Origin of the sequence: Nocardia niigatensis NBRC 100131 (genome assembly GCF_000308655.1) — a bacterium.
Taxonomy (GTDB): Bacteria; Actinomycetota; Actinomycetes; order Mycobacteriales; family Mycobacteriaceae; genus Nocardia; species Nocardia niigatensis.
In genome coordinates this window covers 1-227092 of record NZ_BAGC01000041.1, presented here as the reverse complement: position 1 = coordinate 227092, position 227092 = coordinate 1, and the positions used below count along the sequence as shown (strand labels likewise).

The window sequence follows — 227092 nt, the reverse complement described above, 5'->3', positions numbered from 1 at the left end:
GGCGGCCCACGTTGGCGGCGCGGTCGCTGGAGCCGTGCTGGCCAATACCATGTTCAACCGGGCCACGCGGAGCCCTCCAACGATCAGCACTCGAAATCCTCTACTCGCATAGGCGATCCCGCGCCCGACGTATGGGCGCAACCACGTCATACCGAGTGGGGGACAGCGCTTTCTCCGAGCCTTCACTCGAGGACTCGAGTGCCACGGTCGCCGGTTCAGGCGACGAACGCCAACCCGTAGAACACCCAGCTGGTCACCGCCGTGAGGGTCATGCCGATCGCCGCGATCGGCGCCCACCGGCGGTGCCAGGTGCTGTGCGCACCCGGACGCGGGGGTGAATCGAAGTTGCGCGCCGCCCGGATGATCACCACGGGCCAGAGCACCACCGAGAACACGGCGAAGGTCAGGTGGATGACGAGCGCGGTCCAGACCGTGGTGGATGCCGTGCCGCCGACGACGCCGGCGGCACGATCCTGCCACCCGTTGAAGCGCACATCCATTTCGAACAGGACCACCGCGGCGAGTAGTCCGACCGCGAGCAGGATCTGAATTCCCTTGTGCAGCTTAAACTTTCGATTCACTTTGGCCTGATAGACGCTCCACGCCAAGACGGCGACCACGACCGCCATCACAAGCACCATGGTGTCCATCGCCCACGACGCCCTCGTGCCGAGGAAGCCGTCGACTCCGGGGAAGTCATTCATTGTCGGTGCCTTCATCTCTCTGCGGAGAGCTTTTTCCCGACGCTGTGTCGGGAAGATCCGCGGACCGAGACTCTAGCAGCGCCTCCAGCCACCCATGAATCGGGAACAGGGCCCCCGGGACACCCTTGGGGGGTGGTCGCGCTCACTCCCTGGGGTTCGCCGGTGTCGCCGAGGAGGCCCTGCGCTATCTGAATTGCGGTGGCTGGTCCGGGCAGTCGATGGACTCGTTGGCCCCAGACCCTCGAGGCGGTGCCGGCGGCGGTTGGATCGGCGAGTCGCGTACAGAGCGGTGTCGTGGTCGTGGGGTGGCAGACAACCGTGCTGACGGGAATCAGCCCCCGCGGTCGAGCAGTCCCCTGAGAGCGCGCCGCACTGTGTGGCGCCGGCTAGGGCCTCAGCACGATTTTGCCGTGGGTGTGTCTGCGTTCGAGTTCGGTGTAGGCCTGACGAACCTGGGTCAGCGGGTAGACGTTGGCGATCGGGACTTCGAGGTGTCCGTCGGCGATCAGGCCGGCCAGTTCGGCGAGGACCTCGGCGCCCGGCCTGCCGTTGGGCCCGGGTTCGGTTTTGACCCCATACTTTGCGGCTGCTGGGAAATCGATGATGGTGTCGATCCGCTCGATTGCGACGCCGAGAGCGAGGGCCAGTTCGACGTACCCGTCGCCGTAGGTGTCGATGAAGGCATGGATGCCGCCCGGTGCGGCGGCCTTGATCCGGTCCATGACGCCGTCACCGTATGCGACGGGGATTACGCCGTGGCTTTGCAGCCACTCGTGGTTGCGCTCGCTCGCCAGACCGATGACCGTGGCTCCGGCACGACGTGCGAGCTGAACGGCGAGTGAGCCGACTCCTCCGGCGGCTCCGGAGACGACGACGCTCTCGCCCTGCTCGAGCTGTACGGAATGCACTGCCCCCCATGCGGTCACGCCGGCAATGTATAGGCCGCCCGCCACCTCCCATGGGACGTTCTTCGGTTTGGGGGTGAGGTTGTCGACGTCGACGAGGACCAGCTCGGCCTGGGCGCTTCGCCGCTCGGAGAATCCGATCACCTCGTCACCGGGCGCGAATCGGCCGGCTCCGGCACCGATCTCGACGACGACTCCGGCGAGATCGCTGCCCTGCCCGGAGGGAAAGACGGAGGGAAAGATGTCCGTCATCGCGCCGGTGCGTAATGCCGCCTCACCGGGGTTGATGCCTGCTGCTCTCACCTGCACGAGGACCTGCCCTTCCCCGGGCACGGGACGGTCGACCTCCTCGATCCGCAGGACGTCGATTCCACCGAATTCGTCGTACCTGACTGCCTTTGTCATTGTCTTGCTTCTCCTCTGGAGCGCCATGCGCGGCTGACTTCGAGAACGGGAATGGTTCGCACCGGTGTGCCCGTCACCAGGGCACTGTTCCGGCGTCGTCGAAGAATCCGCCGGTCGGTCCGTCGTCGGGCAGGGTCGCGAGGTGAATCGCGATCGCCGCCCCCTGCTGTGGTGTGCGGACGCCTTGGAAGCCGTTGAGATCGGTGGCGGTGAAACCGGGGCAGCCGGAATTGATCAGGATGTTGGTGCCGCTCAGTTCCTTGCCGTATTGGATGGTGAGGGCGTTGAGGAAGGTCTTCGAGGCCAAGTACGCAGTGGGAACCGGGCCCATGTCGATGCCGGGCGTGGTGTGCAGGGCGAGCGAGCCGACGCTGCTGGACATGTTGACGATTCGCGGTGAGGCCGAGGCGCGCAGCAGCGGCAGCATCGCGTTGGTGACCCGGATGACGCCGATCACGTTGGTTTCCACGACAGCTCGCACCGTCGCGGGATCGACCGTGGTGGGTGTCTGCGGCGAACCACCGGTGATCGCGGCGTTGTTGACCAGAACATCGAGCCCTCCGGCATGGTCGGCGATCAACTCGGCCGCCGCTGCCACACTCGCGTCGTCGGTCACGTCGAGCGGCACGCCGAACGCATCGGTCCCGGCCGCGCGCAGCTTCGCCACCGCACTCTCGCGGCGTTCTCGATCCCGCGCGCCCACCCCGATTCGCCAGCCGAGCGCGCCCAGGCCCGCGGCGATCTCGTATCCGATTCCTTTGTTCGCGCCGGTCACCAGCGCGATCGTCGGTTCACTCATGCCGTCGATCATGTTGCGGACTCGGGTGGGGCGTCCAAGACCGGTCGGGTGGGCGGCGATACCGCACGGGTATTGGTCGTGGTGAGCGCCGGATACGATGACACGGTGGAGACACGGGAGTTGCGATACTTCGTCGCCGTCGCCGAGGAGTTGCACTTCGGGCGGGCGGCACAACGGCTCTCGATGGCGCAACCACCGCTGTCGCGGGCGATCCAGCAGCTGGAACGGCGGCTCGGAGTCGTTCTGCTGCAACGCAATTCCCGCACGATCACGTTGACCAAGGCCGGGTCGGTGCTGCTGCGGGAGGCCCGCCTCGCCCTCGAAGCGGTCGAAGCCGCCGACCGCCGCACCCGCCGCGCCGCTGCCGACAACCCCGGCGTGGTGCTGGCCACCAAGGCCGGAGCGTCCAGGGAACTGTTGTCGAAGCTGCTGGACGCCTACGCCGCCGAACCAGGCGCTGTCGCAGTCGAGGTGGTGCTGTGCGGGCCAGGCGAACCGGAAACCCTGCTACGCAACGGGCGTGCCGACGTTGCTCTGCTCCTGAGGCCCTACGACATGACGGCCGGATTCGACACCGAGGACCTGCACACCGAACAGCAGGTCGTGGTCCTGCCCGCCGGGCACCCCCTCGCCAACCGGCCCCACATGTCGATGGCCGAGGTCAACGCCCTGACGGACCTGCCCCTGCCGCGCTGGCCTCGACCGGATGGAGGTTATCCGGACGGCCCCGGCCCGCAGGTTCGCGACCACACCCAGTTGATTCAGCTGATCGCGCTCGGCCGGACCTGTGCAGTCATGCCCGAGTCGCTCCGAGCCCAACTACGCGACGATCACGCCATCGTGCCGGTTTCGGACGCACCGGCCGTCACGACCGTCATCGCCTGGCCACCACACAGCAGATCCAAAGCCATCGCCGACCTCGTCCGTACGGCGATACGCCTCTAGCCGATAACATCCGCACATGCCGCTGATCGGGCGGCTCTTGCCACTGCGAGAACTGGGACATGGACCGGGTACGGCGTGGAGTTCCGTGGTGAGGTGGGTGCCGGCCGATCGGTCGACGGGACTCGGGCCAGCTGAGTCGGGAACGGCTCCCATGCCCGGCCGGTTTGTCCGCGCCCCGATCCGATCAGGTTTGTGCATCGTCGATGGGTGGGTTCGACTCCGGGCATGCGCGTTCGGCCCGCTCGGCCTCGCGGCTCGCCGTTGTGGCGCGCCAACTCTCTATCAATCGCTCGGCCGACTCAGCGGAGATCTCCTCGTGAGGCTCGTCCGTTCCGGGCTTGTAGCGTCGGAGATACTCGGTAGGACCCCACTTGAAGTCCCTGCCGAGCGCTTCGTCGGTCGGCACTGGTCGCGTGGCGGTCCGGCGCACAAGCCCGGTAATCCGACGCGCGCGCGAGCTATCGGGGTAGCCTCTCTCGTCATCGATCAATGCGAAGTAGCGCACTGCGGGTTCGTTACTGTCAGGCATCGTTTGTTGTCCTTCAACGGGTTTCGCGGCGGAGCGTGTGCCGCCGCCGCGCCGACGCTCCCGCAGCGCGGGAGCGCGGGAGCGCGGCGGGGTGCGGCGTAGCGTGGCAGCGGCGCGAAGCGCCGCCGCTCTCGAGTCCTTATAGGCAAATTCGGCAACGCGGCATGGAGGGGACTCACTTGCTGCCGCGCCGTCATACGTGCGCGCTGTATGCCGCATGTCGCGCTGACCGAACCGGCCGGCGCGGCACCTCGGAAGATCAACGGGCCGCGGGCATCCCGGGCGGCTGACCAACCGCCGACAGCGCACGATCATGCCGAGTGCGGGACGCATCTTGACTTTGGGTGTCCGAGCGCCACCATCGTCTTATGAGCGTGTCGCAACGCTCGGATCGAGGTGGAGTGGTGGCACAACCGGCAGTCGATCGAGACGACTTGGCGGCGGACCTGGAGCGGGCCCGAGCCGACTTTCACCACCTGCTGGACACTACGGACGCCGGCGAGTGGAGTGCACCGACGAACGGAACTCGCTGGACCAACGAAGAGCTGTTGTTCCACATGGTGTTCGGCTACATGATCGTTCAGAAACTCCTTGTCCTGTTGCGCCTGTTCGGCCGGCTGCCCGCTGGCGCCAGCCGCGCGAACTCGCGGTTTCTCAACGCGGTGACCAAGCCGTTCGACGTGATCAACTTTTACGGTTCCCGCCTGGCGACCCGTGTGTACAACCGGCGCAGGATGGGCGCGAAGATGGACCGCGTGATCGCCTCGTTGCAGCGGTCCCTGTCCAGGCAGACCGACGAGGATTTCGCCCGCGGTATGCGGTATCCGAATCGGTGGGATCCGTACTTTCAGGACTACATGAGCCTTGCTGAGCTCTACCGGTATCCAGGGCAGCACTACGACCACCACCGAAAACAGTTGACACTCGCGAGCACTCGGGAACAGTAGCGCCTGCCACCGATCCGCAGCCGTTTCCGCTGGCGACTTCCCGCGCTGGCCGCTTCGGGCCGGCGCTCAGCCGAGTTTCGTGCGTTCTGGGCGGGCTGCCCGACGCTTTTGCCGAACGTGCTCTTTCGGCGATCTCGATCGCAAGGCCAGGGAAACCTCCGCCACGCGCGGAAGCTGAGCCCCCTCGTGCCCGCTGAAGGGGTCCAGCGTCGTGAAGAGTCTCTATCAGCACATGATGCGTTGTACTGCAACGCATTTCGTGTGATTCACAACAGGGCGCTGAAGAGTTCGCGAAAGGTCGAGGTAAGGAGTGCCCGCGATCTCGGGGGCCGGACAGTAGTGCGGGTCATTGCGTGGCAGCGTTTTCGGCGGGGACGTCGGTCATGCGCACGTCGTAGCCGGTTTCGGGATTGACGACGCGGCCGGCGGCCCACCAGTTCTCGCGGGCTGTCTCGAAGACCACCATCATGATGTCTTCTTCCGGGACGTCGGCGAAGAGCCGTAGGTTGCTGACAATCTCCTGGAACAGTTCGTTCTTCTGCTCGGCTGTGCGCTGGTTGAAGGACAGCTGGATGAACATGGTGCGCTCGCTGCGCGGCAGGCCGAACACCACCGGCTGCATGTGGAAGTTGTCTGGCGTGACCTCTAGGAAGACATGAAACTGGTCGTCCTGGGGGATCTTCAAGACGTCGACCATGGCCTTGTGGAGGGCGGCGGAGACCTTGCGGCGGTACTCGGGTGTAGTGCCCTGGCGCAGGTAGATGTTGATCAGTGGCATTGTCGTTCCCTTTCTGGTGCGTTGTGTGGCGTGTCAGGCGGTGGGCTGGGTGGGGGCGGGGACCTGGAAGCAGGCCAGCAGCGCGCTGGTGTTGAGGTACTGGCCGACGAGGTTGACCAGGGCGACGAGCCCATCCGTGCCGAACGCGGCCACCGCGTCGGCATAGAGGTCCTCTGGAACTTGGTGGTCGCGGACCAGGGCGGCGGCCAGGCGGTGGGCGACGTCGGCCTCGGCGCGCAGACCCCGGGTGTGTCACCGTGCCGCAGGGCTGCGATCGCGGCCTCGGGCACGCCGGCACACCTGGCGCCCGTGGTGTGGGCGTAGAGCGCGTACTCGGCCCGCCACTGGGCGGCCACGGTGAGGATGACCACCTCACGGACATCGGCCGCGATGTCGGCTCGGGTGATCGCCTGGGCCCACTCCAGCAGGGGCTGAGCGATGCGCGGGTTGCGCAGCATGGCGTTGAACGGGCCGATCAGCCGCCCGTCGGGCAGCACGGCCAGGTAGCCGGCCCCTTCCGCGCTGCGCAGGCGCGTGGTTTGCAGCCTGGTGTAGATATCGCGCTGCGCCCGATCGAGGGCAGTGGGAACAAGGAGGGGCAACCGCCCGCCCAGTCCGGAGGCTCCGGTGGTGGATTGCTCGTTCACGCCTTTCACGCTAGGAACCACACCCCCATTCTGAAAGCGAATGCTTCGCATACTGGATATGCTGATCGCTCATGGACGTCACGGTGATTGGGCTGCGAGTACTGCGTGAGGTGGCCGAACGGGGCACCTTCACGGCCGCTGCCCAGACACTGGGATACACGCAGTCGGCCGTCTCCCGGCAGGTGGCGGCGATGGAGCAGGCCACCGGCGTTCGGCTGTTCGACCGCTACCCCGGCGGTGTGCGGCTGACCTCGGCGGGCCGCGCTTTGCTCCGACACGCCGTGACAGCGCTGGACGCGTTGGATGCGGCCGATCGGGAGCTGCGCGGTGCCGAGGACGACACCGGTACGGTACGGCTCGGCTTCTTCCCGGCCGCGGGACCGGTGCTCGTAGCTCGCGCCCTGGCAACTCTGCGTCGGCAACGCCCCCACATCCAGGTCACCACCCGGGAGGGCACGACCCCATCGCTGGTGCGCGCACTGCGCGCCGGCACCCTCGACCTCGCCGTGCTTTCCTCGCGGCCACCACACCGTTCACCCGACACCGACGATCCCTCCCTGCGGGTAGAACCGTTGCTGGACGAGCGTCTGGTCCTGGCGGTGCCGGCGAGCGGCCGGTTCGCCGACCACGCCAGCGTCACCGCTCAGCATTTGGTCGGCGAGACGTGGATTGCCAGCTCAGCCGGCATCGACGAGCCTCTGCTGGGCGTCTGGCCGGGCTTGCCCGGACGACCCCGCGTCCATCACGCCGCCCGAGACTGGTTGACCAAACTGCACCTGGTCGCAGCCGGAGCAGGCATCACCACCGTTCCCGCGACGTTGCTGTCCGCGATGCCGCCCGGCGTCCGCCTCATCAGCATCGACGACCTCCCAGAGGAACGACGCCGCGTCAGTGTGGTTCGCCTGCCCGGCCCCACCACGGCGTCGACTCGAGCCCTCGTCCACGCCCTCCGCCGCTGCGCCGCCGACGTCGACGCCCCGAGCCTTCCCGATGACCAGCCGGAGCCGCTGCAATGACCAGCCCATCCCGCCAGGCCGCCCAGCTGTCGCACCTGCTCATCGAGCGCACCGGCCGCCAGTCCTACGACGGACCGCCCGGAGAATCTTGATCCTGTCGAGCGAGATTCGGCAGCGAACGCGCTTGCCGGCCGCTGGGGCGGTCCGCGCTCGGAGACCAACTCGGCTACCCTGCGGCCTTTCGGTGCTCGATTGTGTAATGAGCCCTCGCCCAGGCATTTCGAGCTCGTTGGCAGTCATCTGGTCGCGAGAACCATGTGCGGGATCCCGGTCGCCGGCTGGCCCGCGACCTGTGGGTTCGTGCCGAAAGTTGGGATCGGTAGGTGGCGCGCACGGTGTCTACTTACCCCATGACATCTTCTCAACCTCCCGCGAACCAACCGCAGTCCGCCGGCTTGGACAAAAAGACCAGCGCGATCCTGTCCTACGCGCTGGGGTGGCTCACCGGAATCATCTTCCTATTTGTGGGAAAGAACGATCCTGATGTGAAATTCCATGCCGCGCAATCGATCGTCTTCTTCGGGGCGGTCTCGGTGGTCAATATTGTTCTGAGCATCGTCGGCTCGCTCCTCGGGGTCCTGGGGATCATCTTCAGCCTCGCTGGACTCGCAGTCGCGGTCTTCGCGGTCGTCATCTGGATCATGGCCATGGTCCAGGCGAACAACACCGGCGGTGTCCGCGCGGCGCTTCCCATTGTCGGAAAGTTCACCGCCCCTTATGCCGATCAGTTGGCCAACTCGGTCAAGTAGCGGCGTATCCGAAGTCGCAGCTGGATTTTCGTAATCGATGACGCTGTCGGCATCCCTGCATCGGCCAGATTTGCGACAGCCCGAAGATCAACGGCCCGAGGTCATCTCGGGCCGTTGGCGTCCGCGTGGAACGTCCGGAACCGCCGATTCCAGGATGGATTGCTCAATGAGGCCGGGGCGCGTACACGATCACCGCGACACCGACGGGGCGGATGAGTGCGCCGGTCACGTCTCACCGGTCGGGGAGGAAACCATCAAGGACCATGGCCCACAGCATGACCCGGCGACAAAGACCCCACCGTAGGCGGCGAGGATGCGACCGAACTCGGCATCGGGTTGCAGGGTGGCAACGAACCCGTAGAGCCCGAGCACGATGACGTCCGCACCGATCCACGCCCAGCCCCGGTGCTCGCGCACACCCTGCCGCACCAGTCAGGCCGCATCATCAGAAGCACTCGAGGTCAGACGGGTGGCATCAGGTCGCTCTCGCTGAGGGTGTAACTCAGCGGGGGGTAGGCGAAGTCCGTTTCGTGGTTCTCGCGCCGCCGAAGAAGTCCCTGATCAAGTCGTTGTCATGCAATCCGCATGCGCGACCAAGATGTTGCTCGTGTCTTCGATGCAGGCTTCTGTTGTGTACATCAAGCGGTACCCGTCATTCGCAGATCTCGTTGGTGCGGCAACAGTCCGACCCTTCCATGTGCACTGACAACGCATGAACGAAAGGAGGTGGACTGTTCATCCTATTTCAGGTGCCGGGTGACGATATACGAGATCGGTCGTGATCAGTGCGCCGTCCATAATCGCTTGCAGCGCAGCATGATCAGGATCAGCCAGCAGAATGAAGTAGTGGCGGTATGGCCGTGCTGATCCGAGGCAGGCGGAGGTCTGCGTTAACCTCGGCGACTGTGCCGACGTCCTTTCCCCCGATCGACCCGTACGCCGACGGTCTGCTCGAGGTCGGCGACGGAAACCAGGTGTACTGGTGCGCCAGCGGCAACCCCGCGGGCCGACCGGCGCTGGTGGTGCACGGCGGTCCGGGCAGTGGGAGCAGCCCGTGGCCGCGGAAGTCGTTCGATCCGAACGTCTTCCGGATCGTGCAGTTCGATCAGCGCGGTTGTGGACGCAGCATTCCCAGCGCCGCCGATCCGGGTACCGACATGGCGGTGAACACCACCGAGCACCTGATCGCCGATATGGAGCGGCTGCGCACCCACCTCGGCATCGAACGCTGGCTGCTCTACGGCGGGTCCTGGGGTTCGACGCTCATTCTCGCCTACGCCGAGCGGTACCCGCAGCGGGTCACCGGCATCGTGCTGGTCGGTGTCACCAGCACCCGTCGCCGCGAGATCGACTGGCTGTACCGGGGAGTCGCACGGCTGCTGCCCGCCGAGTGGGAACGGTTCCGGGCCGCGCTGCCCGGCGACGGTGACCTGGTCGAGGGCTACCGGCAGCTGCTGGAGCATCCGGATCCGGAGGTGCGCCGCAGTGCCGCCATCGAGTGGTGTCGCTGGGAGGACGCGGTGATCGCGCACGAATCCCTGGGCAGCCCCGGGCAGTACAGCGCCGAGCCGGACACCGCCATGCTCGCTTTCGTCCGGATCTGCACGCACTACTTCGCGCATGCGGCGTGGCTCGACGAAGGCGTGCTGCTGCGTGAGGCCGGGCGGCTGGCCGGGATCCCCGGCGAACTGATCCACGGCCGCCTCGATCTCAGCGCCCCGCTCGAAACCGCGTGGGAACTCGCGAAAGTCTGGCCGGACGCTCGCCTGCACGTCATCGACGACGCCGGCCACACCGGCAGCCCCGCGATGGGCGAGGCACTCGCCCGCGCCATCGCCCGCTTCGCGCAGCCCGATGCCGATGGGATCAGCTAGGCGGCGGCAACCGGAGGCAAACCGCACTCGCCGCGGCCGGCGCAGGGCAGGCAAAGTCCAACTGGCCGTGCCCATCCGAGGTCACCGAACGCGCCACTTGCCGATTGTCGTGTGGTTGGTCTCGACCTGTCGCATCGCATGCGGGCCACGCACAGCCCCGGGTCCAGGCCGCCGGTGGTCGTCATGGTGCACGGGGTCGGCGCGATCCGCGCCATGGGCCCGCCCGCCTTCGCCGAGTGCTTCACCGCCGCCGGATACGCGGTATCGGCTTGCCCGGCAAGGAGATACGCCGACGCCGTCATCAGCCGGACAGTCGCAGGCAGCGTCGAGTCGGTTCGAATAGTGGGTTGGTGCGCGCGAAGGCGCAGGAGCCCGCCGCGGACCTGCTCTCGGCGTTGGCGGCGCCCGCCGACGGCACTGGTGGCAGTCGCCGGCCTGGACGAAGACCGTGCCCGAGCGTTCCGAGGAAATGGCGGCCTACCCGACGCGGCGCTGCGAGGACCGAATGCTTTGCCGCGTAGCGGATTACACGTCGCGAATGCCGGCCTCGAGTATGTGCAGGGCTGCGTCGGCGGTGGCGGCGACGAGGGTGTCGTCGAGGGGTCCGGTGGCGGGGAGCATCGCGTGCAGCAGCGGGCCGGTCAAGATGTCGGAGACGAGGGTGGGGCGGGTGACCGGCGGTATCTCGCCGCGGTCGACGGCGCGGCGGGGTTCCATGAAGCCCTCATGGAACACTGCGCTCCACTGTGGGTCGCTGCTGAGATCGCCGAGCAGGCCGGCGATGCCCGCTGCGATGACCGGGGTCTGGAAGAACTCGACCTGTAGGCGTTGCAGCGCGATCATGTCGTCGCGCAGGTTGCCGGTGTCGGGTGCTGGATCGGCGCCGAAATGCCCGGCCAGGGCATTGGCGATCAGGGCGACGCGTCCCGGGAAGCGACCGGACAGCGCGGTGCGCGTGGTACCGGCCACGGTAGCGACCCGGTCGATGACGACTGCGCAAGCCGCCGAAATACCTGCCGATCAGCGTCGCACCCGGCAGCGTCGGCGTGATCGCCACGAACGCTCCAGTCCGCACACGGGCATCAAATGTGACGAAGTCCAAGCGTGGAACGTGATGCAGATCATTGCCCGAGAAGGCGTCGTTGGGCATCGTCGGCAATTCGATTTTGGAAAGACCCTTGTTGGAGATGCCTGTATGGCCGACCACGATTTTGCTTACGACCTCACGCTGGACGAGGCACGACGGCGCAGCGCCGTAGTCGCGGCACTCGGTGACGACTGGGATCCGGTCGCGGTGCTCGCCGAGGAAGAGCTGGCGTACGACATGCTGTACTCGAATCTCGACGATGAACAGCAGCGGATCTACACGGAACTCGTCCAGGCCGGGATCCTGCCGGATCGGGCGATGCGCCAGATTGCCGACTGATCCACCACGAGCACGAACCATGACCGGTGTTCGGCTGGTTGCCTCCAGCGAATGGTGATCTGACTGCTCCGGCTGTCGGCTGCGGGTCATGAGCATCGGATACGAAGTACAGCCCGCATACCGCGCTGACCGAACCGGTCGGCGCGGAGCGGCCTGTGACCGAAACCCTTTGCGGCGCAGCGCATCCGCTATCACCGAATGCGCTGCGCCTGAACTGCCGAAACTGCTGTGCGCGGAGTCAGTCGGCGGTCAAGGCGGTGAAGGCCGAAGGCCAGTCCACTGGATTAGGGCCGTCATAGAGTTCGAAGGTTTTGCCGTGGGATTCGGGATGCAATAGGGCAGCTACCGCCGCCTGGGCAACGGTGTCGCGGCTGACTCGACCGTCGCCACGGTCGCCTTGTTCGAGATGCGCACCGGTGGGGGACGCGTCCGTGAGCCAGCTGGGGCGGACGATGACATACGGTGCGCCGCTGTTTCGCAGTGCTTGTTCACCGGCGCCGCGGGCACGGATGATGCCCGCCATATCGGGATGTTCGGCGGCGCGGGTGATGTAGATCTGGGAGATCAGAACGACGGGGATCTTCTCCGCGGCGGCGAGTTCGGCGAGCCGTCCGATTCCGGTGCTCATCACCGCGTCGGCGGCCGCGTCATCCACCGGCGGTTCGACCGAGACGATGATGCCGTCGATCCCGGCCGGCAAAAGGGGATCGAGCGGGTTCGCCAGGTCTACCGCGACGCTCTGCTCCTCGCGGGGGCGCCGGGTGCCTACCAGCACCTCGTGACCGAGGTGGCGTAGCAGGTCGACAGCCCGCCGACCGGTACGGCCCGTGCCTCCGATGACCAGATACTTCATACGAACTCCTCTGTTGCGGAACCCTGTCACCAGGGCAGGGGGCGGCCGTCGCGGAAGAAGCCTCCGGTGGGGCCGGAGTCGGGAAGGGTCGCAGCCCAGACGATTCCGGCCGCACCCTCAGCGACCGGCCGACCGCCGGGGCCGCCCATATCGGTGGCCACCCAACCAGGGCAGACGGAGTTGACCAGAATGCGGTCGGAGTGCAGTTCGGCGGCCAGCATGCGGGTGAGGGCGTTGAGAGCCACCTTGGTGGTGTTGTAGGCCGGGGTGCCGCCACCCATGCCGGCCAGGGACGCGGCTTCACTGGAGACGTTCACGATGCGGGGGTGAGAGCTCTTGCGCAGCAAAGGCAGGAAGGCCTGGACCATGCGCCAGGGTCCGTAGAGGTTGGTTTCCGCGGCTTCGCGCACGACGGCCAAGTCCGCGCTGGCCGCACGCTGCCAGGTGTCGTAAGTGATTGCGGCACTGTTGATCAGCACATCGAGCCGACCGTGCAAGCGCTCCACTTCCTCGGCTGCCGCGCCGACACTCGCGTTGTCGGTGACGTCCAGCCGCACAGGGTGCGCCCCCACCTCTGCGGCGGCGGCGATCCCGGAGTCCTCGGACCGGGCCGTCAGCAGCACGGTGAAACCACGATCGGCCAGCTGTCTGCAGACTTCCCGCCCGATCCCGCGGTTGCCGCCGGTGACCAGCGCGATATCGCTCATAATTGTCGATCTTGCCGCCGAATCGCTGTGCAGTCGAGTCGCTTTCGGTCAGTGGAGGCAAGTGTGCCCGAAGATCGACACGCCGAGACCATCTCAACCTCTGCAACGCACCATCATGCGGAATGCAGTACTCACCGCGGTTGATTCTGGCCGGCAGGCGATCGGTCCGTGCTGTTCGCAGACAGCATTCGGTCGCGGACTGTGGGATCACCGAGGATCCGCTCCGGACCGATCCGGGCTGTGGCGCCTCGGCGGCCGAATGTGTCCCGCGCCCGGCCGCCGAGATCCGTGTGAGTCAGGACCCTAGGAGATTGGAACTGCCCGCATTGAACAGCCGGTCCAGTGCGCTACAGCCGGAGGGCTGGGGTCCCGGGTTGGACGGCGTACTGCCGGTGGGTGTGGGCTGGACGTCCACCGTGATCGTCTTCGTGGTCTGGCCATCATCGGCGGTGAGGACGTGGCGGCCCGCCGTTGACGGGACTCAGTACATTTGGGCGGTCGGTACATCGACGAGGGCGTCCGGAACGACGTACGTGCGACTGCTTCCGATGCACTGGCTGTTGTCATAGAAGCTCACCCAGCGCATCCCGGCGCCGTCCGCGGTCGTCGCAAACATCCTGTAACCGGTTCCGGCGTAATAGGCTTGACCCGCAGGGTAGATCCCAAATCCCTGGACGTCGGCGGATGCGGTGGGCGCGCCGCCCGTGACAACGGCCATGGTGGCAGCCAGTCCTGTTATGCCCAGCCAATTCGGTGGCCGAGGCGAGTGTGCGTAGTCATCGTCCTCCTGGTTCGATCCCCGAGGTGCCGGGGTCGAGGAACGCTACCGTCCGGAAGAAATGAAACATATCGATTTCAGTAGATGGGTATGCCCCGACTTTCTTGGGCAATATGCTGATCCACGACGGTGGGCGTGGGTTGCCAGCGGGATCGACCAGAGCAAGGTGGGCAAAGATCAGCCGGCCGCGGGCGCCAGCCGACAACGCACGCTACTGCCGCGACCCTCGCGGACCGAACCGGCCAGCGCGGCGCAGCGGAAGATCAACGGGCAGAGTGCCGTACGACTGCCGGCCGGACGCGATGACATGCCGCGTTGAGTGCGAGCGGCATTGGTGCGTGAGCAAGTCGGCTCGGCTGAGAGATAGCGTCCCCAACCTCACGATTGTGGCTAGGCCTCGCGGACGGTGGACGACAGACTCGGCAGTGGAATGGCTCCCAACTGCTCGGTCGTGTCGAGGTTGGCCTGAGCGACCAAGCAAATGATTCTCAGCGAGGGTTGAGCCGTTTCCAGATGGAGTGCATCGAGACTCTCGTCTTATTGTCAAAGCGCAGTTCAGCATTGATGATGGCCTGCTGCTCGGTCAGCTGTTCGACTTGCGCCCAAAGATCGAGGCTGGGGCCCAGCGGAGTGGGGCGCAGGAAGCTGACGTCGAACCCGGCGGTGACGAACGGGGCCGCCATGCTGTGTTCGCTGAACCAGCCGCGATCGATGGCGGTCTGGAACACGACCGCGCCCGAATGGCAGTCCAGGACCGTGGAGATGACCCCGCCGTGGACGAAGCCGAGTCCGTTGCCGTGGTCCGGGCCGGGGGTGAATGATCCCACCACGGTGTCGTCGTCTGCCCGGTAGCTGCGAACGTGCATGCCGGAGGGGTTGGCCGGTCCGCATCCGAAACAGGTGGTGGTCGGGAAATGGCGTTCTTGAATACTCTTATCACTGGTCATGGATCCCCCCGAGATTGATCTTCGAGACGCTCGCCTCGAGCCTTCACCCTAGCTGGAATCCCGCGCTGCCCAACGGAAGTCATCGATTTGTTGGACGCGTGATGTCGGTTTTCCCACCGCCGGAGCATCGAACGTCCGCACATGCCGCGATCCGCGCGGGTCGGAGTGGCGAACGCAGGCAGCGGAAGATCAACTCGCCGAGGCCGTCTCTGGTCCTCGGCTCGCCCCGGCGGCACACCACACGGTTGGTACCCGCTGATGAACGGGTTCCGTGTGGGCTGCTGCCGACACTGCGCAATCGCGCTGCAGCGTCTTTCACCATCCCGAGAACGGCGCCGGTTCGACCGACACGAACGGCCATGTCGTCGTGCTGGTCAAGACGCCTGAAACACTGCATCGCCAGCTCCCGGCACGGCGAGGTAGTTTCGCGCGAAACGACGAGGGGAACGGGTGTGAAAGATCCGCACGATCAGCCGGAGTTACCGACGCCGGCCCCACACGGCGCGACCGCCGTCACTGCGGCCATCACCGCGCTGATCTTCGGTCCGCTCACCGGAATCGCCGGAATCATGTGGGTTCTCTACATGGCCGTCGCAATCGAAGATCAAGCCCGCGAATCGTCAGTCGAGATCGGCCGGTCCACGGACCCGATCGTCATGGGGATCGTCGCCGTCGTCATCGGGCTGACCTGGTGCATCGGCGGATCCCTTCTGCTGGCGTACATGAAAGCGGGTCGTTTCCTGTTGATCCTCGCATCAGGGTTGGCACTGATCGTGAGCGTTGCACAGCTCTTCAACAGAGGTTTCACCTTCTTGTTCATTCCGATCATCGTGAGCCTGCTGATTCTCGTCCTGTGCGCGGTCCCGTCAACCGGTCGCTGGATCGTGGCGAATGAACCAGAGCCGAATCCGCTTGCACACGATCATGGCCGGGACTGAGTTCGCCCAGCTGGCCACGCTATCCATGGACGTATGGTCTAGGTCGTTGCTGATTGGGCTGCTGGGCCCGCAATGCCGAACTCCCGAGCTGGCTTCAGTCGCCGCGAGTGCGTGGTAATGCCGCATGCCGCGCAGACCGGACCGGCCATCGCCGGACGGGCAAAGATCAACGGGCCGTATGGATCCGAGGCCGGCAGCACGTCCACTACTGCCGAGCGAGGCGGGCGGCCGACGCAGCGGAAGATCAACGGGCCGAGATCATCTCGGCCCACCGAATGCTCTGATATGCCGAGTTGATTGCGCAGGTGCCGGGTTCGACCGTCGAGGCTCGCTCTGTGGATCGCTCCGCATCTGGACTTGTTAGATTGCAGGACAATGACTTTCGAAAATTCGGCAACGGGATCTGATCCCGCGAATGAGGTTGCCGCGGTGGTCGATCGTGTGGTCGCCGACGGACTCCGGCGCGAGTCGATGGTTGGGCGAACGCGCAGAATGTGTCGGCCGTTCCCGTTGCTGTCCGAGAGGTGTTGCGCTCGATCGCTATGCAGCCTCTGGCTGAGTGGAAGCTTGTTCGGGATGGAATTCCTTGGGGCCTGGATCCAAGCGTGGGGCACTAGCTCCGCGACCGTTCAAGGCGGGTTTCGGTTGCCGCTTTCAACTGGGCGAGTACAGCCCTCCGGCCGGCCCTGGCACCGATGTAGGCAATCCCGAGCAGTGCCCGCGGCACAGTCACGTCGAGGGCCCCGAAGAAGTGGGACGACGAGTTCGATCACTCACTGACCGTCCTCAACAAGCTTGCGCCGGCTGTGGAGAGCGCGCTGCACCGCGCACTGGAGACCGACAACAAGGTTGGCAACGCTTTCGCCGGCCTCGGGTAAATGCCGGAACAGGCCGACCGCAGCGGTGACAGCGTCCCCGTCTGGCGCGATAGCCAGCCAGTTGCCGTGGGTTCGGTATGGGAGCAGAATCGACGGGGTGGATGCGGGGCGTTGGCTCCACCCGGGATTACTCAGACGATCGCTGACACCAATGGGGTGATCTTGATGCGAACGGACGGGGACAGCTGGGACATCGTGACGAGCGTGGGGCTGACCGCCTTGGGCGTCGCCGCGTTTCGCGCACTGGAGACGAACGATCGCGAGCCGATGATCCGTGACGACTACGCGGCGTGGTTCGTCGAGGCAGCGGGTGAACCGCATTTTGTCGAGATGCTGGCCGACCCGGCTTCCGTGGGCAAGGCAGAGCGGTTCGGGCGGTTCATGGGTGTGCGGACGAGATTCTTCGATGAGTTCTTCACCGCCGCGTGGCAGCAGGACGTGCGGCAGGCGGTGATCCTGGCATCCGGTCTGGATGCGCGGGCGTATCGGCTGGATTGGCCCGCGGGCGCGGTCGTCTTCGAGATCGATCAGCCCCGGGTGCTGGAATTCAAGGACCGGGTTCTCACCGAGCACGGTGCTGTGGCCAAGGCCGATCGGCGCGTGGTACCGGTCGATCTGCGTGACGACTGGCCCGCCGCGCTCACCGCCGCGGGATTCGATTCGGGGCGGCCGGCGGCGTGGTCGGCCGAGGGTCTGTTGCCGTTCCTGCCGGGGCGGGCCCACGACGCGTTGTTCGCACGCATCGACGCCCTGTCCGCGCCCGGCAGCAGGGTGGCCACCGACGATTTCGGCCGCGGGCTGGACCCGCACCACTTCGCCGATACGGAGGAGAAGTTCTTCGGCAGCAACCCCTTCGGCAATCTGGACGTGGGCGACCTCTGGTACGTCGACGCCCGCGCCGAACCCGGCGGCTGGCTGTCCCGGCACGGCTGGTCGGTCCAACGCACCAGCCCTGTCGACCTCGCCGCCGTCTACGCCCACCCGGTCACCGACATGCCCGCCGAACTGCTCGACCTCATGCAGCTGGCGCACTACGTGACCGCCGAAAAGCTCTGGTGAACCCGTAGCGCACCCATGCCGCCACCACGACCGCCGCATCCCCGGCGGGCCGATGATCTCGGAGGACGGCCCCGGGCAACTACGCCAAACCGCTTGTCGCCCAAGGCATCTATGCCAACCTGGTCGAAGTCGCACCGATGGTGTGACGCCTGGCCGCCCACCCGGCTTCAACTCCTGAACGCAGGATGTAAGCGGCCATGGCCAATTCACCCGCGGTGGTCGGTAGGCAGGTCGAGAGCGGTCGCGAGCTCGTCCACGAGTTGACCGGCCCGACTCCCTCCATGACATCCGAAGGTTCGACCAGTGGCCCTGTGCTCACCCACCCGATCCTGCATGGTGACCGGCCGCAACCATCACGTCAACCGTTTCCGGTCGACAAGGGCCCCATGCGCGCGCAAACCGGCAAGTTCACCTTCGCCGGTGACGGCCTCAGCTTCGGCTACGACAGCGGCGACAGCGTGTCCCTGCAATACCGAACCCCGGGCGCCTTCACCGGCGGCACCATCGAGAACGTCACCATCGACACCGGCAAGGAATCCTTCGCCGATCTCCATAAGGAAGCCGCCGCAGCACTCGAACGAAACTAGGCGAGCCGTCCCGAACACCGACGGCCCGAGTTCCTCTCGGGCCGTCGCACGCCGTTCTGTGCCTGATGCTGAGTCTGTGCGCCATCCGTTGCCGCGGGCTCGATGGCACAAGCGGTGACCGGCAGAGCGCCGGCCGGCAGGGCGGTGCCGCAGTGGATCGGTCGCGCGCCCCGGTGTCCGCGCAGCCATGAGGTGTTCATATCCGCTGCTCCGTTCGTCAGGAAATGACTTACGGTTTCCATGCTGCGGAATCCCGCCAGGACGCGAATCGGCGTCCAGGCTCCTTTCCCCGAGCCGTCCGTCCGATAACCGGGTCAACCGATCGGATGGCCCGTCCAGGACGGGCGCTGGCCGAATCAGCGATTCATTCTGCTGGATCAGTGACCTGCGAGACCGCAGACCACTGGAGAGCGCAAGCGCGACGGCCTCTTGAATCAGCCTGGATCGGTTGCACCACAACCGATCCCACGGTCTGCCCATGCCGCGTCCCGGACGCGAACGCAGCATTTCCGGCTGGTTTGAGGTGCGGATGCGGAGGGGTAACCAAGCCTCCAGAGCGGCTGCATTGCATGCCTCGTTCACCCGTACCGGGCAGTAGCGGGATCCGGTTGGGGAGTGGGACTGATCTCCTGCCGGTGGCGCTGACCGAGAGTGTTCACGACGCGGATCGGCAGTGGTATCCCGAAATTAGCTGGATGGTTCGTGATTGTGGTGCAGAATGCCGGACAACACGGGATCGGCAGGTCGACGCACCAAGGTGGCGAGATGAATGATCCGGCGGGATCGACGGTGTACAAGCTGCTCGGCGAGGTCCTGGCCCGCTACGGCAGCATCGAGGTCTTCTGTGCTCGGCTGTATGCCGGGTTGGATGCGCCGACGGACGTGATCCCGGCGATGGCGGATGTATCGCCGGGCGGCAGGCACCGGCTCAGAGGACAAACTGCTGGGCTTGCGGGCGGTACAGCCTGATATCTGCTGGTCACCCAGCGGTGCGGCGGGGCGCCGGATTCGAACTCGAGCGGGAATGACCTGGTCGATCAGTTGGACAAGGGTCTCGCCCCAGCGTCCGGGTGTGCACGTGGGGCGCGACCCTCGTATCGGCTCGGACACTCGGGTCGCGTGCTGCGCCGACATCTCAGCACATACCAACGGGTCGGGCTGCAAAAGCGGTCGGCGTCGATCGTGACCGACCTCTGACGAAGTCGTTACCGGCTCCTCGGTGTTTCGCTCTGTCCGGACTGCGTCCGGCAACAGGCGGCCGCCATTGCCGGGCCGGCCGAACGACGCGCTCGCTGAGCCAGGGGCGCTACCCCCGATCGTCGGACAGGTGCAGGCACAGGGTGTTCATGCCCAGCGCCGACAGCTCGCGCACGCGTGCCTCGAGCCGGTCGATCGGAAAGTACTCGCGCCCGGTGTCCACCATGAGCTCGCGTGACATCGACCTGAAGCAGGGCCGCCTCTACGACCGGCTGCATCGGGGCCGCGGCCTGGTACTCGATCGCACCGAACGCCTGACCGTCGAGGGCTGGTCGGACCGAGTCGATCTCATCGCGGATCCCACTGCGGCACTGGATGTTCCGGCCATCCTGTTGCGCCGCGACGGCTACGTCGCCTGGATCGGTGAACGCCGGCAGGACCTGAACGATCAGCTCTCCCGCTGGTTCGGCAAGCCCGCCAACTGATGTCACCTGCGCAGCCGGACGATTCCGGCGATTCCGGTACGGACCCCAATTCTCGGATGTGCCCAAATCCCGAAGTGAACAACCCGTACTGCACCAATTTCCAAGACGATCACAACAACGCGGACGACTTGGGCAACGGCCACGACGAAGGCGAGCGCAGCGGCGGCGACCACCGCTGAAGCGCTCGATCCTGAGCGTGGGAGGAACCCGCCGAGTAGGAGCGGGAATGTCCGATGCAGGGCGCGGGTCGCAGGCGTCGGGCGGCGGGGGCTCGGCGGCAGTCGCCGCGATCTTGAAGTAGCGACAAGGGCCACGTCCGTGACGAATTCGGCGTGCCGGAGGTTTGCTGGTTTGGTGTTGCCTCGCCTGGGGTATCGATTGCTTTCAGATTGCCATGACCGAAACCGGTACTTGTTCGGGCAGTCCATGTTCACGCGCTTCTAGCTGGAGGAACCAACTGTGCCCCACATGCGAGAGTCCGCTTTACAGAACGGAAATGGCTCCTACCTGGTCGAGATCGACAGCCAGGTGGTCGCGGCCGCAGAGAGCGCGCGCGGTGAGCGCAGCCGTGCCGTGCACCTGATGAGCCGTGTAGCGCCAGGTTTGTCGGATACCGCACTTGCCGAACTCGCCGCGGTCGCTGACCGGCTGCGCCGCGAGGAGGGATTGCCGCCGGTCGAGTTCACTGCCCAGTGGTGAGGTGGGGCGCTGCGCAACCCTGACCGGCCCGCGGGATTCCCTTGCTACGGACCGGCTTCCGGTCGAGTGGACACCGTGTCGGGGATCCGGGTGAAGTGGTGGCCCGTCAGGGCGAGGCCGACGGCGAGCGCGAGTGCCAGGGTGCCGGAAACGAACAGTGGCAGGCGGCCGTCGGCGTGCCAGGCCAGTCCGGCCCAGAGACCAGCGGCGAGAATCGCGCCGCCGGTGAGCCCCTGATAGACGCCCTGGGCAGTGGATTGGCCGGTGGCAGGGGCGAGGTCGGCGATCCAGGCTTTGCCGACCCCGTCGGTCGCGGCGGCGAACCCGCCGTAGAGGGGCAGGACCACGAATACCCAGCCGGGCGAGTCGGCGACGCCGAGGCCGAGGTATCCGATGGCGAAGCACACCAGCCCGGCCGTGAAGACGAGGTGCCGCGGCAGTCTGTCCGACAACGCGCCCGCCGGATACGCCAGCAGCGCGTACGCGGCGTTGTAGGCGATGTAGGCGCCGATCACCCCGGCCACCGACAATCCGAGCTGGTGGGCGCGCAACAACAGCAGTGAGTCAGGAAAGTTCACCAGTGAGAACACCGTCAGCACACCGATGAGCGTCTTCAACCGGGCCGGGAACCGGGCGGCCGGATCGGTGCCAGGACTGGACTCGGTGGCGGAAACCGCTGTCCGGGGGGAGTTTTCGCGAACCGCCGCGATCAGCGCGACAGCGCCGAGAGCAGGGACGACGGCGATGAGCAGCAGCGGCCGGATGCGATGGTCGAGCATCTCGTAGAGAGCCAGGCCGAGGGCGGGTCCGGCGACGGCTCCGGCGGTGTCCATCGCGCGGTGAACACCGAAGATGCGGCCCTTCGCGGCGGGGTCGGCGCCGACCAAGAGCAGGGCGTCGCGCGGCGCGCCGCGCACTCCTTTGCCGAGCCGATCGACACAGCGACCGGCGAGCACGAGCGGCCAGACGAACGCGGCCGCGACGATGATCTTGCCTAGTGCGGCAAGGGCGTACCCGGCCGCGATCAGCGGGCGTTTACGAGAGCGGTCCCCGAGACGTCCGGCGGCGATCTTCGTCAGCGAGGCAACGGCCTCGGCCGCGCCCTCCACCGCCCCGACCACGGCCGCGGGTGCGCCGAGCGTGGCGGTGAGGAAGATTGGCAGGATCGGATACACCAGCTCGCTGGCGGTGTCGGCGAGGAAACTGACCCCGCTGAGGACCCGCAGATTCGGTGTCAGCCAGGCTGGAGGGCGGCGAGCGGTTGTTGCCATCAGTGCACGCTACCGGGCAACCGGCGTCGATGGTCTCGATGGGTGACTCAGCGGATCGGTGTGGGCTGTGACCACACCGCGGCCACCGGCCGCCGCCGTGCAGGCTCGCTCGGCACTAGGCTTGCGAACAATCCGGCAATCGGAGAGGTGTCCGAGGAAAGAGGAGTGAACATGAGCATCGCCCTCGATCAGCTGGCCGACCCGGCAGTCCGTGCCTTCGTCACCGCGCTCAACGCGGGCGACCGCAACGCCTTCACCGCGACCCTCACGCCAGGGGCGACGATGTCCGACGACGGCTCCGACCGTGACATCTTCGATTGGTCCGAGCGGGAGATCTTCTCGTCCGCCGGCCACATGGACGTCGTGACGCAAACGGCTGACGGACTCGGCCTCATCGCCAACTACCGCAATGACACCTGGGGTGCGATGTGCACCGCCTGGCGCTTCACCGTCGACGGCGGCAAGATCAGCCGCTTCGAGACCGGCCAGGCATAGCGTCCGCCATCGTTCACGCGGCCCATCGAGGCTGTCAGGCCGTTGCCGCGGTCCTCGGGCTACCCGGGCCGGGTGCGGAAGGAGGGCGCGACTCGGCAGGTCCGGCATCGAGTACATCGCTCTGCTCGCCGGTGACTCCCGGTGTATTCGCAGCATCCAGGATCTGCTTCACAGCGAAGGCGCTGCCGCGATCAGCCAGTTGCTGAATTCAGGTGATTCGCCGTGCGATCCAGCGCGGCGAACTGCCCGACCACGCGGACCCGCGCAAAATCCTGGAAACCCGTGCTGCCCCTTTATATTTCCGCTTACTAATAGGCGACCACCCGCTCGACGCCCCATTCATCACCCGCTGTATCGACCACACCCTCGCCCTCTGCTCAGTCGAAATAGCCTCGGGCAGACGACAATTCACGACAACGCATGGCCCAGGCACGCTTTCGTATGAGCAACCCTGGGCCGGATCATTTCACCTTCGGCTGCCGTGTCGGCCCGATCGACGGTCGGCCGGGTCGCAGTGGCCGCTCCCTGCTGAGAAAACGCGGACTGGTCGTGGCGAACATGGCCGCCGTCTCCACGGTCCCGGTGGGCTCCCGAACCGATTTCCTGCACGGAGTGCACGGCGAATACGCCGCCATCGCTGTCGCCGCCGTGATCGGCGTCATCGTGGCGGGAGCCCGTTTCCGTTCTCCCACAGTAGAAGTCACCGAATCCACGGCAAATCCGATGTCCCGATCGATTCACTGACAACGTTGGTCCCCGGCGAATATCCGCATACCCCGTCGACCGAACCGATCAACGCGGTATGCCGGGAGGTCTTGATGAAGACGCGGCTTCAGCCGGCGGTCAGGTAGTTGTGGACGTCGGTGAACGTGACTCGCGGTTCCGGGACTCCTGCTCGCTGCGCGGCGGGCATGAGTCGCCCGGCCGCGAATTTCTGGAAGGACTCCGACGACTGCCAGACATCGGTGACCCGGATTCCCGAGTCGGTGGCGCACACCCAATGGAACAAACCGCCGGCCGGCATCGGCCCGCCCGGACTCAATCCCAATTCCCCGTTGATCGCGTCGTAATCCTCGAGCGTCGTACCCTCGAATTCGATGATGACGGCCACGACCATGACGATCCCCTTTCGCGCTGACAGCTTGATTTGAGGGACGATCCGCCGTTGAGAATAGGCTGTGTAATCGCGCTCAGCAGGCACAATTCGATAAAACCGGCCCGGGGCCGGACACCATTCGGTGCCCGGCCCGGATCGGTGGTGCGGCCGGTCAGTTGTAGGACTTGGCGACGCCGTCGAGCAGGTGCTCGAGGGTGTCGTAGTCGGGCGGGCTGACCTGGTTGACGAGATTCACATCGACCGGAACCTGGTGCGCCGCGGTCATATTCGTGAAAAGGCTCACATCGGTGGGGCGGAAGCCGTGCTCGGCGGCCAGCCGCTGCAGGTCCGGGTCGGTGGTCAGCAGCTTGCCGAGCCGGTCGCCATTGTCGGTCAGCGGGATCACCGTGTGCTGGGACATGACGGTCGGCTTCGGGTACATCAGGACCATGTCCGGCTTGAGCTGACCGTGCACGGCCGCGTCGACGTACTGGGCCTCGTAGATCCACGCCATCGGGACCGTGCCCATGCCGTTGGACAGGTAGTCCTTGAACGGGCCGTCACTGCTGGACTCGGTGAAACCCTGCCGGGTGAACAAGCGCGAAACCCGGGACACCGCATAGTCTTCGGCCTTGTTGCCGCGCACGATGGCGTCGTCATTCGCGACATAGGCGGTCACCGCCAGATACATGGCCGCCGAATTGGACGTGCGCGGATCGGTCGTGGACACCAGCACGTTCTTGGGCACCGAATAGGTCGAATTGCCCTCCAGCTGGCTCCACTGCACCCCCTTCTCGGCCAGCGCCAGGTACTTGTCGACGTCGAAGGTCGTCGTCGCTCCCGGCTGCACGATGCCGGCCTGCGTCAACAGAGCGGCGATCGGCTTGAAGGTGGCGATGGCCATGGGGGAGGAGAACGGCACGTACTTGGCGCTCACGCCGTGCTGCCGCTGAATCCGTTCCGCGGCAGCCGAACTGGACGGGAATGCGAAATCGTACTTGCCGAGATCCACCGAGGTGGCGATCTGCCGCGACCCGGCCGGCTCCACATCCACCTTGAACCCGTGTTTGGCCAGCACGTCGGCCACCTTCGGATCGTCGAAGAACGCCGACTTCTCCGAACCCACCACACCGTGCACCGTGGTGAGCGCCGGCGCGGCCGTGGTGCCGGCCGGCGAATCCGGTTGCCCCACGGTCATGATCACCGCGAACACCAGCACAGCGACGATGCCCGCCGCGACCACACCCAGCGCGCGCTTGTTCTCGACCAGCCGCGCCGGCACGAATCGCCCTGCGACAGCGGCGAATACGCTCGAGTTCTCCGCCGGATTCGCATCCGGCGAGCTGTTCTCCTCGCCCTCGACGGCCACCACCGTCTTCGCCGGATCCACCTGTCCGGCCCCATTCTTGGATCGCGTCGGATCCAGTTCCCGCCGCGCAATCCGCTCGACGAGAATCGGTACGAACTCCCGCACCGAATGCCCCTCGAACCGCTTGCGCACCGCGCCCACCACAGCCTCGACCCGCTCCGCCGGATGCGCCTCGCCATAGTCCTCGACCAGGCGATTCGTCACCTCCCGCAGTGCCTTCTCTTCCCGAGCAGCATCGACCGCCACAGCATCTCCTCGACCTCACACCGAATTCCGTTGCACGGCAAGAAAAATGCGAAAGAGCCGCGCCGACCGGACCCTATGCCGCCAGAGTGCCCATACATGATCGCCCACGCAAACGTCGAGTGGGCCTTCGGCGAATTCCTGGTGACCTCTCGTTCACCAGGGGAAGCTGAGCGGCCCCTCCCGGTCGCACCGCGGATCGCCGCGTCCGGTGGGTCAGGGTTTGCCGGGGAAGGCGACCGTCGCTGGATTGGCGCCGAGGATGGACTGCCAAGTGGCAAGGCGCACAGCGGATTCGGTGAGCCCCTCGAGGCCGGTGCGCCGCAGCTCCGGGGTGCCGGCCCGCTCGACCACCGAGCGCCAGGCGGCGGCGGTGTCCGACTCGACGATGACCGCCAGGTTCGCCGCGGGGATCGGATCGTTCACCGGAATCGGCGAGGTGTACGCGGCGGCGGGCTCGGGAACCGTTGCGCCGGAAGCCTTCAGCGCGTCGATGGTGGCGTCGCGGCGGGCCCGGTGGGCCGCGGAGTGCTCGGCCACCAGCTTGTCCCGATCGTGGTTGGCGTAGGCGGCGATCACGCCGTAGGCGTAGACAGCGGAGTACTCGGCGCTCAACGCATCGATGAGCGCCTGCTGGTCGTTCGTGGTCATCCGAGAAGAACCCCCGAGTGGGTGGCGCAGCATGCGCTGATGGAGGAGAGCAGGCCGGCCCGGTAGCCGGCGAGCTGCACCGACAGGTCGGCGGCCGAGCGCTGGGACTGCTGCAGCTGGGCGCGCAGCGCGGCCAGGGTCGGCGGCGGCACGGGCGTGACCGGCGTGACCGGCGGGGTACGGCGGCTGGGCGTGGTGCCGTCGCCGTAAACCCCTATGGCGCGGTCGATTTCGGTGCGCAGCGCATCGGCGTGCGCGGTGCGCTGGGTGGCGATGGTCTGCAGCGCCCCGGCCTTGTCGGGGCTGGTCGCGATCGCGGCGGTGGCGGCGGCCGCGTCCGTGCGCGCCGAAGTCTCCTGCGCGATCAGCGGATCCGGCGCGGCGGGGGTGTTGTCCTTCGTACACGCGGCCAGCGCGCCGACCGCCGCCACCGCCAGCGCGCCGCCGCCGGCCAGCCGCAGGGCGGAGCGGCGGTTCACGGCGGGGAGGGAAGGCTGGGGCCGGGTGGGGGAGGAGCCGGGTCGGTCCGGCGGGACCGTGAGACCGACGACATCGGCCGTGAGGCCGCTCTGACTGCTGGGCACGGCATACATCGTGCCAGTCGTCGCGGACAGCTTGCTGCGTGAGGGCGGTCGGATAGGCTGTGATCTGGAACGACGGGGAACCGTCATGGGCGCGTCGCGCTGACTCGCCGTCAGCACTGCAGCGCCGACCATGCCGAACTCGAGCGAGTCGGCTGGTCCTTTACACTCTTTCCGCGCGTTACGCTAGACCTTCGGCACGGCATTTCGCCGAATCCTCCCTCCCGAGGGCGGAGACGGGTCTGCCGACCGTGCCTACCAGTACGAACACCGACAACTCAACCCGTGACAACTGAACCAGGAGCCGCCCCACATGCCGATGCCGACCGAGGAAAGGGTGAGCCAGCTAGTAGCTGAGCTCGTCGAACGCCGAGGATTCGACCTCGAAGGCGTCGCGATTTCGGCTGCCGGTCCAGCGAGCAAGGTAAAGGTCACCGTCGACAGCGACGAATCCCCCGACCTGGACGCCGTCGCGGAACTGAGCTCGGAGATCTCGCAGACCCTGGACGACGCCGGCGACTTCGGCGAGACCCCGTATCTGCTGGAGATCACCACCCCCGGCATCGACCGGCCCCTCACCTCCCCACGCCACTGGCAGCGCGCGCAGGGTCGCAAGGTGAAGATCGTCCTGGCTCCCGGCGCCGAATCACCGGAGGAGAAGGGCAAATCCACGTTCGAGGCCCGCGTCGGCGCCACCACCGAAACCGGTGTCGCCCTGGTCCTCGGCGGCAAGCGGAAGCCACACCGGGTGACGGTGCCGTTCGCCGATATCCGATCCGCGATCGTGCAGGTGGAATTCAATCCGCCCGGTGCGGCCGAATTGGAGCTCGCAGGGGGAATAGCGCGGGGCCGTCCCCAGCCCGGCGCGCAGGAGGTATCCGAAACCGAAACAACAGAATCCGATTCACTGACCGAAGGGATCGTGGAATGAACATCGAAATCGAAGCCCTGCGCGCGATCGTCGCCGACAAGGGGATCTCGATGGAGACGGTGATCTCCGCGATCGAGTCCGCCTTGCTCACCGCATACCGGCACACCGAGGGCCATCAGCCCAACGCCCGCATCGACATCAACCAGAAGACCGGTGTCGTGCGCGTGATGGCCCGCGAGATCGACTCCGACGGCAACGTCATCTCCGAATGGGACGACACCCCCGAAGGGTTCGGCCGCATCGCCGCCACCACCGCCCGTCAGGTTGTGCTGCAGCGGCTGCGCGACGCCGAGAACGAGAAGTCCTTCGGGGAGTTCTCCACTCACGAGGGCGACATCGTCGGCGGTGTGGTGCAGCGCGACGCCCGCATGAACGCCCGCGGCACCGTCGTGGTCCGCATCGGCTCGGAGGCCCATGGCGCCGAAGGCGTCATCCCGCCCGCCGAGCAGGTGCCGGGCGAGACCTACGAGCACGGCGACCGCATCAAGTGCTACGTGGTCGGCGTCTCCCGCGGTCCCCGCGGCCCGCAGATCACCCTCTCGCGCACCCACCCGAACCTGGTGCGCCGCCTGTTCGCGCTGGAGGTCCCCGAGATCGCCGACGGGTCGGTCGAGATCGTGGCCGTGGCCCGCGAGGCCGGGCACCGCTCCAAGATCGCCGTGCGCTCGACGGTCACCGGCGTCAACGCCAAGGGCGCCTGCATCGGCCCGATGGGCCAGCGCGTGCGCAATGTGATGAGCGAACTGGCCGGCGAGAAGATCGACATCATCGACTACGCCGAGGACCCCGCCACCTTCGTCGGGAATGCGCTGTCCCCGTCGAAGGTTGTCTCCGTCACCATCGTGGACCCCGAGGCCCGCGCCGCGCGGGTGGTGGTTCCGGACTTCCAGCTCTCCCTCGCCATCGGCAAGGAGGGCCAGAACGCCCGCCTGGCGGCCCGGCTCACCGGCTGGCGCATCGATATTCGCTCCGACGCGGCGCCCGAGGTCCAGGGGGGCGCGCGGCCCGCGGCGGCGACCGGCGGTGGCGAGTCCCATCGGGGTTGATCTTGCCGGATCCGTCCGGCCCGGTCGGTCCCGAGATTTGTGAAACAGACCCCTGGGATGACAGGTTGGTAACTTCCAAGGGGTACGGATGCGGAGATCGGGACGTGACAGCGGTAGAGTGGACGCAGGCTCAGCGCGAGTCTTCGGCTTCTCTGCGCGCCGAGCGGGTGTCAGCACGATCGGCACCCGTCCGGACCTGCATCGGATGTCGAAGACGCGAGCTGGCCGCCGATCTGATGCGGGTCGTGGCGCAAGGGTCTGCCTCCGGGCAGGACATTGTGGTCATTCCGGATCCGCGGCACAGACTTCCCGGAAGGGGTGCCTGGATGCACCCCGCTTCGGCTTGTCTGAGCCAGGCAGTTCGGCGCCGAGCATTCGGCAGAGCACTACGAGTGTCCGGACATCTGGATATCTCAGCCCTGGAGCATTACGTAGAGAACAGGCACGAGCACTCATGAGCAAACCGTGAAGTCCCAGAAATGATCGGCCTTCGAAATTAGTCGAGGTCGTGCGGGCGTCCCGTCGTGAAACGGGCTGCTGCGCTCGACCTCTGAGTGAGGAGAGCAGTGGCAGGCAAGGCCCGCGTGCACGAGTTGGCCAAAGAACTCGGTGTCACGAGCAAAGAACTACTCGCGCGGCTCAAGGAGCAGGGCGAGTTCGTGAAGTCGGCGAGCTCGACGGTGGAAGCACCCGTCGCGCGCCGGCTGCGGGAGTCGCTCGCACCCAAGAGCGCCCCGTCCAATGGCGCCGCGAAGTCGGCAACCCCCAAGCCCAGTGGTGACGGCACCCCGCGTCCGGCCGCCAAGCCGGCCGCCCCCGGTGCCGGTCCCCGTCCGGGCCCGCGCCCGGCGCCGCAGGCTCCGGCCCCCGCGCCGCAGGCTCCGGCCCCGGCTCCGCAGGTGGCTCCGGCCGCCCGCGCCGAGTCGACCGAGGCCCCGGCCGCCCGTCCGACGGCTCCCGGCAGGCCCGGAGAGGCCGCGGCCGTCAAGCCCGGCACGCGCGAAAACGCTGCTCCCGCAGCAGCTTCCGCGTCGGCTACCCCGTCCGCTCCGGCCCCGCAGGCCCCGCGTCCGGGCGCGCCGCGTCCGGGTGCTCCGGCTCCGCGTCCGGGTCAGCAGCAGGGCAGCGCCCCGGCTCAGCAGGGCGGCGCTCCGCGTCCGGCCGGGCCCAAGCCGGGTCCGAAGCCGCCGCGGGTCGGTAACAACCCGTTCTCCTCGGCTCCCGAGCGTCCGGCGCCGCGTCCGGCTCCCCGCCCGGGTCAGCAGCAGGGTGGTGGCCCGCGTCCGGGTCAGCAGCAGGGCGGTCCGCGCCCGGGTCCGGCCCAGGGTGGCCCGCGTCCCGGCCCGCAGGGCGGTCCCCGTCCGGGTCCGGGCCAGGGTGGCCCGCGTCCGGGTCCCGGTCAGGGCGGTCCGCGCCCGGGTCCGGGTCAGGGTGGTCCGCGTCCGGCCGCTGCCGGTCAGGGTGGTCCCCGTCCCGGTGGCCCGCGTCCGAGCCCCGGCTCGATGCCGCCTCGGCCCAACCCGGGTGCCATGCCCGCGCGCGCTCAGCGTCCGGCCGGTCCGGGTGGCGCAGGCCGTCCGGCGCGTCCGGGTGGTCCGGGCGCCGGCGGCGGTCGTCCCGGTGGCGGCGGTGGCGGTGGCTACCGTGGCGGCGGTGCTCCCGGCGGCGGTCAGGGTGCGGGCGCAGGCGCCGGTACCGGTGGCGCTCCCGGTGGTTTCCGGGGTCGTCCCGGTGGTGGCGGCGGTGGCCGTCCCGGTTCCGGTGGTGGTCGCGGCGGTGCCGCGGGTGCCTTCGGGCGTCCGGGTGGCGCGCCCCGCAAGGGTCGTAAGTCGAAGCGGGCGAAGCGCGCCGAGTACGAGAACCAGCAGGCGCCCATCGCCGGTGGCGTGCGCCTGCCGCGCGGCAACGGCGAGATCGTTCGCCTCGCCCGTGGCGCGTCGCTGTCCGACTTCGCCGAGAAGATCGGCGCCAACCCGGCCTCGCTGGTGCAGGCGTTGTTCAACCTCGGTGAGATGGTCACCGCTACCCAGTCGGTGAACGAGGAGACCCTCGAGCTGCTGGGTTCGGAGATGAACTACGTCGTGCACGTGGTCTCCCCGGAGGACGAGGACCGCGAGCTGCTGGCCAACTTCGACCTCACCTACGGCGAGGACGAGGGCGGCGAGGAGGACCTGCAGGTCCGTCCGCCGGTCGTGACCGTCATGGGTCACGTCGACCACGGTAAGACCCGACTGCTGGACACCATCCGTAAGGCCAACGTCCGCGAGGGCGAGGCCGGCGGCATCACCCAGCACATCGGCGCCTACCAGGTCGAGGCGGAGGTCAACGGCGAGGATCGCCTCATCACCTTCATCGACACCCCCGGTCACGAGGCGTTCACCGCCATGCGTGCCCGTGGTGCGAAGGCCACCGACATCGCGATCCTCGTGGTCGCGGCCGACGACGGCGTCATGCCGCAGACGGTGGAGGCCATCAACCACGCGCAGGCCGCGGACGTGCCGATCGTGGTGGCAGTCAACAAGATCGACAAGGAAGGCGCGAACCCGCAGAAGATTCGCCAGCAGCTGACCGAATACGGTCTGGTCGCCGAGGAATACGGTGGCGAGACCATGTTCGTGGACATCTCGGCGAAGCAGGGCACCAACATCGAGTCGTTGCTCGAGGCCGTGGTCCTGACCGCGGACGCCGCCCTGGACCTGCGGGCCAACCCGGACATGGACGCGCAGGGTGTGGCCATCGAGGCTCACCTCGACCGCGGCCGTGGCCCGGTGGCGACCGTGCTCATCCAGCGCGGCACGCTGCGGGTCGGCGACTCGATCGTGGCGGGTGACGCCTACGGTCGCGTCCGCCGCATGGTCGACGAGCACGGCGACGACGTCGAGGCGGCCATGCCGTCGCGGCCCGTCCAGGTCATCGGTTTCACCTCGGTGCCGGGCGCAGGCGACAACCTGCTCGTGGTCGAGGAAGACCGCATCGCGCGTCAGATCGCCGACCGCCGCAATGCTCGCAAGCGCAACGCCCTGGCCGCGCGCAGCCGCAAGCGGATCTCCCTGGAAGATCTGGATGCCGCTCTGAAGGAGACCTCGGAGCTGAACCTGATCCTCAAGGGCGACAACTCCGGTACCGTCGAGGCCCTCGAAGAGGCGCTGCTCGGTATCGATGTCGGCGACGAGGTGCGGCTGCGCGTCATCGACCGCGGTGTCGGTGGCGTCACCGAGACCAACGTCAACCTGGCGTCGGCGTCGAACGCGATCATCATCGGGTTCAACGTCCGGGCCGAGGGCAAGGCGACCGAGCTGGCGAACCGCGAAGGCGTGGACATTCGCTACTACTCGGTCATCTACCAGGCGATCGACGAGATCGAGAAGGCCCTCAAGGGTCTGCTCAAGCCGATCTACGAGGAGCACGAGCTGGGCCGGGCGGAGATCCGCCAGATCTTCCGCTCCTCCAAGTTCGGCAATATCGCGGGTTGCTGGGTGCTCTCGGGTTCGGTCAAGCGCAACGCCAAGGCGCGCCTGATCCGCGACAACGTGGTGGTCGCCGAGACCACCATCCAGTCGCTGCGCCGCGAGAAGGACGACGTCACCGAGGTTCGCGAAGGCTACGAGTGCGGTATGACCGTGGGCTTCAACGACATCAAGGATGGCGACATCATCGAGGCCTACGAGCTGCGGGAGAAGCCGCGCGACTAGGAAGCAGTACACGATCCCGCCGGGCCCTCCGGGTCCGGCGGGGTTGTGCCCCTTCCCTTTCCGGGTAACCGTGCGCGCATTCCCCGGGGCGCGTTCATATGACTGAAAAGATGTTCTTCGGAGCGCTCGAGTTCGATATCTTGCTCGGTGATGTGCATTCACTGAAAGAGAAGCGCTCCGTCATCCGCCCCATCCTCGCCGACCTGAAGCGGTTCGAGGTGAGTGTCACGGAGGGCGGAGATCATGACCGGTATCGCCGGGCATTGCTCGGTGTGGCAATGGTCAGCTACGGCATGAATCATCTGACCGAGGTGCTGGACAAGTGTGAACGGCACGTCGCCAATCGTCCGGAGTTACAGTTGCTGGCGGTACGCCGTCGCGTCTTCGGACCCGAAGACTGAAGAAGTGAGGAGGGCTCGGCATGGCTGATCAGGCTCGAGCACGCCGACTCGCGAAGCGAATCTCGTCCATCGTCGCCACGGCGATCGAATACGAGATCAAGGATCCGCGACTGCGGTTCGTCACCATCACCGACGCCAAGGTGACCGGTGACCTGCGCGAGGCGACCATCTACTACACCGTCATGGGTGAAACCATCGATGCCGAACCCGATTACGCGGAAGCCGCCGCCGGCCTGAACAAGGCCGCCGGGATCCTGCGGTCCAAGGTCGGGGCCGGTACCGGGGTGAAGTTCACCCCGACGCTGGCGTTCAAGCTCGACACCGTGCCGGACGCGGCCCGCGAGATGGAGGAGCTGCTGGCCAAGGCCCGCGCCTCCGACGCGCGCGTCGCCCAGGTGGCGGTCGGCGCGAACTACGCCGGTGAAGCGGACCCCTACAAGTCGGACGAGGACGAAGAAGACGACGAAGCCTGACTCCGCCGTGACCCCCGTCGATGTCACTCCCGCCGTCGAGGTTCTCGATTCCGCGAAATCCGTGACGATCCTGTGCCACGTCCAGCCCGATGCCGATACTGTCGGCAGCGGGCTGGCGCTGGCGCAGGTGCTGCGCCGGCGCGGGGTCCCGGTTGTCGTCGCCTTCGCCGAACCGGCCGAGCTGCCGGTCTCCATGCGGTCGCTGCCCGCCACCGATCTGCTGGTGTCGGCCGATCGGGTGCCGCGGACGGTGGATGTGCTGGTGACGGTGGACTGCGGCAGCGTCGGCCGTCTCGGTGGGTTGCGGAACCGATTGCCGGGTGCCGCAACGACTCTGGTGATCGACCATCACCGCTCGAACACCCGCTTCGGCGCGGTGAACGTGGTCGACGAGGCCGCCGACTCGACCGCGGGCGTCATCGCCCGCATTCTCGATGGCTGGGGTGAACCCATCGATCGGGATATCGCGCACTGCCTCTACGCCGGATTGGTCACCGACACAGGCTCGTTCAAATGGGCGCGGCCCGGCTCGCATGCCCTGGCCGAACGGCTCCTGGCCACCGGCATCGACGGCGCGACCATCACTCGCACCCTCATGGACACCCACCCGTTCGCGTGGCTGCCCATGCTCTCGACGGTTCTCTCCTCGGCCCAGCTGATTCCCGATGCCGCCGCCGGCGCGGGTCTGGTCTACGCGGTGGTGCGCCGCGCGGACACCGAATCCGTTCGAACCGAAGAGGTCGAGAGCATCATCGACCTGATCCGCACCACCGCCGAAGCGCAGGTCGCCGCGGTCTTCAAGGAATCCCGCACCGAACAGGACCATTGGACGGTCTCCCTGCGCTCCCACGACGCCGCTGACGGCTCACCCGGCGTGGACGTCGCCCGTGTCGCCACCGCCCTCGGCGGCGGCGGACATCGCTACGCCGCAGGCTATTCCACCGACGGCTCGGCCCCGGAGCTGCTGGCGAACCTCCTCCGCGAACTCGGCTGACCCGGGTCCCGGTGGCCCTCAGTTCAATTCGTCACCACGTCGGTGGCCACCCGCCGATACCGCGCAGGGTGATGTAGGCGAACAAAGCCCCCATGACGGCGACGCCCGCCCACATGGCCCGTTGCGGGCCGTCGGCAAGGACTCCGCGGGTGAGGCCGGGTCAGTCCGGCAGACCGAAGATGGTGACGCCCTTGGGAGCCTCGACTCGGTAGCCGAGGTTGACGGTGGTCTCGGCCTGCGGGGCGAGGTCGAGTTTCCAGGTGAGGATGCCGAGGTCGTCGCGGTTGGCCGGCGGCGGTTTCAGGACCGTGTCGCGGACGGTGACAGTGGTGTCGCGGGCGACCGGCAGCCGATCCAGGACGGTCACGGTGGTGCGGCGCGTGCCGTGGTTGGCGACGGTGATCGTGTACTCCATCTCGACGCGGCGGGCCGAGCCGAGCGTCGCCTTGGAGGCATTGCGGCGCACCAGTTCTCGCTCGACCCGGATGCGGTCGTCCACGCCGAGGGCGAGTTCGCGCTCCTCGCCCGGAGCCCAGATGCCGAGATCGGTGGCGCCGACGTATTCGGTGTCGTTGAACAGCGCGGCGCGGCCCTTGGGCAGGGTGTGCTCGGAGGTGTTGCGGGCGGTGGCGCGCAGGATCGCCTCGGGGGAGCGGATCGGCGCGGTCACATGATCGAGCTCGGCCTCGAGGTCGAGCGCGGTGATGAGCGTGCGGTGTTCGCTGCCGTCGGAGGCGATCGCGACCGGGCGTGGTGGTGAATAGGTCGCGGCGGTGGCCCCGTGTTCGACGGTCGTGACCGCTTCCCGGACCGCGGGCGGTGGCACCGGCGGGAACGCACCGGCGGGCGCGGCCGCGGCCGCCGGCGGCAGCGGGATCGGGCCGCTCGGGGCCCGGGAAGAGCGCTTGGCGAAGAGTTTCGGCTCGGGCGGCGTGGTGCTGATGTACCAGGGGTCCAGTTCGGGCACATCGAGGGCGACCGCAGGGCGGGCGGTCGACAATTCGAGGCGGCATTCGGGCCAATCCTCGCCGGTCTGCTGGCACACCAGCCCGAACCAGCGCAGCGTCAGCCCCCTGTCGTCGACGCGCAAATCGTAGGTGCTGGTCCAGCGCGCGCCGGGCACGATATAGGACAGTTCGAGTTCGGCGGTGGCCGGTTGGGCGGCGTCGATGGTGATGATCGCGGCCCGGATGTCGGGGCGGTTCTTGCGGCCCAGGTCCGCCAGGCGCCGCTCGATCGCGTGCTTGTCCCGAATGTGTTCCTGCCGCAGCCGCTCTCGCTCGCGGCGTCCGGCGTGGATGACCCCGTACTGCTCCTCGAGACTGTCGCCGAAGGCGATGACCCGCTCCTCGGTGGTCTTGGCCAGCTGATCGGCGGACTTGCGGACCAGGCGCTGCAGGAATTCCACGCGTGCGTCCGCGGCCCGGTCGGCGTCGGCGAGCTCGACCAGCGCGGCGTCCAGCTCGCGTACACGGCCGGTGAGTTCCGCGATCTGTTCGTCGTCGGATTCGGGCTGCCGTTCGGTGACGATGTCCACGCCGAGGACCGTCACGTCGCCGCGGCCTGCCACCCGAATCGAGTCGCGCACCAGTTCCAGCGGCAGGGGTGACACGCGAATGCGGTGTTCGCCCGCGTCCAGCGTCGCTTTGCCGGACCGGGTGACCCGGGCCCGATCCGGATAGATCGTTACCGCCGCGATTGTTGTCTCGAGATCGACCATGCCGCCCAGCCTGCCCGAGTAGCCGTTGCGAGTCGACGGGAATACGCGCGGCGATATGACCGTGTCGGGGGAGGACACCGCGAATGGCTCTCTGCTGGAGCGGAATTCGCAGGTGCGAGTTGTCCGGGGTGGCCGAGGAAGGTCGCGAACCCGGCCTGCTGGATCGGCCGAAGCGGCCGGCGAGAACTGGTCAGTCGGATGCGGACACGGACATATATTTGCTCGACTATGGATTTCGATCGGCGGCCGGCCGCGCGGTCTCGCTGCTTGCGGGATCTGGACAGGCGCTGGCGAGAAGCCGCCCGACTGCTCGGGCACGAGAGCACCGACGCGCTCGACCCCGAGCGGGACTTCCTCGAGGTCGGGTTCGACGCACTGGCGGCCATGGAGTTGCGGATCGCGCTGCACGCCTTCACCGGTCTGCCCCTGCCGACCGCCGCGATCTTCGATCACAAAGCGCCTGCGGCAGTGACAGGCGGATCGGCGGGCTCGAGGGTGAGGCGATGAGGCCCTACGGCCGGGTAGGGGGGCAGGGTGGTGTGGGATGGTGGGCGGATGAGCAGTGCCGGCGTGGTGGATGGTGGCGGGGAGGACCCTGCCTTCGTGGCCGCGTCCGCGGAGGACGTGGCGGCGGTGCGGGGCGCCGAGGCCGCGGCGGCCGGGCCGCGGCGGATTCTCGGGATCGCGGTTCCGACGCTGGGGGTGCTGATCGCCGAGCCGATCTATCTGCTGTTCGATATGGCCGTGGTGGGTCGGCTGGGGGCGCTGGCGCTGGCGGGGTTGGCCGTTGGCGGTTTGATTCTGGCACAGGTCAGTTCGCAGTTGACGTTCTCGAGCTACGGGACGACGGCGCGCGCGTCGCGGCGGCACGGGGCGGGGGATGAGCGCGGCGCGGTGATCGAGGGGGTGCAGGCCAGTTGGATCGCGGTGGGGCTGGGTTTCGCGATCGTGCTGGTGGCGCAGGTGTTCGCGGGGCCGATCACGCGGGCCATCGCGGGCGGGGACGATATTGCGCGGGCGGCGGAGTCGTGGGTGCGCATCGCGTTGTTCGGGGTGCCCTTGATCCTGGTGTCGATGGCGGGGAACGGGTGGATGCGCGGGGTGCAGCAGACTCGGCGGCCGTTGCTGTATGTGGTTGCGGGCCTGGTGGTTTCGGGCGTGTTGTGCCCGACGCTGGTGCACGGGCTGGCGGGGGCGCCGCGGATGGAGCTGGAGGGGTCGGCGGTCGCGAATCTGGTGGGGCAGTCGATTTCCGGGGCGCTGTTCGTGAGTGCGCTGTGGCGGGCGAGGGTGCCGCTCGCGCCGCATGTCGCGATCATGAAGGCACAGTTGGTGCTGGGTCGGGATCTGATCGTGCGGAGTCTGGCGTTCCAGGCGTCGTTCGTGTCGGCGGCCGCGGTGGCCTCGCGGTTCGGGGCGGCGTCGGTGGCGGCGCATCAGCTGGTGCTGCAGATCTGGAATTTCCTCGCGCTGACACTGGATTCGCTGGCCATCGCGGCGCAGACGCTGGTGGGCGCGGCGCTCGGGGCCGGAAACGCGCGCGGCGCACAGGGTTTGGCGCGCCGGATCACGGGGTGGTCGACCGTGTTCTCGGTGGCGCTGGCGGCTGTCTTCGCGGCCGGATACTCGGTGATCCCGCAGCTGTTCACCGACGACCCGTCCGTACTGGATCGCACGCACGTGGTGTGGTGGTTCTTCGTCGCCATGATCCCGGCGGCGGGTGTGGTGTTCGCGCTCGATGGCGTGCTGCTCGGCGCGGGTGATGCCGCGTTCCTGCGCAATACGACGCTCGGCTCGGCGCTGCTGGGATTCCTGCCGATGATCTGGCTGTCGCTGGCCTGCGACTGGGGGATCGGCGGAATCTGGACAGGGCTGGTCGCTTTCATGCTGTTGCGCCTGATCGCGGTCAGCTGGCGCGCCCTGTCGGGCCGCTGGGCGCGGGTGGGGGCCGAGGTGCCACGCGCGGCAGCGTAGGCGTCGGCCGGTGGATCCGGGGCGGTGGATGTGATCCGCCCCGGGCCCCGTCGGCTCAGTCGGTGGAACCGTTCGCCTGTGCGGCGGCCTGCCTTTCGAGATTCTCCGCGACCTCGGCCTGCCAGTTCTCATTGGCGTGGGTGGTGTCGACCTCGTATTCGAAGCGGTCGGTCATCTCCGGCTTCACGTCGGCGACGTCGACATAGAACTGCTCGTACCACCGCCGATGCTGGTAAACCGGCCCGTCCTCCTGCGTCAGCAGCGGATTGTCTATGCGGGTCTTGTGTTTCCAGATCTCGACGTCCTGCAGGAATCCGACGCCGAAGCTCTTGCCGAACGCCTTCGCCAGCTTCTCGGACTTCTCCGGCGGCAGTCCCTTGATGCGCTGCACGCTCACACCCCACTGCAGCACGAACGAATTGTGCGTGACCGGGTAGTGGCAGTTGATGAGCACCACTTCGACGGTGTTGTCACCGAAGTCGTTGTGCAGCGTATTGATCATGTAGGACGGCCCGTAATACGAAGCCTCCGAACGTAGTAGCGACATCTCCTGCGAGTAGTTCGACTTCGCGTGCACGTCCGGCCGGCCCTTGGAGTGCAGGAACTGTGTCGCGACGTGCCCTTCGAACACATTCTTGAAGTACACCGGGTACGCGTAGTGGATGTAGAAGAAGTGCGCCATATCGACGTTGTTGTCGATGATCTCGCGGCAGTGCGAGCCCTCGATGAGCAGGGTGTTCCAGTCCCAGTCGCTCCACTCGTCGGTGCCGATGCCCTCGATGTGCGGGATGGCGACCTCGGGCGGCGGCGGATTGCCCTCGGGGTCGTGCCAGACGAAGAACTGCCCGTTCTCCTCGCACGTGGTCCAGGATCTGGTGCGCGCCAAGGGCGGAACGCGGCGGGCGTAGGGGATGGCGGCGCATTTGCCGTCGCCGCGCCAGCGCCAATCGTGGAAGGGGCAGGCGATATTGTCGTCCTTGACGCTGCCGTAGGCGAGGTCCGCGCCCATGTGCCGGCAGTAGCCGTCGAGGGCGTGCAGTTCGCCCGCGCTGTCGGACCAGATCACCAGTTTGGTGCCGAAGGCGTTGACCGAGTGGGGTTTTCCGTCCCGGAAGCTCTCGGCCAGCCCGAGACAGTGCCAGCCCCGGGCGAATCGGGTCATCGGCTCGCCGACATCGATGCTGCGATAGTGCTGCTTCATGTGCGTCCTCCGCTTGCCTTCATGTGCGTCCTCCGCGATTGATGATCGGGGCCATCACATCGGGCAGGAGCCGATTGAGGCCGATGATGAGGCGGTTGTAGGCGGGAAAGCTGATGTACTGCTTGTTCTTCGCGACACCCTCGAGGATGGCGTCGGCGGCGGCGAGCGGCGTCACCTTGGCGAAGGGCAGTTTGTCGATGGAGGCGCGGTAGTCGTACCCGGGCAGGTTCACGGCATTGTCGAAGATGCCGGTGTCGACCACGCCGGGCAGCACGACGCTGACCTTGATGCCGTGGTCGGCGGCCTCGGCGCGCAGCGCGGTGCTCAGCCCGACCACGGCGTGCTTGGTAGCGGTGTAGGCGACCGATCGCGCCACCGGCATGACGCCCGCGCTGCTGGCGGTATTGACGATGTGCCCGCCGCCCTGGGCGAGCATGTGGGCGTAGGCGAGCTGGGTGCCGTGCACGACGCCCCAGAAGTTGACGTCGACGATCTGGTGCCAGGTGGTGTCGGTCATCTTGGCGAAGTCGCCGCCGACCACGATGCCGGCATTGTTGAACATGAAGTCGAGCCGCCCGTGCTCGGCGACGGCGCGCTCGACCACGTCGGCGAGGGCGTCGCGGTGGGTCACGTCGGCGACCATGGTGGTGAGGTCGCCGGCGCTGCTCGCGGCCAGGGTGTCCAGGCCCGTCACCACGCGATCGACGGCGTAGACGCACGCGCCGCGCTGCAGCAGCCGGGTCACGAGCGCTCTGCCCATGCCCGAGGCGGCACCCGTGACGATCGCGGTGGCGGCGGAATAGGTCATGAGCCCGAGGTTAAGCACTTGTGCTTAATAGAACAAGTGTCAGCTTCGGGCCGCGGGGGCGGGCTACGGCCTGCGATACCGGCGCACAACGACTTTCGCGGGCCGGATGGACCGATCTCCTATCGTCAGCCCCGGTTGGATGACCGACTCCACGGTCCGGTCCATGGCCGGATCGTCGGTGCCGGTCAGCTCGGCGGCCTCCATGGTCTCCGGATCGAAGTCCGTGCCGCGGAACGGCGTCACCAGCTCGCCGCCTCGCTCGGCCAGCATCCGCTCGACCCGGCGGCTGATGGTCTCGAATCCCTGCCGGTCCGGCTCGGATTCGGTGGTGGAGGCGAAGGCCTGGGCCAGACCGTGCAGGGCGAACAGATCGCGGATGAGCGGGGCGTCGGCCTCGGCCCGCTCCTCTCGCGTCTTCAGCTTCGACGCGTCGGCTAGTCGCTCGATGGTGGCGGCCTGCCGGGCGATGACGCGGGCGAGGTCGTCGATGCGTTCGGTGATGCGGTCGAGCGAAGTCGTGGGCAGGGCCGCAAGGGTGGCCGCCGGGGCTGGATCGGTCATGCTCGAACGATAGACCCGGTAGTCGGTCCAGGCTGCTACCATCGCCGTCGTGGGGGTCTATGGAATCGATCTGGGCACAACGAATTCGGCAATCGCGACAATTGACGCAGACGGCCGGCCGGAGGTGCTGATCGGACTCAATGGGGAACCGACCGTCCCGTCTGTAGTTCTGTTCGCCTCCGCCACCGACCATGTCGTCGGCGAGGGCGCGCGCCGGCAGGCCCGCCTGGACCCCGACCACGTGTGCACGCTGGTGAAACGCCGCATGGGCGATGCGGAATGGCGGTTCGGCGCGCACGGGCAGCTGTGGTCGGCGCCCGCGGTCTCCGCGCTCATCCTGAAAAGCCTTGCCGCCGACGCCGAATTCGCCGGCGCCGGACCCGTGCGGCGGGTCGTGATCACGGTGCCCGCCTACTTCGGCGACGAGGAACGCCGGGCCACCATCCAATCCGGCACCTACGCCGGACTCGAGGTGGCGGGCGTGCTGTCCGAGCCCATCGCGGCCGCGCTGTCCTACGGTTTCGGGCGCCTCGACGGCAGCATCGAGATCGGCAAATCGCCCGCGCGCGAGACCGTCCTGGTCTACGACCTCGGCGGCGGCACCTTCGACGCCACCGTCATCGAACTGGCCGACCGCCGCATCTCGGTGCTGGCCGTGGAGGGCGATCATCAGCTCGGCGGCGCGGACTGGGACGAACGGCTCGCACTGCACCTGTCCCAGCGGTTCTGCGCCGCCAACCCCGATGCCGAAGACCCCCTGGACGATTCGGTCGGCTCCCAACTGCTGGTGCTGGCCGCCGAACAGGCCAAGCGCGAGCTCACCACCGCCGACAGCACCGAGGTGGTGATCGCGCACGACGGCGCGCGGGCGGTGATCCCGCTGACCCGCGACGAGCTCGAGGCCATGACCGCCTCGCTCATGCGGCGCACGGTCGATCTCACCAAAGCGGTGCTGGCCGCGGCCCGGCAGCGCGGGGTCCAGCAGGTGGACCGGCTGCTGCTGGTCGGCGGCTCCTCCCGCATGCCGATGGTGACCGAGCAGCTGCGCAAGGAATTCGGGCTCACCGGCGAACTGCGCGACCCGGATCTGTCGGTGGCGCGCGGCGCCGCGCTCTACGGCGAGAAGCTGGAGATGGAGCGGCTGGTGGCCGCGGATCTGGTGACCCGCGGGCGACTACGCGACGGCGCCGGCCTGAGCGACGCCGATCCCGGCGATCTGGAGGCATCGCTGACGCGGGTGGCCGATTCGTTCGGGCAGCCGGTGAGCCTGGTGCGCCGCATGATCGAGATCCAGGTGGACACGGTGGTGTCGCGCGGCTTCGGGGTGCTGGCGCTGGATCCGTTCAACGGGCTGGCAGCCAGCTGGCTGGTGCACCGCAATCAGACGCTGCCCATCAAGGTGCGGCGATCCTACGGCACGGTGCGCGCGGACCAGGATCAGATCGAGCTCACCATCGTGGAACAGCAGGGGCAGGCGGCCTCGACGCGGCCCGAGGACACGAAGGTGTTGGTGGAGGGCAGGATTCGCGACATCCCGCCCGGGTACCCGGAGGGTAGTGAAGTCCGGGTGACCTTCGAGATGGGATTCGACGGCGTGCTGCACGTGACCGCCTACCATGTGGACGCCGATCTGCCGCTGACCCTGTCGGTGCAGACCGGGGCCACCCTGTCCCAGGCGGATGTGGAGCGCGAGCTGGATCAGCTGCAGCGCACCCGCCGCCGCAACTCCTGACCGGTATACGCTGCCCGACGACAAGCCATGCATGCCTTCGATCCCAATGACTATCGCAAACGCGTCCTCGCCGCCGTCGAACGCCGGGGCGGGCTCGGTGAGTCGGATGCCTTCGAGCTGTACGACATTCCGCTCGCGGAGGCCCTGCGGCTGAGCGACGCCGAGGTGGCGGCGCGGGTCGAGGCCGTCTGGGCGTTCTGGCAGAAACTGCGCGACCATCCCAAGTACCGGGTGCTGGCCGGGCTGCTGGTGGACGCGCACAAGGAACTCTCGGAACCCCTGCTGCACAACGGTTCCCGGCTCGTCGAGGCGGACCGGGTGACGCAGTTGCGGACCCGGCGCGAGGCCGAACGCTACGAGATGCTCGACGCCGCCATCGAGCGGCTGGTGGCGCGGCACGGCGGCATCCCCGCCGGCAAGATCCCCGGCCTCGAGGATATCGGCCGCATGGGCGGGCTGAGCGTGGCAGAGATCGCCACCCGGGTGCGACGGCACCGCATCATCGACGAGGCCCCCGCGCCGGCGTCGCCCCCGGCGCTGAGTCCCGAACGCCGCCAGCAGATCCGGGCGCTGCTCGCCGAATACGAGCGCCTGCTTCCCGGTGACCCGGTTCCCACCCTGCTGGCCCTGCTCGGTATGGAATTCGCCGCCGCCCACCACACCAACGAGATCCGCCTGCGCGCCGGAGCGCTCCGCGCCCGCACCCGCGAACTCCCGCCCGGCCGGATCCGGGTGGTCCTCGACGAACTCCTCATCCATATCGGCGACCTCCTCGAGCCGGGCGGCGCCACGGTCGACGCCTACCTGCTCTCGGTCACCGAGACCGTCACCGACCAGCTCCGCCCCCAGGTACGCGCCGCGATCCTCGTTGAAGACCTGCTGGTGGCAGCGGATTTCGACTATCTTCTCGGTGTGGCCATCGGCGGCGGCCTCGATCGCGCCGCCGCCGAACGCATCCTCATCGGCCTCGCCGACGAACTCGGCACCACGGTCGAAGGCCGCGAACACCTCGCGGCTTCGCACCGCACCGCCGGGTTCGCGCAGACCGGCTCCGCCACAACGACTTCGACCCGCTCGGCAGGAACCGGTGCGTCCTCCGGGACCGTCCTTCCGCAGGAGGGATCGGCGGCCTCGAGCGGTGTGCCGGGAAGCAAAGGCGCGCAGGGTGATTCGCAGGCCAGCGGGGCCGAGGGGGCAGGAGCTCCGGAGGCGGCGCGCTGGCAGCGGACGCCGTATTCGGACGGGGCCGCGCAGGCCGGTGCCGGGCGGCCGTGGGAGGCGGCCCTGCGGGCGGCTCGGGCCTCGTTGCGGGCGGGGCGGCCCAGGGAGGCGGCGGGTTTCGTCGCGGACGCGCGACAGCGGGTGGGAGACGACAGCGTCGGGGCGCGGTCGGTGCGGGCGGTGGCCGAAGAGGTCGAGCGGGTGCTGGCCGAGGCGCTGGTGCACTGGCGTGGGGCCGTGTCCTGTTGTGCGGGGCGGAGGTTCGTCGAGGCGCTGGCCGAGCATCTGGATTTCCTGGACCGCCGGGCGGCGGACGTGCCCAATCCGGATCCGCGCGGAGCGGGCCGGGAGATGCTGATCGGGCGGGCCCGGGCCGCGGTGATGGAGGCGGGACGGCTGTTCGAGGCGCTGCCATCGGATCCCGGGCTGCGTATGCAGGCGGTGCGGGCGGTGCTCGAGGTGTGCGCCGATCACGCCGAGGCACTGGCGGCGCTGGCCGAACTGCAGGTGGGTGCGCCGGGGGCGGTGACGGCGAGCCGCAAACCGGACGGGACGGTGGTGATCACCTGGATGCCGTCGCGAACCCCGCAGGTCGAGTACCGGGTCACGCGATTGCTGGCGGACCGGTCGTGGCGGGTGGTGGGGCGGACCCGGGGCACCGCGCTCGAGGACGGTGGCGCGCTGACCGGGCCGGTGCCGGTGTACGGCGTGGTGGCGTCCGTCTCCGGCCGGACCTCCGATATGGCCCGGTCCGATGAGGATTCGGCCGAGGAAGCGGCATCGGGCGGCGAGCCGGACACCGAACGGCCAAGCGGCATGCTGACCGTGCGCAGCCTGGCCGAGAAGCACGGGCTCCTGGTTTTCGACTGGCCGACCGGCATCACCGAGGTGATGGTGGTGGCCCGGCCCGACGCCCCGCCGGTGGATCCCGAGGACCCCCGGGCGAAACGGTGGAAGGTCACCAATATGCGCTACGAGATCGACGGTGGCGTGCCGATCCCGGCCGAGATTCCGCGACCCTGTCACTTGGCCGTGGCCTCCTGCCGCCGCGAGCCCTCCGGAACCCTCACCGTCGCGGCCGGATTCGCTCCCGGCGCCCGGATTCGCTGGGTGCGCTGAGAGCGGTCGCGGCTCCGCATGGGAATCTGGTGCGGCCCGGTGCTGTTGCTGCGAGGACCGGTCATGAGCAGAGAGGCGGAGCTGGGTGATTCCGAAGTTGATGGCGGTGAGTGACATCCATGTCGGTCATCAGGGCAACAAGCCGGTGGTCGAGGCGATCCGCGCGGATTCCCCCGAGGACTGGCTGATCCTGGCCGGTGACGTCGGCGAGAAGACCGATGACATCCGCTGGGCCCTCGAAACCCTGCGCGGCCGCTTCGCCAAGGTCATCTGGGTGCCCGGCAATCACGAATTGTGGACCACCGCAAAGGATCCCGTGCAGATGCACGGCGCGGCCCGCTACGACTACCTGGTGTCGCTGTGCCGCGATGTGGACGTCGTCACCCCGGAGGACCCGTTCCCGGTGTGGGAGGGCGCGGGCGCCGAGGAGTTCGGCGGCGCGGTCACGCTGGCCCCGCTGTTCATGCTCTACGACTACTCCTGGCTGCCGGAGGGCGCGAAGACCAAGGCCGAGGGCCTGGCCATCGCCAAGGACCGCAATGTGGTGGCCACCGACGAATTCCTGCTCTCCGCAGAGCCGTACCTGACCCGCGACGCCTGGTGTCACGCCCGCGTCCAGTACACCCAGCGCCGCCTCGACGCCCTGCCAGCGGAAACCCCGCTGGTGCTGATCAATCACTTCCCGCTGCTGCGCAAGCCGGTCGACATGATGTGGTATCCGGAGTTCGCGCTGTGGTGCGGCACCGACCTCACCGCCGACTGGCACACCAGCTACAACGTGGTCTGCGCCGTCTACGGCCACCTCCACATACCCCGCACCACCTGGTACGACGGCGTCCGCTTCGAAGAGGTCTCGCTCGGCTACCCCCGCGAGTGGCAGCGCCGCGGCCTCCCCGACAAACTCCTGCGCCAGATCCTGCCCGTCCCCGACTACGGCGACGCCCTCAACGAGTGGGGCGGCCACTTCAAGGTCACCCCCGAAATGCAGGCCGCCGCACTGAAAATGAAGGAAGCCGCCGAACGTCGCCGCGGCCTGGCCTGACCGATAGCCACCGCATTGCCGAAATGCTGCGAAGCGTGCATTCCGGGCGGTGAGCTGTGAGGCTGTGGCGTGCGTGATGTGCTGCCCCAGTTGATCGATCGGGTCCGGCAGGGGTCCGTCGCGCCGGCGCCGGACCGCCGAAGCCCGACGGCCACTGCGGCGGGACCGCCGCCCCCTCCGGCAGGTTCTCATGCGTGTACACCGCGACCGCTCCCGCCCGGCCTGCCCGGTAGGCTCGATTCGGCAGTGGTGGAAGCGAGCAGGAGGCGGGTCATCGAGGAGCGGGCAGTCGCGGCGACGGAGTCGGCGCGCATACTCGGGAGGATTCTGCCCAACGGGGTCGCCGCGGCCGAACTGACGGCGTACCCGGAGGACCTGAAACCGCATCCCGGCGAGGAACATCTGATCTCCCGCGCGGTGGAGAAGCGGCGCCGGGACTTCATCGGCGCCCGCTACTGCGCCCGGCAGGCGCTGACCCAGCTGGGCGAGCCGGCCGTCGCCATCGGCAAGGGCGGCACCGGCGAACCGATGTTCCCGCGCGGCATCGTCGGCAGCCTCACCCACTGCGACGGCTACCGGGCCGCCGCGCTCGGCCACAAGCTGCGCTTCCGGTCGATCGGCATCGACGCCGAACCGCACGGTCAGCTACCGGACGGGGTGCTGGACTCGGTGAGCCTGGCATCCGAGCGGCAATGGCTGCGGACCGTGCTGCCCGGCACCGGTCTGCACCTGGATCGACTGCTGTTCTGCGCGAAGGAGGCCACCTACAAGGCGTGGTTCCCGCTCACCGGCCTGTGGCTCGGCTTCGAGGACGCGCACATCACCTTCACCGTGGACGAGGAGTCCGGGAGCAGCGGCGCCGGCACCTTCCACACCGACCTGCTCGTCCCCGGCCCCGTCACCGACGGCGGCAGCCCCCTGACCGCGTTCGACGGCCGCTGGGTGATCAGCGACGGCCTCATCCTGACCGCGATCGTGGAGGCCTGATGGGCGCGGCGCAAGCCAAACGCGAGAAACTGCCGCCCCTGGTCGACGCCTACGGCGGTCTGCTGATCATCGACAAGGACGGCGGCTGGACCAGCCACGACGTGGTCGCCAAGAGCCGAAGGCTGTTGCGCACCAAGAAAGTCGGCCACGCCGGCACCCTCGACCCCATGGCCACCGGCGTGCTGGTGCTGGGCGTGGAACGGGCCACCAAACTGCTCGGCCAGCTCATCCTGACCACCAAGGCGTACACCGCCACCATTCGGCTGGGGCGGTCCACCATCACCGACGATGCCGAGGGCGAGGTCACCGCGACCACGGACGCCGGCCATCTCACCGACGCCGAGATCGCCACCCGCATCGCGGAATTGACCGGCGACATCCAGCAGGTGCCTGCCACCGTCAGCGCCATCAAGGTCAATGGCGAACGCGCCTACGCCCGCGCCCGCGCCGGCGAGGAGGTGGAGCTGGCCGCGCGGCCCGTCACCGTCAGCCGCTTCGACGTCCTCGCTCGCCGCGACATCGATACCGGCACAACCCGATTCGTCGACCTCGACGTCGAGGTGGAGTGCTCCTCCGGCACCTACATCCGCGCCCTGGCCCGCGACCTCGGTGAAAAGCTCGGCGTCGGCGGCCATCTCACCGCGCTGCGCCGCACCCGCGTCGGCCCCTTCACCCTCGAGCACGCCCGCACCCTGGACCAGCTGGCCGCGGCCGCCGAGGCGGGGGAGCCGCTGCTGAGCCTGGACATCGACACCGCCGTGCGCACCGCCTTCCCGGTCCGCGACATCACCGACGCCCAGGCCGGGGATCTGCGCAACGGCCGCTGGCTGGACCCGATCGGGCTGCCCGGCGTCTACGCCGCCGTCGATGCGTCCGGCCACGCCATCGCGCTGCTCCAGGAATCCGGCAAACGGGCCTCCTCGGTCATGGTGGTGCGACCCGCCAATCTCTGAGGCGGCCCGGCCTTCTCGCCGCGCGGCCCCGGGGCTGCTCGGTGGCGGCACTGCCCAAACGCCGACACCGCGCTGCCCAAACCCGCACGCCGCGTGCGCGACCGGCGCACCATGGGTAGAGTCGCTCGGCCGCAGAGGAGGCGATCATGCCCACCGACCTTTCCCTCGAATCCATGAAGCAGTTCGTCGCCGACCATGTCGAGCAGTTCGTGAACCGGCGCAATGCCGCTGTCATCCACCGCAATATGACCCCCGACTTCCTCGACCACGACGGCCCCGGCGGCCGGCCCACCGACCTGAGCGGTGACGAGAAGATGATGCTCGGCATGTACGAGGCCATGCCCGACCTGCACGTCACGGTGGTGGAGATGCTGGCCGAGGGCGATCGGGTGATGTGCCGCAATATCTGGCGCTGGACCGACCCCGCCACCGGGCAGCCTCGGACCTTGCAGGGCTTCGTGCTCTGGCGCTTCCAGGGCCGCCGCATCGCCGAACGCTGGGCCACCGTCACCACGCCCGCTCCGGGACTCGGCTGGGCGTAGCCCTCGAAATTCGAGGCCGTTCCGGTGCCCGCCGGATGTCCGCACGCCCGGGTGGCCGCCTACTCTTCAAGGGTGGAATTGCGGCAGTTGCGGTACTTCGTGGCGGTGGCCGAGGAGCTGCATTTCCGGCGCGCGGCCGAGCGGTTGTTCATCTCCACTCCGACGCTGAGCCAGCAGATCCGGGCCATCGAACGCGAGGTGGGCGGGCCCCTCCTGATCCGGGGCAGCCACGGTGTGGAACTCACCGCGGCGGGTGAGGTGCTGCTGAAGACGGCCCGGAATGTGCTGGAGGCGGCCGAGACCGCGCTGCGTGAGACCCGGGCGGTCGCCCAGCCCTGCAATGTGGTGTTCCGCCTCGGCATCGTGAACGGCGCGCCCGCCTGGCTGCCCGGCCGGCTCGAGGCATTGCTCAGGGCGCGTCAGCCCGGCGTGCGCATCGCGCTGACCACCGGCACCAGCGGCGAGCAGGCGCGGCTGCTGGATCGCGAGGAGCTCGATCTCGCCGTGCTGCGACTGCCGGTCCGCCTGGCCGATCACCTCGCCTGCACGCCGATCGCCGACGAGGAACTCGGCATCGTCATGTCGCGGGAAAATCCACTGGCGGCGGCAGTTTCGGTGGAACCGTCGCACATCGGCGGCCACGAGCTGATCATGTTCGCCCGCGACGCCGCCCCCGAGGTGCACGACTCGGTGCTGTCGCAGCTGCGCGAGCGCGGCGCGACCGTCGTCCTCAGCGACAGTGCCATGAGCCACGCCCAGATGCTGCAGCTGCTGCCGCTGCGCCCGGAGGCCATCGGTGTCGGTTCCGCCCGCACCTCCACCGTCCCGGGCCTGGTCTGGCGTCCCCTGCACCCGCGGCCGCTGGTCATCACCTACGCCGCCGCCTGGCGTGCCACCACCCGGAACCCGTTGCTGCACACCATGGCCGACGCCCTCGCGGGCGGCCTCCGCCTCGCCTCCAGCTGAGTGCCTCCTCGCCTGGGCATCGAGTTTCTCCAGGACATCGACATTGATAGTGACGTAGATCATAGTTCTGACCGTGTTGGGTGAAATTAGCGCGATAGGAGGGCCTCCTAGGTGCCGTTCTGAATAAGAGGCAGGAACGGCACGGTAGCCGGGCTGCGGAGCCGGTGCCGCCTGGGGCGTTAGCCCGGGGCTCACGCGCCTTCGAGCCCGCGTCGTGGACGCCGGTCCGCGCCGCAGGTTGGCTGAATGGCATGACAGACAAGGGATTTGCACAGCAGGCCGGGCGCGCGGTGGTCGTGGGCGGCGGTTCGGGAATGGGGCAGGCGATCGCCGACGCTCTGCTGGCGGCGGGCAATGAGGTGATCATCGTCGGCCGGTCGGAGCGGCGGCTGGCGGATGCGGTGCGCGAGCTCGGGTCGGGAAAGCTCACCGCCGTCGCCGCGGATATCACTGACGAGGAACAAGTTTCGCGATTGTTCGAGACGGTCGGGACGGTCGATCACGTGATCACCACCGCCGCCGATCTGCGCGGGTCGTACGGGCCCATCGCCACCTTCGATTTCGCACAGGGGAGCGGCTTCCTCGACACCAAGCTGATCGGCTCGATGCTGCTGGCCAAGCACGCCCGGCTGAGCGAGAACGGTTCGCTCACCTTCATTTCCGGCATCGCCGCCTACCGCCCGGCGGTGGGCGGGGCCATGGTGGCGACGGTCAACGCCGCGCTGGAGGGGTTGGCGCGGGCACTCGCGATCGAACTGAGCCCCATCCGGGTGAACGTGGTCTCACCCGGCTGGGTGCTGACCGATATCTGGGAGTCCATGCCCTGGGAGGACAAGGCGGAGCGGCTGGCGGCCATGGCCGAGAAGCTGCCCGCCAAACGTCTGGGGCAACCGGACGATATTGCGGCAGCCGTGCTCTCGCTCCTCGGCAATCGCTTCATCACCGGCACCGTCCTGCACGTGGACGGCGGCCACCGCCTCGTCTGACACCGGCCGGTGGTTCTCCGGGCGCTGCCTGCGCAACGCGCCGGTCGCCGTGCCGCGTCGAATCGAGTAGCCGGATACTCATGCCCTTCGGATCGGCCCGGCTCACCCTGAAGAGGGGTGAAACGGGCCGATCCACTACCCGCCTCGGGGTGCGGGGCTGTGGCTGTCGCGGCCTCCGAATTCATTCTCCGGCTGGTTCATTCGATGAACCAGCAGGTTCGACGCTGACGGAAGCCACTCGAGGACGAGGCCACGTAATGAGCACATCACGCGAGAACGAGAACTATGCGGTCGGCTCCGGCCCGGCCGAAACGGCCGGCGTCGAGGCCGGCGAGGAATACTGGACGCCCGAGCGCCGAGCCGCCGCCATCCCGGTTCCACTGCCGCGGGAGCGGGCGGCCGCACAGCCGGAGCAGGCGATCGCACCGCAGCCGGCCGGCAAGACCGGACGTACTCCGGCGGGTCACAATGGAACCGCACGCGCACAACGAGGTTCGGGAGATGGCGGCGGCACCAGCGACGCCGACCCGGTCCTGAACCCGCTCGCCTACCCGTACACCGCCTGCGGCAAGCTGTTCTTCACCCAGGGCACCGGCAACTTCGCCGGATCGGCGGCGCTCGTCGCGCCGAACGTCCTGCTCACCGCTGGTCACTGTGTCTTCGGCAACGGCAGCTGGTCCACCAATCTGGCGTTCTTCCCGTCCTATCCCAGTCGCGCCACCACGGACGCGGCCTACCGCTTCGGCTACCGCAATGTCGCCGCGTGGACGGCGTGGACTCAGCGCGGGGACCGCGCCTTCGACTACGGAATGGTCTGGTTCGACAGCGCCCCGGGAAATCAGGTGGGCCGGCTGGGTCTGCTGTGGAACGCCGTCACCGCGGGCCGGGTCTGGGATGCGGTCGGCTACCCCGCGACACCCAGCCCGCCGTTCGACGGCAACAAGATGGACGAGGCCCTGGGCACTGTGCAATCCAGCTCGACCACCGGCACCATCGGGCTGAGCAACGACAATATGGAGCACGGCAGCAGCGGCGGCCCATGGATCACCGATTTCAACGGTTCACCGCGCGAATATGCCAACGGGCTGCAGAGTTTTCACATCGACGACGGCGACACCGTGGAATACGGGCCGTACTTCACCCAGGACGTCAAGGGCCTGCTCGACTGGATCTCCGATCCGGCGAACCGCAGCCTCGTCCGCGCCTGAGAACAAGGGGGAGAGACATCATGAGAAGGCATTCGCTCGCCTGCATTCTGCCGCCCGACCTGCTGCTGTCGCTGGCCCGGGAAGTGTCGCCCGAACAGCGCTTGGCGGTCTTGACGGCCTTGGACGTCGACAGTTCGTTCCGGCAGGCTCGTGCCGAGGTCGCCGCCCGGCTCGTCGCGCCCGTCCGGCTCGCACTGGCCGGGGCCGGCGGCACCCCGCACCGCTGGATCTACGACCAGCGGCACTCGCAGAGCCCGACTCCGGGCACGCTGGTCCGGCGCGAGGGCGACCTGCCGTCCGGGGACGCCTCGGTCGACGCGGCCTATGTCGGCTTCGGCGCCACCTACTCGCTGTATTGGGATGTGTTCCAACGAGATTCGATCGACGGCCAGGGCATGCCGATCGCCGCGCTGGTGCATTACGGCACCGACTTCGACAACGCGTTCTGGGACGGTCAGGGGCACATGTTCTTCGGCGACGGTGACGGCCGGATCCTGACCGACACCACCCGGGGAATCGACGTGATCGGCCACGAACTGACCCACGGCGTCACCCAGCACGAAGCGAACCTGATCTACTCGGGCGAGTCGGGTGCGCTGAACGAATCGATCTCCGACGTGTTCGGGTCGCTGGTCAAGCAGTACCACCTGGGTCAGGACGCCGCACAGGCGGACTGGCTCATCGGCGCCGACATCGTGGGGCCGTTGCTGAAACCGGCGCTGCGGTCGATGAAAGCGCCGGGCACCGCCAACAAGTATGACAATCAGCCGGCGGACATGACCCACTTCGTGCAGACCACCTCGGACAACGGGGGCGTCCACATCAATTCCGGAATCCCCAACCGCGCGTTCGCCGTCACCGCCCTCACGATCGGCGGACCGGCATGGCAGGCGCCGGGCGCGATCTGGTACGAGACCCTCAACGACCCGCGACTCGAGCCCAACAGCACCTTCGCGAGCTTCGCGACCCTGACGTTGAAGAACGCGCGCACCCGCTTCGGCGCCACGAGTTCCGAAGCGGACGCGGTGCAGGCGGGCTGGGACGCGGTGAAGGTTGCGGTGCAGTGATCACATCGGGACTACGCTCGTTCGTATGTCGCCGATTCGCATCGCCTATCGACGGTCGGGTGGACTGGCCGGTCTGGACTTGACCGCCGAGGTCGATGCCGCCGACCTGCTGCCCGCAGATGCCGCGACCGCGGCGGGGCTGCTCACCGGCGACCCCGCCGGGCCGGCCGGCACCGGTGTTCCCGATGGGTTCAGCTACGAGCTCACCGTCAGCGACGGCACCCGGACCCGGACGCATCGGTGGAATCAGCCGTACGTGCCTGCCGAGGTCTCGTCACTGCTGGCGTCCCTCACCTCCCGGGCGACGCCGTCCGCGCCGGCCTGACGACGCCGGCGGCCGCCCGTTCAGTGCGCTTCGCTGAGCCAGATCGCTTCGGCCGCAATGCTTCCGAGGTCGATCGTGCGTTCGTCGACCCGTACCGCGATGGTGCCCGCGAAATCGCGTCGCTCCACCACGGCGATGGGTGTGTCGAGGGCGATGCCGAGCGAGTCGAAGTAGCGCAGCATCGCCGGATCCGAGTCGGAAATCCGTGCCACCCGGCCGGATTCACCGGCGTCGAAATCACTGAGCTGGCGGGCCGGGGGAGTGGGCACCGCGCCGTCGACCGAGGGGATCGGGTCGCCGTGCGGATCCCGGTCTGGGTGGCCGAGTTTGGCGTCGATCCGCTCCATGAGCGTCTCCGAGACGGCGTGCTCGAGCACCTCGGCCTCGTCGTGCACCTCGTCCCAGCCGTAGCCGAGTTCGTTGACCAGGAAGGTCTCGATGAGTCGGTGCCGGCGCACCATGGCGATGGCGGCGCGGCGGCCGTCCTCGGTGAGCGTGATGGCCCCGTAGCGGGCGTGCTCGACCAGTCCCTGGTCGGCGAGCTTGCGGACGGCCTCGGACACGGTGGACGCGGAGACGCCGATCTTCTCGGCGAGCAGCTTCGTCGACACCTTCTCCTGCGACCATTCCTGCGCGGTCCAGATCACTTTCAGATAGTCCTGGGCGACCGAGGACAGCACCGGGGCGACGGTCGTGGTCTTGCCGTGGGGTTCGGAAAGTGCGGACGGATCGGCCAGCTCGCGGCGGGTGGCGATGTCTCGTTTTCCGGGCACGTACTCGAGCTTAGGCATACCTCGCGCGGTTTCACACATCGGCGCGCTCGCTGGTAGGGGCGCGGTTCGGCAAGGGGGGCGAAGGGGTTAACTCACGGTGACGGGCATGCTTCCGCGCGTGACGATCCGCACCGCCGAATATTGTCTGTGACGCGCTTTGCGTAGGCTTCCCGTGTGCAGAGATGGCGAAGTCTCGAGGAGATGCCCGCGGACTGGGGCCGGTGTGTCCTCACCATCGGGGTGTTCGACGGCGTGCATCGCGGTCACGCCCAGCTCATCAGCCGTGCGGTGAAATCCGCTGCGGTGCGGGGCGTTCCGTCGGTGCTGATGACGTTCGACCCGCACCCGGTGGACGTGGTGCGGCCCGGTGCGCATCCGGCGCAGCTGTCCACCCTGGACCGGCGCGCGGAACTGGTCGAGGAACTCGGCATCGACGTGTTCGTGGTGATGCCCTTCACCCGTGACTTCATGAAGCTCACCCCCGAGGAGTACGTGGAGGAACTCCTCGTGAACCGGCTGCACGTGGCCGAGGTCGTGGTGGGCGACAACTTCACCTTCGGCAAGCAGGCCAAGGGCACCGTCGACACCATGCGCGAGCTGGGCCGGCGCTACGGCTTCGACGTGGACGGCGTGCAGCTGCTCGGCGAGCATGCCGTCACCTTCTCCTCCACCTACATTCGCGGCTGCCTGGCCGAGGGCAATGTGGGCGCGGCCGCCGAAGCGCTGGGCCGCCCACATCGCGTCGAGGGCGTCGTCGTGCACGGCGATGGCCGCGGCAAGGGCCTGGGCTTCCCGACCGCCAACGTGGCCCCGGCCATGCACGCCGCCATCCCGGCCGACGGGGTGTACGCGGGCTGGTTCACCGTCCTCGAACCCGGCGACGACTTCGCGGGAACACGGCGGATGGCCGCCATCTCGGTCGGCACCAATCCGACCTTCGATGGCCGCAACCGGACCGTCGAGCCGCACGTGCTGGATTTCGACGGCGACCTGTACGGCAAGCACGTGGCCGTCGACTTCGTCGAACAGCTGCGCGGCATGCGGAAATTCGGGTCCATCGAGGAGCTGGTCGAGGCCATCGGCAAGGACGTCGACCAGTCCCGCAAGGTGCTCTTCGACGGCACTGTCGAATAGGGCCGCGAATCCGGCCCGGCAGGGCCGATTTCCGCCATTGCGGGCCGCTCCGGTAAGCTGTCCCGTCGGGTTTGCTGCGGTCCGCGGCGGCGCCCAGCCGGATTCATCCGGTCCCTAGGAGCGCGGACTGAAACAAGGAGTATCTGTGGCTCTCACCACTGAGCAGAAGTCGGCCATTCTCGCCGAGTACGGCGTCCACGAGAAGGACACCGGTTCCCCGGAGGCGCAGATCGCGCTGCTGTCCAAGCGGATCGCCGACATCACCGAGCACCTCAAGAAGCACAAGCACGACCACCACACCCGCCACGGCCTGATGGCGCTGATCGGTCGTCGCAAGCGGCTCTCGAAGTACCTGCAGGACAAGGACATCGAGCGTTACCGTTCGCTGATCGAGCGTCTCGGCCTGCGTCGCTGATTCCAGCCGCAGCCGCTCCGCGGCGCGAGGTGACACACCTCGCAAGCGGAGGTAGTTGACGAACCGGCCAACGAGGAGGCATAGAATCTCCTCGTTGGCCCTTCGTATATGTGGCCGGAGATCCCCACGAGGGGGAGGACCGGCCGGGTATACGCCAACACGAAGCCGTATGCACCCGTCGCGTGGCGTCGGTCTTCGGTAGTGGCTTTTCGGGGCGCGAAGTGAGATGAACCATGCGCGCCCGGAGGGCTTCGATCGATGACCGCCTCCGCGTCGCCGCATCCAAGGGGATGCCGGCCGGGTGTGCGTGCGATAGCCAGGAGGGCTGCCGCGCGCCCATGCCGGGTACGGCCGACGAGCCGGATCGCACGAGAGGATGTGCGACCCCCGGCGAAGACGAGAGGTTGAGATAACACACATGTCCGACACCCAGACCAGTTCCGCCGCCGAGGTCGAGCCCGGCGTTTTCGAGTCCGTCGCCCTGATCGACAACGGCAGCTACGGCACTCGCACCATTCGTTTCGAAACCGGCCGGCTGGCCAAGCAGGCTGCCGGTTCCGTCGTCGCCTACCTCGATGACGAGACCATGCTGCTGTCCGCCACCACGGCGTCGAAGCAGCCGAAGGACCAGTTCGACTTCTTCCCGCTGACGGTGGACGTCGAGGAGCGCATGTATGCCGCGGGCCGCATCCCCGGCTCGTTCTTCCGTCGTGAGGGCCGCCCCTCCACCGACGCCATCCTGACCTGCCGCCTGATCGACCGCCCGCTGCGCCCGTCCTTCGTCGACGGCCTGCGCAACGAGATCCAGGTCGTCGTCACCGTCATGTCGCTGGATCCCAAGGATCTCTACGACGTGGTCGCGATCAACGCCGCCTCGGCGTCCACCCAGATCGCGGGCCTGCCGTTCTCCGGCCCGGTCGGCGGCGTGCGCGTCGCGCTGATCGAGGGCCAGTGGGTCGCGTTCCCGACCGTGGAGCAGCTCGAGGGCGCCGTGTTCGACATGGTCGTCGCGGGCCGCGTGGTCGACGGTGACGTCGCCATCATGATGGTCGAGGCCGAGGCCACCGACAACGTGCTGGCCCTGATCGCCGACGGCGCCCCCGCGCCGACGGAAACCGTTGTGGCCGAGGGCCTCGAGGCCGCCAAGCCGTTCATCGCGCGTCTGTGCAAGGCGCAGTCGGACCTGGCCGCCCTGGCGGCCAAGCCGACCGAGGAATTCCCGATCTTCCTGCCGTACCAGCCCGACGCCTACGAGGCTGTCGAGGGCACCGCCAAGCGCGAGCTGAACGAGGCGCTGTCCATCGCGGGCAAGCAGGAGCGCGAGGAGAAGATCGACGAGATCAAGCTCTCCGTGCTCTCCGAGCTGTCCGAGTCCTTCGAGGGCCGTGAGAAGGAGCTGGGCGCCGCGTTCCGCTCGGTCACCAAGAAGCTTGTGCGCCAGCGCATCCTGACCGACAGCTTCCGCATCGACGGCCGTGGCCTGGCCGACATCCGCGCGCTGTCCGCCGAGGTCGCCGTGGTGCCGCGCGCCCACGGTTCGGCGCTGTTCGAGCGTGGCGAGACCCAGATCCTGGGTGTCACCACCCTGGACATGGTGAAGATGGCGCAGCAGGTCGACTCGCTCGGCCCGGAGACCACCAAGCGCTACATGCACCACTACAACTTCCCGCCGTTCTCCACCGGTGAGACCGGTCGCGTGGGTTCGCCCAAGCGCCGCGAGATCGGCCACGGCGCGCTCGCCGAGCGGGCGCTGATGCCGGTGCTGCCGTCGCAGGAGGAGTTCCCCTACGCCATCCGTCAGGTCTCGGAAGCGCTGGGCTCCAACGGTTCCACCTCGATGGGCTCGGTCTGCGCCTCGACCTTGTCGCTGCTGAACGCCGGTGTGCCGCTGAAGGCCCCGGTCGCCGGTATCGCCATGGGCCTGGTGTCCGACACCGTGAAGAACGACAAGGGTGAGGACGAGGTCCGCTACGTGGCCCTGACCGACATCCTGGGCGCCGAGGATGCCTTCGGCGACATGGACTTCAAGGTCGCCGGTACCCGCGAGTTCGTCACCGCCCTGCAGCTGGACACCAAGCTCGACGGCATCCCGTCGAAGGTGCTGGCCGGTGCGCTGAACCAGGCCAAGGACGCGCGCCACACCATCCTGGACGTGATGGCCGAGGCCATCGCCACTCCGGACGAGATGAGCCCGTACGCTCCGCGCGTCACCGCCATCAAGATCCCGGTGGACAAGATCGGCGAGGTGATCGGACCCAAGGGCAAGGTCATCAACCAGATCACCGAGGACACCGGCGCCAACATCTCCATCGAGGACGACGGCACCGTGTTCGTCGGCGCGACCGACGGCCCGTCGGCGCAGGCCGCGATCGACGCGATCAACGCCATCGCCAACCCGCAGCTGCCGAAGGTCGGCGAGCGCTTCCTGGGCACGGTCGTCAAGACCACTGCCTTCGGCGCGTTCGTCTCGCTGCTGCCGGGCCGCGACGGTCTGGTCCACATCTCGAAGCTGGGCAACGGCAAGCGCGTCGCCAAGGTCGAGGACGTGGTCAACGTGGGTGACAAGATCCGTGTAGAGATCGCCGACATCGACAACCGCGGCAAGATCTCGCTGGTGCCGATCGACGAGGATTCGGACAACTCCGAGACTGCTGCTGCGGCCGAGGCTGCTGCCGAGTAAATATTTGTCTGTGACGAAGAAGCAGTCCGTGGCGCGCGCCTCGGCCCCCAAGGGCTCCACGCGCGCCGCGACAGACAACGCCCCCTTGCTCCGCAATCTGGAGCAGGGGGGTTCTTCACTGTCGATCGCCCTGAACGCGGATCCGGCAACGGATGTCGGGGTGCGCCGCACCGTGCTGCCCGGCGGCCTACGGGTGGTGACCGAGCACGTGCCGGGCGTGCGCTCGGCGTCGATCGGCGTGTGGGTCGGGGTCGGTTCGCGCGACGAGGGCCCCACGGTGGCCGGCGCCGCGCACTTCCTCGAGCATCTGCTGTTCAAGGCCACGCCCTCGCGGTCGGCGCTGGACATCGCGCAGGCCATGGACGCGGTCGGCGGTGAGCTCAACGCCTTCACGGCCAAGGAGCAGACCTGCTACTACGCGCACGTGCTGGACGAGGATCTGCCGCTGGCGGTGGACCTGGTCACCGACGTGGTGATGAACGGGCTGTGCCGGGCCGAGGACGTGTCGGTGGAACGGCAGGTGGTGCTGGAGGAGATCTCCATGCGCGACGACGATCCCGAGGACATCGTCGGCGACTCCTTCCTGAGCGCGCTGTTCGGTGATCATCCGATCGGCCGCCCGGTGATCGGCAGTGTCGAGAGCGTCGAGGCCATGCAGGCCCAGCAACTGCGCTCGTTCCATCTGCGCCGCTACCGGCCCGACCGCATGGTGGTGGCGGTGGCCGGCAATATCGAGCATGAGCACGTCGTCGAACTGGCGTACCGCGCATTCGAGAATCGGCTCGAGTCCGGGCTGGCGCCCGCGCCGCGGCGCGAGGGCCGGTTCCGTCCGCGCAGCAATCCGGAGCTGCTGCGCATCAACCGCGACAGCGAGCAGGCGCACCTGGTGTTCGGCACCCGCGCCTTCGGCCGGCACGAGGGCGAGAAGCGCTGGCCGCTGTCGGTGCTCAACACCGTGCTGGGCGGCGGGCTGAGTTCCCGTCTGTTCCAGCGCATCCGGGAGGAGCGCGGCCTGGCGTACTCGGTGTACTCCAGCGTCGATACCTTCGCCGACACCGGCGCGTTCTCGGTCTACATCGGCTGTCAGCCCGAAAACCTGGGCCGGGTGGCGAGTTTGGCGCGCGGCGTGCTCGAGGAGGTGGCGGCCGACGGCATCACCGACGCCGAATGCGCCCGCGCCAAGGGTTCGCTGCGGGGTGGTCTGGTGCTCGGGCTGGAGGATTCCGGCTCGCGCATGAACCGCATCGGCCGCTCGGAGCTGAGCTACGGCAATCACCGCAGCGTGTCCGAAACCCTCGCTCGCATAGACGAAGTCACCACCGGCGAGGTCTCGCGCATCGCGGCCGCTCTGCTCGCCCGCCCCTTCGGTGTCGCGGTGGCCGGACCCTACCGGCGGACCCGCGACCTGCCCGCCGCCGTCCGACACCTTGTGGACTGAAATCCCTACTCGGCAGTAGTCCCGCCGGACCGGTGAGGTGTGCCCGTTTGTGGCTATGATCACCTCGCCGGAATGGGAGGGGTTGTGCTTTCTCCAGGTGAGAACTTCGCCGGGTACGTGATCGAACGTGAGCTGGGCCGCGGCGGGATGGGCGCGGTGTACCTGGCCCGGCATCCGCGGCTGCCCCGGTGGATCGCGCTGAAGGTGCTGAATTCGGAGTACCACGGCGACAACGAGACTCACGCCCGCTTCGAGCGGGAAGCCGATCTCGCCGCGCGGCTCAATCACCCGGGCGTGGTCACGGTCTACGACCGCGGCATGGAGCACGGGCGACTGTGGATTGCCATGCAGTACGTCGACGGCATCGAGGCCGAGGTGGTGACCGACATGTCGCCCCAGCAGGCGGTGGAGATCGTCGCCGCCACCGCGGACGCCCTCGACTACGCGCACCGGGTGGGCGTGCTGCATCGAGATGTGAAGCCCGCCAATATCCTGCTGGCCCGCGAGACCAGGGAACAGCAGGCGGGCGTGCTGCTCACCGACTTCGGCATCGCCCGGCTGCAGGAGGACACCGGGCGCCTCACCGGGTCCGGCTCGGTGATGGCGACGCTGGCCTACGCGGCGCCCGAGCAACTCCAGAATCAGCCGGTGGACCACCGCTCGGACCAATATTCGCTGGCCTGCACACTGTTCCGGCTGCTGACGGGGGCGCCGCTGTTCCTCGCCGCCGATCTCGGCGCGATCGTCAAATCGCATCTCTACGACAGTCCGCCCCGGATCGCGACGCGGCGGCCCGGCCTGCCCGGGACACTGGATCCGGTGCTGGCGCGGGCGCTGGCGAAGGATCCGGACGAGCGTTACCCGTCGTGTTCGGAGTTCGCGGCGGCGGCCCAGGCGGCGCTGGCGGCGGGTATGCCGGGCGTGCGGCCGGAACCCGGGCCGGAAACGCCTGCACGACCGCCTAATTCACCGGCCGCCCGCCGGGGTGGTCAGGGCGCGGGCCCGCGCTCGGCGCCGGTGCCCGTGCCGAGCCAGCGGCGTGCGGCGCAGTCGAATACCGGTGCGCAGCGGCGGATCCCGCAGTCGGATACCGGGCCACGGCGGATTCCTCCGGCGGAGACCGGACCACGGCGGGTACCGCAGTTGGATACCGGGGCGCGACGGATCCCGAAGACGGATACCGCGGCGCAGCGCCGGGCAGCGCAGCCCTCGGCGGCCCTGCGCTCGGGAAGGCTGACCGACGCCCCGGAGCTGTTCGGACCGCGCACCGACGGGCAGGTGAATTCGCCTACGGCGGGGAAGAATTCGACGCGGCCGGCGCGCCGATGGCTGATCGGCGTGCGGATGGTGGTGCTGCTCGGCACCTGCCTGGCGGCCGCGCTGGGGCTGGCGGTGTTCATCGTCACGCCGTCGGGTAACTCGGAGAAGCCGAATCAGCCGGCCGCCGAGATCAGCGAGATCAGTAGGCATTTCCCGGGGCTGGTTCCCCAGAAGCCGGAACTGGGCGGGGGGTTCGCGGCCGCGAGTTGCCGGGTGGTGGATCACGAAACCAAGGACTTCCTGCCGCCATGGGCCTTCGAGGGCTGGAAGGCGGCCTGGGACTGCCAGTACTCGGCCGATCATGATGTGCGCGAGTACGTCGTGTTCGCCTACGGTTCGGGCGCGGCGGCCCGCTCGGTGGCGAACCGGATCCACCCGGCCGGCAGCACTTACGAGAATCTGTCGTTCAAGGAGTACTGCGGCGCAAAGCAATACACCAATCTGCGCTTCGACTCCGTTCCCGACGTCCCCTCCACCGCCTTCGCCACCACCTTCTTCGACGATCCCGCGCGGGAGCGGTTCCTGCTGTACACCCGCGGCAATCCGGCCACGCCCAGCGGCGTGGTCGACTGGTGGAAGTCCCTGCCGCTCACCCGATCCTGATCGAGGGCGACGAGCGCCACACCCCACGGGCCTCGGACCAGCTCGAACGTACTGATAGGTTCGATTCCGGGACAGCGGAAGGACGCGCCATGTCGAATCGGTACGCCCGGATCGCCTTCTCGGCGGCGGCACGGGAACGTCAGAAGATCGCGGGGAGCTATCGGGACTACGGCGCTCAGCTCGAGCACGGGCGCGACGAGCCGCAGCCGCTCGAACCGCGCGAGATGGGTTTCATCCGCGCGGCCGACTCCTTCTTCCTCGGCACCGCCACCCCGGACGGCTGGCCCTACATCCAGCATCGCGGCGGCCCCAAGGGTTTCGTGCAGGTCCTCGACGAGCACACCCTCGCCTTCGCCGACCTGTCCGGCAATGGCCAGTACGTCACCGTGGGCAACCTCACCGGGAACGATCGCGTCGCCCTCTTCTTCATCGACTATCCGGTGCGCGAGCGCCTGAAGGTCTACGGCCGCGCCCGCATGGTCGAGCGCACCGAGGACCCGGACCTGGTCGACCGGGTGGCCGGAGCCTACAACGGCGCGATCCAGAAGATCGCCGAGCGCGCGATCGTCATCACGGTGGAAGCCTCCAACTGGAACTGCGTCAAATACATCCGCCCCCGCTTCACCAAGGAGCGCCTCGACGAGGCTCTCGCCCTGGTTCGCCGTGACGCCGCCGCCGAACGGCAGCGCCTCACCGCGGAGATCGAGGACCTGCGCCGGGAAAACGAGGCCCTGCGTGCGCGATTGGCGACCGATGGGGTCGCGACGGGATGAGTCCGGCCAGGCCTGCCATTCCGGTCAGTGGCGGCTGCGATCCGGCTGGTCACGGTCCGATGCGGCGTCCCGATCCGCTCTGAACGCCACGGGGTCTCCATCCGCCGACTCAGCGGCGGACTGCTCTCGGTTGACGAAGTGCTTCCGCGAGTCGGCCGGGGCGTCGTCGGATTCCAGATTCGCCGCGGCCAGTACCGCCGCGAGCAGGCCGGGCATGGCCGTCTCCAGGTCGGCGGTGCGTAGGCGCAGGTGGATATTGCCGTCGATGGTGACGCGGTCGGTGACACCGGCGTCGCGCAGGATCTTGAAGTGGTGGGCGGCCGTCGATTTGCTGATGCCGTCGTAGGTGAGGCTGCAGCGCAGCGGGGTGCCGGCATTGGCCAGGCGGCGCACGACCTCGAGCCGGATCGGGTCCTGTAGGGCGCCGAGCACCGCGGGCAGCGGGGCCACCGCGGGCGACGCTTCGGTGTCGGACATGAGCTACCTCACTCGGATAACTAGTTTGATAATCGTCGAACCCGGCGTAGGGTTGGGTTCGATCAAATTCAAACTTACCTGATGGGGGCTTCGATGGCATCGGTGACGGTGGTTCCGACTCGGGCCGAACAGGGCAGCCAGGCCTGGGCGTACGCGCTCGTCCTCGCGGCCAGCGGTGTGGCGCTGGGCGTGTCGGGCGCGCCCGCCCCGCTGTACGGGATCTATCAGCAGAGCTGGCACTTCTCGCCGCTCACCACGACCTTCGTCTTCGCCGTCTATGCCGTGGCCGCGCTTGGCGCGGTGCTGGTCTCGGGCCGCATCTCGGATGTGGTGGGCCGCAAGCCCGTGCTGCTGGGCGCGTTCGCGACCATGATCGCGGGCCTGGTCGTATTCCTGCTCGCCGACAATGTGGCCATGCTGCTGCTGGCCCGGGCACTGCACGGGGCCGCGGTCGGCGCGACCGTGGTGGCCGGCGCGGCGGCGCTGCTGGATCTTCGGCCGCACCAGGGCGCACGGTCCGGGCAGTTGTCCGGGGTGGCCTTCAATATCGGTATGGCCGTGGCGATTCTGGGCTCGGCGGTGCTGGCCCAGTACGCGCCGCACCCGCTGCGCACGCCGTACGTGGTGATCACGCTGGTGTGCGTGCTCATCGCGGCGGGCGTGCTGGGGCTGCGGGAGCCGCACGGGGCGCGGCAGAAGCAGCGCATCACCATCGCCAAACCGGCTGTGCCGCCGGAGATCCGCACCGACTTCTGGTTCTCGGCGCTGGGCGTGATGGCGGCCTGGTCGGTGCTGGGCGTACTGCTGTCGCTGTATCCGTCGCTGGCCTCGGCGCAGACGGGCATCCACAATCTGGTCTTCGGTGGCGCGGTGGTGGCCTCGACCGCGACGGCCGGGGCGGTGACGCAGGCGATCGCGGGCGGGATTCCGGCCCGGCGCGCGGCCATCGCCGGCGACATCGGCATGGCGATCGCGCTCGCGCTCACGATTCCGGCGCTGGACACCCACAACTGGGTACTGGTGCTGCTGGCCGGTTTCGCCCTGGGCGGCACCTTCGGGCTCGGCTTCGGCGGATCGCTGCGGCACCTGTCCAACGTTGTCCCGCAACACCGGCGGGGCGAGACCATGTCGGCCTACTACCTGCTGGCCTATTCGGCCTTGGCGGTGCCGACGGTGGTGGCGGGCTGGGCGGCCACCACCTGGGGCCTCAGCACGGTCTTCCCGTGGTTCGTGGTCGTGGTGGCGCTGGCGTGCCTGGGGGCCGCGGCCATCGGGCTGCGCCGCAAGGAGGAGATCGTGGAGACGGCGGAGGCAGCCGCCTGATCTCTGCGAATCGATTCGATCCGCGTCCGCCCGGTGAGCACGTCTCGCCGGGCGGACGCCGGTATTCCGGGTGAAACGGATTGGCGTGTCGCCTTTTTCGGGTGCGCGAAGTCGCGGTGGAATTGCCGCATCCGATGCGTGACGCGTCCGGTATCGCTATTCTTCGGCTATGCGGCGGTGGAGGTTCGGTGGGGTGGTGAGCCGGACGATACACCGGTCGGGTCTGCTGGTGTCGGCCCTGGTGGCCGTGATCGGCGGGCTCGCGATCGCGGGCGTCACCTGGTGGATGCTGTGGCATCTGCTCGGCGCCCGGTCGGAGACGCCGAATCAGCTGGATCTGAGCAAGATTTCGCTCGCGGTGACGGCGGGTGTCTTCGGCGCGGTCGCGCTGGTGGTGGCCTACCGGCGGCAGCGGGACGCCGAGCGCGGCCGCTTCGCCGAGGTCTTCGGGGCCGCGGCCCGCCAACTCGGGGATCCCGATGTGGCGGTGCGCATCGCCGGTGTCTACGCCATGGCCGGTGTGGCCGACGAGTTCGCCGCCCGCTGGCGGCGGCAGCAGTGCGTGGACGTGCTGTGCGGGTACCTGCGGCTGCCGTATCAGCCGGAGGAGGGCGCCAGTCACCTGGTCTCCAAATCGCAGCGCATCGAGGATCACGGCACCGCCGTGGAGCGGGTGTACACCTACCGGCAGAACGACCGGCAGGTCCGCGACACCATCGTGCGGGTCATCGCCGAGCATCTGCGACCCACATCCGAAACCCCGTGGTGTGGCTGTGATTTCGACTTCTCTGACGCGGTGTTCGAGGACGCGGACTTCCGGAACACCGTGTTCGCGGGCCGCAATACCCGCTTCACCAACGCCATGTTCCTCAGCGGCCGCATCGTGTCCTTCGAGCAGGCGCGGTTCCTGGGGGAGCGGGTCACCTTCCGCGGGGCGATCTTCCGCGGTGTCGCCGTCTTCGACCGGGCCGTCTTCGCGCACACCGAGGCGGACCGCGCCGACCGGGAGAACGCCGGGGCCACCTTCACCGAGGCCACCTTCGGCGGTGGCGTGAGCTTCGAGGGCGCCCAATTCCGCGGTGCGCGAACGGCATTCGACCGGGTCACCTTCGCGGGGGAGCGGGCCACCTTCGCCGACGCCAGGTTCGCCGCCGACCTGACCACCTTCGAGCGCGCCCTGTTCGACGGTCAGCGGGCGAGCTTCGCCGGCGCCGAATTCACCGGTGCGGGTGTCACCTTCGCCGATTCCCGCTTCTACACCGAATCCAGTTCCTTCGACGGCGCCCGCCTGGGCGCGCAGGTCCGCTGGCGTCTCGGCGGCACCCGGGAGGTGTCCTTCGCGCGCGCCGAATACCACGGCAAGGTCTCCTTCGCCGACGCCGTCTTCGCCGGTCGCACGGTGATCTTCGCCGGGGGCGATTTCTTCGGCGACATCTCCTTCCACCGCGCGGCCTTCGACGCCCGGGCCGTCACCTTCGACAGCCCGCGGGCGTGGGTCGGCGTGCACGTCGACTGGCATGCCAGTCCCGCCACCAAACCGGCCAACGTCACCCCGACGCCCTGGCCGCCCGTCCTCGCCGAGTCCACCCCCGAACTCGCCTCCTGAGCCCGTCGCGGGCTGTTCGCCGGTTTTGCCCGAAGCTCACCGTTGGGATAGCTTGCAGGCGAGTTGAGTTGAGACAGGGGTTTGTGTGGTGGGGAGCCACGGCGGTTGGGTGCTCGGGGTAGCGGTACTGCTGTTCTGCCTCGCGGCGGTGGTCGCGGGCCGGGCGCGCAGGACATCGCCCCGTGCGATCGGCCGTGGAACACGCGTGGTGACGCTGGGCTCGGCCATGGCCGGCTGGGTTCTCGTGGTCGGCGCGGTGACCGCCGTGCTCTCGCCGCTGCCCCGGGACACCGTCGCCGGCCGGGCCACCGCCGCGCCCCCGCAACTCGTGCAGGCCGGGCTGCCGACCACCTCCGTCAAGCCCGACGCCCCCGATCCCATGGCCGCGCTGAAAGCGGGCGACTGCGTCGAGGTTCCCATCCAGCAGGCCAAGGACGCCACCGGCGCCCCCTCCTGGAAGGCCGGCCAGCCCGAACCGTCCGACTGCAACTCGGTGGACGCGAACTACCGGGTGCTGCAGATCGGCCCGGACCCGTGCACGGACCCGCTGTACACCCTCGAATCCGCGCCCAAGGACAAGACCGGCAAGGCCCGCTACCACCTGTGCCTGACCTTCGACTGGCGGACCGGGCTCTGCTACGACACCGTCGATATGGATGTCCCGTCCAAGGTCGACTGCGGCGCGACGGGCGACCACATCGTGCAGGCGACCGCTGTGCTGACCGGCACCACCTCGGGGGCGGGGTGTCCGCGCGACGGCCGTGGCGCGGTCTGGGTGGTCTGGAACAAACTCCAGCTCACCGTGTGCTTCCGCGGCGGCGACAACCCCGGGAAGTGACCGCGGCTACCCGCGCCGTCCGACCGTGATGAGGTCGGGGATCAGCCACGAGGGCAGCGGCCGGTCGATCTTGCGCTGATCGACGACCTCGAATCCGGCGTCCCGCAACAGGTTCCGGGTCTCGCTCGGCGAGGGCGCGTGGGCCGGGAAGCGCGGGCTGCGGGTGAGGCGCTGAATGGGCCGCGACATCGGGCCCAAGGGCTGCATGGTCGCGATGGCCACCAGCCCGCCGGGCGCGAGCACCCGATGGAACTCGCGCAGCGCCACCGGATGGTCGAAGAAATGGAACGCGCTGGTGGAGACCACGGCGTCCAGGTCGCCCGGGGCGAAGGGCAGATGCTCGGCGGCGGCCTGCCGCCAGCGCACGGCGGCGGAGCGGGCGCGGGCCTGGGCCAGCATGCCGGGCGAGGCGTCCACGCCGTAGACAACCTCGGGGCGCAGTTCGCGCTGGATGCGGGCGGTGAGAATGCCGGTGCCGCAGCCGATGTCGGCGATGCGGCGGGATCCAGCGGCGCGGAGTTCGGCCAGGACCTGATCCTGCGGCGGGCGGTAGACGACCTGCTGCAGGGCGGCGGTGTCGTAGGCACGGGCGACCTTGCCGAAGAACTGCGTCACGACATGGTTGAAGGCGCGATTGCCAGTGGTCAGCGATGTGCTCATGGATGCTCCTGTCCGGCCTCCATGGAATCAGATTTCGAACTGTCTGGGAAGGTGCGATGGAGTAGCGTCGGGCCCATGAGGATTCGTGGTGCCGTCCTGGAGACCATCGGGGCCCAGACGCCCTTCGCCGATTCGAAGCCGATCACCATCAGCGAGCTGGAACTGGGTGAACCCGGACCCGGCGAACTGCTGGTCAAGATCGAGGCGGCCGGGCTGTGTCACTCGGATCTATCTGTGGTGGACGGCAATCGCGTGCGCCCGGTGCCCATGCTGCTGGGCCACGAGGCCTCCGGGCGCGTCGAGTCGGTCGGTCCGGGCGAGAGCGATCTTCAGGTCGGCCAGCGGGTGGTGATGACCTTCCTGCCCCGCTGCGGTGTCTGCGCGGGCTGCGCCACCGACGGCCGCACTCCCTGCGAACCCGGCAGCCTCGCCAACAATGCGGGCGAATTGCTCGCCGGCGGTAGGCGTTTGCTCCGTGACGGCGTGGAAGTCCATCACCACCTGGGTGTTTCGGCCTTCGCCACACACGCTGTCGTGGACCGCCGCTCCGTGGTCCCGGTCGACGACGACGTGCCCCCCGAGGTCGCCGCCGTTCTCGGCTGCGCGGTCCTGACCGGCGGTGGGGCACTGCTGAATTCGGCCAAGCCCGGCCCCGAGGACCGCATCATGGTCGTCGGCCTCGGCGGCGTCGGCATGGCCGCGGTCCTGGTCGCCGCCGCCCTGAGCGCGGGCACCGACCGCGCGGTCATCGCCGTGGATACCGTCCCCGACAAGCTGAAGATCGCCCTGGAACTCGGCGCCACCGCCGCCTACACCCCGCAGGAGATCGCCGCGGAGAACATTCAGGCCGAGGCGGTCATCGAGGCGGCGGGCAATATCCGTGCCTTCGAAACCGCCGTCGCCGCAACCGCTTCCGGCGGTGTCACGGTGACCGTGGGCCTGCCCGCCCCCGATGCCCGCGCCTCGATCTCCCCGCTCGGCCTGGTGGCGCAGGGCCGCACCATCGTCGGCAGCTACCTGGGCTCCGCGGTCCCCTCCCGTGACATCCCCGAATTCGTGCGCATGTGGCGTGCGGGCGATCTCCCCATCGAACGCCTGGTCTCCTCCCACATCCGCCTCGAGGACATCAACCGGGCCATGGACGACCTGGCGGCGGGCCACGCCCTCCGCCAGGTCATCACCTTCGACTGACCGTCCCTATTTCCGCACCTTCATGACGGTCAACTCGCCGTCGCCCGCGCCGAAAGGCGTCGAGCAGCACCGTCGTCCCGGTGAGATTCTCCGACCCGATAGGCTCGAGGGGTTCCAGATCGGTCATAGCGAAGGAGACCAGGTGACCACGAACCGGATCCGGGTAGGTGTGCTCGGGGCGCGCGGCAAGGTCGGGCAGGCCATCTGCGCCGGGGTCGAAGCGGCCGCGGATCTGGAGTTGGTGGCGCAGGTCGACAAGGGTGACGCGCTCGAGGCGTTCACCGCCGCCGGCACCGAGGTCGTGGTCGACTTCACCCACCCCGACGTGGTGATGCCCAATCTGAAGTGGCTGGTGGAGAACGGGATTCACGCCGTGGTCGGCACCACCGGATTCGACGCCGAGCGGCTCGGGCAGGTCAGGGACTGGCTCGCGGCCAAGCCCGAGGTCGGTGTGCTGATCGCGCCGAACTTCGCCATCGGCGCGGTGCTGAGCATGCGGTTCGCCGAGCAGGCGGCGCGGTTCTTCGATTCGGTCGAGGTCATCGAACTGCACCACCCGAACAAGGCGGACGCGCCTTCGGGTACGGCGTTCCGGACCGCCGCGCTCATCGCCGCGGCCCGCGACAAGGCGGGCGTGGGCCGCAGCCCCGACGCCACCAGCCAGGAGCTGGAGGGCGCGCGCGGCGCGGACGTGGACGGGGTGCGGGTGCACTCGGTGCGGCTGGCCGGACTGGTCGCCCACCAGGAGGTGCTGTTCGGCACCCAGGGCGAGACGCTGACCATCCGCCATGATTCGCTCGACCGCACCTCCTTCGTGCCCGGCGTGCTGCTGGGCGTGCGCAAGACGCCGCTGCGCCCCGGTCTCACCGTGGGCATCGACCCGCTGCTGGACCTGTGAGCACGCCCGCCGAGCATCCCGCGGTCGCGGACGGCAATGGCCGCGAAGTCTTCAAACGGGTCGGTTTCATCGCCGCCCTGGTGGTGGTGCTCGGGTTCTACTTCGTGCTGCTGGGCCGGATCGGCGTCGACCTCATCGGCACCGGCAAGCCGGCCGCGGTGGGGCTGGGCATCGGCGTATTCATCCTGCCGGTGCTCGGCGTGTGGATCGTGGCGACCAGTGTGCGCGCCGCCTTCGCCCACCAGCGCCTGGCCCGCCGCATGCACGAGGAGGGCGGCGAGCTGGATGTCTCCGACCTGCCGCGCCGCCCCTCCGGTCGCATCGAGAAGGACGCCGCCGACGCGCTTTTCGAGCAGGTAAAGCGGGAATTCGAGGCGGACCCGGAGAATTGGCGCACCAACTATCGCGCCGCCCGCGCCTACGACTACGCCGGCGACCGCACCCGCGCGCGCGAAATGATGAAGCGCGCAGTGGAATTGGAGCGCGGGGACCGGCCCGGCGCGCGGTAGCCGCGGTTTCGCAGGAAACCTGCCGGTAGGTTGCGGCGGGAGTAAAGTCCGCGCGGTGAGGTTCATGGTGGGTTATGCGCTGGCGATAGCCTGCGCGACGATGGGGTCGCCTGCGGCGGGCTCGGCGGTGGCACGCGCGGACGACACACCGTCCTGTATCGAGTCGGAGAACAGCTACAAACTGGAGTGGCAGGTCAGCTGGTCGATCTATCAGGCCGAGCTGCGGAATCCGGACGACGGGCGCGCGGTGACCGAGGTGGATCTGCCGATCACCATCGACGCGCCGCTCGACAAGGTGTGGGACGTCTACTCCGATGTCCGCAACGGCATCGGCCGCCACTCCTTCCTGAAGGACATCATCGTCCACCGCACCTGCGACGACGGCGACACCCGCACCACGGATTTCACCGCGCTCGAGGACATTCCGACCGGCCCGGTGATCTTCCCCGGGCACACCCAGGCCGAGCAGATCCTGCATCCCGGTGAGCACTACTACACCAGCGACAGCTGGGACGTGCCGAACGTGACCACCCACCAGGTCATCACCTTCGCCGACAACGGCGACGGCACTACCACCGTCAACGAGCATCTGACCTTCATCGCCGACGCGGCCCTCATCGACTTCACCGTCAGCAACGGGGTGGCCGCGCACCAGGCGACCCAGGAGGGCGTCAAGCGCGACATCGAAAGCGGCGCTCTCTGAAACGGTTTCGCCCCGCGGACACGAATACGGCCCGGAACCTGATGGTTCCGGGCCGTATTCGTGGTGCCGCCGGCGCGTCCGGCCGTATCGCACACCGAGGAGGGTGAACCGGGTACCCGTGACGGGCGGGTACCCGGTCGAGAGTGGCGTGCGAACCCGGCAGCACCGGCGTTCCGGTGACGGGGTGATCGCGCAACACACCTGGTCACAGTGTTTTCGGAGCTCGCAGCCGTCAGGACGCGGGATGCACCGTGCGCCAGTGTTCGGCGATGTCGATGCGCCGCGCCAGCCATACCTTCTCGTGTGATTGCACATGATCCAGGAAGCGCTCCAGTGCCTTGGCCCGCGCCGGCTTGCCGATTATGCGGCAGTGCAGGCCGACCGACAGCATCTTCGGCGCACCCGCCTCGCCCTCGGCGTAGAGCATGTCGAACGCGTCCTTCAGGTAGGTGAAGAACTCCTCGCCATTGGCGAATCCGGCGGGGGAGGAGAAGCGCATGTCATTGGATTCGAGCGTGTACGGCAGCACGAGGTGCTTCTTGTCGCCGACCTTCACCCAGTAGGGCAGATCGTCGGCGTAGGAGTCGGAGTCGTAGACGAAGCCGCCGTGCTCCACCACCAGTTCGCGGGTCTGCGGCGAATCGCGGCCCGTGTACCAGCCTTTGGGCGCCTCACCGAAGAGCTTGGTGATGATGCGGACCGCCTCTTCCATGTGTGCGCGCTCGGTCTCGGTGTCCATCATCTGGTAGGAGATCCAGCGCAGGCCGTGCGAGCAGATGTCGTAGCCGTTGCGCTTGAACGCCGCCACGGCCTCCGGGTTGCGCTCCAGCGCCCGCGCCACACCGAAGACGGTCAGCGGGATGCCGCGAGCTTCGAACAGCCGCAGCACCCGCCAGAGTCCGGCGCGGGAGCCGTACTCGTAGATGGTCTCCATCGACATGTGCCGGTTCGGGAACGCAGCCGCTGGAACGATATCCGACAGGAACGTCTCCGAGGCCTCGTCACCGTCGAGGACGTTGTTCTCCCCGCCCTCCTCGTAGTTGAGGACGAAGTTGACGGCGATGTTCGCATTGCCCGGCCACTGCGGGTGCGGCGGGTTGGGGCCGTAGCCCACCATGTCCCGCGGGTAGTTCAGATCGAAATCGCTCATGCCAGTTCATTTTCCAGCTCGGCGCGCAGTCGCGCCCGAGCTTCGTCGGTCAGCGTGCCGTAGAGCCGCAGCCGGGCCAGGCCACCGTCCGGGAAGGCGTCCAGGCGCACCTGCACGACCGCCTCGCCGGCGTCGATCAGGAAGCGGTGGCGGGTATCGGGCTGCAGGCGGGTGCGGCCCATCAGCTCGACCTCGCTGCCGTCGGCGCGAATTCCGGTGAGGGAGGCCGCGCCCGGGCTGTTGAACAGAAAGTAGGAGGTGTCGATCTCGGCTGCGGTGATCACGGCCTCGGCGGCCAGCTGCACCAGCACCCAGTCGTTGGTGTTCTTGTCGCGGCGGCGCGCGGTCTCCCAGCCGTCGCCCATGCTGCGGGCGCGGCCCGGCATGAGCACGTTCTGCGGGTGCGAGTAGAAACGGTTGGAGCAGTCGGCGACCAGGCCGCCGTTCTCCACCGCGGCCAGGTCGAACGGGCCGGACTCCAGCCAGGCCAGGTCCGGCTTGGCGACGCCGTGCACGCGCAGGCGGGCGATGCCGCCGTCGGGGAACATGCGCAGCCGCACGTGGGTCCAGCGCTTGGGGGAATCGACCGCGAACGGGTTCTGCGAGTCGCCCGACACCTTGGCGCGCTCGACGACGGTGGTCCAGCCCTCGGCGGCGACCAACTCGTCGGCCGACAAATTGCCTTCCACCGCAATGGCTTCCACCGACACCTCGGGCGGGTAGTTGCCCTTGAACCAAGCGGTGTCCACCACCACGCCCTTGATCACGCCGGGCACGCCCAGGCGGACGATCGCGGTGTCGCAGTCGTCCCCGGCCGGGTGGTCGCCCCCGGCGCTCCGACGGCGGCGGGTCTCCCAGCCGTCGTACACCTGACCCTTGTGACCGAAGGTCGCGGGCGAGTAGGTGGCCTGCTCGGGCCGGATCAGATTCTCCTTCTCTGCGAAGGCCTCGTCGTTCGCCCACAGCACGGCGCCACCCAGGGTGCGCACGGCCAGATCGGGAAGCAGTGTGAATTCAACGTCGCTCATAGCGCCGGAATCTTCCTTTCTCGCAATTGATGCAGAACCTCGACAGTGGCTGTGGGGGCGATGGCCGTCACCTCGGCGGGATCGAAAGCGCCGCACTCCAATCCGCGTAATACCACGGTCGCCAGCGCCTGCGCGGTGGCCGGTTCGTCCATCACCGCGCCGCCCTGGCGATCCAGATAGCGGCCGATGCGCGGGGCGGCGATGCCCAGGCCCGCGCGGAAGAACGCGAAGGTGGCCAGCCAGCGGGTCACCAGGTGGCCCGCGCCCATGTCCCAGCCCTGGTAGTAGCCGCGCTCGAGCGAGCGGGTGACGAGGCGGAAGTGCCGCGACACCGCCGCGCGGACCTCCTCGTCGGTGCCGATCGGCAGCACCTGGGTGGAGCCGTCGCACACCCACACCCCGGTGGTGGCGGCCGCGGCCTGCATGACCGCCTTGGCATGGTCGGCGACCGGATGCTCGAGCGACTGGAACTTCGGGGCGATACCGCAGGCGGCGCTGTAATCGTAAGTGCCGTAGTGCAATCCGGTACAGCGTCCGGCCGAGCGCTGGATCAGCTGGGCGACGGGGGCGGTGCCGTCCGCGGCGATGATGGCCTGCGGGCTCTCGATCTGCAGCTCGAACTTCAGCGACCCGGCGGTCAGCCCGTGTGCGGATTCGAGGGCCTCGCACAGCCGTACGGTGAGGTCGGCCTGCTCGACGTGGCGGATCTTGGGCACGGTGAACACGAAGCCACTCGGCACGCCGCCCGCACCCTCGAGCACCTTCTCCAGGGTGCGCACGGCGCGCGCCCACTCCAGCGTGGTGAGGCCCTTCATGCGGATGCCGCGCGAAGCGACCTCGGACGGCAGGGCTTTCAGCACCGCGCCGGCGTGCAGGGCGTCGCCGTCCTCGCTCTCGTCGCCGCGGGTGCCGTAGCCGTCCTCGAAATCGAAGCGCAGGTCCTGGATCGGGCGTTCGCTCAGGGTCTGGAGGACCCGCTCGACGACATCCTCGCCCGCCAGCTCGACGAGTAGTTCCCTGTGCGTCGCCGCGAGTTCCAGTGCGGCCGCGCCCCACTGGGCGGGCAGGTCGATCGAGGCGTCCGCGCCGGAGGCGTACGCGGTGTGCACGGGCTGCCCCGGGCGATCGCCGGGATAGCGCCGCAGCAGCTCCGAATCCACAGCCCGCAAACGGGATTCGATCCCGGTCAATGTCTCCGGTGGCAGCGTCACGCCTGGGCCTTCTGTTCCTCGATGCCGAAATCGGCGAGCAATCCCACGTAGTTCTTCGGCAGTGGGGCCGCGAATTCCCCGCGGCCGGACTTACGCAACTTCATGGTGACCAGCGACTGCACGGTCAGCGTGGCGGCGGCGACGCCGTCCACCACCGGCACCCCGACCTCCTCGGTCAGGAATTCGCACAGATCCGCCATCCCCGCGCAGCCGAGCACGATGGCGTCCGAATCGTCGGCCAGCGCGGCCTCGCGGCAGGCGTCGGCGATGACCTTGCGCGCCTCGGGGTCCTCGAGTTCGAGCACCGGGATCTCGCAGGCGTGCACGTTCGCGCAGAAGCGTTCCATGCCATAGCGTTCCGCCAGCTCCCAGGCCCGGCCGGCGGTGCGGCCGAGGGTGGTGACGACGCTGAACTTCCGGCCCAGATGGCTGGCCGCCTGCATGGCCGCCTCGGCGATGCCGATCACCGGGCCGCGCGCCAGCTCGCGCGCGGCGTCCAGTCCGGGGTCGCCGAAGCAGGCGATGACGTAGCCGTCCACGCCCTCGGCCTCGCCGCGCGCGATCTCGGCCAGCAGGCCGGGCACGGCGAGCGCCTCGTCGTAGTGGCTTTCGATGGAGGCCGGTCCCATTGCGGGATTGACGGCGTCGACCACCGTGCCGGGTGCGGCGACCAGGCGCGCGCTGTCGCCGATGAGCGCCGTCATCGCGGCGGTGGTGTTGGGATTGATGACCCGGATCCGCATGGATCCACGCTATCGAACAGAAATGGCTCCGGCGTTGCCTGAACCGTATATGTTCGAAAGCCCCTGGCTCAGGGGTTATATATCTTCTTCACCTGCGGGTTCGGCGAACAGGCCTCGGTCTGTGGGCAGGTGCGAGAGTACCCCGTTCAAGCGGGCGTGGTGCCCCTCGGTGGCCGCTAGCAAACCATCGGCATCCCTTGTCAGGAAGGCCTGCAACTGCTTGCTGTGGTCGGCGTGCAACACCACCCTATCCATGGTCGTCACATGCACCATGGGCTGCACGGGCTCGGTGATGTTCCAGGCGTATTCGAGCATGTGCACCACGCGCGGCATGCCCGACGGGCGCACCAGGGCGAGGTGGAAGTTGCGGGTCTCGCGGTGATAGGCGACGGCGTTCTCGGTGAGCACCGCCTGCTCGAGCCGGGCGTGGATCTCGCGGGCCAGCTGATGATCGGCCTCGGTGGCATTGTGCACGGCCGCGGCCAGTGCCGCCGACTCCAGGCGCTCGCGCACGATGTACAGCTCGCGCAACTCGTCGGCGGTCAGCATGGTGACCTGGTAACCGAAGTTGGGCCGGTGCTCGACCAGGCCCTCGCCGATCAGCGTCTGCAGCGACTCGCGCACCGGGATCGCGCTGACGGTGAACTCCCGTGCGATCTCGCCCAGCGGCAAACCGGTACCGGGCGGCAGGTTTCCCTCCAGGATCAACCGACGCAATTCACCGAGGATCTCCTGCTGGGAGTAGCCACGGCGGGCATCCAGCGGCGGGTTGAGCTGGGGTAAACGGGGTAGCCGGGGGCGGGAAGGCACGGACCCAACCCTAGCCGCAGGTGCGATCGGGGTCGCAGTGCCGACCGGTCGCGGCCCAGTGCACTGTGGCCGTCCGGCCGCGTGCGGGTCAGCTCTCGCCGGTGTCGAAACCCAGCGCCTTGAGCGAAAGCCGGTGCAGCGTTTCCCTTTCCGTCGGCGTCAGGCGCGCGAGCAGTACATCGGTGGCGGCGAAGATCTTCGCGTCGGTCTCCTCGCGAAGCCGATTGCCGGCGGCGGTGATTGCCAGACGGTACTTCCGGCGATCGTGCGGATCGCGATTGCGGGTGACCAGTCCGGCCTTCTCGAGGCTGTCGATCAGCCGCACCACTTCGCTGCGGTCGATCTCCATGGCATCGGCCATCTCCTGCTGGGAGATCTCGCTGCGTTCGGCGAGATAGGTGAGCACCCAGTGTTCGCGCAGCGGCGTCCCGAGTTGGGTGTGCATCGCCTTGTGCAGCTTGCCCAGTGCGTAGGTGGGGTGGCGCAGCAGGCCCGCGGGGTGGGGTCCGGCCGGGACGGTCGGTTCGTCGGTCACCCGCGGATTATATCTATTGTTGAGGAAATCAATCATTGATAACCTCTGCAATTGAGTTGCTCACCAACTATTGAAGGAGGGGTCCGATGGCGCAAATGCGTTCGGACACCAGGACATCCGGCGCCGCGGGCGTGCCCGCCCGCGCTCCCGCCCCCGCCGATTCGGAGAAGATTCCCGCGCATGTCTGGCGCACCGCCGGCGTGGTGGTGTTCGGCGCGGTCATGGGCATGCTGGACACCTCGCTGGTCAATATCGGGCTGCACACCATCGGCGCGGATCTGGGCGCGTCGCTCGCCACGATCCAGTGGGTGGCCAGCGGATATCTGCTGGCCCTCGGTGTGTCGCTGACCGTGTGCGGCTGGCTGGCGCGGCGAGTGGGCGTGACCCGGCTGTGGATGGGGTCGCTCATCGCCTTCACCGTGACCTCGGCGGCGTGCGCGTTCGCGCCGGCCGCGGGCTGGCTGATCGGGATGCGGGTCCTGCAGGGGCTCGCGGCGGGACTGATGATCCCGGCCGGGCAGACGATCCTGGGTCAGGCGGCCGGGCCGCAGCGCATGGGCCGGGTCATGGGCGTGGTCGGCATCGCCGTCGTGGGCGCGCCCGCCATCGGGCCGACCATCGGCGGGCTCATGCTGGCGCACTGGAGTTGGGGGTGGTTGTTCCTCATCAACATTCCGTTCGGACTCGTCGGTTTGGCGCTGGGTTTGCGGTATCTGCCACGGACCAGCGGGGCGGCGACGCAGCCGCTCGACGTGCTCGGGCTGGTGCTCGCGGGCGGCGGCGTATCCGCGGTCGTGTACGGCTTGTCCGAGGTCGCGACGACCGGGTCGGTGACCTCGGTGTCGGTGTGGCTGCCCGTGGTGCTCGGGCTCGCCGGCCTGGTCGGCTTCATCACCCGCGCCCTGCGCGGCACGCGGCCGCTGCTCGACATCCGGATGTTCGGCAACCCCGCCTTCCGGGCCGCCACCAGCGCGAGCTTCTTCGCGGGCGGGGCCATGTTCGGCGTGATGGTGTTGCTGCCCTTGTACTTCCAGGTGCTGCACGGCACCGGGCTCATCCGCACCGGCGTCGACCTGCTCAGCTATGGCCTCGGCGGCATCATCATGCTGCCGCTGGGCGGGCGGCTGACCGACCGGTTCGGCGGCGGCCGGGTCGCGGTCTCCGGCAACCTCGCCATCGCGTGCGCCGTGCTGCCGCTGGCGTTCCTGCCGGTCGCGGCCAACGGAATCCTGATCCAGGCCCTGCTCTTCGCGGCGGGCATGGCCACCGGTGTCGGCGCCATGCCACTGGTCTCGGCGGCGTACGCGGCGGTCCGGCACGAGCAACTGCCCGATGCCACGGCCTTCGTGAACATCCTGCAGCGGGTGGGCGGCGCCGTCGCGGTGGCGGTGGTGGCCGTAATCCTCTCGCGGGCAACGTTATCCGAGTGGGCTCCGGTGTCGGGCTACCACCTCGCGTTCGGGGTGCTCGCCGCTCTCTCGGTGGCGGCCTCGGCGGCGTCCACCATCCTGTTCCGGCAGCAGCGGCGGGCTCGCGCACTGTGAAAGCACCTGCCGCCGAACCGGTTCCCGAGCGACAATGAACCGGTGAAGGAGCCGGAATCGCTCGCCTCCCGCAGGAACCGTGTCGAACGGTTCCTGCGGGAGCGGGGCGCGGACACCATCGATCATCCGGGCGGGACACTGCTCGCCCACCTGGGGCGGGTCGCCGACGCCCTCGCGGCGTGGGGACACGACGGCGACCTCCAGCTGACCGGCCTCGCCCACGCTGTATACGGCACCGACGGATTCGGGCTCTCACTCGTCGAATCATCCGATCGCGCAATGGTTGTCGAACTGGTCGGCGCGCGGGCCGAGCGGCTGATCTATCAGTACGGCTCCTGTGATCGCGGAAGTCTCTATCCGCGTATCGATATGGATCCGGTGCGCTTCCGGGACCGCTTCACCGGAATCGAATTCGAGCCCGCCGAGCCGGACTTCCGGGCATTTCTCGAGCTGACGGTCGCCAATGAGCTGGATGTGCTGGCGCAGAACGCCGAACTGGCAACCGAATACGGGCCCGGGCTCTACGACCTCTTCGCGCGCGTGCGGCCCCGCCTCTCACCGGCCGCCTGGGCCGCCTGCGAGGCTCGGCTCGCGCCCCGCTCCGGCCCCGGCGATCACGCGAGCTAGATTCGAGTTGATCGAGGCGGCTGTCATCGAACCCCCATCCGAAGGAGTGGCATGCGAGCAGCGATTGTGGTCCCGGTACTGGCAGCCCTATTTCTGACCGGGTGTGGCGCCACCTCCGACACGGCCAAGCCGGCGGCGGATTCGCCCGGAAAGCTGGTTTCGCAGCGATCACTCGGCAATCTCGATCCAGCGCTGACGGCCGCCATGTCCTCGGCCACCTACATCCGCTACACGTCGACCTCCCCGGAAGGAAAACCGATCGAGGTATCGGGGGCGGTCTTCCTGCCCGCCGGCAATGCCCCCGCCGGTGGCTGGCCCGTCATCGCCTTCGCACACGGCACCTCCGGAGTCGTCAGTGCCTGTGCCCCTACGAATTCGCCCACCCTCTTCGGTTCCGCGCCCACGGTGGCTCAGCTGCTGGCCGGGCATCGAGCTGTGGTGATGACCAACTATCAGGGTCTCGACGGCCCGGGCAACGCGCCATATCTGGATTCGCGGTCCTCGGGTTACGACGTCCTCGACTCGGTCCGGGCCGCGCGTTCCGCGGGTCTGCGCCTGTCCTCCGACACCGTTCTCCTCGGCGTCTCCCAGGGTGGCCGGGCCGCCGAATCGGCCGCCGAAACCGCGAAAGCCTATGCGCCCGACCTGAACCTGCACGGCGTCGTGCTGCTGTCGCCCGCCCTGGAACTCCTGCTGGTCGACACCGTCCGGTCTGCCGCCCTCAATGCTCCCGACCAGTATCTGATCATCCCGTATGTGCTTGCCGCGGTGCGCTATTCCACCCCCGGCTACCGCGACGACCAGCTCCTGCACGGCGACCTGCTCGACGCCGCACCGCGTCTCGAATCCACCTGCACCGGCAATCTCACCCCCGCCGACCTCGCACTCGGCGCCGCGGCGACTCCCGCCGAAGTCCGCTTCGCCGACGACGCCGCGGCCCAGCCCTTCATCGACCTCCAATCCCGCACCAACCTGCCGAAATCCGTCACCCCGCTGCCGACCTACATCGTCCGGGGCGACGCCGACAAGCTGGTCGACACCGCCTGGTCCGCGGCGGCCGTCTCCAAGATGTGCACCCTCGGCACCCCGGTCCACGACCTGACGGTCTCCGGCGGTCACGACGCTCCCGCCGCGGTCGTCTCCCAGTGGTCGTCCTGGATCGACGACCTGTTCGCGAACAAGGCCTTTCGGTCGACCTGCCCGCGCTGACTGCGGGGCCGATGTAGCCCTTGCTATGACCCCGCCCAGCTCAGCAGTTTTTCGGTCGGCCAGGTGTTGATGATGCGGTCGGTGGGGACGCTGTTGTCCAGGGCGCGTTGGGCGCCGTAGCCGAGGAAGTCGAGTTGGCCGGGGGCGTGGGCGTCGGTGTCTATGGCGAAGTGGCAGCCGAGGTCGAGGGCCTGTTTCAGGAGACGGGTGGGTGGGTCTCGGCGTTCGGGGCGGGAGTTGATCTCGACGGCTACGTTGTGGTCGCGGCAGGCCGAGAAGACCTGGTCGGCATCGAATTTGGATTCGGGGCGGGTGCCGCGGTTGCCTTCGACGAGGCGGCCGGTGCAGTGGCCGAGGACGGTGGCGCGACCGCCGGAGACCGCGCGCACCATGCGGCGGGTCATGGCGGCGGCGTCCATTTTCAGCTTGGAGTGGACGCTGGCGACCACGATGTCGAGGCGGTCGAGGAGCTCGGGTTCCTGGTCGAGGTCGCCGTCGTCGAGGATGTCGACCTCGATGCCGGTGAGGATGCGCATGGGAGCGAACCGGTCGCGGATCTCGTCGATGACATCGAGTTGCCGGCGCAGGCGGTCGGGGGAGAGACCGTTGGCGACGGTCAGGCGGGGGGAATGGTCGGTGAGGGCACAGTATTCGTGACCGATAGCCTGTGCGGTGGCCATCATCTCCACGATGGAGGCCGAGCCGTCCGACCAGTTCGAGTGGACGTGCAGGTCGCCCTTCAAGGCTGCCCGTACCTCGCCGCCGCCGAGATCCTTTGCCGTGGTGCGTAATTGGACCAGCGTATCCGGCTCACGGCCGGACCACGCCTGCGCGATCACCGCCGCCGTCTTCGGCCCGATGCCCGGCAGCGACTGCCAGTCATCGGCCCGGCCCAGCCGCTCCCGCTCGGCGTCGTCGAGGCCCTCGACGATGTCGGCGGCATTGCGATAGGCCATCACCCGCCGGGAATCCTCCCGGGCCCGGTCCTTGAAGAACGCGATCATCCGCAACGCGACGACAGGATCCATGTCCTCAGTGTGCCCGCGGATCCTGGCGAAATGGCCGCGGTTACGCGCGTGTGGTGCGGCGCAGCAGTACCGCGGAACCGGCCGCGACCACCAGGCCGCCGACGATGAGGAATCCGTCCGTCGAATTCCGTAGGGACCGTTGCTCGTCGAAGGTCCTGACCACCGCCCGGCCTTTGGCGGTGTCGTGGCACTCCTGCCCGGGTTCCAGCGCGTGGCCGCGGCATTCCAGCGGCAGGAACAGCCGAACGATTCCGGCGGTCAGCAGCACCAGGCCGACGGCGATCCCGATGAGGTGGGCGATTCTCAGTGAGCGCCGGGTGGGCCGCATGGCATTCCTCGAAGCGTGGAGCGTGGATCAGGCTTCCGGAAGCGTAGAGGGTGTGGTCGCCATGCGCAGCCAGGTGCCGGACAGCCACTGCTCGTAGGCGTCCGGATCCCAGCCCAGGGTGCGGATCAGGAGGTTGTAGGTATCGGCCTGGCCGAGCGGGCCGAGGGTGGCGATGATCCAGTCCAGATCCGCGTCCGGGTGCAGCATCCCGTCCGCGTGCATGCGCCGCCAGAGGTCGGCGATGTGCTGCTGGGTGGCGGCGCGCCCGGCCTGCGCGGCCTCGGCGATGAGCGGTTCGCTGGCCTCGGCGGCGACGGCGGCCGCGATCAGCGGGGCGGCGCGCTCCATGAGTTCGCGGGCGCCGCGCGCGTAGGCGGTGATCCGCTCGTGCAGGGTGGGCGCGGTGCCCGCCCTGATATGCCAGTCGCGGTGCGCGAGGTCGATGTCCTGGGTGTCCCCGACGATCGCCACGTCGATGGTCCGCTTCAGCAATTCCGCCTTGGACCCGAAGCGCAGATAGACCGTCCGCGAACCCACTTCGGCCGCTTCGGCGACCGCGGCCAGGGAGGTGGCGGCGTACCCGTCGGCTATGAACAGCTGCCGTGCGGCGTCGAGGATCTTTCGCTCGGTCTCGGCCTTGCGGGCATCCCAGAGCGGGGAGGTCTTCTTGACACCCGGACTCATCTGCTGCATCCTTACTGCATCACTACAGTGATGCTGCATCATTACACTGGTACTGCAAAGGATAGCAGCGATGATCCCCATACTCGCCGGGGTGCATCACCTCAAACTCCCCGTGTCCGATCTGACCCGCTCCATCGACTGGTACCGCACCCGCCTCGGCTACACCGTCGGCGTCGAATTCCGGGAGCAGGGCGACCTGAGGGGCGTCGCCCTGCAGCACCCGGCCGGCGGCCCCATGCTCGGCCTCCGCCTCGATCCCGAAAAGGCCGCCGCCGCAGCCGGATTCGACTACTTCTCGATCGGCGTCCCCGATCGCCCCGCCATGGAGACACTGGCCGCCCACCTGAGTGCCCTCGGCGAATCCCACGCCGGCGTCCACTTCGCCACCATCGGCTGGATCCTCCCCGAACTCCACGACCCGGACGGCCACGAAGTCCGCTTCTACACCGTCGAATTTCACACCGAACCGAGCGAGAACCCGTTGACGGTCGACAACGCCCGAGAGACCGCGGAAGCCTTGGAACGCAACGAAACTCGCTAGCCGCAGTCGGCCGGCGGAATGGTCTCGCGCCAAGGCAGGACCATCGTCGGGTACCGAGGGATCACGTCGCGTCGCCCGTGCACGAGGCAGATCACCCGATGACCGAACAGTGCTGCCCGCCAGGCTGTCCCGGCGATCAGGCCGAGGAGGGTCGACGCCGGCTCGGGGCAGGCGCGAGCGAACACCTCGAAATCGGTGAGCACGATCGCCAATTCGGCCGACCTCGCCCGCGCCTCCCGCACCCGCTCACCCAGCCCCTCGTCCAGGCATTCCCACCGGTCGTGGCAGACATAGCCGAGTGCGGAACCAAGGTCGCGGAACATATGCGCCGGGATGAGCCATGATGCGTCGACGGTCACGACGTCGTACCCGTGGCGTTGCAGCCACCCGGCGGTCGTCTCGACCAGTTCCCGGTCCAGTATCGACCGTACCGGTCCGCCTGCCATCAGCCGATAGTCGAGCCGCTGCGCATCCCGTTCCATGCTGAACCCCGCCATCGCCTCAGCATGCCCGACGATTCATACCGGGATGAGTCCGATGCTCGCGCACGAACCCCACTTCACCGGTGGAATCGATGTAGTGGGCGCCGACCGCCGCGGCCGTCTCCGCGACCGGATAGCCGAACCGCTCGAACGGTCCGACGGTGGTGATCAGCACATCGCCACGGCCGACCAGGGCTGCGATGCTCGCGGGCGCGGAGACATCCGCGACGGCGTACTCCAGGCCGCCCGCGCGTTCGGCCCGGTCCCGGACAGTCGCGCGATTGCGTCCCGCCAGAACCGGTTCGATGCCCCGGCGCAGTAGCGACTCCAGCACGAGATCGTCGGTATAACCGGTGGCGCCGAGCAGTACGGTGCGTCCCGTCATGCCGGCCGGTCTCCTTCGGCGAGCACCGGGACCCGGCGGCGCAGGAAATCGACCTGGTCGGCGACGACTCGATCGAACGCCGCGCCGCGGTAGATGTCGAAATGCCCGTCGGCGTAGGTGCGGACCTCACCGCGCGGCGCGCGAGCCGCATAGCGCAGCGTCGGCTTCGCCGGTGCGACGGAATCGGTTTCGCACACCGAGAACAGGATTGGCACCTCGATACGGCCGGTGAGCCGGCCGGGCCGATCGGTCAGGATGTCGAAGACGACGCGGGCCGCGGCCTCGTTGCGGAAGTCCGCGCCGGGCGGAACCAGTGCGAGATAACCGGATTCGGCGTCGGGCGCGGTCATCAGCGCGGTGCCGTTCACGGCCCCGGCCGTGGTGATCATGTGCGGCGCGCGGCCGAACAGCGCACCGGCGACATCCCGGACACCGGCGAGGGTGGCCTTCACCGAGTTGACCGGCGGAATGGCCAGCGTGGAGGCGAGGCCGTCGGTGAACGGGCACTGGGCGATGGCCGCGACCAGCCCGGCCGGGCGCTGAGCCGCGGTATAGATGGCGTGCCCGCCGCCGAAGGAGGTGCCCCAGGCCACGATTCGGTCGCCGTCCACCTGCGGCAGATACCGCGCGAAGGCGATCGCGGCCGCCCAGTCGGCGCGTTGTTTGCGGGTCGACAGCAGATACCGCGGCATGCCCTCACTGTCGCCGAAATGGCGGTAGTCGAAGACCAGGCAGGCGTATCCGGCGGCGGTGAAACGCTCGGCGAAGGCGGGCAGGCCCATGGCGCGGATCGCGCCGAGCCCATGCGCCATCACGATCACCGGCGGCCTGGACCCGGGCCGGTGCTCGGGCAGATAGAGGGTCGCAGCACAGTGCGATCCGTCCTCGGACGGGAATCGCACATCGTGTTCGCTTGCGCCCGTGGTGTTCTCGCTCATCACGCCACCACCTCGGCGTCGCGGGCACGGCGGGCGGCGACGCTCGCGGTCGGGCGATCGACGGGGTAGATCCCGCCCGGCCGCTGCGCGCCACGGCGGCGCTCCAGCCGCAGATCGCGCATGTAGTCGTCGAAATCGACCTGGATGGTGTGGCGCTTGGACGCCACGTACCGGCGCTGGATGCCACGCTGGTGCGCGGTGATCTCCCGGTCCATCTCGGCCGGTCCGGGCAGGTGGTAGCGGCCCTGCAGGTGGTCGGCGATCAGGTGGGCCTGGCGTTCGGCGATCGGCATGATCGCGCCCAGCGGCTGCACCAGCCCGACGAAGTACAGGCCCGGCACCTGCGTGTGGAAGACGCGGCGGTACAGGCGCACTCGATTGTCACCCGACGGATCCAGGAAGTCGGCGTCGAAGAACGGGAAGCTGATCTTGTATCCGGTGCAGAACACCACCAGATCCGCGGCCACCCTGCGGCCGTCGGTGAACACCACCTCGTCGCCCTCGAAGCGATCGATGGTCGGCATCGGCGTGATCGCCCCGTGCGCGAGCCGGTCCAGGATCCGGCTCGACATGGTCGGATGCGCCTGCGCGAACTTGTGATCCGGCGCGGGCAGCCCGTAGCGGGTCATCGGCCCGGTCGCAGCGGCCATCAGCCTGCGGGCCAGCGGCCAGCGCAGGAACGACGGGAACCATTCCGCGCCCCCGATCCGGTCGTAGGGCCGGCCCCACACGTACTTGGGGATCACGTGCACCCCGCTGCGCGCCGAAAGATAGGTCTCGGCAGCGTGATACGAGGCGTCGACGGCGATGTCCATCGCGGAGTTGCCCATGCCCAGCACCACGACGCGCTTCCCGGTCAGCTGCGCTTCCTCGGTGTAGGCGTGCGAATGCATGATCTCGCCGCGGAATTCGCTCGCGCCCGGGAACATCGGCTCGGGTAGCCGGGGATCCCAGTGGTGGCCGTTGGCGACCAGGACCGCGTCGTAGTCGACGGTCTCGCCGGTGGACAGGGTCACCTCGAAGGTGCCGTCGGGCCGCGGCCGCACGTGGTCGACCCCGGTGCGGAACCGGATGCGGTCACCGAACCCGAAATGCCGCACGTACGAGTCGAAGTAGTCGGCGATCTGATCGTGACGAGCGAAATCGGGCAGGTGCGCGGGCATGGGGAAGTCGCTGAACTCCATGCGCTGACGCGAGGTGTTGATGTGCAGCGACCGGTAGGCCGCCGACACCCCGTTGCTGTTACCCCACACCCAGTTGCCGCCCACCCGGTCGGACAGCTCGTAGCAGTCCACGTCGATGCCGCGCTCGGCCAGCACCTTCACCGCGGTGATACCGGCGGAGCCCGCGCCGATGACGCACACCCTCGGTTCGTTGGAATTGATGGACATGACTCGGACTCCTTTATGACCGGTGGTCATATGACCACTGGTCACAGTAGGATGTAATCCGTCGCACAGTCAATAGCCCGCGGGCAGAGGAGGTCGGCGATGCCGACAGGAACATGGGACCGGCTCCCCGCGCCGCGCCGGGCCGCCGTGGTGGCCGCCGCCGAGGCCGAATTCGCCGCCCGCGGTTTCAGCGGCGGCAGCCTCAACACCATCTGCCGCGAGGCCGGCGTCTCCAAGGGCAGTCTGTTCCAGTACTTCGCCGACAAGGCCGACATGTACGTCTACCTGGCGGAACTGTCCAGCGAGAGGATCCGCGCGTCCATCGAGGCGACCGCGAGCGAACTCGACTGGGAGGGCGACTTCTTCGGCTCCCTCGAGTCGCTGCTGGAAGCCTGGATCCGCTACTTCTACGACCATCCCCTGGAGCGGGCGATGACCGCGGCCGCCAACCTGGAACCCGACCCGGTGGCCCGCACCGCGGTCCGGGAATCCGTCAACCGTCATTACCTGGCCGTGCTGCGGCCCCTCTTCGACGCGGCGTCGGCGGTGGGCGCCCTCCGCCCCGATGCCGACACCCAGGCCCTGCTCTCGCTGCTGCTCCTGATGCTTCCCCACCTGGCCCTCGCCCCGCACGTTTCCGGCCTGGACCCACTGCTCGGCCTGGCCGAAGGCGACGCCGACCACGCCGTCGCCACCTCCCACCGCTTGGTCATGACGGTCTTCGACCCCTACCGCGCCGACAAGTGATCCGGTCGTTTCCCGGCGATCGGTAGGATCGGGGCATGACCGAGCGCAAACCGCCCGGGGTCTCCTTCGAATCATGGATCGACAAACAGGTCCGCGAGGCAACGGAGCGGGGCGAATTCGACAACCTGAAGGGCGCGGGCCGACCGATCCCGCCCGGCGCCGCCGACGAAGACTGGTGGCTCCGAAGCTATCTGAAGCGCGAGGGCGCGACCGCCGACGCGCTCCTCCCGGAATCGATCATCCTGCGCCGGGAACGCGAGCGCATCGACGACACGGTCCGAGACATGGTGTCCGAGCGCGAAGTTCGCGCCACCGTCACCGCACTCAACGACCGCATCGTTCAGTATCTGCGCATGCCGACCGGTCCCCATGTCCCCATCGGCCCCTTGAAGGTCGACGAGGTCGTCGAAACCTGGCGCGCCGCACGCGAATCCGCCCGGCCGCCCCGTGCCGGTGCCGGTGCCGGGTCGGCACCCGTGCCGACCATCGAACGACCTTGGTGGCGAAGGCTTTTCGGTAGTTGAGTCCTTACGGAACGGCCAGCGGCAGGCCGGGCGGGAATATCACCGGGACCGTCACGGGCGCGCGGTGGAAGGAACTCGGCCGCCACTCGAGCTGGTCCGCGGGCATGGCCAATTCGATCTCGGGCAGCGCGTCCAGCAGTTGATCTAGTGCCTCCTGCGCGATGACCATGGCCACGGATTGGCCCGGGCACGCCCGTGACCCGGCGCCCCACGCCAGGTGGGAGCGGTTGCCGATGCGGTCGCCCGCGACCGCCGGATCGGAGTTGCAGCCGGTCGAACTGATGACCACCGGCTGATCGCCCGGCAGCCACACGTTCTCGACCAGTTGCGGTTGCCGGGGATAGCGGGCGCACGAATTGGCCAGCGGGGGATTGGCGAACAGCGCCTCGTCGATCGCGTCCCGGACCGGTAGCGCGCCGGCCAGCAGGTCATCGTGGAACTGGTTGTCGGTCAGCATCAACAGCACCGTGTTGACGATCAGATTCCAGGTGGGTTCGCTGCCGCGGGCGTACAGTACCGCGAGCTGCGCCACGATCTCGGCGTCGTCCAGCCCGGCCGGGTGCGCGATGAGCCGCGAGATCACGTCCGAGCCGGGTTCGCGCCGCTTGGCCGTGACCGCCTCCAGCAGGTCTCCGGTCAGGCGCTGGTTGTAGCGGTCCGAGGTCTCCTCGTCGGGGGCGTCGCGCAGCACGGCCATGGCGGTGAACACCCGCTCGCCCACCTCTGTGGACAGACCGAGCAGATTGTTGATCACTCGTACGGTCAGCGGCATCGCGAACTGGTCGAGCAGATCGGCCTTTCCGGCGCCGCAGAATTCGTTGATCAACGGCACCGCGAGGGCCTCGACCTCATGCCGCAGGGTGAACAGGTCGACATCGCGCAGCGTCTCGAGATAGGCCGGCCGATAGCGGGTGCGGTGTTCCTCCTCCGCCCCGGAGCCGATCGTGCCCCACTCCATGATCGGCAAAACCGGACAGTTCTCGGGGAGGCTGGACTCCCAGGTTCTCGGATCGGCTGGAAAACGGTCCGGATCACTCAGAATGCGCAGTGCCGCACGATATCCGATCACCAGGGTCGCGGACACTCCCGAGGCCACTTCGACGGGGATTAGCGGGCCGGACTCGCGCCGCATGCGGTCGTAGGCGGCATGGGGGTCGGCGGCGAACTCGGGCGAATACAGCTTCATGCGCCCTCGGCCCTGTGCGCGGACGACTCCGGAACAACACGCGCCCGGAAAACATAAGTTACCAAGGTGTAGCTCCCATGAACGGATGGAACACGAGCATCTCTACGAGCCTCGGCACGACGATCACCCAGGATCGAGAACGGTCGGTTTTGCTGCTGGAATGCTGGTGGCATGCGTATCTGCTTGCCTGGCAAGGAGATACGCCGACGCCGTCATCAGCGCACCCGCAGCACCCCCGTGTCGAGGCAACATTCAGCGCACACACCCCGGACGCAGCGGCCCATGAGATATGTTTCGCTGGAACGTGTTTCGAACACGGGGGAAGCCTACCCCAATCAGGATGAAGGCGCAGCGAACTCTGGTGTCGCCCGGCATGGGTCCGCGCGATCCGCGTTCAACCGTTGCCGCCCTTGCCAATTGCCGCGTACGAGCACATTGAACCCGAGGCCGACTCGGCCACACCGCATTGGAAGTTCACGCAGATGTTGCAGTCTGTTTACCGCACCCGCGCTACGCCTGCGTGGGCAGGCCGAGCGTGTGATGGGCGATCCGATCGAGAACGAATTCGTTGCCGACCCCGCCCGTTGTCGCCAGGAGTGGAGCGACGTCTCCAACGGAGGGTTGTTCCAATATTTCTCCGGCAAAGCAGCCATCAGCGGGCGTGCCGGTAACCTGACACCATCACGTCGATCCATGACGGCTACCGGCAGGTGCGCGGCCGGGCCGGGGCACGCTGAATGAAGTGGTCCGGCCATCGGCACCGGCCCCGCTCGATGCCCAGGGCGGCGTCCTCACCGAGACCGGAGCGGGAGCAACGCTCGACCCATCGGCACGACGAGCCGCGAGCACAGAGGTCAGTAGGCTCGGGATGTGCCGACTCTGTTGATCATTCACCACACGCCGTCGCCGTTCATGCAGGAGATGTTCGAAGCGGTGGTCGCGGGGGCGACGGATCCCGAGATCGAAGGCGTCGATGTCGTACGCCGGGCGGCCCTGGGCGTGACCGCGAGTGATGTCCTCGCGGCCGATGGGTACCTGCTGGGGACGCCGGCGAATCTCGGCTATATGAGCGGAGCGCTCAAGCACGCGTTCGACACCTTCTATTACCCGTGCCTGGATTCGACCAGGGGTCGGCCTTACGGGCTGTACATCCACGGGAATCAGGGCACCGAAGGGGCCGAGCGTAGCGTCGAGAGCGCGACCACCGGGCTCGGCTGGGAGAAAGCGGCCGCGCCGGTGATCATTTCGGGCAAGCCGGAGAAGGCCGAGATCGAGCGATGCTGGGAGCTCGGGGCCACCGTCGCCGCGCAGCTGATGGGGTGAGGGGACCTCCCCCGATTTCTGGTGGCTGACATATTCGGCCGCTCGGCGGTCATACTCGAGGGGGCGTTCTCAGGGAACGTCACTTGGGAGTGTGGGAAGAGGTGACGGCCGCCGTGGAGGCGCAAGAGTCGGGGATACGCCGCATCGGGCTGGTCGAGGACCATGAGTCGGTGGCGATCGGGTTGTCGGCCATGTTGGCCCCGGAAGCCGATCTGGAACTGGTGATCACGGCGGGGACCGTGGCCGAATTGCTGTCGGCGGGCGCGCAATTGGATCTGGTGGTGCTGGATCTGCGGCTCGCGGACGGGTCCTCACCGGACGACAATGTGCGGGCGCTGCGGGCGCGGGGGATCGAGGTGCTGGTGTTCACCGGGGCGGACAACCCGTTCATGGTGCGGTCGGCCGCCCGGGCGGGCGTGTTGGGTGTGGTGCGCAAATCCGAGGACATGCCGACCGTGGTCGCGGCGGTGCGCCGGGCCGCGCGCGGTGAACAGGTGGTCACCACCGACTGGGCCGCCGCCATCGACGGCGACCCGCAGCTGTCGGACGTCGGGTTGAGTCCGCGTCAGCAGCAGGTGCTGCAGCTGTACGCCTCGGGTGAGAAGGCCTCGCGGGTCGCCCGCATGACCGGCCTGTCCGAGCAGACCGTCAACGACTATCTGGGCCGCATCCGGCAGAAGTACGCCGACGCCGGACGCCCGGCCCCCACCAAGACCGATCTTTACAAGCGGGCCGTCGAGGACGGGTGGCTGCCTGTTCCCGAGCGGAATCCGCGCACATGACGGCCTCGGGCACCCTGGAAACCCCGGCCGTGTCCCGGCCGATGCCCTCGCTCGCCGCCTTCATCCAGCGTTTCGGCAGCCGCCTCACCATGCGGGAGGATCCGGCCACCGCCGCCTACGACCGCATCATGCGGCGGCTCGGCATCTCGATCGGCATCGCGGGCATCATCGTCGGCGGCGTCGAACTGCCGGAGGTCGCCGAACAGGGCCGGTACGCGCCGGCCTGGTGGACGGTGACCGCGGTGGTGCTGGCCTTCGGCTGGTATCCGATCATCGCCGTGGTGTCGGCGGTGTCGAGCCCGCGGGCCATCCGCTTCGTGTGCGGTTGTGCCGCCGTGAGTTTCCTCGGTGCCCTGGCCTCCATCCCATTCGGACTGGAAATTCACACGGTGGACGCCACCACGGTGTGGCCGTACCGCGTGACCGCGCTGGCGGTCACGGCGGCGGTCCTGGCCTGGTCCAGCCGTATGACAGTGATCTACCTGCTGACCGCCGCGACCTCGGCGGCCCTGGCCACCGTGTACACGGTCAGCACGGTGACACCGCAGCATGTGACCGAGAACTTCCTGCGCTCAGCCGGTTTGGCGGCGCTGTTCGTCTGGTGCGGTACCGCCGCCACCGGCGCCGCGGCCCGCGTCGACCGCGAATCCGCCATCGCCAGCCGCCGCGCCGCCGCCCAGGCCGCCGCCCTGGCCCGCGACCGCGAACGCGCCCGCTTCGCCGCCCTCATTCACGACGCCGTGCTCTCCACCCTGCTCGAGGCCTCCCGCGCCGGCACCCAATCCGATGTGCTGCAGCGCCAGGCCGAACGCACCCTGGAACAACTCGACGAATGCCGCGGTGCGCAACGCGATCCCGACCTGCTCGACGCCCGCTCGGCGGTGCTGTTCCTGCGCGCCGCGGTCCAGGAGATCAATCCGGGCATCCGCTTCGCCACTCGCACCTGGCCCGGCTACGACGACCTGCGCATGCCCATGCACTCGGCCAGCACCATCGCCGCCGCGCTCGTCGAGGCCGTGCGAAACAGTCTGCGCCATGCCGCGGTTCCGGGCCGGGAGGTGCGGCGCACCGTGACCGCCACGGTCAGCGCGGGCAGCATCCGCATCGTGTTCGCCGACAACGGCGCGGGATTCGACCTCGCCGCCGTCTCCGCCGACCGGCTCGGCATCTCCATGAGCATCCTGGGCCGCATGCGGCAGCTGGCGGGCGGCTCGGCCTTCGTGGAATCCCAGCCTGGTGAGGGCACCACCGTGACACTCGTGTGGGGTGGCGATGGGTCCCGCTGACAGCTCCGCCATCGATCTGGAACCCCGTTTCGGGCTGCGCGATCTGCTCGGCCTGCGCGGCAGCGCCGCCTGGCTGTTCCTGCTCATCCTCGAAGCCGTCATCGCGCTGTACATGCTGCGCAATTTCGGCCAGTCACCGCCGTGGGCGGCCTTCGCCAGCCTGGTGCTCATGCTCAGCGCGGGCGCGCTGGTCACCGCGATCCCGGTGGACCCGTTGCCGATTCCGGTGGCGTTGTACGCGGCCGCCGCACCGCCGGTCGCCACCGCCCTGACGGTCATGACCCCCGCCCACGATCTGCCCAACGAGTCGGTGTGGTCGGCCTTCGCCTCGTCCTATGTGCTCGCGGTCCTGGTGCTGCGCGGGCGGATTCGCACCGCGTGGGTCGGCGTCCTCGCCGTCGCGGTCGTGCTGGTGACCCTCGGTCTGGGCTCGCATCTGCAACCCGGCACCCTGGTCGGTTCGATGGTCCCGGTAGGCACGGTCACCGCCATCTCGGTGTTCACCGCTGTCATGCGTCCCATGCAGCGGTCGCTGCGCATCCTGCGCGAGGACGCCATGATGCGCGCCGCGGCCGAGGCCACCATGGCCGCCGCCGACAGTGAGCGCACCCGTCAGCTCGCCCGCCTGGACCGGGTCGCCCGCCCGATCCTGGAACGCATCGCCGAGGGCGCGGAGCTGACCGCCGCCGAACGCGAGGAATGCCGGCTACTGGAAGCCGAACTCCGCGACGGCCTGCGCGCGCCGCAGCTGGTCACCGACGAACTCAGCGGCGCGGCGCGGGGTGCGCGGGCGCGCGGCGTGGAGGTCGTGCTGCTGGACGACGGCGGTTTCGCGGGCGTGCCCGAATGGGTGCGCAAACGCGTGATCGACGCCGCTACAAAGGAACTCGACGCCACCAACGCCGGCCGCATCACCGTCCGGGTGCTGCCGCTGGGCCGGCACGTGCTGGCCACGGTGCTGGCGACGGCCCCCGACGAGGACCGCCGCACCGAGATCGATACCGACGGCCAGGTCACCACCATCACCGATTGATCGGTCACGGGGTGTCGCAGCGGCCGGGGCCGCCCCGCTTCATCTGCTCGCGCAGCGCCGACTGCACGGTGGTGGAGAGCCACGAGTTCAGCGACTGCCCGCTCTGGGCGGCCGCCTCCTCGGCGCGGGCCTTGATCTGCTCGACCAGCCGCAAAGTCACGCGGCTGATGTCGCCGGTGACTTCCTCGAAGGTGGGGTGTTCCTCTTCGCCGGCGGTCTTGCGCACGTCGAGGTGGGCGTCGGTCCCGTCGACCGACACGTGCACGGTGCGGTCGGGCAGGGTGGCGCTCACCTCGGCCGCCAGTTCCGAGAGCGCGGCCAGCAGCACCAGCCGGGCGGAGTTCTCGGTCGCAGCGGCCAGGGCGGCGGCCGTAGCCTGGGTTTTCTCATCGCCGAGAGCCGCGGCGGCGATCAGGTTCTCGCGCAGCTGGGCGGTGTATTTGTTGAGATCCATGACACCAGTGTGGCGTCGATATTGACGTCATTCAAGGAAACTTCTGACGCCAGAATCGGCGCTTGACGCGAATCACCATCGTGCCGGGCGCGGTTCGGGTATAACGATGCAAATCCCGTTCCGGCGACGCTGTAGCCTTCTGACTATGACGAACGGTGAATCGACGCGAACCGAGCTGCGCGCGTCCGGCACAGTAGGTGTCGCGATGGTGACCCCCTTTACCGCCGAAGGCAAGCTCGACGTCGATGCCGGTGTCGCGCTGGCCGCCCGCCTGATCGACGGTGGCGTCGATCTGCTCGCCGTCTCCGGCACCACCGGGGAATCGCCGACCACCACCGAGTCCGAGAAGTTCGATCTGCTGCGCGCCGTCGTCGACGCCGTGGGCGACCGCGCCACCGTCATCGCGGGCGCCGGCACCTACGACACCGCCCACAGCATCGAACTGGCCCGCAATGCGCAGCGCGCGGGCGCGCACGGCCTGCTGGTCGTGACCCCGTATTACTCGCGTCCCAGCCAGGAGGGGCTGTTCGCGCACTTCACCGCCGTCGCGAACGCCACCGACCTGCCGGTCACCCTCTACGACATTCCGCCGCGCTCGGTGGTTCCCATTGCCACCGAGACCATTCGCCGTCTCGCCGAGCACCCGCGCATCGTCGCCGTCAAGGACGCCAAGGGCGATCTGGGCGCCGGCGCCGAGTTGATCGCGGAGACCGGGCTGGCGTTCTACTCCGGCGACGACGTGCTGAACCTGCCGTGGCTGTCGGTCGGTGCGACCGGATTCATCAGTGTCATCGGCCATCTCGTGCCGGACCGCCTGCGCGCCCTGATCGACGCCTACCGCGCCGGCGACGTGCAGCGCGCCCGCGAGATCAATGTGAGCATGGCCCCGCTGAACCGGGCCATGTCCCGCCTCGGCGGTGTCGCCATGACGAAGGGGGCGCTGCGCCTGCTGGGCGTCGAGACCGGGGAGCCACGTTTGCCGCAACTCATGCCGTCCCAGGATCAACTCGACGAACTCGCGGTGGATCTGCGCGCGGCCGGGGTGCTTGCATGACCGGCCCCGTTCGTCGCCCCCGCCGTACCGCCAGCCGCGCCGCCGGTGCGCCCGCCCCGGCTCCGGAGACTCCGGTGCAGCCCGTCGCGCCCCAGCCGGAAGCCGCCGAGGCGGCCCCCGCTGTCGCCCCGCGCACGGAATCGGCTGCGGCCGAACCGGTTCGGGAACGTGGCGGCCGTGGCCGCGGTGCCGCGGCCGAGCGCAAGGCCGCCCCGGCCGAGGAGGCGCCGCGCTCCGAGTCCCGTTCGCGCCAGGACGATTCCCGCTCGCGAGGTGACCGCGGCCGCCGCGGCGGCAGCCGGTCCCGGCAGGGCGGCGGCCGTGATCGCGAGCCCGCCCCGGCCCCGCGCGATCCGCACGCCATGGGCACCCCGCCCAAGGCCCCCAAGGGCGGCCTGCGGGTGTTCGCGCTCGGCGGTATCGGTGAAATCGGCCGCAACATGACCGTTTTCGAGTACGACGGCAAGCTGCTCATCGTCGACTGCGGTGTGCTGTTCCCCGAGGATCAGCAGCCCGGCGTGGACCTGATCCTGCCCGACTTCGGTCCGATCGAGAACCGCATGGACGATATCGCCGCGGTGATCCTGACCCACGGTCACGAGGATCACATCGGCGCGGTGCCGTTCCTGCTGCGCCTGCGGCGCGACATTCCGGTCATCGGCGCGAAGTTCACTCTCGCCCTGGTGGCGGCCAAGTGCCGCGAACATCGCTTGCAGCCCAACCTCATCGAGGTCACCGAGGGCGAGCGCACCCAGCACGGCGCGTTCGAGTGCGAGTACTTCGCGGTCAACCACTCGATCCCGGACGCCATCGCCGTCGCCATCCGCACGCCCGCGGGCATCGCGCTGCACACCGGTGACATCAAGCTGGACCAGCTGCCGCTCGACGGCCGCCTCACCGACCTCGCCGGCTTCTCCCGCCTGGGCGACGAGGGCGTGGACCTGTTCCTGGTCGACTCCACCAATGCCGAGGTGCCGGGCTTCGTGACGCCCGAGCGCGAGATCGGCCCGGTGCTCGACAATGTGATCGGCAAGGCCACGGGCCGGGTCATCGTGGCCTCCTTCGCCTCTCACGTGCACCGCATCCAGCAGGTGGTGGATGTGGCGCAGCGCTACGACCGCCGCGTGTGCTTCGTGGGCCGGTCCATGGTCCGCAATATGCAGATCGCGCAGGACCTCGGCTATCTGGACATCCCGGACGGCATCGTGGTCGACCTGGATCAGGCCGCGAATCTGCCGGTGCACAAGCTGGTGCTGATCTCCACGGGTTCGCAGGGTGAGCCGCTGTCGGCGCTGTCGCGCATGGCGCGCGGCGACCACCGTCAGATCAATATCCGCCCGGACGATCTGGTGGTGCTGGCCTCCTCGCTGATCCCCGGCAACGAGAACGCGGTCTTCGCGGTCGTGAACGGCCTGGCCCGGCTGGGCGCGACGGTCGTCACCCAGCAGAACGCGAAAGTCCATGTCTCCGGCCATGCTTCGGCGGGCGAGCTGCTGTATCTCTACAACGCGGTGCGCCCCACCAACGCCATGCCCGTGCACGGCGAGTGGCGGCACCTGCGCGCCAACGGCGCGCTCGCGGTGGCCACCGGCGTTCCGGAGGAGCGGGTCATCCTGGCGGAGAACGGTGTCGTGGTCGACCTGGTCGACGGCATCGCGTCCATCTCCGGTCGCGTCCCGGTCGGCCAGGTGTACGTGGACGGCCTGTCGGTCGGCGATGTCGGCGAGTCCACTCTCTCCGACCGTCTGGTCCTGGGTGAGGGCGGCTTCATCTCCATCAATGTCGCCGTCGACTCGGCCACCGGAAAGGCCGTCAGCACACCGGAGGTCAGCGGCCGCGGCTTCTCCGACGACCCCGAGGCCCTCTCCGGCGCCCAGGAGCTCGTCGAGAACGAACTGCACCGCCTGGCCGTGGAGGGTGTCACCGACACCCACCGCATCGCCCAGTCCGTGCGCCGCGTGGTCGGCCGCTGGGTCGCCGAGACCTACCGCCGCCGTCCCATGATCGTTCCCACGGTCATCGGCGTCTGACCTCCGAAACCGAAACCGCCCGAGCAGGATTCACAGCTCGGGCGGTTTCGTTGTGCGCGGCCGGGCGTTCTCGACGCACGACCGCCCCGGCAGCATCTGCTGCCGGGGCGGGACTCCCCTCCGCTGGGGGCGGCACTGCGCCTGGGGCGGGAACTACAAGGGCTTCGGTTTCTCTACTTGTCCTGGCAGGCGGCCGAGTCGAGCTTGGCGGCCTTGACGATGCTGCAGGCGTAGTTGTGGTCGATCTTCCAGTCGTTGCCGTCGGCGACGAAGGAGACCGTGGCGTTCTGGACCGGCTTGCCGTCGATGGTGACGTCGGCGTCGGCCTTGAGCTTGCCGTTCGCCGGGTCGCCGACGTTGGTGATCTTGATGGTGACGTTGTTGGCCTTGGCGGCGTCGACCAGCTTCTGGGCCAGCTGCGGGTCGAGCGCGGCGTCCTCGATCCAGCCCGTCTTGGTCTTGGAGTCGATGGACGGGTCGAAGGCCTTGCTGACCTTGTCGTTCAGGTCCTGCACGCTCGGCTTGGGCAGATCCGCGACCGTGGTGGGGGCGGGCGCCTGGCCGGTGATCTTGCCGTCGCCCTCGGTGCTGCCGTCGAACTTGCCGGCCGGGGCGGAGGTCGCGGAGGTGGTGGACGCGGCCTTGGTGCTGTCATCGGACTTGCTGCAGGCCACCAGGCCGAAGGCCGAGGTGGCCAGCATCAGCGCGGCGGTCGCGCGAAAGATGGTGTGCTTCAACGAAATTCTCCCCGTGTGTTGGACTGTCGCAACCGGTTTACAGCTCGTAGCCGGTGGTGCAGTTCCAGTGAATGATGTTGGCGTCGCCGGAGTTCCGGCCCAGCGCCTGGCTCTTGGCCGCGCTGCGCGAGGACGCCGCACCGAAGGTGTAGTAGCCGTCACGCGACGAGTAGGCGATCGCGCCGCAGCCGTTGGCGAAGCGCGCCACGATGTGGCAGTCGGCCTGGGGGCACGAGGCCATGGCGCCGTTCTGCGCCGAGGGGCTGTCGGAATAGTCGTACGAGTAGCCGATGTGACCGGTGGACGGCGACAGCGCGATGGCGCCGTAGTAGTAGTCCTGGTAGGCGTTGGCCGGAGCAGCGGTTCCGGCCAGCAGCGAGCCGGCGGCCGCGACCATCACGGCTGCGCCACTGACGATCTTCTTCAAAGTGTTGCCCTTCTTTGAGCTTTCGGATCCACGACCCGATGGACCGAGGGATCAAGCTACCGATACGGAAACGTTGACGCCAACCCGGATCTGTGTTTTGTGCGGCGGCCCCGAGCGGTGCGCCGCATCCGCCTGTGTGGTCACAACCGGACGCCGTGACCATGAGCAACTGCTGTGTTTGTAGAGGACCGGGTGGCTTCCTCGAGCCCGGCGCGCGCCCTCGCCCCGTGCGGATTCGGACATCCCCGACTAAGGTTCCCCTTATGACTTTGGCTCAACGGGAGCGCCGGGCGCTGGTTCGGGCGATGGCGGAGGCTGGTCCGGACGCACCCACGCTGTGCGGGGAATGGACGACCCGAGACCTGGCCGCGCACCTGGTCGTCCGCGAACGCCGCCCTGACGCCGCCCCCGGCATCCTCCTGAAGCCATTCGCTCCCTATCTGGACCGCGTGCAGCGCAAGGTCACCCAGCGCCCGTTCGCCGATCTGCTCGATCAGGTGCGCAACGGCCCACCGCTGCTGCTGCGCCCGGTCGACTCGCTGATCAACACCACCGAGATGTTCGTCCACCATGAGGACGTCCGCCGCGCCGCGCCCGGCTGGGAGCCGCGCACCCTCTCCGCCGCCGACGAGAACCAGCTCTGGAAGGTGCTGACGGGCCTGTCGCGCATGGCATATCGCAAATCGCCGGTTACGGTCGCGCTCTCCACGCCCGACGGCCGCCGGACCGTCGCTCACCAGGCCGGTGACCGCACCGTGGTGCTGGCCGGGCCGCCGTCCGAGCTGCTGCTGCATGCCTTCGGCCGCAATACCGTCCGGCTCGAGGAGACCGGCGCCCCGGAGGACGTGGCGCTGGTGCACGCGCTCGACCGCAGCGTCTGACCCACCCGCGGGCAGCGGCGCGGAGTGGCGACGCGCACAGCGGTCATGAAACGATCACGCGTCGGGCGGTAGCTTGCGCACTCGGCAAGTGGCTCATGTGTGAAGCGGTGGCCCGTGTGTGATGAGGCGGTAGGCAATGTCTTGGCGACTGGCGGTTCTCGGACCGGTCGAGTTGACGGCCGCGGGCGTGCCGATCCCGCCCATGCCACCCAAACAGCAGGCGGCGCTGGCCATGCTGGCGTGCGCGCGCGGGCGCACGGTATCGGTCGACGAACTGGTGGACGGCATCTGGGGCGCCGAACGGCCGAGTTCGGCGGTGGGCGCGCTCCGGAATTACGCGTGGGCGCTGCGGAAGCACCTGGCGGCGCAGGACACGGTGCTGCTGTCGTCGGAATCGCGCGGCTATCGGCTGGACGGGCCGCTGGAGCTGGATGTCGACCGGATCGATCGGCTGCGGGGCGAAGCGGCCGAGGCACGCGCCGCCGGCTGCCCGGACATCGCCGACGCCGCGCTGCGAGCCGCACTGGACGCTTGGCGCGGTGATCCGCTGACCGGCGTACCCGGGCCATGGGCCGCTGCCGAGCGCGCGCGGCTGCGGCGGCTGCGTCGCGTCCTCGAAGAGGACCTCATCGAGCTCACCGTGCAGCGCGGCGACTTCTCGCACGCCATGGCCGAATTGGCGGCGCTCATCAGCGGCGATCCGCACAGTGAGCGACTGCGCGGGCTGATGATGACCGCGCTCTACCGGGCGGGCCGCCGCACCGAGGCGCTCGAGGAGTATCAGCGCATTCGCCGGCTGCTGGTGGCCGAGCAGGGTATCGAACCGGGTCCGGCCCTCGCGGAACTGCACCGCCAGATTCTGTCCGACGAGCTGCCCGCCGTGGCCCCGGCGACCGCGCCGATCACCGTCGTCGCGCCGCGGCCGGCCCAATTGCCGCCCGACACAGCCGATTTCACCGGTCGACAGGAGCTGGTACGGGAGCTGTGCGCTGTGCTCGGCGCCACGCGCCCGATCGTTGCCATCTCGGGCATGGGCGGCGTCGGCAAGACGGCGCTGGCTCTGCATGTGGCACACCGGATCCGGGATCTGTATCCGGATGGCCAGCTGTATGTCGACCTGTTCGGCGCGGGCGCGGCGCCCGCCGAACCCGAGCATGTGCTGGGCGCGTTCCTGCGCGCACTGGGGGTGGCGCAGAAGGAGATTCCGGTCGGCGTCGCCGAGCGGGCCGCGCTGTTCCGATCCGCCGTCAGCGGGCGTCGCCTGCTGGTGGTGCTCGACAATGCCTGCGACGCAACGCAGGTCGCGCCGCTGCTGCCGGGAGAGTCCGGCTGCGCGGTGCTGGTGACGGCGCGCCGCCCGCTCACCGCGCTGCCGGGCGTGCGGTCCGCGGCTCTGACGGTGCTCGAAACCGAGGAGGCCGTCACCCTTTTCACCCGTATCGTCGGGGCCGCGCGGGTGGCGGCCGAGCCCGAGGCGGCCCGCCGCATCGTGGCGCTGTGCGGTCTGTTGCCCATGGCGGTGCGGATCGTGGCGGCGCGGGTGGCGGCGCGGCCGCAGTGGACGGTGGTCTCCGAGGCCGACCGGCTCGCCGCCGAACGTCATGACCTGGATCGCTTCCGGGCCGGGGACCTGGCGTTGACGGCCGCCTTCCGCGCGGGCTACGAACAGTTGCCCCCGGAGGCGGCGCGCGCCTTCCGGCTGCTGGCCGTCGCGGATCTGCCCGAACTGTCGCTGGCCGCCACCGCCGCGGTGCTCGACACCATCGAGCCGGCTGCCGAGGACCTGTGCGAGGAGCTGGTGGACCGCGGCATGCTGGAATCCGTCGGCCGGGGCCGCTACCACTATCACGACCTCATGCGCCTGTTCGCGCTCGGCCGCCCGGATCGCGAGCGGGAACCCGATGTCACGGCCCGACTGCTCGACTATTACCTGGCCACCATGAAAACGGTGCTGCGCGTGCGTCATCCGGGCCTGCGGTTGCGTCTCGCACCCACCGGGCACCCCGGCACCCGCCTCGGTGATCTGGACTCGACGCGCGATTTCCTCACCATCGAGCGCCGCAATCTGGCCGCGGTCTACCGGCTGGCGGTCGCGGGGACGCCCCGGCATCGGGTGCTGGCGGCGGATCTGGCGCTGACCGTCGCCGAGACCGGGCTGGCCTGCGACGCGACCGTCGACCTGGCCAAGGTGCTCGAGGAACTGGTGCAAGCGCTCACTTGCGACGGTGCCATGGTTGCCGCTCGCCGTGCCCGGCTGGCCCTGGTGTTCGCGCTGGCCTCGGAATTGGACGAGCCGCGCGGCGCGGCCGTCCATGTGGGCAGTCTGCTCGCCGGCGACGATCCCGAGCTCGATCCCTGGGTCTCCGGCGCGACCCAGGGCTTCGCCGGGGTGCTCGCCCTGCACGACGGTGACCCGGCGCGGGCCACAACGCATTTCGCGACCGCCCTCACGCACTACCGTCGCGCCGAGAGCTCCGAGTGCGTCCGCGTCGCGTATTCGCTGCTGGCCCGCGCTTATTCGGCGGCCGGCCGCAACCGCGACTCCCTGGCCGCCGCGGCCCGGGCGGTGGTCGGCGATACCGAGTCCGGGGTGCGCCGCAATGTGGTGTGGGGTCTGACCGAGGCCGCCTGGATCCTCAGCAGTGAGGGCGACCCCGACCGCGGCGCCCGGCTCTTCGACGCCGCCCTGGTCACCGCCCGCCGTTTCGGCAACACCCGATTCGAATCGGTGATCCACGCCCGGGCCGCCAGCGCCGACCTGGCCGCGGGCCGGTTCGCCCAGGCCGCCGAGCACGCCGAACGCGCCGAGGCCACCCGGATTTCGGCCGGCAGCGCCGCCCACACCCACAACCTGCTGGTCCGCTACACGGCCCTGCGCTGCCTGGGCCGCACCCTCGACGCCGCCGAGTGCTACCGCACGGCCACCACCCATATCCCCGACTTCGACGCCGCTCTCGCGGCCTGGACCGCCCTCCCGGCGGCCCGCTGACCCAAGTCCCGCCCGCGGTTTCCGGACCGCTTCGAGGTGCATGATCGCGCCGTCGGCGCGGGTTTTTCGTTGTGAGCGCCACAGTTTCTGATTCGGGTGGGCCGGGTGTTGCGGATGGTCCGGGTGGTGCTGTTGCGGCTAGCCTGGGACGCATGGCAGGTAAGGCCCGCACCGGAACGTCACGTTCGCGAGCGGGGGCTACGCGGGGGCAGACTCCGGCACAGGCCCGCGCTCGCAGCCCGCGCACCCCCGCGAAGGGGCGCGGGGGAGCGGGACGGAGGGCGCCGGCGCGGCGGCCCGCTCCACGGCGCGGGTCGAATACCGCACCGCTGGCGGTGGTCCGGCGGGGTGTCACCAACGGCTGGACCATGATGGCGCGGGGGCTGGGCGCGACGACCCGGACGGTGAGCCGGGCGGGGGAGATCGAGCACGGCCACCGGCGTGACGGAATCGCGCTCGGGCTGGTGGCCTTCGCCTTCGTGATCGCGGCGGCCGTGTGGATGTCGGCGGGCGGCCCGATCGGGCGCTGCGTGGATACCGTGGTGCGCGCGGTGGCCGGATCCGCGTCGGCCGCATTGCCGTTCGTGGCGGTGGCCATCGCGGTGATTCTCATGCGGACCGAGCCGCAGCCGGAGATCCGGCCCCGCCTGGTGCTGGGCGGTCTGCTGGCCGGGCTGCCGGTGCTGGGCCTGTGGCATCTGGCCGCGGGTTCGCCGTCCGATGCGCACGGTCGCGCGCACGCCGCCGGATTCGTCGGCTACGTGGTGGGTGGTCCTTTGGGGGAGGGGCTGAGCCCCTTCCTGGCGGTGCCGCTGCTCATGCTGGCCATCGGATTCGGGCTGCTGCTGCTCACCGGCACCCAGGCGCGGGATGTGCCCGCCCGGCTGCGGGAGATCTTCGGCACCGGCGCGGGCGGCGACGAATACGAGAGCTACTCCGAGGAACGCGGCCTCTACGACCCGGACACCTATGACGCGGACGGGTTCCCGATGCATCGTCCCGAGGTGCGCAAGCGCCGCGGCCGCACCCCGTCGGAGAACTACCCGGCCGACGAGTTCGCGGGTTCGGACGCGGTCACCGAGGCCATCGGCGAGCCGCCGCTGCAGGACGCCAAGGATATCGCGGCGCCGGAGGAGAAGCCGAAGCCCAAGCCGCGCAAGGCCGCTCCGAAGGTCATCGACCAGACCCCGCCGCCGCCGGAGCCGCAGCAGCTGGAGTTCGTCACCGACCGCGAGGTGGACGGCGATTACACGCTGCCGTCGCTGTCGCTGCTCACCGACGGCGATCCGCCGAAGAAGCGCAGTGCGGCCAACGAATCCATGATCGAGGCCATCACCGAGGTCCTGGTGCAGTTCAAGATCGACGCCGCGGTCACCGGTTTCGTGCGCGGCCCGACGGTCACCCGCTACGAGGTGGAGCTGGGTCCGGGCGTGAAGGTCGAGAAGATCACCGCCCTGGCTCGCAATATCGCTTACGCGGTGGCGACCGAGAATGTCCGTCTGCTGGCCCCGATTCCGGGCAAGTCGGCGGTCGGCATCGAAGTGCCGAACGCGGACCGCGAACTGGTGCGCCTGGCCGACGTGCTGAAGGCCTCCAGCACCCGCAACGATCACCATCCACTGGTGATCGGTCTGGGCAAGAACATCGAGGGTGAGTTCGTGGCGGCCAATCTGGCCAAGATGCCGCATCTGCTGGTGGCCGGTTCGACCGGTTCGGGTAAGTCCAGCTTCGTCAACTCCATGCTGGTCTCGTTGCTGTGCCGGGCCACCCCCGATGAGGTTCGCATGATCCTCATCGACCCCAAGATGGTGGAATTGACTCCCTACGAGGGCATTCCGCACCTGATCACCCCCATCATCACCCAGCCCAAGAAGGCCGCGGCGGCGCTGGCCTGGCTGGTGGAGGAGATGGAGCAGCGGTATCAGGACATGCAGGCCAGCAAGGTCCGCCATATCGACGACTTCAACCGGAAGGTGAAGTCCGGTCAGATCACCGCGCCGCTGGGCAGCGAAAGGGTTTACCGCCCTTACCCGTACATCCTGGCCATCGTGGACGAGCTCGCCGACCTCATGATGACCGCGCCGCGCGACGTCGAGGACGCCATCGTCCGGATCACCCAGAAGGCCCGTGCCGCGGGCATTCACCTGGTGCTGGCCACCCAGCGCCCGTCGGTGGACGTGGTCACCGGCCTGATCAAGACGAATGTCCCGTCCCGCCTGGCCTTCGCGACCTCCTCGCTGACCGACTCGCGCGTCATCCTGGACCAGCCGGGCGCGGAGAAGCTCATCGGTATGGGTGACGGCCTGTTCCTGCCCATGGGCGCGAGCAAACCGACCCGTCTGCAGGGCGCGTTCATCTCCGACGAGGAGATCGCCGGCGTCGTCGACTTCGCGAAAACCCAAGCCGAACCGGATTATCAGGAAGGCGTCACCGCAGGGAAGCCCGGCGAGAAGAAGGACGTCGACCCCGATATCGGCGATGACCTGGACCTGCTGCTACAGGCCATCGAATTGGTCGTCACCTCCCAGTTCGGTTCCACCTCCATGCTGCAACGCAAACTCCGCGTCGGCTTCGCCAAGGCCGGTCGTCTCATGGATCTGATGGAAACCCGTGGCGTCGTGGGCCCGTCGGAAGGCTCGAAGGCCCGCGACGTCCTCATCAAGCCCGACGAACTCGACGGCCTGCTCTGGACCATCCGAGGCGGTGGCGGCGAACCGCCCGCCTCGGATGATGCGGAGCCCGAGGACTTTTAGCCGCTCAGTCCTCCAGAGCGAGGGCCTGGCGGAGGGTGAGCCGGCCCTGGGTCTGCAGCAGGGAGCGGCGGTAGATGCGTTCGGCGAGGACGACCGTGGCGTAGGCGGCGCCGGCCATGAGGCACAGGGCGAGGACGGGTTCCCACCAGGCGACGGTGCCCGCGGCCAGTCGGCTGGGCATCGCGACTACCGAGACCAGGGGGACGAAGGATGCGATGCGGAGGGCGGCGCCGGACAGGAAGATTCCGGTGAACAGGATCATCATCACGAGCATGGTCAGGGGTGTCGAGGTGGATTGCAGGTCCTCGGGGCGGGTGGCCAGGGCGCCCGCCACCGCCCACAGACTGGCCAGGGCCAGGAAGCCGACGATGAAGAAGACGATGAACCAGCCTGCCGCGCCGGCGATCTGGGTCACCTGATCGCCCTTGCCGATGGCGACCAGGCCGATCAATCCCGCGCCGACGAACAGGGTGAGCTGGGCCAAGGCCATGGCCGCATTGCCGGCCACCTTGCCGATCAGCAACTGGCGCAGCGGGATCGCGCTGGCGAGGATCTCTACGATGCGATTCTGCTTCTCCTCGACCACGCTCTGCGCGATGGCCAGGCCGAACAGGATCGAGGACAGGTAGAACAGGAACGCGAACACGAAACCGGCGGCTTTGGCCAGGCCGGGGTCGATCGCATCCGGTTCGAGCAGGGTCTCGGTGACGGCGCCGCCCCGTACGAGCTGCTGTGTCGAGATTCCGGCGGCCGCGGCATTGTGCTGCACCGCGAGTTGCTGTGCGGCGGAGGAGATGTACGTACCGGCCTTCTCGTTCTTCGAGGTCTTGCCGATCAGCCGCCACCCGCCGGGCTGATCCGGCACCAGGCCCACACCGTCGGTTCCCGCCCGCACCCGCTCCTCGACTGTCGCCGCATCGGGCGCCTCGTGCGCCACGAAGTCGACCTTGGCGTCGGCGGCGTGCGCCAGTTTCCCGGCCAGGTCCACCACGTCGCTCGTGTCCGGCCCGGCGACCGCGATATCGATGGTTTCCGTACGCCCGCTGAGGAATCCGCTGATGGCCAGCGAGGCGATGATCGCGATGATGGTCACGCCGGTGGAGACCAGGAAGTTGCGGTCGCGCAGCTTCACCGAGATTTCCCGCCGCGCCACCAGACGCCACAGGCCGGGGGGAATCGAATCGCCGCTCGTGTCAGCGGTTTTCGTGCTCATGCCACGGCCTCTCGGTAGATGTCGGACACGGTGGATCGCACTTCGGCCAGTTCACGCACCGATCCGCGGGCCAGTGCCGCGCTGAGCAATTCGTCGGTGGTGGCGTCTTTCAGTTCCAGGACGGCGGTCGGGCCTTCGATGTCGATCACCGCGACGCCCGGGAACTCGCGCAACCACTGCGCGTCGCCGTCCAGTGTCAGCCGATACCGGGTGGTCCCGGTCTCGGTCAGTTCCGCGGCCGACCCCTGCGCGACCACCCGGCCGCCGGCCAGGATGATCAGCCGGTCGCACAGCCGCTCCACCAGATCCAGCTGATGCGACGAGAAGAGAATCGGAACCCCCTGCGCCGCATACTCGCTCAGCAGTGCCGCCATGGAGTCCACGGCCATCGGGTCCAGCCCCGAGAACGGTTCGTCGAGAATCAGCGCCGTCGGTTCGGCGATGACCGCCGCGGCGATCTGCACCCGCTGCTGGTTGCCCAGTGACAGCGACTCCAGCTTGTCCTTGCCGCGCTCGCCGAGTTCGAATCGATCGAGCAGCGCGGTGGCCCGCGTCTTCGCCGCGCTCGCGCTCGCGCCGCGCAACCGCGCCAGATAGACGAGCTGATCCAGCACCGGCTGTTTGGGGTACAGCCCGCGTTCCTCGGGCATGTACCCGAACCGCCGCCGGTCCGCCGCGGTCACGGCCCGCCCGTCCCAGCGCACCTCCCCGCCGTGAATACCCAAGACCCCCATGATCATTCGCATGGTGGTGGTCTTCCCCGCGCCATTGCCGCCGACGAAGCCCGTCAGCGCCCCGCCGGGCACGGTGAACGACACCCCGTCCACCGCGACCTCGTCTCCGAACCTGCGTAGCAGCTGCGCCACGTCGAGCATCGAACCTCCCCGTTCCCTCCGGCGAACCCAACCCATCTTGCCGGAAGACGCGGGAGGCCCTCGGTCGCAGCGATTCCAGCAGTCCCTCCCCGCGTGCTTTCTTCAGCCCGCGGCGGGCCAGGAATCCATTGGCGAGCAGTAGCAGCGTCTTGTTCGGCGGTGCCACGAAACCAGATCGGGCGTGCGCCCCGTACGCCTCCGGCTCGCCCATAGCGCCCAGATCCGGCCACACACGATCCGATGCACCGCCACGGTCACCAGCACCCGATCGGTGTGGGTTGTGACCCGCCCGGAATCGCGGAATCACCGTGCCGGACATGATGGTTTGCCGCGGGCTAAGGTGGCGGCGGAATCGGTCGCGCCTTGGGGAGGGGCAGTGATGGGTGGAGTGTTCTCGTCGGGGTGGTTGCGGGCTGCCGCTGTGGTGGTGTGCGGGGTGATGGCCGGTGTGGTCGCGCCGGTGGCGGATGCTGATTCGGGGGGTGAATTGCGTTGGGGGGCTTGTCCGGTCGAGGCCAAGGCGGGCGAGGCCGAGTGTGCGAGTTTGTCGGTGCCGTTGGATTACGCGGTGCCGGATGGGCGGCGGATCGACATTACGGTGAGCCGGATTCCGGCCGGTGATTCGGTGCACAAGCGCGGGACGTTGTTCGCGGGGCAGGGTGGGCCGGGGATGGATGCTCTCGGGTTCTGGGGGTCACGAAATGTGACGGTGCCCGAGTTGCATCGGGAGTTCGATGAGATTGCGGTGCAGCCGCGGGGGTTGCGGTGGGCGACCCCGTTGCGGTGTAAGACGACCACGGCGGTGATCATCCCGGTGGCCGATCGGTTCGCGTGTGAGAGTGCTGATCCCGGTTATCCGCGCACTATCACTACCGAGACCCTGGCGCGGGACCTGGACCAGGCGCGGCAGGCGCTCGGTGTCGATCGGATCGATTTGTATGGCGGCTCGTACGGGACGTTCCTGGGTGCCGCGTACGCGACTCTGTTCGGCCCACATGTCGATCGCATGGTGCTCGACGGGAATGTGAATCCGCAGTGGGATTGGCGGGAGCAGTTCGCCCGGGGCTGGCAGGCGCGGGAGGCGGGGTTCACCGAGCTGTTCGATTGGATCGCGGCCAACGATGCCGGCTACGGGTTGGGTGGTACCCGCAATGCTGTTGCCGCCGAATGGGTTCGGCAGGTCGATGCGCAGGGCGGCGGTTGGCTGGCCCGGCTCGATCCGGCGCTCGGCGGGGCGGGCGGTGCGCTCACCACGCCGGGGCAGACGCCCAGTGCGGACGAGGTGTCGGGGCGGATCGCGAATCTGGTGCAGACCGTGCGGCATCCGAGTGGCACGACCAGCCCGGCCTATGCCGCCGCCTCGGCCGCGGTGTACTCGCGCAACCTGTGGCCGGACCTGGCCGAGGGGATGCGCCGGTACCGCGCCGACCCCCAGCGCACCGAGTTCCTCACCTACCTGACCAGGCGCACCGCCCTGGATCCGACCGGGCAGTGGATGTATGACGCGATCACCTGCAACGAGGACTCCGGCACCCCGGATCCGGCCGCCGCCATCACCGCCCCCAACCCGCCCACGGAAGTTCCGGGCTGAGCTCCGCCACGCCCGAAGTAGAACGTGTTCTATATTCGGGGTAACCCTTTCCGGCGAGCCCTCGGGAGTTCACTACATGTACCAGTGGTCCGACGAAGACCTGATGTTCCGCGACGCCCTGCGCGCGTTCATCGACAAGGAGATCGAACCCAACGTCGAGCAGCTGGAAAGTGGTGCGCTGCCGCCCTTCGACACCATCCGCAAGCTGTACGCGACCTTCGGCCTGGACGAGCTCGCCAAGGAGGGCCTGGAGAAGGCCTTCGCCCGGGAGGAGGGCAGCGCGGGGAACAAGCCGGCCAAGTCCGGTGGCGGGTTGAGCGGATCGGGCAGCATGGGCGTGATCCTCAACAGCGAGCTGGCCGGCGTCAGCCTCGGCCTGGTGGCCTCGATGGGCGTGAGCCTCGGTCTCACCGTCGGCACCATTCGCAGCCGCGGCACCCTCGCGCAGAAGAAGCGCTGGCTGCCGGAGCTGGTCACCTTCGAGAAGGTCGGCGCCTGGGCCATCACCGAACCCGATTCGGGCTCCGACGCTTTCGGCGGCATGAAGTCCTACGTCCGCCGCGACGGCGAGGACTACATCCTCAATGGCCAGAAGACCTTCATCACCAATGGCCCCTACGCCGATGTCACCGTCGTCTACGCCAAGCTGGACGAGGGCGACGACACCGATCGCCGTGACCGCAAGGTGCTGACCTTCGTGCTCGACAAGGGCATGCCCGGCTTCACCCAGAGCAAGCCGTTCAAGAAGATGGGCATGAACTCCTCGCCCACCGGCGAACTGTTCTTCGACAATGTCCGCATCACCCCCGACCGTCTGCTCGGCGAAACCGAGAATCCGGCCAAGGGTGATGGAAAGGACAGTGCCAAGGAGTCTTTCGCCGCCGAGCGCATCGGCATCGCCTCGCTGGCCCTCGGCATCATCAACGAATGCCACCGGCTCAGCGTCGATTACGCGAAGTCCCGCAAGTTGTGGGGCAAGGAGATCGCTCAGTTCCAGCTCATCCAGCTGAAGCTGGCCGAGATGGAGATCGCGCGAATCAATGTGCAGAACATGGTGTTCAACGCCATCGAGCGCACCGCGGCCGGTGAGAAGGTCTCCCTCGCCGAGGCCTCGGCCATGAAGCTGTACTCCTCGCGCGCGGCCACCGAGGTCGCCATGGAAGCCGTGCAGCTCTTCGGCGGCAACGGCTACATGGCCGAATACAAGGTCGAGCAGCTCGCGCGTGACGCCAAGTCGCTCATGATCTACGCGGGCAGCAATGAAATTCAGGTCACCCACATCGCCAAGGGCCTGCTCGCCCGCTAGGCGGGTCCGGTCCGCGCGGAACGTCCTCGGCCCGCGCGGGTCCGCCCTCCTGTGCGGTACCGCGAGTTAGGGCAATCCGGCCCGAGCGAGACAGTGAAGCATTATTGTTTCTCATCGCTCACCCTGTCGTGAGCGATATGTGAGGAGCACACCATGAAGAATTCCCGCCGGGCCGGAATCGGCGCGACGGCGATCGGCGCCGCGGCGGCCGTCGCCGCCCTGACCGCCCCCAACGCGAGCGCGCTGGTCACCGGAATCACCGTCAGCGGCAGCCAGGTCTGCGTGAACCAGGCCACCACCGTCACCGTCGACGTCACCGCCACCTCGTTCCTGTTCGACGTCTCGCTGAGCGACAACGACACCCAGGTCGGCAATTCCAAGGTCTCCAACAGCCAGGCCACCTTCAGCTGGACGCCCACCACCACCGGGTCTCACACCCTCAAGGCGACCCAGGAGGTGGTCAGCACCAAGACCACCACCGTGAACGTCGTCGACTGCACCCCGACCGGTGGCGGCGGCACCGGCTCCTCGGCCTCCAACCCCCTCGCGGGACTGCTCAGCAGCCTCTCGGCCCACTGAGTCGACGTAGGGGAGCTAGGCGAAAGCCGCTGCGAGCCAGCGGCTTTCCATCTCACCTCGGGGCTCGCCGACGCATCCGATCGATCAGCGTCCGGCCCGAGAATTCCCGGTCGACGGCCAGCAGATACGACACCGGCGACTCGCGATGCGCCCTCCGCCGCGTCTTCCGGCGATCGGCCACATACGAACCGACCCCCACCGCGACACTGCCTGCCACCACCGCCGGGTGTCCCGCCGCCATCCCGAAGGTCGCGCCCGCTCCGAGCAGCGTGCCCGCCGCCGCCTCACTGATATCCACCTTCAGCCCGAGCAGCCCGATGCTCGATTCGACGCCCAGTGCTCGCAGCGCCCGTTGCAACTCGTCGAGCTGCGGCTTGGTGGTGGCGTTGTAGACACTCTGCAGATGCTTCTCCGCGCTGACCGGATCCTCGATGGCCGCGATCGCGCCCAGTTCGCCCGACAGCGACGCCACATGGGCCCGGAAAGCCGCCAGCTCGCCGCGATAGCGCTCCCGGAACGCGATCAGGGATGCCAGGGACACCGCGGGCAGCTGGTCGGGCCGGATGGACGCCTCCACGGCGAGATGGACGTACGCCCCCTCGACGTCACCGATCGCCGGGACGGCCACCTCCTCGTCGAGCAGCAGTTCGTACAGCCGGTCGAGGGTGCCGACCGCGCTGTGCGCGTCGAGATCGTCGGTTGCCGGGGCGAGGGCCCGATGCTGCGACACCACATCGGCCAGCGCGGTCAGATAGATGCGGGCCAGCGCCGGATGCAGGCCGACGTAGACGGCGTCGTCCTCGTCCACGATGACCGCCAGATCGGCCGCCTCGAACGAACTCAGCAGGGTGCGCGCCATTTTCGGCCCGCTCTGCCCGGCGTGCACCCACACCAGGCCCGGAAAATCGCGGCGCGGCCCCGAGATGGCGTGCCGATCGCCGGTCGCCTCCTCGGTGGCCTGCCGCCAGGCGTACCGCTTGCTCAGATCGTCGCCGCCCAGATCCACGATCTCCCGGAAGACGTTCGCGATGGCGACGAGCTCCCGGCCGGTGGGCTCCACTCCGAACAGGAAATCCGTCTCCGACTGCAACTGCAGCACCAGGTCGGAGTCCACGTCCATGGTGAGCCGAGGCTGAATCCGCCCCACCGAGTCCCAGGTCAGAATCGCCAGCTTGAGCCAATTCTCATTCCGGAAACGCATCCAGGGGTAGTACAGGGCGATCGTCGACACGCCTCACAGCATGCCACGCCGCCTTGATCAGAATCGCAATACTGTTGCGGCAGTGTCGCTTCGGATGCCTGATCCGATATGTGTGTTCGCAGGGAACATGATTCGCGATGCGGGATCGAATTTCTTGGATATGCCAATCGGATTCCCTCGAACCGAGGGTCAGATTCCGTCGAGCTGGGCCATGATGTCGAAGGCGCGTTCCGCAGTCTGGTGTTCCAGTTCGATCTCCGCGGCAGTCACCTGCGTCAGCGCGGGATTCTGGAGGGCGAGCCCGTTGGCGAAGATCGTCACATTGGCCCCGAGATCGGCGGCGACCAGCAGCGGCTTGGTGGCGACGCCCTTGCCGAGCACCTGGTCGAGTCCCTCGCCGAAGAAGTAGAAGCGCCACAGCGGGCCGATATCGGCGTGGTAGATCCCGTCGGTCCGCTCGGTGATGACGTCACCGGTCCCGGCGATGGTGGCGACGATCTTGAAGTAATCGCCGGCATTGTCCGGTGTCGATCCGGCCTCGGCGACCGCCCGGGGCAAATCCACGACCAGGTGCGCGTCGTAGCCTGCCATCGCGATGCGGCCGGGAGAGGCGGCGCAGTCGGCGGCGAGCGCGAAGTAGTTGGCCCAGTGCGGTTCCGCTGTGCCGCCGCTGAATTCGGCGTGCACATTGTCGAGGAACCGGCGCAGCAGATCGAAGCTGATCCGGTGCGCGTATTCGGGGTCGGCGAAGTTCCGTGGATCGTGCTGCAGCGGCATCACCGCCTGCTGCTCGACGACATCCAGACCGGTCGCAAAGGCGCCGCGGCGGTCGGCGTGCTCCTCCAGGATCTGGGTGATCCGGTGATCGCGGGACACGGCGTCGTCGAGCAGGGCCAGCTCGTCGCCACCGGCGAGCGTGCCGGTATCGGAGAGCCGGGCGATGTCGTCGTTCTCGGCGGGTGACAGGGCCGTCGCGCAGCCGGACGTCGACGGTGGTGCGGCGAGCGCGGTCGCGGGCGCGACGACCGCGGAGGCGGAAACGGACAGTGCGGCAACGAAACGCCAAAATGCATCGGGCACGATGGGTTTCTAGCAGTGGTGGTGATCGGGCGCCCGCCGGACACGCCGATCCGGCGGTGGAAAGTTGGTGAACGCCTGCCTCGGGTCCGCCGCTGTGATCGGGTGAGGAATGTCGGGATACATTTGCGCGGTCCGGATTCCTCTGTGAAAGGGTTACCGCCATGTCGATCGCCGCTGACAAGGTTGTCTCCATCGAGTACACGCTGAAGGCCGATGACGGCGAGGTGCTGGACACTTCCGTCGGCGAGGCGCCGCTGGTCTACCTGCACGGCGCGGACAACATCGTGCCCGGTCTGGAGCAGGCCCTCGAGGGCAAGAGCACCGGCGACGAACTGGTCGTCGTGGTCGAGCCCGAGGACGCCTACGGCGAGTACCTGGCCGAACTGGTGAGTGCCGTGCCCCGTGACATGTTCCAGGGCGTGGACGAGCTCGAGCCCGGCATGGAGTTCCACGCCGAGGCTCCGGACGGCGACTCCCAGATCGTCACGGTTCGTCAGATCGACGGCGACGAGGTCACCATCGACGCCAATCATCCGCTGGCCGGTCAGCGACTGCACTTCACCGTCAAGGTCGTCGACATCCGCGACGCCAGCGAGGACGAACTCGCCCACGGCCACCCGCACGGCGAGGACGATCACGACCACTGAGGCGCACGCTCCAGGGCTTCGTCTATGAACACCCGGTAGCCGAGGGTGTGGTCGAAGCCGTGGTTCTCCTTGATGTCGAGGGCATCCATTGAGGATGGCCTTGCTGAACTCCTGTCCGGGAAGCACCGTGAACCCGGGCGGGCAGGGCGTCACGAAGATCGCCGACACCACCGGACGCCCGGCCTCGACGCGCCGTCGTACCTCGTAGGGGATAGGTACTGCGCAGTAGGCCGTCATCGCCGGCGCGGGTCCAACGCGAATTCGTCTGTCGCCCAGGCCTCGTCCATGGCCGCGGGCGAGGCGCGCAACAGGTCGTCCCCTGGCGGCGGCGCATTCGACGATGCCGCCGCGGCTACCCGTCGCCGCACGCCCCCGCCGTCGGTATACCGATCGGATTGAAGGGGAGGCTCGAATGGGGTCTATCGCTGCGTGATATGCGCTGCAAAACCATCTATTTCGCCGAATTATCGGCGAATTATCAAGGGCGGCAGCATCATTCGACTGGTTGGGGTCCAAATGCACCCACCGGCCTGTCGGGGTATGGACTGACCTGGAGGTGTCCCACCGGCCGGCATCGCCGTCCGTGGGCAGGGCGCGCGCCGGATCGGGACGCCCGGAATCGCGATCCCGGGCCACGCGCTCTTGCGTCGTGACCCGGGTCACTTCTACTCTCTCTCTAAGAGAATGGCCGTTAGTTTGAGGCTGGGAGAGTGGGATGTATCTGACGCAGTTCCTGCACCGGGCGGTGCAGCAGCGGCCGCAGGCGATCGCGACCATCTGCGGTGAGCGGGTGCGGACGGTGGCCGAGTCGGCCGAGCGGATCGGGCGGCTCGCCGGCGGCCTGGCCGGATTGGGAGTGCGCGCGGGTGACCGGGTCGGGATTCTCGCGCTCAATTCCGATCGCTACCACGAGTACTTCTTCGCCACGGCCTGGCTGGGCGCAGTGGTGAATCCGGTCAACATCCGGTGGAGCGCGACCGAGATCGCCTACTCCCTGGTCGACTCCGGGACCGGAATCCTGCTGGTGGACGATGCTTTCGCGGCGCTGGCGCCGGAGCTGCGCGAGCGGTGCCCGGGGCTGACCCGGCTGGTGTTCGTCGGTGACGGCGAACGGCCCGACGGCATGGCCGATTACGAGGAGCTGATCGCCGCCTCCGAACCGGTGCCGGACGCTCGCACCGGCGGCGATGAACTGCTCGGAATCTTCTACACCGGCGGCACCACCGGACATCCCAAGGGCGTCATGCTCAGTCACCGCAATGTGCTGAGCTCGGCGCTGGGCGCGTCACTCACCGCGGATGTCCTCGGCAGGGGCGGACGCCTGCTGCACGCCGCCCCGATGTTCCATCTCGCCGACTTCGCGCTGTGGATGGCCGGCAACCTGCTCGGCTGCACCCATGTCATGGTGCCGGCGTTCACCCCGGGCGGCGTCCGCGACGCCATCGCCCGGCACGTGATCACCGATATCCTGCTGGTGCCCACCATGATTCAAATGCTGGTGGACGACCCCGAGACCGCCGGCGTGGATCTGAGCGCGGTCCGGCACATCGTCTACGGCGCCTCGCCGATCTCCACATCGGTGCTCGACCGGGCGCGAAAGACCTTCCCCGGCGCGGTGTTCCACCAGCTCTACGGCATGACCGAGCTGTCGCCGGTGGCGACGGTGCTGGACGCGAAGGATCACGAGGACCCGGCCCTGCTGCGCTCGGCAGGCCGCGCGGCCGTGCACGCGGAGGTCCGGATCGTGGACCCCGATGATGCCGAGGTACCGCGCGGAACCGTCGGTGAGGTGATCGTCCGCGGCGACGGGGTCATGCTCGGTTACTGGAACCGCCCCGAGGAGACCGCCGCGGCCATTCGTGACGGCTGGATGCACACCGGCGACGGCGGCCGCATGGACGAGAACGGCTATGTCTTCATCGTCGACCGCATCAAGGACATGATCATCACCGGCGGCGAGAACGTGTACTCCGCGGAGGTGGAAAACGCGCTGGCGCAGCATCCTTCGGTCGCCGCCTGCGCGGTGATCGGGATCCCGGATCCGCAATGGGGTGAGCGGGTGCACGCCGTCGTGGTGCTGCATCCCGGGGCCGCGCTCACCGAGGACGATCTGGGGGCGCACTGCAAGGCCCTGATCGCCAACTACAAGATCCCGCGCAGCCTGGCCGTGGTGGATGCGCTGCCGCTGTCCGGCGCGGGCAAGATCCTCAAGCGTGAACTGCGCGAGCAGTTCTGGGCCGATTCGGATGCTCAGGTGTCCTGACCCGGGTCTGCGCCCTTGTCGGCCGGGCCCGCGCGTGCTGTTCTATGTGAATCAAGGTTAGTTTTTGAGTTTGGGAGTTCCGATGACAGATCGCGTTGTCGTCGCCGGTGTGGGCATGATTCCGTTCACCACGCCGAGCCGCACCGAGAGCTACGACGTCATGGGCGAGCGGGCGGTCCGCGCCGCGCTCGCCGACGCGGGCCTCGACTACACAGCCGTGCAGCAGGCCTACGCCGGCTACGTCTACGGCGACTCCACCGCCGGGCAGGCCGCGCTGTACCGGGTGGGCACCACCGGAATTCCGGTGGTGAATGTCAACAACAACTGCTCGACCGGATCCTCGGCACTGTTCCTGGCCCGCCAGGCCATCGCCCACGGCGTCGTGGATGTGGTGCTGGCCTTGGGTTTCGAGCAGATGCAGCGCGGCGCGCTGGCCATGGGCTACACCGACCGGCCGACCCCGTTCGAGCGCTTCGACGAGGTGGCGCACCGCCTTCAGGGCGAGAGCGACGCCCCCTTCGCGGCACAGTTCTTCGGCGGCGCGGGCCGCGAGTACGCCGAGAAGCACGACATGGATCCGGCCGTGTTCGCGCGCATCGCGGTCAAGGCTCGCAAGCATGCCGCCAACAACCCTTACGCGGTGTTCCGCGCTCCGGTCACCGTCGAGGAGGTACTGGCCTCGCCGCGGATTTACGGCCCCCTGACTCGTTTGCAGTGCTGTCCGCCCACCTGCGGCGCGGCCGCGGCCGTCCTGGTCAGCGCGGACTTCGCCCGTCGTCACGGATTGCGTTCGGACGTGATCATTTCCGCGCAGGCCATGACGACCGACCGCGCCTCCACCTTCGGCGACGACTCGATGCTGTCCCTGGTCGGCTACGACATGTCGCGGGCGGCCGCGCACCGCGTCTACGAGGAGACCGGCGTGGACGCGCGCGACATCCCGGTGGTGGAGCTGCACGACTGCTTCACCACCAACGAACTGCTCACCTACGAGGCGCTCGGACTCACCCCCGAGGGCACGGCCGAGAAGTTCATCGCCGACGGCGACAACACCTACGGCGGCCGGGTGGTCACCAACCCGTCGGGCGGGCTGCTGTCGAAGGGGCATCCGCTCGGCGCGACCGGCCTGGCGCAGTGCGCGGAGCTGGTCTGGCAGCTGCGCGGCGCCGCCGGCGCCCGGCAGGTGGAGGGCGCGCGAATCGCGTTGCAGCACAATATCGGCCTGGGTGGCGCGGCTGTGGTGACCATGTATCAGAAGGTGGGCTGAGATGCCCGTGAACCCGTCCGTCAGCGCGCAGACCCTGGTCTGCGGCGGCGGCTTCAACATGTAGCCGGCGGTACGCGGCCACCGCGCGCCGCGCCCGCTGCGCGCAGTGGCAGGATCGTGGCAGTGACCGCAGTGCCCGCGACAGCGAACCCAGGACAGGAACAGGTGATGACGGCGACCGGTGAGCGCCCGGCCCGTGGCACCCGCCCGGCCAATCGGCGGGAGCTGATCGTCGAGGCGGCCGACGCGCTGTTCTACCGGGACGGGTTCGCGCGCACCAGCATGAGTGGCATCGCCGAGGCGGTCGCCATGAGCCCGTCCGCGCTGTATCGGCACTTCCGGTCCAAGCAGAAGGTGCTGGCCGCGGTGGTGCTGGCCTCCATCGACCGGGTGCGGGAGCAGCTCGCGGAGGCCACTGCCGAGGATCTGGCCGCGGCCGCGGCGCGGGCCACCGTGCGGGACCGGAGTCTCGGGGTGATCTGGCACCGCGAGTCCCGCTATCTCACGCCCGAGGATCGGGACGCGGCCGGACAGCGGATCGGGCAGGTGCTGGCGAATCTTGCCTCGCTGATCCGGGCGCGGCGCCTCGATGTGGGCACGGCCGATTCGGAATTTCTGGCTGCCTGCGTGCTGGGTGTCATGACCGGGATCTCCTTCCAGACCATCCAGATGCCCGACGACCGCCTGACCCGCTTGGTGGAGCGGCTGATGCTCATCGCCGTCGACAGCGAGACCCCGGCGGGAACGCCCACGCCGCGCGCGCCCGCCCGCTCGGGCGTGACCGTGACCGCCCGGCGCACCGCGATCCTGGCTACCGCTACCGAACTCTTTGCCGAGCAAGGGTTTTCGAATGTCGGCATGGACGATATCGGCCGCGCGGTGGGCATCGCGGGCCCCAGCCTCTACAACCACTTCGCGGGCAAGGTCGAGATCCTCGAGGCGACGTTCCTGCGCGCCAACGAATGGTTGCAGCGCGATCTGGAGCGCGCGCTGCAGGAGGCCGGGGACGAGGCCGACGGGCTGCGCCGAGTGCTGGCCGGCTACACCGATTTCGCCCTGGAGCGCCCGGCCGATGTCCGGCTGCTGCTCACCGAGGTCGTCGAACTGCCCGAGCCGCAAGGCCATCGGGTGCGGGTCATCCAGCACCAGTACATCGCCGAGTGGGTGCAGCTGCTGCGCCGGGTGCTCCCCGGCCTGGACGCCACCACCGCGCGGGTGCGCGTGCAGTCGGCCATCCACATCGCCAATGACGTCGCGCTGTCGAGGCGGTTGCGGGACGCGCCCGGCACCCGGGAGCGGGTGCTCGCCGTCGGCGCGCGCCTGCTGGGGCTGCCCCCGGAACACTGAGCGAGCCCCTGGCGCCGCGCGCCATCGAGGGCTTCGCCCGCGCCATGGCCCGGCTGGGCGGCCGCTGCGGGATCACCGCCAACTGCATCGCGCTCGGGGCGACCCGCACGCCCGCCATCGCGGACCGGATCGCGGACGAGGAGCTCGCGAAGCGGGTGCTGTCGAACTACATCGTGCGCCGCGTCGGCCGAGCCCGAGGACGCCGCCGATAGGGTGCTGTTCCTGGTGTCGGGCGCGGCGAGCTGAATCACCGGCCAGACCATCCCGGTCAACGGCGGCTACTCCCTCGCCCTCTGACCGGCGGTCGAAAGACCACGGCCTACGGTGTTGAGGTGCTGCAGGGCCTGGCTGTAGGAGGTTCGCAGGGAGGTCTCGGCGTAGGGGATGGCCCGTTCGGCGCAGAACGCTCGGACGTAGGGTTGGGCGGCGCGGAGGGACGGGCGGGGCATGGAGGGGAAGAGGTGGTGCTCGATCTGGTAGTTGAGGCCGCCCAGGGCGAGGTCGATCAGCGGACCGCCGCGGACGTTGCGGGCGGTCAGGACCTGGCGGCGGAGGAAGTCGGTGTTGTCACCTTCGGGAAGCACTGTCATGCCTTTGTGATTGGGCGCGAAGGTACAACCCATGTAGAACCCGAAAAGACCTTGCTGCACAGCGATGAAGACCAGTGCCTTGACCGGTGACAATGTCAGGAACACCGCGGCGGAATAGGCGATCGCGTGTGCGGCGAGGAACGCGCCCTCCCGAATGCGGTGCGGGATAGGCCAATTCACCACGGCTCGCACGCTCGAATAGTGCAGACTGCCCGCCTCGAGCAGCAGCATCGGGAAGAAGAGCCAGGCCTGATAGCGGAAGACGAAGCGCCGCCAGCCTTTCCCGCGGGCGGCCCGCTCATTGGAGTGGGCCAGGATGCCTGCGACGTCGGGGTCGTCGCCCTCGGTATTGGGGTGCGCGTGGTGACGATTGTGGTTGCTGGTCCACCAGCCGATGCTCACCCCGGTGGCGAGATTGCCCACGATGAGCCCGTACCAGTGATTGGCCCGCCGGGTCCGGAAGATCTGCTTGTGCCCGGCATCATGTCCGAGGAACGCGAGCTGCGCGAACACCGCGGCCAGGCAGACCGCGGGCCCCAGCTGCCACCACGAGTCACCCACCAACCACAACGCCGCCCATCCCGCCGCGAAAGCCAGTGCGGTGAAACCGGTTTTCCACCCGTAGTACCGCGTGCGCCGCTCCAGCAGGCCGGCCTGCCGCACGCGCCGCAACAGGGCCGCGTACTCGCTGCCGCGCACAGGCGCGGATTCGGCGATCACTGGGAGCGGGGTCTCACGCACCGCCCACCGGGGCCGTACCGTCTCGATTACCAAGGGTTCTGCACATCCTGCTGTCGTGGTGGTACCCGGTATCAGCGTGTCGCGCCGCGACCACCATCAGGTGAACGTACATGCGGCACGGCAACACATCTGCGTGACGATTTCGCGTCCGCTGCCGGGGCCGTCGTATGTTCGCACGCGTCCGCACAGCGATCCGCAGGTACGGGTGAGATGCCCGCAATGGATCTGCAACCACGGAGAAAGTAGCTGGAAATCTCCGTGGCTGAACATCTTTCGGTATCTGTCGGAGCGCTGGGAGAGGACGTGATGCGTGAGCGCGGTGCAGATCCGATCCGCGACTACGATGACCGCGCCGGAGGTGATCGTCGAGGAGATCGAGGCGGTGCTGAGCTCGGCGCTGTCCGCGATACCCGCGCGCCGCGCGCCCCTGTCCGAAGCGCTGGGCGCGACCCTGGCCGAGCCGTTGACCGCGATGATGGCCTTGCCGGCCGCCGACACCGCGGCCATGGACGGGTTCGCGGTGAGCGGTCGCGGACCGCGCTGGCGGCTGCTCATCGGATCCTGTACCGCGGGAAGGTCATCGCGGATCACGCTCGCCGAGGGTGAGGCGGTGCGCATCGCGACCGGCGCGCTGACGCCGCCCGGCGCGACGGCGGTGTTGCGTGCGGAGTACGTGCGCATCGAAGGGAGCGGCGGCCACCCGGCGCTGGCGCTCGCGGCGGGCGCGCCGTACCGGAACGACATCCGGCCCGAGGGTGAATCCTGGTATGGCGGAGACGAATTGGCGGCGGCGGGCGGCCGGGTGAGCGCGGCGGTCATCTCCGTCGCGCAGAGCGCCGACGCCCCGATCGGCATGGTCCGCGGACCGCTGCGGGCCGACCTGCTCATCACCGGCGACGAGATCCGCGCCACGGGATCCTTGGGACCGGGTCAGATCCGGGATGCGCTCGGCGCCGCGCTGCCGCATTACCTGGGCCACTGCGATATCGGCGTCGGGAGCCTGACGCGACTGCCGGACGACCGCGCCCTGCTGCGGTCCTGGTTCGATCGCGACACCGGTGCGGAACTCGCCATCACCGTCGGCGCCACCGGTCGCGGCGCCGCGGACCGGCTTCGCGATGTGCTCGGCGAGATCGGCGCGCAGATCCTGATCGACGGAGTTCGTCTGCGCCCGGGCGGATCTCAGCTGGTGGCGCGCCTACCCGACGGCCGCACGCTGCTCTCCCTGCCGGGAAGTCCCTTGGCCGCCATCACCGCGTCGCTGGTGACCGGGCGAGCGCTGGTGAATGTCCTGACCGGCCGGCGCGATCCGGTCTCCTCGTGGGGGCGGGTCGCCGACGCCGCGAACCCGGACGGCGACCGGGTTCGCATCGTGCCGGTCCGGCAGGTCGAGGGCGGCGTCTGGCGTGCCATCGGCGCGGTCCGCACCGCGCACCTGGCGGGTCTGCTGCACGCGCACGCGCTGGCGGTGCTCCCCCCGGAGGCCGGTCGCGGCACCCTCGTCGAACTGCTGCCACTGCCCCGGTGAGAATCGGACAGTTCGCCCGCGTGCAATCGGATTGACGACCCTTTCCGCCGACCCGGTCCTCGGCTCCGACACCCCGTCCCGCACACCCAAGTCCGCCCGGCCGCCTACGGTGCCCTGCAACCAGCGGGCCTGTACCTCGGAGCGGTTGCCCGCCGACCTGGACCGGCCACCACAACCCACTCCGTCTCGCGCACGCCATGGAGGCTAACTGGCTTGTCCGACAGGCGAATCCGTGTAGAGCTGAAGCGTCAGGATTCGAACGGGCTACGGGTGCTCGGCCGCGGCCGATGCCGCCACTGGACCTGTTGTCCGAAACGGGGTTCCTGGACGGTCGCTTTCGAGTACTTTCGCAACACATCCCAGTTTCGCTGGTGAGTCACCGCGGGACTTGTGTGGGCGGAAGGGCTGGTCATGGCGGCTACGGACTACATCGTCATCGGTTCCGGGAGCGCCGGGGCCATCATCGCTCGCAGACTGGCCGATAGCGACGCCGCCGTGACGCTGTTCGAGGCGGGCCGAGCCGACCGCAGCATGCTGGTTCGCAAGCCCGGCATGATCGGTCCCATGCACAGCGTGCCGCAGTTGAAGAAGCGGATCGACTGGGGCCACTACACCGTCGAGCAGAAGCATGCGCTGGGCCGCACCATCCCGCAGACGCACGGCCGGGTGGTCGGTGGCTCGAGCTCCGTCAACGGCATGGTTTTCGTGCGTGGCAACCGCCGGAACTTCGACGATTGGGCCGGCGAGGGCAACAGCGGCTGGTCGTATGACGAGGTGCTGCCGAGCTTCAAGAAACTCGAGTCGTTCGAGGACGGCGCGAACGAGTTCCGCGGCGGCTCCGGCCCGATCAAGGTGATCCGGGCGCACGACCTGACGCCCGCCTCCGAGTCTTTCATGCAGGCGCTGACCGAGACCACCGACCTGCCGCACAACCCCGACTACAACGGCGCCGACCAGGAGGGCGTCTCGATCCTCCAGCAGAGCAACAGCAACGGATTACGCTCGAGCACCGCGGTCGGATATCTCGAGGATCGTCCGAAAACCCTGACCATGCTGCCGAATACGCAAGTCTTGCGCGTACTGATCGAGAACGGCCGGGCCGTCGGCGTGGAGTATCGGACCGACCGTGGCACCGAGGTGCTGCGTGCCGAACGCGAGGTGATCGTCAGCGCCGGCGCCTTCGGTTCGCCGCAGCTGCTCATGCTCTCGGGCATCGGCCCGGCCGACCATCTCCGCGCCTTCGGTCTCGACGTCATCGCCGACCTTCCGGTCGGCGACAACCTGCACGACCACCTGTTCGTGCCGATGAGCTTCGCCATGCCGACCGCCCTGCGCCGTTCTTCGGCGGGATACTTCGCCCGCGCGTTCCTGCGGGAGTCGTTGCGCAACAACAGCACCTGGCTGGCCCGCAGCGTATTCGAAGCCGTCGCCTTCCTCCGCACCCCGTACACGGCCGGGACACCCGATCTCCAATTACACGTGCTGCCATGGAGCTACCCCGGCCCGAACCAGGACGCCCCGATTCGCCACACCCCCGACCCGCGGCAATCACTGACCATCCTGGTGACGATGATCTGCCCCCGCAGCCGCGGCACCCTGCGCCTGACCTCCGCCGACCCTACCGCCGCACCCGCCATCGACCCCAACTACCTCGCCGACCAAAACGACTTGGACACACTGGCATACGGCATGGAACTGACCCGCGAAGTCATGGCCGCGAAGTCGATCAGCGCCGCGGTGGACACCGAAATCTCGCCGGGCCCGCAATACCCTGACCGCACCGACCTGGCCGCCGAAGTCCCCAACCGCGCGACCACCGTCTACCACCCGGTCGGCACCTGCCGCATGGGCGTGGACGACCGCGCGGTCGTGGACCCGATGCTCAGGGTTCGCGGTGTGGACGGCCTACGCGTCGCCGACGCGTCGATCATGCCGACCATCGTCGGCGGCAACACCAACGCGGCCACCATGATGATCGGCGAACACGCCGCGTCGGTCATCCTGCGCTGAATACTCGTTGCCGTACCGAATTCGAGAGCTGAAGCGCCAGGATTCGAACCTGGATCGGCGGAGTCAGAGTCCGTCATGCTGCCGTTACACCACGCTTCATCGAAAAACAGTGTGCCCGAAAGGATTCGAACCTCCGACCCCCTGCTTCGTAGGCAGGTGCTCTCTCCGCTGAGCTACAGGCACTCGACCCCGCGCGGATATCGCCGTTGACATCGACTCGCCACTGAGGTGCGCGGGTTGAACAGGTTGGTTCCCGGAGATGGTTCGAACAGCAACCACAACCGCTCTCTACGGCGAGGCTGTCAGAGCGTGATCTGTACGCCGGTGCGGACGCGGAGGCGGGTGAGATCGAATGTGGTCGGGCGCTGGATCAGCACGGTCACGAAGCCGCCTTCCTGTCGTCGGGTCGAGGTGTCGAAACTACGGTAGCAACGGGATTCCGAAGCGGTAAAACGATTTTCGGGTGGGCCACCGCCGACGTTCCCGACGATCAAGGTCGGGGCGAATCCGGAAGCGGCACCGGCAAACAGCATCCACGACCACGCCACCTCCCAGTGGGGCGGCACGTCGAGGTGAGTCGGCGCTTCCGGCGCGAGTTTGGCGATGGGACTGTGATGCCCGTCTCATCGTGAGACGCTCACGGTGCAAAGCGCGGGCTCCAATGGATCGGGCAACGTCCCCACCGCCGGCAGACAGCCGGTAGCCGATCCAGGAGTCGAACATTGAGTAGGCAAAGCCTGACGAAGGCCCATGCGAAGATCACCGAATTGTCATGGGAACCCACCTTCGCAACCCCGGCAACGCGCTTCGGTACCGACTACACCTTCGAGAAGGCTCCGAAGAAGGATCCTCTCAAGCAGATCATGCGGTCCTACTTCCCTATGGAGGAAGAGAAGGACAACCGCGTGTACGGCGCAATGGATGGCGCGATCCGCGGCAATATGTTCCGGCAGGTGCAGCAGCGGTGGCTGGAGTGGCAGAAGCTGTTCCTGTCGATCATCCCGTTCCCGGAGATCTCGGCCGCGCGAGCGATGCCGATGGCGATCGACGCCGTGCCGAATCCCGAGATCCACAACGGGTTGGCCGTGCAGATGATCGACGAGGTTCGTCATTCGACAATTCAGATGAACCTCAAGAAGCTGTATATGAACAACTACATCGACCCTGCCGGGTTCGACATGACGGAGAAGGCGTTCGCGAACAACTACGCGGGCACCATCGGCCGACAGTTCGGCGAGGGGTTCATCACCGGCGACGCGATCACCGCCGCGAACATCTATCTGACCGTCGTGGCTGAAACTGCGTTCACCAACACGCTTTTCGTGGCGATGCCCGACGAGGCCGCAGCCAACGGCGACTACCTGCTGCCGACAGTGTTCCACTCGGTGCAGTCCGATGAGTCTCGCCACATCTCCAACGGCTACTCGATCCTGCTGATGGCGCTTGCCGATGAACGCAATCGCCCACTGCTGGAACGGGATCTGCGCTACGCATGGTGGAACAACCACTGCGTGGTCGACGCGGCGATCGGCACCTTCATCGAGTACGGCACGAAGGACCGCCGCAAGGATCGCGAAAGCTACGCCGAGATGTGGCGGCGCTGGATCTACGACGACTACTACCGCAGCTACCTGATCCCGCTCGAGAAGTACGGTCTGACCATTCCTCACGATCTGGTCGAGGAAGCCTGGAAGCGCATTGTCGACAAGGGCTACGTGCACGAGGTGGCTCGGTTCTTCGCCACCGGCTGGCCGGTCAACTACTGGCGGATCGACGCGATGACCGACAAGGACTTCGAGTGGTTCGAGCACAAGTACCCGGGCTGGTACTCGAAGTACGGTAAGTGGTGGGAGGAGTACAACCGTCTCGCCTACCCCGGCCGGAACAAGCCGATCGCCTTCGAAGAGGTCGGATACCAGTATCCGCATCGCTGCTGGACCTGCATGGTGCCGGCACTCATTCGTGAGGACATGGTCGTGGAGAAGGTCGACGACCAGTGGCGGACCTACTGCTCGGAAACCTGCTACTGGACCGACGCCGTCGCCTTCCGCAGCGAGTACGAGGGCCGCCCGACCCCGAATATGGGCCGGCTCACCGGATTCCGTGAATGGGAGACCCTGCACCACGGAAAAGACCTGGCCGACATCGTCTCCGATCTCGGTTACGTCCGTGACGACGGCAAAACCCTGGTGGGCCAGCCGCATCTGCATCTGGACGACCCGAAGAAGCTGTGGACCCTCGACGACGTGCGCGGCAACACGTTCAACAGCCCGAACGTGCTGCTGAACCAGATGTCCGACGCTGAACGCGAGGCGCACATCGCCGCGTACCGCGCGGGCGCCGTCCCGGCCTGATCCGGCTCGGTGGGTGGCGCCGAAGCCGGCGCCACCCACCGCCTCACCACCGATTCCCGAGCCCAGGAGACACACCCGTGGCCGACAAGCACCGTATCAACTTCGAGCCCGTCGACATCGAGATGGAAGTCGGCGAAGAGGAGAACATTCTCGATGCCGCGTTCCGGCAGGGGATTCACCTCATGCACGGCTGCCGCGAGGGGCGGTGCTCGGCCTGCAAATCCTATGTCCTCGACGGCGAGATCCAGATGGAGAACTACTCGACCTTCGCGTGTAACGACGCCGAAGTGGAGGAAGGCTTCGTATTGCTCTGTCGCTCACATGCTTTCAGCGACTGCACCATCGAACTGCTCAACTTCGACGAGGACGAGCTCCTCAGTGGCATCGCCCTCCAGGATGTGCGCACCGAGGTGGTCGCGATCGAGCCGATGACCAAGGACATCGTCTCGCTGCGGCTGCGCCCGGTCGGGCCGGCGGCGTACGAGTTCAAACCGGGCCAGTACTCCGATCTGCGTATCCCCGGAACCGAGGAACACCGGTCCTTCTCCATGGCGACAACACAGTCGACACCGGAGCATATCGAATTCCTCATCAAGAAATACCCGGGCGGCCTATTCGCCGGGTTGCTCGAGGATGGAATCTCGGTGGGCGACGAGATCGAATTGACCGGCCCATACGGGTCTTTCACGCTCAAAGAGGGCCACGTCCTGCCGTTGGTCTTCATCGGGGGCGGCGCGGGGATGGCCCCGATTCTTTCGCTGCTACGGCACATGAGCGAGACGGGCAATACCCGGCAGGTGCGCTTCTACTACGGAGCCCGCGCCCCGCGGGATCTGTTCTACCTCGACGAGATCCTCGAGCTCGGTGCGCGTCTGACGGACTTCACGTTCGTGGCTTGCCTGTCGGAATCGATGGATACGCAACAGGTTTCGGACTCGGTCCTGGTCGAAGAGGGGAATGTCACCGACGTCGTCGCGCGCCGTGAACCCGCTCTCGGCAAAGCCGAGGTCTACCTGTGCGGACCACCGCCGATGGTCGATGCCGCCCTCGAACTGCTCGAGGCCGGCAATACCCCGAAGGACCAGATCTTCTATGACAAGTTCACCAGCCCTGCCTTCGATCAGTAACCGCGGGAACCAACCCTCCTGCACCGACAAGAACCGAGAAACGAGATGACCGCAACCACCGGGAACAAGCAACGCAGCTTCCCCGCAATCGAGTTCACCGACTCCGAAGCCGGTGCGCTCGAGTTCCCCAGCTCCCGAAGCCGGACGTACAACTACTACAAACCGGCAAAGATGCGTTCCACGATGTATGAGGACGTGACGGTCGACGTACAACCGGACCCCGAGCGTCATCTCACGCAGGGCTGGATCTATGGCTTCGCCGATGGTCCGGGCGGTTACCCGCAGGAGTGGACCGTCGCGAAATCGTCGAACTGGCATGCCTTCCTCGACCCGAACGAGGAGTGGGACCAGACCATCTACCGCAACAACTCCAAGGTCGTTCACCAGGTCGACCTGTGTCTGTCGAACGCGAAGCGCGCCCGCGTCTACGACGCCTGGAACATGCCGTGGCTGACGTTCATCGCCCGCAACCTGGGCGCGTGGATGCATGCGGAGAACGGTCTGGCACTGCATGTGTTCACCTCGATCCAGCGGTCCTGCCCCACGAACATGATCAACACCGCGGTCGCGGTGAACGCGGCCCACAAGATGCGGTTCGCGCAGGACCTGGCATTGTTCAACTTGGATCTGTCGGAGGCCAGCGCGGATTTCGACGGCACCGTCCACAAGCAGGTGTGGCAGTCGGCGCCGGAGTGGCAGCCCACTCGTGAGGTGGTGGAGCGGCTGACCGCGGTGCCGGACTGGTGTGAGCTGCTGTTCGCTTCGAACATCGTCTTCGAGCAGCTGATCGGCTCCTTGTTCCGCAGTGAACTGGTCATGCAGATCGCCGCTGGGAACGGCGACTACATCACGCCCACCATCGTGGGTACCGGTGAGTACGACTACGACCGCGATCTCGCTTACTCCCGCAATCTTTTCCGATTGCTGACCCGCGACGCCGAGTACGGGGAGCCGAACAAGGAGCTGTTCGGCTCCTGGCTGCAGACCTGGGTGCCGCGCTGCCTCGACGCGGCCCGCGCGCTGCAGCCGATCTGGTCGCAGCCGGCCGACAAGGCGGTCACCTTCGCGACCAGCTTCGAAACGGCCAAGGACAAGTTCGGTTCCCTGCTCGAGGATCTCGGGCTGAATATCCCCAAGGAGTTGGACCAGTGAGCAGCATGCAATTCGGATCGTCCACCGAGTTCTCGAACATGTGTGGCGTGACCTTGATGAACACCCCCATCGGTCGCGTCGTCGCAGCGGTGATGGGCGACAAGGATGGCGTGGAGCTGACGGAGTATCCGTCGATGATCCGAGTCGATGGTCAGCGCCTGCTCGACTTCGACTACGCCGAACTCAGTGACGCCCTGGGCGAGGAGTTCGATGGCTCCACCTTCGAGGAGATCAGCTCCACCCACTACGGGCGCATGGTCCATCTCGATGACAAGACACTGCTTTTCGCCAGTCCCGAGGACGCCGCCGAGTACATCGGATTCGATCTCACCGCGCACTGAAGCAGCACCCGTAGCAACCGTGTGCCGGCGCCGCCACCGGATCAGCCGTGGTCGGCGGCGCCGCACCAGCCCACAGCCCGAATATCGGAGTAGCCAGCATGTACGAGAAGAACGGCGACAAGTATTTCATCGTGGACGGCCACGTTCACCTCTGGGACGGTCGCGAGTCGAATCACAAGAATATGCACGGAAAGCAGTTCATCGACTGCTTCTACGACTACCACAAGAACCTCAGCCCAGCAGAATACCTGTGGGACTACGACACCTACACCTATTACGGCCCTGAGCGTTTGGAGCGCGACCTCTTCGTCGACGGCTACGTCGACCACGCCATTTTCCAGGCCACCTTGTTGAGCGACTTCTACCGCAACGGATTCGGGCAGACCGAGGAGGCGCTGGCTCTCGTCGGCAAGAACCCCGGCAAGCTCACCTACAACCACGCCTACGACCCGCGCTATGAGCAGGCGGGCCTCGAACAACTCCGCAAGGACGCCGAGCGGATGAACCTCCAGGGCGTCAAGCTCTACACCGCCGAATGGCACGGCGACTCCCGCGGATACAAACTCGACGACCCGTGGTCACGTCGCTACCTCGAGGAATGCATCGAACTGGGTATCACCAACATTCACGTCCACAAGGGCCCGACCATCCGCCCGCTCGACCGTGATGCCTTCGATGTCTCGGACATCGACAAGGTCGCCACCGACTACCTCGAGCTTCGTTTCATCGTCGAGCACGTGGGCCTGCCCCGGCTCGAGGATTTCTGCTGGATCGCCACTCAGGAATCGAACGTCTACGGCGGATTGGCGGTGGCCCTGCCGTTCATCCACACGCGCCCAAGGTATTTCGCCCAGATCATCGGCGAATTGCTCTACTGGCTCGACGAGGACCGGATCCTGTTCGGCAGCGACTACGCGCTCTGGACCCCGAAGTGGCTGATCGAGAAGTTCGTCGATTTCCAGATCCCCGAGGACATGTCGGGCGAGTACCCGCCGATCACCGTGGACCAGAAGAAGAAGATTCTCGGGCTCAACGCCGCCGCGCTGTACGACCTCGAGGTCCCCGCGGAACTGCGGTTGGCCGAGCCGCCTGCCGCGGAACTCCAGGTGCGGGAGACGGTGTAGCCGTGAGCGCCATCGCCGCCTGCACGGAATCGGTTGTCCTGCAGGCTCTGTCGACGGTCGTGGATCCTGAGTTGGACGAGCCGATCACCGATCTGGGCTTCGTCCGGTCGATTACTCTCGCCGACGACGGGGTCATCGTTCATCTTCGGCTGCCCACCGCGTTCTGTTCACCGAATTTCGCCTATCTGATGGCATCCGACGCGCTCGACGCGCTGCGCGAGATCGACGGCATCGGTGTGGTGCGGGTGCTGCTCGACGATCACCACGACAGCGACAAGATCAACGCCGGGTTGGCGGCCGACGCCGGCTATCTCGCGACCTTCGGCTCGGAAGCGGAAGAGAGCCTGCTCGAACTCCGCAGGACGTTTCGCTCGAAGGCACATGCGGCGGCGATGGAACGGTGCCTCGAGGCGCACCTGAGGCACAACGAGCTGGGCGAGAACGAGATCCACAAAATCACTCTCGCCGATCTCGCGCCGGGCAAGGAGAAGGCGGCCCTGCTCCGCCGCCGCTACAACATCGGATTGAGCCTGTGTCCCGCCAGCCCGGTGCTGGTGGATGACAGCGGGAAACGCATCACGCCCGACGCGGTGCCCCGGCGCCTGAGATTCGCCAGGGCTGTGCGGATCTCGATGGAAGGCAACTCGCACTTCTGCCGCGGCCTGCTCGCCACCCGATACGGCGACGGCGAATCCGCCGACGCCGCAACCCGAATCATCGATCTCAGAACGACCAGGAGTCCGCGATGAAAGCCGTGCAGGTTGTCGGATATCACACCAAGCTGCAACTCACCGACATTCCCGAACCCACCATTGAGGGGCCACTCGATGTGATCGTGCGCATCGGCGGTGCCGGCGTTTGCCGCACCGACCTGCACATCCTCGAAGGGCAGTGGGAAGAGAAGACCGGCGTCGAACTGCCGTATACGATCGGCCACGAGAATGCCGGATGGGTACACGCCGTAGGCGATTCCGTCACCAATGTCGCGGTCGGCGACAAGGTGATCCTGCATCCGCTGATCACGTGCGGGCTCTGCCGGGCCTGCCGTTTCGGCGATGACGTGCACTGCGAGAACAGCAGGTTCCCCGGCATCGACGTCAACGGCGGCTACGCGGAATACCTGCGCACCACCGCGCGCAGTGTGGTCCGTATCGACGATTCGCTGGAACCGGCGGACGTCGCGGCGCTGGCAGACGCGGGCCTGACCGCCTATCACGCGGTGGCCAAGGTTGCCCGGGCGACCCGGCCCGGCGACTTCTGTGTCGTGATCGGCGCGGGCGGGCTCGGGCACATCGGCATTCAGGTGCTCAAGGCGATCTCCGGAGTCACCGTCGTTGTGCTGGACCGTAATCCGGCCGCGGTCGAACTGGCACGGCAGGTCGGCGCCGATCACGGCATCGTCGCCGACGGCACCCATATCCAACAGGTGCTGGACCTGACCGGTGGCCACGGCGCCGAAGCTGTTGTCGACTTCGTCGGCGAGGGCGGGGCGACCCGGGAAGGGATCGCGATGCTGCGCCGCGCCGGCAACTACTACGTCGTCGGCTACGGCGAAAACATCGACGTCCCAACGATCGACGTGATCTCCACCGAGATCAACTTCATCGGAAACCTCGTCGGCTCCTACAACGACCTGCACGAACTGATGACCCTCGCCGCCCAGGGCAAGGTCACCCTGCACACGACGAAATACGCGCTCGAGAACTTCCAGCAGGCACTCGACGATCTCGACGCCGGACGAGTCCGCGGCCGCGCGATTCTCGTCCCCTGACGCCTCATCTACCCACCGAAACGTAAGGAAGTACCAGTCATGGCCAAGGAGCTGCGCTACAGCAAGGACGCGCGATCGCGGCTCGAGCAGGGGGTCAACGCGCTCGCCGACGCGGTCAAGGTCACCCTCGGCCCGAAGGGGCGCAATGCGGTTCTCGAGAAGCTGACCGGGCCGCCGACGATCACCAACGACGGCGTGACCATCGCCCGCGAGATCCAATTGCGCGAACCCTTCGCGAATATGGGCGCGCAGCTGGTGAAGGAAGTCGCGATGAAGACCAACGGCGTGGTGGGTGACGGCACCACGACCGCCACCGTGCTGGCCCAGGCTATGGTCCGCGAGGGACTGCGCGCCGTCGACGCGGGCGCGAACCCCATGCGGGTGCGCCGCGGCATCGAGCAGGCGGTATCGGCGGTGGTCGAGGCGCTGCGGGAACAGGTGTCCGAGGTGGGCGGCGAAAGCGACCTGCGGCGGATCGCCACTCTCGCCGCCAGTGACGACGAGACGATCGGCCGAGCCATTGCCACCGCGGTCGACTATGTCGGCAAGTCCGGGGTCGTCACCACCGAGGAGAGCGAGACCCTCGGACTGTCGGTTGGCATCGTCGACGGCATTCAGTTCGACCACGGGTACATCTCCGGCTACATGGTCACCGATCCGGAACGGATGGAAGTGGTCCACGCCGATCCGCTGATTCTGCTGACCAACAAGAAGATCACCCAGGTGCAGGACATCATGCCGAGCATCGAGGTGGCCAAACGAGCCGACCGGCCGCTGGTGGTGCTGGCCGAGGACGTCGACGGTCCAGCCCTGCAACTGCTGGTCGGCGGCAATATGCACAAGACGATGCAGTCGGTGGTGGTCCGTGCCCCCGGCTTCGGGCACCGGAGGGTCGCCGAACTCGAGGACCTCGCCGTCGCGCTCGGCGGTCACGTCATCGCCAAGGACACTGGAATCGAACTGTCCGAGGTGACCCGCGAGCACCTGGGCTCCTGCGATCGCATCACCGTGACCGAGAACGAGACGACCATCGTCGGCGGTCGCGGTGAACCGCGCCTGCTCGACGCCCGGATCGCGCAGCTCGAGGCACAGCTCGAACGCGCCAAGATCGACGCCGACCGCGACGGCCTCGAGTTGCGCATCGCCCGGCTCACCGGGCGGGTCGCGGTGATAAGCGTCGGCGGCGCGACCAGCGTCGAGCTCAAGGAACGCATGCTTCGGGTCGAGGACGCACTCGCCGCGACCCGCGCCGCGGTGGAGGCCGGCGTCGTCGCGGGCGGCGGCACCGCCCTGGCCCAGGCTCATCGGGCCCTGGCCGAACTCGAGCTTCCCGGCGACGAAGCCATCGGCCGCGATGTAGTGCGTCGGGCGCTCGCCGAACCCCTGCGCTGGATCGCAATCAATGCCGGATTCGACGGCGACGAGGTGGTCCAGGTGGTCGCGGGCATGCCCCTCGGCCAGGGCTTCAACGCGCTCACCGGTACCTACGGCGATATGTTCGACTACGGCGTGATCGACCCGTTCAAGGTCACTCGCGCGGCCCTCGAAAGCGCCGCTTCCATAGCGGCACTACTCATCACGACCGAAACCGCGGTTGTGGAGGAGATCGTCGGCAACCCCGGCGCCATTCTCGCTCCCGGCTTCGGCGACCTCGCCGAGGGCATGGTCCGCCCCTCTAATATCTACTGACCACCTCCACACACGAAGCACCGTCTCATACCCGGCGCGCGGGAAGGCGGTGCTTCGTGTGACCCCTACGTAAAAGGAAGTCACAATGATCTTCATCGTGGTGAAATTCAAGGTCCGCGAGGAGTTCCAGAACGATTGGCTGGACATCACCGGTGAATTCACCAAAGCGACACGGTCGGAACCGGGCAATCTCTGGTTCGAATGGAGCCGCAGCACCGACCACCGCGCGGAATACGTTCTCGTGGAAGCCTTCCGGGACAATTCGGCCGGTGTCGAGCACGTGAAGTCCGAGCACTTCCGCCGCGGCTTGGAAGCCATGCGCCCGGCGCTGGCCGAGACGCCACGCATCATTCACACCGACCTGCCCGGCACCGAGTGGTCGCGGATGGCAGAGCTGGAGATTTCCGCGTAAAGCTCGATGCCATCGCACGGATCCCCGACCGGCATCGTCTCGTGATCGGCGTCTTCGGGCACGCCTGTGACGGCAATCTGCACCCCACCATCGTCTTCGACAGCTGTGACGCCGCGGCCGCGCAACGTGCCCGGTACTCGTTCGACGAGATGGTCTGCCGCTGCCTGGAATTGGGCGGATCCATCACCGGCGAGCACGGCGTCGGGGAGTACGAGCGCCGCTATCTCGAGCCCATGGTCGGGGCGGTGGAGCTGGAATTGATGAATGGAGTCAAAGCGGTATTCGACCCCGCTGGAATTCTGAATCCCGGTCGCGCGATATAACCCCTCCAGCAGCCTCGGAAACGAGGCGCTCGACGCCGAGATTTCCGGCCCGGGCTACGATGTGGTGCGGCGACAGGATGCGCTGAATTCAATTCGAGCACTACTTCCCGCATCTTCGCTCGACTTCCTGAATCGCTCATCTCTGAGGTCCACGCCCTTGTGAACCACTCCGGCGTCTTTGACGGAGCGGCGAGGGCGAAAGTGGCCCTCACCTCGGGTGTCGAAACGGAAGCCGAGACTGTAATCCGCCGACTGCGTGTGCTCTACCATTATTCTGCGGATACAGCGGCGGGTCGTCCGTCTCGAGATGAGAGTCGTTCCCGCGACGATGGCCCGTGTCTAAGAAATACCGAATTGTCTTATCTTGCGATACATCGTCGCCCGGGAAATACCGAGATCGGCTGCGGCTGCCTGCTTGTCGCCGTTGCGGTCTTGCAGACTGCGGACGATCGCGTCGCGTTCCAGCGCCTCCATAGGCGTAAGCGTGCGGCGCGCCAGCGAATGGCACTCGGGCGGTAGCTTGTCGGGCGTGATGACGCCGGAGCGTTGCCGGGTGAGGGTATCGGCGAGCACTCTGCGGAGCTGGGCGACGTTTCCGGGCCACGCCAGTTTCGTCAGCTGCCGGTGCGTCGCGGGGGACAGTTCGACGTCGGTGCCTTTACTCAGCTCTCGCAGCAGATAGGGGACCAGGTCATCGAGGTCCTCGATACGGTGCCGCAGCGCCGGAACCGGGACGGTGTGCATGAACAGGGGCAGCAATTGCGCCTCCGCCTGTGGCGACTGTTCCGCTGAGCTCATTGTGGCTGCGACCCATCCGCGTCCGGCGCACGCCTGTAGCAGAACGGACATCGGTTCGATGATGTCGTCGGGCAGCTGGTCGACATCAGCGAGAACGATGTCGAAATCGTCCTTGGCGACTTCGGTTTCGAGCAAGGCGAGCACGCCCTCGGGGGGCAATCGGCGACTGGCCCGCAGCATCCGCACCGTCCGGTCCGGCCGGACGAGATGGGCGACCATCTCGGCGAGCCTGGCGCGGCCGGACCCGGGTTCGCCGTCGAGCACGACCCAGTTGCGATCGGCGCAGCACCGCTCGACCTGCTGGCAGCTGCGCCGCCAGGAGTTGCTGGTGCCGGCCAGTCCGGGGACGGTCGGACGGCGCGGCACCAAACGTGTGCTGGTGTGGGTGCTGTCGGTCAGGGCGACGTGGGCGACGATGTCGATGCGGCCGCTGCGTAGCCGGATTCGTTCCGCGACGGTGATTTTCGCGAATTGTCCGCTGGGCAGCACGGCGCCGGTCGTCGTCGCCAGTACGTTCTGCAGATCGGCAGCGTGCTCGAAAATGGCGTGCTGATCGAGCGCGTCCAGCGATTGCCTCAGGTAGCGGTTCATCAGGACGATGTCGCCGCCGACTGCGAGCACACCGGCGGGGTAGCGGCGGCACTGTCGCAGATAGGTCTCCAGCAGTGCCGCCTCACCCTCGGTAGCCTGGGCGCGCAACCGGTCCTCGATCTGCGCACCGGCCGTTTTGGCCAGTGCCACCAGCATTGGATCGGATTGAACCACCCAGCAGGTCAGGTCCAGGATGCCCACCACGCGGCCGGACAGGGGGTCGCGAATGGGGGAGCCGGCGCAGGCGAGCTGACTGAGGGTGCCGAGATAGTGCTCGCCCCCTCGAATGAAGGTTGGCCGTCCGGTCTCGACGGCGGTGCCGATGCCATTGGTGCCGACGAACCTCTCCGCGTAGCTGTAACCGCAGGCCAGTTGAACCTCATCGAGCGCGTCGAGGATGACGCTGTCGGAGGCGACACGATGCAGGACCAGCCCGTCGGCGGAGGTGAGAATCACACTGACGGCCTGGCTGGCCAGATCGTCGCTCAGTCGGTGAATAACCGGTTCGGCCGCGGAGACCAGTGGCGAATCGAGGCCCGGATCCCGGACGAACGGAAGGTCGACCCGATCGGGGTGGATGCGAAGCTCGCGGGATCGCTGCCAGGAATCGCGGACGGTGCCGGAAACCAGCCGATCGTCTACCGCCCCGGAACTCAGGAATTCGTCTCGTGCCCGTCGGAGCAGAGTGCTGGTGTCGTCATTGCTCACCATCGGACTACCTCTTCTTCATTTGAGCGGAACCCACGCTACCCCGTTGTGGTGTGAGGCAGATCTCAATCTGAGACGTGAGCGGATGGGTCCACCCGTGACCATGTCGTGAGCCGGGTGTCCGGCAGATCGCGAGCAGTTCCGTGCTCGACACCAGAGTTATTCGCTCCGAAAGGAATCGCTGTGCCACAGGACCATCCGCCCATCGGCGACGTCAGTACCGCACCGACCGCGGGTTGCCCCGTGACATCCGTTCGCCTCAAATCCCCGACCGAGGGCGGGAGCAACCGGGACTGGTGGCCGAAACAGCTGAATCTGAAGATTCTGCAGAAGAATTCGCCCGTCTCCAACCCGATGGATGCCGACTACGACTACGCCGCGGAGTTCGAGACCCTGGACCTGGCCGCGGTCAAGGCCGACATCGTTGAGGTCATGCATACCTCGCAGCAGTGGTGGCCCGCCGACTTCGGCCACTACGGCCCGTTCTTCGTCCGGATGGCTTGGCACGCGGCGGGTACCTACCGCGTCACCGACGGCCGCGGTGGTGCCGGCGCGGGTATGCAGCGCTTCGCGCCCCTGAATTCGTGGCCGGACAATGCGAGCCTGGACAAGGCTCGCCGCTTGTTGTGGCCGGTCAAGGCCAAATACGGCAACAAGCTGTCGTGGGCCGACCTGATCGTCTACGCCGGCAATGTGGCACTCGAGGACATGGGCTTCGAGACCTTCGGTTTCGGTGGCGGTCGGGTCGACCGGTGGGAGCCGGACGAGGACGTGTACTGGGGCCCGGAACGTGAGTGGCTGGCCGACGGCCGTTACACCGGTGACCGGGATCTGGAGTCGCCCCTCGCTGCGGTTCAGATGGGTTTGATCTATGTCAATCCGGAAGGGCCCGAAGGCAATCCGGATCCACTGCTGGCAGCCGCCGATATTCGTGAGACGTTCCGCCGCATGGCCATGAACGATGTGGAGACCGCGGCGCTGATTGTGGGCGGGCACACCTTCGGCAAGACGCACGGCGCCGGCTCGGCCGAGCATGTGGGTCCAGAGCCCGAGGCCGCCCCGCTCGAGCAGCAGGGTCTGGGCTGGAAGAGCGAGTTCGGGACCGGCGTCGGCAAGGACGCCATCACCAGTGGTCTCGAAGGCGCCTGGACGCCCACGCCCACCCGATGGGACAACTCGTTCCTGGAGACGCTCTACGCCTACGAATGGGAACTGACCAAGTCTCCCGCCGGTGCGCACCAATGGATTCCGGCGGACGACGCGGGCGCGGGCACCGTGCCGGACGCCCATATCGGCGGAAAGTTTCACTCTCCGGTCATGCTGACCACCGACCTGGCACTGCGGGTCGACCCGATCTACGAGCGGATCACCCGTCATTGGCTCGACCACCCGGAAGAACTGACCGACGCGTTCGCCAAGGCCTGGTACAAGCTCACCCACCGTGACATGGGTCCCAAGATCCGCTACCGCGGGCCCGAGGTGCCCGAGGAGACCCTGCTGTGGCAGGACCCGATCCCGGAGCTCGAGCACGTGCTGGTCGGCGCGAATCAGCTCGCCGATCTGAAGGATCGCATCCTGGCATCGGAACTGACTGTGGCCCAACTGGTTTCGACCGCATGGGCAGCGGCGTCGTCGTTCCGCGGCAGTGATAGGCGCGGTGGCGCGAACGGCGGCCGCATCCGCCTGCAGCCGCAGGTGAGCTGGGCGGTCAACCAGCCCGACGAACTCGCGCTGGTGATCACTGTGCTGGAAGGCATTCAGCGGTCGTTCAATTCCGCGCAGTCCGGCAACGTCAAGATCTCGTTCGCGGATCTGGTGGTGCTGGCTGGTTCGGTGGCGGTGGAGCAGGCGGCACGCGCCGCCGGATTCAGTGTCGAGGTGCCGTTCAGCCCGGGCCGCACCGACGCCACCCAGGAGCAGACCGATGTGGAGTCGTTCGCCGCGCTCGAGCCCTCCGCCGACGGTTTCCGTAACTACCTGGGCAGGGGCAACCGTCTGCCGGCTGAATACCTGCTGATCGACAAGGCGAACCTACTTACTTTGAGCGTGCCGGAGCTGACTGTCCTGATCGGCGGCCTGCGCGCACTCGGTGTCAGCCGGCCAGGTTCCAGCCTGGGCGTCCTGACCACCGACCCCGGCACCCTGACGAACGACTTCTTCGTCAACCTGCTGGACATGGCGACCGAGTGGCAGCCTTCGCGCATCGAGGACGGCGTCTACGAGGGCATCGACCGAGCCACCGGCAAGACTCTATGGACCGGCAGCCGGGTCGATCTGGTCTTCGGCTCCAACTCCCAGTTGCGTGCGGTCGCCGAGGTCTACGCCCAGGACGACAACCAGAGGAAGTTCATCGAGGACTTCGTCAAGGCGTGGACCAAGGTCATGGACCTGGACCGGTTCGACCTCGTCTGACCGCTTCTCCCGCTCACTCGGCGCCCCGCGGATCGGTTCGATCTCCGGGGCGCCGGTTCTTCGAAAGTGACGATTCCGCGATGCCCCAACAGATTCCCGTCGGCGCCGTCGAACTGCTGATCTTCCTCGGCGCCTTCTGGCACACCAGCGGTGTGCGCACGACCCCAGTGATCTCCCGTCTGGCTCGGGCGGTGTCGCGATGGCGAGCGATTCTCACCCTTCGCCAGTCCACCGCGACCGTGACCACCGGCCCGACCTGAACTTGCCGGGCTCATCGAAAGTCGTTGTACCCGAGAAGATTTTTTCCTCCGGCCGTCCCGGTAGCAGCGGGATTCCGAAGCGGTAAAACGATTTTCGGGTGAGCCACCGACCGGTGGCCCGTACTCGCGGCCGAGGGCAGGTCGGTCAAATCCCGGCGACATGGGCGAGTTGGCCGACCAGCGCTGTGACCGCCATAGCGAGGCCGCCGCCGATGACGACTCTGAGCGCCGGGCGCAGGGTGCTCGTTCCGGCGACTCGTGCGCCGAGCACGCCCGCGATGGCCAGACCGAGCACGGTGACGATCACGATGAGCATCAGCCGGGTGGCGCTGGTCGGGGCGATCAAACCGAGTAATGGGAGCAATCCGCCGATGAAAAAGCTTGCGGCCGAAGCCATGGCGGCCTGCGACGGACGGGCCGCGGTGATTTCGGTGTGCCCGAGCTCGTCTCGCAGGTGAGCGGTGAGCGGATCGTTGTCGTGCAGTGCGGCGGCGACCTGCGCGGCCAGCTCGTCGGGCAGTCCGCGATCGCGGTAGATGCCGGCCAGTTCGGCCAGTTCGGCTTCGGGGTCGGTCTCCAGCTCGTGTTCTTCTTTGGCCCGGTCGCCGCGTTCGACGTCGACCTGTGAACTGACCGAAACGTATTCGCCCGCGGCCATGGCCATCGATCCGGCCGCCAGACCGGCCAGCCCCGCGGTGAGGACCGCGCCCGCCGCAGCGCCGCTGGCCGCGACACCGACCATGAGGCTCGCGGTCGACACCAGTCCGTCGTTGGCGCCGAGAACCGCGGCTCGCAGCCAGCCCGCGTGCTCGCCACGGTGCCGCTCCGAGTGCGGGTTCACCATCTCCAGGAAAGTCATGACGTACATCCTTCGGTTCGCCGGGATCGATTCGACCGTTGTCCGTCGATCGTTCCCAGCCGCGCGACCTCGCCCACAGGGCACAACGACTCCGATGAGATCGCCGGAGTCCCTCACCAGCCGCCGGGGGCCGATGGTGGCAAGGGACTCGCCGGTCGGGGCCGAAGTGCTCTGCCGGTCGGTGACTCTGCTGGTGACGATGAGGTATGACCTCCGATGACGATGCCCGCCCGGCCGCCGCAGCGGTGGTGGCCTGCGCGGGCCTGACGAAGGATTTCGGCGCGGGTCGTGGCGTTTTCGACCTGGACCTGACCGTCGAGCGCGGGGAGACATTCGGTTTCATCGGTCCCAATGGCGCCGGGAAGACGACCACGATTCGGCTGCTGATGGACCTCGCTCGCCCCGACCGGGGGCATGCGACGGTCTTCGGGCTCGATGCTCACGCCGACGGCGTGGAGATCAAGCGCAGGATCGGCTACCTGCCCGGCGAACTGGTCCAGTGGCCGCGGGTCACCGCGGGCTACGTGATCGGCACGCTCGCGGGCCTGCGCGGTGGCGTGGACGAAGACCATATCCACGCCCTCGCCGATCGGCTGCGCTTGGACCTCGGCCGCCGTTACGAGGAGCTGTCGCACGGCAACAAGCAGAAGGTCGGATTGATCCAGGCGTTCATGCATCGGCCCGAACTGCTGATCCTGGACGAGCCGACGCTGGGACTGGATCCCCTGATGCAGCGTGTCTTTCACGAACTGCTGCACGAAGCCGTGGCGGGTGGCGCGACCGTGCTGCTGTCGTCGCATGTGCTGTCGGAAGTCGAATCGGTTTGTGACCGTATCGGACTGATCCGCGATGGCCGGGTATGGAAGGTCGGCTCGCTGAACCAGCTGCGGGTCAAGCGGATACACCGGGTCGAGGCGATCGTGTCCGGGGCGCTGGATCCCGAGCGGCTGCGGGATATTCCGGGTGTCGGTGATCCGCGCGTCGCCGGTGACCGCCTCACCTGTTCGGTCCAGGGATCGATCGGGCCGCTGCTGAACGTCTTGACCGCGGCCGGTGTGGTCGAGCTGGACAGCCACGAGTTGTCGCTCGAGGAGGTGTTCCTGCATGAGTTCGAAACCACCCCCGAGCCTGCGGCTGGCCGCTGACACCGTCCGAGGTCACCGGCGCGGCATCCTCGGCTGGATACTGGGCAGCGCGGTCGCCATGACGGCCATCGGCGCCGGATTTCGCAGTGAGACAGAGCGTTTCGCGGGTGGTCCCAGGGGGATGGCCGACAGCATGCAGGCGGGAGTGCAGGCGATGCGGCTGCTGCGCTGGCCCGCGGATCGGCTCGACACCCTCGGCGGCTACCTGACCTATCACAATGTCACCCTGCTGGTGCTGTTCCTGACCCTCTACGCGGCGGTGCAGGGGGTCACCGCGGTCCGCGGAGCGGAGGCCGGGCACTCGGTCGCGCTGATACTGGCGACCGGACGGACACGAGCACAGCTGGTACGGGACCGCGCCCTGGGATTCGCGATGGTGCTGGCGCTGATCGGTTTCGGGATCGGTGCCGGGCTGGCGCTGGCGATGGCGGTCGGCGGTGAGCCGGACCCGGCAGGTTCGTTCGCGATCGCGCTGGCCGCGGCGGCCTGCGCTCTCGCGGGTTACGGTCTCGGCGCGGTGCTCGCACAGCTCGCCGCGACCCCGCGTTCGGCGAGTGCGGTAGCGGCGCTGGTCGTGGTGGCGCTGTACCTCTACACCAATGTGTGGGACCGGTTCGGGCCGTTGACGATCCTCCGGTTCCTCTCACCGTTCTATTACTTCGTGCGTTGTCGCGAGTTGGTTCCCGGCGCGAGCTTCGACGTGTTCTCGCTGGTCGGTCTGCTGGCGGCGGCAGCGGGGCTGATCGGTGTCGCGGCGTGGCTGTTCGGACGCCGTGATGTCGGCAGCGCACCGTGGGTGCGTCCGGCTCGTCACACCGAATCCATGGTGCGAGTCCAGCATCCGATGCTGAATCGGCTGTGGTCGGCGACCGTGCTGCGGGAGCGCACCAGCCTGGCGGTGTGGTCGGCGGCTGCGGCCGCCGCGCTCGGGTTGATGGCATGGCTGGAGCCCGAAGTGATCGATATGTGGGACAAATTCGACATCACCCGCCGGATGCTGCAGGTCGATCCGGGGTTCAGCGCCGGCAGCCAATACCTGGGCTTCGTCTCCGAGTTCACCGGCCCGATCGTGGCGGCGTATGTCGTCACCCAGGCCGCGGGGTGGGTCAGCGAGCGCGAACAGGGCCGCCTGGCAATGCTGTTGTCCACTCCGCTGTCACGCACCGCGCTGATCCGGCAGCGGTTGATCTCGGTGCTGGCCGGAACGAGCGTGATCGTTGTCGCCGCTCTCGGCGGATTGCTGATCGGCGCGACGGTCGTCGATGTCTCTCTCGACGCCGCAGGGACCGCGCGAGTCGCCGCCAGTGCGCTGCTGCTGGCCGCCGGACTGGGTGCGATCGCGGCCTGGCTCGTGGCCTGGATTCCACGCTATGCCGTTGCGGGACTGGCGATCACGCTCGGACTGTCCTATCTGCTCGCTCTGCTGGTACCGATGTTCGCCTGGCCCTCGTGGGTTACCCGGCTGTCGCTGTTCGGCGCGACCGGTCACCCGTACCTCCAGGTTCCGCCGCTCGGCGGGTTGCTGTTCCTGATGGTGCTGGCGGCGGCCGGTGTCGTTCTCGCGGGGGCGAGCGCGACCCGAGCCAGGGCCACCGCCTGATCGCCCGGCAGTTCGCCCTATGCCGAGCCGGGCTCGGTGCATGCCTCCGATGTGTCCGTCACAGTGAGCGCTCGCGGACGATACGCGCGATATCCAGACCGCGGACACGACGCAGCGCGGGTAGCTGGACGGCGACCGCGGCGGCGAAGATGGCGACGGCGACGAGCGCCGGCGTGAACGGCCGCATAGCGAGCTCGAGGTGGGCGCCTTGGTTTTCGTAGGTGGACAGCAGCCGGCGGGCGAGCAGGATCCCGCAGCCGACCCCGACGGGTATGCCGACCACCGCGAGGAGGAGGTTCTCGGCGGCGATCAGGCGGGTCAGCGTTCCCGATCCCATCCCGGCCGCGCGCAGCGCGCCCAACTCGCCGAGTCGTTCACCGATATTGGCCGACATCGCGTTGAACAGCAGCGCGGCGGCCATGACCGCGGCGAAGACCAACATGATCCCGACCAAGGTGTCGTACATGGCGAACGCCTGCCGCATCGCCGAGGCGAGCGTGCCCGTCGAAAGGTACGCGACCGCACCGGGTATCGCGGTGAGCCGATCGGAGACGGCCCGCTCGTCGGTGACCCCGGGGCGCAGCCGCACCAGCACACCCGTGTTCGGTGCCGCTCCGGTCGACTGCCGTAGATAGTCCGACGAGACGTAGACGACCGGGGACAGCGGCTCGTCGACGAATCCGGCCACCGGCGCCGAAATATGCTGGCCGGTGGAGGTCTCGGCGATATCGACGGTGTCGCCTACCGATACCCCGAGCGTCTCGCGCAGCCCGGAACCGAGCAGTAGGCCTGCGTCGGATAACCGATCCGACCCGGACTTCGCGATGAACCGGTGCATCTGCGTCGCGGGCGGCAAGCTGATCACGAGAGTGTCGTAGTGCCGCTCTCCGGCCGAGAGCACGACGTCGTAGCGGCCCACCGGCTCGGCCGCGGCGACGTCGGGGTCCTGCCTGACGCGGGCCAGCACGGCATCGGCGGCTCCGGGCGCGGTGGCGATCTCCGCGTCCTGCATCGTGATTCGACCGTATTGCCGGTCGATGAGAGTGGCGACAGTGTCGCGCAGTCCGGCGAACACCATCACCAGGCTGACCGATACAGCCACACCGGTCACGGTGAACAGGGCACGGCGACGATTGCGCAGCACGCCGCGCAGCATCATCCGCCAACGCGCGGGTGCGCGTTCCAGCAGCGGCACCAGGCGTTCGATGATGCTGAGCCCGCCGCGTCTGGCCGGGGGCGCGGTACGCATGGCCTCGGCGGGGCGCATCCGCGCCGCGGCATGCGCGGGCGCCCAGGCGGCGAGCGTGGCCGCGGCCAGAGCCGCGCCCGACGCGATGAGCAGGGTGAGCGGATGCAGGGCGCTCACGTGCAGCGGCAGACCGAGTGCTCCGGTATAGCGGGTGGTGATCCAGCCGCCGAGCAGATAGCCCACGGCCAGACCGGGGACGATACCCAGCAGCGCACAGGCCAGGCCGTATCCGAGATAGTGCCGACGTAGCCGGGCGGGGGAGAATCCGTTGGCGATCAAGGTTCCGATGACCGCGCGCTGCGCCGCCACCACTCGCGACAACAACACGTAGGTGCCCAGCACGGCCGCGGCCAGGAACAGCCAGGGCAGCAGGTTGGCGAAGGTCCCGAACGCCGTCACGTCATCCTGCAGGGCTCGATACGACGGCTGCTGATCGCGCGGAACAAGCTGCAGGCCATGTGCTGTCGCGACCTGCTCGGCGGCCTGCACGAGCTGCGCGGCCGCCGCGCGATCATTCGCGTACAACGCGACCTGTTCGACCGGGTCGGGCAGTTTCCCGACCAGGTCGCCGTCCGGGACGAACACCACGCCGAAGTGCTCGGGCGTGGTCATGATCTCCTGGATGGAACGAGCAGGCCAGAAGTACTCCGCGGACAGGGCCGACCCGGCGACCGGAATCGCTTGCCAGCCCGAAGCGGTGAGCAGTTCGATGCTCTCGCCCGGTCTCAGTCCATAGTGGTCGGCCAGATGCTGCTCGACCACCAGCCGACCCGCCGACGGCAGCGTCCCCGATCGCATCGCGAGCTGGGAAACACTGGGCTGCAACGACTCCGGGACACCGATCGCGCGGCCGAGGAAGGCTCGCCCGTGGATGCGGATACCGACCTCGCTCTGGTGCCGAACCTCGACCACGGGGTCGCCCGGTAGCCGGGCGAGCGTCGAACTCAGCTGGGCGGCGCCGGGACCGGAAATGGTCGCGTCGGGCAGCCGTTGCTCGCTGTAGGCGCGGGCGAAGGATCGATCGAGGTTGTGGTAGGCGTCCGACGCTGCCACGAATGCCGCCACACCGATCGCCAGGATCGCGGCGACAGCGAGGAACTGCCAGCGTTGCCGCCACAGATCCCGGCGTAGTTTGCGCGGCATGATCCGGCTCACCATTGCAGCTCCGATGCCTCGACCGGATGCGCGACCTTCTCCGAACGGCTGATCGCGCCCGAACGCAGCCAGACCACACGATCGGCCATACGGGCGATTTCGGAATTGTGGGTCACCAGCACGACCGTGTGATGACCCTCCCGCGCCAGCTCACGCAGCACACCCAGCACCTGCCGGCCCGTGGCGAGATCGAGACTGCCGGTGGGTTCGTCGCACAGCAGCAGCGGCGGCTCCTTCACGATCGCGCGCGCGATGGCGACCCGCTGCTGCTGCCCGCCCGACAACTGTCCCGGAAATCGATCGCAGACATCGCCGACACCGACGAGGTCGAGGGCGCGGCGGCTTCGGGCGGTGGCATCCGGGCCCGTCAACTCCGCCATGATCTCGACGTTCTCCAAGGCGGTCAGGGTCGGGACCAGATTGAAGAACTGGAACACGAACCCCACCCGATCCCGTCGAAACACGGTGCGCTGGTTTTCCTTCAGCGCGCTGATGGACACGCCCGCGACCTCGATGACGCCCGTGGAGGGTTCCTCGATCGCGCCGACCAGGTTGAGCAATGTGGTCTTCCCCGATCCCGAGGGACCCAGCAGAACCAGAAACTCACCCGGCCGCACCTCCAGATCCACATCTCGCAGCGCGACCACCTGCCCGGCTCCGGAACCGTAGGTCTTCCCGACCCCGGCCATCCGCAACGCCGGGGCCCCGGACGACGCGGCGGCCTCGGCGGCGAGCAGGGGATCGACATCGGCACGTCGGTTCATCACTCCAGGGTCAGTGCCCGGCGGCGGCCGCCGAAAGGGCCCCTCGTCACCAACGGCGGTGTCGTTGGGTATGAACGCCGATACCGGAACGCAACCTGGTCGCGCCGGCGGCCGGCGCTCGCTCAGGAGCGATTGCGCGAGCGGGCGTCCGGCCAGCGACCATCGTCACCGGATGCACACCCGCGCGGGCGGGATGCGCGGATATCGGCGGTGGCGTGCCGAATCCTTCGACGCCGTGCGGGCCGGTTGCCGACGGTGCCCGTGCCGTCACAGCCGCTCCGGAGCCGCGATGCCGAGCAGTCCGAGACCGTGGGCGAGAGTGCGGGAGGTCAACTGGCACAGGGCAATCCGGTTGCCGCGCGCGGGTTCGGGTGAGGTCAGCACCGGGCAGGTGTCGTAGAAGATGGTGAACGCGCGCGCGAGGTCGTAGAGGTAGGTCGCGAGGCGGTGTGGTTCGAGGGCTTCGACGATGCCGGCGAGCACCGCCGCGTAGTCGTCGAGAGTGAGCAGTAGAGCCCGTTCGGCCGGTTCGAGTGTGGCGGTGGTGTCGACCGGTACGGCGCCGGGTTCGCCTGCCTTGCGCAGGATCGAGCAGATCCGGGCGTGCGCGTACTGGAGGTAGACGCCGGTGTTGCCATTGAACGCGGTCATCCGGGCCGGGTCGAACATGGAGTCCTTGACGCGGCTGGTCGACAGGTCCGCGTATTTGACCGCGCCGATGCCGGCTTGCTCGGCGATGGCGTCGAGCTCTGCCGCGGGCAGCTCGGGATTCTTCTCGGCCACGACCGACCGAGCGGCCGCGGCCGCGTCGTCGAGCAGATCCATCAACCGGACCGTGCCACCGGCACGGGTTTTGAACGGCTTGCCGTCGGGTCCCAGGATGGTGCCGTACGCGACATGGTCGACGGCGATGGCGTCGGTCAGCCACCCGGCCCGTCGGGCCGCTTCGAAGACCAGCTGGAAGTGCAGCGCTTGACGCGAATCGGTGACATAGAGCAGCCGATCGGCATGCAGGGTCGCGATCCGGTAGCGGATGGTGGCCAGGTCGGTGCTGTCGTAGCCGTAGCCGCCGTCACTCTTGCGGACCATGAGAACGGCGGGGGAGTCGTCGGGGCCGGTGACGTGTTCGGAGAGCACGACCACCGCGCCCTCACTGTGCACCGCCACCCCCTTGTCGAGCAGTTCGGTGGTGGTGTCGGCCAGCATCGCGTTGTAGAACGACTCCCCGGCGTAGTCGCCGGGAGTGAGCAGGATCCCCCAGCCGGTCGTAGATCGCGCCGAACGCCTTCTCCGATTCGGCGACGATCTCCCGCCACCGGGCCACCGTCGCCGTGTCACCGGCTTGCAGGGCGACGACGCGAGTGCGGGCACGATCCGCGAATTCCGGGTCGGCATCGAACTGGGCGCGCGCAGCCTTGTAGAGACCGTCCAGCGCCGACACCGTTGACTCGGTACCGACATCATCCGCGTGCCAAGGCGTTTCGGGGTGCTCGTCGATGAACTGGATCAGCATCCCGAACTGGGTGCCCCAGTCGCCGAGGTGATTCGCGCGCACGACATCGGCGCCCAGGAACCCGAACACCCGGGCCAGGCTGTCGCCGATGATCGTCGTCCGCAGATGGCCGACGTGCATTTCCTTGGCGACGTTGGGTGCGGAATAGTCGATGATGATCCGCTGCCCGTGCGCCGGCTCGCCGATGCCGAGCCGCGTATCTGCCAGCCGTGCGGCCAACTGCGCCCAGATCGCCGCATCGGCCAGCGTGATATTGAGGAAACCGGGGCCCGAAGCCCGCACGTCCGCGATCAAACCATCACCGCCGGAACCGATTTCACCGGCCAGTTCGGCGGCCAGCCGATTCGGCGCCGCACCCGTCCGCTTCGCCAGCGGCAGCGCGGCATTGGATTGGACATCGGCCCGATCCGACCGCCGCACCACCGGATCCGCGCCCGCCAGTTCCGGGCGGACTCGCACGATCGCCTCCGACACAGCGGCAGCGACGTGTGCGAGCAACGGCACGACAGCGGCAACGCTCACCTCAGGCTCCTTGTCCTCGAGAGCGGCGATCGAATGGCCCAGTATCCCAGTCCCCGCGGCGGACTCGACGCCGTGTGTCGAGGCGTGACTGTAGCCGCGAGTTCCGGACTGCGATAGGTATTTTCGTCGCCGATCGCCGCGCCACTACCAGGGCAGGGAGCCGGCGGCGTCGAAGTAGCCGCCGGTCGGGCCGTCCGGGGTTACCTGGGCCATGCGGACGATGATCTCGGCCCCTTCCGCGACGGTTTGGGTGCCGGCGTGGGCGTTGAGGTCGGTGGCGGTGTAGCCGGGCTCGACGGCGTTGATTCGGATGGCGGGGAAGGCTTTCGCGTATTGGACGGTGAGTCGGTTGACCGCGGTTTTGGACGTGGGATAGGTCAATCCGGGATAGGCGTGGGCGTTGGTGCCCGGGGTGGTGCCGCGGGACATCGAGGCCAGGGAGCTGCTGACATTGACGATGACAGGGGCCGAGGATTCGCGCAGCAGGGGCAGAAAGGCGTGGATGACGCGGACTACGCCGAAGACGTTGGTGTCGAACACGGTTCGCATCATGTCGGCGGTGACGTCCGCGAGATCGACGGTACCGTTGCCCTCGATATCGATGCCGGCATTGTTGATCAGGACGTCGAGACCGCCGTCGGCCTTCAGGGTTTTCGCCGCGGCCGCGACGGAGGAATCGCCTGTGACATCCAGTTGGACCGATCGCGCACCGAGTTGGGCTGCGGCGAGGCGGCCGCGTTCCGCGTCACGGCTGCCGATATGGACGGTGTGCCCGGCGGTCACGAGGCGGCGGGCGGTCTCGAAGCCCAGGCCCTTGTTCGCGCCGGTGATGAGTGTTGTCGGCCGGTGGCGCGCGGCGGGCGCCTGGACTGCGGCGCGAGGAATTGGCGCTGCTGGCCGGGATCTCGGTCGACTACGTCACCCGCCTCGAGCAGGGGCGTGCGTCCAATCCCTCGCCACAGGTGGTCGAAGCGCTGGCGCGGGCGCTGCGATTGTCGGCGGACGAACGGGCGCATCTGTATCGGCTGGCCGGACTGGTATTGCCGGAGCCGGGTACCGTTCCGACCGCGATCCCGCCCGCTGTACAGCGGATGCTGGACCGATTGGTCGGCATCCCGGTCGCGGTGTTCGACGCGTCTTGGACTCTCCTGCAAGCGAATCCGGCTTGCCTGGCACTGCTGGGCGATTCGACGACCTGGGAGGGCAACCAACGCAATCGGGTGTTGCGTCATTTCGTCGGGCCCGGCCCGGTGGGCCGCTACGCGCCGGAGACCCTGGAAGCCCTCGAAACAGCGCTCGTCTCGGACCTGCGCGCCGCCGAAGCCCGGTACCCCGCCGACCAGCAACTCGGTCAACTCATCCGAGACCTGTGCGGGCACAGTCCGCGCTTCGCGACGCTGTGGGAATCGGGCGCCGTCTCCGGCTACGACGTGACGGTCAAGACGATCGACCACCCGATCGCCGGGGCCATCACCCTGGACTGTGCCGTACTCACGGTGACCGGCTGCGACCTGCACATCATGGTCGACACCGCCGAACCCGGCAGCGACGACGCCGAACGCCTCGCGCTGCTCACCGCCCTCGGAACCCACACCGCCGTCGGCTGGCCCACACATCGCCGCCGCCCGGGAATGCCGGTTCGCCCGCCGGGTTGACAGAGGCGGGGAGGGACCGGTTGCGGAGGTGAACGATGGCGGTGCGGGAATCAGGTGTCCGGGTCGTGCCGGGCGCGGAGCGCCGGCGCTGGCGGAACGAATGGCTCGACTCCCGGCAGTCGTTCCCCGCCACCGGCAACTTCGACCTGGCCGCGAATGCCCACGGCCTGCTGATGATCCACAACGAGGACATCGTCGACCCCGGCGAAGGGTTCGACACCCACCAGCACCGTGACATGGAGATCGTCACCTGGGTGCTCGAAGGGACAGTCGTCCACCAGGATTCGGCCGGACACTCGGGCCTGATCCATCCCGGCATGGCGCAGCGCATGAGCGCGGGCACCGGGATTCTGCACTCGGAACGCAACGGCGCCGGCCTCCTCGAACGGGAGCGCCTCCACGTCGTGCAGATGTGGGTGCCGCCCCACGAGCCCGGAACCGCACCCGGGTATCAGGAGCTCGACATCACCGAGCAGCTGACCGGAAACTCGCTCGTGGCCGTCGCCTCGGGTATCCCGCGCGACCGCGATCGGACGGCCATCGTCATCGGAAACCGGTTTGCGGCATTCCATGTGGCGCGGCTGGAATCGGGCCACACGGTCCAGGTTCCCGATGCGCCCTACGGTCACGTCTTCGTGGCGCGAGGAAGCGTCGAATTCGAGGGCTCCGGAGTTCTGACCCGAGGCGACGCTGTCCGGCTGACCGCAACGGGCGGTCAGCGAATCACCGCGATCGAGCCCAGCGAACTGCTGATCTGGGAAATGCACACGACGTTCGCCTGATCGCGGTCCGCCGCCTGGAGATCTCGCGTGGCCAGCGCCTCGGTCAGTGGCATTCCCGCGCGTCGCGCGAGTAGCTGCCGTTCCCGGACCTCATGAGGCGTGCGGGGTCGATAGCCCGGACCGGCACCGCAACAGCCGCCGTGGAAGTCCAGCCCGGAATCGAGGACGATCCCGAGGACCCGCCACCCGGCCTTGTCGACCTTCCTCGGTACCGCGAGATGCGGTCCGGCATCGATGAATTCGCCCTCACACCGCGGGCATCGCCGTGGCCCGCGTCCGATCGGGTGCTTGTGGGACACCCTGCAGCGCAGGCACACCAGATGCGTCCGACTCGGGTAGAAGCACATGCGAAGCAACGTACGTCCGGCGTCCGTTCCCGTCGAGCCGTTAAGCCTGGCTCGAAGGCCCGTCGCGCGGCCCGCGCCCGGCATCTGATTCGCGACACAGACAGAGCAGGCGAAACGGTCGCGACGAGCCTGAGGGAGAATGGGTGCGTGGGCGACACACTGTGGAAGAAGTTCGGAGATCGGCTCGGCGTTCGGGCGGTCGTGATGGGGGCGGGTGCCGCGGCGCCCGCCAGCGGTTAGTTCGATGTCGGATCGGGAAGTACCGGGACGGGGATCCCTGCCAGGACCTGGCGGGAACAGGTTCGATGCGGTGGAACGGTTGCGTCGGCAGCTCGAGGCATTGAAGGCCGCCGAGAAGCGGACCGCCGAACCGGGGGATGATTCGAAGATCACCAGGCTGCCGCGTCGCCCGCGGCGCAAGAACGAAGAAGCCGTCGAGCGGCCGCAGCAGCCCTGGCGTCCGGCGGGCGGGTCCGTCTACGATCCGGCGCCGACCAGACCCGTGCTGCGTTCCGAACTGCAGCGCGAGACCGGCTGGTGGCCGGTCGACCCCGGGCCGGGGCCGCACGCTCCCGCGAGCGACCCGGGCACTGGCGAGCACGATGGCAGCGTCATCGATCTCGGAGCCATGCGACGGAAGCGAGCCGGTGACGACGCCCCGGTCGCCGGTATCCGGCCCGTGGCCAGACCGCGCAGGATCGGACCCGCAGCGGGTGAGGGATCGGCCGGTACACAGGACAGCGGCGGTGATCCCGATGTTCCCCCGCCGGACGGACCTGCCCGGCGGCACTGACCGCCATCGCTCATAGCTGCCTGCCGCAGCCGCGGGTCCTGCTCCTCGTAGTCGGACTCAGGTGTTGAGGTGTACGCGCAGCACATCCCCACGCCCCGTGGCGACCATGAGGTCGCGGTCCGAGCCCGGGACCGTCGCCACCGCGGCCAGCGGGTCTCTGGTCAGCAGCGTGCAGCTGGTGTGGGTGTCCGGGTCGATGCGGAGCAGCGTGCCGGACGTCGTGGCGGTGTAGAGGAACCCGCCAGGGCCCGCCGCGAGGTCGTCGGCGAGCGGGGTGTCGGTGGTCGTGCTCTGACCCGACGGGTCGGAGATCGGGATGCGGACCAGCCGCCCACGCGGGGTCAGGTACACCGTCGTGTAGATCGAATCACCTTGGACAGCAATGCCGTTGACGCCGAAAGCCTTTGTCTGGGCCGTCCACTCGGTGTCGACGGTGCCGTCGGGCCGGATCCGGACCACCCCGGAGCCGGTATCGGCGACGTACAGATTGCCGTCGGCGTCGAAGGCCGCGCCATTGGCCATGGTCGAGCCAGTGACGAAGGTCTCGGGAACCAGTGCGGCGGCCGCTGGATCGAATCGGACGACTCCGCTGTCATGTCCGCCGGGCAGCAGGTTCAGTGAGTTGTCGCCATAGGCGACGTACAGCAGCCGATCGGGTCCGAGGCGGATCGCGCCGGGCGAGGTGACCGGGACAGTCGCGGTGACCTGGCCCGCACTGTCGTAGCGCTGCACTTCATTCCGGTACAGCCGCGCGACCCACAGGTTGCCCTGTGCGTCGAATCCGAGGTTCTCCGCCCAGTCGACGAACGGGATCACCGCGGTGGCCACGGTCGAAACGGTCACGGAGGGGCATGAAACCGGTTGGGCCAGTGCGGTTCCGGGTGCGGCGAGACCGGCGGCCGCCACCGCGAGCAGGGTCGCGCCCGCCGCGGCGATCCGATGCGGCCGGGTGTGCTTGTGGGGGAATGGCTTCACGGTCGGTCATGGTAGGGACGAGAACCCGCCGGTTGCCTGGGTGCGCTACACCCAGGCACGCGCATCATCGAGAGCGGCGAGGCGCGCGGCGGTCGGGCTGCCGGGCTCGGCCTGATAGACCATCAGCCGCTGCCCCGGCGCGCCGCGCACGTCGAACGACTCGTAGGTCAGCAACAGCCGACCCGCCTGCGGGTGGCAGAACTCCCGGGGCTCGGTCGTCGCGACGCACAGCGTGTAGGAATGCCACAGTTCCGCGAAATCGTTACTGGCCGTGAGAAGTTCGGCGACCACCTCACGCAGCCGGGGATCGTCCGGAAACAGCGCACCCGCCTGCCGGAAGCCCGCCACCATCGCCTGGCACGTCCACGTCCAGTCGGCGCAGAACCGGCGGGCCGCCGGTTCGAGGAACGTCATGCGGGCCAGATTGTCGACGTGCGGGAAGCCGGAGAAGAAGACGCCGGCAATGGCATTGGCGGCGAGGATGTCCATGGCCGGATTCAATACCAGGGCCGGTGCGGCCGGGTAGCTGTCGACGATGCGGCGCAGCGTGGGGCTGACCGTCTCGTCCGGACTCGGCCGTCGCGCGGGCGGGGCCACCCCCGCGAGGTGATACAGGTGTTCGCGCACAGCCTCGTTCAGGCGCAGCGCGCCACTCAGCGCCTCGAGTATCTGCGCCGAAGGCCGCCGCTCCCGGCCTTGTTCGAGGCGGGTGTAGTAATCGCTGTTCATTCCCGCGAGCTCAGCGACCTCCTCGCGCCGCAGCCCCGCCACGCGGCGGCGGCCGTGCGAGATCAACCCGATCTCCTCCGGACGCAAGGCCGCGCGGCAGGCACGCAGAAACTCGCCGAGCTCGTTGCCGGTCATGGCGACCACGCTATGCGCTCGCGGGGCAACAGGTCGTGCCGGGCGGGCACCGGCCGGTTCGCGGCAGACCGCTGTCCGTGCTGAGCGCCACGGACAGCGACCGGCGCGGGTGTCAGTAGGTGTAGAAGCCGCGGCCGGTCTTGCGGCCGAGGTAGCCCGCGTCGACCATGCGGCGCAGCAGCACCGGAGGCGCGTACTGCGGCTCGCCGAATTCGGCGTAGAGGGATTCGGCGACCGCGAGGGTGACGTCGAGGCCGACGGTGTCGGTGAGGCGCAGCGGGCCCATGGGGTGGGCGCAGCCGCTGACCATGCCCTCGTCGATGTCCTCGGCGCTGGCGAAGCCGGTCTCGAACATGCGGATCGCGCTGCACAGGTAGGGGATCAGCAGGGCGTTGACGATGAATCCGGCCTGATCCTTGGATTCGATCGTGCGCTTGCCCAGGACGTCGCGGGCGTACGCGGTGACCTTGTCGACGACCTCACGGTCGGTCTTGAGCGTCACCACGACCTCGACCAGCGGCAGCACCGGGACGGGGTTGAAGAAGTGCACACCCACGACGCGGCCCGGGTTGGAGGTGGCATTGGCCAGCCGGATGACCGGGATGGAGGAGGTGTTGGTGGCCAGGATGGTCTCGGGGGAGACGATGGCGTCCAGCTTGGCGAAGAACTCGGTCTTGAGCGACTCGATCTCCGGGGCCGCTTCGATGACCAGCTCGCGGTCGGCGAAGTCGTCGATGGAGGTGGTGAGGGTGATCCGGGCGCGGGCCTCGTCGGCCGCGGCCTGCTCGAGGCGGCCGGACTTCACCGCGCGGGCCAGGGACTTCTCGATGCGCGAGACGGCGGCGTCGGCCGCCGCGGTGTCGCGTTCGAGAACCAGGACCGACCCGCCTGCGCGGGCGGCCACCTCGGCAATGCCGGCACCCATGGTGCCGCCGCCGATGACGCCGATGCGTTGCACTTGCTTCTCCTTGTACCTCGGGGAAATCGCCACCTATCTTGCTCGACCGCCGACATCCGCCTTCCGGCGGGCGGCAGCGGCAACAGCCACTGGACAGTGTGCGTGTCTCAGGCCACAGCGCCGGATGTGCGGCACCGCGGCCCGGTACTGTCCAGATCCGTCAAACATGCTGAGCGATCATCATGGGCGATTACCCCCGACGAGCCCCGAGCCGACGCAGACCGGTCCGGGGCTCGATCGGCGCGATGGGGCTTCCGGTAGGCGCGTCAATGCTCGGGCGGCTCGTTCCGGGCCCGGTACCGCAGATGCTCCAGAGCGATCCGGCCGACGCCGGTGATCAATCCGATCGCGGCGGCCGCGGCCCACAACCCGGCCCAGCTGCCGCCCATCGTCATGGCCAGCGCGATGACGGCGAGCAGCAGCAGGGCGAAACCCGGCCACGACACGCCGTCCAGCAGGGTCGGCACCGCCGCGCCGGCGGGTCGCTGACGGACGGTTTCGGGGTGGCGATTGCTGGTCATAGGAGCACGCTCTTTCCGGGTCGGACACTGCTCACCCCATCGGGTTCCCGCTTACGGGCTCCCGAAACAGGCGGTCGTCGGACCCGCGCCACCCGAATCGGCCGAAATCTGTTGTGTGCGAACAGAAATCAGCGCAATCGAATCAATTCCAAGTGCCGCCGCCGACCACCCAGATCCCCTGACCGCCCTGCGTCACCGGCTGACTGACCTGCAGGGTGACCTTGCTGCCGTCCTGGTTGGTGACCACAACGCTCGACGGCCCGTCGGCACTCGCCTGCACAGTGGTCCAGCCGAATCGCTGCTGCACAAAGCTCTTTGCGACCTGGATCCGATCGAGCCGCCAGGGCTGATGACCGCCCTCCACGGCTTGCTGCAGGTCCCTGGCCTGCTCCGCCGTGAGACCCTCGCCGGGGAAGGTCTTTCCGGACTGTGGCCCACCGCTCGGCTCGGGCTGCTTCGACGTGGTCGGTACCGGTGAGGTCGGGAATTCGTTCGTCACCGTCACGGTCGGCTCCGCAGTCGTCTCGGGCGCGGAACCCGAAACGGTCGCGGTAGCAGTGGCCGTCGCGGTCGCCGACGGCCGGCTGGTCGGCGTGACCTGAGAGCTGCTGCTACAACCGGCAATCGCCGCCCCGCAGGCCAGAACGCCGAGAATTGTCACCCCGGCTCGCCGCCCCACCGCCACGAACGTGCTCGACCGACGGCTGATGATTGTGCTGTGCATAGGTCTCCCCCTGTGCATGGAACCGAATCACCCCGACCGCGATCCCGAACGGACCCGCTGACCGAATGTCGTCCCGCCAACTCGGATCGTTAACCACCAAAACCAGTTTGGCGTACAGCGTCGTACCCGCGGAGTAGGTTCGCGATCATGCAGCCGGCCACCGCCGTGGTCGCGGATGTCGTCGCGGGAATCACGCCCTTCGATGACCTCGAACGGCGGCATCGCGCAACCACATTGGACTGGCTCGCATCGACCGACGACATCTTGGCCGCCATGGCGGGCGCGAGGATCTCGGTCCCGACCGCGGATCCCACGAGAATCCCGGTGGCAGCCAGAGTTTCGCCGACCGAATCGCCGTCGTCGAGCGCCGCGACGAGCAGGGCCGACCGGGTGCGCTCGGGTAGTGCGGCGCCGCGCGCCGAGAAAGCCCGTTCGAGGCGTTCGGTCAGGGGCAGGGTCGGCACGGAATCGGCGAGATCCGCTGCGGCCGTGGGTAGTTCGGTCAGAGCCAGCGGGTTGCCGTGCGCCTCGGCGAGCACCCGGCGGCGCAGCTGGACGGGCAGGTCCGGCGCGGTGCGGTCGAGCAACGCGTTCGCGTCGTCCTCGGCCGGCGGGCCGAGCCGCATGAGGGTCAGTCCGGCCTCCCGCGGCGGTGAGTCCATGCCGCCGCGCCAGATACTGGCGAGCTGCTACGTCCTCAGGCGTACGACCAGCCGCGCACCGAGTCGACCGCGATCCGGATGATCGGTCCGGTCGGCGGATCCGCTTGGTACTGAGGATATTTGGCGACGAGCCAGCCGAGCGGCAGCTCGCGGTCCACCGTGCCCTCGAGGATGTCGGCGCTGCCGTCGAAACGCGTCCACCACAGCTGGGTCCAGTCCTCGTCGTAGTGATCGGCCAGCAGCGAGACGCGGGGATTCGCCGCGATGTTCCGCAACCGCCGCAGATCGGTCGTGCTCTTGGGTTTGTGATCGATCGCGATCGCCACCAGCAGCGGCGAATCCGCGGGGGAGACCGCGAAGGTGACGGGCACCAGGTGCGGTAGCCCGCTGCCATCCGAGGTGGCCAGCCGCGCCACCCGGGCGGCACGAAACCTGGCCAGTGCTGTGGACTCGTCCGATCGCACGAGATCAACGGTAGCCCGCCGGTCGCGATGCGCCACTGCCGGTCCGGCGATCAGCGGGGTGCGGACAATCCGTCCAGCACAATGCGCAGCGTGCGCTGCCATTGGTCCGGAGCGGCCCGCACGCCGACGGTGTGATCGGCGGTGCCCACCCCGGCCAGTGCGAAAGCCACGTCTTCCCAGCCGATATCGGCGCGCATCGAGCCATCCTGCTGTGCCCTGCCGACCAGGGCGCGCAGTCGCTCGCGCAGATCGCCGATACAGCGATCCACCTCGCCGCTGCCCGCGCCGCCCAGGGCGTCGTTGACGCCGCAGCTCTCCGCCCGCAAACCCACATAGGCGGAGGCGAATTCGGTGAAACCCCGCCACGGATCCGGGTCGGCGAGGGCCCGGTCGGCGGCGGCGATGCCCTCGTCGAGAACCTCCTCCAGCACCGCCGTCAGCAGCGCGTCGAGCGAGGGCACCCGCCGGTAGAAGGTCCCCTTGCCCACCCCGGCTCGCTGTGCGATCTCCTGCGCGGTGACCGCCACTCCGACCTCCGCCACCGCCGCCCGGGCGGCCGTGACCAGTCGTTCGAGATTGCGGCGCGCGTCGGCGCGCGGGGTCGGCGCGGCATCCCGGGTGAGCAGGCGATCGACGGCGGTCATGACCGGACTCTAGCAAAGTGGACTTACCGAGTCCGGTTGACTACCGTCCGAAACGGACGCATCGAGTCCGGTTGATGGAGGAGTGAGTGATGTCGGACAGCATTCGAGTGGGAATCATCGGCGCGAACCCGGACCGCGGCTGGGCCGCGCGGGCCCACATCCCGGCCCTGCGCGCGCTACCGGACTTCGAATTGACCGCGGTCGGCACCAGCCGTCGCCAGAGTGCCGAACGCGCGGCCCGCGTGTTCGGTGCGGCCCATGCCTTCACCGACGCGCGCGAGCTCGCCGAGCATCCCGACGTCGACCTGGTCGTCATCACCGTGAAGGTCCCCGCGCACGCCGAACTGATCCGCGCCGCCCTCGCCGCGGGCAAGCACGTCTACTCCGAATGGCCGCTCACCCGGACCACCGCCGAAGCCGAGGCCATCGTGGCCGCGGCCGCCGGCGCACCCGGCCTCCACGTCGTCGGACTGCAAGCCGAGCTCGCCCCCGCAGTCCGGCGAGCTCGGGAACTGATCGTCAACAGTCGCTATGTGGGCAAGGTGATTTCGGCGACGGTCTACGCGGCCCGCGGCAAGGGCGCGGGTGGCCGCATCCCGCAGTGGGCGGCCTACACCCTGGACCGTGAGAACGGCGCGGGCATGCTGGAGGTCGCGGGCGGCCACACCCTGGCAACCGTCGAATCGATCGTCGGTTCGCTCGCCGAGGTCTCGGCCGAGCTCGTGATTCGCCACCCGCTCACCATCATCGACGAAACCGGCGAGCGGGTGACGGGCTCCAGCCCCGACCACCTGCTGCTCACCGGACGCACCGACAAGGGCGTGCCGGTTTCGGCCCACATCCACGACGCCAAGGTCACCGACGGCCGCACCCGCATCGAAATCTCCGGCACCGACGGCGATCTGGCCATCGTCAGTGACGGCCCGTCGGGTGCGGGCGGCATCCAGATGAGCGATCTGCGCCTGCTGGGGTCCAACGGCCCGAGCGGCAGCTGGCAGGACCTGACCCCCGAGGAGGCCGCCCCCTTCGCCGCACTGCCGATCGAATCCCGCAATGTGGCAAGGCTTTACGACCGTCTGGCGAGCGATGTCCGCCGCAATCTGCACCTGGTCCCGGACTTCGGGATGGGCCTGCACCTGCATCGCGTGCTGGACGCCATCCGCCGCAGCGCCGACTCCGGCCGTCGCGAAACCGTCGAATTCTGATCAGGACACGAACGCGCCCATGGTCGGCACCCACTCGACGATGCGCTTGTCGGTCAGCAGGCCCTCACGGTTGAACGGGTCGTTCTCGAACAGCGTCGTCACCGCCTCCAGGTCCTCGGCCTGAACCAGGATCAGCGCGCCGGACCCGTCCGGGTACGGGCCGCTGGTGAGGACGGTGCCCGCGTCGACGAGGTTGTCGAGCCAAGCCCGATGGGCAGGACGGTGGATGTCGCGGCCCGGGACGGTGGTCTCGGAGTAGACGTAGTGGACGGCGAAGACGGCCATGGGCTGTCGCTCCTGATCGAAGTCGGTACGGGTGATGCGGAAAAGTTCAGAGCGTCAACAGCATTCGGGTATTCCCGAGCGTGTTCGGCTTGACGTAGGACAGATCCAGGAATTCGGCGACACCGGTGTCGTAGGACCGGCACATCTCGGCGTACACCTCCGCGGTCACCGGCGTGCCCTCGATCTCCGCGAACCCGTGCCGGGCGAAGAAATCCACCTCGAAGGTCAGCACGAACAGCCGCTCGAGCTCCAGCTCCCGCGCCACCGCGATGAGCTGCTCCACGATCAGCCGCCCCGCGCCCGTGCCCTTGATGTCCGGGTGCACCGCGACCGTGCGCACCTCACCCAGGTCCGCCCACAGCACATGCAGCGCGCCGCAGCCGAGGATCTGCCCGTCGCGTTCGACGACCCAGAATTCCTGGACTGCCTCGTACAGCGTCACCAGGTTCTTCTCGAGCAGGATCCGGCCGGCGTAGATGTCGATGAGGCCCTTGATCTCGGGCACGTCAGAGGTTCGCGCTCGGCGGACGATCGGCGCGACCGCCGCCTTCCCGCCGATCGAACCACTGCCAGGTGCCCGTGTTGTCATGGGGTGCACAGTAGTCGGCTCGCGTACCGATAGGCTTGTCGGTGTGTCACTCATCCCGCTCCCCCGCATCCCGGCATGGCCCGGAAACCATGGCCGGCGTCTCGGCCGGTGGGGGCAGTGGTGACCGTGCAGCGTGACGAGTTGGAGGGGCGCTGGACCGATGCCGGTCCAGCGGCGAGTCCGGGATTCGCGGCCGTGTCGCGGCCGGAGCCGCCGGCCGAACCACGGGCGGTGCCGCTGCTGAACATCGCCAATGTGCTGACGGTGCTGCGCATCCTGATCGTGCCGCTGTTCCTGATTGCCCTGTTCGCGCACGGCGGGCACGAGACCGAGTGGCGCTGGATCGCGGCCGGGCTGTTCGGCCTCGCCGCCATCACCGATCGCATCGACGGGCAACTGGCACGCAAGTACGGCCTGGTCACCGACTTCGGCAAGCTGGCCGACCCGATCGCGGACAAGGCGCTCATCGGGGCCGCGCTCATCGGACTGTCGATGCTGCACGATCTGCCCTGGTGGATCACCATCGTCATCGTGGGCCGCGAACTGGGCGTGACCCTGCTGCGGCTGGCCGTGGTCCGGCGCGGGGTGATTCCCGCGGGCCGGGGCGGCAAGCTCAAGACGCTGGTCCAGTCCGTCGCCATCGCCGTGCTGCTGCTACCGCTCTCCGGCGGATTCGCCTCGGCCGGAATGGACTTGATGTACGTGGCGGTCGTACTGACGGTCGTCACCGGTCTCGACTACGTCGTGCAAGCGGCCCGGCTCTGGTTCGGGTCGCCGGGCGGCAGCCATGCGGCCTGACATCGAGGCCGCCCTGTCCCGCGTAGCGACCGCTGCGCCCGTTCCGCCCGACCCGCTCATCACCTCGGCGCCCGCCGCCGACCTGGTGGCAGCGCTGATCGCCGCCGGTCAGACCGTGGCCACCGCGGAATCGCTGACCGCCGGGCTGCTCAGCGCCACCATCGCGGGAATTCCCGGCGCGAGCGCGGTGTTGCGGGGTGGACTGATCGTCTACGCCACCGACCTCAAACAATCCCTCGCGGGTGTGAGTGCCGACACTTTGGCCGCCGACGGACCGGTGGCCGCGACCACCGCCGAACAGCTCGCCGTGGGGGCCCGCCGGCGCTGCGGCGCGGACTGGGGGATCGCGCTCACCGGTGTCGCCGGACCCGAACCTCAGGACGGCAGGCCGGTCGGCACGGTATTCCTTGGTATAGCGGGTCCGGAGTCCACCGAGGTACTTCGGTTGAAGTTGTCGGGGGACCGGTGGACGATCAGGGTGGGCGCGGTTCGCGCCGCGGTCACCGAACTCGTCCGCATCGTCAGGGACGAGTGACGAGGCCGGGAACGCGCGGCCGACGCCGGACGTTGTCCAGTCAAACGCTGGGTCCGGCGAGACGAGTGTGAGGAGAACGAGATGACGCTGCTGCGAGAAGCCATCGGGGAAAGCCTGCGGCGCGCTCGGGTCGCCCAGAGCCGGACGTTGCGTGAGGTCTCCACCTCCGCGCGCGTGAGTCTGGGGTACCTGTCGGAGGTCGAGCGCGGCCGCAAGGAGGCGTCCAGTGAGCTGCTGGCCGCCATCTGCCAGGCCCTGGACGTGCCGCTGGCGCAGGTGCTCTTCGACGTGAGTTCCGCCATGGCCGACGCCGACAAGGCCACCGCCTTGGCTGCCGAGAAGGCCACGGTGGGCGCCGGCAAGGTGCCCGCCAAGGCCGGGCTGGCCAAGGCCGCCGCGAAGGTTACCCCGCGGGGTGGCGATGGCGACGTGGCGCTGGCCGCGGATGGAACTTTCGGCCCCCGAATTGTGATTCCGGCCCCGAAGTCGGATCGTCTGGTGCTGGTGGCTGCCAAGTGATGACTGTGCTCCGGAGCCGAAAGGGATAAATTCTCTGTAGGCTTCGTGCCGGAGGCGTCGTGCTGTTGCCGAAATCTCCGGAACGGCCGCTGCACAGTGGAGATATGGACAACAGGGGTGCGCGACGGTCGCGCACTACTTGTCGCGCTACGGGGCGCGGCACGTCATATGGAGGCGGGATCAATCGATGGCTAATCCGTTCGTGAAGGCCTGGAAGTACCTGATGGCCCTCTTCGATTCGAAGATCGAAGAGCATGCGGATCCGAAGGTCCAGATCCAGCAGGCCATCGAGGAAGCTCAGCGCCAGCATCAGGCCCTGTCGCAGCAGGCCGCGTCGGTGATCGGCAACCAGCGCCAGCTGGAGATGAAGCTGAACCGCCAGCTGGACGAGGTCGAGAAGCTCAATGCCAATGCGCGCCAAGCGGTTCTGCTTGCCGACCAGGCCAACGCCTCGGGCGACACCGAGAAGACGATCCAGTACACCAATGCCGCAGAGGCTTTCGCCGCGCAGCTGGTCACCGCAGAGCAGGCCGTCGAGGACCTGAAGGTGTTGCACGACCAGTCGTTGCAGGCCGCTGCCCAGGCCAAGAAGGCCGTCGAGCAGAACGCCATGCTGCTGCAGCAGAAGGTCGCCGAGCGCACCAAGCTGCTGTCCCAGCTGGAGCAGGCCAAGATGCAGGAGCAGGTTTCGGCCTCGCTGCAGCAGATGGACTCCACCCTGTCGGCGCCCGGCACCACCCCGAGCCTGGACGCGGTCCGCGAGAAGATCGAGCGCCGCTACGCCAACGCCCTCGGTGCCGCCGAGCTGGCCCAGAACACGGTTCAGGGCCGCATGATGGAGGTCCAGCAGGCCTCGGTCCAGATGGCCGGCCACAACCGCCTCGAGCAGATCCGCGCCTCCATGCGCGGCGACTCCCTCCCCGCCGGCGGTGCGCCGCAGCCGCAGATCCAGCAGGGCCAGCCCGCCCAGCCGGCCGCCCAGCCCAACTTCAACAAGGGCCAGGCCGCCCAGCAGTAACTGCTGGGCGAAAGGTAGTACACGATGGGGAGATCGCGGGCCGAGAACACTCCCGCGACCTCCCCTGCCCGTTTTCTGCGCCGTACGCGCACGAAAACCCCTGATCCCATCCCGGGTTTCGCCGCCCCGATTCCGCCGCCCGTAAACGCTCAGCCTGCCGTGCAGTCCGAAACCGCCGGGCCCGGAACGGCTTCCGCTCCGGCGGCGGGCACTGTCCCTGCGCCGGAGCGCAATCCGTCTCACCTGCACCGGAATTCGCCGGCGCCCGCGCCGCGGACCACGCCGCCCGGTTTCGAAGCCGGCACGGCCCACCCGAATTTCGCCTACGGTCGAACGGGAGGCGGCACAGTGGAATTCGGCCGCCGGCCGGACACTTCGAAGTCTCGCTTCGCGGGCGCCACGGGAGCTGAGGCCGGAAGAGGCCGGAGGAAGCGGGCTCGACGAGAACGAGCCACCGAGGCGGTGCGGGAGGTGCTGGCGCCCACCGGGTTCGAGCCCGAGGAGTTGGCGCAGCGGCTGCCGGACACCTTGCGGGGCGTGGGGGAGCAGGCGCTGGTGGCCGTCCGGAAGTGGGCGGATCCACGGGAGCGTGAGCTGCGGAAGCGGCGCCGGGCGCGCCGCCGGAGTTTCCGGCTGGGTACGGCTTCGGGGCTGACGACGGCCGGAACCGTTGGATTGGTGCTGATTTCGGCCCCGGCCTGGGCGGTGGTCGTGGTGGGTGGCGGCGCGGTGGCGCTGGTCACCGGTACCGCGGTGACCGCTCGCCGGTATCTGGAGATGCGGCGGGAACCGCTGCCGCAGGCCGCCTTCGTCCCTCGGAAGCTGCCGCCGATCCGGTCCGCGGCGCGGGCGTCGATCGCCCGATTGGTCCGGGCCGAGCGGGCCCTGCACGGATTGCACTCGCAGATCGCGCGGACGGGCCGCCTGCCCGAGGACGATCTCGAGGACACCCTCGCAACGGCCGCCTCCGGAGCCGCCGCCCTGCACGCGCTGGCACAGGACGTGGTCGCCATGGAACGGGCCGTGGATGCGCTGGGCGCGAATTCGCCACTGGGCGAGCATGTCCAGGCTGTTTCCCTCCGTCTCGACGGCGGCGTCGTCGAATACGAGGGCATGGTCGCCGCCGCGGCCCGGGTGCTGGCCGTCCCCGAGAGTGCGGCCGTCGCCGACGATCTCGGCTGGGCCATGGTCGGCCTGCGCGATGCGGCGGATCGCCTCGACGGCTGGGCCCAGGCCCTGACCGACCTCGCCGACCAGCGCTTCCGCGCGAATCCCTGACCCGGTTCGGCCGTAGGGGCCTCGGGGTGAACCCTGATTCTGTCCCGGATATCGGTGCTGACCTGGTGATTTTATGGCGCGGCCGACGCAGTATGGATGGTGTCGGATCGCGCGGACGGCGGTTCGGAGACTATGGATGGTGTCGGATCGCGCGGACGGCGGTTCGGAGACTAGGGAGGCAAGGAATGTTCTGGAAGATTCTCGGCGTCGTCGTCCTCGTGTGGATCGCCTTCGCGGTGCTCGGGTGGCTGATCAAGGCACTGTTCCCGATCCTGCTGGTGAGCGCCATCATTTTCGGTCTGTACGTGCTGTACAAGGCGGTGTCCGGGTCCAAGGACAAGTCGCCGTTGAGCAAGTTCTGAGCGGTCGGACTTCCGGGCCGCCCGCCCCTCGGTAACGAGGGCGGGCGGCCCTTTTTCGTAGAATCGCAAGCATGGCTACTGCTGTCGTTGCCACCGCCTACGGTGGACCGGAAGTCTTGTCGCTGATCGAGGTCGAGGTGCCCGAGCCGGGGCCGGGGGAGGTCACCATCGCGGTGCGGGCCGCCGGGGTGAATCCCTTCGACTACAAGCTCTACAGCGGTGCGTTCGGGACGGATCCCGGCAAGCTGCCGATCCGGATCGGCCTGGAGGTGGCCGGTGTGGTCACCGCGGTCGGTCCCGACGCGGTCGGTCCGGCCGGGCCGATCTCGGTCGGCGACGAGGTGATCGCGCCGGTGGCCGGAGGCTATGCCACCGTCGTCACCGCGAAGGCCGCCCGGGTCGTGCCCAAGCCCGCCGATGTGGATTGGAAGCAGGCGGCCGGCGTGCTCAGCGTCGGCGGGACCGCGGTGCACCTACTCGCCGCGACCGGCGTCGGTTCGGAGGACACCGTGCTGATCCACGGCGCCGCGGGCAGTGTGGGCGCGCTGGCCGCGCAATTGGCGGTGGCGCGGGGTGCGCGGGTGATCGGCACGGCCTCGCCGAGCCGGCACGAACGGTTGCGCGCCTACGGTGTCGAGCCCGTCGCCTACGGTCCGGGCCTCGCGGATCGCGTCAAGGCGCTGGCACCCAAGGGAATCGACGCCGCGCTCGATACGGTGGCCACCGATGAGGCGGTCGACGTCTCGCTGGAACTGGTTGCCGACCGGAGCCGGATCGCGACCATCGTGGCCTTCGATCGGGCGGCCGCGGAGGGTTTCAAGGCGCTCGGCCAGGGCCCCGGGGCCGATCCGGGCACCGAGATCCGCGGCAATGCTTGGCGTGAGTTACTGCCGCTGTTGTCCACGGGCAAGCTGGATCTCGCGATCGCCAAGACGTTCCCGCTGTCCGAGGTGGCCGCGGCGCACGAATTCGTGATCGAGGGGCACGCGGGTGGGAAGGTCATCCTGCTGCCCTGAACCGGGCCACATCGATTTGGCGAAACGTCTCATATGAGTGACTCACACGGCATATGTTGTTGCCCACAACATATGCCGTGTGTGCGGTCGCAACCCAGTGACCGCCGCGTGAAAGGTCACCCTGATGAGGACGAAAAGCGCGCTCCCGCCGAAGAAGTCCGGACGCCGACGGGGTTACGCCGCCGCCGCGCTGGCACTGTCCGCCCTGCTCACCCTCACCGCCTGCGGATCCAATTCCAGCAGCACGACCTCCCCCTCGAACGCGCCGTCGGGCGGCGGCGCCAATGGCACGGTCGGGGTCATCCTCCCCGAGACCGCCACCTCGGCCCGCTGGGAATCCTTCGACAAGCCGCTGCTCCAGAAAGCCTTGAACGAGGCCGGATTCGACGCCGACGTGCAGAACGCGCAGGGCGACGTCCAGAAGTTCTCCACCCTCGCTGACGGCATGATCGCCAAGGGTGTGAAGGTGCTGCTCATCGCCTCCATCAACGGCGAGGTGGGTAGCGCGGTCGCGGCCAAGGCCAAGCAGGCCGGCATTCCGACCATCGACTACGACCGCCTCAACCTCGGCGGATCCTCCGACTACTACGTCTCTTTCGACAATGTGAAGGTCGGCGCGCTGCAGGGTCAGGGGCTGGCCACCGCGTTGAAGGACAAGCCGGGCGCGCAGGTCGTCGAGATCGAGGGCGCGCCCACCGACAACAACGCCACCCTGTTCCACCAGGGCCAGGAGCAGGTGCTGCAGCCCCTGTACGACTCGGGCGCCCTGAAACTCGTACGCAGCCAGGCCATAGACGACTGGAACAATCAGAAGGGCGGCACCACTTTCGAGCAGATCCTCACCGGCGCCAGCGGCAAGGTCGACGGCGTGGTCGCGGCCAATGACGGCCTGGCCGGTGCGGTGATCACGGTGCTGAAGAAGAACGGCCTCAACGGCAAGGTGCCGGTGACCGGTCAGGACGCCACCGTGGACGGGCTCAAGGCGGTGCTGCGCGGCGATCAGTACATGACCGTGTTCAAGCCCATCAGGGACGAGGCCGAGAACGCCGCGAAACTCGCTGCGGCCCTCGCCAAGGGCGACAAGGCCGCCGCGGATGCGCTGGCGCAGGGCGTGAGTCAGGACCCGAAGGGCAAGCGGGACGTGAAATCGGTGCTGCTGCAACCGCAGTTGATCACCAAGTCCGAGGTCAAGCAGGTGGTGGACTCGGGGTTCGTGAAGGCCACGGACGTCTGCTCCGGCGACGTGAAGTCGGCCTGCACCGCACTTGGCATCGCCTGAGGATCGAAAGACATGAGTGAGCCGCTGCTCCAGATAACCGGACTGAACAAGAGTTTCGGACCGGTGCACGTGCTGCACGACGTGGACCTCACCGTGCCGGCGGGAGAGGTCACCGCACTCGTCGGGGACAATGGCGCGGGCAAATCCACGCTGGTGAAATGTGTTGCCGGAATCCACGCCGCCGATTCCGGCGAGGTGCGATTCCGTGGCGAACCCGTGCACCTGCGTGGCGCCAAGGATGCGGCGGCGCTCGGCATCGAGGTCGTCTACCAGGACCTGGCCCTGGCCGACAATCTCGACATCGTGGCCAATATGTTCCTCGGCCGGGAGCGCGGCAAGCCGTGGCTGCTGGACGAGGCGAGCATGGAGGAGGCGGCGCGGCGCACCCTGGCCTCGTTGGGGGTGCGCACCGTGAAATCGGTGCGCACCCCGGTCGCAGCTCTTTCCGGCGGCCAACGCCAGACCGTGGCGATCGCGAAAGCGGTGCTCTGGAACAGCAATCTGGTGCTGCTGGACGAACCCACCGCGGCACTCGGGGTGGCGCAGACCCGGCAGGTGCTGGATCTGGTGCGGCGGCTGGCCGAACAGGGACTGGGGGTGGTGCTGATCAGCCACAACCTGGCCGACGTATTCGAGGTCGCCGATCGGATCGCGGTGCTGTATTTGGGCCGGATGGCCGCGCAGGTGCGGACCGCGGATGTCACCACCGGTCAGGTGGTGGAGCTGATCACCGCCGGGCGTTCCGGAGATCTGGGCTTGGCGCGGCCGGAAGCCGCGGTGCTGTGAGGAAGCCACTGCTATGACCAATGTTTCGGAATCGGCGCCGGTCGAACCGGGTACCGCCATCACCGACTTCGGGATCGACACCACGACCCGGTCGACGCGAGATGCCGTGCGTGACTATGTGGCCCGGCTGCGCGGCGGGGAGATCGGGTCGCTGCCGGCGATCCTGGGCCTGGTCGCGCTGGTGGTGCTGTTCTCGCTGATGTCGGATGTGTTCCTCTCGCTCAACAACATCGCGAACCTGCTCGCGCAGGGGGCGGGGCAGACCATCATCGCCATCGGGATCGTGTTCGTGCTGTTGATCGGGGAGATCGATCTGTCGGCGGGCACGGCGTCCGGGGTGGCGGGGGCGGTGCTGGCCATGCACTACGTGGACAACGGGAACCTGTTGACCGGCATGGGATCCACGGTGTTCTTCGTGTTCAACGCCATGCTGGTGCTGGCCGCGATCCTGGCGGGACTGCTGCGGATCTGGCCCGGGGTGGCGTTCTCGGTTCTGGGGATCGTGCTGACAATTGTTGGCTTTCAAGCGAATCCGTGGGTCGAGATGCTGCTTGCGGTGTGTGTGGGCGCGGCCATCGGGTGCATCACCGGGTTTCTGATCGCGAAGATCGGGATGCCGTCGTTCGTGGTGACGCTGGCCTTGTTCCTGGCGTGGCAGGGCGTGATCCTGCAGCTCATCGGTGAGGGCGGGGTGTTGGGGATCAGTTCGTCGCACGTGCTCAACGCCGTGGCGAACGGGAACCTGTCCACCGTGGGGAGCTGGGCGCTCTGTGTCGTGGCGGCCGGTGGTTATGCGACGGTCACGCTCGGCGGGCATCTGCGGCGCCGGCGTCGCGGGCTGGTCACCTCGCCGGCGCCGCTGGTGATCGCGAAGGTGGTGGCGCTGAGCGGGTTCGCGATCGTGGTGACGGCGCTGCTCACCGTGAATCGTTCGCCGAGCAAGCTGATCGTGATTTCCGGTGTGCCGTATGTGGTTCCGATCGTGCTGGTGCTGCTGGTCGCGGGGACCTATGTGCTGACCCGCACCACCTATGGTCGTCACATCTACGCCGTCGGTGGGAACATGGAGGCGGCCCGGCGCGCGGGCATCAACGTAACCCAGTTGCGGGCAAGCGTTTTCGTCATCTGCTCGGCCTGCGCGGCGGTCGGCGCCATTGTCTACTCCTCGAAGGTCGGCTCGGTCGATCCGCAGGCGGGCGGGCTCAACACCCTGCTGTTCGCGGTCGGCGCGGCCGTGATCGGCGGCACCTCGCTGTTCGGCGGCCGGGGCCGGGTGGCCGACGCGGTGATCGGCGGTGCGGTGCTGGCCGTGGTCTCCAACGGGCTGGGCCTGCTGCGGCAGCCCGCGGCGGTGGTGTCCATCGTGACCGGGCTGGTGCTGCTGCTCGCCGCGACCGTCGACGCGCTCTCGAGACGCCGCGTGGCGATAACGGGTCGTTGAGCCGCACAATGGTATTACCGAGTCCATGACCGTCGCCCGACCCGACGAGGTGCGCCGGTTCAACCGGTCGAGCCTCCTGCGGCTGCTACATATCGGAGGCCCCGCCACCCGGGCGGCGCTGGCGGTCGAGCTCGGGCTCAATCGGTCCACCATCAAGATGCTCGTCGACGGGCTCGCCGAGGACGGGGTGGTGGAGGAGAAGGTGCCGCGGTTGGCGCGCGGCGCCGGACGGCCCTCCCTGCTGGTGCTGCCCCAACCGCAGGCGGCGGTGGTGCTGGCGGTGGACGTGCAGGTCGAGCACGTGGGGATCGCGCTTGTCGGCTTCGGCGGCCAGGTCATGGGGCGCAACAGCTGGAATCTGCGTGGGCGGCAACGGGAACCGGACGAGGTGATCACCCATGTCGCGGAATCGGCGGCCATGCTCGCGGAGGATCTGGGGCTGCGGCCGGTGGCGGCGGGCGTCTGCGTGCCGGGTGTGGTGCGGCGCGCGGATGGCCTGGTCCACAATGCCGCCAACCTGCGCTGGGGTGAGGTGGCGCTGGGACAGCGGCTGCACGCCGTGCTCGACGTGCCCGTCACCGTGGGCAACGATGCCGAATTCGGTGCTCTCGCAGAGCATGTCCGGGGTGCCGGTCGTGCGGCCGCCGACGCGGTCTTCGTCTCCGCCGATATCGGGGTCGGGGGCGGGCTCATCGCGCAGCGCGCGCTGTTGCGCGGATCCGCGGGCTATCTCGGTGAAATCGGCCACATGACCGTGCGGCCCGGCGGGCGAAAGTGCTACTGCGGCAACGAAGGCTGCTGGGAGACCGAGGTGGGGGAGGCCGCGCTGTGCCGGGCCCTGGGCATGCCCGAGCACGGTCCGCGCGGCGCGATCGTCGCGGAACTGCGTGAGCTGCAAGAGGATTGGGAGACTCGCCTCGACGGCTATCTGGACTGGATGACCCTCGGTCTGGTCAACGTCGTCAATATCCTCGGCCCCGAACTGGTGGTGCTCGGAGATCTGTTCACCGCGCTACCCGAACCGGCCATCGCCCGCGTCCGCGATCAGGTGCACCGCCGCAGCATGGTCAGCCGCGCCTTCGGCGGGGTCCGCATCGAAAAGTCCCGCCTGGGACCGGATCTCAAGCTGCTCGGGGCGGCGGAGGCGGCATTCGAAGGGGTGCTCACCATGCTGTGACGTCCCGGCGCGCCGGGAAGGGTGCGAAGTTGGCGTCGGTCCGCGTGGGCCGCGTCGGCTCGTGTTCAATCAAGACATGGAGCAGCTTCCCGAGGACTGGCAGCGCGGGATCGTCATCGCCGCGCATCCCGATGACATCGAATACGGTGCGGCCGCCGCGGTCGCGCGCTGGACCAGGCAGGGTAAGGACATTCGCTACGTGCTGGTCACCAGTGGCGAGGCGGGTATCGCGGGGCTACCGCCGGCCGCGTGCGGGCCGCTGCGGGAGGAAGAGGAGCGGGCCTCGGCCAAGATCGTCGGTGTCAGCGAGGTGGAGTTCCTCGGGCATCCGGACGGGCGCATCGAGGAATCCCTGGCCCTGCGTCGCGACCTGGCCGCCGCCATCCGACGCCACCGCCCGGACATGGTGGTGCTGTTCAACTTCGGCGACACCTGGGCCCGCGGCTACGTCAACTCCGCCGACCACCGTGCCGTCGGCCGCGCCGCCCTGGACGCCGTATCCGACGCGGGCAACCAATGGATCCACCCGGATATCGCCGAACTGCCGATCTGGTCGCCGCGCTGGGCCGCCGTGTACGGCGTCGCGGACGGCAGCCACGGTCTCGACGTCACCGACAGCTTCGAGATCGCCGTCGAATCCCTCACCGCTCACCGCCGCTACCTCGAGGCCCTGAGTACAGAACCGGCCGAAACCCAGGCCCGCGCCGTCCTGGAAATGACCGCCGGCCCGAAGGAAGGCATCCCCGGTGCCCACGCCCTGACCTTCGAGCTCTACCACTTCGGAGGCTGAGCAAGGGTGTGCGCTGGAGTGGCGGGGAGGCGGGGAGCTCTCAGCCCGTGGAGTCGCGGGGCGGCGGGGGATCGGCGTGTGGCACGCTGGGGCCGTGCGAGTAGCGGTGGTGGCCGGGCCTGATCCCGGGCATGCGTTTCCGGCGATTGCGTTGTGCGAGCGATTGCTGGCGGCCGGCGACGAGCCGGTGCTGTTCACCAGCCCGCGCTGGTTCGACGTGGCGCGCGAGACCGGGATCGGAGTGCGTCGGCTCAAGGGCCTCGCACCCCGCGCCGAGGACGACGACAATGACGCCGGCGCCAGGATTCATCAACGGGCCGCGCACGTTTCGACCGAGATCCTGCCCGACCTGAGCGCCATGCTGCCCGAACTCGTGGTGTCCGACGTGCTCACCGTCGGGGGTGGGATGGCGGCGGAGCGGCTGCGCCTGCCGTGGGTGGAACTGTCACCGCACCCGCTGTACCTGCCCTCGAAGGGCTTGCCGCCCATCGGGAGTGGGCTCGCCGCCGGTGAGGGCATGCGCGGCCGCGCCCGGGATTCGGTGCTGCGCGGGCTGACGTCGCGGGCCATCCGGCGCGGGGAACTGCAACGCGAGCAGGCCCGCGTCAGTATCGGCCTGCCGCCGGAGGATCCGGGCCCGACCGCCCGCCTGGTCGCCACCCTGCCCGCCCTCGAGGTACCGCGCCCCGACTGGCCGGACAACGCACATCTGGTCGGCCCGCTGCTCTGGGAGCCCACCGAACACATCCTGGATCTGCCGCCCGGGGATGAACCACTGGTCATGGTCGCCCCCTCGACCGCCCAGATCGGCACGGCGGGCCTGGCCGACATCGCCCTCGAGGCCCTCGAAGGCGCCGGGGTCCGGGTCGCCGTCTCCATGCTCGACACCCCACCCGCCGACCTCCCGCCCTGGGCCACAGCCGGTTTGGGCCGCCAGGACGAGATCCTGCGTCACGCCTCGGTCGTGATCGGTGGCGGCGGCCACGGCCTGCTCGCCAAGTCCCTGCTCGCCGGTGTCCCGGTGGTCACCGTCCCCGGTGGCGGTGACCAGTGGGAACTAGCCAATCGTGCCGCCCGCCACGGTAGTTCGATCCTGGTCCGCCCCGTCACCCCCGAATCCGTCCGGGACGCCGTCAAACGCATCCTCGACGACCCCGCCTTCACCGTCGCGGCTCGCTCGGCCGCCGCCGGCATCGGCGTGGTCTCCGACCCCGTCGCGATCTGTCACGCCGCCGTCGAATCCTCGCCCGCCGTCTGACCTTCGGTGGTCTGCCACCCGGAGGTACCGGAGTGCCCGGTCACAGCTGGAATGTGGGCCGGGTGCGGGACGGTGGCGTAGGCTCGCGGCCGTGCGGTTGACGGAGTTCCAGGAGCTGTTGCATACCGAGTTCGGTACGGCGCGGGGAGACGTGCTGCTGACCGACCATGTCCTCCCGTCCATGGGACGGACGGGCGCCCAGGCCATCGAGGCCGGTGTGGATCCCCGCGACGTGTGGCGGGCCCTGTGCGCGGAGTTCGATGTACCGAAGTCCCGGTGGTGACCGGGTCCGTCCGCTCTCGCCGGCTCGGCGAATTGTGCTGAGCCGCAGCGGGTTCTTCTACTCCGCCTGGGTCTTCTTCGCGTAGTGCCGGGTGGCCTTGGCACGATTGCCGCAGGCCGCCATGGAATGCCAGCGGCGAGTGCCGTTCTTCGAGGTGTCCAGGAAATACAGGACGCACTGCGGGTGCGCGCACTGTCTGACGCGATCCGGGGTGCTCGCCAGCAGATGTAGCAGGTTGTCGGCGGCGAGCCAGCCGGGTAGCCAGGCCGGATCGGCGACCTCGGGGAGCGCGGCCGGGCCCTCCGGGGTGAGGGCGCGGCGGATGCGGCCGTGCGCCAGGACGGCATTGAGGTCGTCGGCGGTCTCGCCGCGGACCGCGCGCAGGATCGCCTCCCGGGCTGTCACGAGCGCGTGCAGGGTCGCCTCGTCGGCAGGGAGATCGAGGTTGTTGTCGGCCAGCCACTCCCGCAGTCCGGACACCTCGGTGAGCAGGTCCTGGGGTCCCGTCGCCGCGATCCAGCGGGTGTTGAGCAGGTCCAGGGCGAGCGGTTCACCGAGGTGGGGGCGTGGTTCTGGCACGCCTGAGGGTAACCGCCGCGCCGTGCCCATCGGCCTCACGACTCCTTTCTAACCAGTAAAAACAACTATATGGGTTGACGACGGCAGTGCTCAGCCGCTAGTTTCTAACCTGTAAAACAGGCTAAGATGGTTAAATCTTCCGAAGGGGTTCTCATGACCGCACCTGTTCTCGCCACCGGGCACATAGGCCTCAATGTCACCGACCTCGACCGTTCGGTGGACTTCTACCGCCGCGCACTCGGCTTCGAACAGCTCGGCGCCGGCGGCGAGGGCGCCCAGCGCTTCGCCTTCCTCGGCCGCGACGGCAAACTCCAGGTCACGCTGTGGCAGCAGAGCGACGGCGAGTTCTCCGCGAAAACTCCCGGCCTGCATCACCTCTCGTTCCAGGTGGACACCATCGACCAGGTCCGGGAGGTGGAATCCGCCCTGAAGGCGCTGGATGTCGCCTTCGCCCACGACGGTGTGGTCGCCCACGGCGAGGGCGCCTCCTCTGGCGGCATCTTCTTCATCGATCCGGACGGCATCCGCCTCGAGATCTACGCGCCCTCCGGCGCGGATCACGCCCCTGCGCCCTCCGGCGCCGCGCCCACCTGCGGCTTCTTCTGAGAGATCCGGTGCGGCTATGAACGAACTGACCGGCGGGGTGACCTATCACCCCGGAGAGCTGGCCGTCCAGGGGCGCATGGGGCAGGCCGACATCGCCCAGCGGGTCGGGCGGATGATTCGAGCCGACATTCCTGCCGCCGCGGCGCAGTTTCTGGCCGAGCAGCCCATGATCGTGGTGGGCGCGGCCGACGATGACGGGCGGATGTGGGCCGGCCAGCTGGCGGGACCGCCGGGGTTCGTGCATGCTTCGGGGGCTCGCGCCATCGAAGTCGAGGCGCTGCCGGTCGCGGGTGATCCACTGGCCGAATCGCTGCGGCGCACACGGCATGTCGGGATGATCGCGGTGCAGCCGCAGCTGCGCCGTCGGATGCGGGTGAACGGAATGATCGCGCCCACCGCCACCGGGCTGCGCATCGACACCGAACAGGTGTATTCGAACTGCCCGAAATACATCTCGCGCCGCGGTATCGAGCGATGGGTGACCGGCACGAACCCGGTGGTCCGCCGCGCCACCATGCTCGATGACGAGCAGCGGCAGTTGATTTCCCGCGCCGACGCCTTCTTCATCGCCTCCGCCGATCCCGACGGCAACGCCGACGCCTCCCATCGCGGCGGCAATCCCGGCTTCCTGCAGGTGCTTTCCTCGACCCGCCTACGCTGGCCCGACTACCGCGGCAACTCCATGTTCATGACCCTCGGCAATATCGCCGCGGATCCCCGCTGCGGCCTGCTCGTTCCCGATTGGCGCACCGGCACCACCTTGCAGCTCACCGGCACCGCCGAGATCACTTGGGACGAGAGCGTTTTCACCGTCGGGGCGCAATGCGCCGTCGACTTCACGATCACCGGGGTCGTCGAGATCTCGGGAGCCACCCCGCTGCGCTGGAGCGCCCCCGAACTGTCCCCGGCCAACCCCTGACCCACCCAACCGGAAAGGTCCGACCCATGCGTCCCCCACTGCCACCCTTCGACCTCGAATCGGCCCGGCTCAAGGTGCGAGCTGCCGAAAACGCCTGGAACACCCGCGATCCCGAGACGGTCGCGCAGGCGTACACCGAGGATTCCGTCTGGCGCAATCGCGATGAGTTCCTCACCGGTCGCGCCGAGATCATCGACTTCCTGAAGCGGAAATGGGCCAAGGAGAACGGTTACGCCCTCCGCAAGGACCTGTGGTCCTTCACCGAGAACCGCATCGCCGTGCGGTTCCAGTACGAATGGCACGACGACAATGGCCAATGGCACCGCAGCTACGGCAACGAGCTGTGGGAATTCGCGCCCGACGGCCGCATGTCCCGCCGCGAAGCCAGTATCAACGACGTCCCCATCGCCGAGAACGAGCGCCGCATCTTCGGCTCTCGCGCGGAGGGCGACTCCGAGGGGTTCCCGCTCCGTTGATTTCACGATCAGGGAGCTCTCACCGCGGTGAATAATCCTCGGTGCGAGCTCCCTGATCTTGTCGGCGCCCAGAGCCGGGTATCGCGGCGAGAGAGTGGCGACATGATGAGTTCACCGCGGCTTTCTGCACGAGAACGGTGGGTCGCGAGAAAACGGGGCGGATCGCATTGTGCGCCGGTGCGGTCCACTGTAATTCGGCGGCGAGCGTGATCTTTCGAAAATAGCCCGCGCCGAATGTATTTCGCCTCTCAGGAGCATCCCGATCGGTTTCTGATGCTGTCCTCAGCCGACGAGCGCGGGGGCCGGTTCGGGAACGGGGACGCGCTCGCTCGCCCGATACAGCGCGAAGGAGACGACACCCGCGACGACTCCCACCGCACCGGCCACACCGACCGCGGTATCGAGTCCCGTCACGAAATGCTGTGCGGTCGAGCGGCCGTCGCCCGCCGCGCTGCGGAACACCGTGCCCAGCACCGCGACACCCAGGGCCAGGCCCAGCTGGCGGGCGGTATTGATGGTGCCCGCGGCGGTGCCGCTCTGCTGCGGCGGCACCGCCGCCATGCCGACCGCCGTCAGCGTCGGAGCCGCCATGCCCACCCCGATGCCGATCACGACGAAGCCCGGAATCATTGCCGCCCAGCCGGAGTCGGCGGCGATCAGGGTCAGCAGGCCGCTGCCCACGCCCAGCAGGACCAGGCCGCCGCCGATCGACCACTTCGGGGCCAGATCCTGCAGCAGGCTGCCGAACAGGCCCGCCACCAGGAACGCGGTGACCGCCATCGGCAGCATCGACAGGCCCGCCTGCAACGGCGACAACCGCAGTTGCTGCTGCAACCACAACGAGAGTAGAGGATTCGCCGCGAACGCGGCGGCACTGAGTCCGGCGGCGGCCAGCAGGGTGGCCGCGAATCCCGTGCTGCGCAACAGCGACAGCGGCAACATGGGTGCGGTACTGCGGTTCTCGATCACTGCGAAGGCGACCGCCGCCAGCGCCCCGGTGATGATCGTCGCGATGGCGCGACCGTCACCCCAGCCGTGCTCGCCGGCCCGGATGATCCCGTAGGTGACCGCGGTGGCCGCCACCGCGAACGCGAGCATGCCGGGCAGATCCAGCCGTCGCTCCGCGCGTCGCGGCGACGGTCCGAAAACTGTGGCGGACAAGATGATCGTCACCGCCGCGATCGGCAGGTTCACGAAGAAGATCCACCGCCATGACAGCAGATCGGTGAGCACACCGCCGAGCACGACGCCGACACCCGCGGCTGCACCCGACACCGCACCCCACGCGCCGAACGCGATACCGCGATCACGGCCGGTGTAGGTGGAGTGCAGCAGCGACAGTGTGGTCGCCATCATGGCCGCGCCGCCGACGCCCTGTACGGCGCGCGCCGTCACCAGTACCGCCGAGGACTGCGCGACACCGCAGGCCAGTGAGGCGGCCGCGAACAGGACCAGGCCGGTGAGGTAGGTGGGTTTCGCGCCGACCTTGTCGGCGAGCGAGCCGAGGATGAGCAGTAGCGCGGCCAGGGCCAGCGCGTATCCGTCCACGACCCACTGCAGTCCGGACAGGCCGGTGCCGAGATCGGTGGCGATGTCGGGCAGCGCCACATTCACGATCGTGACGTCGATGAGCAGCATGAGCGTGCCCAGACAGGCCGCGAAGAGGGGTAGCCACTTCCGCATGGGAACCTCCAGAGAACGAATGATTTCGTCTCCAAGCATGGGATGGTCGCTCATGTCCGACCAGTCACCAGCGAAAATGCGCTAGATTCCTCCTGTGGTGGAAGAGGAGCTGGAGGATTCCTCCGTCCTGACCGTGCTGGACAAACAGATCGTGCACGGGCTGGTCATCGACGCGCGTATCCCGTTCGCACGGCTGGGCGCGATCCTCGGCGTGTCCGAGCAGACGGTGGCACGCCGGTACCGGTCGATGAAGGCGCGCGGCATGATTCACGTTGCGGGACAGGTGAATACGGTGCCGCTCGGGCAGCCCCGCTGGATCGTGCGCATCACCTCGACTCCGGCCAAGGCCGTGGCCCTGGCCGAATCCCTCGCGCGCGTCCCGGAATTGAGCTGGGTCTCGCTGCTGACCAGTGGCTTCGAGATCATGTGCGCGGGCCGCACCCGGTCGCTCGAACGACGTGACGAACTGCTGCTGCGGGTCATTCCGCGCGCCAGCTCGGTCCTCGGGCTGACGGTGTGCGAGGTCCTGCGGCAGTTTCCGTTCGCCGAGGAGTGGCCGCGCTACGGCCGGCTTCTCACCGCCGAGCAGTTGCGCGAGCTGGGCCCGCGGCCGCCCATGTGGGAGCCGGTCGGTCCGGAGGCGCCGGTCACGTTGTCCCGCGAGGACGAGGCGATGATCGCCATCCTGGCCCGGGACGGGCGCGCGCCCTATGCCCGGCTGGCGGCGGTCACCGGCTGGAGCGCCACCCGGGTGGCGCGGCGGATGACCGAACTCGTCGAGTCCGGGGTGCTCTACTACGACCTCGACTTCGCCCTGGAGCTCATGGGCTACACCTGCCGTGCGGTGCTGTGGATGAGGGTGGATCCGGCGCGTCTGGAGGAGGTGGGCACGGCGGTGTCCGGGCATCCGGAGGTCGCGTATCTGGCGGCGATCACCGGCCCGGCCAACCTGACCGCGTCGGTGGTCTGCCGGGACAATGCCCATCTCTACCGCTATGTCACCGAACGGCTGGGGGTGTTGCCCGGCATCAGGGATATCGAGGTGGCGTCCGCGCTGCGGGTGTTCAAGCAGTCGCAGACGCTGGTCGACGCGCGCAAACTCGCGGTTCAGCTCTGAGCGCGGGCCGCTTGCGGACCGTTTGCCGCCAGGTGCTTTGCGTGTCGCTCAGCGCGTCGCTTGCATCGAACACCTGTTCGTCTAAGCTCGTCGTCGGAACTTGTCGGTGCCGCCCTCTAACGTGGGCGCCAACCACAGCATGAGACACACCCGTTGAGAAGGGGATCAGACGATGGCACCACAGGCTTTCGATCGTGACAAGGCGCTCGAGCTCGCGCTCGCGCAGGTGGAGAAGAGCTTCGGCAAGGGCGCGGTCATGCGCCTGGGTGAAGAGGCGCGCCAGCCGATCTCGGTGATCCCCACCGGCTCCATCGCGCTGGACGTGGCACTGGGGCTGGGTGGGCTGCCGCGCGGCCGCATCGTCGAGATCTACGGTCCGGAATCCTCGGGTAAGACCACCGTCGCCCTGCACGCGGTCGCCAATGCGCAGGCCGCCGGCGGTGTCGCCGCCTTCATCGACGCCGAGCACGCGCTGGATCCCGACTACGCCCGCAAGCTGGGCGTCGACACCGACGCGCTCCTGGTCTCGCAGCCGGACACCGGTGAGCAGGCCCTCGAAATCGCCGACATGCTGGTGCGTTCCGGCGCCATCGACATCATCGTCATCGACTCCGTCGCCGCCCTGGTGCCGCGCGCCGAGATCGAGGGTGAGATGGGTGACAGCCACGTCGGTCTGCAGGCCCGCCTGATGAGCCAGGCGCTCCGCAAGATGACCAGCGCCCTGAACAACTCGGGCACCACCGCCATCTTCATCAACCAGCTGCGCGAGAAGATCGGTGTCATGTTCGGCTCGCCGGAGACCACCACCGGTGGTAAGGCGCTGAAGTTCTACGCCTCGGTGCGTCTGGACGTCCGCCGCATCGAGACCCTCAAGGACGGTTCGGACGCGGTCGGTAACCGCACCCGCGTGAAGGTCGTCAAGAACAAGGTCTCGCCGCCGTTCAAGCAGGCCGAGTTCGACATCCTCTACGGTGTCGGCATCTCCAAGGAGGGCTCGATCATCGACATGGGTGTCGATCAGGGCTTCATCCGCAAGTCCGGCTCCTGGTACACCTACGAGGGCGACCAGCTCGGCCAGGGCAAGGAGAACGCCCGCAAGTTCCTTCTCGAGAACACCGATGTCCGCGACGAGATCGAGAAGAAGATCAAGGAGAAGCTCGGCATCGGCGCGGACGTCACCGCCGACGAGGCTCCCGCCGACTTCTGATCCATGACCCCTCGGGAACCCGAAGGGCCCCGGCCGGATCCGCCGGGGCCCGCTCGCCTGGAAGCGGTGGAACGCCTCCGCCGCCAACTGGAGTCCACTGCCGCCCGCAACCCGGGCCGCCGCATCGCTCCCAGGCCCCGAGCCCCTGAGCCCGGCCACGACCTCTTCGGCCCCGCCGACCCCTACACCTCCGGCGTGGGCACCTGGAACCACGGCCCCACCGCCTACCACCCTGTCCCCGAAGACAATTCGCCGGACGAACGCTCCACCTGGCGCACAGCGGACGCTGATGCCGAACATATCGGCCGGGTGGTCCATCACGAGACTCGACTCGAGAGTCTCGACACCGCCCCGGAGTCGGGTCGACGTGAGGCGGGTGCCAGCGCGTCCGCGGCTGTAGACGGGGTTTCCGGTAGGGCGGCACAGACTTCGGCCGGGGCTGCTCCGGGGGACAGGCTGGCTGCGGCGCGGGCGGCGCTGGCCGAGGCGAATGCGGTGGTGGCTGCGAAGGCGGCGGAGGGTAAGGCGGGCGCGGCGAAGCGTGGTCGTCGGGGCGCTCGCGTGTCCGGTTCGGCCTCGGGGGAGAGGGCGTCCGCGGGTGTCGGTGACGAGCCGGGTGGGCGGGATGAGCACTTGGGGCGGGGGAGCCGGGAACGCGGCGCGGATCGTGCAGCGGATTTATCGGAACACCGTGGCGCGCAATCGGATCGGCCCGCTCGCCGGGCCGGACGGCGCCGCTGGGACGAGTCGGCGGACCAGAACGAGTCGACGGGCAGGGGCGAGTCGAGGGGCCGGGGCGAGATCGGTTGGGGTGAGCAGACGGGTCGGGGCGAGATCGGTTGGGGCGAGCAGACGGGTCGGGGCGAGATCGGTTGGGGCGAGCAGACGGGTCGGGGTGAGATCGGTTGGGGCGAGCAGACGGGCCGGGGTGAGACCGGTTGGGGCGAGCAGACGGGCAGGGGCCAGACCGATTGGGACGAGCCGGGGGACCGGGACAAAGACGGTCGCGGGTCTTGGGTCGATGCCGGTTCGGATGTCTCGGGCGATCGGGCGGACTCTGGGCGGGGTGGGCGGCGGCGCAGGCGTTCCGAATCCGGCGGGGAGTCGGCGGGGTCCGGTGGTGTCGGGGGAGGGACAGAGGCGCAGGCGAAGGATGCTTGTCTGCGGTTGCTGACCGATCGGGCTCGGAGCCGGGCCGAGTTGGCGGATCGGTTGGCGGAGCGGGGGTTCAGTGCCGCGGTGGCGAAGCGGGTGCTGGATCGGCTGACCGAGGTCGGGCTCATCGATGATGCGGCGTTCGCGCAGCAGTGGGTGCGCTCGCGGCACACCTATTCCGGCAAGGGGAAGAAGGTGCTCGCGGAGGAGTTGCGCCGCAAGGGCATTGCCCCCGAGCATGCCGATCCTGCGCTCGAGTCGGTGACGGCCGAGGACGAGACGGCCCGTGCCGTCGAACTGGTTCGCCGCAAGCTGCCCGCGCTCTCTGCGGATCTGGACCGCGACAAGGCCGTTCGCCGCCTCGTCTCCATGCTGGCCCGGCGCGGCTACAACCCCGGCACCGCTTACGCGGTCGTGACGGCGGAACTCCCGGCATCTCAGCGCCATGCGGCGGCCGAAACCCCAGCGAGTTCAGGCAACCCGGATCCGGCCGGCGCCTCGGATCCGGCCGATGGCTCGAACCCTTCCACGTCGCGCCGCGAATCCCCGTCGGCTGACGCGGATGCCGCGGCCGAGCTGGTCCGCGCGAAGCTGCGCACCCTGTCTCCAGCGCTCGACCGCGAGACGGCCGTCCGTCGCCTGGTCGGCATGCTGGCCAGACGCGGCTACAACTCCGCCACCGCCTACCAGGTGGTGACGGCGGAGCTCGCCTCCCACAGCTTCGAGCGTGGACCCGTCGAATCCGTGGACGAGTCGCCGGAGCCCGGCGCGGACGATGACGAGCAGACGCGCGCCGCGGAACTGGTCCGTGCCAAGTTGCGCACCCTGCCCCAGGGCCTGGCCCGGGACAAGGCCGTCTCCCGCCTGGTCGGTCTCCTGGCCCGACGCGGTTTCAGCCAATCCATCGCCTACTCGGTGGTGAAATCCGAACTGGCCGCCCACGGATTCGGCGCCTGAGGCAAGACGCCCCGGACCTGTCGGCGGCTCTGCGTACGGTGGAAGTCGGCACCTATGTCGACCACTTGATGACCAGGGTGATCACCGCGGCCACCACGCCGAGGCAGAGTGCGGCGGCACCCCACCGGACGCCGCGCCGTGCCCACGGCCGGTTGTGATCGAGGGATATTCGGCCCGGTCCCGCGATCGCGATCGTCAATGCCGCAGTGGCGAACAGCAGCGCGCTCTCGTATCCCATCAGCCCGTGATGCCAGGTCACGTTCATCGCATTGATCATGCTGCCGATGACAATGGCCGCGCCGAGCGGCGTGAGCAATCCGAGAACCAGCAGCGTGCCGCCGGTCAATTCACACAGCCCGGCCAGCGTGCCGAATACCCGCCCAGGGTGATATCCGAGCTTCTCGAATCCCGTCGCGGTGCGGTCCCACCCCGCGCCGTTGAACCACCCGAACAGCTTCTGGCTCCCGTGCACGAACAACAACCCACCGAACACCAGCCGCAGCACCAGCAGCCCGATATCGACCGCTCCGGAATCGGTGTTCACGGCCGAATCGTTGTGCTTGTCGGTGACGTTGGTGGTCATGAGTCCCCACTCCGCTCGATGAAGCAGGTTGATGAATCAACCCCTCTTGCCGTCCCACCAACACATACGAGGCAGCCCCGCAGCTGGTTCAACCAGCGGCTTCCCCCAGCTCGCCAGGCCGATACTCCGGCCATCGCGCAGTGGGATCGGCTGGCCGAGACCTTGAATCGCGCGGGATCGACGGGATCTGGGAGGTGTTCTGGGCGATTCCGCTGGATCATGAAATTGGACGAACCGTTCGGTCAACTGGTTCGACAACGTCGATCTGTGCGTGACCCTGTTGCAGAACTGGGGGCGACAAGTCCAGGAGGCTCACCGTCGAGGATGGGGAGTGTTCGTCATCCTCGGATAATGGGCCAGTGCGGAACACTGACGCTTCAGTGCAGGACGCCGCCCGGGCGGCGGGTGGACAGCGCGCGGCGGGTGTGGCGGTGGTTGGTGTGGCGGAGGCGGGGGCCGGCCGGGTTCGGTGAGGTGGGCCGGTCCGGTTTGGCGCCGCGGGCGGCGAGGAGGCGGGCGGCGGCCTGGTAGAGGGTGAGTCCGCCGAGGATGGCGGCGAAGGTGGTGAGGCCCGCGAGGAGCGGCGTGACGATGGTCGTCAGGAACAGCCCGAAGACGAATTCTCTTCGGGCGCTGTCGTCTTCGTTCATGAAATTCAGTATGCGAGCCGGAAGGACCTCTTGTCCGCCGGTCGGGGGACCATTCCCGGAATGCCGGGTCCCGGTTCGGGTGTCGTTGTCACCCGAACCGGGATGCGAGCGCTCGCTTCGGCAGGACAGTGCGGCTCAGCGCATGCCGCTCTGGTCGGGCATGACGACGTCCATGCCCGGTGGCGCGGTGACGGTGCCCGCCGCGAGTACGGCCCGGGAGCCGCGCTTGCGGGTGCGCAGGAACTTCTCCACGCGGGTTGCGACGATGGTCAGCGCGTAGTTGATGACGATCATGATGATGGCCACCACGATCAGCGACGGGATCGGATTCTTCTCCGCCGCACCGAGTTGCGTGCCGCGCCGCACGATTTCCAGATACGTGATCTGGTAGGCGAGCGCGGAGTCCTTGAGCGCCACCACCATCTGCGAGATGAGCGCCGGCAGCATTGCGGTGATGGCCTGCGGCAGCAGGATCGTCACCATCACCTGGGTCTTGCGCATGCCCAGCGCGACAGCGGCCTCGGTCTGGCCCTTCGGCAGCGCGCGGATTCCCGAACGCACGATTTCGGCGATGACCGATCCGTTGTAGATGGTCAGCGCCACCACCGCGGCGGCGAGCGCCAGCTGATCGGAGGGGAAGATGTTCTGCTGCGCGAACAGCGTGAACAGGAACAGCATCAGGATCAGCACGGGGATGGCCCGCGAGATCTCCACCACGAAACCGGCGACCCAGCGGATGACCCGATGGTCCGACAGTCGCAGGATGCCGAACGCCATCCCGACGACCAGCGCCGCCACGATCGACAGCGCCGCCGCCTCGAGGGTGCCGCGCAGGCCCGGCAGCAGGTAGGTGCGCCAGGTGTCGCTGTCGGTGAAGGGCTTCCACTTCTCGGCGGTGAACTGCCCCTTGTCGGCCAGCCCGTGGTACACGAACCAGACCGCCGCCACGGCGGCCAGCAGCACGACGACCGAGTAGAGCCGGTAGCGCAGGCGCGCGCGGGGTCCCGGCGCGTCGTAGAGCACGGATGCCGTGGTCATCGCGCCACCTCGAATCGCTTGGCCAGCCAACCGAAGAACAGACCGGTCGGCAATGTCAGGATGATGAACCCGAGCGCGAAGATGGCGCCCACGCTCAGCGGCGCCGCCTCGTTCTCGTTCATCTCCGACATGAGCAGCGCGGCCTCGGCGACGCCGATGGCCGAGGCGATGGTCGAGTTCTTGGTCAGGGCGATGAACACACTGCCCAGCGGTGCGATGACCGCCCGGAAAGCCTGTGGCAGCACCACCATCCGCAGATTCTGCCCGAAGGTCAGCCCCAGCGACCGCCCCGCCTCCGACTGCCCGAATGGCACCGTATTGATGCCCGACCGCAGCGACTCGCACACGAAAGCCGCGGTGTAGACGCTCAATCCGACAATCGCGAAGCGAAAGCTGTTGTCCGCGATACTGTCCGGCCCATCGGGCGCCAGCCGCCAGCCGAGCGTCTGGTACAGGCCCAGCGAGCAGAACACGATGATCAGCGTGAGCGGCGTATTGCGAATGATGTTGACGTACAGCGAGCCGATCCAGCGTGCGATCGGGATCGGTGACACCCGCATGGCCGCCACGAGGGTGCCGAGAATCAGTGCGAAGAACGCCGAATACAGCGTCAGTTTGATCGTCACCCAGAACGCGTCGAGCAGTTTGGTGTGATAGTTGGAGATCAAGTCGAACACGACTGCCCCATTCCTCCGATCGGAAAACGAAGCGCACCAGGCGATTCCGCTGAATTCAAGGCAGCGGGAAGTCGCCCGGCACGTGTCCGTGACTCAGTACCGGTCGACCTTGGGCGGCTCCGGGATCTGGAAGCCGGTGGAGCCGAATTCCTTGTCCAGCGCGGCCTTCCACGCGCCCGAGGAGATCATGGCGTCGATGGCGTCATTGATCTTGCCGCGCGATTCGGTGTCGCCCTTCTTCACGCCGATGCCGTACTTCTCGGTGGTGAAGGTGTTGCCGACCACCTTCAGCGCGCCCGGCGACTGCGCCGCGTAACCGCGCAGGATGATGTCGTCGGTGGTGACCGCGTCGACCGCGCCGGACTTCAGCGCCTCCACGCACAGCGAGTAGGTGTCGTAGGTCTGCAGCTGCACCTCGTGGGCGCTGACGTACTTGTCCTTGATGTTCTGCGCCGGGGTCGAACCCTTGACCGAGCACAGCTTCTTGTTGCCGTTCAACGATTCCGGGCCGGTGATGTCGGTGTTGTCCGACCGTACCAGCAGCGACTGCCCGGTAATGAAGTACGGCCCCGCGAAGTCGACCTTCTCCTTGCGCGCGTCGGTGATGGAGTAGGTGGCGACTATGAAGTCGACCTGTCCGTTCTGGATCAGCGTCTCGCGCTGCGCCGACGGCGATTCCTTGAAGGTGATGTTCTCCGGCTTCACGCCCATCTTGTCGGCCACGTACTTGGCGACGTCGACGTCGAATCCGCTGTAGCTGCCGTCCTTGTTCAGCAGTCCCAGACCCGGCTGGTCGAACTTGATGCCGATGGTGAGTTTGCCGTCGGCCGCGTGCTGGCTGGCGGTCTTGTTGCTACCGCCGCCGCACGCGGTGACGGCGAGTGCCAGGGCAGCCACTCCGGCGGCGATCCGGATTGCGTGGTTGATCCTCATCGAACGTCCTGTTCTCTCGTGGAGTGCGGGATGTCTGTCCCTTGTGGAGTGGAGTCAGTGGGAGAGGATCTTGCCCAGGAAATCCTTGGCGCGATCCGATTTCGGTGCGGTGAAGAAGGATTCGGGCTCGGTGTCCTCGACGATCTGCCCGTCGGCCATGAACAGCACCCGATTGCCCGCGCGCCGCGCGAAGCCCATCTCGTGGGTGACGACCAGCATGGTCATGCCGTCCTTGGCGAGCCCGACCATGACTTCGAGCACCTCGGAGACCATCTCCGGGTCGAGCGCGGAGGTCGGCTCGTCGAACAGCATCACCTTGGGGCTCATGGCCAGTGCCCGCGCGATGGCCACGCGCTGCTGCTGGCCACCCGACAGCTGGGCCGGATACTTGTCGGCCTGATCGGCGATGCCCACTCGTTCGAGCAGTTCCAGCGCCCGGGCGCGCGCCTTGGTCTTGTCGATGCGGCGCACCTTCACCGGCGCGAGCATCACGTTCTCCAGAATTGTCTTGTGCGCGAACAGGTTGAACTGCTGGAACACCATGCCCACGTCGGCACGCAGCTTGGCGAGGGCCTTGCCTTCGGAGGGGAGTTGTACGCCGTCGACGGCGATTTCACCGGAGTCGATGGTCTCGAGCCGGTTGACGGTTCGGCACAGGGTCGACTTGCCAGAGCCGGAGGGCCCCACCACGATCACGACCTGCCCTTTGGGCACTTCGAGATTGATGTCACGCAGCACGTGCAGCGAGCCGAAGTGCTTGTCCACATTCCGCATCGAGATCATCGGCGCGGAAGTGCTGATGGAATCGGCCACGTCGGTCATGACCAGTGACCCTAATCATGTCCTGCCCGAAATGCTCGTCTTTGCCTGGGCGGCCCGAACTGTGCCGGGAGTCGACATCCCCGCGTAACCAGCGATTGATGCTGCTGAGACCACATTCGCCCGGTCGGACGATGATTCGGTGACAATTCGCTGACCATCGGGACGTGGCGTGCGCGGCGATCACCCAGGGCCGGCGCGAGACCCGGATCACCCAGCGCGGACGGCGTTTATGGCGTGCGCCGGGCACCTATTACCCTGGTTGGGTGAATTCCCCGGCCCGGACCTACGAGGTCCGCACTTACGGCTGCCAGATGAACGTGCACGACTCCGAGCGGCTCTCGGGTCTGCTCGAGGATGCCGGTTACGTCAAGGCCGTGGCCGGCGACACCGCTGACCTGGTCGTCTTCAATACCTGCGCGGTGCGCGAGAACGCCGACAACAAGCTGTACGGCACCCTCGGCCACCTCGCCCCGATCAAGGCCGACCGCCCGGGCATGCAGATCGCCGTCGGCGGCTGCCTGGCGCAGAAGGACCGCGACACCGTGGTCAAGAAGGCCCCCTGGGTGGATGTGGTGTTCGGCACCCACAACATCGGCTCGCTGCCGGTGCTGCTGGAACGGGCCCGCCACAACGAGCAGGCCCAGGTCGAGATCATCGAATCGCTGGAGGCGTTCCCGTCGACGCTGCCCGCCAAGCGGGAGTCCGCGTACGCGGGCTGGGTGTCGATCTCGGTGGGCTGCAACAACACCTGCACGTTCTGCATCGTTCCGGCGTTGCGCGGCAAGGAGGTCGACCGGCGTCCGGGCGATGTGCTCGCCGAGGTGCAGGCGCTGGTCGAGCAGGGCGTGCTCGAGGTGACGCTGCTGGGTCAGAACGTGAACTCGTACGGCGTCTCCTTCGCCGATCCCGAGGAGCCGCGCGACCGCGGCGCCTTCGCGAAGCTGCTACGCGCCACCGGGAATATCGAGGGCCTCGAGCGCGTGCGCTTCACCTCCCCGCACCCGGCCGAGTTCACCGACGACGTCATCGAGGCCATGGCCGAGACGCCGAACGTCTGCCCGCAACTGCACATGCCGCTGCAGTCCGGTTCGGACCGGGTGCTCAAGGCCATGCGCCGCTCGTACCGCAGCGCCAAGTTCCTCGGCATCATCGAGAAGGTGCGCGCGGCCATGCCGCACGCCGCCATCACCACCGACATCATCGTCGGCTTCCCCGGCGAGACCGAGGAGGACTTCCAGGCCACCCTGGATGTGGTGCGGCAGGCGCGCTTCACCAGCGCTTTCACCTTCCAGTACTCCATCCGGCCCGGCACGCCCGCGGCGACCATGCCCGACCAACTGCCGAAGGAGGTCGTGCAGGAGCGCTACGACCGGCTCATCGCGCTGCAGGAGCAGATCTCGCTGGAGGGCAATCAGGCGCTGATCGGCTCGACCGTCGAGCTGCTGGTCGCCGAGGGTGCGGGCAAGAAGAACGACAGGACCGCGCGTATGTCCGGTCGCGCGCGCGACGGCCGGCTCGTGCACTTCCGCCCGCCCGTGGATCCGGCTCCCGGCAACGAGATTCGGCCCGGCGATGTGATCACCGTCGATGTCACCGGTGCGGCTCCGCACTACCTGATCGCCGACGGCGAGGTGCTCACCCACCGCCGCACCCGTGCCGGAGACGCGCACGAGCGTGGCGTCACCCCCAAGACCGCGCCCATCGGTGTCGGCCTGGGCCTGCCGAGCATCGGCGCGCCGGTCGTGGTGGAGACCGCGGCCGCGGGTTGCGGGTCTGCCTGCGGCGAGTAGTCCTGCCCGCGGCGACCGAGCCGGTCGGCGCGACCTCGCACGGCGAATGGTGGGGGTCGCTGTCAACTACACAGCGTCATAGGGCAGGATCGCTGGGGTACGTGCGAGGGATCGGCCCGTCACGGGTGTGTGCTCCTCGCACACCGCCTGACCCCATGCCCGGCGCGCAAGCGCTAGCCGTCAGCAAGGATCTCGAGTGGTATGACCGAGCAGCAGCCCACCGGCCCGGACGAGCCTCGTGATCGGCCGGAGCGTCCGGAAGACGAAGCAGCACAATCGGAACCGGCGTCCGAACCGACGCCCGAGGCGAACGAGGAGAGCATGAAGGCCGCCGAGAACAGTCACGACTTCGAGCAGTTCCGCGCGGACCTCGAGGCCGTCGAACGCAAGATCGCCGGCGAGATCGACCCGGGCATGCGCGCCATGGTGGTCGCGGGCGCGGTGTTCGTGCTGCTGCTGTCGCTGGTGCTGCCGCACGCGGGCAAGACCCGCGGGTTCGACGTGCTGCTGTTCGACACCGTCGCCCAGGGCGACCACATCGGCCTGCCGTCGCGCGTCTTCGTCTGGTTCATGACCATCTTCGGCATCGGCTTCTCGCTGCTGGCGCTGAGCACGCGCCGCTGGATACTGGCCTGGATCGCGGTCGCGGGCTCGGCCATCGGCAGCGTGTTCGGCGTGCTGTCCATCTGGCATCGCCAGACCCCGGGTCTCGGCAACTACCACGGTGCGGGCCCGGGCATCGGGCTGATCGTGGCCACCATCGCCATCATCGTGCTGACCTTCCACTGGGTCCGGGTGGTGTGGGCGCGCACCTCGGTGCAGCTGGCCGCCGAGGAACAGCGCCGTCTGGCCGAGGCCAAGGCCGAGGAACAGCAGCGCCGCCGCCTCTTCGGCGAGGACTGAGCAATCGATCCAGGCCCGGCGGCAACCGAATGAGGTTGCCGCCGGGCCTTTTTCGTGCGGTCGAGCCGAGTGCGGCCGCAGCCGTGTCGGGGTGGGATGCGAACGGGTGAGCTCAGGCGGCGGCGCGGTCGGGACGGTAGGCGAGGCCGGCGACCATGGCGGCCAGGCCCGCCGCCACCATGTACAGCCAGCCCGCGCGGAACTCGGTCATGGCGCGGTGGGCGGCGTCGCCGAGGATGGCGGTCAGGACGGCGACGCCGAGGGCGGAACTGGTCTGGCGGGCCATCATCAGGGTGCCGGAGCCCAGGGAGATCTGGTCGGCGGGCAGCAGGGTCGACGCGCCGAACAGCGGGGGTTGCAGCAGCGCGGTGCTGGCCCCGGCGAGGATCGCGCCCGGGACCATCACCACCGCATAGGAACTCGAGAAGCCGCTGGCCAGCACCCACCAGGCGCAGCCCAGTGCGATGGTCGCCCCGCCCAGCGCCGCCGAGGCGCGCGCACCGACCAGGGCGACGAAACGGCCGGACAGCGGCGACAGCAGCAGGCAGCTGATCGGCATCGCCGCCACGCCGAGGCTGGCGCGCAAGGTCGAATAGTGCCACTCCTCCGTCATGAACAGCGTGGCCTCCAGGATCATGGCGGCGAAGGCCAGGTAGTAGCAGAAGACGCCGAGGGTGGCGGTGCGGAACAGGCGGTGCCGCAACACGATCGGGCTCACCACCGGATCGGGGTGGCGGCGGACGTGCCGGACGAACAGGGCCGTGAGGGCGATCGCGGCGACCAGGCAGACGAGGGTGGCGGGCGCGGCGTAACCCCAGTCGGTGGCCTGCACGAACACGGTGGTGAAGGCAGCGGTCGCGCCCAGGATGAGGGCCGCGCCGAGCAGGTCCAGCCGCCGGTTGGCGCGCTGCTGGATGTCGGGCAGCACCCGTAGACCGAAGACGAGGGCCACCACGGTGAACGGCACGTTCAGCAGGAAGATCCAGCGCCACCCGGCCTGCAGCAGCAGGCCGCCGATGACCGGGCCGCTCGCTCCGCCAGCCGCGGCGATGGCGGTCCAGATGCCCATGACGGTGGCGTGCTCCCGCTTCGGGAACACCGGCAGCACCAGACCGAGTCCGGTCGGGATGAGCGAGGCGGCGGCCGCGGCCTGCAGCACGCGGGCGACGATCAGGACCGCCAGGCTCGGAGCCAGGCCGCAGGCGATGGAGGCCAACCCGAAAAGCGCTATGCCGAGCAGGAATCCGCGTTTCCGACCGGTGTCGTCGGCGAACCGACCGGCCGGAACCAGCAGAGCGGCCATGACGATGGTGTACGCGTTCAGCGTCCACGACACCGCGCCGGTCGAGGCGTGGCCGAAGGAGTGCTGCAGCGCCGGAAAGGCGACGATGACCGCGAACAGATCCAGGATGGCGAGGTACTGGGCGATGGCGGCAATGGCCAGGACTCGCCATCGGCGCGGGTCGGACGCCGTATCCGGTTGGGGGAGTGTGGTTGTGGCGTTGGTCGTCGTGGTCATGCCTTCGACTATGCGAAGCGGCGGCACGATCCACGAGTGGCAGGAATGCCACACTGCGCTAGATTTCTGACACGGTCCGGAGTTAGATTCGAGCCATGGAATCGACCGGTCCCGGAACCCTGGCCGTCGCCGTCGCGCCCGGCATGCCGATCTTCGAGGTGGCCATCCCGTACCAGGTCTTCTACGAGCCGCCGATCGGCGTCGACCCCGGCGCCTGGTACGACTTCCAGCTCTGCGGACCCCGCGAAACCCACCACGCCACGCTGCGAGATCCCTTCGTAGCCTTGACCGCTCACGACTACGACGACCTGATCCGCGCCGACACCGTGATCGTCCCGTCCACCCCGAACGTCCGCGAGGATCCGCCCGCCGACCTGGTCGAGGCGGTCCGCGCCGCCTACGAGCGCGGCGCCCGCATCGCCTCCCTGTGCACCGGCGCTTTCGTGCTGGCCGCCGCGGGCCTGCTCGACGGCCGACGCATGACCACCCACTGGCGGCACATCGCCGCCCTGCGCGACCGCCACCCCCACCTCGACATCGATCCCGGTGTGCTCTACATCGACGACGGCCGCATCCTCACCAGCGCCGGGACCATGGCCGGCATGGATCTGTGCATCCACCTGATCCGCAAGGACCTCGGCGCCCAGGCCGCCAATGCCGCCGCCCGCTACCTGGTCGTCTCGCCCCACCGCGCCGGCGGGCAGGCCCAATACCTGCAATCCCCGGTCCCCGCCCAGCCCACCGACTCCGGCCTCGCCGCCACCCTCGAATGGGCCCTCACCCGTCTCGATCACCCCCTGACGGTGTCGGACCTCGCCGCCCACGCCAACCTCAGCGACCGCACCCTGGCCCGCCGCTTCCACGCCGAACTCGGCGGCACCCCCCTCCAATGGCTGCTCACCCAGCGCCTCATCCGAGCCCGCGAACTCCTCGAACTCACCGACCTCCCCGTCGACGTGGTCGCCTCCCGCTGCGGCCTCGGCACCGCCGCCAACCTCCGCACCCACTTCAACCGCGAAGTAGGCATCCCCCCAACCGAATACCGCCGCTCCCACCGCCCCACCCGCCACGAGGTGATCACCGAACCCGCCGGCTGACTCCGGCCGACGGCTGTCGAGCGCGCGATCGGCTGTTCCCGACTCGATGCCATACATAGAGCCTTATCCTGACCGTGTCGCCTGGGGGGGATCGCCTGGGCCGCAAGGGAATCCAGGCGATCATCGCGCTCAGCGCTGGCTGACCGCGCCCTCGGCGGCCTCGGCCCATTCGCGCCACTGCTTGGCCTGTTCCAGGGCCTTCTCGGCGTCTCTGGTCTTGCCCGCGGCCTGGGCCTTGGCGGCCTGCTCCTCGAATTGGGCTACGCGCTCGCGGAATTGGGCGGCGCGGGCCATGGCCTCGGGGTCGGTGCGGCGCCACTGGGCGTCGACGGCCTCGCGGACCTTCTTCTCGATGGTGCGCAGGCGGCCTTCCAGGTCGTGCATGCGTTCGCGCGGGACCTTGCCGATGGCGTCCCACTTCTCCTGGAGTTCGCGCAGGGCGCTGCGGGCGGCGTCGAGGTCGCCCTCGGGGTTGATGTGCTCGTAGGCGTGCAGCAGCGCTTCCTTGGCGGCCGCGTTCTCCTCGAACTCGTGGTCGCGTTCGCTGGCGGCGGCATTGCGGGCCGCGAAGAACACGTCCTGCGCGGCCTTGAAACGACGCCACAGCTGCTCGTCGGCCTCGCGGGGGGCACGACCGGCGGCCTTCCACTCGGTCAGCAGGTCGCGGAAGACGGCCGCGGTGCCCGACCAATCAGTGGACTCGGACAGTTCCTCGGCGCGGACGCAGAGCTCTTCCTTGCGGCCCTTGGCAGCGGCGCGCTCCCGGTCGAGTTCGGCGAAGTGGGCGCCCCGGCGGCGGTTGAAGGCCTCGCGGGCCTTGGAGAAGCGCCGCCACAGCGCGTCGTCGACCTTGCGGTCCACGCCGCGGATGGTCTTCCACTCGTCGAGGATCTCCCGCAGCCGGTCACCGGCGACCTTCCACTGGGTGGAGTCGTTGGCGATCTGCTCGGCCTCGGCGGCCAACGCTTCTTTGCGCTCGGTTTGCTCGTGCCGGGTGCGTTCCTTCTCCTCCTTGGCGTGCGCGGCCGCCTCGTCGGAGTGTTCGATGATCGCCTGCAGCCGGGCCGTCAATCCATCGATATCACCGATGACCGCGGCTGTCGGCAACGTTTCGGCAAGCGCCGTGGCGGCGGCCTTGGTCTTGCGGGCGTCGGTGCCGGCGGCGAGGCGCGCCTCCAGCAGGGCGACCTCGGTGGCCAGATCGTCGTAGCGGCGGCCGAAGTGGGCCAGACCCTCGGCGGCGTCACCGGCCTGCCAGGACCCGATGACGTGTTCGCCCTCGGCGGTCTTGACCCAGGCGGTGCCGTCGTCGTCGACCCGTCCCCACTGGCTGGGGTCGCTCACGCTCGGTACGACGACCGGATGTGGATGCTGTGCCGCGGCGCCGGGCGTGGGCTTGACGGCATGAGGTTTGGGGGATTCGGGTTTGCGGCGCGGGCCCCCAGGCCGGGGTGCGGCAGCGGCCGCCGGTGATGGCTTGGCGCTCTCGCTCGGGGTGGGCATCGGCGCGCCGGGCTTGGGCGTCGGGGTCGACTCCGGGTGGGTAGCCTTCTCGTTTCCGTTGTTGTCGGTCATTGCTCCTCGTCCCTGCCGCGCGTCACGGCTGCCTGGTTACGCCCTAGCTCATCGGTCTAGCTCATCCCATTCAACCAGGCTGAGATGGGAAATGCTGTCTTTGAGGCCGCTTCGGCGGCGCGGCGATCGGCGGGGGTGGGGCTGGTGAGGTGCGTTAGCGCTACGGTTGTCGGCGTGTTCTGTGTTGCGTCACTGGTCCCCTCGCCGCCCGTGCTGGTACCCGAACTCGAGGGTGCGGCCGGTGCGTCGGCCGACGGGGCCGTCGCGGCGCTGCGAGCTGCGGTGTTGCGGGCAGCGGGGGAGTTGGCGGCCCGCGCGTCGCGGTGGGTTGTGGTCGGCGTGGCGGACCCGGACGAGGGTTCCGGCGGAGCCGATTCCGGCCGCGTGATCGGTGCGGATGCGGTGGGCACCTTCCGGGGCTACGGAGTCGACCTTCGTGTCGGCTTGTCTGGGGTCCTTGCCGAGCGTGTCGCGGACCCGATGCTGCCGCTGCCCGCCCTGATCGCGGGCTGGCTACGTGAGCAGGTCGCCCCGGAGGCGACCGCCGAATGCCGCCTGATCTCTGCCGATGCCTCCGCCGAGGAGTCCCTGACCTTCGGCCGGCAGCTGCGGGCCGAACTCGACGCCGAGGCGCAACCGATCGCCGTCCTGGTCGTGGGCGACGGTGCGGCAACCATGTCGCTCAAGGCTCCCCGCTATCTGGACGAGCGCGCCGCGGACGCGCAGGCGGCCATCGACCGGGCTCTGAGCGCGGGTGACCGGCATGCTCTCGCCGCCCTGGACACGGGCCTGTGCGCCGAGATCGAGGTGGCGGGCCGGCCCGCCTACCAGGTGCTGGCCGGGGTGTTCGCCACCGATCCCGCCGACCCCGACGTCGAAACCTACTACGCCGCAGCCCCATTCGGCGTCGCCTACCACGTCAGCGTGTGGCGTCCGCGCGAACTCGGCGGAGCCGCCACATGACCCGGCCCATCGCCGTCGTCGGCCCCACCGCCACCGGCAAGTCCGACCTGGCCCTGGATCTGGCGCAGCGGCTCGCCGGCGAGATCGTCAATATCGACGCCATGCAGCTCTACCGCGGCATGGACATCGGCACCGCCAAACTGCCGGTGTCCGAACGCCGCGGCATCCCGCACCACCAGCTCGACGTCCTCGACATCACCGAGACCGCGACCGTCGCCTCGTATCAGGAGGCGGCCCGCGCCGACGTGGAGGCCATCATGGCGCGCGGGCGCACCCCGGTCATCGTGGGCGGCTCCATGATGTATGTCCAAGCGCTGCTGGATGATTGGGATTTCCCGGCCACCGACCCGGAGATCCGCGCCAAATGGGAAGCGGTCCTGGCCGATCGCGGCACCGTCGCCGTGCACGAGGCGCTGAAGCAGGCCGATCCCGTGGCCGCGCAGACGATCCTGCCCACCGACGGCCGCCGCATGGTGCGCGCGCTGGAGGTGGTGGAGCTGACCGGCAAACCGTTCGCCGCCTCGGCGCCGCAGATCGGTGAACCGCGGTGGGGGACGGTCATTGTCGGCGTCGATCGGGACACCGCGGAGTTGGATGCCCGCATCGAGGTGCGCACCGCGCGGATGTTCGATTCGGGTCTGGTCGAGGAGGTCGAGGGTCTGATCGCGCAGGGCCTGCGCCACGGCCAAACCGCCCGGCGCGCCATCGGTTACGCGCAAGTCCTCGATTTCCTGGACAACGAATACGACCTGAACGAAGCTCAGGAGCGCACCTTCATCGGCACCCGGCGCTATGTCCGGCGACAACGTTCGTGGTTCCGCCGAGACCAGCGGGTGCGATGGGTGGACGGCGCGGATCCCGCCTTGGCGGAGACCGCGCTGGCCCTCGTCAACTCCTCCATCGATGAGGGATGAACAGGAACCCCAGTGACGCGTCGCGCGAACACTCGGACCGCCGCGGTCCAGGTGTGGCAGGCATACCTGACCACCCGGGCCGCCCGGATCCGGGACAACCGCTTCTTGGTGCAGGGCATGCGGCCCCTCAGCCGCGCCCTCGAAAGCCGTTGGCCGCTGGAGACTCTCGTCTACCGGCTGCCCGAGCCCTCGGCGTGGGCGCGGCAGGTGCTCGATTCCAGTGGTGTGCCCAGTGTCGGGCTGGTGCCGGAGGTGATGGCCGGGCTGGCCGAAACCGGTGAAGCCGTGCCGGAACTGGTGGCGGTGGCCGTCACCCAGCGGCCCGAGCTGGAGGATTTCGCGCCGGGCACGCCGGAGGATCCGGCCACCGTGGTGGTCATCGACCGGCCCGCCTCGGCGGCCCGGCTGGGCGCGCTGATCCGTTCGGCGGTGGCGTTCGGGGCGGGCGGGGTGATCGTCACCGGTTCCGGCGTCGACCACTACGACCCGCAGAGCGTGCGCGCCTCCGACGGCGCGCTGTTCGCCGTCCCGGTGCTGCGCGCTTCGGGTCCGGCGCAGGTGGGCGCGTTCCGGGACCGGCAGCGGGCGCGCGGCGTCGCCACCCGGATCGTCGGCAGCGACGGTCACGGCGGTCTCGCGCTCGACGACGCCAAGTTCGACGGCGGCACGATCCTGGTGCTGGGCGACGAGAGCGAATCGCTCGCCCCCGCCTGGCGGCAGGTGTGCGACGAGCTGATCTGCATTCCGGCAGACGGCACCCTCGGTGCGCCGTCCGCGGCCGCGGTGGCCCTCTACGAAATATCGCGGCAGCGCCGGGCGCTACGGTAAGGACCATGACGAGCGACAACACCGCCGCTGATATCGAATTCAGCAAGGGCCACGGCACCCAGAACGATTTCGTGGTGCTGCCCGACCCGGACGCGTGGCTGGAGCTTACCGAATCCCGGATCGCCGCGCTGTGCGACCGGCAGCGCGGACTCGGCGCCGACGGCGTGCTGCGGGTGGCTCGCGCGGGCGCGCTCATCGAGACCGGTGTGCTGGGGGCCCTGCCCGAGGGCGTCAGCGCCGGCGACTGGTTCATGGATTACCGCAACGCGGACGGATCCATCGCCGAGATGTGCGGCAACGGGGTGCGGGTGTTCGCGCACTACCTGGTCGCGACCGGGATGGAGAAGGGCACGGAATTCGTGGTCGGTTCCCGTGCGGGCGCCCGGCCGGTGGTGGTGCACCACGCCGATCCCGTGCACGGCGAGGTGACCGTGGCCATGGGCAAGGTGAAGACGCTCGGCGTCTCGACCGCGACGGTCAGCGGCCGTGAATTCACCGGGCTGGGGATCGATGTCGGCAACCCGCACCTGGCGTGCGTCGACCCGGACCTGGACCCCGCCTCCCTCGCGGAGCTCGACCTCGAGCAGCTGCCCGGCTTCGACCACACCCTGTTTTCGCACGGCGTCAACGTCGAGATCCTCACCGCCCTGACCGTCGGCTCCGACGGCGAGAAGGGCGTCGACATGCGTGTGTACGAGCGCGGCGTCGGCGAAACCCGCTCCTGCGGAACGGGAACCGTGGCCGCGGCGGCCGCCGCTCTGGACCGCGACGGCTTCGACCTGGCCGAGGACGTCGGCCACGTGCAGGTCCGCATCCCCGGCGGCGTGGTCACCGTCGGCATCGAGAACGGATCCGCCTGGCTGCGCGGCCCGTCCGAGCTGGTGGCGACGGGCCGCATCGCGGCCAAGTGGTGGCAGGACGCGTAACCGTTGATCACGCGGCAGTGATGCTCGGCACCACGTCGACCGCGGCGTCGAGCACCGGGTAATCGGTGTAACCCTCGGCGCCGCCGACGTACATCAGGTGCGCGTCGCGGACCGGGTTCAGCGGCGCGTCGGTCCGCAGGCGGTCCACCAGGTCCGGGTTGGCCAGGAATGAACAGCCCAGTGACACCAGGTCCGCGCCCGCCGCGAGCAGTGCCCGGGCTGCGGCCGTACCGCCGCCGGCGGGCAGCGGGACGTCCCAGCCGAGGTTCGGGTTGGCGATCAGCGTGTTCGGCCACAGGTTCCGAATCCGCTGGAAGAGAGCGCTTTCCGGGTTCGCGAACACCACGTGCAGGTAGGCCGGCTGCCGGTGGGCCAGGGCCGCGACCAGTGCGGGGTACAGGGTGTCGGTTTCGGCGCTGCCGTTGACGGGTGACGCCGGGCGCGACCGCATCGACCGCACCATCGCGGACCTCCTCCGTTCCCGCGAAGTCCTCGACGACGTCATCTCCCGAGCCGGGAACGCTTCGCCGCGAAATAACCGAATGCGGCCGTTGGTTGATACATGGAATCATGGAGGTGTATGAGTAAGCCAGAAACGTATGAGTTCACTCCCGCCGAAGACCTCGACGAGGAGATCGACGACGCTACCGAGACCGGCCGCAACGGCTGGTCGGCCGCGCCGACAGTTGGTGAGCTACAGCTCGAGGACCGCAGCGCCCTGCGGCGTGTTGCGGGTCTGTCCACCGAACTCACCGACGTCACCGAGGTCGAGTACCGGCAGCTGCGCCTGGAGCGCGTGGTGCTGGTCGGCGTGTGGACCGAGGGCACGGCCACCCAGGCCGAGGCGAGCATGGCCGAGCTGGCCGCGCTCGCCGAGACCGCTGGTTCGGAGGTGCTCGACGCGATGATCCAGCGTCGTGACCGTCCCGACAAGTCGACCTATATCGGCTCCGGCAAGGCCGAGGAGCTACGCGGCATCGTCCTCGAGTCCGGCGCCGACACCGTCATCTGTGACGGTGAGCTGACGCCCGCGCAGTTGACCGCGCTGGAGAAGGTCGTGAAGGTGAAGGTCATCGACCGCACCGCGCTGATCCTGGACATCTTCGCCCAGCACGCCACCTCGCGGGAGGGCAAGGCGCAGGTGTCGCTGGCGCAGATGGAGTACATGCTGCCGCGACTGCGCGGCTGGGGTGAGTCCATGTCCCGGCAGGCCGGCGGTCGCGCCGGCAGCAATGGCGGGGTGGGTCTGCGTGGTCCCGGTGAGACCAAGATCGAGACCGACCGGCGCCGCATTCGTGAGCGAATGGCCAAGCTGCGCCGTGAGATTCGCGAGATGAAGACCGCCCGCGACACCAAGCGCGCCAAGCGCTCGGCCAGCGGCATCCCGCAGGTGGCCATTGTCGGCTACACCAATGCGGGCAAGTCGTCGCTGATGAACGCGCTGACCGATGCCGGAATCCTGGTGCAGGACGCGCTGTTCGCCACCCTGGATCCGACCACCCGCCGCGCCGCTCTCGAAGACGGTCGCGAAGTGGTGTTCACCGACACCGTCGGCTTCGTCCGCCACCTGCCCACCCAGTTGGTCGAGGCGTTCCGGTCCACGCTGGAAGAGGTGACGGGCGCCGACCTGCTGCTGCATGTGGTGGACGGCTCCGACCCGCTGCCGGATCAGCAGATCAAGGCGGTTCGCGAGGTCATCACCGACGTGTTGCGGGAGTCCAAGACGCCCGCGCCGCCGGAGTTCCTGGTGGTCAACAAGATCGACGCGCTCGATCCGCTGGAGCTGACCCAGCTGCGTGGCTGGCTCCCCGACGCGGCCTTCGTCTCGGCCCGCACCGGGGAGGGGCTCGACCAGCTCCGCGACCGCCTGGGTCAGATCCTCGGCGGCCTCGATGTCGAGGTCAGCGTCCTGCTGCCCTACACCCGCGGCGACCTGCTCGCCCGCATCCACGCCGATGGCAAGATCCTCAGCTCCGACCATGAGGAGTCTGGCACCCGGGTCCGCGCCCGCGTCCCGAACTCCCTGGCCGGCCAGCTGGCCGAGTACGCCTACGCGGGCAGCGCGCCCGCCGCGCCGTAAGCCCGACCCGTCCCGGCCGGAGGCATCGACGAATGCCTCCGGCCGCGGCGTGTCCCGCCTCACCGTCGCCGTTCCGCGCGATGCCGCCCCTCCCGAGTGCGACGAGCACCGGAGCCTCTGATGTCTTCGACAATGCAAGCGGCAAGCGATAATCCGCCCAAAACAGTCAATAGCGACAAAACCCAAGCATCCCAAGGCATTACGGCTCCCACTGTTTCTTCGGATTGCGAATGAATCTGCGGTCGACTGCTGATGTTGCTGAACGCTCTGTACTAAGTAGACATCCAAAGGCGTTGCCGGAGTGAGTCCCTCGCGGACATTTCACGAAATACGGTGAAAGTTCGTCACGGTCGGGTCCGTGGCGGACATTTCCCTGCCGGCGAGGCTGAGAAATGTCTGAATTGGCGGTCTTTCGCATGGATTTCGGAAACTTTATGTGCGGAGTGCGGGCTTCCTCGGCGAAGGGCGGACTGGGCCTTCCGGATGCGAAAGCTGGAAAGCCGGCCCCGAGCTGTGGTTCTCCGACGAGGCGTGGCGGACGTTCATCAGCACTCGGACCTGGGATCGATGACGCGCTCCGGTAGCTCGGTGGACCTTCCACCAGTGATAGATGAGACGCCCGGCCTGGCAGGATGGTGATTCAGGGCAGCACCACGACTTTGCCGGTGGCCTGGTTGTTCTCCATGTACCGATGGGCGGCGGCGATGTCGTCCAGGCCGAAGACGCGGTCGATGGCGGGGCGGTAGGCGCCGGATTCGATCTCGTGGATGATCCGTTGCAACACCGGCCTTCCCGCGCCGCCTTCGCGGTTCTTGCTGTGGAAGGCGGTGAGCCTGGTGCCGGAGGGGATCATCGCGATCGGTTCGAAATCGGCGATGAGCCATCCGCTGAGCGAGCCCGACACACAGACCGTGCCGCCGCGCCGGACCAGGTGGAGCGAGTCCACCGCGGTACGGGCGCCGACGAGATCCAGGACGTAGTCCGGGCCGTCGGGCCAGATCGCGTGCACGCTCGCGGCCAGGGATTCGCCGTCGTCGACGAGGACGTGCTCGACGCCGGTCGCGCTCAGGGCGTCGATCCTGGTGTGCTGCCGTGTCGTTGTCGCGGTCTCGATGCCGTGGCCGACGGCGATCGACGCCGCGGCCATACCCACCGAGGAGGTCCCGCCGCGAATCAGCAACCGGCCCTTGGTGCCCGGCTCGATTCCCAGCGCGTCGAGCGAACCCTGGGCGGTCAGGTAGGACTCGGGGAGGGCGGCCAGGATCTCCCACGGCAGGGTGGTGGTGATCGGCATGAGCAGTGAGTTCGGCAGGAGTGCGTACTCGGCGTAGCCGCCGTCGAAATCGCGGCCCATCTCGCCCATGACCGCCGCCACCGTCGTACCCTCAGGAAGAGCGGGATCGGTTGTGGCCGCGATGATGCCGACGCATTCGATGCCGAGGACGCGGGGGAAGCCGACACTCGGTGAGTGCCCCTGGCGGGTACGCAGTTCCGACCGGTTCAGGCCCGCGCCCTTCACCTGCACCAGACTCCATCCCGGCCGTACCTCGGGGATCGGCAGTTCCCGGATCTCCAGGACCTCGGGGTCCCCGGCGCGGACGCAGATCGCCGCTCGCATCGTCGTATTCACTCGCGTCGTCGTGTTCATGCCCTCACTGTCGCCGACGGGCAGGATGGCGAGCTACCGATAGAATGCCAGGCTATGCCCATCAGCCGCCAACCTCTCGACTCGCGGCTGTTGCCGTCCGGCGGGGCCCATCTCTGGCCTTCGGGGGGAATGAGTTCGGCGGATTCCCATGACCGCGGGCATCTGGTGTACGCGGCGCGCGGGGTGCTGTCGGTCCACACCGAACGGGGCACATCGATCGTCCCCGCCAACCGAATCGCCTGGACGCCAGCGGGATTCACGCACCAGCACCGCGCGCACGGCGACACCGACATGCGGATCGTCTTCCTGCCGCCCGCCCTGGCCCGGCTGGTCGTGGACCGTCCCGCCGTGTTCCTGGCCTCCGACCTGGCTCGCGAAATCCTGCTCGTCCTCACCGGCACCCGCGATTTCGACCGCGCCGGCCGCGCCCGCCTGCAGCGGGTCCTCGTCGACGAACTCCGCGAAGCCCACGAGCAACCCTTGCGGCTCCCGCGGCCACACGACGACCGATTGCAGGCCGTCGCACGGATCCTCTGCGAAAACCCTTCGGACAACACCTCATTGGCCGACCTCGGGCGGGCGACCGGCGCCAGCGCCCGTACCCTCAGCCGCCTGTTCCACAACGAACTCGGCATGACCTTCTACGAATGGCGCACCCAGCTACGGATCTGCCACGCCCTGGTCCTGCTCGCCGAAGGTCACGACACCATCCGTGTCGCCCACGCCTGCGGCTGGTCCAACCCGAGCGGCTTCATCGCCGCGTTCACCGCCCTCGTCGGCACCACGCCCGGCCGCTACCGAACCGGGCGCGGGCCGGAGGGCGCTCGCCGGCTCGGCGGGCTCAGAGGCCGGCGGTGAAGGTGGCCGGGTCGGGGCCGATGCGGTTGCCGTGGTCGAGCGCGTTGATGCGGGCCATCTGGTCAGGGGTCAATTCGAAGGAGAAGACGTCGAAGTTCTCCTTGATCCGGGCCGGGGTGACCGACTTCGGGATCACCACGTTGCCGAGTTGCAGGTGCCATCGAATGATCACCTGAGCCGGGGTGCGGCCGTTCTCCTCCGAGATCTCGACGATGGCCGGGTCCTTCAGGTCCGCGCCCTGTCCGAGGGGACTCCAGGCCTCGGTCGCGATGCCGTGCTCGGCGTGGAAGGCGCGCAGTTCGGACTGCGTCAGATGCGGGTGCAGTTCGATCTGGTTGACCGCCGGGGTCTCTCCGGTCTCGCCGATCAGCCGTTCGAGGTGGTCGCGGTTGAAGTTGGAGACGCCGATCGACCGGATCCGGCCCTCGGATTTCAGAGCCTGGAAAGCCTGGAACGTCTCGACGAACCGACCGGCTTGTCCTACCGGCCAGTGGATGAGATACAGGTCCAGATAGTCCATTCCGAGGCGCGCCATGCTGGCGTCGAAGGCGCGCAGGGTGGAGTCGTAGCCCTGTTCGGAGTTCCACAGTTTGGTGGTGAGATACACCTGCTCGCGCGGCAGGCCGAACTCGCGGATGGCACGGCCCACCTCGACTTCGTTGCCGTAGATCGCGGCCGTATCGATACTGCGGTAACCGGTTTCGAGTGCGGCGGTGACGGTCTCGAACGCCTCCGCGTCGGCCACCTGGAACACTCCGAAACCGAGCGCCGGAATCACGTTCCTGTCGTTCAGGACGACCGACGGCACGGTGCTGCTCTCGCTGTGAAAGGTCATGCCAATCGACTATAGGAGGCCGGCCGGTCACGGCTGGGGACGTACGGTGAGGATCTGCTGGGCATAGCCGACCGCGCCGCGGACGTCGTGGAGGACGGTGCTGGTCAGCCCCTGTCCGGTGTGGCCGAAGGTGACCGTGGTGTCGAGTCCCGTCCACGCGCCTTCCGGCTGGCGGTAGAGGTGGATGGTCAGATCCACGTTCGGGAACATCCACTTGGTGGGCTCCTGCCGGACCGCGATGCCGTTGGCGGTGTCGACCAGTGCGATATAGGAGGCGAGGGCCTCGGACTGCTCGCCCGCCACCAGGTCCAGGGGTGTGGAGATCCAGGCCGCGGCGCGGCCGGATTGCGGGATTCCGACCGGCCGGGTGTCGATGGAGGCGATGTAGCCGCCCGACCAGAGCGAACTGAGTTCCCAGGACTCCAGACCCTCGGGCGCGGGCAGCCGATCCGGCTCGCCGCCCGCGACACTGTCGGTGTCCCCGGCGCCCAGGAACCAGGCCCGCGCGCTCACGACACTGCGACCGCCGATGGCGACCGTGGCCTGCACCAGCTCGATGGTGCGACCGGGCCGGACGGTCTCGACCCGAATCTCGAACTCCTCGAACCCGATCCGGCCGAGGATGTCGAAGCTGATCCGGCTCATCACCAGGTCGGGGCGATCCGCGCGAGCCCGCAGGATCTCGTGCACGATCAGGCCGCCGACCGGGCTGAAGTGCTGCTCGTCGTCGGCCCAGGCGCCGCCCGCGTGCCGGGTGGGGACGAATCGGTGCTCGCCGACGCGGCGGAAGTAGCTGGACTCGGGTGTCTCGATCACATTTCCCAACCTAAGGGTCGAATTTTGATCTGGCTAGTTGAATAACCATCTCAATGGTCGGAGAAGCCGAACTGGGCGACGCATATGATCGAGCGATGACTTCGACCGTGGACGAGGACGCCGCCACCACCGGGCGCGCGGCCCGCCGGCGCGATCGCCGCAAGGCGGAGATGATCGCGACCGCGCTGCAGATCCTGTCCAGCAGCGGTTACCAGGGCATGCGTTTCGAGGACGTCGCCGAGCGCACCGATATCGCCAAAGCCACTCTCTACCACTACTTTCCGAGCAAGGACGCCCTGGTGTCCGCGGCCTTGGAGAAGCTCCACGACGACGCGATCACCCCGCTGCGGGAGGGACTCGACGCTGCACCCGACAGTTCACCGGCCGAGCAGTTGCGCATCCTCATCACCGAGCAGTTGCATGTACTGACCGTGCGGTATCCGGAGGTCGGCAAGCTGTTCGCATTTCCCGGAGCGTGGCCGGACGAGCACGGCGACGCCATCAAGACCATGCGCCGCCGCCACGACCGCATCTTCCGCGAGGTCATCGACCGCGGCATCGAAACCGGCGACTTCGACGTCCCCGACCCTGCCGTCGCCCTGCACTGCCTGCACGGCATCCTCAATCACGCCTCCATCTGGCTGCGCCCGGAGGCCGATCCGGATCACCGCAGCCGCGACGCCGTGGTCGAGGAATCGATGCGGCTGTTCGTCCGGGCCTGATCAGGCCGGCGCTGCCATTCGGTGGAATTCCGAGCGCCCTGAGGAAAACGTCGCGAGTCCCGCTCAGTTGGATGTTTTGCCCGATTCTCTTCACGGTGGCGGGGCGATTGCCACCCTGGAGGGATTGCCCATCCGAGTGGAGGGAGCAGCGTGACCTATCCCGCGCCGACCTCGAACCCGCTGCGATTGTCCGAACTCGCTGCCGACTCGGCCGCGGTTCTGCGCGTCATAGCCCACTTCGACGCCTTCGACGAATTCGCCGCCGATGCCGACACCGTCGTCCGCGCCGCCGCCCTCCTCGCCGAATGACCGGTCGGCGCGAGCTGGCCCTCCGGCACCGTGATCCGCTACGACGCAGCGGGCCGCCTGCTGTCGTCGATCGGCACACCCGCCGACGCGGTCGGGTCGGATCCGGCCGTCTGGCTGGAGCGGCAGGCCGCGGTGGACTCGCCCGCTACCCGGGAATCCGACGCCCCTCGGCGAACCGGTACGGCGGCCGGGTCGCGAAACCGGCAGCGGCACAACGCGGATTCGCGCATCCGCTGGATGCGGTGGTGCTGGATCGGTTGCGGCACTGCCTGCGTGTGGTGTCGGCGCGGCAGGCGGCGAATCCGTTGCGGATGGATGATCCGGCGCTGCTGGAGGTGGTGCTGTCGGAGAAGGAGCGGCGGGAGGACCGGGTGCGGGCCATGCGGTTGCTCGGGCTCGATCCGGCCAGGGCGGCCAGGGTGCTGGCGGTGGCCGGCCCCGGTGCGGCGGACGCGGTCCGGATCATCGGCGAGTATGTGCCGATCCTGCGGCAGGCCGTGATCGGTGCGACGACCGCGGTGCTGGTGCAGGATTTCGGGCCGCCGGTCGGGACGGCCGACGAGCGAGGTCTGGTCCCGGTGAGTGCCCGGAGTTCCGCGGTGGCCGAGTCGGGCGGTTCGGATCGTCCGGCGAACGCGCCCGCGCCTACGGGGCCGGGGCGTCCGTCGATGGTCGACCGGGGGCTGTCGGACGTCTTGAATGCCGCTGTTGCAGAGGCATTTCCGGCATCGCAGGCGGGAACCGGCGGGCCGTGGATCGGGGTGGGGGAGCGGTTGCCGGCGTTCGCGGCGGCCACCTCGTGGGAGCGGGCGCGGCGGGCCATGCGGTTCGCGTCCTCGACGTGGCACGGGCGGCGGGTGATCGCGTTCGAGCGGTTGGGGGCGCTGGAGTTGCTGGCGGATCTGCCGGTGCAGCGGCTGCTGGGGACCTCGGATGCCATGCGGATCAACGAGTTCGCGACCACCGAGGCGGGAGCGCTGGCCGTGGACACGCTGGAGGCGTTCTGTGTTTTCGGCACGCTGCGGCGCACCGCGACCGAACTACATCTGCATCACAGCACGGTGGCCTCGCGGATCGCGCAGGTCGAGGCGGTGATGGGCTGGGATGTGGACGAGGCGCTGGACCGCTTCACGGCGACGCTGGTGCTGACGGTGCGCCGGATGGCGCTGTCCTCGGCGCAAATGGCGGGCCGGCTGCCGTCCGACCCGACGGGTGTCGGGTGCGGGCGGTGATACCCGCGACGGGCGGCGGGTGATCCGGATCATGCCGGTCGGTGACGATCGGTGGGCACAACCGTTGCGGGAGAAGGAGATTCACACCATGGCGATCGTCGATCCGGCCAAGACCTGGGAGCTGCTGGAGCAGCGACTGGCCGTCACCACCAATGAGCGCCACCGCCAGGTCCTCGGCATCGTGCTCGAGCACATGAAGGCCGAGGCCGCCCCCGATCTGGACGGTCTCATGCGCACCCTGGTGGCCGAGCCGGACTATCACTTCTGGACGTCGGGTCAGGATGTCGGCCCCAAGGGCTGGGACGGCGTGCGCGACTACTACGCGGCCTTCGTCGAGAGCAGGTCCAACATCCTGGAGTTCGAGCTGGACCGCCTGCTCGTGGACGACGACTGCGTGGTCACCGAGGGCTTCCTCGAGCAGATCTACCCGGGCGCGTACGCCGCCCAGATCGGCATCCCCGTCGATGATCCCGCCGCCGACTACCTGATCGTCTTCCGCCAGCTGCTGCTGTGGCCGGTCGACGCGAACGGCCTGATCGTCGGCGAGGACTCCTACCACTCGGGCCCGGTGGAGATCCGCAAGCTGTCCTTCGACGAGTTGCCCAGGGAATACGTCGAACTCGTGCACCCGGCCGCGTGACAGCGGCAAGACTCGGCATATGGAAGGCGAATCGGACATGACGGACCTATCGGCGGTAACCCCGGCCGTATCGGACGACACCCCGGCGGTGTCGCGGGGGCAACACCCGCGGCGCGCGGACATCGCGACCATGCTGCTCGACCGCCTCGGCGACGAGCGGTTCGGCGTGCGCACCCGCGAACGGAATTGGACCTGGGACGCGGTGGTGCGGGAGTCGGCGGCGCGGGCCGCACTGGCCCGGGACCTGCGGCGCGACGGGCCCTTCCACATCGGGGTGCTGCTGGACAACGTGCCCGATTTCGTCTTCTGGCTGGGCGGCGCCGCGCTGGCGGGCGCGACCCTGGTCGGCATCAACCCGACCCGCGGCACCGCCCAGCTGGCGGCCGACATCCGCTATGTCGACTGCCAGCTCATCGTGACCGACGCGGCCGGGATGGCCCGCCTGCGCGACCTGGATCTGGGTCTCGAGCCCGACCGCTTCCTGCTGGTGGACGACCCGGCCTACCGTGCAGCGATCGAGTCGCGCCTGATCGCGATCGCGGCGGGCCCGGTCGAGCCCGCCGCGGACGCGGGCCCGGAGTCGTTGCTGCTGTTGCTGTTCACCTCCGGCACCTCCGGCACCTCCAAGGCGGTCAAGTGCACGCAGCGCCGCCTGGCGGTGATCGCGTACGCGGCCTCCGACAAGTTCGGTCATGTCCGGGAGGACGTCGACTACTGCTGCATGCCGCTGTTCCACGGCAACGCCATCATGGCGCTGTGGGCTCCGGCGCTGGCCAACGGCGGGACCGTGTGCCTGACCCCGAAGTTCTCGGCGTCGGGATTCCTCGCGGACGTGCGGTATTTCGGCGCGACCTTCTTCACCTATGTGGGCAAGGCGCTCGGCTACCTGCTCGCCACCCCGGCCACCGCCCAGGACTCGGACAACACCCTGGTCCGTGGCTTCGGCACCGAGGCGTCGGTGGCCGACCAGGCCGAGTTCCGCCGTCGCTTCGGCGCCGAGCTCTTCGAAGGCTACGGCTCCAGCGAGGGCCCGGCCCTGGCCGCCATCGACCCCGCGGCGCCGGCCTCGGCGCTGGGCCGTCCGGCGCATCCGGGAGTGGCCGTGGTGAATCCGGAGACCCTCGCGGATTGTGCGCGAGCGGAATTGGATGAATACGGCCGCGTCTTGAATCCGGACCAATCGGTTGGAGAGATGATCGACAAGGCGGGCGCGCTCGTCTTCGAGGGCTATTACAAAAACGATGTCGCGGATGCCGAGCGTTTGCGGAACGGCTGGTATTGGACCGGCGATCTCGGATATATCGACACGGACGGATTCCTGTATTTCGCCGGACGCAAAGGCGACTGGCTCCGCGTCGACGGCGAGAACACCTCGACCCTGCTCATCGAACAGGTGCTTCGACGGCATCCCGCGGTCATTGCCGCCGCGGTCTTCGGCGTCCCCGACCCCCGCTCGGGCGACCAGGTGATGGCGGCCATCGAGGTGGCCGACCCGGCCGCCTTCGATCCCACCGAGTTCGCCGAATTCCTCAGTGCCCAGGATGATCTCGGCAGTAAGGGCGCACCGCGATTGCTGCGCGTGTCGGGGAATCTCCCGGTCACCGGTTCGAACAAAGTGCTCAAACGCCAACTGCAGGAACAGCGTTGGCATACCGCGGAGCCGATCTATCGCTGGACGGGTCGCGGCAAACCGGAGTACGACCTGTTCACCGATGCCGGCAAAGGAGAACTCGAAGCGGAATTTGTCTCATTCGGACGCTCGAACCTGTACTAACCCTGACTCGCTGACCTGCGCGGACTTTCGTTACGATGCCGATATCGAAGGTTCTTGCAGGGAGGGTTTGTCTTGTCTCGTCATGGCGATCAATGGTCCGACAACGAAGCACCCAGGGGGCTGACCGACGGCGCGCCGCTGCACGTCGATCTCACCGATGCGGATCGCCGCATCATCGATCTGCTGGTCGCCCCCTCGCGGGCCTGGTTCAGTCCGCGTTTCTACGGAATGGAGAACTTCCCGGAGCAGGGCCCGGTGCTGCTCGTCGGCAATCACAGCCTGGCGGGCGGCACCGATGCCCCGCTGCTCGCACACGAGATCCTGGTGCAACACGATCGGCTGGTGCGGGGGCTCGCCGAGAATGTGCTGATCGATGTGCCCGGGTTGCGAGATGTGCTGCACCGCTGGGGAATCGTGCGCGGTAATCGCCACAACTGCACCACGCTGCTGGAGCAGGGTGAGGCGGTGGCGGTCTTCCCGGGCGGTGGCCGCGAGGCCATGCGAGGCAAGGGGCAGAAGTACCAGCTGCTGTGGGAGGGCCGCACCGGCTTCGCCAAGATGGCCATCCAGACGGGCGCGCCCATCGTCCCGATCGCCATGATCGGCGGCGACGACATCTACGACATCGTCTTCGACGGCGATCACCCGGTCATGCTGCCGCTGCGCAAGGCCGTCGAGGGCCTGGGCCTGCGCTCGAATCTCACCCCGCCGATGATCCGCGGCCTCGGACCCACCCTGATTCCCAAGCCGGAGCGCTTCTACTTCGCCCTGGGCACCCCCATCGACACCAGTCCCTGGCGGGACGTCGAGGATCTCGACGGCGCCGCCGACGAATTGCAGGCCGTGGTCCGGAAGGCCGTGGAGGGCGAACTGGACTTCCTGCTGGCCGAGCGCGATCGGGATCGCGGTCGCAGCCTGCTGGGCCGCACCCTGGGTCGCTTCGGCCTCTGAGCACCACCCTGAGGTCCCGGTAGGTTTACCGGGGTTCAGCAGCTCCGTTCCGCGACGTCAATGGCGACTGTCGCAGTTCGGACCATTTTCTTTCCCCGCGAAGTTAACCTCCGTTCGACTTTCGAGTACGGTTGTGGGCACAGGCGTTGGTGCCGATGTGGTCACTGTAGGAGGTTGGCGTGGAGCGCACCCTTTTCGAACCCGAACACGAGCTGTTCCGGGAGTCGTTCCGTAAGTTTCTCGATCAGCATGTGGCTTCCCAGCACGAGCAGTGGGAGCGTGACGGCATCGTCGATCGCTCGGTCTGGCTGGAGGCAGGCAAGCAGGGGTTCCTCGGCATGGCCGTGCCGGAGGAGTACGGCGGCGGGGGCGTGCAGGATTTCCGCTACAACGCCATCGTGACCGAGGAGGTCACCAAGGGCATGTACTCCGGCCTGGGTTTCGGTCTGCACAATGACGTGATCGCTCCCTACCTGCTGGAGCTGTCGACCGAGGAGCAGAAGCAGCGCTGGCTGCCGGGCTTCTGTTCCGGCGAGATCATCACCGCCATCGCCATGACCGAGCCCGGTACCGGCTCGGACCTGCAGGGCATCAAGACCCGTGCGGTCAAGGACGGCGACGACTGGATTCTCAACGGCGCCAAGACCTTCATCACCAACGGCATCAATGCCGACATCGTGATCGTGGTCGCCCAGACCGATGCGTCGAAGGGCGCGCTGGGCTTCTCGCTGCTCGTGGTGGAGCGCGGCATGCCAGGCTTCGAGCGCGGCCGCAATCTGGACAAGATCGGCCTCAAGGCGCAGGACACCGCCGAGCTGTCCTTCACCGATGTCCGCGTCCCCGGCAAGAACCTGCTGGGCACCGAGGGCCAGGGCTTCATCCACCTGATGCAGAACCTGCCGCAGGAGCGCCTGTCCATCGCCGTCATGGCCGCCGCCGCCATGGAGGGCTGCCTGGAGCTGACCTGCCAGTACGTGCGTGACCGCAAGGCCTTCGGCAAGCCGATCGGCGCCCTGCAGAACACCCGCTTCGTGCTGGCGGAGCTGGCCACCAAGACCACCGCGGTGCGCGTGTTCGTGGATCGCTGCATCGAGCTGCTCAACGACAAGAAGCTGACCGTCGAGGAGGCCGCCATGGCCAAGTGGTGGTCCAGCGAGGAGCAGCTCGACCTCATCAACCGCTGCCTGCAGCTGCACGGCGGCTACGGCTACATGCGCGAGTACCCGATCGCCAAGGCGTACATGGACGCCCGCATCCAGACCATCTACGGCGGCACCACCGAGATCATGAAGGAGATCATCGGTCGCAGCCTGAAGCTGGCCTGACACAGTCGAATTCGAGATCCGGCCGAGGGCGTGCGCGCCGTCGGCCGGATCCGCTGCGGGAAGGCAATTCTCATGAGCGCTGAGCTCGTACTTCGCACGCTCGAGGACGGCATCGCCACCCTCACCCTGAACCGTCCCGAGAAGCTGAACGCTTTGACGGCGGCCTCGTTCGAGGAGCTGTCGGCGCATCTGGACGCGCTGGCGTGCGAGGACGTCCGGTGCGTGATCCTGACCGGGGCGGGCCGATCCTTCTGCGCCGGACACGATCTGGGGGCGATCTCCGCGGGCGACGCGATGGCGTCACGTTACGCCGAGGCGGAGACCATCACCCGGCTCGAAGCGTTCCCGGCTCCGGTGATCGGCAAGATCCGCGGGCACTGCTTCACCGGCGGCCTCGAATTGGCGCTGGGCTGCGACATTCTGGTGGCGGGCGAGAACGCGCAGTTCGGTGATACGCACAGTCAGTGGGGGCTGGCTCCGGTATGGGGCATGTCCGTCCGGCTGCCCGAGCGGGTCGGCATGGCGCGCGCCAAGGAGCTCAGCTTCACCGCGCGCCGGTTCAGTGGCGTCGAGGCCGCGGCGATGGGGCTGGTGAACCATGCCGTGCCAGACGAGGGTCTGGACGGATTCGTGGCGCATCTGGCCGCGCAGATCAGCGCCAATTCGGCCGGGTCGAACCGGATCTACAAGTCGCTCTACGCGAATTCGCGGGAACTCGGACGCGTCGAGGCGCTGAAGGCGGAGACCGCTGTGCCGTTCGGGATGCCGGAGGACGCGGTGGATCGGTTGACCAAACGCTGAATCCACTGCACCCGGTGCTGAATTCATAACGCTCAGCGCCGAAGGTGAACGCCGGGCGCCGAGTTCATCGCGCCCAGCGGTGGGCTCGCCGCACCGAGCTGTCCCCGGCCGGGGTTGGGTCCGCCGGGTCGGGCTCGGTGCGGTGTGATCGTCCGGTCTCCTCCTCCGCACGAGAGCCGTTGTCTCCAAAGGTCATCGATTCCGAGCTCTTCGATAGAAACAGTGCCACAATGGAATTCGAAGTCGGATGAATCTTGCGATGCCCGGTTCGATCGGAGACCCACTGATGATCATCGAAGTGCAGCAACCCCGGCCCTACGACATCGTCGGCAACCAGATCCAGATCGCCGGAACCGCGGGCGGAGCGTTCGAGGCGAACTTCAACTACCGCATCACCGAGGGCCACGACGAGGTCAACGGGTATTTCACCGCCGGCGACGGGAACGGCGGCCACAGCCAGTTCCAGCTCGCTGTCGACGTGTCGGGCGCCTCGTTCATGCTCAACCGGATCTTCATCGAGGTGTTCCACACCTCGGCAAAGGACGGCGCGGAGCTCGACAGCGTCATTGTCCCCGTGATCCTCGGACCGAAGATCGTGCCGGGCTACACCACGTATCTCGAACACACCGTCACCAGCGGAGAAACGCTGTGGGGCATCGCGGCTCGCTACTACGGATCCGGCAAGTTCTACTACCGGCTCGTCGCGGCGAACCCCGAGGTCATCACCAACCCGAACGAGATATACCCGGACTACGTCATCAAGGTGCCGCGGGCATAACCAGCCATCGATATGCCGCCGTCGTGGAGCGCAACCGGGCGCGGCGGCCGCCGGTGCTCGGAGGCTGCCGACCGATCCGGGTCATCTGCGCTGCGCACCTGTCGAGCGCCGGGGCGGCGGTGGTGGAATTCGAGCGCGGTCCGGTCAGCCCGGACGAGGGCCGGAGGTACCGCGATCGCTGCTGCCCGCACACGGCCGGAACGGAATCGTCGGGAGCAGGCATGACGAAGCGGGCCCGGTGAACGGGCCCGCGCACGAGAGCGATGTCAGGCGGCGCCGGTGGCGGGCGTGAAGGTGAGTGCGTCACTGATTACTTCGCCGAAACGGCTCGGATCGGCGAGTAGCCAGCAGTGCTTGCCCTCGACGGTGATCGTCCGGATCTCCTCGTGGGCGGCCTGGAGTGTCTCTGTCGCGGCCTCGGGGATCACGTTGTCCGCGCTGCTCCAGACGATCGTTATCGGCAGACCACGGCTGCCGAGTTCGGCCAGTTCGGCTGTCAGATTCGCCGTTCTGACCAGCTTGGCCGCGCGCCAGAAGGCCTGCGGATGGGACATGGCCGCCGGGACGCCGTCGCGGAGGATGATCGGCAGCACACGGGTCATTTCGGGGACCGGGAGGATATCGGCCTGCAGGTGCAGACCCCAATCCCACAGCGGCCGCTGGGCCATGGCCACCACTGTGCCGCGGCCGTTGACCCAGGCCGAGCCACCTACCGAATTGACCAGGACCAGTCGGCCCACCAGGCTGGGCGATTCGTAGGCCGTCATGATGGCGACGGCGCCGCCGAACGAGTGACCGATGAGTGTGACCGGTTCCGTGATACCGGCGGCCCGGATGAACGCGGCGACCCAGCTCGCGTAGCCGTGCATGCTGGTGCGGCTGGTGGGCAGTTCGCCCGTGCCGCCGAAGCCGGGCATCGTCGGCGCGTAGACCCGCATCCCACGCCCCGACAGCTGCTCGAGTGCGGCTCGATAGGTGCGATTCGCCAGTCCGAATCCGTGCAGCAGTACCACGCTGGGACCGGTGCCGCCGACCAGATATCGGCTGCGGATCCCGTCGACCGTGGCTGTCTGCCAGCTCAGCCGGCTGTCTTCGGTCCGGTGGTCGGTCTGCTGTGGGAGTTCCATGGTTCGACTTTGCGCCGTCGACCGGCGACAGCAGAGAGGCCAATGCCGTCCGATCGCAGTGGAAGGTCCATAACCGCCAGGACCTTCGACTCTCCGTCGTCACCGACGACCGCGGCACCTGCGGCCACTGGTTTCTGTGGGGAGCTTGCCGGAAGAAGCGAGCAGACGGGCGATGAGGAACTCGCGTTCGGTGTCATTCCGAGCGCGGGCGATCGCCGCGCGGTAAGCCTGGGCGGCGTCGTCCTTCCGGCCGAGGCGGTGCAGGAGATCGGCACGCACCGCGTGGTACAGGTGCTGGTCGCCGAGGTCCACCAGGTCCAGTTCGGTCAGTGCGGCTTCGGGCCCGGCGACCTCGGCCACGGCCACCGCCCGGTTGAGCCGCACCACCGGGTTCGGGGTGAGGTCGAGGAGCTGGTTGTAGAGCTGGAGTATCTGCGGCCAGTCGGTGTCGGCGGCGGTGCGGGCGGCGGTGTGCACGGCATTGATGGCCGCCTGGATCTGGTACGGCCCGGGTTGGTTGCGGCGCAGGCATGCCCGGACCAGCGCGTGCCCCTCGGCGATCAGGGCTGTGTCCCAGAGACGTCGATCCTGCTCCGGGAGGGGAATCAGCTCACCGGTCCCGGATGTGCGTGCGGCACTGCGTGATTCGGAGAGCAGCAGCAGGGCGAGCAGGCCGTGGACCTCGGGTTCGTCCGGCATGAGTTCGGCGAGCACCCGGGCCAGCCGGATGGCCTCGGCGCGCAGGTCCGCCCGGGCCAGGTGCGCGCCGGCGGTGGCGGTGTGCCCTTCGGTGTAGATCAGGTAGAGGACGGTGAGGACGGCTTCGAGCCGGGCGGGCAGGTCGGCGTCGGACGGCACCCGGTATGGGATGCGGGCGTCGCGAATCTTGCCCTTGGCGCGGGTGAGGCGCTGCGCCATGGTCGTCTCCGGCACCAGGAAGGCACGGGCGACCTCCACCGTGGACAGTCCGCCCAGCAGCCGGAGGGTCAATGCCACCTGGGCGTGGCGGGACAGCGCGGGATGGCAGCAGGTGAATATCAAGCGCAGCCGGTCGTCGCGCACCGCGCCCTCCTCGATCGGTTCCCCATCCGCCCGCAGCAGCGCGGCCCGGGCGTACTTGTCGGCGCGGGCGGCTTCACGGCGCAGCCGGTCCACCGCGCGATTGCGGGCGGTGGTGATGATCCAGCCGGGCGGACTGGGCGGCAGCCCGTCGCGTGGCCAGCGCTGCACCGCGGTGGCGAAGGCTTCCTGCACCGCGTCTTCGGCGATGTCGACATCACCGAAGACACGGATCAGGGAGGCGACGGCGCGGCCGTAGTGCTCTGCGAACACGGCCGCGACATCGACTGTGCCGGAGGACATGTCACGCGTCCTGGATGGGCCGTACCTCGATCGGCAGCCCGATGATCCGGGCCATGCGGCGACCCCAGTCCAGAGCCTCGTCGAGGTCGGCCGCGCGCAGGACGGTGAAGCCGCCTATGTGCTCCTTGCTCTCGGCGAACGGCCCATCGGTGACCAGCACGTCGGGGCCCTGTGCGCGCAGTACGGTGGCGGTGCTCGGCGCGTGCAGCCCGGCGGCGAACACCCACGCCCCGGCGTCCCGCATCTCCGCATTGAGTTTCGCGAGTTCGCTCATGATCTCGTCGAGGTCGTCCGGCGGTGCGGTGTCGTCGGGCTGGTAGATGCTGAGCAGGTACTCGGTCATCGCGACTCCTCTCCTGCGGGACGATAGGTGGCGATGAGGACACCGGTCGTCGTGGTGACGCTGTCGGTCAGTCGCAGCGGGCCCACGTCGACGCCGTCGAACAGGCGCGCGCCGGGACCGACCGTCAAGGGGTGGATCGAGAGCAGGTACTCGTCGATCATGCCCGCACGCATGAGGGAGCGCAGCAACTCACCGCTGCCGAGGACCACCAGATCCAGGTCGGGTTGCTCGGCGTGCAGCCTGCGCACGGCCGCGACCCCGTCGCCGGGCAGCAGGGTGGAGTTCTGCCACGGCAGCGGTTCGGCGAGGGTGCGGGAGCAGACGAACTTCTGGGCCTTGTCCAGCACCTCGGTGAACGGATTGCCGGTCTGATGGGGCCAGAACTCGAAGAAGTCCTGGTAGGTGCGGCGACCGAACAGCAGGCCGCCGCCGGTGTACGCGGCCATGTGCGCACCCATGACGCGGGCCTGGACCGAGTCCGCGTACGGGTGTGCCCAGCCGCCGCCCGCGAATCCGTTCCGGGTGTCTTCATCGGCCCGGCCCGGGGCCTGCATGACGCCGTCGAGGGTGAGATTGACGACCGCGACGATCCTGCCAATGTTCGCTCCTTGGTTGCGACCCGGCCAGGTTGCCGGGTTCATCCTCTACACGAACGGACGGCCGCGATCACGACACCGCCGCAGAAATTTCTCGCGGGCAGGGTGGGCGCGTACCAAACGATCGCCTGGTTCTACGCCGCGACCACCGGGCGGGCCGTGCGCTCGCCGACGTGCTGCAGCAGTTCGTGGCGTACGCGCCGTGCCTTCTGGCCGCGGGCCTCGCGATCGGCTTCCGCTTCCACACGGGTGCGGGGGACGTCCTGTTGTCGGTGGTCATGCTGCTGGTCATCGGGCTGGGCAAGGTCCAGCGTTCACCGTCGCCGAACAACGCGAGGTGGTTCTGGAATTCTCCGGAACCACCTCGCGCGCTTCGATTTTCACGCCTTGCGGCAGATGACCAGGGTGTCGTCCTGGCCCAGCGGCTGCCGTGCCGACTTCGCGACGGCGGCGCGTCGGCCGAGAGCAGATCCTGCGCGGCACCCACCTGGATCCGTTCGGGCACAACCGAATCCGGTGGGACGAGCGCGCTGCGTGAAGGGTTACCGCTCGGTTCAGACCTCGAGGTGTTCCTCGATGTCGCGGAGACGATGCCGGGCGAGTGCCAGATTGCCGCGGGTCCGGTCCAGCGCCACGTAGAGGAACAGCCCGCGCGAGCGTCGTCCGCGCAATGGCCGCACCAAATGGTATTGATTGGTGAGGGTGATGAGGACGTCCTCGATCTCCTCGTTGAGCCCGAGCTGCTCGATGGTGCGCAGCTTGGCCCGCACGACCTCGGTATTGCCGGCGGCGGCAACCTCCAGGTCCAGGTTCTTCGAGCCGCCGAGCACGCCCAGCGGCATGCCGCTGCCGTAGTCGACGACGGCAGCGCCCATGGCTCCGTCGAGCATCATCATGTCCTTCAGGGCTACTTCCAAGTCCGCCATGGAATTTCCTCTCCTACGCCGTGACGGGTTGTCGTGTGCCGTGACGCTACGCCCGCACGGGACCGGCGGCGGGCAGTTTGCTGAAGAATTCCGCAAGGTATGCAATTAACAACTTACGCAATCAGATAGACCCATTAGGCCCTGAAAAACCTGCGGGCGCTGCCGTTTCCGGCAGCGCCCGCAGGCTCGATACGACCGTGGCTCAGCCGCAGAGGCTGCCCGGCGCGGTGGCCGCGTCGAGGAACAGCACGGCCTCCTCCTTCTCGGCCGCCCCACCCGGAAGCTGTTCGGACAGCTGCTCCTTGGTCATGCCCGCCGCGATGGCCGCACAGTCGGCCTTGCCGACATCGATGGCCGCGAGCTGCTGATCCTGATCGGTCAGGAGCTCACCCTTCTCCTGCAGGTAGCTCACGAACACCTGCTCCGGCGCGGTCAGCGCGCGCTCGGCTCCGGCCACCCCCGTCGCCGCCCCCAGCAACGCGACCCCTGCAGCCACCACTCCGAATCCCGAAGCGAGACGGCTCTTTTTACCCACGAATTCTCCTTCAACATCGAACGAACCCGGCGAGCGTACCCCGCGCCGGCCGTGGGTCCGCGCGAAGCCGGCAACCGCCCCAGCGCATCCGGGGTGCCGGATCGGTCGCGTTCAAGGATCGTCGTCACCAGCATCGTGTGGTCCTCGATCCGCCGCCGCGGACGAATCCATCACCGCCCCGCACGACATGCTCGCCGAGGTACTGAACGACCTTGCGCTGCAGGTAAGACCGCCGAAGGCGACCTCACCTACGCCGTCCTGCTGTGGATCACCAGCTTCGACGAACGGGTGGTCTACGACCTCACCGAACACCGGCGCTGGAGCGCCGGTCAGGTGACCGGCCACCTCACCCGCGCGGTCGCGGGAGCGCTCGGCATCTCGGTCTGACGCGCGTCAGCCGGCCCGCCGAACCCGCCGCAGCTGTTGCGTCCCCACTCGCGGGCGATGGTCCACGGGGTGACCGCCACGGCACCGCCCTGGCCGGGATTACTTCAGCGTCGTGTGCAGCAGGGTCACCCCGGCGGTGAGGGCCGCGCCCGCCACCGTCCAGGGGGTGCCCGCAGGCTGCGTCGACAGCACCACCACGGCGTAGCGGTAGGGCTGATCAGGGGAGGGGCTGACCAGACCGGTGGTGTCCAGGGTGGTCGAGGAGTCCAGATCCATCCAGCCCTGTTTGACCGCCCAGGTGGCGCCGGTGAGGGCATCGGGGATGCCGAAGTACTGATCGGTGCCGTCGGCGGCGGTCTGGGAGGTGTTGTGCAGCGCGCCGACGATCAGGTCCCGCGCCGAGGCCGGGATCACGGCGGTGATGTAGTGGAAGACGGCCACGACATCCCGTGGCGTGGTGAGGGTTTCGCCCCACTGGGCGGTGTCGTCGGGTGCGGTGGTCGCGGACAGTCCGATGGCGGCGACCATGCGGTCGATGATGGCGTCGTTGCCGCCGTTGTCCCACATGGCGTCGGCGATGTCGTCGTCGCTGGTGGACAGCATCTGGGTGAGTCGGGCGGTGGTGTCCGGATCCGGTTGCCAGTTCACCGTTTTCAGCGCGTCCAGGGCGATGAGCAGTTTCACCACCGAGGCGGTGTAGAACTGCTGGTCGGCATTGAGGCTGGCCAGTGCCGCCCCCGTCGTCGTGTCCACCACGTCGATGCCGACGGTGGTCCCGGGCGAGGCCGCCTGGATGGCGGTCTGCATCTGCTGGGCGATGGCCGTCACCGAGATCGAATGCGAAGCAATCACAGTCGGGCTGGGCGCCGTGGACGCGGGGACCTGGCCGACACCGGCCTGATCGTGGGACATGGCGAACGCAGTGGGAGCGCTGAGCGCTGCCAGGGAGATCACGGCGACGAAACTGCCGGCCGCGATCCAGAACCACCGTGCGTGCGGGGTACGGGCCTGAATCGGGGTCATAGTCAATTAGATCGACACGAAGCTCGAGACATTTCCAGTCGAATGCTGTCAATTTCCTGTTAAGTGCGCCGCGATCAGATCTCGGTTCGGAGACGGTTCTGATCAGCTAATTTGTCGCGAACTAAGATCAACTGTTGGGTCGGTATTCGCCCCGATGGAGACAGTAATGATCGCGAAGTGTGAGATTTTTCGAAATGACCTCATGAAGGCCCTCGCTGCTCTTGGCCTCGGGATGCTGATCTCGGTTGTCCCGGTTGTCGCCCACGCCGATGCGGATTATGGCAACGGGTGTGTTCTGTTCTCCGACAACACATCAGCAACTGTGGACTCGCTGCGGTTCAGATGTTCGCCCGGAGCACTGGACACGATCTATAGCGACGCCCCGCGCGGCGATGTGCCGGTCGGCGCCAAGGACGGCTGGGTCGCCACGCCGCACGAGATGCAGTCCTGGTCACCCCTGGTTTGGATCGGGAAGAACTTCGATACCGGCCCCGAGGGCGGCTCGGTGACGAACCGCGCGACCGGAGCCGGCATCGAGGGGTGGCCCGGCACCGTCTACGCCGGTCCGTCCAAGGTGGACGGCGGCGAGACCTGGATTCTCGACTACGCGCCGCAGCCCCTCTACGACGAGATCCGGGAGGTCACCCCCGGCGTCTGGTTCGGCTACTCCTGGATGCGGCAGGGCGACGGCTTCGTCCAGCAGGCGAGTTTCGTCCTGGCCTGAGCGCACCGGAGTCGTTGCGCTCGTGGGCGGCCGTCCGGCAGGAGGTGAAAGCCCCTGCCGCCCGGTCGTTTTCACACCCAGCGGCCGCCGCCGTCGACGTGCAGGGTGGTGCCGGTCAGGAAAGGGTTGGTGAGCGCCAGCAGGGCAGCCGACGAGATGTCCCCGGGTGTGCCGACCCGCCGGGCCGGATTGCTCGCGGCGACACCTGCGAAGAAGTCCGCCTTGCCGGGGCCGTCCCACGCGCCCGAATCCACGATGCCGGGCGAAATCGCGTTCACCCGAATGGGAGCCAGCTCCACGGCGAGCGCGGCGGCCAGCGTGGCGGCCGCGGCATTGGCGGCGGCCATGACCGCGCGGCCGGGCGCCGGCCGCCAGGCTGCCACCCCGGAGAACAGCAGCAGGGCGCCTCCGGGGCGCAAGCGCGGCGCGAAATGCTTGGCCAGCAACAGTGGGCCGATCACCTTGGCATCGAAGGCCCGGTGCACGGCAGCGCGGTCGAGCGCGGTCACCGGGCCGTTGGCGGGATCGGAGGCCAGGGTGACCAGATAGTCGAGTTCGCCCACCCGGTCGGCCAGGGCCGCGATGGTGTCCTCGTCGGCCAGGTCGACCTGAGGCCGGCCCACCGAGAGCACCTGCGCCCCGGCCGCTTCGGCATCGGCCGCCAACTGCCGTGCGATGCCCGATCCGGCGCCGATGATCACCAGTGTCTTGTTCTGCAATGTCGTCATGCCCGGAATGAGCGCCCCGCCGCCCGCCGATCATCCCGTCGAGATCTGAATCTTTTCGATCGATTCCATAGAATTCCCGAATGCCAACCCTGCGTGCCCTGGAATGCCTGGTCGCCGTCCTCGACGCCGGATCGATCACCGAAGCCGCCGCGACGCTGCACATGTCGCAGCCCGCGCTGTCGCATCAGCTGGCCGCGCTGGAGAAGGAGATCGGCGCGCCGGTGCTGGAACGCCTCCCGCGCGGCGTGCGGGCCACCGTGGTGGGCCGGGCCGTGGCGGCCGATGCGCGCACGGCCCTGGCGGCGGCACAGCGGGTGGTGACCACCGGCCGGGCGACGGCCCGTGGCGCGGGCGGACATCTGCGGGTGGCTTGCGCGGAGAGCATGAGCGCCGGGCTGCTCGCGCCGGTGCTGCGCACTTGGCTGCGGCGGAATCCCGAAGTCGGACTGGGGCTCACCGAGGCCACCAGTGCCGATGAACTGGCCCGGCTGGTGGAGTCCGGGCAGGCGGATGTGGCCATCTGTCCTCGCCCGACCCGGTGGACGGGCGGTATCGAGGTGATCGGCGGGGAAGAGATAGTGGCCGTGCTGCCGCCCGGGCACGCACTGGCCGCGCGCACCCGGATCACGTTCGAGCAGTTACGCGAGGAACCGCTCGTGCACTACCACCCCGACAACGGACTGGCCGGCTGGCTCGAGGCCGAAGCCGCGCGCCGGGGTGTGGTCCTGAATGTGGCCGTGCGCACCCGGCAGGCGGTGACCGCCGCGCGGCTGGCCGCAGCCGGCGTGGGTGTCGCCCTGGTTCCGGCCACCGCACTGGGCACCGGGTCGGCGACGGTGCGCCGGATGCGGCCCGCGGTCGCGCGAGATCTGGTGTGCCTCATCGGGACTCCGAGCGATGTGCTCGTCGGGCGTTTCGTCGCCGAGGTGGTGCGGCGCGGCATCCCGGCCCCGGCCGCGTTGGCCGGGGCGCCGGAGTAGCCGCGCCGGCGCGAATCGCGGGCCCGGTATTCGACGAGTTCGTCTCCGTAGGACCCGGCTACCGCTCGGCGCGGTAGATCTCGCGGGCGGTCGTGATCAGCGGGAGCTGGAGCGGGAGGCGCAGCAGCGCGACGATTTTCAGCGGCAGGGGGCGGCCGCTGCGCAGCCAGTCGGCGGCCATCTGCAGATTGCCGGGGAAGACGGCGAGGAAGATCAGCAGGGCCAGGCGCGCGCCCAAGCCGCGGGTGCGAGGGACCACGAGCAGCGCGCCGGCGGTCAGCTCGGCCACACCCGAAACCTGGGTGTAGGTACGGGGTTTGCCGGGGAGCTGGGGCGGGATGAGGGTGTCGAAGGGCTTGGGCGCGACGAAGTGCAAGGTGCCCACGCCGAGCAACAGGGTGGCCAGCGCCAGGGCGCGGGTCCGAATGCCGTTGCTGCCGAACGGTTGGATTGCCGCGGGGGAGTGCGACAGATCTGCTGTCATCGCTGCAGCATAACCGGTCGGTAGGTATTCTCCGCCCGGTGACCAGGTTCCGCTCTCCCGCCCGGAGTGTCGTCGCGGCGAGTGGCCGATCGCCAAGGGATAGCGCACAATTAGGCTGCTGTCCGGCTCGAGCAGGGGAAGTTATGAAGGTGCACAAAGGGCTTGCGATGGCTCTGCTGGTCCTGAGTTTGACGGTCGCTTGCTCGAAGGAGGAGGCAAAGCATCCGGCCAACGCACCAGCACAAGCGGTTCCGCAGCCCGCGGCCAAGGAGAAAGAGGGCACCATCCCGATCGGCCCCGGTCCGCAGGGCGCCTACACGGTCGCCGCGCAGCCCGCGCCCGGCAGCTGTCACTACCGCCAGACCTCCGACGGTCAGCCGCTGCCCGATCCCAATTGCACTCCCGGCGCGACGAATCCCAAAGTGACAGCGGCGAATCTGGCCGACACCATCTGTAAGTCGGGCTACACCGCCTCGATTCGGCCCAACACCTCCATCACGAATCCGGAGAAGGCCGCCAATATCAAGTCCTACGACTACACCGGCGACCCCCGCGATGCCGAATACGATCACCTGATCTCGCTGGAGCTGGGCGGCGACCCCAACGATCCGCGCAATATCTGGGTCGAGCCGCCGTCACCGGGCCACCAGGCCGGCGCCGGGCCGAACAATCCCAAAGACGGCGTGGAGACCAAGCTGCACACGCTGATCTGCAACGGCAAGGTCGCGCTGGTCGACGCCCAGGTGGCCATCGCCACCGACTGGACCACCGCGCTCGCGAAGGTCGGCTTCCCCAGCTAGGGGCGCGTCGCGTCCGGCGTGCCGGACCGAAACCACCGCTGCGTCCGAACCGGCGGGCCTACGATCGAACGATGTCAGCGCCGCAGGGCACCTCGACGATGATCGAGGGCCGGGTCGTGCACAAGGTGAACAACGCACTGCAGATCACCTTCAGTGCCGGCCCGGGCGACCCATTGGCCACCGGTGTGCAGGGCGCGGGCAACGGCCTCACGGCCAAGGCCGCCATCCTGTTCGGCTTCAAGAACGGCGGCACCGGCAGGCACCGCATCACCTATGCCGACGGGTCGGTGGTGTGGGTGGAGTCCAAGGATTCCGCGCCCACCGTGCTCAGTCGCGGCGACGGGACGTCGCTGGGCACCGTGCAACGGGCCGACACCTCGACCGCCGTGGGATCCACGGCGGGAACGCTTTTCCACTTCGTGCCCGATCCGGAGGAGGCCCGGACCCCGGAGCTGTTCCGCATGGTGGTGCTCGACCGCATGGGTCAGAAGATCGGTCGTCTCGACGTGGTGCGCACCGTCGGCGGCTGGACTCTGGGCCGGATGGTGAACGATCTCTACGACGCGTCCTTCTGGTGGGATCGGGCCGGGCAGCCGCTACCCGTGCCCATCCTGGGCACCCGGCTCTGGCTGAAGCACCCGCTCGACCCGGTGGAGCGGGATGTGCTGCTGGGCGTCTGTGTGGACATCGCCCTGGGCTTGCGGCCGTACATCGCGGTCATGAAGTAGGAGAACGGCTTCCGGGGCTTCCGCCCGCCCGCGCGGGAGCCCCGGAGGTCCGGTCAGTCGGAGACCTTGATGACCAGCTTGCCGAGATTCTTGCCGGTGAGCAGGCCCTGGAACGCGGCGACGGCATGGTCGAGGCCGTCGACGACATCCTCGAGGTGGACGAGCTTGCCCTCCGCGATCCACTGCGCCGCCGCCGGATAGAACTCGGCGGCCTGGCCCGCGAACTCGGACACGATGAAGCCGCGCACGGTCAGGCTCCGGCGCAGGATGCTCGACATGAGCAGCGGCAGCCGGTCCGGGCCCGGCGGCAGGTCGGTGTCGTTGTAGTTGGCGATCAAGCCGCACACCGGGATTCGGGCGAACGGATTGAGCCGGGGCAGGACGGCGTCGAAGACCGCGCCGCCGACATTCTCGAAGTAGACGTCGATGCCGTCCGGGGTGGCGGCGGCCAGCTGCTCGGCGAAGTCGGGCGCGCGGTGGTCGACCGCCGCGTCGAAGCCGAAGCGTTCCGTCAGCAGGGCCACCTTCTCCGGTCCGCCCGCGATGCCGACGGCGCGGGCGCCTTTGATCTTCGCGATCTGACCGACCGTCGAACCGACCGGTCCGGTGGCGGCGGCGACCACGACGGTCTCACCCGGCTTCGGCTGCCCGATGGTGAGCAGACCCGAGTACGCGGTCAGGCCCGGCATTCCCAGTACGCCGAGAGCGGTGGTGAGCGGTGCGGCATTCGGGTCCAGCTTCCGCAGGGCCCGCGCATTCTCGACCGAGTGCGTCTGCCAGCCGCCCCAGCCCAGCACGATATCGCCGGGTCGCAGTCCCGGATCGGTGGATTCGAGGACGCGGGACACGGTCGCGCCACACATGGTCTCGTCGATCTCGACCGGCGGGGCGTAGGAGGGCGCATCGCTCATGCGCCCGCGCATGTACGGGTCCAGCGACAGATACAGCGTCTGCAACAGGACCTCACCCGGCTGCGGCGAGTCCAGTTCGACCGTCTCGGTGCGGAAATTCTCCGGCTGCGGCATCCCGATCGGGCGGGAGGCCAGGACTATACGGGTGGACTTCATCGTCGGAACAACCTTTCGATGGGCAACCCCTTCATTCTGATCATTCTGGACCGGTATCACGGCAAATCCCGATGCCCGAATCTCGCGACGCGGCCCCTCCCCGACTCCCGATTTGTCAGGCGGCGTGTCCCGGACGGTGCGAGAGCCGTTGCAGCGCTTCCTCGATGGCCTGCTGTGCTGCTCGGCGCGCTTCTTCGAGCGGAATCATTTCCGGTTCGTCGCTGTAGGCGGTGTGTAGATCGGCCTCGATCAGCTGCCGGATATAGGCGCTCTTGCTCAAACCCAGTTCCTGTGCGCGTATTCCACAACGAAGGTCCAAATCATCGGACATCTTCACCGACCGAGCACGCAACCCCGGCTTGTTCTCGGCCTCGCTGTCGCGGGCCGGCTCCACATCGACAGCCGCCCCGTGCCCAACCTCCAGCCGATCCATGATCTCGGCCATTTCTTCAGGGCTGACATCGTTGAGGTCGAGGTCAGTCATGGTAGATCTCCCACTGTTCGAACTCGGCGGTCTGACGGGCCGTCAGGGGGCGGATGTCGGCGATGATGATGTCCGGCGGCATGACGCGAGCGACGCCGACCCGTGCAGCACCCGAACGCGCCGCCGTCCAGTACGCGCGCTTGCTGATGCGGATTCGTTCCATAGCGCAGATCCGCAGCCGTGCCCCGTCTCTCGTCTCGAGATAGGGAGCACCCAGGCGGACGACGCTCCGATACTGCGCTTCCTCGTGGTCGGCCCACGCAACGCCAGTCGCAATCGGCACCACCCTAACCCCTTGGCCGAACCGAACGGTCAGCACGGGTGGGCCGGTGCGCCGGGGCTTTTCGTCAGTCGGGGATGTGGCCGTGCGCGTGGACGGCGTGACCGTAACAGCCTTCCGGCTGTCCTGCCAGCAGGGGAGGGAGCCGGCTGCTGATCGCCGCGACCGGTTCGGAGCGGGTGGTCGCGTCGTGGGCGGCCTTGTCGATCCACAACTGGGTCAGCCAGATCGTGTCGGGGTCGTCCGGCGCGGTATTGATGCTGTAGGTGAGGAGTCCGCTGTCCGGGCCGCCGGCGCGGAATCCGCTGAGGAGCACGTCGATCAGCTCGTCGCGGCGGCCGGGGTGGGCGGTCATGCGTCCGAAGACGCTGAACATGTCGCTGGGCACAGGTCCCCCGTTCGGCTGGATAATCCGTCGTCGAGCCTACCGTGGCGCGGCCGGTCATTGGTGGGATGAATCCCGTTGCAGGACTGGGCAGTTGAATTTGAATGGTTGGTTACGGTTTCCGGTGAGTAACCGGTTCGGGGTGGCGGGGTAGGGGAGCGGGCAGGAGAATTTCGGGGTCGGGCCGGGGCGCGCGGTCGGGGAGAAAGAGGACCGCTATGGCGGGACAGCGGGTGGCGGGACTCGTGGGGCGGGTGCGGACGAAGGTCGCCGAGGACGGGCTGCTGTCGGTATTGCGGGACATCGGGTTCGTCAGTCTGGGCAAGTATGGGCAGTTTCTGGTCACCGCGGTAACCGTGCCGCTGACCGCACGGATACTGGGGGTCAGCGGGGTCGGGCTGCTGGCCATCGGGATGTCCGCGTACTTTCTGGGCTCGCTGCTCGTGGACCTCGGCATCAATACCTTTCTGGCCGCGCTGCTGAACGATGAGGGACTCGGCGAACTCCGGGGGAGTTATCTCGCGGTGCGGGGCGCTGGGCTCGGTGCCATCGCGGTGGCGCTCACCGCCGGACTGAGCTTCGGCGCCGGGACGCATCTCCGCATGATCCTGCTCGGACTGTTCGTGGGCGGATTCCTGGCCATGTCCGAGGACTGGCTTCTGGTGGGACAGGCCAGATTCGGAGCCTCGATGACCTACCAGATCGCCGGCCGCGTGGTGTACCTCGTGCTGCTGGTCGCCGTGCTGCCCCGGTTTCCGCACGCCGAGGTGGTGCTGCTGTGCCTGCTGCTGTCCTCCGTTGTCACCGTCGCCCTGACCTGGCGGGACGCCCACTCACGGTTCGGCCGCCCGGGCCGCCCGACCAAGGTCGTGATGATCCTGCGCACGGGCGCGCCCGTGCTGGCGTCACGGCTATTGGTGACCAGCTACGGGCAGGGCACCGCCACCGTCTACTCCTCGGTGCTGGACGCCGCCTCGCTCGGGTTGTATTCGGCCAGTGACAAACTCGTGCGCGCGGTGCAGTCGCTGCTGGACCCGATCGGCTTGGCGCTGCTGCCCCGCATGGCCCGGGAGCGCACCGATCCGAGTTTCTGGCGGCGCGAGATGCGCGCCCTGGCCGCATGCGTGATCGTGGCGGCCGTGGCGGGGGCCGGGATCTGGGTGACCGCCCCGTTCGCCGTGCAGCTGATCTACGCCGACGATTTCCGCGCCGTCGTGCCGATCCTGCGCGTGGAGGTCTGCATCCTGGTCGCCACCGCCACCACCTCGTTCGTCACCACCGCCCTCCTCCCGGTGCGGCAGGATACCGTCGGCATCATGATCGGCGCGGTGGTGGGAACAGCGGTGGCGGCCACCGCGCTGCTCCTCACCTTGCGCACCCACTCGGTGTGGACGCTGGTGTGGGGCACGGTGGCCGCCGAATTCTGTGTCGCCGCTTGGTATCTCGCGCGGACCGGTCAGCTGGCCGCGCGCGAGCGGGTTCAGGCGCTACCGGCCAGCCACTGATCCCAGCTCAGCGTCCAGTCGCCGTTCTGCCACACCTCGAGCGGCGCGCCGCCGGTGTTGTGGACCTCCACCACGTCGCCGGGATTCGCGAAGTTGAAGAACCACTGCGCGTTCTCGGCATTGAGGTTGAGGCACCCGTGCGAGGTGTCGGTATTGCCCTGCGCCCACACCGTGGAATCCAGCTGGTGCAGATAGATGCCGTCGGTGCTGATGCGCGTGGCCCAGCCGATGGCCTCCTTGTACCCGAGCCGCGAATTGACGGGCAGGCCGTAGGTGGAGGAGTCCATGATGACCGGGTTGGCCTTGTCCATGACGGTGTAGGTGCCGGGCATGGTCCAGAACGTGAACGTCTTGCCGGCGATGGTCTCACTGCCGCCACGACCCATGGAGGTGGGCATGGTGCGGATCAGCTGACCGTTCTCGAACACCTGCACCTGATGGGTGTTGTCGTCCGCGATCGACACGTGCGAGGGGCCGATCACGAAGTTCGCCTTGGTGTCCTCCTGGCCGAACAGGCCGTTGCCGACCTCGACGCCGTACAGGTTGGCCGCCACGTTCACCTTGGTGCCGGTCTTCCAGTACTCCCTGGGCCGCCAGTGCGCATTGCGGTTGTCCATCCAGTACCAGGCGCCGTCCACCGGCGGATCGGTGGTGACCACCAGTCGCTTCTGCGCCGCCGCCCGGTCGGGGATGTCCTCGTCGAAGTGCGCGACGATGACCATGCCCACGCCGTAGGCGTTGCCGTCGACGATCGCCTGCCCGCCCGTGGTGTTCAGATACACCTTGGTCTGGTTCTTCGGGGCGATGGTCGTGAAGGTGGAGGTGATCGGGCCGGTCGCGCCGGTCACATCCATTCCGGAGGCCTTCAGCGTGTAGGTGCGGCTGTAGCCCAGCTGATCGTTCGGCTTCCACGCCGTCTTGTCCGGCGTGAACGTGCCCTCGATGACCTTGCCGTCCTCATTGGTGAGCGACACATCGGTCAGCACGCCGCTGGACGTGCTCACCTTCACCGCAGCCGACGGATCGACCTTGTCGGAGCCCTGCGCCGGAGTCATGGTGATGGACTGCGCGACCGGAGTGCGCGGACCCACCGTGCCGCTCGGGAGATTGGACGAGCAGGCCGCCAGTACCAGCACGAGCGCGATCAATGCGCTCGCTGCGGCATTCGTCCGAAAACGGCGGGGTGGCATAGCTTCCCTCCTGTAATCGCCGTGCGCCGCACTGCTGCACAGCATCTTGTTACTGCCCAGCGTAGTAGATTACCTTGCGTTTTCGATCTTCCATCGCCCGGTCATGCTGTCGAAATGACAACGATGTGAGACGCGCGTGCGACACGCCGTTGGGCAGTGGTCATTTCAGCGATTGTTCTTTGATAGCCAACTGCTGTTGCCCCTTCTGGTAGGTGACCTCGCGGATGCCCAGAGCGTCGTGCAGCCTGCCCGCGGGCAGCGTCACCGGCTTCGGCGCCGGGCCCTCACCGGGTTTCGGCAGCGGATACGCCGTGGTGGTGCCGCTGTAGAAGGTCACATTGCCCTCGGTCTTCGTGAACAGTTGGTGCACATGGCCGTTGAGGCAGGTCACCGAGGAGAACCGTTTCAGGTAGCTGAGCGCCTGGGTGGCATCGTCTGTGCCCCAACCCCATTGGGGGTACATGGCGAACAGTGGAATGTGGCTGAACACGATGATCGGTGTGTCACTGGACAATCCGGCCACGTCCTTCTGTACGAAGTCCAGCTGATCCTGTCCGAGATGCCCGAGATCCTTGAGATTGAGCGTATTGACCAGTCCGATCACGTGGACGCCGGCGATGTCGAAGCTGTACCAGCCGTCCCCGCGGGTGCCGTTCCCGAAGGCCGACCGGTACCGGGAACCGCCGTCATCGCTCGAATCGTGTTCTCCCGGAACGGTGAACACGTGCGGGGTCTTGATCCCCCGCATCATCTGATGCACCTGATCGAACTGCTCCGCCGTGGCCAGATGGGTGAGATCGCCGGTGTGGATGACGAAGTCGGGCTCGTAACCCAGCGAGTTCACCTGCGAGATCGCCTCGGTGAAGGTATCGGTCACGCTGGTGTTGGCGGTCCCGGTGAATCCGATGTGACTGTCACTGACCTGCGCGAACCGCAGCGTGGGTCGGGCGGGCGCGGCCAGCGCGGTGCCGGCCAGGTGCGAGACCACCTCGCCGCCCACCACCGCCAGGCCCACCGCCGCGCCGAACCAGGCGGAGTGCCGCATCAGCTGGCGGCGTGTCATCTTCTGGGGATCGCGGTTCGCGTCCTCGTCGTCGAAGTCCGCGAACTGGTCGTCCGGGTTACGGGTGCTCATTGCGTCACCACCACGGTCGCGTGCATGAACGGATGAATCGAGCAGACATAGGCGAAGCTGCCCGCCTTGGTGAAGGTGAAGGTGTAGGTCGCGTTGTTACCGAGCGTCGGCGAGCGGAAGCTGCCGTCGTCGGCGACCACGGTGTGCGGTTCTTCGTCGTGATTGGTCCAGCTCACCGTGGTGCCGACCTTGACGGTCAGCGACGTGGGCCCGAACGCGAAATTGTCGATGGTGACGGCGTTGGGTCCGGCCGGTGCCGCGGTTGCCGGGGCGGAGGTCGCCGCCGGCATCGTCATGCTGGGCATGGCCGGACCCGCGCCGTCCGGCACCATGCCGGGCGTAGCGGTGCCGGAAGCGAAGGTGAAGCCGGGTGCGGCATTGTCCGTGGCTTTGCCGCCGCCGCTCGAGCTGCACGCGCTCGCCGTCAGCAGGGCTGCCGCGGCGACGGTCACGGCGACGGCTGCGCGCCGCCGGCTGCGGGTGGGTGTCATGGGGTCCGGGCCTCCATCCGGGATGGTTCCGTTCGCTGCTGCGAACCGGTCATCCATAGATAGGGGCGGGGGTTACATGAGACGGAAACCGCTGTGCGCGAGCACTATTGGAATCTAGGCGGGCTCGGTGGGCGCGAAAACCTCGATGGTGCCGTTGTTCTCGCGGACCCGGACGGTGGGCAGTGGCGCGGGCGCCACCGGCAGTTGATGTGTGACCACCTGGCCCTCGATGGAGAACGAGGTGGAATGGCAAGGGCAGCGCAGCCGTTCGGCCGGGGCGTCCAGCCACAGCTTGCAGCCCTGATGCGTGCACACGCCGGACACCGCGACCGGATTTCCCTTGTCGCGGCGCACGAATCCATTGACGGTGCCGACATCGAAGGCGATCGTCGCGCCCTCCGGCAGATCCGAGGAACGCGCGATCGGCAGCCATGCGCCGGTATTGGGCGACAGCGGCGCCTGCTGCGCGGCCGGCGGAGAACCCGTCTCCCCGCGCCCGATCAGCGTCCGATCCACCACTGCCCCGACCGTGGCCGCCGCGGCCGCGGAGGTGCCGATCAGCAGGTTCCGGCGGCGGTAACCGTTCACCGAGCGCACCGGGGCGGGCTCGTCGTCCACCTCGGCTGCGAGCCGGCGCTGCAGACTGCTCAGGAACTCTTCGCTGGGCGCGTCACTGCCCAGGCGCGCGGCCCGCAGTTCGATGGCCGTGCGCATCTGCTCGGCTTCGGCCTCATCGGGCCGGAAGCCCGTGGACTTCTTGCCGGCCAGTAGTTCGTCGACGAACCTGCGCACTTCCCGCCCGCTCACCGCACACCTCGCTCATTCAGCTGGGACGCCATCTGCAACGCCCGATGCTGCAACACCTTCGCATTCGCCACCGTCACACCCAGGCTCTGCGCCGACTCCCGGACCGAAAGTCCCTGGAGGAAACGCAGTTCCAGAATGCGCCGGTAGCGGTCCGGCAGTTCGGCCAGGACCGCCTTGGCCCGGGCCTCCGCTCCGGAGTCGTGGAACTCCCCGGGCGGATCATCCGGGATATCGCCCTCGATGGTGGTGATCTCCCGGCCCATCCGCGCCTTCCAGTGCGCGGCCAGCACCGTGCGCGCGGTAGCGCGCAGGTAGGCCCGCACCTCGGGGGCGCTCGCCGTGATGCGCAGCGGTTTGAGCGCTGCCGTGAACACCTCGGCCGTCAGATCCTCGGCGTCGGCCCGATTGCCGACCTTGCCGAACATCAACGCGTACACCCAGGCGACATTGTCCCGGTACACCGCTTCCCAGCCGGCGTAGCTGTCACCGGACACCAGCCGCAACTCCCGACCCGAGCTCGAGCTCGTGACCGGCTGCGTCCGGCGCTCGGATTCGACCCGTCGCACCATGAACCGCCGCTTCCTGCATCCAACGAATACACCGACGCGTGTTCACGTCTGTCAGTAGATAGCGAATGGAGTTACAGCACGAGCATTTCGGCCGCATCGGGCACAGTCTGTCCCCGGACATACGACACCCGGGGCGTACCGATTCGGTACGCCCCGGGTGTGCTCCCGAGCTCTAACGGGCAGGCCGCAGCAGGTTTCCGCGGACCACGCCGTGCACGGTCTTGACGGAGACCACGGCCCAGGCGGCGACCAGCAGGGTGTAGAGCCCCACGGCGGTCACGGCGAACAGATCGGCCCCGGTGTGCGAGTACAGCGCGGTGCTGCCGGTGACACAGCAGCCGAGCGGGAAGGTGAAGCCCCACCAGGTCAGGTTGAACGGCATCGAGGCGCGGGCATGCCAGGTGACCGCGATGGCCAGCGCCAGCCACAGCATGGCGAATCCCCAGGTGGGAATGCCGAAGAGCAGCGAGAACACCTGCAGCCCGGTCGCCTCGTCCTGGTCCAGCACGGTGGGCGCGACATTCGCCAGCGACCCGGCGGCGGTGACGCCCTGCCCGAGCGGGCCCAGCACCAGCCACACGGTGGCGACCATCCCGGCCGGTGGCAGACCGTGGTGCAGCAGCCGCGACCAGATCAGCGTGGTCGTCACGAACGCGGCGATCAGGCTCAGGCCGAACATGGCCAGACAGGCCACGAACATGGTCAGCCGGGCCTGACCAGCCGGGGTGTGCGGAACCAGCAGTGCGCCCAGCGCGGCCGACACCATGGGCGGCACCACCGGCATCAGCCACCCGCCGAACGCCGCATCGGGATCGAACCGGTGCCGGGTGATCATCCGATAGGGAATGCCGGCGGCTGTCATCAGCCCGAAAACGGTTCCGGCCGACCACAACACCCAGTCGACGGTCAGCGCGGCGCTCGGCCCGATGACGTCCTTGCCGAGCAGC

At 68.2% G+C, this 227092-nt stretch carries 229 protein-coding genes, 2 tRNA genes, 4 pseudogenes and 1 riboswitch; of the genes and pseudogenes, 135 read left to right on the top strand and 100 right to left on the bottom strand.

The features are described 5' to 3' along the window. Window positions 1–215 precede the first annotated feature (215 nt). From ON33_RS16100 to ON33_RS16090, 3 genes are all read right to left on the bottom strand, one after another. A complete protein-coding gene (locus ON33_RS16100) occupies window positions 216–704 on the bottom strand; it encodes a DUF420 domain-containing protein (protein WP_040859653.1) in 489 nt (162 codons plus the stop codon). Between the two features lie 386 nt (window positions 705–1090). Beyond that, window positions 1091–2014 (bottom strand): NADP-dependent oxidoreductase, encoded by a 924-nt coding sequence (locus tag ON33_RS16095; protein WP_040859651.1) that lies wholly within the window; start codon window positions 2012–2014, stop codon window positions 1091–1093. A 73-nt stretch (window positions 2015–2087) separates the two neighbouring features. Then, window positions 2088–2813: an SDR family oxidoreductase gene (locus ON33_RS16090; protein ID WP_040859911.1), complete on the bottom strand. Its 726-nt coding sequence runs from the start codon at window positions 2811–2813 to the stop codon at window positions 2088–2090. Between the two features lie 105 nt (window positions 2814–2918). On the opposite strand from ON33_RS16090, the gene ON33_RS16085 reads away from it, so the two are divergent. After that, entirely contained in the window at window positions 2919–3758 is an 840-nt protein-coding gene (locus ON33_RS16085; protein WP_040859910.1) for a LysR family transcriptional regulator, read from the top strand. A 184-nt stretch (window positions 3759–3942) separates the two neighbouring features. On the opposite strand, the gene ON33_RS38260 is transcribed toward ON33_RS16085, so the two are convergent. Then, window positions 3943–4287, bottom strand: a complete 345-nt coding sequence (locus ON33_RS38260; protein WP_157184559.1) for a hypothetical protein — start codon at window positions 4285–4287, stop codon at window positions 3943–3945. 368 nt (window positions 4288–4655) lie between these two features. Between ON33_RS38260 and ON33_RS16075 the strand changes: the two genes are divergently transcribed. Further along, the gene (locus ON33_RS16075; protein WP_051152298.1) at window positions 4656–5234 is read left to right on the top strand and encodes a DinB family protein; all 579 of its coding nucleotides are present in this window, start codon (window positions 4656–4658) and stop codon (window positions 5232–5234) included. Window positions 5235–5580: 346 nt separating this feature from the next. Here the strand turns inward: ON33_RS16075 and ON33_RS16070 are convergent, their stop codons facing one another. Next, window positions 5581–6012, bottom strand: a complete 432-nt coding sequence (locus ON33_RS16070; protein ID WP_040859649.1) for a tautomerase family protein — start codon at window positions 6010–6012, stop codon at window positions 5581–5583. Then, complete coding sequence (locus ON33_RS16065) at window positions 6003–6659, bottom strand: carboxymuconolactone decarboxylase family protein (RefSeq protein ID WP_218001440.1); 657 nt, start codon at window positions 6657–6659, stop codon at window positions 6003–6005. The genes ON33_RS16070 and ON33_RS16065 overlap by 10 nt, the downstream gene beginning before the upstream one ends. A gap of 71 nt (window positions 6660–6730) precedes the next feature. Here ON33_RS16065 and ON33_RS16060 point away from each other — a divergent pair, with 71 nt between their 5' ends. Together ON33_RS16060 and ON33_RS16055 are read left to right on the top strand one after the other, a co-directional pair. Further along, complete coding sequence (locus ON33_RS16060; protein ID WP_051152296.1) at window positions 6731–7675, top strand: LysR family transcriptional regulator; 945 nt, start codon at window positions 6731–6733, stop codon at window positions 7673–7675. A 323-nt stretch (window positions 7676–7998) separates the two neighbouring features. After that, the gene (locus tag ON33_RS16055) at window positions 7999–8424 is read left to right on the top strand and encodes a DUF4870 domain-containing protein (protein ID WP_245550550.1); all 426 of its coding nucleotides are present in this window, start codon (window positions 7999–8001) and stop codon (window positions 8422–8424) included. A 163-nt stretch (window positions 8425–8587) separates the two neighbouring features. Here ON33_RS16055 and ON33_RS16050 read toward each other — a convergent pair. After that, window positions 8588–8856, bottom strand: a pseudogene (locus ON33_RS16050) (YnfA family protein); the annotation flags it as partial. A 473-nt stretch (window positions 8857–9329) separates the two neighbouring features. Here ON33_RS16050 and pip point away from each other — a divergent pair. Next, window positions 9330–10298: a prolyl aminopeptidase gene (gene pip, locus ON33_RS16045; RefSeq protein WP_040859645.1), complete on the top strand. Its 969-nt coding sequence runs from the start codon at window positions 9330–9332 to the stop codon at window positions 10296–10298. Window positions 10299–10823: 525 nt separating this feature from the next. On the opposite strand, the gene ON33_RS16040 is transcribed toward pip, so the two are convergent. Continuing rightward, window positions 10824–11267, bottom strand: a complete 444-nt coding sequence (locus ON33_RS16040; RefSeq protein WP_245550549.1) for a TetR-like C-terminal domain-containing protein — start codon at window positions 11265–11267, stop codon at window positions 10824–10826. Window positions 11268–11493: 226 nt separating this feature from the next. Here ON33_RS16040 and ON33_RS44270 point away from each other — a divergent pair, with 226 nt between their 5' ends. Further along, complete coding sequence (locus ON33_RS44270; protein ID WP_040859643.1) at window positions 11494–11724, top strand: DUF6400 family protein; 231 nt, start codon at window positions 11494–11496, stop codon at window positions 11722–11724. 238 nt (window positions 11725–11962) lie between these two features. Here the strand turns inward: ON33_RS44270 and ON33_RS38255 are convergent, their stop codons facing one another. The 4 genes from ON33_RS38255 to ON33_RS16015 all read right to left on the bottom strand — a co-directional run bounded on the left by ON33_RS38255 (window position 11963) and on the right by ON33_RS16015 (window position 15009). After that, a complete protein-coding gene (locus ON33_RS38255; RefSeq protein ID WP_051152290.1) occupies window positions 11963–12577 on the bottom strand; it encodes an SDR family oxidoreductase in 615 nt (204 codons plus the stop codon). Between the two features lie 26 nt (window positions 12578–12603). After that, window positions 12604–13284: an SDR family oxidoreductase gene (locus tag ON33_RS16025; protein ID WP_040859640.1), complete on the bottom strand. Its 681-nt coding sequence runs from the start codon at window positions 13282–13284 to the stop codon at window positions 12604–12606. A gap of 481 nt (window positions 13285–13765) precedes the next feature. Continuing rightward, a complete protein-coding gene (locus ON33_RS16020; protein WP_040859638.1) occupies window positions 13766–14002 on the bottom strand; it encodes a hypothetical protein in 237 nt (78 codons plus the stop codon). Window positions 14003–14550: 548 nt separating this feature from the next. Further along, window positions 14551–15009, bottom strand: coding sequence for a PaaI family thioesterase (locus ON33_RS16015; protein ID WP_040859636.1), 459 nt, complete (start codon window positions 15007–15009; stop codon window positions 14551–14553). A 452-nt stretch (window positions 15010–15461) separates the two neighbouring features. On the opposite strand from ON33_RS16015, the gene ON33_RS16010 reads away from it, so the two are divergent. The 4 genes from ON33_RS16010 to ON33_RS15995 all read left to right on the top strand — a co-directional run bounded on the left by ON33_RS16010 (window position 15462) and on the right by ON33_RS15995 (window position 19440). Further along, on the top strand, window positions 15462–15947 hold the full coding sequence (locus ON33_RS16010; RefSeq protein WP_040859634.1) for a hypothetical protein: 486 nt from the start codon (window positions 15462–15464) through the stop codon (window positions 15945–15947). Between the two features lie 1043 nt (window positions 15948–16990). Continuing rightward, a complete protein-coding gene (locus ON33_RS16005; RefSeq protein ID WP_040859905.1) occupies window positions 16991–17884 on the top strand; it encodes a class I SAM-dependent methyltransferase in 894 nt (297 codons plus the stop codon). A gap of 311 nt (window positions 17885–18195) precedes the next feature. After that, on the top strand, window positions 18196–18471 hold the full coding sequence (locus tag ON33_RS16000) for a hypothetical protein (RefSeq protein WP_157184558.1): 276 nt from the start codon (window positions 18196–18198) through the stop codon (window positions 18469–18471). 651 nt (window positions 18472–19122) lie between these two features. Then, complete coding sequence (locus ON33_RS15995) at window positions 19123–19440, top strand: hypothetical protein (RefSeq protein WP_157184557.1); 318 nt, start codon at window positions 19123–19125, stop codon at window positions 19438–19440. A 337-nt stretch (window positions 19441–19777) separates the two neighbouring features. On the opposite strand, the gene ON33_RS41275 is transcribed toward ON33_RS15995, so the two are convergent. Next, window positions 19778–19894, bottom strand: coding sequence for a family 20 glycosylhydrolase (locus ON33_RS41275; RefSeq protein WP_218001439.1), 117 nt, complete (start codon window positions 19892–19894; stop codon window positions 19778–19780). On the opposite strand from ON33_RS41275, the gene ON33_RS15990 reads away from it, so the two are divergent. Together ON33_RS15990 and ON33_RS15980 are read left to right on the top strand one after the other, a co-directional pair. Beyond that, window positions 19893–20153: an aromatic-ring hydroxylase C-terminal domain-containing protein gene (locus ON33_RS15990; RefSeq protein ID WP_040859627.1), complete on the top strand. Its 261-nt coding sequence runs from the start codon at window positions 19893–19895 to the stop codon at window positions 20151–20153. The two genes, ON33_RS41275 and ON33_RS15990, sit on opposite strands and share 2 nt — an antisense overlap. A 459-nt stretch (window positions 20154–20612) precedes the next feature. Continuing rightward, window positions 20613–20852 (top strand): hypothetical protein, encoded by a 240-nt coding sequence (locus tag ON33_RS15980; RefSeq protein WP_157184555.1) that lies wholly within the window; start codon window positions 20613–20615, stop codon window positions 20850–20852. A gap of 44 nt (window positions 20853–20896) precedes the next feature. On the opposite strand, the gene ON33_RS15975 is transcribed toward ON33_RS15980, so the two are convergent. Further along, the gene (locus ON33_RS15975; protein WP_040859621.1) at window positions 20897–22123 is read right to left on the bottom strand and encodes an MFS transporter; all 1227 of its coding nucleotides are present in this window, start codon (window positions 22121–22123) and stop codon (window positions 20897–20899) included. A 171-nt stretch (window positions 22124–22294) separates the two neighbouring features. Here ON33_RS15975 and ON33_RS15970 point away from each other — a divergent pair, with 171 nt between their 5' ends. The 3 genes and pseudogenes from ON33_RS15970 (at window position 22295) to ON33_RS43355 (ending at window position 23362) form a co-directional block, all read left to right on the top strand. Next, window positions 22295–22618 carry a hypothetical protein gene (locus tag ON33_RS15970; RefSeq protein WP_040859618.1) on the top strand — a complete coding sequence of 108 codons (324 nt, stop codon included), beginning with the start codon at window positions 22295–22297 and terminating at the stop codon, window positions 22616–22618. Between the two features lie 212 nt (window positions 22619–22830). Next, a pseudogene (locus ON33_RS43360) lies at window positions 22831–22968 on the top strand (TetR-like C-terminal domain-containing protein); the annotation flags it as partial. Between the two features lie 91 nt (window positions 22969–23059). Beyond that, window positions 23060–23362, top strand: a complete 303-nt coding sequence (locus tag ON33_RS43355; RefSeq protein ID WP_245550562.1) for a hypothetical protein — start codon at window positions 23060–23062, stop codon at window positions 23360–23362. 88 nt (window positions 23363–23450) lie between these two features. On the opposite strand, the gene ON33_RS15960 is transcribed toward ON33_RS43355, so the two are convergent. The 4 genes from ON33_RS15960 to ON33_RS15945 all read right to left on the bottom strand — a co-directional run bounded on the left by ON33_RS15960 (window position 23451) and on the right by ON33_RS15945 (window position 26561). Continuing rightward, complete coding sequence (locus tag ON33_RS15960) at window positions 23451–23735, bottom strand: hypothetical protein (RefSeq protein WP_040859613.1); 285 nt, start codon at window positions 23733–23735, stop codon at window positions 23451–23453. Between the two features lie 151 nt (window positions 23736–23886). Continuing rightward, window positions 23887–25329 (bottom strand): three-helix bundle dimerization domain-containing protein, encoded by a 1443-nt coding sequence (locus ON33_RS15955; protein ID WP_085996766.1) that lies wholly within the window; start codon window positions 25327–25329, stop codon window positions 23887–23889. Window positions 25330–25542: 213 nt separating this feature from the next. Further along, window positions 25543–25977, bottom strand: a complete 435-nt coding sequence (locus ON33_RS15950) for a ferritin-like domain-containing protein (protein WP_040859611.1) — start codon at window positions 25975–25977, stop codon at window positions 25543–25545. After that, on the bottom strand, window positions 25974–26561 hold the full coding sequence (locus ON33_RS15945) for a hypothetical protein (protein WP_306307517.1): 588 nt from the start codon (window positions 26559–26561) through the stop codon (window positions 25974–25976). The genes ON33_RS15950 and ON33_RS15945 overlap by 4 nt, the downstream gene beginning before the upstream one ends. 310 nt (window positions 26562–26871) lie before the next feature. On the opposite strand from ON33_RS15945, the gene rimP reads away from it, so the two are divergent. The 7 genes from rimP (at window position 26872) to ON33_RS15915 (ending at window position 34095) form a co-directional block, all read left to right on the top strand. Then, window positions 26872–27489, top strand: coding sequence for a ribosome maturation factor RimP (gene rimP, locus ON33_RS15940; RefSeq protein WP_040859607.1), 618 nt, complete (start codon window positions 26872–26874; stop codon window positions 27487–27489). Beyond that, entirely contained in the window at window positions 27486–28535 is a 1050-nt protein-coding gene (gene nusA / locus ON33_RS15935) for a transcription termination factor NusA (RefSeq protein WP_040859605.1), read from the top strand. Before rimP ends, nusA begins: the two co-directional genes overlap by 4 nt. Window positions 28536–28687: 152 nt before the next feature. Next, the gene (locus ON33_RS39675; RefSeq protein WP_245550560.1) at window positions 28688–28993 is read left to right on the top strand and encodes a YlxR family protein; all 306 of its coding nucleotides are present in this window, start codon (window positions 28688–28690) and stop codon (window positions 28991–28993) included. Window positions 28994–29101: 108 nt separating this feature from the next. After that, a complete protein-coding gene (gene infB / locus ON33_RS39670) occupies window positions 29102–32227 on the top strand; it encodes a translation initiation factor IF-2 (protein ID WP_083868997.1) in 3126 nt (1041 codons plus the stop codon). Between the two features lie 110 nt (window positions 32228–32337). Beyond that, on the top strand, window positions 32338–32628 hold the full coding sequence (locus ON33_RS15925) for a DUF503 domain-containing protein (RefSeq protein ID WP_040859602.1): 291 nt from the start codon (window positions 32338–32340) through the stop codon (window positions 32626–32628). 20 nt (window positions 32629–32648) lie between these two features. Then, on the top strand, window positions 32649–33101 hold the full coding sequence (gene rbfA, locus ON33_RS15920) for a 30S ribosome-binding factor RbfA (RefSeq protein WP_040859600.1): 453 nt from the start codon (window positions 32649–32651) through the stop codon (window positions 33099–33101). 7 nt (window positions 33102–33108) lie between these two features. Further along, complete coding sequence (locus ON33_RS15915) at window positions 33109–34095, top strand: DHH family phosphoesterase (RefSeq protein ID WP_085996764.1); 987 nt, start codon at window positions 33109–33111, stop codon at window positions 34093–34095. 160 nt (window positions 34096–34255) lie between these two features. On the opposite strand, the gene ON33_RS15910 is transcribed toward ON33_RS15915, so the two are convergent. Next, window positions 34256–35893, bottom strand: coding sequence for a DUF4139 domain-containing protein (locus tag ON33_RS15910; RefSeq protein ID WP_218001438.1), 1638 nt, complete (start codon window positions 35891–35893; stop codon window positions 34256–34258). Window positions 35894–36043: 150 nt separating this feature from the next. Between ON33_RS15910 and ON33_RS15905 the strand changes: the two genes are divergently transcribed. Both ON33_RS15905 and ON33_RS15900 read left to right on the top strand, forming a co-directional pair. Further along, window positions 36044–36322, top strand: a complete 279-nt coding sequence (locus ON33_RS15905; RefSeq protein WP_040859595.1) for an acyl carrier protein — start codon at window positions 36044–36046, stop codon at window positions 36320–36322. Window positions 36323–36370: 48 nt separating this feature from the next. Beyond that, window positions 36371–37789: an MATE family efflux transporter gene (locus ON33_RS15900; RefSeq protein ID WP_083868995.1), complete on the top strand. Its 1419-nt coding sequence runs from the start codon at window positions 36371–36373 to the stop codon at window positions 37787–37789. A gap of 55 nt (window positions 37790–37844) precedes the next feature. Here ON33_RS15900 and ON33_RS15895 read toward each other — a convergent pair whose 3' ends face one another. The 3 genes from ON33_RS15895 to grpE form a co-directional block, all read right to left on the bottom strand. Next, a complete protein-coding gene (locus ON33_RS15895) occupies window positions 37845–38990 on the bottom strand; it encodes a 3-ketosteroid-9-alpha-monooxygenase, oxygenase component (RefSeq protein WP_040859593.1) in 1146 nt (381 codons plus the stop codon). Window positions 38991–39009: 19 nt separating this feature from the next. Beyond that, a complete protein-coding gene (locus ON33_RS15890) occupies window positions 39010–39798 on the bottom strand; it encodes an SDR family NAD(P)-dependent oxidoreductase (protein WP_040859591.1) in 789 nt (262 codons plus the stop codon). A 63-nt stretch (window positions 39799–39861) separates the two neighbouring features. Next, window positions 39862–40359: a nucleotide exchange factor GrpE gene (grpE, locus tag ON33_RS15885; protein ID WP_040859901.1), complete on the bottom strand. Its 498-nt coding sequence runs from the start codon at window positions 40357–40359 to the stop codon at window positions 39862–39864. Window positions 40360–40408: 49 nt separating this feature from the next. Here grpE and ON33_RS15880 point away from each other — a divergent pair, with 49 nt between their 5' ends. The 11 genes from ON33_RS15880 to ON33_RS38250 all read left to right on the top strand — a co-directional run bounded on the left by ON33_RS15880 (window position 40409) and on the right by ON33_RS38250 (window position 52507). Then, a complete protein-coding gene (locus ON33_RS15880; RefSeq protein ID WP_040859589.1) occupies window positions 40409–42091 on the top strand; it encodes an Hsp70 family protein in 1683 nt (560 codons plus the stop codon). 27 nt (window positions 42092–42118) lie between these two features. Next, window positions 42119–44431 (top strand): SaeA-related protein, encoded by a 2313-nt coding sequence (locus ON33_RS15875; RefSeq protein WP_040859587.1) that lies wholly within the window; start codon window positions 42119–42121, stop codon window positions 44429–44431. A gap of 85 nt (window positions 44432–44516) precedes the next feature. Continuing rightward, window positions 44517–45473 (top strand): metallophosphoesterase family protein, encoded by a 957-nt coding sequence (locus ON33_RS15870; RefSeq protein WP_085996763.1) that lies wholly within the window; start codon window positions 44517–44519, stop codon window positions 45471–45473. A gap of 312 nt (window positions 45474–45785) precedes the next feature. Further along, the gene (gene npt / locus ON33_RS15865) at window positions 45786–46460 is read left to right on the top strand and encodes a 4'-phosphopantetheinyl transferase Npt (RefSeq protein WP_040859900.1); all 675 of its coding nucleotides are present in this window, start codon (window positions 45786–45788) and stop codon (window positions 46458–46460) included. Next, a complete protein-coding gene (gene truB / locus ON33_RS15860) occupies window positions 46460–47413 on the top strand; it encodes a tRNA pseudouridine(55) synthase TruB (RefSeq protein ID WP_040859583.1) in 954 nt (317 codons plus the stop codon). The genes npt and truB overlap by 1 nt, the downstream gene beginning before the upstream one ends. A 146-nt stretch (window positions 47414–47559) precedes the next feature. Next, a complete protein-coding gene (locus ON33_RS15855) occupies window positions 47560–47955 on the top strand; it encodes an ester cyclase (protein WP_040859581.1) in 396 nt (131 codons plus the stop codon). Window positions 47956–48027: 72 nt separating this feature from the next. Then, window positions 48028–48921: a LysR family transcriptional regulator gene (locus tag ON33_RS15850; RefSeq protein ID WP_051152284.1), complete on the top strand. Its 894-nt coding sequence runs from the start codon at window positions 48028–48030 to the stop codon at window positions 48919–48921. 251 nt (window positions 48922–49172) lie between these two features. Beyond that, a complete protein-coding gene (locus ON33_RS15845; protein ID WP_040859579.1) occupies window positions 49173–49907 on the top strand; it encodes an SDR family oxidoreductase in 735 nt (244 codons plus the stop codon). A gap of 257 nt (window positions 49908–50164) precedes the next feature. Continuing rightward, complete coding sequence (locus ON33_RS15840) at window positions 50165–51115, top strand: trypsin-like serine peptidase (RefSeq protein WP_040859577.1); 951 nt, start codon at window positions 50165–50167, stop codon at window positions 51113–51115. Between the two features lie 20 nt (window positions 51116–51135). Next, entirely contained in the window at window positions 51136–52182 is a 1047-nt protein-coding gene (locus tag ON33_RS15835) for a M4 family metallopeptidase (protein ID WP_040859575.1), read from the top strand. Between the two features lie 25 nt (window positions 52183–52207). Beyond that, complete coding sequence (locus ON33_RS38250; protein WP_051152281.1) at window positions 52208–52507, top strand: protealysin inhibitor emfourin; 300 nt, start codon at window positions 52208–52210, stop codon at window positions 52505–52507. A gap of 20 nt (window positions 52508–52527) precedes the next feature. Here ON33_RS38250 and ON33_RS15825 read toward each other — a convergent pair whose 3' ends face one another. After that, the gene (locus tag ON33_RS15825; protein WP_040859573.1) at window positions 52528–53298 is read right to left on the bottom strand and encodes a metal-dependent transcriptional regulator; all 771 of its coding nucleotides are present in this window, start codon (window positions 53296–53298) and stop codon (window positions 52528–52530) included. 156 nt (window positions 53299–53454) lie between these two features. Here ON33_RS15825 and ON33_RS15820 point away from each other — a divergent pair, with 156 nt between their 5' ends. The 6 genes from ON33_RS15820 to ON33_RS15795 all read left to right on the top strand — a co-directional run bounded on the left by ON33_RS15820 (window position 53455) and on the right by ON33_RS15795 (window position 61643). Continuing rightward, the gene (locus ON33_RS15820; protein ID WP_040859572.1) at window positions 53455–54414 is read left to right on the top strand and encodes a bifunctional riboflavin kinase/FAD synthetase; all 960 of its coding nucleotides are present in this window, start codon (window positions 53455–53457) and stop codon (window positions 54412–54414) included. Between the two features lie 145 nt (window positions 54415–54559). Continuing rightward, the gene (rpsO, locus tag ON33_RS15815) at window positions 54560–54829 is read left to right on the top strand and encodes a 30S ribosomal protein S15 (RefSeq protein ID WP_040859570.1); all 270 of its coding nucleotides are present in this window, start codon (window positions 54560–54562) and stop codon (window positions 54827–54829) included. A gap of 418 nt (window positions 54830–55247) precedes the next feature. Next, on the top strand, window positions 55248–57509 hold the full coding sequence (locus tag ON33_RS15810) for a polyribonucleotide nucleotidyltransferase (protein WP_040859568.1): 2262 nt from the start codon (window positions 55248–55250) through the stop codon (window positions 57507–57509). A 97-nt stretch (window positions 57510–57606) separates the two neighbouring features. Next, a complete protein-coding gene (locus ON33_RS15805; RefSeq protein WP_051152358.1) occupies window positions 57607–58947 on the top strand; it encodes a M16 family metallopeptidase in 1341 nt (446 codons plus the stop codon). 84 nt (window positions 58948–59031) lie between these two features. Then, window positions 59032–60870 (top strand): serine/threonine-protein kinase, encoded by a 1839-nt coding sequence (locus tag ON33_RS42765; protein WP_040859566.1) that lies wholly within the window; start codon window positions 59032–59034, stop codon window positions 60868–60870. An 89-nt stretch (window positions 60871–60959) separates the two neighbouring features. After that, the gene (locus ON33_RS15795; RefSeq protein ID WP_040859564.1) at window positions 60960–61643 is read left to right on the top strand and encodes a pyridoxamine 5'-phosphate oxidase family protein; all 684 of its coding nucleotides are present in this window, start codon (window positions 60960–60962) and stop codon (window positions 61641–61643) included. Between the two features lie 24 nt (window positions 61644–61667). Here the strand turns inward: ON33_RS15795 and ON33_RS15790 are convergent, their stop codons facing one another. Then, window positions 61668–62120 carry an ArsR/SmtB family transcription factor gene (locus ON33_RS15790; RefSeq protein ID WP_063711002.1) on the bottom strand — a complete coding sequence of 151 codons (453 nt, stop codon included), beginning with the start codon at window positions 62118–62120 and terminating at the stop codon, window positions 61668–61670. Window positions 62121–62201: 81 nt separating this feature from the next. Here ON33_RS15790 and ON33_RS15785 point away from each other — a divergent pair, with 81 nt between their 5' ends. The 3 genes from ON33_RS15785 (at window position 62202) to ON33_RS15775 (ending at window position 65887) form a co-directional block, all read left to right on the top strand. After that, entirely contained in the window at window positions 62202–63443 is a 1242-nt protein-coding gene (locus ON33_RS15785) for an MFS transporter (protein WP_245550547.1), read from the top strand. Window positions 63444–63639: 196 nt separating this feature from the next. Continuing rightward, window positions 63640–65049, top strand: a complete 1410-nt coding sequence (locus ON33_RS15780) for a pentapeptide repeat-containing protein (protein WP_085996771.1) — start codon at window positions 63640–63642, stop codon at window positions 65047–65049. Between the two features lie 88 nt (window positions 65050–65137). Further along, window positions 65138–65887, top strand: coding sequence for an LppU/SCO3897 family protein (locus ON33_RS15775; protein WP_157184554.1), 750 nt, complete (start codon window positions 65138–65140; stop codon window positions 65885–65887). 6 nt (window positions 65888–65893) lie between these two features. Here ON33_RS15775 and ON33_RS15770 read toward each other — a convergent pair whose 3' ends face one another. Next, entirely contained in the window at window positions 65894–66547 is a 654-nt protein-coding gene (locus ON33_RS15770) for a class I SAM-dependent methyltransferase (protein ID WP_040859559.1), read from the bottom strand. 75 nt (window positions 66548–66622) lie between these two features. Here ON33_RS15770 and ON33_RS15765 point away from each other — a divergent pair, with 75 nt between their 5' ends. The 4 genes from ON33_RS15765 (at window position 66623) to ON33_RS15750 (ending at window position 69848) form a co-directional block, all read left to right on the top strand. Continuing rightward, window positions 66623–67738, top strand: a complete 1116-nt coding sequence (locus tag ON33_RS15765; protein ID WP_040859557.1) for an alcohol dehydrogenase catalytic domain-containing protein — start codon at window positions 66623–66625, stop codon at window positions 67736–67738. Between the two features lie 157 nt (window positions 67739–67895). Continuing rightward, window positions 67896–68636 carry a 4-hydroxy-tetrahydrodipicolinate reductase gene (gene dapB, locus ON33_RS15760; RefSeq protein ID WP_040859894.1) on the top strand — a complete coding sequence of 247 codons (741 nt, stop codon included), beginning with the start codon at window positions 67896–67898 and terminating at the stop codon, window positions 68634–68636. Between the two features lie 68 nt (window positions 68637–68704). Beyond that, window positions 68705–69145, top strand: a complete 441-nt coding sequence (locus ON33_RS15755; RefSeq protein ID WP_040859893.1) for a hypothetical protein — start codon at window positions 68705–68707, stop codon at window positions 69143–69145. 55 nt (window positions 69146–69200) lie between these two features. Next, complete coding sequence (locus ON33_RS15750; RefSeq protein ID WP_157184553.1) at window positions 69201–69848, top strand: SRPBCC family protein; 648 nt, start codon at window positions 69201–69203, stop codon at window positions 69846–69848. Between the two features lie 232 nt (window positions 69849–70080). Here the strand turns inward: ON33_RS15750 and puuE are convergent, their stop codons facing one another. From puuE to ON33_RS15720, 6 genes are all read right to left on the bottom strand, one after another. After that, entirely contained in the window at window positions 70081–70998 is a 918-nt protein-coding gene (gene puuE, locus ON33_RS15745) for an allantoinase PuuE (RefSeq protein WP_174391535.1), read from the bottom strand. Then, on the bottom strand, window positions 70995–72026 hold the full coding sequence (alc, locus tag ON33_RS15740; protein WP_040859555.1) for an allantoicase: 1032 nt from the start codon (window positions 72024–72026) through the stop codon (window positions 70995–70997). Before alc ends, puuE begins: the two co-directional genes overlap by 4 nt. Further along, complete coding sequence (locus ON33_RS15735; protein WP_040859553.1) at window positions 72023–73237, bottom strand: DUF6986 family protein; 1215 nt, start codon at window positions 73235–73237, stop codon at window positions 72023–72025. The genes alc and ON33_RS15735 overlap by 4 nt, the downstream gene beginning before the upstream one ends. Next, entirely contained in the window at window positions 73234–73980 is a 747-nt protein-coding gene (locus ON33_RS15730; RefSeq protein WP_040859551.1) for an aspartate/glutamate racemase family protein, read from the bottom strand. Before ON33_RS15730 ends, ON33_RS15735 begins: the two co-directional genes overlap by 4 nt. A 75-nt stretch (window positions 73981–74055) precedes the next feature. Then, complete coding sequence (locus ON33_RS15725) at window positions 74056–74790, bottom strand: GntR family transcriptional regulator (protein ID WP_040859549.1); 735 nt, start codon at window positions 74788–74790, stop codon at window positions 74056–74058. A gap of 88 nt (window positions 74791–74878) precedes the next feature. Then, entirely contained in the window at window positions 74879–75325 is a 447-nt protein-coding gene (locus tag ON33_RS15720; RefSeq protein WP_063711000.1) for a MarR family winged helix-turn-helix transcriptional regulator, read from the bottom strand. Between the two features lie 86 nt (window positions 75326–75411). Between ON33_RS15720 and ON33_RS15715 the strand changes: the two genes are divergently transcribed. Genes ON33_RS15715 through ON33_RS15705 form a run of 3 tightly spaced genes read left to right on the top strand, consistent with a single transcriptional unit; the run spans window position 75412 to window position 78705 of the window. Then, complete coding sequence (locus tag ON33_RS15715) at window positions 75412–76869, top strand: DHA2 family efflux MFS transporter permease subunit (protein ID WP_245550546.1); 1458 nt, start codon at window positions 75412–75414, stop codon at window positions 76867–76869. 42 nt (window positions 76870–76911) lie between these two features. Further along, the gene (locus ON33_RS15710) at window positions 76912–77496 is read left to right on the top strand and encodes a DUF6817 domain-containing protein (protein ID WP_051152269.1); all 585 of its coding nucleotides are present in this window, start codon (window positions 76912–76914) and stop codon (window positions 77494–77496) included. Between the two features lie 51 nt (window positions 77497–77547). Beyond that, complete coding sequence (locus ON33_RS15705; RefSeq protein ID WP_040859547.1) at window positions 77548–78705, top strand: lipase family protein; 1158 nt, start codon at window positions 77548–77550, stop codon at window positions 78703–78705. 23 nt (window positions 78706–78728) lie between these two features. On the opposite strand, the gene ON33_RS15700 is transcribed toward ON33_RS15705, so the two are convergent. The 3 genes from ON33_RS15700 to ON33_RS15690 are packed head-to-tail and all read right to left on the bottom strand — an operon-like array spanning window position 78729 to window position 80745. Beyond that, on the bottom strand, window positions 78729–79733 hold the full coding sequence (locus ON33_RS15700) for a PHP domain-containing protein (RefSeq protein ID WP_040859545.1): 1005 nt from the start codon (window positions 79731–79733) through the stop codon (window positions 78729–78731). Between the two features lie 40 nt (window positions 79734–79773). Then, window positions 79774–80061 (bottom strand): hypothetical protein, encoded by a 288-nt coding sequence (locus ON33_RS15695; protein ID WP_040859543.1) that lies wholly within the window; start codon window positions 80059–80061, stop codon window positions 79774–79776. 27 nt (window positions 80062–80088) lie between these two features. Continuing rightward, complete coding sequence (locus tag ON33_RS15690; RefSeq protein WP_169336812.1) at window positions 80089–80745, bottom strand: TetR/AcrR family transcriptional regulator; 657 nt, start codon at window positions 80743–80745, stop codon at window positions 80089–80091. Window positions 80746–80815: 70 nt separating this feature from the next. Between ON33_RS15690 and ON33_RS15685 the strand changes: the two genes are divergently transcribed. Beyond that, entirely contained in the window at window positions 80816–81286 is a 471-nt protein-coding gene (locus ON33_RS15685) for a VOC family protein (RefSeq protein WP_051152266.1), read from the top strand. Here the strand turns inward: ON33_RS15685 and ON33_RS15680 are convergent. The 4 genes from ON33_RS15680 to ON33_RS15665 are packed head-to-tail and all read right to left on the bottom strand — an operon-like array spanning window position 81283 to window position 84482. Beyond that, a complete protein-coding gene (locus ON33_RS15680; protein ID WP_040859541.1) occupies window positions 81283–81783 on the bottom strand; it encodes a hypothetical protein in 501 nt (166 codons plus the stop codon). The two genes, ON33_RS15685 and ON33_RS15680, sit on opposite strands and share 4 nt — an antisense overlap. A 4-nt stretch (window positions 81784–81787) precedes the next feature. Next, a complete protein-coding gene (locus tag ON33_RS15675) occupies window positions 81788–82153 on the bottom strand; it encodes a saccharopine dehydrogenase NADP-binding domain-containing protein (protein ID WP_051152265.1) in 366 nt (121 codons plus the stop codon). Further along, complete coding sequence (locus tag ON33_RS15670; RefSeq protein ID WP_040859539.1) at window positions 82150–83091, bottom strand: alpha/beta hydrolase; 942 nt, start codon at window positions 83089–83091, stop codon at window positions 82150–82152. The genes ON33_RS15675 and ON33_RS15670 overlap by 4 nt, the downstream gene beginning before the upstream one ends. Then, on the bottom strand, window positions 83091–84482 hold the full coding sequence (locus ON33_RS15665; protein WP_218001437.1) for a flavin-containing monooxygenase: 1392 nt from the start codon (window positions 84480–84482) through the stop codon (window positions 83091–83093). Before ON33_RS15665 ends, ON33_RS15670 begins: the two co-directional genes overlap by 1 nt. A 99-nt stretch (window positions 84483–84581) precedes the next feature. Between ON33_RS15665 and ON33_RS15660 the strand changes: the two genes are divergently transcribed. Further along, a complete protein-coding gene (locus ON33_RS15660; RefSeq protein ID WP_040859538.1) occupies window positions 84582–85229 on the top strand; it encodes a TetR/AcrR family transcriptional regulator in 648 nt (215 codons plus the stop codon). Window positions 85230–85264: 35 nt separating this feature from the next. Further along, entirely contained in the window at window positions 85265–85753 is a 489-nt protein-coding gene (locus ON33_RS15655) for a DnaJ family domain-containing protein (protein WP_040859536.1), read from the top strand. A gap of 4 nt (window positions 85754–85757) precedes the next feature. On the opposite strand, the gene ON33_RS15650 is transcribed toward ON33_RS15655, so the two are convergent. After that, a complete protein-coding gene (locus ON33_RS15650; protein WP_040859534.1) occupies window positions 85758–86939 on the bottom strand; it encodes a cytochrome P450 family protein in 1182 nt (393 codons plus the stop codon). A gap of 870 nt (window positions 86940–87809) precedes the next feature. Here ON33_RS15650 and ON33_RS15645 point away from each other — a divergent pair. The 4 genes from ON33_RS15645 (at window position 87810) to ON33_RS15630 (ending at window position 91363) form a co-directional block, all read left to right on the top strand. Continuing rightward, window positions 87810–88262, top strand: coding sequence for a flavodoxin family protein (locus ON33_RS15645; protein WP_040859532.1), 453 nt, complete (start codon window positions 87810–87812; stop codon window positions 88260–88262). Between the two features lie 83 nt (window positions 88263–88345). Continuing rightward, window positions 88346–89044, top strand: a complete 699-nt coding sequence (locus ON33_RS15640) for a response regulator transcription factor (RefSeq protein WP_245550545.1) — start codon at window positions 88346–88348, stop codon at window positions 89042–89044. Next, the gene (locus tag ON33_RS15635; RefSeq protein ID WP_040859530.1) at window positions 89041–90330 is read left to right on the top strand and encodes a sensor histidine kinase; all 1290 of its coding nucleotides are present in this window, start codon (window positions 89041–89043) and stop codon (window positions 90328–90330) included. Before ON33_RS15640 ends, ON33_RS15635 begins: the two co-directional genes overlap by 4 nt. After that, the gene (locus tag ON33_RS15630; RefSeq protein ID WP_040859882.1) at window positions 90317–91363 is read left to right on the top strand and encodes a DUF8320 family protein; all 1047 of its coding nucleotides are present in this window, start codon (window positions 90317–90319) and stop codon (window positions 91361–91363) included. Before ON33_RS15635 ends, ON33_RS15630 begins: the two co-directional genes overlap by 14 nt. Before the next feature lie 4 nt (window positions 91364–91367). Here ON33_RS15630 and ON33_RS15625 read toward each other — a convergent pair whose 3' ends face one another. Then, on the bottom strand, window positions 91368–91817 hold the full coding sequence (locus ON33_RS15625; protein WP_040859528.1) for a hypothetical protein: 450 nt from the start codon (window positions 91815–91817) through the stop codon (window positions 91368–91370). A gap of 145 nt (window positions 91818–91962) precedes the next feature. Between ON33_RS15625 and dapA the strand changes: the two genes are divergently transcribed. Further along, window positions 91963–92871 carry a 4-hydroxy-tetrahydrodipicolinate synthase gene (gene dapA / locus ON33_RS15620; RefSeq protein WP_040859526.1) on the top strand — a complete coding sequence of 303 codons (909 nt, stop codon included), beginning with the start codon at window positions 91963–91965 and terminating at the stop codon, window positions 92869–92871. Beyond that, on the top strand, window positions 92868–94901 hold the full coding sequence (locus tag ON33_RS15615) for a ribonuclease J (RefSeq protein WP_040859524.1): 2034 nt from the start codon (window positions 92868–92870) through the stop codon (window positions 94899–94901). The genes dapA and ON33_RS15615 overlap by 4 nt, the downstream gene beginning before the upstream one ends. 173 nt (window positions 94902–95074) lie before the next feature. Here the strand turns inward: ON33_RS15615 and ON33_RS15610 are convergent, their stop codons facing one another. Then, window positions 95075–95638, bottom strand: a complete 564-nt coding sequence (locus ON33_RS15610) for a WKL family lipoprotein (RefSeq protein ID WP_040859522.1) — start codon at window positions 95636–95638, stop codon at window positions 95075–95077. A 37-nt stretch (window positions 95639–95675) separates the two neighbouring features. After that, window positions 95676–96065 (bottom strand): DUF4189 domain-containing protein, encoded by a 390-nt coding sequence (locus ON33_RS15605; protein ID WP_040859520.1) that lies wholly within the window; start codon window positions 96063–96065, stop codon window positions 95676–95678. 263 nt (window positions 96066–96328) lie between these two features. Between ON33_RS15605 and ON33_RS15600 the strand changes: the two genes are divergently transcribed. From ON33_RS15600 to ON33_RS15590, 3 genes are all read left to right on the top strand, one after another. Beyond that, complete coding sequence (locus ON33_RS15600; protein WP_040859518.1) at window positions 96329–96946, top strand: TIGR03085 family metal-binding protein; 618 nt, start codon at window positions 96329–96331, stop codon at window positions 96944–96946. Between the two features lie 136 nt (window positions 96947–97082). Continuing rightward, window positions 97083–99935, top strand: coding sequence for an AfsR/SARP family transcriptional regulator (locus ON33_RS15595; RefSeq protein ID WP_083868989.1), 2853 nt, complete (start codon window positions 97083–97085; stop codon window positions 99933–99935). Between the two features lie 152 nt (window positions 99936–100087). Further along, window positions 100088–102688: a DNA translocase FtsK gene (locus ON33_RS15590; protein WP_051152263.1), complete on the top strand. Its 2601-nt coding sequence runs from the start codon at window positions 100088–100090 to the stop codon at window positions 102686–102688. A 4-nt stretch (window positions 102689–102692) separates the two neighbouring features. Here the strand turns inward: ON33_RS15590 and ON33_RS15585 are convergent, their stop codons facing one another. Both ON33_RS15585 and ON33_RS15580 read right to left on the bottom strand, forming a co-directional pair. Next, window positions 102693–103901 (bottom strand): ABC transporter permease, encoded by a 1209-nt coding sequence (locus ON33_RS15585; RefSeq protein ID WP_051152262.1) that lies wholly within the window; start codon window positions 103899–103901, stop codon window positions 102693–102695. Then, the gene (locus ON33_RS15580; protein ID WP_040859516.1) at window positions 103898–104776 is read right to left on the bottom strand and encodes an ABC transporter ATP-binding protein; all 879 of its coding nucleotides are present in this window, start codon (window positions 104774–104776) and stop codon (window positions 103898–103900) included. The genes ON33_RS15585 and ON33_RS15580 overlap by 4 nt, the downstream gene beginning before the upstream one ends. Before the next feature lie 379 nt (window positions 104777–105155). Here ON33_RS15580 and ON33_RS15575 point away from each other — a divergent pair, with 379 nt between their 5' ends. The 3 genes from ON33_RS15575 (at window position 105156) to ON33_RS15565 (ending at window position 108252) form a co-directional block, all read left to right on the top strand. Continuing rightward, window positions 105156–106367, top strand: coding sequence for an alpha/beta fold hydrolase (locus ON33_RS15575; RefSeq protein ID WP_051152261.1), 1212 nt, complete (start codon window positions 105156–105158; stop codon window positions 106365–106367). 76 nt (window positions 106368–106443) lie between these two features. Next, entirely contained in the window at window positions 106444–107673 is a 1230-nt protein-coding gene (locus ON33_RS15570; protein WP_040859514.1) for an acyl-CoA dehydrogenase family protein, read from the top strand. Window positions 107674–107826: 153 nt separating this feature from the next. Continuing rightward, window positions 107827–108252, top strand: coding sequence for a hypothetical protein (locus tag ON33_RS15565; protein WP_040859512.1), 426 nt, complete (start codon window positions 107827–107829; stop codon window positions 108250–108252). 52 nt (window positions 108253–108304) lie between these two features. Here ON33_RS15565 and ON33_RS15560 read toward each other — a convergent pair whose 3' ends face one another. Together ON33_RS15560 and ON33_RS15555 are read right to left on the bottom strand one after the other, a co-directional pair. Further along, window positions 108305–109483, bottom strand: a complete 1179-nt coding sequence (locus tag ON33_RS15560; RefSeq protein ID WP_040859509.1) for a DUF6236 family protein — start codon at window positions 109481–109483, stop codon at window positions 108305–108307. 159 nt (window positions 109484–109642) lie between these two features. Then, a complete protein-coding gene (locus ON33_RS15555; RefSeq protein WP_040859508.1) occupies window positions 109643–110533 on the bottom strand; it encodes a DUF5995 family protein in 891 nt (296 codons plus the stop codon). A 161-nt stretch (window positions 110534–110694) separates the two neighbouring features. On the opposite strand from ON33_RS15555, the gene ON33_RS15550 reads away from it, so the two are divergent. From ON33_RS15550 to ON33_RS39660, 5 genes are all read left to right on the top strand, one after another. Beyond that, window positions 110695–111180 (top strand): FKBP-type peptidyl-prolyl cis-trans isomerase, encoded by a 486-nt coding sequence (locus ON33_RS15550; protein WP_040859506.1) that lies wholly within the window; start codon window positions 110695–110697, stop codon window positions 111178–111180. A 715-nt stretch (window positions 111181–111895) separates the two neighbouring features. After that, window positions 111896–113443: an acyl-CoA synthetase gene (locus ON33_RS15545; protein WP_040859504.1), complete on the top strand. Its 1548-nt coding sequence runs from the start codon at window positions 111896–111898 to the stop codon at window positions 113441–113443. An 82-nt stretch (window positions 113444–113525) separates the two neighbouring features. Continuing rightward, the gene (locus ON33_RS15540) at window positions 113526–114710 is read left to right on the top strand and encodes a lipid-transfer protein (protein ID WP_040859501.1); all 1185 of its coding nucleotides are present in this window, start codon (window positions 113526–113528) and stop codon (window positions 114708–114710) included. Window positions 114711–114878: 168 nt separating this feature from the next. Further along, window positions 114879–116057 (top strand): TetR/AcrR family transcriptional regulator, encoded by a 1179-nt coding sequence (locus tag ON33_RS15535; RefSeq protein ID WP_040859499.1) that lies wholly within the window; start codon window positions 114879–114881, stop codon window positions 116055–116057. A 44-nt stretch (window positions 116058–116101) separates the two neighbouring features. Further along, window positions 116102–116269 carry a hypothetical protein gene (locus tag ON33_RS39660; protein WP_245550544.1) on the top strand — a complete coding sequence of 56 codons (168 nt, stop codon included), beginning with the start codon at window positions 116102–116104 and terminating at the stop codon, window positions 116267–116269. A gap of 66 nt (window positions 116270–116335) precedes the next feature. Here the strand turns inward: ON33_RS39660 and ON33_RS15525 are convergent, their stop codons facing one another. Continuing rightward, entirely contained in the window at window positions 116336–117388 is a 1053-nt protein-coding gene (locus ON33_RS15525) for a fatty acid desaturase family protein (protein ID WP_245550543.1), read from the bottom strand. Between the two features lie 310 nt (window positions 117389–117698). Here ON33_RS15525 and ON33_RS15520 point away from each other — a divergent pair, with 310 nt between their 5' ends. Both ON33_RS15520 and ON33_RS15515 read left to right on the top strand, forming a co-directional pair. After that, window positions 117699–118916, top strand: a complete 1218-nt coding sequence (locus ON33_RS15520) for a molybdopterin molybdotransferase MoeA (RefSeq protein ID WP_245550542.1) — start codon at window positions 117699–117701, stop codon at window positions 118914–118916. Between the two features lie 411 nt (window positions 118917–119327). Beyond that, window positions 119328–120926, top strand: coding sequence for a GMC family oxidoreductase (locus ON33_RS15515; RefSeq protein WP_040859875.1), 1599 nt, complete (start codon window positions 119328–119330; stop codon window positions 120924–120926). A 28-nt stretch (window positions 120927–120954) separates the two neighbouring features. On the opposite strand, the gene ON33_RS15510 is transcribed toward ON33_RS15515, so the two are convergent. From ON33_RS15510 to ON33_RS15500, 3 genes are all read right to left on the bottom strand, one after another. Beyond that, a tRNA-Gln gene (locus ON33_RS15510) sits at window positions 120955–121025 on the bottom strand. A gap of 11 nt (window positions 121026–121036) precedes the next feature. Continuing rightward, window positions 121037–121109: transfer RNA gene (locus ON33_RS15505), tRNA-Arg, on the bottom strand. A 119-nt stretch (window positions 121110–121228) separates the two neighbouring features. Continuing rightward, window positions 121229–121459 (bottom strand): hypothetical protein, encoded by a 231-nt coding sequence (locus ON33_RS15500; RefSeq protein ID WP_040859497.1) that lies wholly within the window; start codon window positions 121457–121459, stop codon window positions 121229–121231. Between the two features lie 189 nt (window positions 121460–121648). Between ON33_RS15500 and ON33_RS15495 the strand changes: the two genes are divergently transcribed. From ON33_RS15495 to ON33_RS15450, 10 genes and pseudogenes are all read left to right on the top strand, one after another. Then, window positions 121649–123280, top strand: a complete 1632-nt coding sequence (locus ON33_RS15495; protein WP_040859495.1) for a ferritin family protein — start codon at window positions 121649–121651, stop codon at window positions 123278–123280. Window positions 123281–123357: 77 nt separating this feature from the next. Beyond that, complete coding sequence (locus ON33_RS15490; protein WP_040859493.1) at window positions 123358–124407, top strand: 2Fe-2S iron-sulfur cluster-binding protein; 1050 nt, start codon at window positions 123358–123360, stop codon at window positions 124405–124407. Between the two features lie 45 nt (window positions 124408–124452). Continuing rightward, window positions 124453–125559 (top strand): aromatic/alkene monooxygenase hydroxylase subunit beta, encoded by a 1107-nt coding sequence (locus tag ON33_RS15485; protein ID WP_040859491.1) that lies wholly within the window; start codon window positions 124453–124455, stop codon window positions 125557–125559. A 5-nt stretch (window positions 125560–125564) separates the two neighbouring features. Beyond that, window positions 125565–125900, top strand: a complete 336-nt coding sequence (gene mimD, locus ON33_RS15480) for a propane 2-monooxygenase effector subunit MimD (protein WP_040859874.1) — start codon at window positions 125565–125567, stop codon at window positions 125898–125900. Window positions 125901–125998: 98 nt separating this feature from the next. Then, entirely contained in the window at window positions 125999–127024 is a 1026-nt protein-coding gene (locus ON33_RS15475) for an amidohydrolase family protein (RefSeq protein WP_040859489.1), read from the top strand. A 2-nt stretch (window positions 127025–127026) separates the two neighbouring features. Continuing rightward, window positions 127027–127773, top strand: a complete 747-nt coding sequence (locus ON33_RS15470; protein WP_040859487.1) for an iron-sulfur cluster assembly protein — start codon at window positions 127027–127029, stop codon at window positions 127771–127773. Then, a complete protein-coding gene (locus ON33_RS15465; protein ID WP_040859485.1) occupies window positions 127770–128795 on the top strand; it encodes an NAD(P)-dependent alcohol dehydrogenase in 1026 nt (341 codons plus the stop codon). Before ON33_RS15470 ends, ON33_RS15465 begins: the two co-directional genes overlap by 4 nt. A gap of 39 nt (window positions 128796–128834) precedes the next feature. Then, complete coding sequence (gene groL, locus ON33_RS15460; RefSeq protein WP_040859483.1) at window positions 128835–130484, top strand: chaperonin GroEL; 1650 nt, start codon at window positions 128835–128837, stop codon at window positions 130482–130484. Between the two features lie 85 nt (window positions 130485–130569). After that, window positions 130570–130896, top strand: coding sequence for a putative quinol monooxygenase (locus ON33_RS15455; RefSeq protein WP_040859481.1), 327 nt, complete (start codon window positions 130570–130572; stop codon window positions 130894–130896). A gap of 2 nt (window positions 130897–130898) precedes the next feature. Next, a pseudogene (locus ON33_RS15450) lies at window positions 130899–131219 on the top strand (FAD-linked oxidase C-terminal domain-containing protein); the annotation flags it as partial. Window positions 131220–131558: 339 nt separating this feature from the next. Here ON33_RS15450 and ON33_RS15445 read toward each other — a convergent pair. Next, a complete protein-coding gene (locus tag ON33_RS15445; protein WP_040859477.1) occupies window positions 131559–133319 on the bottom strand; it encodes a sigma-54-dependent Fis family transcriptional regulator in 1761 nt (586 codons plus the stop codon). A 180-nt stretch (window positions 133320–133499) separates the two neighbouring features. On the opposite strand from ON33_RS15445, the gene katG reads away from it, so the two are divergent. Both katG and ON33_RS15435 read left to right on the top strand, forming a co-directional pair. Continuing rightward, the gene (gene katG / locus ON33_RS15440; RefSeq protein WP_051152257.1) at window positions 133500–135728 is read left to right on the top strand and encodes a catalase/peroxidase HPI; all 2229 of its coding nucleotides are present in this window, start codon (window positions 133500–133502) and stop codon (window positions 135726–135728) included. An 80-nt stretch (window positions 135729–135808) separates the two neighbouring features. Further along, entirely contained in the window at window positions 135809–135988 is a 180-nt protein-coding gene (locus ON33_RS15435) for a hypothetical protein (protein ID WP_040859475.1), read from the top strand. A gap of 145 nt (window positions 135989–136133) precedes the next feature. On the opposite strand, the gene ON33_RS15430 is transcribed toward ON33_RS15435, so the two are convergent. Next, the gene (locus tag ON33_RS15430) at window positions 136134–136847 is read right to left on the bottom strand and encodes a VIT1/CCC1 transporter family protein (RefSeq protein WP_218001436.1); all 714 of its coding nucleotides are present in this window, start codon (window positions 136845–136847) and stop codon (window positions 136134–136136) included. A gap of 206 nt (window positions 136848–137053) precedes the next feature. On the opposite strand from ON33_RS15430, the gene ON33_RS15425 reads away from it, so the two are divergent. Then, the gene (locus ON33_RS15425; protein ID WP_051152255.1) at window positions 137054–137992 is read left to right on the top strand and encodes an ABC transporter ATP-binding protein; all 939 of its coding nucleotides are present in this window, start codon (window positions 137054–137056) and stop codon (window positions 137990–137992) included. Further along, entirely contained in the window at window positions 137952–139592 is a 1641-nt protein-coding gene (locus ON33_RS15420; protein ID WP_040859472.1) for an efflux permease Rv1217c-related protein, read from the top strand. The genes ON33_RS15425 and ON33_RS15420 overlap by 41 nt, the downstream gene beginning before the upstream one ends. A 58-nt stretch (window positions 139593–139650) precedes the next feature. Here the strand turns inward: ON33_RS15420 and ON33_RS15415 are convergent, their stop codons facing one another. From ON33_RS15415 to ON33_RS15400, 5 genes are all read right to left on the bottom strand, one after another. Continuing rightward, complete coding sequence (locus ON33_RS15415; protein WP_040859470.1) at window positions 139651–141999, bottom strand: FtsX-like permease family protein; 2349 nt, start codon at window positions 141997–141999, stop codon at window positions 139651–139653. Next, window positions 141993–142760: an ABC transporter ATP-binding protein gene (locus ON33_RS15410; RefSeq protein WP_083868987.1), complete on the bottom strand. Its 768-nt coding sequence runs from the start codon at window positions 142758–142760 to the stop codon at window positions 141993–141995. The genes ON33_RS15415 and ON33_RS15410 overlap by 7 nt, the downstream gene beginning before the upstream one ends. A gap of 267 nt (window positions 142761–143027) precedes the next feature. Next, window positions 143028–143966 (bottom strand): arginine--tRNA ligase domain-containing protein, encoded by a 939-nt coding sequence (gene argS, locus ON33_RS44015; protein WP_281033218.1) that lies wholly within the window; start codon window positions 143964–143966, stop codon window positions 143028–143030. After that, the gene (argS, locus tag ON33_RS15405; protein ID WP_281033217.1) at window positions 143911–144795 is read right to left on the bottom strand and encodes an arginine--tRNA ligase domain-containing protein; all 885 of its coding nucleotides are present in this window, start codon (window positions 144793–144795) and stop codon (window positions 143911–143913) included. The genes argS (ON33_RS44015) and argS (ON33_RS15405) overlap by 56 nt, the downstream gene beginning before the upstream one ends. A 144-nt stretch (window positions 144796–144939) precedes the next feature. Continuing rightward, on the bottom strand, window positions 144940–145626 hold the full coding sequence (locus tag ON33_RS15400) for an SDR family NAD(P)-dependent oxidoreductase (RefSeq protein ID WP_040859468.1): 687 nt from the start codon (window positions 145624–145626) through the stop codon (window positions 144940–144942). A 2-nt stretch (window positions 145627–145628) separates the two neighbouring features. Here ON33_RS15400 and ON33_RS15395 point away from each other — a divergent pair, with 2 nt between their 5' ends. From ON33_RS15395 to ON33_RS15385, 3 genes are all read left to right on the top strand, one after another. Continuing rightward, window positions 145629–146450 carry a helix-turn-helix transcriptional regulator gene (locus ON33_RS15395; protein WP_051152250.1) on the top strand — a complete coding sequence of 274 codons (822 nt, stop codon included), beginning with the start codon at window positions 145629–145631 and terminating at the stop codon, window positions 146448–146450. A 35-nt stretch (window positions 146451–146485) separates the two neighbouring features. After that, entirely contained in the window at window positions 146486–147232 is a 747-nt protein-coding gene (locus tag ON33_RS15390; RefSeq protein WP_040859466.1) for a pirin family protein, read from the top strand. A 657-nt stretch (window positions 147233–147889) separates the two neighbouring features. Continuing rightward, window positions 147890–148372, top strand: coding sequence for a hypothetical protein (locus tag ON33_RS15385; RefSeq protein WP_040859464.1), 483 nt, complete (start codon window positions 147890–147892; stop codon window positions 148370–148372). A gap of 57 nt (window positions 148373–148429) precedes the next feature. Here ON33_RS15385 and ON33_RS15380 read toward each other — a convergent pair whose 3' ends face one another. The 8 genes from ON33_RS15380 to ON33_RS15345 all read right to left on the bottom strand — a co-directional run bounded on the left by ON33_RS15380 (window position 148430) and on the right by ON33_RS15345 (window position 154184). Continuing rightward, a complete protein-coding gene (locus ON33_RS15380) occupies window positions 148430–149347 on the bottom strand; it encodes an SMP-30/gluconolactonase/LRE family protein (protein WP_051152247.1) in 918 nt (305 codons plus the stop codon). A 45-nt stretch (window positions 149348–149392) separates the two neighbouring features. Continuing rightward, window positions 149393–150211 carry a helix-turn-helix transcriptional regulator gene (locus ON33_RS15375; RefSeq protein WP_040859462.1) on the bottom strand — a complete coding sequence of 273 codons (819 nt, stop codon included), beginning with the start codon at window positions 150209–150211 and terminating at the stop codon, window positions 149393–149395. A gap of 112 nt (window positions 150212–150323) precedes the next feature. After that, window positions 150324–151169 (bottom strand): 3-hydroxybutyryl-CoA dehydrogenase, encoded by an 846-nt coding sequence (locus ON33_RS15370; RefSeq protein ID WP_040859460.1) that lies wholly within the window; start codon window positions 151167–151169, stop codon window positions 150324–150326. Window positions 151170–151435: 266 nt separating this feature from the next. Next, window positions 151436–151690: a hypothetical protein gene (locus tag ON33_RS15365; RefSeq protein WP_040859458.1), complete on the bottom strand. Its 255-nt coding sequence runs from the start codon at window positions 151688–151690 to the stop codon at window positions 151436–151438. 142 nt (window positions 151691–151832) lie between these two features. Continuing rightward, window positions 151833–152414: an acyl transferase gene (locus ON33_RS41265; protein WP_157184551.1), complete on the bottom strand. Its 582-nt coding sequence runs from the start codon at window positions 152412–152414 to the stop codon at window positions 151833–151835. A gap of 89 nt (window positions 152415–152503) precedes the next feature. Further along, complete coding sequence (locus ON33_RS15355; protein ID WP_040859456.1) at window positions 152504–153076, bottom strand: hypothetical protein; 573 nt, start codon at window positions 153074–153076, stop codon at window positions 152504–152506. A 35-nt stretch (window positions 153077–153111) separates the two neighbouring features. After that, window positions 153112–153540, bottom strand: coding sequence for a TIGR03668 family PPOX class F420-dependent oxidoreductase (locus ON33_RS15350; protein WP_040859454.1), 429 nt, complete (start codon window positions 153538–153540; stop codon window positions 153112–153114). Window positions 153541–153590: 50 nt separating this feature from the next. Beyond that, complete coding sequence (locus ON33_RS15345; RefSeq protein WP_051152244.1) at window positions 153591–154184, bottom strand: TetR/AcrR family transcriptional regulator; 594 nt, start codon at window positions 154182–154184, stop codon at window positions 153591–153593. A gap of 89 nt (window positions 154185–154273) precedes the next feature. Between ON33_RS15345 and ON33_RS15340 the strand changes: the two genes are divergently transcribed. After that, complete coding sequence (locus tag ON33_RS15340) at window positions 154274–155389, top strand: Gfo/Idh/MocA family protein (protein ID WP_040859452.1); 1116 nt, start codon at window positions 154274–154276, stop codon at window positions 155387–155389. On the opposite strand, the gene ON33_RS15335 is transcribed toward ON33_RS15340, so the two are convergent. Both ON33_RS15335 and ON33_RS15330 read right to left on the bottom strand, forming a co-directional pair. Next, on the bottom strand, window positions 155390–155674 hold the full coding sequence (locus ON33_RS15335) for a YciI family protein (RefSeq protein ID WP_040859450.1): 285 nt from the start codon (window positions 155672–155674) through the stop codon (window positions 155390–155392). A gap of 46 nt (window positions 155675–155720) precedes the next feature. Then, the gene (locus ON33_RS15330; RefSeq protein WP_051152242.1) at window positions 155721–156263 is read right to left on the bottom strand and encodes an amino-acid N-acetyltransferase; all 543 of its coding nucleotides are present in this window, start codon (window positions 156261–156263) and stop codon (window positions 155721–155723) included. 120 nt (window positions 156264–156383) lie between these two features. Here ON33_RS15330 and pgsA point away from each other — a divergent pair, with 120 nt between their 5' ends. The 14 genes from pgsA (at window position 156384) to ON33_RS15260 (ending at window position 168803) form a co-directional block, all read left to right on the top strand. After that, on the top strand, window positions 156384–157061 hold the full coding sequence (gene pgsA / locus ON33_RS15325) for a CDP-diacylglycerol--glycerol-3-phosphate 3-phosphatidyltransferase (RefSeq protein ID WP_040859864.1): 678 nt from the start codon (window positions 156384–156386) through the stop codon (window positions 157059–157061). Next, window positions 157051–157596, top strand: a complete 546-nt coding sequence (locus ON33_RS15320; protein WP_051152239.1) for a CinA family protein — start codon at window positions 157051–157053, stop codon at window positions 157594–157596. The genes pgsA and ON33_RS15320 overlap by 11 nt, the downstream gene beginning before the upstream one ends. Before the next feature lie 81 nt (window positions 157597–157677). Further along, window positions 157678–158115, top strand: a complete 438-nt coding sequence (locus ON33_RS15315) for a helix-turn-helix domain-containing protein (RefSeq protein ID WP_040859448.1) — start codon at window positions 157678–157680, stop codon at window positions 158113–158115. 187 nt (window positions 158116–158302) lie between these two features. Continuing rightward, window positions 158303–159133 carry a PspA/IM30 family protein gene (locus ON33_RS15310; protein WP_040859446.1) on the top strand — a complete coding sequence of 277 codons (831 nt, stop codon included), beginning with the start codon at window positions 158303–158305 and terminating at the stop codon, window positions 159131–159133. 462 nt (window positions 159134–159595) lie between these two features. Continuing rightward, window positions 159596–160411, top strand: coding sequence for a phage shock envelope stress response protein PspM (gene pspM, locus ON33_RS15305; RefSeq protein WP_051152236.1), 816 nt, complete (start codon window positions 159596–159598; stop codon window positions 160409–160411). A gap of 185 nt (window positions 160412–160596) precedes the next feature. Further along, window positions 160597–160773, top strand: a complete 177-nt coding sequence (locus ON33_RS42270; RefSeq protein ID WP_040859444.1) for a hypothetical protein — start codon at window positions 160597–160599, stop codon at window positions 160771–160773. A 71-nt stretch (window positions 160774–160844) separates the two neighbouring features. Next, the gene (locus ON33_RS15295; protein WP_040859442.1) at window positions 160845–161789 is read left to right on the top strand and encodes an NADP-dependent oxidoreductase; all 945 of its coding nucleotides are present in this window, start codon (window positions 160845–160847) and stop codon (window positions 161787–161789) included. A gap of 124 nt (window positions 161790–161913) precedes the next feature. Continuing rightward, the gene (locus ON33_RS15290; RefSeq protein ID WP_051152235.1) at window positions 161914–163068 is read left to right on the top strand and encodes a sugar ABC transporter substrate-binding protein; all 1155 of its coding nucleotides are present in this window, start codon (window positions 161914–161916) and stop codon (window positions 163066–163068) included. 12 nt (window positions 163069–163080) lie between these two features. Next, on the top strand, window positions 163081–163854 hold the full coding sequence (locus tag ON33_RS15285) for an ATP-binding cassette domain-containing protein (protein WP_040859440.1): 774 nt from the start codon (window positions 163081–163083) through the stop codon (window positions 163852–163854). A 13-nt stretch (window positions 163855–163867) separates the two neighbouring features. Further along, on the top strand, window positions 163868–165295 hold the full coding sequence (locus tag ON33_RS15280; RefSeq protein ID WP_040859438.1) for a sugar ABC transporter permease: 1428 nt from the start codon (window positions 163868–163870) through the stop codon (window positions 165293–165295). Window positions 165296–165320: 25 nt separating this feature from the next. Beyond that, window positions 165321–166472: an ROK family transcriptional regulator gene (locus ON33_RS15275; RefSeq protein WP_085996760.1), complete on the top strand. Its 1152-nt coding sequence runs from the start codon at window positions 165321–165323 to the stop codon at window positions 166470–166472. Window positions 166473–166548: 76 nt separating this feature from the next. Next, a complete protein-coding gene (locus tag ON33_RS15270; RefSeq protein WP_040859859.1) occupies window positions 166549–167262 on the top strand; it encodes a PIG-L deacetylase family protein in 714 nt (237 codons plus the stop codon). A gap of 94 nt (window positions 167263–167356) precedes the next feature. Further along, on the top strand, window positions 167357–168520 hold the full coding sequence (locus ON33_RS15265; RefSeq protein ID WP_040859436.1) for a glycosyltransferase: 1164 nt from the start codon (window positions 167357–167359) through the stop codon (window positions 168518–168520). Window positions 168521–168611: 91 nt separating this feature from the next. Then, window positions 168612–168803, top strand: a complete 192-nt coding sequence (locus ON33_RS15260; protein ID WP_040859434.1) for a DUF3046 domain-containing protein — start codon at window positions 168612–168614, stop codon at window positions 168801–168803. 57 nt (window positions 168804–168860) lie between these two features. Here the strand turns inward: ON33_RS15260 and ON33_RS15255 are convergent, their stop codons facing one another. After that, window positions 168861–169382, bottom strand: coding sequence for a CGNR zinc finger domain-containing protein (locus ON33_RS15255; RefSeq protein WP_040859432.1), 522 nt, complete (start codon window positions 169380–169382; stop codon window positions 168861–168863). Between the two features lie 153 nt (window positions 169383–169535). On the opposite strand from ON33_RS15255, the gene ON33_RS15250 reads away from it, so the two are divergent. The 3 genes from ON33_RS15250 to ON33_RS15240 are packed head-to-tail and all read left to right on the top strand — an operon-like array spanning window position 169536 to window position 171383. After that, the gene (locus ON33_RS15250) at window positions 169536–169988 is read left to right on the top strand and encodes a VOC family protein (RefSeq protein WP_040859430.1); all 453 of its coding nucleotides are present in this window, start codon (window positions 169536–169538) and stop codon (window positions 169986–169988) included. 37 nt (window positions 169989–170025) lie between these two features. After that, the gene (locus ON33_RS15245; RefSeq protein ID WP_040859858.1) at window positions 170026–170907 is read left to right on the top strand and encodes a pyridoxamine 5'-phosphate oxidase family protein; all 882 of its coding nucleotides are present in this window, start codon (window positions 170026–170028) and stop codon (window positions 170905–170907) included. Between the two features lie 26 nt (window positions 170908–170933). Then, entirely contained in the window at window positions 170934–171383 is a 450-nt protein-coding gene (locus ON33_RS15240) for a nuclear transport factor 2 family protein (protein ID WP_040859428.1), read from the top strand. A 282-nt stretch (window positions 171384–171665) separates the two neighbouring features. Here the strand turns inward: ON33_RS15240 and ON33_RS15235 are convergent, their stop codons facing one another. Beyond that, on the bottom strand, window positions 171666–173066 hold the full coding sequence (locus ON33_RS15235; protein ID WP_040859426.1) for an MFS transporter: 1401 nt from the start codon (window positions 173064–173066) through the stop codon (window positions 171666–171668). 94 nt (window positions 173067–173160) lie between these two features. On the opposite strand from ON33_RS15235, the gene ON33_RS15230 reads away from it, so the two are divergent. From ON33_RS15230 to recX, 3 genes and pseudogenes are all read left to right on the top strand, one after another. Next, window positions 173161–174183 (top strand): Lrp/AsnC family transcriptional regulator, encoded by a 1023-nt coding sequence (locus tag ON33_RS15230; RefSeq protein ID WP_051152231.1) that lies wholly within the window; start codon window positions 173161–173163, stop codon window positions 174181–174183. A 172-nt stretch (window positions 174184–174355) separates the two neighbouring features. Further along, the gene (gene recA / locus ON33_RS15225) at window positions 174356–175390 is read left to right on the top strand and encodes a recombinase RecA (protein ID WP_040859425.1); all 1035 of its coding nucleotides are present in this window, start codon (window positions 174356–174358) and stop codon (window positions 175388–175390) included. Window positions 175391–176488: 1098 nt separating this feature from the next. Beyond that, window positions 176489–176986: pseudogene (gene recX / locus ON33_RS43340) on the top strand (recombination regulator RecX); the annotation flags it as partial. 568 nt (window positions 176987–177554) lie between these two features. Here the strand turns inward: recX and ON33_RS15210 are convergent. The 6 genes from ON33_RS15210 to ON33_RS15185 all read right to left on the bottom strand — a co-directional run bounded on the left by ON33_RS15210 (window position 177555) and on the right by ON33_RS15185 (window position 182166). Further along, complete coding sequence (locus tag ON33_RS15210; RefSeq protein ID WP_040859423.1) at window positions 177555–178085, bottom strand: DoxX family protein; 531 nt, start codon at window positions 178083–178085, stop codon at window positions 177555–177557. A 377-nt stretch (window positions 178086–178462) separates the two neighbouring features. Further along, entirely contained in the window at window positions 178463–178735 is a 273-nt protein-coding gene (locus tag ON33_RS15205) for a hypothetical protein (protein ID WP_040859421.1), read from the bottom strand. Between the two features lie 135 nt (window positions 178736–178870). Next, window positions 178871–179773, bottom strand: a complete 903-nt coding sequence (locus tag ON33_RS15200) for an amino acid ABC transporter permease (protein ID WP_040859419.1) — start codon at window positions 179771–179773, stop codon at window positions 178871–178873. Next, window positions 179770–180450, bottom strand: coding sequence for an amino acid ABC transporter permease (locus tag ON33_RS15195; protein WP_040859417.1), 681 nt, complete (start codon window positions 180448–180450; stop codon window positions 179770–179772). The genes ON33_RS15200 and ON33_RS15195 overlap by 4 nt, the downstream gene beginning before the upstream one ends. A gap of 93 nt (window positions 180451–180543) precedes the next feature. After that, a complete protein-coding gene (locus ON33_RS15190; RefSeq protein WP_040859415.1) occupies window positions 180544–181383 on the bottom strand; it encodes a glutamate ABC transporter substrate-binding protein in 840 nt (279 codons plus the stop codon). Window positions 181384–181437: 54 nt separating this feature from the next. Beyond that, window positions 181438–182166 carry an amino acid ABC transporter ATP-binding protein gene (locus ON33_RS15185; protein ID WP_085996770.1) on the bottom strand — a complete coding sequence of 243 codons (729 nt, stop codon included), beginning with the start codon at window positions 182164–182166 and terminating at the stop codon, window positions 181438–181440. A gap of 302 nt (window positions 182167–182468) precedes the next feature. On the opposite strand from ON33_RS15185, the gene miaB reads away from it, so the two are divergent. After that, window positions 182469–183995, top strand: coding sequence for a tRNA (N6-isopentenyl adenosine(37)-C2)-methylthiotransferase MiaB (gene miaB / locus ON33_RS15180; RefSeq protein WP_040859854.1), 1527 nt, complete (start codon window positions 182469–182471; stop codon window positions 183993–183995). Between the two features lie 321 nt (window positions 183996–184316). Further along, a complete protein-coding gene (locus ON33_RS15175; protein ID WP_040859853.1) occupies window positions 184317–184898 on the top strand; it encodes an Rv2732c family membrane protein in 582 nt (193 codons plus the stop codon). A gap of 112 nt (window positions 184899–185010) precedes the next feature. On the opposite strand, the gene ON33_RS15170 is transcribed toward ON33_RS15175, so the two are convergent. After that, complete coding sequence (locus ON33_RS15170; RefSeq protein WP_051152229.1) at window positions 185011–186417, bottom strand: MFS transporter; 1407 nt, start codon at window positions 186415–186417, stop codon at window positions 185011–185013. 95 nt (window positions 186418–186512) lie between these two features. Between ON33_RS15170 and ON33_RS15165 the strand changes: the two genes are divergently transcribed. Then, window positions 186513–187514, top strand: coding sequence for a GlxA family transcriptional regulator (locus ON33_RS15165; RefSeq protein WP_040859411.1), 1002 nt, complete (start codon window positions 186513–186515; stop codon window positions 187512–187514). Between the two features lie 129 nt (window positions 187515–187643). Here the strand turns inward: ON33_RS15165 and ON33_RS15160 are convergent, their stop codons facing one another. Next, on the bottom strand, window positions 187644–189089 hold the full coding sequence (locus ON33_RS15160; RefSeq protein ID WP_040859409.1) for a DUF349 domain-containing protein: 1446 nt from the start codon (window positions 189087–189089) through the stop codon (window positions 187644–187646). A 174-nt stretch (window positions 189090–189263) separates the two neighbouring features. Here ON33_RS15160 and ON33_RS15155 point away from each other — a divergent pair, with 174 nt between their 5' ends. From ON33_RS15155 to dapF, 4 genes are read left to right on the top strand one after another with little or no spacing between them, the layout of a single operon-like run. Next, the gene (locus ON33_RS15155; RefSeq protein WP_040859407.1) at window positions 189264–190052 is read left to right on the top strand and encodes a class III extradiol ring-cleavage dioxygenase family protein; all 789 of its coding nucleotides are present in this window, start codon (window positions 189264–189266) and stop codon (window positions 190050–190052) included. Continuing rightward, window positions 190049–190966, top strand: coding sequence for a tRNA (adenosine(37)-N6)-dimethylallyltransferase MiaA (gene miaA / locus ON33_RS15150; RefSeq protein WP_040859405.1), 918 nt, complete (start codon window positions 190049–190051; stop codon window positions 190964–190966). The genes ON33_RS15155 and miaA overlap by 4 nt, the downstream gene beginning before the upstream one ends. A gap of 12 nt (window positions 190967–190978) precedes the next feature. Next, window positions 190979–191794 carry a TrmH family RNA methyltransferase gene (locus ON33_RS15145; RefSeq protein ID WP_040859403.1) on the top strand — a complete coding sequence of 272 codons (816 nt, stop codon included), beginning with the start codon at window positions 190979–190981 and terminating at the stop codon, window positions 191792–191794. 5 nt (window positions 191795–191799) lie between these two features. Further along, on the top strand, window positions 191800–192720 hold the full coding sequence (gene dapF, locus ON33_RS15140) for a diaminopimelate epimerase (RefSeq protein WP_174391533.1): 921 nt from the start codon (window positions 191800–191802) through the stop codon (window positions 192718–192720). Window positions 192721–192727: 7 nt separating this feature from the next. Here the strand turns inward: dapF and ON33_RS44010 are convergent, their stop codons facing one another. Continuing rightward, window positions 192728–193183, bottom strand: a complete 456-nt coding sequence (locus ON33_RS44010; protein ID WP_051152227.1) for a beta/alpha barrel domain-containing protein — start codon at window positions 193181–193183, stop codon at window positions 192728–192730. A gap of 117 nt (window positions 193184–193300) precedes the next feature. On the opposite strand from ON33_RS44010, the gene hflX reads away from it, so the two are divergent. Continuing rightward, a complete protein-coding gene (gene hflX, locus ON33_RS15130) occupies window positions 193301–194800 on the top strand; it encodes a GTPase HflX (RefSeq protein ID WP_040859401.1) in 1500 nt (499 codons plus the stop codon). Window positions 194801–195440: 640 nt separating this feature from the next. On the opposite strand, the gene ON33_RS15125 is transcribed toward hflX, so the two are convergent. Then, window positions 195441–196448: a zinc-binding dehydrogenase gene (locus ON33_RS15125; RefSeq protein ID WP_051152225.1), complete on the bottom strand. Its 1008-nt coding sequence runs from the start codon at window positions 196446–196448 to the stop codon at window positions 195441–195443. A 129-nt stretch (window positions 196449–196577) separates the two neighbouring features. Here ON33_RS15125 and ON33_RS15120 point away from each other — a divergent pair, with 129 nt between their 5' ends. After that, window positions 196578–197306: a helix-turn-helix transcriptional regulator gene (locus ON33_RS15120; protein ID WP_218001435.1), complete on the top strand. Its 729-nt coding sequence runs from the start codon at window positions 196578–196580 to the stop codon at window positions 197304–197306. Here the strand turns inward: ON33_RS15120 and ON33_RS15115 are convergent. Beyond that, complete coding sequence (locus ON33_RS15115) at window positions 197290–198141, bottom strand: aldo/keto reductase (RefSeq protein WP_040859397.1); 852 nt, start codon at window positions 198139–198141, stop codon at window positions 197290–197292. The two genes, ON33_RS15120 and ON33_RS15115, sit on opposite strands and share 17 nt — an antisense overlap. A 27-nt stretch (window positions 198142–198168) precedes the next feature. Beyond that, window positions 198169–198957, bottom strand: a complete 789-nt coding sequence (locus tag ON33_RS15110; RefSeq protein ID WP_040859395.1) for a thioesterase family protein — start codon at window positions 198955–198957, stop codon at window positions 198169–198171. A 95-nt stretch (window positions 198958–199052) separates the two neighbouring features. Here ON33_RS15110 and ON33_RS15105 point away from each other — a divergent pair, with 95 nt between their 5' ends. From ON33_RS15105 to ON33_RS15070, 9 genes are all read left to right on the top strand, one after another. After that, the gene (locus ON33_RS15105; protein WP_040859848.1) at window positions 199053–199679 is read left to right on the top strand and encodes a TetR/AcrR family transcriptional regulator; all 627 of its coding nucleotides are present in this window, start codon (window positions 199053–199055) and stop codon (window positions 199677–199679) included. A gap of 150 nt (window positions 199680–199829) precedes the next feature. After that, window positions 199830–199988: a hypothetical protein gene (locus ON33_RS41255; RefSeq protein ID WP_157184550.1), complete on the top strand. Its 159-nt coding sequence runs from the start codon at window positions 199830–199832 to the stop codon at window positions 199986–199988. After that, entirely contained in the window at window positions 199985–201220 is a 1236-nt protein-coding gene (locus ON33_RS42760) for a PucR family transcriptional regulator (RefSeq protein ID WP_051152221.1), read from the top strand. The genes ON33_RS41255 and ON33_RS42760 overlap by 4 nt, the downstream gene beginning before the upstream one ends. Before the next feature lie 88 nt (window positions 201221–201308). Then, on the top strand, window positions 201309–201860 hold the full coding sequence (locus ON33_RS15095) for a nuclear transport factor 2 family protein (protein ID WP_040859846.1): 552 nt from the start codon (window positions 201309–201311) through the stop codon (window positions 201858–201860). A 37-nt stretch (window positions 201861–201897) separates the two neighbouring features. After that, the gene (gene casI / locus ON33_RS15090; protein ID WP_083869019.1) at window positions 201898–203634 is read left to right on the top strand and encodes a steroid-22-oyl-CoA synthetase; all 1737 of its coding nucleotides are present in this window, start codon (window positions 201898–201900) and stop codon (window positions 203632–203634) included. A 72-nt stretch (window positions 203635–203706) separates the two neighbouring features. Beyond that, on the top strand, window positions 203707–204585 hold the full coding sequence (locus ON33_RS15085) for a lysophospholipid acyltransferase family protein (RefSeq protein ID WP_051152219.1): 879 nt from the start codon (window positions 203707–203709) through the stop codon (window positions 204583–204585). A 179-nt stretch (window positions 204586–204764) separates the two neighbouring features. After that, window positions 204765–205910: an acyl-CoA dehydrogenase family protein gene (locus ON33_RS15080; protein WP_040859392.1), complete on the top strand. Its 1146-nt coding sequence runs from the start codon at window positions 204765–204767 to the stop codon at window positions 205908–205910. Window positions 205911–205982: 72 nt separating this feature from the next. Beyond that, window positions 205983–206711: an enoyl-CoA hydratase/isomerase family protein gene (locus tag ON33_RS15075; protein ID WP_157184549.1), complete on the top strand. Its 729-nt coding sequence runs from the start codon at window positions 205983–205985 to the stop codon at window positions 206709–206711. Window positions 206712–206997: 286 nt separating this feature from the next. Continuing rightward, window positions 206998–207489, top strand: coding sequence for a Gmad2 immunoglobulin-like domain-containing protein (locus tag ON33_RS15070; RefSeq protein ID WP_040859842.1), 492 nt, complete (start codon window positions 206998–207000; stop codon window positions 207487–207489). Between the two features lie 266 nt (window positions 207490–207755). Here ON33_RS15070 and ON33_RS15060 read toward each other — a convergent pair whose 3' ends face one another. From ON33_RS15060 to ON33_RS15035, 6 genes are all read right to left on the bottom strand, one after another. Beyond that, window positions 207756–208616, bottom strand: coding sequence for an alpha/beta fold hydrolase (locus ON33_RS15060; RefSeq protein WP_063710998.1), 861 nt, complete (start codon window positions 208614–208616; stop codon window positions 207756–207758). Window positions 208617–208715: 99 nt separating this feature from the next. After that, window positions 208716–209978, bottom strand: coding sequence for an RNA polymerase sigma factor (locus ON33_RS15055; protein WP_051152216.1), 1263 nt, complete (start codon window positions 209976–209978; stop codon window positions 208716–208718). A 1-nt stretch (window position 209979) separates the two neighbouring features. Next, window positions 209980–210321, bottom strand: coding sequence for a YciI family protein (locus ON33_RS15050; RefSeq protein WP_040859389.1), 342 nt, complete (start codon window positions 210319–210321; stop codon window positions 209980–209982). Beyond that, window positions 210318–210962, bottom strand: a complete 645-nt coding sequence (locus ON33_RS15045) for a dihydrofolate reductase family protein (RefSeq protein ID WP_083868983.1) — start codon at window positions 210960–210962, stop codon at window positions 210318–210320. Before ON33_RS15045 ends, ON33_RS15050 begins: the two co-directional genes overlap by 4 nt. Before the next feature lie 509 nt (window positions 210963–211471). Then, on the bottom strand, window positions 211472–211843 hold the full coding sequence (locus tag ON33_RS15040; RefSeq protein ID WP_040859387.1) for a hypothetical protein: 372 nt from the start codon (window positions 211841–211843) through the stop codon (window positions 211472–211474). A 202-nt stretch (window positions 211844–212045) separates the two neighbouring features. Next, window positions 212046–212378, bottom strand: coding sequence for a DUF732 domain-containing protein (locus ON33_RS15035; protein ID WP_157184548.1), 333 nt, complete (start codon window positions 212376–212378; stop codon window positions 212046–212048). Between the two features lie 93 nt (window positions 212379–212471). Between ON33_RS15035 and ON33_RS15030 the strand changes: the two genes are divergently transcribed. After that, a complete protein-coding gene (locus ON33_RS15030; RefSeq protein ID WP_157184547.1) occupies window positions 212472–212765 on the top strand; it encodes a hypothetical protein in 294 nt (97 codons plus the stop codon). A 99-nt stretch (window positions 212766–212864) separates the two neighbouring features. On the opposite strand, the gene ON33_RS15025 is transcribed toward ON33_RS15030, so the two are convergent. Then, window positions 212865–213788 carry a serine hydrolase gene (locus ON33_RS15025; RefSeq protein WP_051152214.1) on the bottom strand — a complete coding sequence of 308 codons (924 nt, stop codon included), beginning with the start codon at window positions 213786–213788 and terminating at the stop codon, window positions 212865–212867. 322 nt (window positions 213789–214110) lie between these two features. Between ON33_RS15025 and ON33_RS15020 the strand changes: the two genes are divergently transcribed. Then, a complete protein-coding gene (locus ON33_RS15020) occupies window positions 214111–214512 on the top strand; it encodes a hypothetical protein (RefSeq protein WP_245550540.1) in 402 nt (133 codons plus the stop codon). A 71-nt stretch (window positions 214513–214583) separates the two neighbouring features. Here ON33_RS15020 and ON33_RS15015 read toward each other — a convergent pair whose 3' ends face one another. Beyond that, window positions 214584–215240 carry an SDR family oxidoreductase gene (locus ON33_RS15015; protein WP_040859379.1) on the bottom strand — a complete coding sequence of 219 codons (657 nt, stop codon included), beginning with the start codon at window positions 215238–215240 and terminating at the stop codon, window positions 214584–214586. Window positions 215241–215320: 80 nt separating this feature from the next. Between ON33_RS15015 and ON33_RS15010 the strand changes: the two genes are divergently transcribed. Then, entirely contained in the window at window positions 215321–216220 is a 900-nt protein-coding gene (locus tag ON33_RS15010; protein ID WP_040859377.1) for a LysR family transcriptional regulator, read from the top strand. 58 nt (window positions 216221–216278) lie between these two features. On the opposite strand, the gene ON33_RS15005 is transcribed toward ON33_RS15010, so the two are convergent. After that, on the bottom strand, window positions 216279–216704 hold the full coding sequence (locus ON33_RS15005) for a DoxX family protein (protein WP_245550539.1): 426 nt from the start codon (window positions 216702–216704) through the stop codon (window positions 216279–216281). Window positions 216705–216871: 167 nt separating this feature from the next. Between ON33_RS15005 and ON33_RS15000 the strand changes: the two genes are divergently transcribed. Together ON33_RS15000 and ON33_RS14995 are read left to right on the top strand one after the other, a co-directional pair. Further along, a complete protein-coding gene (locus tag ON33_RS15000; protein ID WP_218001434.1) occupies window positions 216872–217504 on the top strand; it encodes a hypothetical protein in 633 nt (210 codons plus the stop codon). A 71-nt stretch (window positions 217505–217575) separates the two neighbouring features. Then, a complete protein-coding gene (locus ON33_RS14995) occupies window positions 217576–218232 on the top strand; it encodes a hypothetical protein (RefSeq protein ID WP_157184546.1) in 657 nt (218 codons plus the stop codon). A 53-nt stretch (window positions 218233–218285) separates the two neighbouring features. Here ON33_RS14995 and curA read toward each other — a convergent pair whose 3' ends face one another. From curA to ON33_RS14980, 4 genes are all read right to left on the bottom strand, one after another. Next, complete coding sequence (curA, locus tag ON33_RS14990; protein WP_040859372.1) at window positions 218286–219299, bottom strand: NADPH-dependent curcumin/dihydrocurcumin reductase; 1014 nt, start codon at window positions 219297–219299, stop codon at window positions 218286–218288. Between the two features lie 115 nt (window positions 219300–219414). Then, entirely contained in the window at window positions 219415–219783 is a 369-nt protein-coding gene (locus ON33_RS14985) for a hypothetical protein (protein WP_040859370.1), read from the bottom strand. Next, the gene (locus ON33_RS44675) at window positions 219776–219946 is read right to left on the bottom strand and encodes a hypothetical protein (protein ID WP_444543758.1); all 171 of its coding nucleotides are present in this window, start codon (window positions 219944–219946) and stop codon (window positions 219776–219778) included. The genes ON33_RS14985 and ON33_RS44675 overlap by 8 nt, the downstream gene beginning before the upstream one ends. A 41-nt stretch (window positions 219947–219987) precedes the next feature. Then, window positions 219988–220067: riboswitch (ZMP/ZTP riboswitch) on the bottom strand. Between the two features lie 63 nt (window positions 220068–220130). Continuing rightward, the gene (locus ON33_RS14980) at window positions 220131–220451 is read right to left on the bottom strand and encodes a putative quinol monooxygenase (RefSeq protein ID WP_051152211.1); all 321 of its coding nucleotides are present in this window, start codon (window positions 220449–220451) and stop codon (window positions 220131–220133) included. Window positions 220452–220666: 215 nt separating this feature from the next. On the opposite strand from ON33_RS14980, the gene ON33_RS14975 reads away from it, so the two are divergent. Continuing rightward, window positions 220667–221953: a lipopolysaccharide biosynthesis protein gene (locus ON33_RS14975; protein WP_083868982.1), complete on the top strand. Its 1287-nt coding sequence runs from the start codon at window positions 220667–220669 to the stop codon at window positions 221951–221953. On the opposite strand, the gene ON33_RS14970 is transcribed toward ON33_RS14975, so the two are convergent. From ON33_RS14970 to ON33_RS14945, 6 genes are all read right to left on the bottom strand, one after another. Then, window positions 221929–223143: a L,D-transpeptidase gene (locus tag ON33_RS14970; protein WP_040859368.1), complete on the bottom strand. Its 1215-nt coding sequence runs from the start codon at window positions 223141–223143 to the stop codon at window positions 221929–221931. The two genes, ON33_RS14975 and ON33_RS14970, sit on opposite strands and share 25 nt — an antisense overlap. A gap of 160 nt (window positions 223144–223303) precedes the next feature. Then, window positions 223304–224206 (bottom strand): metallophosphoesterase family protein, encoded by a 903-nt coding sequence (locus ON33_RS14965; RefSeq protein WP_040859834.1) that lies wholly within the window; start codon window positions 224204–224206, stop codon window positions 223304–223306. A gap of 68 nt (window positions 224207–224274) precedes the next feature. Then, the gene (locus ON33_RS14960) at window positions 224275–224769 is read right to left on the bottom strand and encodes a cupredoxin domain-containing protein (protein ID WP_040859367.1); all 495 of its coding nucleotides are present in this window, start codon (window positions 224767–224769) and stop codon (window positions 224275–224277) included. 114 nt (window positions 224770–224883) lie between these two features. Beyond that, window positions 224884–225576, bottom strand: coding sequence for a Rieske (2Fe-2S) protein (locus ON33_RS14955; protein WP_040859366.1), 693 nt, complete (start codon window positions 225574–225576; stop codon window positions 224884–224886). Continuing rightward, window positions 225573–226145: an RNA polymerase sigma factor gene (locus tag ON33_RS14950; protein ID WP_051152209.1), complete on the bottom strand. Its 573-nt coding sequence runs from the start codon at window positions 226143–226145 to the stop codon at window positions 225573–225575. The genes ON33_RS14955 and ON33_RS14950 overlap by 4 nt, the downstream gene beginning before the upstream one ends. Window positions 226146–226317: 172 nt before the next feature. Then, a partial coding sequence (locus ON33_RS14945) for an SLAC1 family transporter (protein WP_040859364.1) occupies window positions 226318–227092 on the bottom strand: 775 nt, incomplete at its 5' end.

Bases quoted from the DNA above. Each gene is read 5' to 3' on its own strand.
- alc (WP_040859555.1), bottom strand. From the start codon at position 72,026: ATGAGCGACGTTGAATTCACACTGCTTCCCGATCTGGCCGTGCGCACC.
- ON33_RS44270 (WP_040859643.1), top strand. From the start codon at position 11,494: ATGGCCGACCACGATTTTGCTTACGACCTCACGCTGGACGAGGCACGA.
- ON33_RS15580 (WP_040859516.1), bottom strand. From the start codon at position 104,776: ATGCTCGACGTGGCGCAGCTGCTACGCAGGTTCGGAGACGAGGTCGCG.
- ON33_RS15765 (WP_040859557.1), top strand. From the start codon at position 66,623: ATGAGGATTCGTGGTGCCGTCCTGGAGACCATCGGGGCCCAGACGCCC.
- argS (WP_281033218.1), bottom strand. From the start codon at position 143,966: ATGCTGGCCGACACCACCACCGAACTGCTCGACAAGGGGGTGGCGGTG.
- ON33_RS15990 (WP_040859627.1), top strand. From the start codon at position 19,893: ATGAGCTCGCGTGACATCGACCTGAAGCAGGGCCGCCTCTACGACCGG.
- hflX (WP_040859401.1), top strand. From the start codon at position 193,301: ATGAGTAAGCCAGAAACGTATGAGTTCACTCCCGCCGAAGACCTCGAC.
- ON33_RS38250 (WP_051152281.1), top strand. From the start codon at position 52,208: ATGTCGCCGATTCGCATCGCCTATCGACGGTCGGGTGGACTGGCCGGT.
- ON33_RS15970 (WP_040859618.1), top strand. From the start codon at position 22,295: ATGAGCATCGCCCTCGATCAGCTGGCCGACCCGGCAGTCCGTGCCTTC.
- ON33_RS15010 (WP_040859377.1), top strand. From the start codon at position 215,321: ATGCCAACCCTGCGTGCCCTGGAATGCCTGGTCGCCGTCCTCGACGCC.
- ON33_RS15925 (WP_040859602.1), top strand. From the start codon at position 32,338: ATGTTCTTCGGAGCGCTCGAGTTCGATATCTTGCTCGGTGATGTGCAT.
- ON33_RS15330 (WP_051152242.1), bottom strand. From the start codon at position 156,263: ATGACAACACGGGCACCTGGCAGTGGTTCGATCGGCGGGAAGGCGGCG.
- ON33_RS15465 (WP_040859485.1), top strand. From the start codon at position 127,770: ATGAAAGCCGTGCAGGTTGTCGGATATCACACCAAGCTGCAACTCACC.
- ON33_RS15050 (WP_040859389.1), bottom strand. From the start codon at position 210,321: ATGACCGAGTACCTGCTCAGCATCTACCAGCCCGACGACACCGCACCG.
- curA (WP_040859372.1), bottom strand. From the start codon at position 219,299: ATGAAGTCCACCCGTATAGTCCTGGCCTCCCGCCCGATCGGGATGCCG.
- ON33_RS15665 (WP_218001437.1), bottom strand. From the start codon at position 84,482: ATGTCCATCAATTCCAACGAACCGAGGGTGTGCGTCATCGGCGCGGGC.
- ON33_RS42270 (WP_040859444.1), top strand. From the start codon at position 160,597: ATGTTCTGGAAGATTCTCGGCGTCGTCGTCCTCGTGTGGATCGCCTTC.
- ON33_RS15210 (WP_040859423.1), bottom strand. From the start codon at position 178,085: ATGACCACCAACGTCACCGACAAGCACAACGATTCGGCCGTGAACACC.
- dapA (WP_040859526.1), top strand. From the start codon at position 91,963: ATGACGAACGGTGAATCGACGCGAACCGAGCTGCGCGCGTCCGGCACA.
- ON33_RS15345 (WP_051152244.1), bottom strand. From the start codon at position 154,184: ATGACCGCCGTCGATCGCCTGCTCACCCGGGATGCCGCGCCGACCCCG.
- ON33_RS16095 (WP_040859651.1), bottom strand. From the start codon at position 2,014: ATGACAAAGGCAGTCAGGTACGACGAATTCGGTGGAATCGACGTCCTG.
- rimP (WP_040859607.1), top strand. From the start codon at position 26,872: ATGCCGATGCCGACCGAGGAAAGGGTGAGCCAGCTAGTAGCTGAGCTC.
- ON33_RS15975 (WP_040859621.1), bottom strand. From the start codon at position 22,123: ATGGCAACAACCGCTCGCCGCCCTCCAGCCTGGCTGACACCGAATCTG.
- grpE (WP_040859901.1), bottom strand. From the start codon at position 40,359: ATGACCGATCCAGCCCCGGCGGCCACCCTTGCGGCCCTGCCCACGACT.
- ON33_RS15285 (WP_040859440.1), top strand. From the start codon at position 163,081: ATGAGTGAGCCGCTGCTCCAGATAACCGGACTGAACAAGAGTTTCGGA.
- ON33_RS15170 (WP_051152229.1), bottom strand. From the start codon at position 186,417: ATGACCACGACGACCAACGCCACAACCACACTCCCCCAACCGGATACG.
- ON33_RS38255 (WP_051152290.1), bottom strand. From the start codon at position 12,577: ATGAAGTATCTGGTCATCGGAGGCACGGGCCGTACCGGTCGGCGGGCT.
- ON33_RS15160 (WP_040859409.1), bottom strand. From the start codon at position 189,089: ATGACCGACAACAACGGAAACGAGAAGGCTACCCACCCGGAGTCGACC.
- mimD (WP_040859874.1), top strand. From the start codon at position 125,565: ATGCAATTCGGATCGTCCACCGAGTTCTCGAACATGTGTGGCGTGACC.
- ON33_RS15890 (WP_040859591.1), bottom strand. From the start codon at position 39,798: ATGACCTATTCCGCCGCCACCGCGATCGTCACGGGTGCCGCCTCGGGC.
- ON33_RS15810 (WP_040859568.1), top strand. From the start codon at position 55,248: ATGTCCGACACCCAGACCAGTTCCGCCGCCGAGGTCGAGCCCGGCGTT.
- dapF (WP_174391533.1), top strand. From the start codon at position 191,800: ATGACGAGCGACAACACCGCCGCTGATATCGAATTCAGCAAGGGCCAC.
- ON33_RS15705 (WP_040859547.1), top strand. From the start codon at position 77,548: ATGCGAGCAGCGATTGTGGTCCCGGTACTGGCAGCCCTATTTCTGACC.
- ON33_RS15855 (WP_040859581.1), top strand. From the start codon at position 47,560: ATGCCCACCGACCTTTCCCTCGAATCCATGAAGCAGTTCGTCGCCGAC.
- ON33_RS15545 (WP_040859504.1), top strand. From the start codon at position 111,896: ATGTATCTGACGCAGTTCCTGCACCGGGCGGTGCAGCAGCGGCCGCAG.
- ON33_RS15365 (WP_040859458.1), bottom strand. From the start codon at position 151,690: ATGACCAGCAATCGCCACCCCGAAACCGTCCGTCAGCGACCCGCCGGC.
- ON33_RS15590 (WP_051152263.1), top strand. From the start codon at position 100,088: ATGGCAGGTAAGGCCCGCACCGGAACGTCACGTTCGCGAGCGGGGGCT.
- ON33_RS15540 (WP_040859501.1), top strand. From the start codon at position 113,526: ATGACAGATCGCGTTGTCGTCGCCGGTGTGGGCATGATTCCGTTCACC.
- ON33_RS14950 (WP_051152209.1), bottom strand. From the start codon at position 226,145: ATGGTGCGACGGGTCGAATCCGAGCGCCGGACGCAGCCGGTCACGAGC.
- ON33_RS15825 (WP_040859573.1), bottom strand. From the start codon at position 53,298: ATGCCTAAGCTCGAGTACGTGCCCGGAAAACGAGACATCGCCACCCGC.
- ON33_RS15675 (WP_051152265.1), bottom strand. From the start codon at position 82,153: ATGACGGGACGCACCGTACTGCTCGGCGCCACCGGTTATACCGACGAT.
- ON33_RS44010 (WP_051152227.1), bottom strand. From the start codon at position 193,183: ATGGTGCGGTCGATGCGGTCGCGCCCGGCGTCACCCGTCAACGGCAGC.
- ON33_RS15205 (WP_040859421.1), bottom strand. From the start codon at position 178,735: ATGAACGAAGACGACAGCGCCCGAAGAGAATTCGTCTTCGGGCTGTTC.
- ON33_RS15200 (WP_040859419.1), bottom strand. From the start codon at position 179,773: ATGACCACGGCATCCGTGCTCTACGACGCGCCGGGACCCCGCGCGCGC.
- ON33_RS15700 (WP_040859545.1), bottom strand. From the start codon at position 79,733: ATGGATCCTGTCGTCGCGTTGCGGATGATCGCGTTCTTCAAGGACCGG.
- ON33_RS15615 (WP_040859524.1), top strand. From the start codon at position 92,868: ATGACCGGCCCCGTTCGTCGCCCCCGCCGTACCGCCAGCCGCGCCGCC.
- rbfA (WP_040859600.1), top strand. From the start codon at position 32,649: ATGGCTGATCAGGCTCGAGCACGCCGACTCGCGAAGCGAATCTCGTCC.
- ON33_RS15635 (WP_040859530.1), top strand. From the start codon at position 89,041: ATGACGGCCTCGGGCACCCTGGAAACCCCGGCCGTGTCCCGGCCGATG.
- ON33_RS39660 (WP_245550544.1), top strand. From the start codon at position 116,102: ATGGCCCGGCTGGGCGGCCGCTGCGGGATCACCGCCAACTGCATCGCG.
- ON33_RS15660 (WP_040859538.1), top strand. From the start codon at position 84,582: ATGCCGACAGGAACATGGGACCGGCTCCCCGCGCCGCGCCGGGCCGCC.
- ON33_RS15625 (WP_040859528.1), bottom strand. From the start codon at position 91,817: ATGGATCTCAACAAATACACCGCCCAGCTGCGCGAGAACCTGATCGCC.
- ON33_RS15475 (WP_040859489.1), top strand. From the start codon at position 125,999: ATGTACGAGAAGAACGGCGACAAGTATTTCATCGTGGACGGCCACGTT.
- ON33_RS15485 (WP_040859491.1), top strand. From the start codon at position 124,453: ATGACCGCAACCACCGGGAACAAGCAACGCAGCTTCCCCGCAATCGAG.
- ON33_RS15070 (WP_040859842.1), top strand. From the start codon at position 206,998: ATGATCATCGAAGTGCAGCAACCCCGGCCCTACGACATCGTCGGCAAC.
- ON33_RS15165 (WP_040859411.1), top strand. From the start codon at position 186,513: ATGGAATCGACCGGTCCCGGAACCCTGGCCGTCGCCGTCGCGCCCGGC.
- miaA (WP_040859405.1), top strand. From the start codon at position 190,049: ATGACCCGGCCCATCGCCGTCGTCGGCCCCACCGCCACCGGCAAGTCC.
- ON33_RS15655 (WP_040859536.1), top strand. From the start codon at position 85,265: ATGACCGAGCGCAAACCGCCCGGGGTCTCCTTCGAATCATGGATCGAC.
- ON33_RS15275 (WP_085996760.1), top strand. From the start codon at position 165,321: ATGACCGTCGCCCGACCCGACGAGGTGCGCCGGTTCAACCGGTCGAGC.
- ON33_RS15680 (WP_040859541.1), bottom strand. From the start codon at position 81,783: ATGGCGGGGTTCAGCATGGAACGGGATGCGCAGCGGCTCGACTATCGG.
- ON33_RS15075 (WP_157184549.1), top strand. From the start codon at position 205,983: ATGAGCGCTGAGCTCGTACTTCGCACGCTCGAGGACGGCATCGCCACC.
- ON33_RS15340 (WP_040859452.1), top strand. From the start codon at position 154,274: ATGTCGGACAGCATTCGAGTGGGAATCATCGGCGCGAACCCGGACCGC.
- ON33_RS15770 (WP_040859559.1), bottom strand. From the start codon at position 66,547: ATGAGCACATCGCTGACCACTGGCAATCGCGCCTTCAACCATGTCGTG.
- ON33_RS15320 (WP_051152239.1), top strand. From the start codon at position 157,051: ATGCGGCCTGACATCGAGGCCGCCCTGTCCCGCGTAGCGACCGCTGCG.
- ON33_RS15185 (WP_085996770.1), bottom strand. From the start codon at position 182,166: ATGATCTCGATGCGGAATGTGGACAAGCACTTCGGCTCGCTGCACGTG.
- ON33_RS14965 (WP_040859834.1), bottom strand. From the start codon at position 224,206: ATGACACGCCGCCAGCTGATGCGGCACTCCGCCTGGTTCGGCGCGGCG.
- ON33_RS15795 (WP_040859564.1), top strand. From the start codon at position 60,960: ATGTCGAATCGGTACGCCCGGATCGCCTTCTCGGCGGCGGCACGGGAA.
- ON33_RS15595 (WP_083868989.1), top strand. From the start codon at position 97,083: ATGTCTTGGCGACTGGCGGTTCTCGGACCGGTCGAGTTGACGGCCGCG.
- ON33_RS15420 (WP_040859472.1), top strand. From the start codon at position 137,952: ATGAGTTCGAAACCACCCCCGAGCCTGCGGCTGGCCGCTGACACCGTC.
- recA (WP_040859425.1), top strand. From the start codon at position 174,356: ATGGCACCACAGGCTTTCGATCGTGACAAGGCGCTCGAGCTCGCGCTC.
- ON33_RS14995 (WP_157184546.1), top strand. From the start codon at position 217,576: ATGTCAGCGCCGCAGGGCACCTCGACGATGATCGAGGGCCGGGTCGTG.
- ON33_RS15040 (WP_040859387.1), bottom strand. From the start codon at position 211,843: ATGGCGGACTTGGAAGTAGCCCTGAAGGACATGATGATGCTCGACGGA.
- ON33_RS15715 (WP_245550546.1), top strand. From the start codon at position 75,412: ATGGCGCAAATGCGTTCGGACACCAGGACATCCGGCGCCGCGGGCGTG.
- ON33_RS15280 (WP_040859438.1), top strand. From the start codon at position 163,868: ATGACCAATGTTTCGGAATCGGCGCCGGTCGAACCGGGTACCGCCATC.
- truB (WP_040859583.1), top strand. From the start codon at position 46,460: ATGGGCGCGGCGCAAGCCAAACGCGAGAAACTGCCGCCCCTGGTCGAC.
- ON33_RS15095 (WP_040859846.1), top strand. From the start codon at position 201,309: ATGGCGATCGTCGATCCGGCCAAGACCTGGGAGCTGCTGGAGCAGCGA.
- ON33_RS15005 (WP_245550539.1), bottom strand. From the start codon at position 216,704: ATGACAGCAGATCTGTCGCACTCCCCCGCGGCAATCCAACCGTTCGGC.
- ON33_RS15575 (WP_051152261.1), top strand. From the start codon at position 105,156: ATGGGTGGAGTGTTCTCGTCGGGGTGGTTGCGGGCTGCCGCTGTGGTG.
- ON33_RS15120 (WP_218001435.1), top strand. From the start codon at position 196,578: ATGAGTTCGGCGGATTCCCATGACCGCGGGCATCTGGTGTACGCGGCG.
- ON33_RS15600 (WP_040859518.1), top strand. From the start codon at position 96,329: ATGACTTTGGCTCAACGGGAGCGCCGGGCGCTGGTTCGGGCGATGGCG.
- ON33_RS15875 (WP_040859587.1), top strand. From the start codon at position 42,119: ATGCATGCCTTCGATCCCAATGACTATCGCAAACGCGTCCTCGCCGCC.
- ON33_RS15455 (WP_040859481.1), top strand. From the start codon at position 130,570: ATGATCTTCATCGTGGTGAAATTCAAGGTCCGCGAGGAGTTCCAGAAC.
- ON33_RS16075 (WP_051152298.1), top strand. From the start codon at position 4,656: ATGAGCGTGTCGCAACGCTCGGATCGAGGTGGAGTGGTGGCACAACCG.
- casI (WP_083869019.1), top strand. From the start codon at position 201,898: ATGACGGACCTATCGGCGGTAACCCCGGCCGTATCGGACGACACCCCG.
- ON33_RS16090 (WP_040859911.1), bottom strand. From the start codon at position 2,813: ATGAGTGAACCGACGATCGCGCTGGTGACCGGCGCGAACAAAGGAATC.
- ON33_RS15235 (WP_040859426.1), bottom strand. From the start codon at position 173,066: ATGCGGAAGTGGCTACCCCTCTTCGCGGCCTGTCTGGGCACGCTCATG.
- ON33_RS15175 (WP_040859853.1), top strand. From the start codon at position 184,317: ATGAAGGCCGCCGAGAACAGTCACGACTTCGAGCAGTTCCGCGCGGAC.
- ON33_RS15895 (WP_040859593.1), bottom strand. From the start codon at position 38,990: ATGAAGCAGCACTATCGCAGCATCGATGTCGGCGAGCCGATGACCCGA.
- ON33_RS15565 (WP_040859512.1), top strand. From the start codon at position 107,827: ATGAAGAATTCCCGCCGGGCCGGAATCGGCGCGACGGCGATCGGCGCC.
- ON33_RS15630 (WP_040859882.1), top strand. From the start codon at position 90,317: ATGGGTCCCGCTGACAGCTCCGCCATCGATCTGGAACCCCGTTTCGGG.
- ON33_RS15290 (WP_051152235.1), top strand. From the start codon at position 161,914: ATGAGGACGAAAAGCGCGCTCCCGCCGAAGAAGTCCGGACGCCGACGG.
- ON33_RS15445 (WP_040859477.1), bottom strand. From the start codon at position 133,319: ATGGTGAGCAATGACGACACCAGCACTCTGCTCCGACGGGCACGAGAC.
- ON33_RS16005 (WP_040859905.1), top strand. From the start codon at position 16,991: ATGCGAACGGACGGGGACAGCTGGGACATCGTGACGAGCGTGGGGCTG.
- ON33_RS15730 (WP_040859551.1), bottom strand. From the start codon at position 73,980: ATGCGGATCCGGGTCATCAATCCCAACACCACCGCCGCGATGACGGCG.
- nusA (WP_040859605.1), top strand. From the start codon at position 27,486: ATGAACATCGAAATCGAAGCCCTGCGCGCGATCGTCGCCGACAAGGGG.
- ON33_RS15045 (WP_083868983.1), bottom strand. From the start codon at position 210,962: ATGAACCCGGCAACCTGGCCGGGTCGCAACCAAGGAGCGAACATTGGC.
- ON33_RS16100 (WP_040859653.1), bottom strand. From the start codon at position 704: ATGAATGACTTCCCCGGAGTCGACGGCTTCCTCGGCACGAGGGCGTCG.
- ON33_RS41275 (WP_218001439.1), bottom strand. From the start codon at position 19,894: ATGGTGGACACCGGGCGCGAGTACTTTCCGATCGACCGGCTCGAGGCA.
- ON33_RS15905 (WP_040859595.1), top strand. From the start codon at position 36,044: ATGGATTTCGATCGGCGGCCGGCCGCGCGGTCTCGCTGCTTGCGGGAT.
- ON33_RS15550 (WP_040859506.1), top strand. From the start codon at position 110,695: ATGTCGATCGCCGCTGACAAGGTTGTCTCCATCGAGTACACGCTGAAG.
- ON33_RS15270 (WP_040859859.1), top strand. From the start codon at position 166,549: ATGGAGCAGCTTCCCGAGGACTGGCAGCGCGGGATCGTCATCGCCGCG.
- ON33_RS41265 (WP_157184551.1), bottom strand. From the start codon at position 152,414: ATGCACAGCACAATCATCAGCCGTCGGTCGAGCACGTTCGTGGCGGTG.
- ON33_RS15390 (WP_040859466.1), top strand. From the start codon at position 146,486: ATGGCGGTGCGGGAATCAGGTGTCCGGGTCGTGCCGGGCGCGGAGCGC.
- ON33_RS15650 (WP_040859534.1), bottom strand. From the start codon at position 86,939: ATGAAGCTGTATTCGCCCGAGTTCGCCGCCGACCCCCATGCCGCCTAC.
- ON33_RS15950 (WP_040859611.1), bottom strand. From the start codon at position 25,977: ATGACCACGAACGACCAGCAGGCGCTCATCGATGCGTTGAGCGCCGAG.
- ON33_RS15250 (WP_040859430.1), top strand. From the start codon at position 169,536: ATGACCGCACCTGTTCTCGCCACCGGGCACATAGGCCTCAATGTCACC.
- ON33_RS43355 (WP_245550562.1), top strand. From the start codon at position 23,060: ATGAGCAACCCTGGGCCGGATCATTTCACCTTCGGCTGCCGTGTCGGC.
- ON33_RS15410 (WP_083868987.1), bottom strand. From the start codon at position 142,760: ATGAACCGACGTGCCGATGTCGATCCCCTGCTCGCCGCCGAGGCCGCC.
- ON33_RS15435 (WP_040859475.1), top strand. From the start codon at position 135,809: ATGCCCCAACAGATTCCCGTCGGCGCCGTCGAACTGCTGATCTTCCTC.
- ON33_RS15690 (WP_169336812.1), bottom strand. From the start codon at position 80,745: ATGAGTCCGGGTGTCAAGAAGACCTCCCCGCTCTGGGATGCCCGCAAG.
- ON33_RS14985 (WP_040859370.1), bottom strand. From the start codon at position 219,783: ATGACTGACCTCGACCTCAACGATGTCAGCCCTGAAGAAATGGCCGAG.
- ON33_RS15375 (WP_040859462.1), bottom strand. From the start codon at position 150,211: ATGACCGGCAACGAGCTCGGCGAGTTTCTGCGTGCCTGCCGCGCGGCC.
- ON33_RS16020 (WP_040859638.1), bottom strand. From the start codon at position 14,002: ATGGCCGTTGTCACGGGCGGCGCGCCCACCGCATCCGCCGACGTCCAG.
- ON33_RS15060 (WP_063710998.1), bottom strand. From the start codon at position 208,616: ATGGAACTCCCACAGCAGACCGACCACCGGACCGAAGACAGCCGGCTG.
- groL (WP_040859483.1), top strand. From the start codon at position 128,835: ATGGCCAAGGAGCTGCGCTACAGCAAGGACGCGCGATCGCGGCTCGAG.
- ON33_RS15900 (WP_083868995.1), top strand. From the start codon at position 36,371: ATGAGCAGTGCCGGCGTGGTGGATGGTGGCGGGGAGGACCCTGCCTTC.
- ON33_RS15670 (WP_040859539.1), bottom strand. From the start codon at position 83,091: ATGAGCGAGAACACCACGGGCGCAAGCGAACACGATGTGCGATTCCCG.
- ON33_RS15335 (WP_040859450.1), bottom strand. From the start codon at position 155,674: ATGGCCGTCTTCGCCGTCCACTACGTCTACTCCGAGACCACCGTCCCG.
- ON33_RS15015 (WP_040859379.1), bottom strand. From the start codon at position 215,240: ATGACGACATTGCAGAACAAGACACTGGTGATCATCGGCGCCGGATCG.
- ON33_RS15430 (WP_218001436.1), bottom strand. From the start codon at position 136,847: ATGACTTTCCTGGAGATGGTGAACCCGCACTCGGAGCGGCACCGTGGC.
- ON33_RS42760 (WP_051152221.1), top strand. From the start codon at position 199,985: ATGACCGGTCGGCGCGAGCTGGCCCTCCGGCACCGTGATCCGCTACGA.
- ON33_RS15025 (WP_051152214.1), bottom strand. From the start codon at position 213,788: ATGACCCCGATTCAGGCCCGTACCCCGCACGCACGGTGGTTCTGGATC.
- puuE (WP_174391535.1), bottom strand. From the start codon at position 70,998: ATGAGCGATTTCGATCTGAACTACCCGCGGGACATGGTGGGCTACGGC.
- ON33_RS15105 (WP_040859848.1), top strand. From the start codon at position 199,053: ATGACTTCGACCGTGGACGAGGACGCCGCCACCACCGGGCGCGCGGCC.
- ON33_RS15415 (WP_040859470.1), bottom strand. From the start codon at position 141,999: ATGGTGAGCCGGATCATGCCGCGCAAACTACGCCGGGATCTGTGGCGG.
- ON33_RS15500 (WP_040859497.1), bottom strand. From the start codon at position 121,459: ATGCTGTTTGCCGGTGCCGCTTCCGGATTCGCCCCGACCTTGATCGTC.
- ON33_RS15240 (WP_040859428.1), top strand. From the start codon at position 170,934: ATGCGTCCCCCACTGCCACCCTTCGACCTCGAATCGGCCCGGCTCAAG.
- ON33_RS14960 (WP_040859367.1), bottom strand. From the start codon at position 224,769: ATGACACCCACCCGCAGCCGGCGGCGCGCAGCCGTCGCCGTGACCGTC.
- ON33_RS15310 (WP_040859446.1), top strand. From the start codon at position 158,303: ATGGCTAATCCGTTCGTGAAGGCCTGGAAGTACCTGATGGCCCTCTTC.
- ON33_RS15125 (WP_051152225.1), bottom strand. From the start codon at position 196,448: ATGAACACGACGACGCGAGTGAATACGACGATGCGAGCGGCGATCTGC.
- ON33_RS15785 (WP_245550547.1), top strand. From the start codon at position 62,202: ATGGGGGCTTCGATGGCATCGGTGACGGTGGTTCCGACTCGGGCCGAA.
- ON33_RS15790 (WP_063711002.1), bottom strand. From the start codon at position 62,120: ATGTCCGACACCGAAGCGTCGCCCGCGGTGGCCCCGCTGCCCGCGGTG.
- ON33_RS15845 (WP_040859579.1), top strand. From the start codon at position 49,173: ATGACAGACAAGGGATTTGCACAGCAGGCCGGGCGCGCGGTGGTCGTG.
- ON33_RS15355 (WP_040859456.1), bottom strand. From the start codon at position 153,076: ATGGACTCACCGCCGCGGGAGGCCGGACTGACCCTCATGCGGCTCGGC.
- ON33_RS15535 (WP_040859499.1), top strand. From the start codon at position 114,879: ATGACGGCGACCGGTGAGCGCCCGGCCCGTGGCACCCGCCCGGCCAAT.
- ON33_RS15295 (WP_040859442.1), top strand. From the start codon at position 160,845: ATGGCTACTGCTGTCGTTGCCACCGCCTACGGTGGACCGGAAGTCTTG.
- ON33_RS15055 (WP_051152216.1), bottom strand. From the start codon at position 209,978: ATGTCCTCCGGCACAGTCGATGTCGCGGCCGTGTTCGCAGAGCACTAC.
- ON33_RS16015 (WP_040859636.1), bottom strand. From the start codon at position 15,009: ATGACCAGTGATAAGAGTATTCAAGAACGCCATTTCCCGACCACCACC.
- ON33_RS16060 (WP_051152296.1), top strand. From the start codon at position 6,731: ATGGACGTCACGGTGATTGGGCTGCGAGTACTGCGTGAGGTGGCCGAA.
- ON33_RS15515 (WP_040859875.1), top strand. From the start codon at position 119,328: ATGGCGGCTACGGACTACATCGTCATCGGTTCCGGGAGCGCCGGGGCC.
- ON33_RS15960 (WP_040859613.1), bottom strand. From the start codon at position 23,735: ATGGTCGTGGCCGTCATCATCGAATTCGAGGGTACGACGCTCGAGGAT.
- ON33_RS15425 (WP_051152255.1), top strand. From the start codon at position 137,054: ATGACCTCCGATGACGATGCCCGCCCGGCCGCCGCAGCGGTGGTGGCC.
- ON33_RS15585 (WP_051152262.1), bottom strand. From the start codon at position 103,901: ATGAGCACGAAAACCGCTGACACGAGCGGCGATTCGATTCCCCCCGGC.
- ON33_RS14975 (WP_083868982.1), top strand. From the start codon at position 220,667: ATGGCGGGACAGCGGGTGGCGGGACTCGTGGGGCGGGTGCGGACGAAG.
- ON33_RS15840 (WP_040859577.1), top strand. From the start codon at position 50,165: ATGAGCACATCACGCGAGAACGAGAACTATGCGGTCGGCTCCGGCCCG.
- ON33_RS14970 (WP_040859368.1), bottom strand. From the start codon at position 223,143: ATGCCACCCCGCCGTTTTCGGACGAATGCCGCAGCGAGCGCATTGATC.
- ON33_RS15315 (WP_040859448.1), top strand. From the start codon at position 157,678: ATGACGCTGCTGCGAGAAGCCATCGGGGAAAGCCTGCGGCGCGCTCGG.
- ON33_RS15000 (WP_218001434.1), top strand. From the start codon at position 216,872: ATGGCTCTGCTGGTCCTGAGTTTGACGGTCGCTTGCTCGAAGGAGGAG.
- ON33_RS44675 (WP_444543758.1), bottom strand. From the start codon at position 219,946: ATGGAACGAATCCGCATCAGCAAGCGCGCGTACTGGACGGCGGCGCGT.
- ON33_RS15685 (WP_051152266.1), top strand. From the start codon at position 80,816: ATGATCCCCATACTCGCCGGGGTGCATCACCTCAAACTCCCCGTGTCC.
- ON33_RS15570 (WP_040859514.1), top strand. From the start codon at position 106,444: ATGTACCAGTGGTCCGACGAAGACCTGATGTTCCGCGACGCCCTGCGC.
- ON33_RS15695 (WP_040859543.1), bottom strand. From the start codon at position 80,061: ATGCGGCCCACCCGGCGCTCACTGAGAATCGCCCACCTCATCGGGATC.
- ON33_RS15835 (WP_040859575.1), top strand. From the start codon at position 51,136: ATGAGAAGGCATTCGCTCGCCTGCATTCTGCCGCCCGACCTGCTGCTG.
- ON33_RS16070 (WP_040859649.1), bottom strand. From the start codon at position 6,012: ATGCCACTGATCAACATCTACCTGCGCCAGGGCACTACACCCGAGTAC.
- ON33_RS38260 (WP_157184559.1), bottom strand. From the start codon at position 4,287: ATGCCTGACAGTAACGAACCCGCAGTGCGCTACTTCGCATTGATCGAT.
- ON33_RS15115 (WP_040859397.1), bottom strand. From the start codon at position 198,141: ATGACCTTTCACAGCGAGAGCAGCACCGTGCCGTCGGTCGTCCTGAAC.
- ON33_RS16025 (WP_040859640.1), bottom strand. From the start codon at position 13,284: ATGAGCGATATCGCGCTGGTCACCGGCGGCAACCGCGGGATCGGGCGG.
- ON33_RS15190 (WP_040859415.1), bottom strand. From the start codon at position 181,383: ATGAGGATCAACCACGCAATCCGGATCGCCGCCGGAGTGGCTGCCCTG.